This is a genomic window from Streptosporangium sp. NPDC002524 (genome assembly GCF_040295985.1).
Lineage (GTDB): Bacteria > Actinomycetota > Actinomycetes > Streptosporangiales > Streptosporangiaceae > Streptosporangium.
The window spans coordinates 287,514-463,704 of record NZ_JBEOWK010000005.1 but is presented as its reverse complement, the minus strand read 5'-3'; the positions used below and the strand labels follow the sequence as shown (position 1 = coordinate 463,704).

Genomic DNA, 176,191 nt, shown 5'->3' with positions numbered 1-176,191 from the left:
ATCGTGCCCTCCAGGTCGATCGCGCCGTGCTGGTAGAAGCGGTAGTCCTCGATCGAGATGATCGCCGTCTTCATGATCTCGGAGATCTGGTCGAGGGCGACGACCTCGCGATACTCCTCGTAAAACCGCGCGATCTCCTTGCCGCGGGCGTCCTGGACGATCGAGACCTCCGCGGGCGGGGGCTCGACGAGGTCGGCGGGTTTGAGGTTCAGCTCGTTGGTCGCCGACACGAAGCCCAGGCCCGCGCCTCCCACGGCCGGCAACGCGATCCCCGCGACCAGCAGCCCCGCCGCCGCCCCGATCGCGACCAGCCGCCCGACCTTGGACGCGACCCCTGACTGTCCCTCACCCCGTTCAGACATAAGCCATAGATTATGGGGTTTTCCAGGTGCTCATCGCACGTATGCCCGACGCCCGGTGATCCTCTGCCTGACGCCCGGTGATCCTCCGGGACGGCTCAGGCGCTCCGGCGGGCGCGAAAAACCGGGTTTCCACCGATCGGTTCGCGACGAACCGCGAGTCGGATCGCGCGGGAAGCCCGGCCCCACAGGAGAAACCCTGTTCTCCGAGGAGAGGCCCCGTTCCCCGAAGTGGGACGAGCCGCGCACAGGCCGAAGGATCTGCAGCTCCTTCGACCCTCATCCGGACTGGTTCCTCGAAGGACCGGCCCGAATCCTCGAAGGATCAGCTCAGCCGGGCGTGCGCGTACGCGGTCATGGCGTCACGCATGTACGCGGCCAGACCCTCGGCGATCCGTTCGTAGTTCGCCCGGAACACCTCGTCGTCGGCCTGCATCCGGCCCAGGTGCGCGTACTCCGCCGCGGTCGGCGTCCAGGACCGGGTCATGTGCCGGTAGTGGGTGTCGAGCTCGGCGAGAACGGCGGGGTCGTCGGCGGGGGTGCCGGCGGCCATGAGCTCGGCCATCCTGATCATTCCCGCCGTGGCCTCCCGCCCCATGCGGTCGATCTCCTGCGGGGTCGCGGTGTCCAGGAGCTCCTGCTGCCCGGACCGCTCCCAGTGCCCCGGCCACCGCTCGCGGGCCTCCGCGCCGTACCGCGCCCCGTCGAACCCCTCGAACAGGTTCTCCGGCCTGCTGATTTTGGACATGTCACCCTTCCCTTCGCTCTCCTGGAGTTCGGTGATGGTGCGGGCGACCACGCGAGCGACCGCGTCCAGCCGGTCGCGCTCCCCCAGCAGCCGCCGGTGGTGCTCGCGCAGTGCCGCCACCGGGTCGGTGTGCCGGTCGACGATCTCCTTGATCTCGGCGAGACCGAGGTCGAGCTCCCGCAGGACCAGGATCTGCTGCAGCCGCAGCAGCTGGTCCTCCTCGTAGTGGCGGTAGCCGTTCCCGCCGACCCAGGCGGGTGCCAGCAGCCCGATCTCGTCGTAGTGACGCAGGGTCCTCGACGTCACCCCCGACATCCGCGCCACCTGTGCGATCGACCACGCCATGGCCCGCCCATCCGTTCCACCATCACCGAGCCGGATCTTCCGGCTCGTCCACGACGGTAGATGTTGACGCGACGGCAGAGTCAAGCAGGGATCAGCCGGTCAGGGGACGCGCGAACGCCATGCCCAGGCCGCGTCGACGGCACCTCGGAGAGGCCTTCGACCGCGAACTTCGCCACCACGTCGAGCCCGCCGGACTCGTCTACGACCGGCCGCGCGGCGACGATGTCCGGCTCACGTGGAGGTGGAGCCGAGTTTCGTCAGGCCGTAGCCGAGCTGGTTGTACAGCTCCAGCTGGTCGAAGTACTCCCGATGCGATTTGATCTTGCCGTCCTCGATGAAGGCGGAACATGTCGAGCGGATGGTGATACGAGATCCGGTTCCTTCTATTTCCCCTCCGCCCGGCAGAAGGAAAGGGCCGGAATGCGTCCCGGTAATCGTCCATTCCGTGACGGCCGGATTGTCGTGGTCACCGATCTCGAACCACGGCGTCAGGTGAAGGTCCGGAAATCCGGTGAACAACTGCTCGTAGAACCAGGCGATCTGCTCATGGCCCTCCTCCACGCCCGACGGCGAGACGTGGACAGCGTCCGGGGCGTAGCAGTCGAGCACTCCTTGCAGGTCATGAGCGTTGATCGCCTCGCACAACCGGTGTTTGAGGTCCCAGAAAACAGACATGGGTCGCGCCTCACTGCTCTCGGGGCCGCCCAACGCCCCCGGACGGATCGAGATGACAACACCCCGGCTTCTCAATCGACGAATGAGCCTCGGCGGATGAGCCCAGCCGAACTCAACCATCAACCCTTTAGAATATCCACCGAGAAGTCAGCCACTCGCTAATCCGACGTCACCCGCACACCAAGAAAAACGCCCCGGCTCCTACCGGCAGCAACAAAAGCGAAAACGCCTGTCGCGGGGCCGACGGCGCCCATGAGATCGAACCCCGCGATGCCACCCCGGCGAAAGCCGCGGCCACCCGCCTCACCGGCCGTGACCTCCTCGGAGGAACCGTGACCCCTCGGAGAAGCCGCGACACCCGGTAGAACATCACGCAAAGGCGCTCAGTGCCCGTTACGGACGGGCTCGGGCTTATTGCCGCGGTGAGGCCCAGCATGGCTGGCGTCCGAGTGCGGCAGCCTCCCGCGCCGGTACGCGGCGATCGGCGGGGGCGACGACGAACCGCTCGTCCTGCCGTCTTCTCAACCGGCGGCGGACGGGTACCGGGCCGCCGTGAGGTCGGCGGCGAGGTCGGTCATGGTGAGGTCGGCGTTCAGCGCGGTGACCACCGCCTGCGTCAACGGGCGAAGGGCGTAGACGTGCCGTACCGCGTCAAGGTCCACGGGGACCTCGTAGTAGCCCTCGGCGAACCGCTGGAACACCTCCGCAGACGGATCGACGAGCCGCCCGAACAGGTACGCCGCACCGTCGGGATCGCCGGCACCGTCCGGATAGTCGATCTCACCCACCCGCCAGCGGTCGTCGCCGCTCTCGCGCCACAGGCAGGCGGTCACGACCGGCATGCCGTCCTCGCCGCAGAACGCGGGCTCGGTCACGCAGTGGCGGAAGACCCCGGGAACGGAGTCGAGCACCCCCGGCCACGGCCCGTCGTTGCCGTACGGGCTCATCACCGCCTCGTGGTCGAAACCGCGGACGTAGGCGCCCGCCGCCGAGAAGACGATGGAGTACTCGTCTCCCGCCCCGTTCCGCATCGAAGCCATCTCCTCCCCAGGAGCCCAGTCCGCGTCGAAGGAGTGGTAACGGCTGGACCATTCCGGGCTGATGACGGCCTCCAGCACCGCCATGGAACGGCACACGTCGCGAAGCACCGGAATGTCGGGCAGCAGCCCGGCCACGTCATGAGCGGTCATGAGCCCCATCCAACCGGACGCCGGTGACATCCTCCCAGCGCGTCCTTTCCCCACGCTCAGGGACTACCGGCACTTCAGCAGGGGCGGCGGCCGAGACCCGGGCCGACGTCGCGGGGGGCTTCCAACCCGCGGCCCGGCCTCCCATCAGTTCTCGATGCTTCCGGCCGTCTCACATGTCAGCGTGCCCTGCCCACGCAGATCCGGGTGTTCTCCGACCCTCATCCCAGTGACCTGTGAGGACAGCTCGATCATGCTGACGAGCAGCGCTCACGGGCGTCTCGCATCATTCACCCGGGGGCGGATCTCAACTCTTGACGGCCTCCGCGATCCGCAGGGCAGCCTGGGCGGGCGTGAGGTGCGTGGTGTCGATGACCTCGGCCTCGCCGTGCAGCCACGTGCGGGCCGCCTCGACGTAGGACTCAAGGTATTTGAGACGGAAGGGGGAGGGGCCAAGAAGAGTGTCCCCCTCAATGCGCTCGCGGAGGGTGTCTTGGTCGGCGTGGAGGACGAAGTGCCGTACCGGAATGGCATGTCGGGCGAGGCCCGCGCTGATCTCGCGCCAGTACTGCTCGACCAGGACAGTCATGGGCACCACCAGAGTGCCGCCGGTGTAGTCGAGTACGCGGCGGGCGGTCTCGACGACGAGTGGCCGCCAAGGCGGCCAGTGCTGGAAGTTGTCCGTCGCGGGCAACCCCGGTGTGATGTCCATGAGTGTCTCGCCGACCTTCTCGGCGTCGAACACCCGTGAATCCGGGATCAGTCGCTGCACGAGTGGACTGGTCGTCGTCTTGCCCGCGCCGTGGGTGCCGTTGAGCCATACGATCACAGGACCCGATGCTAGCGCCGTGCGAGCCGCGGGAACGGGCGCCGAGAAACAGATTCCGGTGCCGTGACGGACGGCATGGGCCACCTCCGGTGAACGTTTCCAGTCACGGCTAGTGCTCTGACCACATACGTTCACCGGATTGGGCGACCGTCAGGTGGTGGGGGCCATGCTCGTGGCTAAGGCGTCCGCTTATGCTCAGCTCGTGCAGCCGCCTTCCAACAGCAGTGATCCGTTGACCTTGGCGTTCCCAGCCGAGCTGGCAGGCGATGCCGAGGCGGTTCTGGCGGTCATGCCCGCTTCCCGCCTCCGGCCGCTTGAGCCGTTTTCGGTCGTTGTAGAGGGCCAACAGGTGGCCATTCCTGGGCGTCTCTACAACGACGAGCCGCCGACAGAAGCGGTAGCGTCGCTCTCGTCGCGTCAACGTCAACTTCTGCACTGCTTGTACTCAAGGCACTGCGACGGGATGGTTAGGCAGCGCCACCTGGCGAAGGTCGTGGGCTCCGCGGACCCGTGGGTCGTCCCGTTCGTCGTGCAGTTGGTTGGCGAGTACGTCTTGGAAATCCTGGTCGTCATCCGCGATGAGCTTCGTGATCTCGCCACGCCGGGCAGCCGAAGCCACCTCGCTTACGGGCAGTTCATCGTAGACAACCCGGCCTTCTTCGCACGCACTCAGCGACGGGTCGTGAGCTACTGGAGCTGCTACTACCGTTCCTCCTATTCGAGTTTCCGCGGCTACCCGGGATGTAGTCTTCTTGATCTTTTAAGGTCCGCAGCCTCGGACAGAGCAGGGCACCCCTGGCCCAACCTCGCTCCTGCTGGAACCAGACTGGACGGTTACTGCTAGGGCTGGTCGGGCAAGGTTCGCCAGGTAGATCAGGCTGCGGCAGCGAGAGGCCGTCCGCCCCATCGGATGCTTTTCTCGCTACGGATCCGGGCGCGCTCGTGGCGTTGAGATGCGAGGACGTCGGGGTGTCGGGCGTTCTTGTTGCGCCAGCGGAGGTAGGCGTGCAGGGCCCAGGTCTGGATGGTGTGGTTGCGGTGGTTGGAGTTGGCGATGGTGAACTGCCGCAACGGCCCGAAGTGGGCCTCGATCGGATTCGCCCAGGATGCGTAGGTCGGCGTGAAGCACAGCTCGACCCGGTGCTTCTTCGCCCAGCGACGGATCTTCTCGCCCTTGTGAGCGGAAAGGTTGTCCAGGATCACGTAGATCGGGGCACCGTCGGGGCGGGCGTCCCGGACCGACTTCAGCGCGGCCAAGGTGTTCGCAGCACCCTTCTTGCGGCGGTTGACGCCCCAGAGGGTGTCGTCGCCGACCGAATAGCAGCCGTGGAAGTACCGGACACCGTGGGTGCGATGGTACGTGGCCGGGTGCCGCTCGGGGTGGCCGGCAGCGGCCCAGCCCGCCCCTTCAATGGGGCGGATACCGAGCGGGCCGAACTCGTCGAAGGCGAAGACCCGATCCGGGAAGCGGTCCAGGACCTCCTCGATCCGGTCCAGCTTGGCGTCGCGGTCCGGATCTGGAGACTCCTTCCAAGTCTTGGTGCGCTGAAAGGTGACGCCGCGGTGGGCGAGCAGGCGGCGTAACGTCTCGCGACCGATGCGGATGCCCCGGCCATGGGCTTTGCGCAAGTAGGCGAGCAGTTTGCGGATAGACCAGCGGGTGAAGGGCTGGCCGAGCGTGGTCGGTCGGGTGGTGGCCGTCTTGATGACGAAGTCCTCGTCGTCAGAGCTGAGCAGGCGGGGACGGCCTCCCGCCCACTGAGGGTCCAGGCAGGCAAGGCCGATCTCGTTGAACCGGTGGATCACGTCGCGGACGGTGTCCTCATCGGCCTGCACCAGCTGGGCGATCACCGGGACCCGGTTCCCGCCAGCCGAGGCCAGTAGCATCATCGCGCGCCGCAACCGCACCGAGCTGGTGCTGCCTCGGCGCACGATCTGCTGCAGTTTCTGCCCCTCCTGGTCGGTCAGTCTGCGCACACGGACAGGCTCAGCCACCGCACCTCCAGCGGTCGGATTGGACGTCCTTGCACATCCAACCGCCCCGACCGCCACCTCGGCGAACCTTCCCAGTCAGAGGTCTACTTTGTCGCGCAAGGTATCGATCTCGGCGGCCAGCACGGCCATGTCGCGCACGTGCGTGTAGTACTTGACCGCGTACTCGTCGTCGATCGCCGGGAGAACCTTCTCGAACGCCGCCGTGAGCTTCAGCAAGGCCGCGCGGCGCTGCTCATCGAGTGGGCCTTTGAGGACATCGGAGGCATAGCCGTAGGCGTCCGCGTCGAGCAGCACCATCTCCTGGCCTTCGATATCCAGGCCGCGAAAGCCCGGAGGGAACGGCGCGGCCATGTGCTCGGCCATCAACTGCGAGAGCGCGTTGAGTTTCTCTTTGAACATGTGCAAGATCCTGCCAGGGGCACACGGGCGACGAGGGCCGGTTCGACTTCAACCCGATGAACCTATGCGGTCACGGCACTAGATCGCTACGCCGGAGCGACGCGCCAGGGCGTGCAGGCCGGAAAGCTTGCCGCAGTGGTCGCGGTGGAGCAGGTCGGTGATCACCTGCCGGAGGCCGGTTCGCCGTACCCCGGCAGGAGCGATCTTCTCGGCGGCCAGGAGCACACGCATGGCACGGTCGGTTTTCTCCCAGAACGTGTAAGCCTCGGCGATACCCGCGTAATTGTCGGTGCGACGTTTCGGCGAGGCCGCTGTCGCGTCGCCGTCTAATACAGCTGGACGCGGATGATGATGCAGTGCGGTTCGGCCGCGTCTGCAACGACGACGACGTACTCGGTGACGCCCAAGATCCCATCCTTGCCGAGCGGAACCCTGCGCTGCCGCGGCCACTGGACGGAAGCGGTGTGACCGGAGACATCACCTTTCGTTTCGTTGATCTCAACGGACAGTGCGACAACCGCTGAGAACAACATCGAGCTGACCTGAGGATCGGCCAGAAGCTCCGCGACCCCTTCGGAGAAATAGCAAGGCCATCCCTCCGTTTCGGGTTCAATCAGGGGATGGCCCTTGCCGCCCTTGGCGAGCAAGGACGTCATCGAGCGTGGCGACGGGCAAGGTGCCTTCCAGCGCGGCATCACGGATCTGGTCGGCCTCGGGATCTGTGTCGAGCATCGCCTCACACCCCAGCGACGCAGGATCGTCTCGGCCTGATCCAGAGGTGCTGCGCCCAGCTCCCGGTAGAACTCCATCCGCCGACCACCCTGCAGTGTCCCAGCGATCCCATCAACGGTGCGCGGCACCCGGGGCTCCCCAGGGGCGTGTGAATGGACAGGCTGAGCACTCACATCGTGAGAATAGCCGGAGGGGAGGCCTCCCATCGGGAAGGGAAAGAACGAATCCCAGAACCAAGCATGCCCCTGACCGTGAAATATCTATTCAGAGATCGTTCAGGCGTCAGATCCGATGAGGAGACCCGGCTCGCGTGGAAACGCCTCGCTCGTGATCATCCAGGCTTGTACGGGCCTCCTGGCCGACATCCCCGTTCATATGGTCGCGGCTCGACGTGGCCCCGCAGACCCAGCAGTCACCCCGCGCGTATACACCCACGTGATCCGCTCAGCGGAAACAGCCGCCGCCGATGTCTTCGCCAAAGCTCTCGAACAAGAGATGATTCGACCTCTTACAAAGTCCCTGATCCTGCCCAGTGCAGGCTCAGGGATTTTACGTTGAGGTGTGCACATACGAACTGACCGCTCGATATCGCCTCGTCTCCACACTTTCCTTTACGAAAACGCGCGCTGGTATGAACCGACGCCTGTGGACTGGATCGAACGGACTGCCCGTGCCGTTGATCATGACGGGGCCGAGGTCGGGGTTCCCGCTGAAGCCGTTGAGGCGATGATCGCTTTCGAGCAGAGGTACGGCGGGCTGTGGTGCCCGGCTTTGGGGCCCAATGGAATGGAATACGGGCTGGATGGCGATGCGAGGGTCTACTGGACGCCCCACGGATGGGCGTTTTACGGAATCGTGGACGGTGACTGGACGTGGGGTGTGGAGGTTCTCCTGGACGGCCGTGCCGGGATGACCCTCGCCGACAAGCCGCTCAGGATCCTCAACCGGACCGTCGAGCAGCGGCTTGAGGCGCACGCGCTGCTTGTGGCCGTTCACCGCTGGCCACATCTGACGCTGGAACTGACCACTACACGGGGAACGGCCCCGGTTCTGGCGGGTGCGGGCTTTCCTCCGCGAGTCGATGAGGCTTCAGGGCCAGCAGACCTGTGGTGGTTCGACGGAGCATCCGCTGTGCACCTTCACCTCGACAACTGGTGGACATACGATCATGACGTCTGGGTCGCCCGCTGCTTCAGCAAAGACGCGACAGCCCTGAGTCAGATCAAAAGATCGTTACTGAACGAAGTAACCGGCCTGCTGGAGCCGGACGAGGTGTGGTGCTCCCTGTGCGAGCGGCGCACCGTCTCAGGGAGACCATGTTCGTAGACGGCCGCAATATCGGCGCGTTAAAGGCGACCGACGCTCATCCCTGTCGCGGGGAAAGCCACCCGATCCGCGGCCCTGTTAGCAGGGGTATTGGCAAAAGGCCCCCACCGGAACCCGGTGGGGGCCTTCTGACCTGGAGCCGCCTTGGGGAATCGAACCCCAGACCCCTTCATTACGAGTGAAGTGCTCTGGCCGACTGAGCTAAGGCGGCGTGCCGTGTTTCACCACGGCCTACGGCAGTCTACAGGCTCCCGGGGCCTTCCCGCGCCCTGGAATCAGCTGATCTTGGGACAGTGGGTTCCGTCCTTGGGAACGGTCAGATCGATCAGGTAGTCGTCCACCAGGCGGTCCACGCACGTCGACCCCGTCAGGTAGGCGGTGTGCCCGTCGCCGTCGAAGCCGACGAGGACGCCGGAGGAGAGCTGGGAGGCGAGGGCCTCGGACCACTGGTAGGGGGTGGCCGGGTCGCGTTCGGTGCCGACGACCATGATGGGCGGGGCCCCGGGCGCGTCGATCTTCGCCCGGGGGCCTCCCCTGGCCGGCCAGTAGGCGCAGGGCAGCGAGCTCCACATGACGTACGCGCCGAAGAGCGGGGCGTCCTTGGCCGACTCGCGGGCCGCGGCGGCGTAGGCGGCGGAGTCGCGGGGGTAGGGGGCGTCGACGCAGTTGACGGCCAGGTTGGACTCGGTCTGGTTGGTGTACTCGCCGTTCGCCTCGCGGTCGATCAGCAGGTCGGCCAGGCGGAGCAGGACGGTACCGTCGCCCTTCAGTGCCCGGCCGAGCGCCTGGCGGAGAACCGGCCAGGCCTGCCGGTCGTAGAGCGGGGTGATCAGGCCGAGGGTGGTCCAGGCCTCGGTCACCGTACGGCCGTCGCCCGTCCCGTTGGTCAGGGGAGTCGTGTCCGCGCGGCGGAGCAGGGCGGCGATCTCCGCGCGGGCGGAGCCGACGGAGCCGCGGAAAGGGCAGTCGGTGGCGGTGAGACAGTCCCCGAGGAACGCGTCGAGGGCGACCTCGAAACCGCGGGCCTGCGCGGTGTTCAGCTCCAGCGGGTCGAGCGAGGGGTCCACGGCGCCGTCCAGCACGAGGGCGCGTACGTGGCCGGGGAAGAGGTCCGCGTAGGCGGCGCCCAGCTGGGTGCCGTACGACTTGCCGAGGTAGGTGAGGCGGGAGTCACCGACCGCGGCGCGCAGCAGGTCCATGTCCCGGGCGGCGTCGGCCGTGCCGACGTGCGGCAGGAGCCTGCCCGAGCGGGCCTGGCAGCCGGAGGCGAACCGCCGCGAGCCCTCCTCCAGCATGGTGACCTCCCCCGGCGAGTCGGGCGAGCTGTCGAGACCGACGTAGGTGTCCAGCTCGCTCGTCGACAGGCACCGGACGGGCGCGGACTCGCCGACCCCGCGCGGGTCGAAGCCCACGACGTCGAAGCGGTCCCGTACGGCCTCGCTCACCGCCGTGCGGGCACCTCGCGCGTACTTGACCCCGGAGGCGCCGGGTCCGCCGGGATTGAGGAGGATCGAGCCGATCCGGTCACCCGAGGCGGGCAGCCGGATCACGCTGAGCTCGATCTTCTCGCCGTCCGGCTTGGCGTGGTCGAGGGGCACGGAGAGCTTCGCGCACTCGAAACCGTCGCCGCACTCCTCCCAGCCGAGCGACGACCTCCCCGACCCCACCTCGCCGCCGCCCGTACCGATGCCGGAACCGGCGTTGGCGCCGGTTCCGGTGCACGCGCTCGCCAGCAGGGCCACCGCCGCCAGTACGGCGGCCACATGGGATCTCACGCCTTGTCCGCTCCGTAGTCCGTGGGTCGGGGTCGCACGCGGGTCCGGCGAGGGGAGCCGACGCGCGCGGAGAGGCTGACCGCTCGCATCCTACGCCCGCGCCGGGCCCCGCGACCGCGCATCGCCCAGGCGGACACGCCGACGGCGGGCGGCCCCGGTCACCCCTGCTCAGAACCGCCCTCGGCGACCTTCACGGCGATCCCGCCCACCCCTACGGCCCGCTGCCGGCGACCTTCACCGCGTCTCCGTCACCCCTCCGGCCCGCCGTCGGCGACCTTCACGTCTCCATCATCCTTCCGGCCCGCCGTCGGCGACCTTCACCACGCCCCCGTCACCCCTCCGGCCCGCCGTCGGCGACCTTCACCGCGTCCCCGTACGCCGCGTCGTGCTGCTTGCGCGGGGAGCACACCGACGCCGACGGGCACGCGCAGCGGCGTCCGCCGTCCTCCAGGCGGACCACGACGGAGTCGGAGGGTACGTTGCGGCCCACGACGGTTCCCGCCCCCTCGGGGGTGTCGACCTTCAGCCCGACGCGGGGCATCCTGCTGTGCGCGTCGAGATAGAGCGGGTGCTCGTACTTCAGGCAGCACATCAGCCGCCCGCACGCCCCCGCGATGCGCAGCGGGTTGACCGGCAGGTCCTGGTCCTTGGCCATGCGGACGGAGACCGGTTCGAAGTCCTTGAGGAAGGTGGCGCAGCACAGGTCACGGCCGCAGGGGCCGATGCCGCCCTGGAGGCGGGCCTCGTCGCGGGGGCCGATCTGGCGCAGCTCCACCCGGGCGCGCAGGTTGCGGGCCAGGTCGCGGACGAGGGCTCTGAAGTCGACCCGCTGGGGGGCCGAGAAATAGACGGTGTAGACGTTCTCGGCGTCCGTGTAGTCGACGCCGACCACCTTCATGGGCAGCGTGTGCCGCTTGATCAGGCGCTTGGAGACGCTGCGGGCCTCGGCGCGACGCCGTTTGTTGCCCTCGTCGCGGGTGAGGTGCTCCTCGGTCGCGATGCCCTCGCACACCGGCAGGCCGCCGACCTCCTCGCTCGTCCACTGCGGCGCCCAGACGCATTCGGCCACCTCGGGCCCGGCCTCGGTGGGAACCAGCACCTTGTCTCCGACCTTGGGACTGTGCTCACCGGGATCGAGGTAGTACAGCCTGCCGTAGCGGGTGAAACTCACCGCCATGATCATGCCCATATGGCTCCAAACCTGGGGGTACGGCTCGTGCTCACCCTACGCGTCATACCCAGGAACCCGGAGGCCGCCCGAAGACCCGGGAAGAGGCACCACCCGGCCCGCGCACGGTCCCTCCGTATCCCCTCGCGTCCCCTAGCGTCCTCTCATGTCCCTCGACGTCCTCTCATGTCTTCTCGCGTCCCCCGCCCCCTCACCCCGTTCCCCGGAACGTGCACTGCTCCGGCTCGTCCGACCAGGGAAGGAAGCCCCTGACGATCGACCACAACGACGCGCGCTCCAGCAGGCAGGACATGTTTATCGAGTTGGACACCCCCGGCAGTTCGCTCATGGCACGAGCGACCGCGCCGGGATCCGCGCCCGGCCTGGTCCAGACCCGGAACGCCTCCGGCAGGTCCGAGACCTCTATCTCCCGCATCAACGTCGGATTGTCCGCGTTCTGGCGCCGGAAGTTCTCCCACATCCGCTGACGGTCCTCGAAGAGGACCCTTTCCATCTCGGGCCGGGCCTCGATCGCCCGCCGAAGCCCCGCCCTCTCTTCCCGGGTCGCCGCGTGGTCGCAGGGGGGAAGATCCCTCGGCTTGCAGAGGAAGACCGACACGTCGGCGTACTCGGACGGCTCGTCGCCGTTCATCGCCATGGCGATGATGCCCTCCGCCGGCGGCGGGGCGGGGGTGGTGAGGTGTACGACCCCGAAGACCGTCACGGCGACGGCCAGGGCCGGGACGGCGATCCGGAAGGAGACCCTGGAGCGGTGCGCCGGAACGGTCAGCGGGCGGACGTCCACGGCGGTCACCGCGGCGGTGGACAGGGCGTCGCGAAGGCGGCTCTCGGTGGCGGACAGGGCGTCTCGGTGACGGTTCCCGGTGGCGGACAGGGCGTCTCGGTGGCGGTTCCCGGTGGCGGGCAGGGAGTCGCGGTGGTGGTTTCCGGTGGCGGTCATGATTGCTCCCCAAGCACTCGGGCGAGGGCGGCCAGCCCGCGCGCGATGGTGGAACGGGCCGTTCCAGCGGCGATCCCCATGGTCTGGGCGATCTCCAGGTCGGACAGGTCGAGGTAGTAGCGGAGCGTCAGCGCCTCCCGCTGCCGCCTGGGCAGCGCGCGCAGGGCCACGAGCACCTCGCGGCGCTCCTCGCCGAGCAGCGCCGCGTGCTCGGCCGACCAGACGGGCGGCTCGTACGGCACGGCCCGCCGGAAGGCGACCGCCCGGCGGCGCAGCACCGACCGGGACCCGTTGAGCACCGCCGAGCGGATGTACGTCAGCGCCCGATCGGGGTCGCGCAGGCGGCGTTGTCCCGCGTGGGTGCGGGCGAACGCCTCCTGCACGACGTCCTCGGCCGTGGCCTGGTCGCCCACCATGAGCAGCGCCAGCCGTACGAGACCGAGATGGTGCTCGGCGAACAACGCCGCGACGTCGACACGATCCTCGGACGCATCGGCATCGGCACAAGCCCTCGATGCCCCGGCATCGGCATCGGCACGAGCCCCCGGTGCCCCGGCGTCCCCTCTCGACACCGGCACCGGCACCGGCACGGACATCGGTACGGACATCCGCACCGGCACCGGCATCGGCCTCGACACAGGCCCAGGCCCAGGCCCAGACCCAGGCCCCGGCTCCGGCCCCGGTGCCGCGCCGCCCACCTGTTCCCTCGGCGCGGCGGGGCCGACGCGGTCCCTGGCCAGGTGCTTCCCGTAGGAGAGCATTTCGATCACTGGATCGGGAGTTCTTCCCGAAGATGACAGGGTCACATCACAGAGACGCCCCACGGGGCCGTCCGCTGCTCCGGTCAGCGACCGAGTTCGGCGAAGGACTTCTCCCAGCGGTTGACGATCATGGAGATGTCGTAGTTCCTCGCCGTCCGGAGGGCGTTCTCGGCCATCCGGCGACGCCCCTCCTCGTCGTCGATCATCTGGATCAGGCCACCGGCCAGGGCGTCCACGTCGTCGGCGGGGACGAGCAGCCCGTTCACCCCGGAGGTGATGATCTCGCGGGGGCCCCGGGGGCAGTCGAAGCTGATCACCGGCACCCCGGAGGCGAACGCCTCGATGATGGTCATGCCGAAGCCCTCGAACCGGGAGCTGACCGCGTGGATCGAGGCCTTGGCGAGCTCGCCCTCGATGTCCCCGGTGGGACCCATGAACGTGACGTTGTTGTGCAGGCGCAGCTTGACGGCCTGCTTGACCAGCTTGTCGCCGACCCGGCCCTCACCGTAGATCCGCAGCTTCCAGTCGGGACGTTCCCTCGCCACCCGGACGAACGCCTTCAGCAGCCGGTCGTACCCCTTGACCGGCACCAGCCTGCCCGCGGCCAGCACGATCCGGTTCTCCTGCCGGGAGCGCGGGCGCGGCCCGCCGGGCAGCCCGTTGCCGATGGTGAACACCCGGGTGGGCGACCCGTTGAGCATCTTCCGGTAGTCGTGCTCGTCGGCCTCGGTGAGGGTCACGACGGCGTCGAGCCTCGGGTACCACGTCCGGATCTCCTCGAAGATCCCGGGCTGGTGGGCCTCGAAGTGCAGGTGCTCCTGGGCGATCGTGACGACCCGTTTGCGGGCGTACCTCGCGGCCATGAGGTTGAGCCCCGCGCGGGTGGTGATCAGCACGTCACTGCGGAGCCTGCGCAGCTCGCGGACGAGAACCTCGTCACTCCAGGCGCTGAAGGAGGCGTACGCGCGCTCCTCGGGGTGGATCAGCGCGCTCTCCTGCGTGCTCAGCCGCTCGGCCTTCTTCGTGTACGGCCAGCGGACCCTGGCCCCCTCCCTCAGGTCCACCAGCGAGCGCAGGCGGACCTGGGAGCCCAGCGGCAGGAAGGGGTTGTCGGCGTGCTGGAAGACGCTGACGACCTCGACCTCGTGCCGCTCCGACAGGGCGGTGGCGAGGTCGAAGGTGGCGCGGATGGTGCCGCCCATGCCGTAGGCGTTGAGGATGAGGAAGGAGATCTTCACGGGCTCTCCTCCTCGATGCTGAGCGCGACGGCGAGGCTGTCGGTCTCGGTGTAGTACGGCCGGACCCTCACCTGCCCGACGCGCTGGGCAGGAAAACGAACTTTGGTCTTTTTGTCTGTTATGTCATCAAGCCGGGTCGCCAGCGGCAGCCGCATCCCGGAGATCTCCGCGTAGAGGTCCCAGAAGACCCGGCGCCGCACCTGCGTCTCGGCCATCGGCGCGATCTCCACGCCCCCGTCGAACCACCGCCCCTGGAAGCTCGCGGGCCCGCTCACGGGCTCCGGCCCCCGGCGGGCCACCGCGACGAGCCTGGCCGCCCCCCGGATCGGCTCGCCGTACGCGATGGCGCCCTCCACCTGGATCACGCCCTCCTCCGCGGTGACGCGGATCACCTCGACGTAGGGCTCGACCTCGCGGACCTGAAGGCCGAGTGTGCCGAGGGAGGTGCGGAACGCCCTGATCTCCCGGTTTCGACGGGTCTCGGCGTAGGACCACAGCCCGTCGAGCGAGAACCCCGGGTCGTCGGTGACGACGGGCTCGCCACCGCGCGACGCCATCCAGACACCCGCGGACAGCGTCGTCAGATCCCCGGCCCCGCACTCCTCGCCGGTCTCCACGTGCCGCAGGACGATCTCCGCGCCGTTTCCGCCGTTTCCGCCGTTCCCGCCGTTCCCGCCGTTCCCGCCGTTCCCATCGGCAGGATCAGGCCATTCGATCATCAGCGCGTCGTCGTTGCCGACACGGCTCGTGACAGCCCGCCCGCTCACTGGCGAAATCACCCCGTAGCGTGCCCCAATGCTCACCAAGAGTCCCCCGGTCTTCTCTGCTCATCCCCGTAGAGCAGGACACTGTCCGCTGATTTATAACGAAATAGCTTATTTTTGCCTGTTAATCTTAACGACCCACACTCGTACTTTGAGGTGACTTAGCGGTGAATGGTTCCATCTAATCGGAAACAGACGGGTAGTGACCACTCGGTGGCGGTCACCACCCGCTTCTCACCAGCCGATATTCAGCCCGTCGGTCCCGGGGAAATTCCGAAGCGTCCGGTATCGGCCAGAGTCGACCACCCCGAACTCCGTCCCCCGGCGGACCACGAGACGCCCGCCCGAACCGTCGGCGTCGACCAGCCGGAAACCTCCCCGATCGTCGCGGTAGAGCACGGCCGGCCGACCGCCGTCGGCGTCGAACCGTACGATCTCGGCCGTCCCGGGAACGACGGAAAGGCGGTCCCCGTCGGCCTTCAGGCCGATCCGGCCGAGCGCCGCGACGAACGAGCGGCCGTCGGCGTCGATCCGCGCCCCGTGCACACCGGCGGGCACACCGGAGGCGGTCCCGAGCCGCACTCTCCGCGCCCTGTCCAGATCGTCTCCGGCCTCGTCCGTGTCGAGCACCCATATCTCCGAGGGGTCGGGAGCGATCTCGAAGATCGCCGTGGGCCCGTTCCGCTCCAGCACCTCGGTGGCACCGGGCAGGGGGGTGCCCGTCACCACCGGGCCCGGCGCCGGAGTGACCGCCGGGCCCGGCGCCCCGGCCGGAGGGGCGTCCGGAGTGGGAGGCACCACGGTGGGCGTCCCCGGCCCGGGATCCGACCAGGTGGGAGGGGCCACCGGGGCAGCGGTCGGGCTCCACGCGGGGGTCTCCGGGATGACGGTCGGAACGGGCGAGTTCGAGGGGCCCGTGACCTGTACGCGGCCCGAGGGATGGCGCTGGAAGGCGACGAAGCGGCCGTCGGCGGTGACCGACACGTTCCTGACCTCGTCGCCGCCCGGCGAGCCGAAGATCCGGCTCTCACCGGTGGCCAGGTCGGTCACGCCGAGCCGCGGGACGGCGGAGACTCCGGCCCCGCAGGACGACAGGCCGTAGGCGAGCGTGCCGCCGTCCGCGCTGACCGCGAGCGACGTGGGCACGGTCCCCCGCGGCGGCTCGTTCAACAGCTGTTCCGTCAGCGGAGCCTCACCCGGCCGGGCGGCCGTAAGGCGGACGAACCGGTGCTCGCAGGGGCCCGTCGTCAGCACGGTGTAGAACACGCCTCGCGCGGAGTCCACCAGGGAGAAGCGCTCCTCCGGGGTTCTCGGGGACCGCCTGCCGGCCCGCTGACCGGTGTCCGCCCGATAGAACCTGAGGCCGTCGCCACCGGTCACCGCGAAATACTCTGGATCCGCCCCCGGCTCCGGACCCGCGGCGGAGGTCGGCGCCGGGGCGGTCGGCGCGACGACGCCGTCCCGCAGGCCGTCACCCTGGACGACCATCACCCCCGCGGCGGCCACCGCGGTCACCGCCGCCGCTGCCGCCAGCGGCACGACCCAGGACCTTCTCGTACGAAACGGCCGCGGCCTGAACGGGGGGACGTGCTGGACGGTCCTCCCGACGGCTCCGGCCGCGTCCCGCAACCGGTCGACGACCTCGTTCACCGGCTCTCCCCCGGAAACGTTCACCGGCTCTCTCCCCGGAACGTTCACCGGCTCTCCTCCAGGAACGTTCACCGGTCCTCCTCCAGGAGACGGCCGAGCGCGTTCAGCGCCCGGTGCGTGGTGGACTTGACGGTGCCCCGGCTGACCCCCATGGCCCTGGCGGTCTCCTCCTCGGGCAGGTCCGCGTAGAAGCGCAGCAGCAACACCTCGCGCTGCCGGCGCGGCAACCGGTGCAGGGCCTCCACGACCGCCCGGCGCTCGTCGCCGAGCATCGCCTCGGACTCGGCCGACCAGACGGGCGGCGCGTAGGTCCCGGCGAACCACGAGGGCAGCCGCCTGCGGCGCAGCACGGTACGCGCGTTGTTCAGCACCGCGCTGCGCAGGTAGACGAGCGCCTTCTCCGGGTCCCGCAGCCGCCCGAACCGGCGATGGAGACCGAGGAACGCCTCCTGCACCACGTCCTCGGCGGACTCCCGATCCCCGACCATGAGCAGGGCCAGCCGGGTCAGCCCGAGCGCGTGCCCGGCGTAGAGCCCGCTGATCGTCTCAGCGGGCCCGGGTCTGCCCACGTCCAGCGTTTCGGGTCGCATGACCAAGAGACGCGGAAACCGCCCCGGGGTTGCCTCCCGTCACGAACCGGATTCACGAAACCGGTACCGCTCCAGAACCGGCCCGGCTTCCACGCCTGGGCCCGTACGCCTTCAAAAGGCCGGCACGGCTTCAGAGCCGGGGCCGTACGGCTTCAAAAGGCCCGTACAACCTCAGAGCCGGGGACGGTGCAGCGAGATGGTCATCGACTCGACCGCCATCTGCGGGCTGACGTTGGACGCCAGCCGCCTCCGGCAGCGCATGATCGCGTCGATCCTGCGCAGGGTGTCCTCCGGCGTGGAGGCGCGGGCCAGCTCGTCCAGGTCGGCGCGGCGGTCCTCGCTGGCCAGCTCCACGTGCGCGCCGAACTGCACCGCCAGCACGTCACGATAGAACGCCACCAGGTCGAGCAGGGACGCGTCGATGACGTCGCGCTTGGTACGGGTCGCCCGCGACTTCTGCCGGTCCTCGAGATCCTTGAGCGCCCCCGCGCCGCCGCGGATCAGCCCCCTGTTGAGCCCCTTGCCGGTGGAGCCCTCGCCGTAGGCCTGGCGCAGCTCGGTGATCTCCGACTCGTTCAGCAGCGCGGTGACCGCGGCGGCCTCGTCCTCGGCGGTCTTCACCAGCCGTTCGGCGGCCATCACGCACTCCCCGACGCCGGTGAGCGACCGGGGGATGGACAGCACCGCCTCGCGACGCGCCCGCGCCTCCGCGTCCAGCGCGAGCCTGCGGGCGCGCTCGATGTGCCCCTGGGCCGCCCTGGCGGCGAACTCCGCCATCGCCGGAGGTACGTTCTCGCGCGTGGCCAGCACGTGGGCGACCGCCGCGGTGGGCGGGGTGACGAGCGTGACGAGCCGGCAGCGGGACCTGATGGTGATCATCATGTCGTCCGGGGAGGGGGCGCAGAGCAGCCACACCGTCTTCGGCGGCGGCTCCTCGATCGCCTTGAGCAGCGCGTTGGACGCCCCCTCGGTCGCCCGGTCGGCGTCCTCGAACAACACGACCCGCCAGCGGCCCAGCGTCGGCGCCCCGGCCGCGCGCAGGATGAGCCGCCGGGTGTCCTTGATGCCGTACGAGAGCCCCTGCGGGCGGACGATCTCCAGGTCGGGGTGGGAACCGACCTCCACCTGGTGGCACATGTCGCAGTGGCCGCACCCCTGGTCGGGGCAGAACAGCGCGGCGGTGAACGCCCGCGCGGCCTCCTCGCGCCCGGACCCGGGCGGCCCGGTGAACAGCCACGCGTGGGTCATCCCGGTGCCGCGCCCCCCGGCCAGCAGGTCGGCCCCGGCCGCCGCCGCGCGGCGGAGCGTCGCGGCGGCCCGCTCCTGCCCCACAAGATCATCAAAGACTCCCACGCCCCCCAACCTACCGCCGGGGACGCGGGCTCGGTCGCGGATGGCGTTCCCGGCCCGGCGGCGGCGCACCGGCCCGGCCACCGCCGACATTCCGGCCCGGCGCGGAGGCACCATACCGGCCACCACCGAGGCTTCTGCCCGGTGTGAGCAGGACGCACCGTACCGGCCACCGCCGATGCTCCTGCCCGGTGCGGGCACGAAAGCACCGTACCGGCCACCGCCCGTGAGGCGGGCTCAGTCGCGGATGGCGGGCATGGTCCCGGTGACGTCCTCCGACTCCCGGGGCACCGGGTCGGGCAGGATCTCGCGGACCCGGTCGTGGATGATCGAGGAGATCTGGTTCTGGGGCAGGACCCCGTCGACGACCAGGTAGCGGTCGGGCTCGGCGGCGGCCAGCGCCCGGAACTCGCGGCGGACCCGCTCGTGGAACTCCAGCGGCTCCGACTCGATGCGGTCGGCGGCCCCGCCCAGCCGGGCCAGCCCCACCGACGGCGGGGTGTCGATGAGCACCGTGAGGTCGGGGACGAGCCCGCCGGTGGCCCAGTTGTTGATCCTCGTGACGTCCTCGGCGTCCAGGGCCCGGCCCGCGCCCTGGTAGGCGAGCGACGAGTCGACGTAGCGGTCGGAGATCACCATCGACCCCCGGTACAGCGCCGGGCGGATGACCTTCTCCACGTGCTCGGCCCGGTCGGCCGCGTACAGCAGCGCCTCGGACCTCGCGGACAGCCCCTGGTGCACCGCGTCGAGCAGGATCGCGCGCAGCCGCATCCCCACCTTGGTCGAGCCGGGCTCACGGGTCTGCACGACGTCGAAGCCCTGGTCACGCAGCCAGATCGCGAGCAGCCTGGACTGGGTGGTCTTCCCCGACCCTTCGCCGCCCTCGAACGCGACGAACATCCCGCGCCCCCGCTCGGCGCTCTCGGGGGCGAACCGCTCGCCTCGCACCGCGGCGAGCAGGTCGGTGACGATCGAGACGCCCCTGCGGTCGTCCATCTGCCGCAGCGCGACGATCCCGACGATCACCGCGAGCAGCCCGCCGACCAGCAGCACCAGGTTGGAGCCGTCGAACCGGTAGACCGGATCCGGGCCGACCCTGATCTGGTGCTCGCCGAACAGGCCTGCCAGGGTCGGCGCGACCGCGACCACCAGCAGCAGGGTCACCCGGGCGAGCGACTGCAGGAAGGAGAACGTACGGCCCCGCAGGCTGTCGTCCACCTCCAGCCCGATCATGGTGTAGCCGATGATCCAGGCGATCCCGGCGCACGCGCCGAGCAGCACGGTCAGCAGGACGACGATCACCAGGTTGTGGACGAGCGCGATCGTGACGAGGACCAGCCCGGCCACCACGATCGACAGGCCGAACAGCCTCCGCCGCGACAGCTCCCTCAGCAGCTTGGGCCCGAAGAACATGCCGGACGCCATACCGACGAAGACCGCGCCGAAGACCACGCCGTACGCCGCGTCGCCGCCGCCCAGCGCGTCCACGTAGATCTTGGCCACCCCGACCACCGCGCCACCGGCGGCGAACGCGCCCAGCATGCCGATGATCAGGCCGCGGATCAGCCGGTTGCCGCCGACGAACCGCCAGCCCTCGAAGATCTGCCGCAGCACCGACGGCGTCGCGGTGGCCCGCGCGCCCGTCTTCGGGATGTCCTTGAGCGAGAAGATGATGACGGCCGAGACCAGGTACGCGAGGGCGTTGATGAACAGCGCCAGGTAGGTCTCGCGCTGGGCGAGGAAGGGCACCAGCCTGCCCAGGAAGTCGTCGGCGACCGACAGCAGCGCGAACAGCAGCGCCGCGATGGGCGCGGTGCCGTACGTGACCAGGAGGTTGAGCTGGTTGGCCTCCTCCAGCCGCTCCTTGGGCACCAGGTTGGGCACCGTGGCGTCCTTGGCCGGGACCCAGAAGAGGTTGACGCACTCGACCAGGAACGTGGCGACGATCACCCACTCGTAGCTGCCGATCAGCGGGATCGACAGCACCAGCGCGAAGCGCAGCAGGTCGCAGAAGAACATCGTCAGCCGCCGGTCGAACCGGTCGGCGAACGCGCCCGCCAGCGGGCCCAGCAGGATGGCCGGGAGCATCTTCGCCACGAAGACGCCGCCGATGGCCAGGCTCTGGACCTTGTATCCCTGCCCCGCCGTGAGGTTGCCCGCCAGTGCGGTCAGCGCCAGGAGGTTGAGCCAGTCTCCCAGGCTGCACACCGACATCGCCGTCCACAGCTTGCGGAACGGGGCATTGGCCAGCACGTGGGGGGGCTTGCGTCGCGCGGTGCTCCGGCCAGGGGTGGTCATAGTGTCAGCGTATCCAGATGCTCGCTGGGCTGGGGAAAACACGAGCCAGGCGGAAATGCCCGGCTGCCCATCGCACGAGGGTAATACGTCCACCCCTTACCCCGCAGGCCACCCCCGCGAAAAGAAGCGCCAGGTGCCGCTGTTTCCAGAGGTGCTCGTGACGAAGCTCCCGTGGGTTCGTGACAGAGCTCCCGGGGGGCTCGTGACGGAATTCCCGGGGTGCCCCACCGCTGTTCCCAGGGGGCTCGTGGCGGGATTCCCGAAGATCCCTCGCCCCCTCGTGGCGGGGTTTCCGAAGATGCCCCACCCCCTGGCGGAACCCCCGGAGACTCACCGCCGCTCCGTTTCCGTACCTCCGGAATCTCCGGAGGCGCACCACCGCCCCCTTTCCGTTTCCAGAGGACCGTGGCGAGGTTCCTACACGTTCCTACACTCGCTCGTGGCCGACTTCCAGGAGGGTGATCTCGGGGGGAGCGCCCACCCGGACCGGCGGCCCCCAGAAGCCCGCGCCCCGCGTCACGTACACCTGGGTGCCGTCCACCTCGCCGAGGCCGGAGACGACCGGCTGCTGCATCGGGACGATCAGGTTGAAGGGGACCATCTGCCCCCCGTGCGTGTGGCCGGACAGCTGGAGGTCCACGCCGTACGTGGCCGCCTGGACGGCCTGGACCGGCTGGTGGGCGAGCAGGACGGTGGACCGGGAGCGGTCGCGGCCGCCGCCCAGCGCCCGCTCGAAGTCAGGCCCGTCCCCCGAGGCGACGCCGCCGAGGTCGTTGACCCCGGCGAGGTCGAGCACGGCTCCCCCGTGGGCGATCTCGACGCGCTCGTTGCCGAGCGGGCGGACGCCGAGCCCGCGCAGCTCCTCCATCCACTCCTGCGGGCCGTTGGCGGTGTAGTACTCGTGGTTGCCGGTGACGAAGTAGGCGCCGTAGCGGGATTCGAGGTCCTTCAGCGGCCTGGCCAGCGGGCCGAGCTCGGCCACCGTGCCGTCGACCAGGTCCCCGACGACGGCGACCACGTCGGCCCGCAAGGAGTTGATCATGCGGACGATGCGCCGGGTGTGCTCCGTACCGGTGAGCGGGCCCAGGTGGATGTCGCTGACCACCGCGAACCGCAGGCCGCTCAGGCGCGGATCCAGCCTGGGCAGCACGACCCTGACCGGTTCGATCACCGGGTCGCCGAGGGCCGTCCGCACCCCGAAGCCGACCGCGCCCAGCGCCCCCGCCCCGGCGGCGACCGCGGCCGTACGGGCGATGAACAGCCTCCTGCTCATCGCGGCCGGATCGTTCGTCCCGCCGCGCCGGGCGTCCCCGGCGCCCGGAACGACGATCACGCCGCCGACCGCGGACCCCGCCTCGGGCTCGTCGGCCGGGCCGACGGCATCGGCCTGAACGGCGTTGGACTTAGCGACATCGGCCTGAGCGGCATCGGACTGAGCGACGGACACCGGCTGAACGGCGGGCACGGGCTCGGCGACGGGCACCGGCCGGGCGGCGAGGAGCGCGGCTCGCTCCGCCCTGCGGGCGGCCACTCCCCGCGGGACCCGGCGGCGCTCCGCCCGCAGCTCGACCGTGCGCAGGACCGTCAGGGCCACGGCCCGGGGAATCTCCAGGATCACCAGGAACACGAAGAGGTAGAACATCACCGCGATCCAGAAGAACCCCGGCCACGCCAGGAAGTGACCCCACTCGCTGCGGGAGGCGACCAACGTCACCGGGGCGAGCACGGCCAGGGCGACGAGGACCCACGTCAGCACCCGGCGGGTCCGGCCGGGCCGCGTGGTGGAGCGGATCAGGCGATGCCACAGGTAACAGTGGACCAGCGTGACCGCGCAGACGACCAGCGACACGAAGCCCACGATCGTCACTCGCCCCTCCCGCTCGCCCACCGGCCGTTCCCGGCGCGTTCCGAAGAACGCCCGGGACGGCGGATGCGTTCCCAAGACCCCGAAAAGGGTCCCGGAAGTTCCCGGAGCCGGGAGAACATGGCGTCAGGCCTCCCGCCCGGCGCGTCACAGAGCCCCGGAACTCCCAGAGGCTTGGAACTCCCAGAGCCCTGGAACAGGGCGTCAGACCTCTCGGCCCACGCGTCCCAGGGCCTGGAAACAGGGCGTCAAGCCTCTCGCCACACCCGTCCCAGAGCCCCGGAAACAGGCGTCAGCCCTCTCGCCCACCCGTCCCAGCCCCCTGGAAGGCCCCGGATCCCCGGGCCCCCGGAACCCTGGAAAGCCCCAGGGTCCCGGGACCCCGGGGCTCCGGGGCTCCGGGGCCCCGGATATAAGGCCAGGGCCCCGGGATAAAGCGTCAGGCCTTCGCCTTGGCCCTGGTGGTGGTGCGCTTGGGCGCCGGGCCGCGGGCGCGCCGGTCGGCGAGGAGCTCCGCGGCGCGCTCGGTGGTGATCTGCTCGACCTCGTCACCCTTGCGCAGGGAGGCGTTGGTCTCCCCGTCGGTGACGTAGGGCCCGAACCGCCCCTCCTTCACCACGATCGGCTTCTTGGAGACGGGGTCCTCACCCAGCTCGCGCAGCGGCGGCGCGGCCGCGGCCCGCCTGCCCCTCGCCTTGGGCTGGGCGAACAGCTCCTTGGCCCGGTCGAGGGTGACCGTGAACAGCTCCTCCTCCGACGCCAGGGAGCGCGAGTCGGTGCCCTTCTTGATGTACGGCCCGAACTTGCCGTTCTGGGCGGTGACCTCCTGGTCGTCGATCACCCCGAGCACCCTCGGCAGCGAGAGCAGGAGCAGGGCGTCCTCAAGGGTGATGGTGTCCAGGGACATCGTCTTGAGCAGCGACCCGGTGCGCGGCTTGGGGACGTCGGCCTTCTTGGTCCTCTTCTTGGCGCCCTCGGCCGGCGGCGCCTCCTCGGGCAGGATCTCGGTGACGTACGGGCCGTAACGGCCGTCCTTGGCCACGATCACGTGCCCGGTCACCGGGTCCTTGCCCAGCTCCCGGTCGCCCGTCGGGCGGGAGAACAGCTCCTCGGCCATCTCGGCGGTGAGCTCGTCGGGCGCCAGGTCCTCCGGCACGTTCACCCGGGCGCCGTCGCGGTCCAGGTACGGGCCGTAGCGGCCCACCCGGATCATGATGTCGGTGCCCCTGATCGAGAACGAGCTGATCTCCTTGGCGTCGATCTCGTCGAGATCGGTGACCATCTCCTTGAGGCCCTCGTCGCCGTCCACGCCGAAGTAGAACCGGCGCAGCTCCGGCACCCGCTCCGCCCTGTCGTTGGCGATGTCGTCGAGGACCTTCTCCATGTCGGCGGTGAAGTCGTAGTCGACGAGGTGGCCGAAGTGCTGCTCCAGCAGGTTGACCACCGCGAACGCCAGGAAGGACGGCACCAGGGCCGTGCCCTTCTTGAAGACGTAGCCCCGGTCGAGGATCGTCCCGATGATCGACGCGTACGTCGACGGGCGGCCGATCTCCCGGTCCTCCAGCTCCTTGATCAGCGACGCCTCGGTGTACCGCGCGGGCGGCTTGGTGGCGTGCGCCAGCACGTTGAGGGCGGACGCGGTGAGCGGGTCGTTCTCGGTCAGGTTCGGCAGGCGCTTCTCGGAGTCGTCCCGGTCGGTGGACGGGTCGTCCGCGCCCTCGACGTAGGCCTTCAGGAAGCCGTGGAAGGTGATCGTCCGCCCGGAGGCGGTGAACTCGACCCGCTCGCCGGAGCTGGACGTGCCGTCCACCTTGACGGTGACCGACTCGCCGACCGCGTCCTTCATCTGGGAGGCCACGGTCCGCTGCCAGATCAGCTCGTACAGGCGGAACATGTCGCCGCTCAGGCCGGTCTCGCCCGGCGTGCGGAACTCCTCGCCCGAGGGACGGATCGCCTCGTGCGCCTCCTGCGCGTTCTTGACCTTGCTGGCGTAGACGCGCGGCTTGTCGGGCACGTACGCCGCGCCGTACAGCTTGATCGCCTGGCTGCGGGCCGCCGCGACGGCGGTCTCCGACAGGGTGATGCTGTCGGTCCGCATGTAGGTGATGAAGCCGTTCTCGTACAGGCGCTGGGCGACCTGCATGGTCGACTTCGCGGAGAAGCCCAGCTTGCGGCTGGCCTCCTGCTGCAACGTGGTCGTCCTGAACGGCGCGTACGGCTTGCGGGTGTACGGCTTGCGCTCGACGGACCTGACCTTGTACGAGACGCCGGCCAGGCGCCCGGCCAGGGCGTGGGCGGCCTGCTCGTCGAGGTGGAGCACGTCGGCGTTCTTGAGGGTGCCGTTGCTCGCGAAGTCGCGGCCCTGGGCGACGCGCTTGCCGTCCACGCCGGTCAGCGTGGCGGTGAACTCGTGCGGGACCTCGTCGCGGCCGGTGTCGAGCAGCGCCTGCAGGTCCCAGTAACTCGCGCTGGTGAACGCGAGGCGCTCGCGCTCGCGCTCCACGACGAGCCTGGTCGCCACGGACTGCACGCGCCCGGCGGACAGCTTGGGCTTGACCTTCTTCCACAGGACCGGGCTGACCTCGTAGCCGTAGAGGCGGTCGAGGATGCGCCGGGTCTCCTGGGCGTCGACCAGCCGCAGGTTCAGGGTGCGGGGATTGGCCACCGCCTCCTGGATCGCCCTCGGCGTGATCTCGTGGAACACCATGCGGTGGACCGGCACCTTGGGATTGAGCACCTCACGAAGGTGCCAGGCGATCGCCTCGCCCTCGCGGTCCTCGTCAGTGGCGAGATAGAGCTCGTCGGCGTCCTTGAGCAGCTGCTTGAGCTTGCTCACCTGCGCCTTCTTGTCGTGGTTGACGACGTAGAGCGGCTCGAACTCGTGATCCACGTTGACGCCGAGGCGCGCCCACGACTCCCCCTTGAACTTCTCGGGGATGTCGTCGGCCTTCTCGGGGAGGTCGCGAATATGTCCGATGCTGGACTCCACGACGTAGCCGCGGCCGAGGTACCCGGCGATGGTCTTCGCCTTGGAAGGCGACTCGACGATCACCAGGCGGGTTCCGTCGGCGTTGCCGTTCTTGGCTGGCACGCTGCTTCCTACCTCGCTGTTCGCATTCGTTCCCCGTTTTCTTCCCCTCGGGTTACCCGGTCTCAGCCGGGGACACTCCCAAGAGAAGCCGCAAGGACGCAGAATAAAGCCCTATGAGTGTCGACGTCCCCCGGCTCACCCTCGGAGACTAATCGCTGTGCTCGACTACTCCTACTTGGTTCTCCACCTTCCGCGTGGCACATCCCGGGACGCAGCCCGGCGGATACTGACCGAACATGCAGAATACGGCGACTGGGAACTCGACCGCCTGCGACTGTATCCCGACGGCCGCCGGGACGTCCGACTGCGCCGGAAGATCATACGTGTGACCAGGACGATGTGATCCCGGACATGGCTTTGCCCGCTCCGGGCCGCGCCCCCGGAACGGGCAAAGCTTCCATGCCCCGCCGGCTGAGCGGACGCCGCGCCACAGGGGCGCGGTCGTCCTGTCCCACCGCCGTCGAGGCGTCTGCGCGCCTTCCTCAGTGGCTCTGGGAAAGCGTGTCTATTGGGTGACTAATGTCTTACTTTTTACGCCTTACTTCTTGCCGAAACGGATCCGGCGGGTGGTGCCGAAGACCGTCGCGGCGACCGCGGCCATCGCGCCGACCATCAGGGTGACCAGGGAACCGACGTTCATCCCGGTCACCCCCACGGGCTGGGCGGCGCTCATCAGACCCAGGTCACCGACCGGCAGGGCGCCCGCCGGGGTCGAGGAGGCCAGGTCGGTGACGGGGGCCAGCGGCGAGCCGTTCCCGGCCGCCGCGGCCCGGTCTCCGGCCGGAGCGGCGGGCGCGGCGGGCGCGACGGGCACCGCGGGAAGCTCGGGCAGCCTTGCGGGGGCCGCGAACCGGGCCTGGTCCGCCCGCTGGGCCGCGGGCGACATGTCCGAGGCGGACGCCTGTCCGGCCGCGCCACCGAGAGCCGGGACGGCCGGGAGGGCGGGCAGCAGGCCGCTGGTCTTGTGCCTGCCGGGCTTGGAGTCCCAGTGGCCGTGACCGTTGTCATAGCCGCCGGGGCCGCCGTGGCCACCGTGGCCACCGTGACCGCCGGGGCCACCGGGGCCACCGGGGCCACCGCCCGGACGCCCGGACGGGCCGCCGACGCGGGAGCCGCCGAGGCAGCCCGCGGCGGCGTCGCCCAGGACCGCGACCGCGTTGCCGCAGATGTTGACCGGCGCGGTGATCGGCGCGACCACCTGGTTGCCGCCCAGCACCGAGTTCCGCCCTGAGGTGCGGTTGCCACCGGCACCCGTACCCGCGCCCGCGCCGCCCGCGACCGAGGCGCCGCCCCTGCACGCGGCCGCGGCCCGGCCGAGCACGCCCACCGCGTTGCCGCAGACGTTGACCGGCGCGGTGATCGGCGCGACGACCTGGTTGCCGCCCAGCACCGAGTTCCGGCCGGACGTGGTGTTGCCACCCGCGCCCCCGGCGCCACCGGCGCCACCGCCCGCGACGGACGCTCCGCCCTGGCAGCCGGCGAACGCGCCGCCCAGGACGGCGACCGCGTTGCCGCAGACGTTGATCGGCGCGGTGATCGGCGCGACCACCTGGTTACCGCCCAGCACCGAGTTCCGGCCGGACGTGGTGTTGCCACCCGCGCCACCCGCGCCCCGGCCCGCCGGCACCGACACCCCTCCGGGGCAACCCGCCCGGCCGTTGCCGACGGCGCTGCCGCAGACCTCGGCGGGCGCGGTGATCGGCGCCACCACCTGGTTGCCGCTGCCGGCGCCGAAGCGCCCGTCGGTGTCGTTCCCCGGCCGGCCGTAACCGCCGGGGCCTCCGGGCCCGCCGGGACGGGGCCCGCGCTCCCAGCCGTCGCCGGGACCGCCGGAACCGGGGCCGCCCGGACGCGGGCCGTGCTCCCAGCCACCGCCGGGACGCGGGCCCTGCTCCCAGCCGCCACCCGGACGCGGCCACTGCTTCCCACGGCCGCCGTGGTCACCGTAACCGGGCTTGCCGGGCTTCCCGCCGGGCTTGCCGGGCCTGCCGTGCTCTCCAGACCCGCCGGGCCCGCCTGGCCGGCCGGGGCCGTCGTGCTCTCCGGGCTTACCGGGCCACCCCGGACCACCCGGGTGTCCCGGACCGCCGGGGTGTCCCGGACCGCCCGGGTGCCCAGGTCCGCCCGGGTGCCCGGGACCGCCGGGGTGACCGGGACCGCCCGGGTGTCCCGGACCACCCGGGTTTCCGGGGCCACCGGGGTTTCCGGGACCGCCCGGGTTCCCAGGGCCGCCGGGGGTGCCGCCGCCGACCTCGGCGCCGCCCTGGCAACCGGAGAAGGCCTCGCCGACGACGGCGACCGAGTTGCCGCAGATGTTGATCGGCGCGGTGATCGGCGCCACCACCTGGTTGCCGCCCAGCACGGAACCCCGGCCGGACGTGGTGTTGCCACCGGCGCCACGACCGCCACCGGACCCGCCCGGGTTGCTCACCGAGGCCCCGCCGCGGCAACCGGCGGCGGCCCCGCCGAAGATCGCGAAGGAGTTGCCGCAGGCGTTGATCGGCGCGGTGATCGGCGCCACCACCTGGTTGCCGCCGCCGATGCTGTGCTCACCGTTCGTGCGGTTGCCACCGGCTCCGCCGCCGCCTCCGCCCTGGTTGCGCACCGAGGAGCCGCCCCGGCAGCCCGCCTCGGAGCGGCCGAAGACCGACACCGCGTTGCCGCAGGCGTTGACGGGCGCGGTGATGGGAGCGACGACCTGGTTGCCGCCCAGGACGCTGCCCCGGCCGGACGTGGTGTTGCCACCGGCGCCCGCGTCGCCGTCGCCGGGCTCGACGGAGGCGCCGCCCTCCGAGGAGGCGGCCGACTGCCCGGCCACGCCGACGGCGTTGCCGCTGATGTCGATCGGCAGGGTGATCGGGAGTTTGACCTGGTTGCCTCCGGCGATCGAGTGGTCGCCGTCGGTGTCGGCGAAGGCCGTACCGCCGCCCATGGTCATGACGCTCAGCGCGAGCAGTGCCGCGGGGGCCGTGCCCGTAACCCACGTACGCATGATTGAAGCTCCTAGCAGTTCGGGGGGGACCTGACCCTCGTGAGGGCACGGAGGCCGTGCGAAGGCCGGACAGGCCCGCACAGCGGAGGCCCCGACGGGCCGTCACGAGGAATGGGAAATGCCTTTTCGCTGCCCGCTGGTCGCTCGCCGGACGGAGCGGTTCTCCTGGGGACGGAGGATGAAGGCAGGCTCCGCGACCGGCGGATCACCCGGAAGGGGATGGGCCGGTCCGCGAGACGAGATCAGTCGGGAGAGAAAGAGGGATCGTCCGCCGCTGTGCGGACGACAGGGGGGAGCACGAACGCCGGCGGGACCCGCCGCGTCGTCTGCCGCGGGTCGTAGGCGAACCACGCGACATCCCCCGGACCCGGGCCTGGGAGGCCGGATCCACCACTACTCTGGGGCACGAATCCATTGGCGCCAGAGCCGTGCTCGACGGTGGCGGGTGCCGGGAACCCCGGCCCGGACTGGCTGGTGAGCCCGTCCACACCTCGCCCCGCCATGGCCTCGGCGTTGTGTGTCGCCGACGGCCCGCCGCTGACCGTGGGGAAGACATCGGCTCTGGAAGCCGATCCGGAGGCGGCTGTGTGAGGGGTCTGGGAGCCCGCCTCCCCTGTCGTCGCGGTGGTGTCCGCGACGGCGGGAGCGGCGCCGAGGAGCCCGAAGACGACCGCGAGCAGCCATGCGGCGGCCAGGAGACCGCCGGCAGCGAGGGCTCGCCTGACGCCCCGCCGAGTGCCGGCCGCGAACCGCGCCATCCGGTCAGCCCGGTCGGGGATCGTGTCGTCGACGGGAAGGGCCACGAGCGCGCGTCGGGCAGCGGGCGAGGACGCCCTCCACTGCCCGTGCGGCACACGTGCCACGTGACCTCCCCAAAGCTCCTGGACGGGCCCGTTTGGACACGAGCCATCCCTCAACGGAGAGTTACGCTAGCACCACATCGAGTGAGCGCAACGGATTTCCCGGGAACGGCTCAGCAGCCGTCCAGGAAACGGTCAAGCACCCGGACCCCGAACCGGAGCGAATCCACCGGCACCCTCTCGTCGATGCCATGGAACATCCCGGAGAAGTCCAGGTCGGCGGGCAGCCGCAGCGGCGCGAACCCGAACCCCCGGATGCCCAGCCTGCTGAAAGCCTTGAGGTCCGTGCCCCCCGACAGCGTGTACGGCACGGCGAGCGCGCCCGGGTCCTCGGCGAGGAGGGCGTCGGCCATCGCGCGCACCAGCGGCCCGTCGAAGCCGGTCTCGATGGCGATGTCGTGGTAGACGAACTCCCTGGTCACGTTGGGGCCGAGCAGCCCGTCGAGCGTCTCGAAGAACTCGTCCTCGTACCCCGGCAGGAAGCGGCCGTCCACGTGCGCGGTCGCGGCCTGGGGGATCACGTTGGCCTTGTAGCCGGCCTCCAGCATCGTGGGGTTGGCGGTGTTGCGCAGCGTGGCGCCGATCATCCGGGCGAGCGGCCCCAGCTTGGCGACGGTCTTCTCGGCGTCGTCCAGGTCGAGCTCCAGCTCCAGGGCCCTGGAGGTCTCCTCCAGGAACGTCCTGACCGTCCGCGTCATCCGGACCGGCCACTCGTACCGCCCGATGCGGCCCACCGCCTCGGCCAGCTCGGTCACCGCGTTCTCGGCGTTGAGCATCGAGCCGTGCCCGGCCCTGCCGGTGGCGGTCAGGCGCATCCAGGCGATGCCCTTCTCGGCGGCCTCGATCAGATAGAGCCTGCGCGCCTCGTCGATGGAGACGCTGAACCCGCCCACCTCGCCGATCGCCTCGGAGCACCCGTCGAACAGGTCCTTGTGCTCGTCGGCCAGCCACTGCGCGCCGTACTTGCCGCCCGCCTCCTCGTCGGCGGTGAACGCCAGCACCACGTCCCTCGGCGGGCGGCGGCCCTCGCCGAGCCGCTGCCGTACGACCGCGAGGATCATCGCGTCCATGTTCTTCATGTCGACCGCGCCGCGCCCCCAGACGCAGCCGTCCGCGATCTCGCCGCTGAGCGGGTGCTGGGTCCAGTCGTCCGCGTTGAAGGGGACGACGTCCAGGTGGCCGTGCAGCAGCAGGGCGTCGCGGGAGGAGTCCTCCCCCGCGATGCGGGCGATCACGTTGGCCCGGCGGCTGTCCGACTCTAGGATCTGCGGCTCCAGCCCGACCTCGGCCAGCTTCTCGGCCACGTACTCGGCGGCGGCCCGCTCACCGGGCCCTGAGTTGTCGCCCGCGTTGGTCGAGTCGATCCGGATCAGGTCGCGGCACAGCCCGACGACCTCGTCCTCAGCGTTGATCGCCGTCATGTGGACTCCTTGGGGTTCGGTACGGCTTCACCTCCCATCCTGCCGTCGGCCTCCCCTTCCCGGCACCCCGCCCTTGCCCGCCCTCTTACCGATATGACGCCGGCTCAAGAGTTTGCTAACCTGAGTCCGCCGACGCGGGATGACGGTCCCACGTGCAGGCACCACGTCCGGGTGGCGGAATAGGCAGACGCGCTAGCTTGAGGTGCTAGTGCCCTTTGCGGGGCATGGGGGTTCAAGTCCCCCCTCGGACACGTTCGATTCGCTTCATGAGGTCCTGGTCAGACGTAGAGCTGACCAGGATTCTTCTTTTGCCGAGGTAATAGGTCAGCCGAACTTTTGCCGGGGTAATAGGTCAGCCGGACGCCGAGCCCGGCGTGCAGCCGGGCCTTCCTGACCAGCTCAGCCTTTCCCGGGAGCCGTACCGCGTCACCCGTGGTGTTCGTCGCCTTCGCGAGGTCGTCTCGGATGAGCCGCCGCCTGCGGTTCGGTTCACGGTGTAGCCGTGCTTCGGCTCGGATCTTCTTGGCCTGTTCCTCCCGGATCCAGCTGGCGGGCGTGGTCGATGTGACGGTGTCGCCGGCGGAGGCCGGGGCAGACCTGGCGGCCTGTCGGCCCAACGGAGATCCAGTTCTTCGACGGATGGTCGTGGAAGATCACCCGCTCTACTGGATCTCCGTTCTCATGTCCCCAGGTTCGGCCAAACCCCTGGACACACCCGCCGGAACCCCTGACCTCCCGGCATCGGGGCTAGGGCTGGTGGCCTCCGCTGCACCACTCGGTCCAGCCGAAGAGGTCGTGGAATTTGCGGTAGCACGCGTACGTGGTGTACGTAAAGCTGATCATCTTCGTGTAGGCGCTCTCGTTCGGATAGGCGGCCAGGGTCTTCAGCTGCTCGGACATGAACTGGCCGCCGGAGTAGCCGATGATCTTCGCCACGCCGCTGACCCCGCGGAAGTTGTTGACGCGGGCCCACACCGCGTAACAGGTGGGTGAGTAGCGCAGTTCGAGAATGACCCATCCGCCGGTGTCCTCGACGGTCTCCAGGGTCCTGGCGTCGTTGCCGCAGCCGCTTGTCTGCGGGTCGACGCCGTTGCACTGGGTGCCCCGGCAGAGCAGCCCTGTCGTCTTCGCGCTCGCGGCAGGAGCGAGGGCGGACAGCAGCGCGATCACCATCGCGAGCACGATCGCCTTTTTGAACAAGGAAACCTCCCTGCATTGATATGGCCGGTTCGTCCCGGTCCATCACGTCCCATTAGCCGACCCGGCGGGCGGTGGCACAACCTCGTTGCACCGTGGCGGAATGACGCTGGTCGCCGCCGTGCGCGCCGCCGCTGGGCGGCGGAGCCCGAAGCGCTGAACAGGACTTTTACGGCGAGGGTGAAAGAAGTGGACGGGCTCGGCGCTACGCCGTCAGGGCGCCGGCTCCCGGGACTTCGCCGTCGAGCAACGCGATGCCCAGGGGGGTGAGCAGGTGGAGCGCGGCGGTGCCGTCGCGGCGGGTGGCGATCAGCCCCGCCTCGCGCAGGACCGCCGTGTGCCGGCTGGCGGAGGCGGGAGAGATCCGCAGGGCACGGGCGAGTTCGGTGGTGGTCGTGCTCGTGGCGAGGCTGAGCAGCACGGCGGCGCGGGTGCGGCCCAGCAGTTCCTCGAGGCCGCGGCCGTGCACCCCGGTGTGCGTCCATCGGTGGCGTTGCTCGATGGGATAGATGAGCACGGGCGGAAGGTCCGGATCCGCCAGCGTCACGGGCTTTCTCCGGCAGAAGTACGACGGCACCAGCTTCAGCCCACGCCCCCGCAGGTGGAGCTCGCCGTCCAGGTCGTAGTCGACCTCCAGCACCGGTGAACGCCACCTCATGATGGGGGTCATGCCGTTGAGCAGGCCTTCTGTGCCGTTCTCCAGCAGATCGCGAGCCCGCTGGGCGCGGTCCGCGGTGACGGCCGCGTGAATGAGGCTCTGGTACGGCACGATGGCGACCTCGTGGTAGGAGCGTATCGCCGCGCCGATCCGCGTCATCTCGATCGCGTCGCCGCCCGCGAGGCCGTTGATCCAGCCCGGCAGGCGGCGGTGCCGCGAGAGCCTGTGCAACTCCTCGCGGACGCGCTCCCGGGAGGTGGACATCAGCGCGGTCAGCCCGCTTTCCAGACCGTTCCTCGATTCGTGCGGGGTGAGGAAGTCGGGCCAGTAAGGACCCATCGGCGCCAGGACTTCGAGCAGGGCCATGCCCGGCTTCATCCGCGCGATGCGCTCGGGCCTCGATCGGAGGTCGTTCGTCCACGGCCGGAAAACCGGATGCTTCGCCCGTTCGCGAAGCCGGAAGCGGCTGAGCACCACATCCCACAGGGGGTCACTGGCAGCCGCGACCGAGGTACGCGCCAGATCGTCCGCCGTAAAATGGATGCGCAAAATCCCCATAGAAAGCCCCCGAGGAGATGTCTCATAGTGCGCAGATCCACATTGTGGCAGTAAAGTGAGGAGTTAGGAACACTGAATGGATCCGGTTTGCGCGGGGGCGTGGCCGGCGGGACTTTCAGCCGGTGTTCAACGGCCGCTTTTGCCGTCAAGGCTCATTGCGGCGATCAGCCGGCCTGCGTGCGCTTGAGCTTCCGGGCGATCAGCCGGCCTGCGTGCGCTTGAGCTTCCGGGCTTCCGGGCGATCAGCCGGCCTGCGTGCGCTTGAGCTTCCGGGATCCCGAGCGTCGCGCGGCCGTCGCCGGGTCCAGCGCGGCGCCCGCCGGGGGCGAAAAGGGCAGGTGCTGATCGGTACGCAACCGGTCGGCGACCCTCGCCAGTTTCCCGCTGCCGGGAGGGACGTCGATCTGGAAGTGGGACGCCTTCACCGGTGTGAGGTCGCCTCCCCAGCGGACCGTGCCCTCGCAGTCAAGGAGGATGTCACGCACGATCACCTCCTGGTGAGGCCACAGTCCCTCCGAACCGTGGAGCGGATAGGCGGCCGGATGAACGGCGACGGCCGTCCCTGAAAGGTGGTTCGACTCGAAGCCGGCCCCCACCGTGCGGTCGGTGGTGTGGGCGGAGAGGCCGCCGCCCTGCCCGGTGTCCACCGGGGCGACCTCGTAGTGCCAGCGGCGGGCGACGTGGAGCAGCACCGTGGCGGCGTCCCCCGCACGCAGGAGCACCGAGGCGAGCGTGCCTTCGACGGCGTGGAGGGTGATCTCGCCGGGGTCGATGCGCCAGCCGTTGGCGGACTCGTCCCCTTCCCATTCCCACCGGTCGGCGCCCGCGGCGGCCGGGCGCGTGGCGGCGGCGGGTACGGCTACGGCAGGAGCGAGGACGAGAGCCCCGGCGGCGATGAACTGGCGGCGTGTGATCACGTGACGGCTCCTCATGGCGATCCGGCGGAGGAAACACCCGGGTCGCCGCCTTGACGCCACACGTTGCGGTCCAGGCCCCATCCGGGACGGAACTCGTACTCGTGTATCTGGTTGAAGGACCAGTTGGCCGGCAACGGGTAGCCGAGGTTCCCGGAGAATCCCCACGACATCCCGGAGACGAACGACCAGCGGGCGCCGGCCTCCCGCGACACGCGGATGCAGACGTTGCGGGAGCCGTACACCCCGAACTCGTAACGGTGGCCGAGCGCCTGGAGCGCGGTTCTGACCCCGTGGAAATAGGGCAGGACACTGCTGTCGATGTCGGCGTCCATCGCGTCGTAGTCGACGGCGAAATAGATGCAGCTGCCTTGCGGCAGGCCGAATCCCCGGGCCTTCTCATCGGCTTTCGTGCCCTGGTCGTATCCCTTGTCGTAGGTGAAGTTGGCCAGCTGGGTGCCGTTGTACTGGAAGATCGGAAACATTCGCAGGCCCGCCGCGAAGATGTTCTGCAGCTCGCCGGGCTTCAGCGCCTTGCCGAGATAGTACGGGTCCCCCGGGGAAAGGTGCTCGTCGAGGTAGCGGCCGACGATCTGGTAACCCTCCGTCTTGAGCTGCCGGCCGCGATCGAGGGTGATCTCGGTGATGCAGTCGCAACCGGTGGCCTCACGCCGGCTGTCACCGGCGGAGATGAGCAGTTGCGCCCACGTCGTGTAGTCGTTGGTGCCGGTCACGGGAATCTGGGAGAAGGACTGGAACGCGCGCAGCCAGTTCGTGTGGGTGGCGGTCTGCGCATCGGTGTGGATGTCCTGGGGAGAGTACGGGATCTGCTGCCCATCGCCGTAGGTGGGCGAGTTCAAGAAGCAGGCGGACCGGAACAGCAGCCGGAAGTCGCCGGTGAGAGCCCCGGAGCCGCGCGTTCTCAGTCCGGACTCGGTGCCGGGCCCGAAATAGCCGTTGATGTCGTTGACGCCGATCCCGAGCTCGTACTGAAGGGCCATCATCAGGCCCTTCTGCACTTCGCGGGAGTAGTGGCCGTCGCACGGCACGAGATTCATCGCCGGGATGTTCCGCTGCGCGACATAGCGTTTGTTGATGTGCTGCTGGATGCTCTGGGTGACGGCGTCTCCGCCCGGCACGACCCGGAACTGGTCCATGGTCAGCAGCGCCCGGCTGATGCGCGCCCACAACGCGTTCGTGATCACTACGCCGGTGAGTCCCATGTGGCCGAGGAGCTGCGTGAAGGAGTTCCGGGACGCCTCATCCCACACGTGAGAGAGCCGGCCGGCGGCGTAGCCCTTGCACCACAGTGCCCAGTTGTAGATCGAGATGATGTCGGGGTTCGTCTCGGTATCCGGGCGCAGGGGGTGGTTCTGCACGGCCTGCATCGTGCCCGGCCCGAAATTCTGTACCGTCGGGCGTATTCCCAGCTCGTACTGGAGGGCTTGGGTGAGGGAAAGAACCGTCGGCCATCCGGTGCGCCCGGTCGTCAGGCACTTGAGGTAGCCGGGGGCCAGCTCGTCGTACCGGTCGTTCACCCACTTCTGCGCGCCGAACACGTTCATGTCCATGAGCACGCCGTCTTCCCAGGCCACGGACGGGTCGACGGGAGAGCCGTTCGTCGCGTACGGCGTGAGGGTGCCCGGGCAGTCGGTCTTCCAGCCGCTGGCGTGCGGCAGGATGAGCGAGCCCGCCTGCATGGGGGCATCGTCGCGGAGATGGGCGATGAGGTCTCTGATGCTCCGGAGCATGGGTTCGGACGGCTCGTCCCACGATCGATGCAGCGCGCAGATCGAATAGAAGCCCGTGTTGTTGCCCACCTCGACGCCGTCGACCCTGATGTGGTCGCCGCCGTTGGCCTCGCCGCGCTCATGGCCGCGGCCTTCGTAGACGTTGCCGTGCGGGCAGACGAAGTAGTTGTAACTGATGTCGTCGTAGACGTCGTTGATGTCCTCGGCGAAGACCTGCGCCACGTCTTTCTCGCAGTCCTCCTCCGAATCGGGGGAGAAGGAGCCAACCCCTCGGTGGTGCAGGAGGACGCCTCCGAGCCAGGGTTCCCACCTGCCGGAGGACTTCACCGGACGGCCGGCCGCCTGGGGCCGGTCCGCGGCTGCCACGTGAACGGCCCAGGTGCTGCGTGGATGGATGGTCACCGGCATTCAGTGAGTCCCCTGTTCCGGTCGGCGCGGGTCGTCAATCAGCCTGCGACACGTGAACGGATGCGTCCAACTCCTTACGCCTCAGCGTAAAAGCCCCGGTCAGCGGCGGTCCCGATCCGCCGGTCCACGACCGGGCGGCTGCCGCGTCCTCGTCGTCGTTCAGGCCGGTCCCCGCGTACGGCGAGGCGGCGGACCCAGACGGCAGCCGGTGCCGCGCGGAGCGCTGTTCCAGCCCGTGCGTGAGAGCGGCGGTGACGGCCGTGCCGGGGAGCGCCATGATCGAGGCGATCGGCACGGCGGTCCGCGCCCACGCCCGGCTGCCGCTTCCGGCCCTGCCGCCATCGTCACGGCCGCGCACCCGCACGGCCCGAACTGTCGATCGACGCCGCAGGGCGGGCAAGACCTTTGCGCGGCGATGCGAGAGGTGCTCAGACCTGGGCCTCGGAACGGTCGAGGAGCTTCCAGCCGAGCGGGGTGAGGTCGTGCAGGACGGCGGGTCCGCGACGGGTGCTGGTGATCAGCCCGGCATGCCGCAGGGTCTTGGTGTGGCGGCTCATCGAGGCCGGCGACGTGTGCAGGGTCGCCGCCAGCTGCGAGGTGGAGGCGCCGTGCCGCAGGGCGGCGAGTACGGCCGCACGGGTCGCGCCCATGAGGTCGGCCAGCGGACCCGCCGGGTCGGCCGAGCAGACCGCCTCCCAGCGGGGCTCCGGCGCGATCGGGTAGATCAGGACCGGTGGCAGGTCGTTGTCGGCCAGCGACACGGCCGACCCGTGGCAGAAGAACGACGGCACGAGCCGCAGGCCCCGGCCCCGCAGGTACAGGTCCTGCTCGACGTCGTAGCGCACCTCCAGCACCGGCGGACGCCACCGCATCAGCGGCTCGAAGCTGCGGAACAGCGCCTCGACGCCACCGGCGAGCAGCGCGTTCACCCGAGGTTCGACGTCGGCCGCGACGCATCTGCGGATCAGGTCGTCGTGGGAACCCACCGCGGCGCGGTGGTATTCGCGCAGCGCCTTCGTCAGGGAGGTCAGCGGGTCGCTCTTCGCGCCGACGAAGCCGGCGAGCCAGCCGGGGGTGGCGCGGCCGCGGCGCCGGTTGGACTGGTGCAGCAGGTCGAGCTCGTCCCGCAGCCGGCGCCGGTCCGTGGCGCCCACGGCTTCCAGGCCGGCTTCGAGGCCGGCCGCCGACTCGGCGGGAGTGAGGAAGTCGGGGAAGTAGGGCCCGAGCGGGGCGAGCCCGGACAGGAGCGTGGCCGCGGGCCGCATCATCGTCAGCAGGTCGGGGCGGCTCCGCAGCCGGGAGATCCACGGCTGGATGAACATCGGCCGGTCACGTTCGATCAGCCGGAAATGGCTGAGCAGGATTTCCCACAAAGGGTCGGCGACGGTGGTCAGTCCGGTGCGCGCGAGGTCTGCCGAGGTGAAATGCACACGCAGCATGGCCCGTCTCCCCCGTAGACATCACTGTCATTATGACTAGGTTTGCGTTGTGCCGTAAACCTGTTCACAGGCCTGTGGTAATCGTGCAGATTGCGGGCATGGGAGCTCGAGTTTTAATGCGAGGCATGATGACGGCCTGCCTGCTGGCCGGCGTGCTCGCCGTCCCCCAGGTGGCCCGCGCCGCGCCACCGGGACCGGAGGACGACGTGCGCGCACGACCCGTGGCGGCGACGGCACCCGCCGCGGTTCCGGCGGCCGAGCGCGGCCGGGTCCTGGGCGAGCGATGGCAGTCCTCCACCGACCGGGCGTTGCTCGCGACGGGGGACGCGACCGGATTCCACGTGCTGGCCGCCGACGCGGCGGCGGGCTACGCCTGGCGGACCGTGGCCACGCTCGGCGAAGCGGGCGTGGAGACCGATCGGTGGATCGGCAACATGTGCGTGACGGCCTCGGGCCGGCACGCGGTCGTGGTGTACGCGCCACGGACGTTCACCAACGACGAGCAGCTGTTCGACCGGGGCGGCTTCACCGCGGTGGTCGACCTGAAGAGCGGCGCCGTGACCCGGCTGCCGGTGCGGTCGAGCCTGGCCTACTTCACACCGGCGTGCGGCGCGGGCGAGCAGGCGGTGCTGACCCAGGGCGGGGACGCCGACCTGGGCCGCACGCGGCTGATCCGGGTGGACGCCGAGAAGGCCCGGATCGGCGCCCGCATCGAGGTGCCCGGCCAGCTGACGTCGGCGGTTCCGGTGGACGGGGGGATCGTCGCGGCCGACAGCGGCGCCCTGGTCCGCGTCGCCGACGACGGATCGCGGCGGGTGCTGGCCGCGACCGAGGGAGTGCCGTTCGACGTGGCCGCCGACGCCGACGGCGGAGTGGTCTACCTGCAGCGCTCCGGCGCCGACCGGGCGGAGGTCCGCCGGGTGTCCGTAGCGGACAAGGGGCGCGCCGTCCCGGCCACGCTGGCCTCGGGTTCGCTGACCGGGCTCGATGTGGCCTCCGGTCGTGGTGGCCGGGTGTTCGTGCTGGGGTCGAAGGCGTTCGTGGCGGGCTCGGGCAGCGTCACGGGGCTGGACGCGCCGTCCGGAGCGCGGCCCTCCCTGGACGGTGAGCTGGTGGTCACCTCCGTGCTGCCGGTGACGAGCCCGGGGGCCACCGGTGGGTCCGGGCCGAGGCCGCTGGCGGTCAAGGCGACCGCGACGAAGACCGGGATCGGCGCCGCCTTCACCGCCTCGCCCGAGGTCGCCGCCGGCGCCGGCGACGCCGGAAAGGGTGAGCGGGAGGCCGGGCGGGCCGCTGTCGCGGCGAGTCCGACCGACCCGGCCGACTTCGCCGAGCGGTACTGCTCGGTGCCCCGCGGTGACCCGCGCAACCAGGCGATGCAGCCCAAGCCGCGCCAGGTCGAATGGGCGGTCGACCAGGCCGTACGCGGGGTGCTGAACGTGTCCCGGCCGGCGAACTGGAAGAACCTCGGCATGCCGGCCTACACCCCGCAGGGCCTGTTCCCGCCGCGGGCGCTGACCGGCGGGGGAGCGGTGCCGGCGCAGATCATGCTCGGGATCGCCGCCCAGGAGTCCAACCTGTGGCAGGCGGCTCGCTTCGCGGTGCCCGGCGTGACCGCGAACCCGTTGATCGGCAACTACTACGGGCTCGACGTCTACGACCCCGACACCTCTGACGACTGGACGATCCGCTGGCCGGAGGCCGACTGCGGGTACGGCGTCACACAGGTCACCGACGGCATGCGGCTGGCGGGCCGGGAGAAGCCGGGGGAGACCGCGATGCCGTACCAGACCCAGCGTGCCGTCGCGCTGGACTTCGCGGCGAACGTGGCGGCCGGACTGCGGATCCTGCAGGACAAGTGGAACCAGACCCGCTCGGCCGGCCTGATGATCAACAACGGCGATCCGGCGAAGATCGAGAACTGGTTCTACGCGGTGTGGGCGTACAACTCGGGCTTCTACCCGCAGTCCCAGGCCGGGCAGAACAACGGCGCGTGGGGCGTCGGATGGGCCAACAACCCGGTCAACCCCAAGTACCCGGCCAACCGCACCGCGTTCCTCGACGTCACCTACGAGGACGCCGCGCACCCGCAGCACTGGCCCTACCCGGAGAAGGTGCTGGGCTGGGCCGGTCACCCGGTCGAGGTGCTCGAGGCGCCCGGCGTGCTGGTCTCCGGCTACCGCGCCGCGTGGTGGAACGGCGACGCCGTCACCGCCCCGCTGAACCGGGCCAGGGTCAAGCCGCCCGTGGCCCAGTTCTGCGACGTGAGCAACAACTGTGTCCCGGGCGCCACCTACCCGCCCACGGATCCCGACGTGATCGGCGAGCCCGCCGGTCCGTGCGCGCACGTCAACGCGGCCGGTCTGCGCGACCTCAAGTGCTGGTACCACCAGTCGTCCACCTGGAAGCCCGATTGTTCCTACAGTTGCGGCAACGAGCTGCTGCGCTTCGACCCCGGCTACGCCTACCAGGACGACGGCACGGCCTACCCGCCGAACTGCTCCCTCACCGGGCTGCCCGCCAACGCCAGGATCATCGACAACCTGCCGGACGGGACACCGTCCATCCGGCCGAACTGCGGCCGGCCCTGGACCAACCAAGGCACCTTCCAGTTCCGGTTCTACCCCGACGCCAACGGCAACTACCCGGGCAAGATCGACACCCACCAGATCGGCGGCGGGTTCGGGGGGCACTTCTGGTTCACCCACACCCGCACGGCACAGGCCGAAGGCGGCAGATTGCGCGTCGACGCCACCTGGCGGCTCAACCAGTCGATCACCGGTTTGTGGAAGGTGCTCGTCGCTCTGCCCGACCACGGCGCCCACACCGGCAAGGCCCGGTACATGGTCCGCACCGCGAACGGCGAACGCGTCAGCACACTGGTCCAGCCCGGCACCGGCAACCGCTGGGCGTCGCTGGGCACGTTCAGGTTCAACAACCAGCCCGACGTGCAACTGCACTCGGTCACCCCGGACGGCGACGGCACCCAGGACATCGCCTTCGACGCCGTCGCCTTCGTCCCCGTCACCGGCACGACGCTCGACGTCCTGCACTGGAACCTCGCCGGCGCCGCCAAGAACCTCGGCGACTACGACGTCGTGGAGCGCCTGGTGCAGGAGGTGCAGGCCCGCAACCCGGACGTCATCTCGCTGAACGAGGTCTGCCTGCGCCAGTTCGAACACCTCGGCGTCCGGCTGGAAGCCATCGGGTACGCGATGAGCGGCTATTACCACGCCAGCCAGCTCACCGTGCCGGACTGTTTCCTCGGCTTCCCACCCGACACCCGCATGTCAGCGGGCAACGCCGTGCTGGTGCGGGGGTCGGTGCTCAGTCACCAGGGCTTCGTCTTCAACGCCGACAACGAACTGGAGGAACGCATCGCCCTCCCCGGCGAGAACCTCTCCGGCGTGGACCGGAGTGTGGCCTGCGTCGTCGCGCGGCTGCCCGGCACCAGCCGCGACCTCAAGGCCTGCTCGACACACCTGGACCAGGAGAAGGGCGGCCAGTCCAACCCGTACGCGGACGCCGAGCAGCAGGCTCGCGAACTGGCGCGCGTCTTCGGCCCGCAGGCGAAGAACATGCCGTTCGTCCTGGCCGGCGACTTCAACATCCGGGTGCCACCGTCCAACAGTGGCCTCAACACGCTGTACGCCGATCCGGCGGGCGGCGGTGACTTCAACGAGGTCGACCAGGAACGCGACTGCGGCGAACTCGGCTCGTGCGTCCCGCGCCAGAGCGGCGGCCCCACGCACTGGGGCAACGAGGCGAGCGGCAACCAGCCACAGAAGATCGACTACGTGTTCGCCAGCCGCTGGCACCTCTTCGTGCCGCCCGGCCGGGTCGAGCACCTGACGAACGTCGGGCAGTGCGGCGGCGACGACCACCCCTGTTCCGACCACTACCTGTTCCGCAGCCAGGTACAGCTCCCAAGCGGCTGACCAGGCAGCCGTCCCGGGGACTGCCGCTCGGGCGGCAGTCCCCGGGACGGCGCGGATCGCGCCCCGGTTTCCGCAGGAACGGTCATCCGGGTCGATCCTGTGCCCGGATTGCCAGGCGCTGAGGCCGGGATCGTTCAAGGTGTGGCCGTCGCGCATCTCCAGAGGCCGGGATCGTTCAAGGTGTAGCCGTCGCGCATCTCCAGACGCCGGGATCGTTCAAGGTGTAGCCGTCGCGCATCTCCAGACGCCGGGATCGTTCAAGGTGTAGCCGTCGCGCGTCTCCAGACGCCAGGCAGAGCGCTGACGGGCGTTCAGGAGTTCAGGAGTTGGACGACGGGCCGGTTCAGGGTTCGAAGGGCCGTCGGGCGCCGGTCGTCACCCGGGCGGGCCGGCGTCCGCCCACGCGGTCGCGTGGTCCTGGACGAACTCGGCGAAGGGGCGGGGCGGGCGGCCGGTCAGGTCCAGCACCGCGGTGCTGACCAGATCCTCCCGTCCCGCCCTGATGCCGTCCTCCACGGCGGCGAGGGCGTCGGCGAACTCGCCCGGCATGCCGGCGGCCCGGTAGGTGCCCGCCAGCTCGTCGGACCCGATGTGCCGCACCCGGATCGGCCGGCCGGTGCGAGCGGTGATGATCGCCGCCGCGTCCCCGTAGCTCAACGCCTTCGGCCCGGTGAGCAGGTGGTCACGCCGGTCGCCGGGATCGACATCCGGGTCGATCAGCAGGGCGGCGGCGGCCGCCGCGATGTCCCGCGCGTCGATCCAGCCCAACCGGCCGTCACCGGCGGCGACGCGGATCTCGCCCTGCCGCCGGATCCGCTCGCCGAGCGGGTGGGGGCCCAGGAAGTTCTGCATGAACCCGGACGCGCGCAGCACGACCCAGCCGGGCGTGGCCCGCACCCGCGCGGCCATCTCCAGCGCGCCGGGAGCGTTCGGCAGCACGATGGCGGAGCCGAGCAGCACCACGCGGCGCACGCCGAGGCGTCGCGCCAGGTCCAGGAACGGGCCGACCGACGGCATCGGATCCACGGTGTTCACCGGAGGCACCAGGAAGACCCGGTCCGTCCCCCGCAGCGCGGCCGGATGGGTGGCCGGGTCGTCCCAGTCGAACCGGACCGCGTCGGGATCGTCGGCGGACGGGTTGCGGCTGGCCACCCGGACCCGCACCTCACCGCCTCGCAGCAGGTCCACCAGCGCGCTCCCGGTCTTCCCCGTGCCGCCGGTCACCAGTACGCCGGTCATCGGACGGCCTCCGGGCTGAGCGAGCCGAGCGGCTCGGGCTGGGCCCACAGGTCGGCGACGGCGTTCATGTCCTTGGTCAGCAGCAGGTCCAGCAGCCGGCGGAACGTCTCTTCGGTGGTGCATGGCACGGTGGTCCTCCGGAATCCAGCGGGGTGTGACCATGCCAGCCTGGGCTCGGGCCCGCCGCCGGGGAACGGACGGCTGAGCCCCGGACCACCGGTCCGTGGCTAGGCCGGGCGCCGCTGTGCGAACCTGACAGGGTGAGCAGAGCCTTCGGTACCACCGGGACCCCCAGAGGCGAGCTGGCCGACTTCCTGCGCCGCCGCCGAGAGGCACTGCGCCCGGACCAGGTGCCGGCCGCCGCCGTCCACCCGCCGGGCCGCCGCGCCCGGCGCACTCCCGGGCTGCGCCGCGAGGAGGTGGCCGCGCTGGCGGGGGTGTCGACCAGCTACTACGAACGGCTGGAGCAGGCCCGCGCGCCGCGTCCGTCCCCGCAGGTGCTGGCCGCGCTGGGCACGGCGCTGCGGCTCACCGCCACGGAGCGCGAGCACCTGGCACGGCTGGCCGGGCAGGCCCCGCCCGGCACGGACGCCGACCGGGCGCCGGTGCCCGCCGCCGACCGCCGGCTGCTGGACCGGCTCGGGCCGGTACCCGCCTACCTGGTCGACGAGCGAGAGGAGATCGTGGCCTGGAACGACGCGGCCGCCGCCTTGATCGTCGACTTCGGGTCGCTGCCCGCCGAGGAGCGCAACACCGTGCGGCTGTCCATCCGGCTGGGCGGCGTCGTCTGCACGGCACCGGCCGGCGCGGAGGCGGAGTTCGCCCGGCAGTCCGCCACCCAGCTGCGCGCGGCCCGCGCCCGCTACCCGGCGGACCGCGTGCTCGGCGAGCTGGTCAACGAGTTCGCCGCGCACAGCCCGGAGTTCGCCGCCGGCTGGCGCAGCCATGACGTACGACCCATATCGACGCTGCGCAAGCACCTCCGCCACCCGGAGCTGGGCGAGCTCGACCTGGAGTGCCAGACCCTGCTGCTGCCCGGCACCGGCGTGCGGCTGGTGCTCTACACCGCGGAACCCGGCAGCCCGAGCGCCGCCGCGCTCGACCGGCTCGGCGCCCGCGGCGCGTGACCCGGCTCACCGGCGGTGGCGGGAGTCGTCCAGCGGGAAAGGGGGTCGCCGAGCCCGGCGGGTGGTCGGCCCGAAGGGATCGCCGAGACCGGTGGGTGGTCGGCCCGAAGGGATCGCCGAGACCGGTGGGTGACCGGCCCGTTCGCCCACCGGCGGCGCGGCGGCTCCTTCGGCCGCTGGGAGTGCCGGGACGTGGGGGGCGACTACATCGGCCCGCCCACCGGAGCGTCGGCGTGGCCGTCCCCGGCCGAGACGGACACCAGGCCCGCGATGTAGTCGGAGACCGCGGCGACGGTCGGTTGCCGCCACAGCAGGGTCGTCGGCAGCGAGCACCGGAACCGCCGCTCCAGCCGCCGCCGGACGATCACCGTCAGCACCGAGTCCAGCCCCTGCTCGACCAGCGGCCGGTACGGCGACAGGTCGGCGGGCGCCAGCCGCATCTCCTGGGCGATCTGCACGCCGACCTCCGCGAGCAGGAACGCGCGCAGTTCCTCCGGCCCCAGATCGGCGATGGACTCGGCGGGCCGGACGCCTTCGGGGCCGTTCTCCGCGGCGGCCGGCACGTCGATCACCGGGTACCGCAGTCCCGACAGCCAGCCGACGACGGCGCCCGCGCGGTCGGTCACCCGTACCAGCACCGTGTCGGCGCGCTCGGGGTCGAGCCAGACCTCGATGTCGGCCGTGTCGGGCGGCTCTCCGACAGTGACCAGCCGATCGACGTTCGTCACCATGCGCAGCAGCGGGTCGCCGGGGAACGCGCTCGGCGCCACGGACATCGCCGCGTCCAGCACGGGCGCCCACGTGGCGGCCGGCCCGCACCGGACCCGGGCGCGCAGCGCGCCGTGGCCGCGCAGCAGCTCCTCGACCGTCCAGTCGAACCCGGTGCCGGGCACGCCGACGGCGGCGAGCCGCTGCTTGATCAGGCCCGGCTCCGCCGGGACGAGCGGGTGCGCCGGGGGAACCGGTGCCTCTCCCGGGTCGGCGGGCACCTCGGCGGTGGCGATCATCTGCCAGGAGGCGTCCGGATCACCCGCGGCACGGGCCGCCAGCCGCAGCCCGGTTCCCTGCCGTACGACCTGGACCTCGCGGCGGTCGGCGGTCAGCAGCGGCGCCGACATCGTCACCTCGCCGAGCGCCTGGCCTCCGGCGGCGGCGAAGAAGGTGGCCGCGAGCACCGCGGCCGGCACGATCTCCACGTCCTCGATGGCGTGGCTGCCGGGGTAGGGCCGGCTCTGGTCGTCCAGGACGGTCCGCCAGAGCCGCACGTCGGTGCCCGCGAGGTCGACGACGTCGCCGAGCAGCGTGTGCGTGCCCGGTTCGTGGCCGCGGCCGGTGACGTCGGGGGCGGACGGCGTACGCCAGTGCCTGCGGTGCTGCCAGGGGTACGAGGGGAGCGTGACCGGCCCGCCGGCCGGCTGCAGCCGGTGCCAGTCCACGTCGAGACCGGCGCAGTGCGCCGCGGCCACGCTGTTCAGCAGGGCGGCCCCCGCGGGACGGTTCCGCCGCAACGACGCGCCGACGAAGATCTCCTCGTACCCGCCCGCGCCCAGCGTCTCCAGCACCGAATGGGTGACCACCGGGTGCGCGGACAGCTCCACGAACGCGCGGTACCCGTCGGCCGCGGCGGCCGCGACCGCGTCCGCCAGGCGCACCGGCCGGCGCAGGTTGGCCGCCCAGTACGCGCCGTCGAAGCCGTGGCCCGCCCGTGGGTCGTCCAGTGCCGTCGAGTAGACGCGGATGCCGGGGACACCGGTCGCGAGGTCCGCCGCGGCGGCGGTCAGGCCGGCCAGGAGCGGATCCATCTGCGGCCCGTGGAACGCCACGTCGGAGGCGACCCGGCGGGCCGGGACACCCTCCTCGATCCAGCCGGTCACCGCCTCGGCCACGGCGTCCGGGTCGCCGGAGACGACCGTCGAACCGGGCGACGACGCGATCGCGGCGACCACGTCGGCGCGGTCCCCCAGTTGCCGTGCCACCTCGGCGAACGGCAGGTGCACCATCGCCATCGCCCCGCGGCCCGCGACCTTCCGCAGCAGCAGGGACCTGCGGCAGATCAGCCGGGCGCCGTCCAGGCGGCTCAGCGCCCCGGCCGTCACGGCGGCGGCGATCTCGCCGACCGAGTGGCCGATGACCGCGTGCGGACGGACCCCGTGCGCCCGCCACAGCTCGACGAGGCCGAGCTGCATCGCGAAGATCATGGTCTGGATCCGGTCCACCTCGGTCAGGTCGTCCTCGGTGAGCGCCTTCCGTGGCGAGAAGCCGATCTCGGCGGCGAACACCGGCTCCAGCTCGTCGATCACCGCGGCGAACACCGGCTCGGTCTCCAGCAGTTCCCGGCCCATGCCGGCCCACTGCGAGCCGTGCCCGGAGAACACGAACACCGGTCCTGGACCGGGATCGACGAGCACCCGCCCGGTGGTCACCGCGTCGTGCGAGGCGCCGGTGGACAGGGCGCGCAACCGGTCGGCCAGCGCGGCCGGGCTCCTCGCGGCGACCACGGCCCGGTGCGGCAGGTGGGCGCGGCGCAGCGCGAGCGTGTGCCCGACGTCGGCCGGGGGCAGGTGTCCTGCGACGCCGGCGAGGTTGCCCGCGGCCTGCCGCAGGGCCGCCGGTGACGCGGCGGACACCGGGTACAGCCGGGCCGCGCTTCCCGTGCTTCCGGTGCTCCCCGTGCTTCCCGTGCTTCCCGTGCTTCCCGTGCTTCCCGTGCTCCCGGTGCTCCCCGTGCTCTCGGTGCTCCCCGCGCTTCCCGCGCCTTCCGCGCTCCCGGTGCTTCCCGTGCTCCCCGTCGCGAGCGGGCCGGCCGGTGGCGCCTGTTCGAGGACGACGTGGGCGACGGTGCCGCCGTAGCCGAAGGCGGAGACCGCGGCCCGGCGCGGATGCGCGGAGGCGGGCCAGGGCGTGAGCGCGCCGACCACCCGCAGCCCCGCGCCCGCCCAGTCGACGGCCGGGGTGGGCGTTTCGAGTCGGCTCGGCGGGAGCTCGCCGCGGTCGAGCGCCAGGACGGCCTTGACCAGGCCCGCGACACCGGCGGCGCCTTCGAGGTGACCGATGTTGGACTTGGCCGAACCGATCAGGCACGGCTGCCCCGCCGGCCTGTCCGCCCCGTACACGGCGGCCATCGCGCCCGCCTCCATGGGGTCGCCGACCTCCGTGCCGGTGCCGTGCGCCTCGACGTACCCGACCGTGCCCGGCTCGACGCCCGCCTGCCGCAGCGCGCGGCGCATCACGTGCTCCTGCGCCTGGCCGCACGGCGCCATGATGCCCGCGGTACGGCCGTCCTGGTTGACCGCGCTGCCGCGGACGGTCGCCAGGACCCGGTCCCCGTCCCGTACGGCGTCCGCGAGCCGCTTGAGCACCACGACGGCCGCGCCCTCGCCCCGCCCGTAGCCGTCGGCGGCGGCGTCGAACGACTTGCTCCGCCCGTCGGGCGCCAGCGTGCCCGCGGCGTCCAGTGTCAGCGTCTCGCCGGGCGACAGGATGAGGTTCACCCCACCGGCCAGCGCCACGTCGGTCTCGCCCGCGCGCAGGGCCTGCACGGCCAGGTGGACGGCGACCAGCGACGCCGAGCACGCCGTGTCCACCGCCATGCTCGGGCCGCGCAGGTCGAGCGCGTACGACACCCGGTTGGCGACCGCGCAGGTGGCCGCGCCGATCCCGGTCCACGCCTCGATGTCGGGCAGATCCTCCAGCAGGCGATGCCCGTAGTCGCCGGTGCAGACGCCCACGTACACGCCCGCGTCCGTACCGGCCAGCGCGTCAGGCGACACCCCGGCGTGCTCCAGCGCCTCCCACGCGGTCTCCATCACCAGGCGCTGCTGCGGGTCCATCAGCTCCGCCTCGCGCGGCGAGAGCCCGAAGAACTCCGCGTCGAAGTCGGCCGCCCCGTCCAGGAAGTTGCCGTACGAGAGGGTGCGGCGCAACGCCGCCGCGTACGAGGGGCCGCGGTCGGCGTAGTCGCGCCAGCGGTCGGCGGGCGCCGGTCCGCCGGCGTCCCGGCCCTCGCACAGCAGGTTCCAGTAGTCGTCCACCGAGCCGACGCCGCCGGGCAGCCGGCAGCCGATCCCGATCAGCGCGATCATCTCGGCCGGTTGGTCCATCACACATCGCCTCCCATATTCGCGCCCGCACGGGCGACTCGAGAATCTCCACGACGGCGGCGGGACAGGAATGGTCGCGCCTGGCCGGACCCAGGCGTCTCCGCCGCCTCTCAGACCGGCCGGACTCGACCGTCGACGCACACGGCCACCCAGCCGGGCAACGTCCGCCGCCTCCCGGACCGGTCGGGCCCGAACGGCGGCACATACGGCCGCTCGACCGGCAACGTCCGCCGCCCCCGGGCCGATCGGGCCCGAACGCCGATACGTATGGCCGCTCGACCGGGAATGTCCGCCGCCCCCGGGCCGGTCGGGCCCGAGCGGTGACGCGTACGGCCTCTTGGCCGGGAATGTCCGCCGCCTCCCGGGCCGGTCGGGCCCGGTCGTCGACGCGTACGGCCGCTCAGCCGAGGTCGTCGGAGGCGTACTGCTCGGGGATGTCGAGGATCCGCACGACGGCGCAGGCCAGGGTCTTGCCGGCCCCCACACCGATGAGCAGCACGTAGTCGCCGGGGGCCAGTGCCCCGCCGGCCATCAGGTGGTCGAGGGCGACGAACTGGTCACTCACCCCGAAGTGGCCGACGCCGGAGCCGTACTCCCAGGTGGTGTCGTCCAGGGTCAGCCCGAACCAGCTCGCCCGCTCCTCCACGTTGTCCCAGCGCCCGTGGGGGAACGCCACGCGCGCCACCTCGTCGAGGGTGATGCCCGCCTCCTTGAGCGTGCGGTCGACCAGCTCCATCAGCGTCGACTGGATCGCCAGCATGACGCCGGCGCCGCCGTCGCGGGCGAGCAGCCGCCCCCGGAACGCGCGGTGCCGGGTGGCGAAGTCGAGCTGGGTGCCCACGGTCGCCTCCGGCGGGAACAGCGGCACGCCGCCGTCGTTGACCGACTCGGCCTCCGGCAGCACGACCACGTTGACCGACAGCAACCGCGCGAAGCCCGGGTCCGTGGTGAGCAGCAGCGCACACCCGGCGTCGCCCACCACGTAGCCCTCGATCATGCGCCACCGGTCGACCCGCGGGCTGCCGTGGTTGTCGGCGCCGACCAGCAGCGCGGTGCCGCCCGGCCGCAGGTACCCGGCGGCGAACTGCAGCGCGTTGAACATCCCGCAGCATCCCTGCCGCAGCTCGGCCGCCAGGACGTCGCCGCCGACCAGGTGCTGCTGCAGGTAGTACTGCGGCAGCCAGCCCTCGGGCCCCTGGTGCCAGACGTCGACGTACAGCATGAGGTCCAGATCGCGCGGCGACATCCCGCCGGAGCGCTCGAACGCGTGCCGGGCCGCGCGGAGCGCGAGCTCGGGAGCCGGCACGTCGCCGGCCACCGCCGCGCCGCCGAGGCGGAAATACTCCTTTTCCTCCGCCGGATAGCGGCCCTCGGCGACCGCCGTCTCGATGCTGACCACCGGCGGCAGATGGACGCCGATACTGCGCAGGTAGATGTCGGGTGTACGCATCCGTCCTCCTTCAACGCGGGCATGCCGCGGCGCGGGATGGGGTGGAACGAATAACCCTCCACTGGGGAGAACAGCCTGCTGGAAAAGCTGTCGGGTTGCCTATCACGGGCCGGCGACATGTATCGCGGGCCTCACAACCCTGAATGTCAACAGTTGTGTCCGGAAGCGGTCAGCGCCGATGCTAATCGAATGGATCTTCCATGACTAGTGGTGTCATTCTTCCGGCGGACCATGCATAATCTTCACCGTCGATGATCACCGGCATATCGGCGGCTCCCGCACATGTCCCAAGCCGGAAAGCGGCTCACCCATGCCCCAGAACCAGGCTCCGGCGTCCCAGAACCAGGCTCCGGCCACCGGCCGGAAGCGCACCGGCCGGCTCCTCCTCGTGCTCGCGGGCCTCACCGCGGTCGCTCCGCTGTCCATCGACATGTACGTGCCCGGCTTCCCCGGCCTGGCCGGATCCTTCGGCACCGAGGCCCCCTCGGTCCAGCTGTCCCTGACGGCCTTCCTCGTCGGGCTCGCGGCGGGACAGCTCCTCCTGGGCCCGGTCAGCGACGCGGTGGGCCGCCGCCGCGTCCTGCTGACCGGCGCCGCGCTGTTCACGGTGCTGTCGCTGGCCTGCGCCGCCTCCCCGAGCATCCAGGTCTTCAACGCGGCGCGGCTGCTGCAGGGGGTCGCCGGGGCGGCGGGCATGGTGGTCGCCCGGGCCGTGCTCACCGACCGTTTCCACGGCACCCCGGAGGCGGGCCGCCACTTCGCGACCCTGTCCGCGATCGTGTTCACGGCCCCGGTGGCCGCGCCGGTGCTCGGCGGGGCCATCCTCGGCGCCGGCTCCTGGCGCCTCGTCTTCGTCGCGCTGGCGGGCTTCGGCGTCCTGCTGATCGCGGGGGTCCTCGCCTGGGTGCCGGAGAGCCTGCCCGCCGGCCGCAGGCGATCGAGCGGGGTGACCGGCGTGCTCAGGGCCGTCGCGATGCTCGCCGGGCGGCCCGCCCTCGTGGGGTACGTGCTCGCCTCGTCCTTCACCGGGGCCGCGCTCTTCAGCTACATCGCGGGCTCGACGTTCGTCTTCCAGGACGTTTACGGCCTCTCGGCCACGCGGTACAGCCTCGTCTTCGCCACCAACGCCCTCGGCATGCTGGCCTCCAGCCTCCTCTTCGGCCGCCTGTCCGCCCGCGTCCGGGTGAGCACCCTGCTGGTCACGGGGCTGTCCGTGGCCGGAACCGGTACGGCGGCCCTGGTCGCGTCGCTGGTCACGACCGGCGGTTCCCTCGCCGTCACCTGGGCCTGCCTGTTCGTCACCGTCGCCGGTCTCGGCACGGCGCTGCCCGCCACCACGACCGTCGTCCAGTCGCTCGGCCACGACGCTCCCGGAGCGGCCTCCGGCCTGCTCGGCGGCAGCCAGTTCGTCCTCGGCGCGGCCGCCTCGCCCCTGTCGGGTCTCCTCGGCGGCGGCACGATCTCCATGGCCGTCATCATGCTGGCCGCCTTCGGCCTCGCCGCGCTGTCCCTCACCGTGGTGCGCGGGGCCCGGAAGCGCGACTCCCTTCGCGTGCCCGTCTGAGGTCACGGCGATTCTTTCGACGGTCTCACAATGGACCGGCCGGTCGTTTCCCGGCTCCCGGGAAAAGCCCGATCCACAACCGTCCTCGTGACCTTTCCGCCCGTGCCGGCGGAGGCGGGAGAATGGTTTCTCACCTGAATACTTCCCCTTATGTGAGCCATGCGTTTCTCAACGCGTCCGATGGATGGCGAAAAGCGCTCTGGAGCAGCTCACCGCGTGTTTTCGGGCATACGGACAACCTCGATATCCCGCCGGGAGCAAACCTCATCCGCATGCGATGATTCGGATAGATCCGGTTATCTGTTTCGCGTTTCCAAGGCCTGCCCGCCAGGCGCCGGGCCGATGCGAAGGTGAATGCCGACGGTGCCGGTCCGCGTCGTTCGGAGGGTGCGACCGTCGCCCGGCCGCGCCGCCGGATCGCTTTCCCGGGAACCGGAAGCGCCGGCGGGCATCCTCCACGCGATCCGCACCGGCCCCGGACGGTCCGGCGGTGCGTCGCCGTCCCCGGCCCGGCGTGAAGGGCGGCATCATGATCACCGAAAACGGTGACGTGCCGTTACTGTAAGGCGCTATGGATGCGATCGAGGCCGACCTCCTCACCCGCCCGCCGTCGCGGGCCACGGGCCGGATCCGCCGCGCCACCGGCCCCCGGGCGGGGCGATGATCGTCGCCGAGGTGGTGGGCCGCACGCTGGCCGCGCTCGGCGTCGACACGGTGTTCGGCGTGGTGGGCAGCGGCAACTTCCACGTGACCAACGCGCTGGTGGACGGTGGCGCCCGGTTCGTCGCCGCCCGTCACGAGGCCGGGGCCGCCACGATGGCCGACGCGTACGCCCGGGTGAGCGGCAAGGTCGGCGTGGTGAGCGTGCACCAGGGGCCGGGGCTGACCAACGCGCTGACCGGGCTCGCCGAGGCCGCCAAGAGCGGCACCCCGCTGGTGGTGCTGGCCGGTGAGGCCACCGAGACGCGTTCCAACTTCCACATCGACCAGGACGCCCTGGCCACGGCGGTCGGCGCGGTGCCGATGCGGGTGGACGACGCCGGTTCCGCGACCGAGACCGCCGTCCGGGCGTACGCGACGGCGACCCGCGAACGCCGGGCCGTGCTCCTCAACCTGCCGCTCGACGTGCAGCGGGCCGACGGCGGGCCCGGCCCCGGCTCGGCCCCGGCCCTCCCGGCTCTCCCGGAGCGGAAGACCGGCACCCTCGCCCGCGTGTGGCCGGACGGCGGCGCCGAGGCCCTGGCCTGGATGCTGACGCGGTCGGAGAGGCCGGTGTTCGTCGCCGGACGCGGCGCCCGGCGCGCCCGGCACCAGCTAGAGGAGCTGGCCGACCTCGTCGGGGCGCTGCTGGCCACCTCGGCGGTGGCCAAGGGGCTCTTCCGCGGCAACCCGTGGGACCTCGACGTCAGCGGGGGGTTCTCCTCCCCGCTGGCCGCCCGGCTCATCCGCGACGCCGACGTCCTGGTGGCCTGGGGCTGCTCGCTCAACGGGTGGACCACCCGGCACGGCGCGCTCGTCGGGCCCGGCACCGAGGTCGTCCAGATCGACCTGGACGAGGAGTCCATCGCCGTCCACCAGAGGGTCTCCCTGGGCCTGGTCGGCGACATCCCCGAGGTGGCCGCCGCCGTCGCCGACGTGCTGCGGCCCGCGGGGTCGCGCCCGTCCGGCCCGTCGAGCCCGGCGCCGCGCGGCTACCGCACGCCCGCGCTGGCCGGCCGGATCGCGGCCGAGCGCGCGTGGCGGAACGTGCCGTACGAGGACGAGAGCGGCGACGGCCGGATCGACCCCCGGACGCTCACCATCGCCCTGGACGACCTGCTGCCGGACGAGCGCATCGTCGCCACCGACTCCGGGAATTTCATGGGATATCCGGCCATGTTCTTGGATGTCCCCGACGAGGACGGCTTCTGCTTCACCCAGGGCTTCCAGGCCGTCGGCCTCGGCCTGGCCACCGCCGTGGGCGCCGCGCTGGCCCGTCCCGACCGCCTGCCGGTCGCCGCCCTCGGCGACGGCGGCGCGCTGATGGGCATCGCGGAGCTGGAGACGGTGGTCCGGCTCGGGCTGCCGATGGTGATCGTGGTCTACGACGACGAGGCGTACGGCGCGGAGGTGCACCACTTCGCCGGTCACCGCCTGGACACCGTCACCTTCCCGCCCGCCGACCTCGCCTCCATCGCGCGCGGTCACGGCTGCGCCGCCGTCACCGTCTCCGGCGTGCCGGACCTCGACGGCGTGGCCGCCTGGCTGCGGGGGCCGCGCGACCGGCCGCTGCTCGTCCACGCCAAGATCACCCGCGAGCGCGGCTCCTGGTGGCTGGAGGAGGCGTTCAGGGGCCACTGAACGGCGCCCGCCGCCCTGTGGCCACGGACGTCAGGAAGAAGAGCCAGGTGAGCGGGGGCCATTGAACGGGGCCTCGCCTTATCGGCGGGCTTCTTGGACCTTCTTGCCCTCCTGAGTGTGGGACGGCGGTCGATCTCGCGACACCTCAGGACGGCCTGCCCGCTTCTCCGTGTTCCCTCGCGTGTTCCCTGTCCCGTTCTCCGCGCCGAACAGGGAGAGTTTCGACCGACGGTGCTGGACTTTCGCCCAAACTCGACAAAAGTTCCACGGATCCGGCCGTAACATCTAGACAGTCCGTACGTAACATTTTAAGATCGCACCAGAATTACAGAATGAGCCGCAAAGGTGGCGAAAGTTCAGGAGGTGCAGCAATTTGCGATTGCGGCACCGCACTTTCCGCCTCCCGTGCGACGAGGCTCGCTGTCCGAGGCCGAGATCGGCGATCGGCCGGAAGCGAACCGCCTCGTCCACAGGGCGTGGCACCGTACGTCGGCGGCCGGGGCAGGCACGCCGCCGTACCGAGCACCGGGTTCTCGCGACCCCGGCTCACTCCGTGTTCGCAGCACAGCACCTGATCACGCGGTTCCACCGGCCGCGACGCACCGTGGCCGGCGACACCCCCCACCCCCCTCGAACGGCCTGGAGGTCGTCATGCGACTGCTGATCCGCTCCACCGCGACTTGCTGACGGCCGGCGCGGCGCCAGGTGGTGCCGCGCCGCCGGCACAAGAGGGATAGCCGGGTCGGCGGGACGGACGCCGACCGCTCCGCCGACCCGGTCCCGCTCGCCACCCCCCACGGAAACCGGTGGGCGCCGCCGGCACCGGCGCCCATCGGTTACCGGCCTCCCGGCCCGGTCACCGGCCTCCCCCGGCCGATGAGCGGGACGCCCCCCGCGTCCCGCTCGCCATCGCCACTCGCGACGACCCGGCGACGGCCACCTTCGTGGCGCGTCTCCGGAGCGTCCGCCCGTGGCCGCTCGACGACATCTCCCGGCTCCGCACCCCCCGCAGTACTCGAAGGCGAGGTGACTCACAACTCCTGACTGACACCTGTTGACTGTTTTACCCATAGCGGTCACAGTTTGTCCGAGCGACGTCGCTGACGGATTTCCCCCCACCCCTACGCGTCGTTGGCGTGATCGGCGCACGCCTGTATGGACTCGTACTACAGGAAGCGAGCACCACCGATCATGTTAAGAAAACTAGTCGCATGCGTCGCCGTACTGGCGACCGCACTCAGCCTGGGCCCTCCAGCGGCACAGGCCGCGCCGAGCACCGCTTCGAAGAGCGCGTCCGAGAGAGTGGCGCTCGCGGCACCCGGCTACACCCAGGTGACGCTCGCCAAGGGCGTGGCGGAGACCGGTGAGCCGATGGGCCTCACCGTCCTGCCCAACCGGGGCGTGCTGCACACGTCGCGCGATGGCGTGATCCGCTACACCGACGTGCTGGGCAACACCAAGGTGGCGCTCACCATCCCGGTGTACACGCACGACGAAGAGGGCCTGCAGAGCATCAAGGCCGACCCGAACTTCGCGACGAACCGGTGGGTGTACGTCTACTACGCGCCGCCGCTGTCCACGCCGGGCGGTGACGCGCCGGCCTTCGGGACGGCGGCCCAGTTCGCCCCGTTCAACGGGGTGAACCGGCTGGCCAGGTACACGGTCAACGCGGACCACACCCTCAACGCGGCCTCCGCGGTCACCGTCCTCGACGTCCCCACCAGCCGTGGCATGTGCTGCCACGTCGGCGGCGACATCGACTTCGACGCGGCGGGCAACCTCTACCTCTCCACCGGTGACGACACGAACCCGTTCGACTCCAGCGGCTACACGCCGATCGACGAGCGGACCGACCGCAACCCGGCCTACGACGCGCAGCGCACCTCGGGCAACAGCAACGACCTGCGGGGCAAGGTGCTGCGGATCAAGCCGAGCGCGGGCGGCGGCTACACCGTCCCGTCGGGCAACCTGTTCCCGGCCGGCACCGCGAACACCCGGCCCGAGATCTACGCGATGGGTTTCCGCAACCCGTTCCGGATGAACGTGGACAAGGCCACCGGCACGGTCTACCTGGGTGACTACGGGCCCGACTCGGGCACCGCCAGCGCCACCCGGGGCCCGGCGGCGTCGGTCTCGTTCGAGCGCATCACCCAGCCCGGCAATTACGGCTGGCCGTACTGCTCGCAGTTCAACGTGCCGTACGTCGACTTCACCTTCCCGTCCGGTCCCTCGGGCGCCGCGTTCAACTGCGCCGGCGGGCCGACGAACAACTCGCGCAACAACACCGGCATCACCCAGCTCCCGGCCTCGCGCGCGGCCTGGCTGCCGTACGGGGTCGGCCAGGACCGGTCGGAGCTGTGCTGCGGAAGCTGGTCGCCGATGGGCGCCCCGGTCTACAACTACAACGCCGCGCTCGTCTCCGACGTGAAGTTCCCGGCGTCGATGAACGGCAAGGTGTTCATCAGCGAGTTCGGCCGCCGTTGGATCAAGACGGTCACCCTGAACGGCAGCGGCGGGGTGGGCACGATCGAGCCCTTCCCGACCTGGACCGGCACCCAGGTGATGGACTCGGAGTTCGGGCCGGACGGCGCGTTGTACGTGCTCGACTACGGCACCGGCTGGTTCGGCGGCGACGCCAACTCGGCCGTGTACAGGATCGAGTACAACTCGGGCACCGGCCAGGCCCCGATCGCGGCGATCAACGCCAACCCGAAGTCCGGCAACGCGCCGCTCGCCGTGCAGTTCAGCTCGGCCGGGAGCAGCGACCCCGACGGCGACCCGATCACGTACGCGTGGGACTTCACCACGAACGGCAGCACCGACTCGACCGCGGCCAACCCGACGTTCACCTACACGGCCAACGGCACGTACACGGCGACGTTGACGGTGAGCGACAACACCGGCCGCAGCGCCACGGCGAGCACCACGATCAGCGTCGGGCAAGCGGCGGTCACCCTCACCCTGCCGGTCAACGGGCGGGTGTTCAACTTCGGCGACGCGATCCCGTTCCAGATCAGCGTCACCGACCCGAACTCCCCGACCATCGACTGCAGCCGGGTGAAGATGAACTACATCCTCGGCCACGACAGCCACGGTCACCTGATGACCACCGCGACCGGCTGCTCGGGCACCATCCAGACCCCGGTGGACGGTGAGCACGACGCCAACGCGAACATCTTCGGCGTCTTCGACGCGGAGTACACCCCGCCCGGCTCGACCACGGCCATCCACGCGCCGCAGGCCGTCCTGCAGCCGCGGACCCGCCAGGCCGAGCACTTCAGCGCCCAGCAGGGCGTGCAGGTCGTGCCCAAGCCGTCGGCCAACGGCGGCAACGCGATCGGATACGTCGAGAACGGGGACTGGATCTCGTTCACGCCGTACAACCTGAGCGGGGTCACGTCGTTCACGGCGCGGGTCGCGTCGGCCGGCGCGGGTGGCACGCTCACCCTGCGGGCCGGTTCGGCGACCGGGACGGTGGTCGGCACGGCCACGGTCGCGCCGACCGGCGGCTGGGAGACCTGGGCCAACGTCACCGGCACCGTGACACCGCCGTCGGGGACGACGAACCTGTTCCTGGTCTTCACCGGTGGCGCGGGCTCGCTGTTCGACATCGACTCCTTCACCTTCACCAGCGGGACGACGACGCCGCCGGCGACGAACCTCGCGCTGAACAAGCCGGCGACGGCCTCCAGCGTGGAGTCGGCCGCCTACCCGGCCTCGGCCGCGGTGGACGCGTCGGCGACGACCCGGTGGGCCAGCGCGTTCTCCGACCCGCAGTGGATCCAGGTCGACCTGGGCGCCACGTACACGATCAACCGGGTGCGTCTGGTGTGGGAGGCGGCCTACGGGTCGGCGTACCAGATCCAGACCTCGACCAACGGCACGACCTGGACGAACGCCAGATCGGTGACCGGCGGCAACGGCGGTGAGGACAACAACACCGGCCTGAGCAACGCCGCCCGGTACGTCCGCATCTACGGCACCACCCGGGCCACGGCGTGGGGTTACTCCCTGTTCGGTTTCGAGGTCTACGGAAGCTGACCTCCCCGGCGGGCCCGTCCCGCCCTTCCAGATAACGCCGCCGCGGGGCGTCCGGACGACGGACGCCCCGCGGTGTCGTTCGTCTTCGGCTCCGCGGGATCCCTTCTCGGACACCGAGGTCTACGGAGTCCTGGTCACTCATCGAAGTGGCCGGGATCTTTCTTTCGCTCCGGCGATGGACCGGCCGCCGTTCGGTGAGCCGTTTCCTCGCGGGCAGGCCAGTCCAGGCGGCACCACGCCCTGCGTCCCTTCCCGTCGATGACCACGTCGTAGGCGGCGGCCAGGGCGACGACGATGTCCAGGTCTCCCATGGAGGCACCCGCTATGGGTATCGAACCGCCGCGTTCCAACTACAGGCAGCTCGCTGACCTGCTGCGGAGTGCCATCCATGAGGGCACGTACGAGCCTGGCGCGACACTTCCCAGCGAGCCCGAGCTGGCGGCGCAGTACCGGCTGTCCCGGCCGACCGTCAACCGGGCGATCCTGATCCTCCGCAACGAAGGTCTCGTCCGGGTGGAGCGGGGCCGGGGGACCTTCGTCCGCGAGATACCGCCTATCAACCGTCACGCGACCACCCGCTACCCCCGGGCCAGCAGGGAACGAGACGGTCTCGGCCGGGGCGCGTTCGACACCGAGATCAGGGACATGGGGCTGAAGCCGCGATCCGAGGTGGTCCAGCTCGAACCGGTCGTACCACCGGAGCGGGTGGCCCACGCCCTTCGGTTGACGGACGACCAGCTCGCCCTTGTACGGAAGCGGCACATGTTCGCCTCCGACGCGCCGATACAGGTCGCCACCTCCTGGGTGCCGTGGTCGATCGCCGAGGGCACACCGCTGGAAAGAAGGGACACGGGCCCCGGCGGCACCTACTCACGGCTCGCGGAGCTGGGGCACGAGGTGGCCCGATTCACCGAGGCCGTCGCTGTCCGCACCCCGACACGCGAGGAGGAGACGTTTCTCCGCCTGACGGAGGAACAGCCACTTTTCGATATCTTCCACATAGCGTGGGACGCGAACGATCGTCCCGTCGAGGTCACCGTCCATGTGATGCCGACCTTCCAGTGGGTTCTCAATTACGAATGGCCGGCTGAACCGCAGTGACTCCACCACCTCGTTCCTCGACCCCCCGGGTGCTCACCGCGGAGCGGCCAGGAGGTCCCGGAGCGTCGGAGGACCGGATCTTCCTGACCCCGAACGCGGCCGTCGTCCTCGACGGCGCGACCTCGGTGGAGCTCGGCCCGGGAAGCGGCGGCTGGTACGCGGACTCCTTGGGGCGCCTTCTCGAAGAACTGATCGCCGCCGAACCTCACCAGGACCTGCGCAAATTGCTCGCCCACGCCATCGAGGGAGTCGCCACCGCGTACGACCTGGAGGCGGGCAAAGCACCGTCGAGCACGGTGGCCGTCCTGCGCTGGGACGAGAACGAACTGGAGGCGCTGGTTCTCGGTGACAGTGCCGTCGTCGTCTTCGACAGGGCGGGCGGCGTCGAAGTGCTGCAGGACTCCCGGATCCTGGAGATCCGCAACGAGCCGCGGGAGGCGTACCTGACACGGCTCCGCAGCGGCGAGGGCTACCGCGACGACTCCAGAGAGCTGATGCGGTCCTTCCAGAGCATCACCCGCTCCCACCGCAACCGCGAGGGCGGCTACTGGATCGCCGAGGCCACACCCGACGCCGGTTTCCACGCCCGCGTCCGTCGCTGGCCCCGCTCCACGACCTCCGCCGTCCTGATCGCGACCGACGGCGTCGTCAGCGGGGTCGAGGAGTACGGCGTACCCACGGACTGGCCCGCCGCCCTCGACGTCATCATGACCCAGGGACCCGACGCCCTGACCGACATGATCCACGAAGCCGAGGAGAGCGACCCCGACGCATCTCGCTGGCCACGCTTCAAACCGCACGACGACAAGGCTCTGGCTCTCCTCCTGTTCGACTGACTCCGCCGAGGCTCAGATGACCGTGAACGACAAGCCTGACCGGGCGCGGGCGCACCAGGACGACCGGCCCCTGCACTCGGTGAGTGTCGGCGCCGCCGTCATCGACGCGGAAGGCCGCTTCCTCGCGATCAAGCGACGCGACAACGGTCGGTGGCAGCTGCCCGGAGGCGTCGTCGAGCTGGACGAAGGCCCGTTGGACGCGGTCCGGCGCGAGGTCCTGGAAGAGACGGGTATCCACGTCGAGCCGATCCGTTTGACCGGCGTCTACAAGAACATGACGCTCGGCGTCGTCTCCCTGGTCTTTCTCTGCCAAGCGGTGGCGGGACAGGCCAGGGCGACCGAGGAGGCGGCGGAGACCGCGTGGCTCGCGCTGGACGAGGTCTCAACCCGTATGTCGGAGGCCTTTTCGATCCGCCTGCTGGACGCGCTCCGAATCGCCGATCCCGCTGTCCGTACGCATGATGGCGAACACCTGCTCGGGCTTGATTCGGTGTGAGCCACTGAGGAGAACGGATTCACAGCCCTGTTACGGATCGGCTCCAGGTATCGATCCATAAGACAGGTGGTCGTCCATCACGGTGACGGGAGAACAGTGAGCTGTCGAGACTGCAAGACCTGCACCAAGGCGGCCGTTTTCCACGTGGGGCAGAAGTGGATGGTCGGGCTCCTGTACCTGTGCACCGCCGGTATCGCTTTCGTGGTGAAGCGCGGGTTCATGCGGCACTGCCCTGACTGCAGGCATCTGTTGAGCAATCATCTTCGCCGGGCGGATGGATCATTTCGCGACTAGGGATGTGGGGCCCGACTTCCGAAACCGGCGGTGGCCCCGCCCCACTCCCCAGGGGAGCGGGGCCACCGTTTCCGGCCGGATCCCCGCCGGTTGGCGGGCGAGCGCTTCATCCGGCCGGAAGACGAGGGCGCCGGGACGGGCCGGGGCCTGTCCTGCCGGGGGTGTCCCGGCGCCCGGACGCGCTGGGCGTCCGGGGTGGGCGGTGTCGTTCCCGGCGGCGCGGTGGTGGTGTTCCGGGGGTGCCGAGGTCAGCTCGCGCTGCAGGAGACCGTCGGCCAGGTCGAGTTGCCGTTGCGCTGGATCGTCACGCCCCAGTTGTTGCCGCTGCCGTTGGGCCTGCCGGTCAGCACCTGGGCGCTGGGGTAGCTCGCGCTGACGTTCCAGGTGGAGAGGACCTTGGCGGGGGACGGGACGTTCATCGTCACGGTCCAGTTGCTCGAACCGCTCACCGCGACGTTGAGGTTGTACCGGTCACTCCACTGCTGACCCGCGGAGAGCGACGCGGTGCAGCCGCCGCCCCCGCCGCCGCCACCACCACCGCCACCGCCTCCGCCGGAGGAGCCGCCGACCGTGATGTTGGAGTTTCCGCTGCTCTGGTAGCCCTCCGTCGCGAGGATCATGTAGTCGTGGTTGCCCAGGCTCATCCCGTTGCGGGCCCAGGCGTCGAAGTGGTTGCCGGAGGTTATGGTCCCGCCGGTCTTCTTCGACTGGCGGACGCTCCAGTACTGGTTGAACGTCCTGATGCCGTCGATGGAGGGGGCGTTGACGCGCGTCGTCTGGTAGATGTCGTACGTGCCGCCGTCGCTGGTGACCGTGCCCTTGTACGTCCCGGTGGGCCGGTAGGTGCCCCAGTTGTCGACGATGTAGTACTCCACCAGCGGGTTTCTCGTCCACCCGTAGAGGGTGAGATACGCGTTGCCGGACGGGTTGAAGCTGCCCGAGTAGCTCACGCTCCTGCGCCCGCCGGTGCTCCAGCCCTTGCCGGCGACGAAGTTCCCGGTGTTGCTCCACGAGGTGCTGTAGTTGCCGCCGGACCCCAGCTCCATGGAGACCGTGCCCTGGCTGTCGGTCCAGAACGAGAAGAAGTAGCCGTTGTTGGTACCGGTCTGGTTGGTGGTGATGGCGGCGTAGGCGGGGCCGGGCAGCACCGCCACGGCCATGGCCAGCGCCACGGCGCACACACGGCCGGCGAGCGACCTGGCGCGGTCGCGCCCGCGGCGCCCGTGGCGCTTCGGGGGGACGGGGGCATCGTTCATGTGCGTGCTTCCTCCTGGTGAAGGCCGGTGGGGCAGGCAGCGTGATACGACCCGGCGGGGCCGGCGGTGGCCGAGGTGACGTCCACCGCGTGTCGGAGTCGTACGACACGGCGGGGCGGGCCGGACGTCGGGAGGTCGACGCCCGGAGGACCAGGCCGCGCGGCGGGTGACCCGGATCGACAGCGGTCGAGGCCTGTCGATGGTGAGAGTGTGGGTTTGTCGCGCCGGACTGTCAACAACTTTCAGAAATATATCGGAAATATGATCTTGATTGCGTTTCCCCGGGGAGACATTCTGCCTGGTCGACGGTATTGGCTGGCCGACCGGGATTCGGGACGCTCGATGAAAGCTTCTTCCGGGCGATCAGGTTCCGGCCGATGTTACCGAAAGATTTCGATGCTTTCTTGACAGGTTTCGTGACAATACACAGAATGACTCACCAGGCGGGCCTGCTCGCCCCACCCGGGTGACCTCTTGACAGAACCGCAGCTCAACGCGGTTCCGCGTGTTCCGTACGCGTTACGCCGCAGCCGTACGTGCGTCCGTCCCTACCGATCGGTGTTCCAGTGGAGGAACAGAGTGATCGACAACGCAACCATCACCGGCCGAAGCCGGGTACGCCGCTCACGCATCCGGAGTTCACTCGTGATGGGTCTTCTCACCGTCCTCGGCGCGGCGCTCGCCGTGACCTCGTCACCCGCGGCACAGGCCGCCGACTGCAGCGCCGGGTACGTCGGGCTCACCTACGACGACGGTCCCAACCCCGGCAACACCGCCAACCTGCTGAACGCGCTACGGCAGAACGGCCTGCGGGCCACCATGTTCAACACCGGCCAGAACGCCCAGAACAACCAGGCCCTGGTCCGCGCCCAGCGGGACGCCGGAATGTGGATCGGCAACCACAGCTACACCCACCCCCACCTGGTGAACATGAGCAGCTCCCAGATCCAGTCGGAGCTCCAGCGGACCCAGCAGGCCATCCAGCAGGCCACCGGGACCGCGCCCCGGCTCTTCCGGCCCCCGTACGGGGAGACCAACGCCACCCTGAGGTCGGTCGCGCAGCAGCTCGGTCTCACCGAGATCATCTGGGACGTCGACTCCCAGGACTGGAACGGCGCGAGCACCGCCCAGATCGTGCAGGCCGCCGGACGGCTGCAGAACGGCCAGACCATCCTGATGCACGACCAGTACGCGACGACGCTCAACGCGATCCCGCAGATCGCCGCGAACCTGAGGAGCCGCAACCTGTGCGCCGGCATGATCTCGCCCTCTACCGGCAGGGCCGTGGCGCCTGACGGCGGCGGCACCCCGACCGACCCGCCGACGAACCCGCCGGGCGGCAGCTGCACGGCCACCGTCACCGCCGGACAGCAGTGGACCGACCGGTTCAACCTGTCGGTCAACGTCTCGGGGAGCAACAGCTGGATCGTCACGGTGACCCTGCGCAACGCCCACCGGGTCAGTGCCACCTGGAACGGCAGCCCGACCTGGGACGGCAGCGGCAAGGTCATGACGATGCGCCCCAACGGCAGCGGCAACACCTTCGGCTTCACCGTCATGCACGGCGGCGACCGGACCTGGCCGACGGTCTCCTGCCGGGTGGGCTGACGTCCCGCGGACGCCGGGTGGGCTGACATCCCACGTCCCGCGGACGCCGGGTGGGCTGACATCCCACGTCCCGCGGACGCCAGGTGAGGCCTGACATCTCACGTTCGTCCCGCGGACACCGGGTGGGCTCACGTCCCACGGAGCCCCCGAACGAACGGGCGGGTCCCCGCAGGTCTGCGGGGACCCGCGTCACATTTCCCAGCACGTCAGAAGTTTTCGGGGGCCGATCCCTAGGGAGTCCGATGAAGCGTTTCCTGACCGCCGGTGCCGGTGTGCTCATGCTGGCCGGCACGTTGAACGCCGTACCCGTTCAGGCGGAGGAGCGGCCCCCCACGGTCGCCGAGCAGAGCCTGCGCGCGCTCGCCGCCCGCCACGATCTCGCCATCGGCACCGCGGTCGACACGGACGCGCTGCGCGACGCGGCCGATCCGCAGTACCGCGCGCTCGCCGCGTCACAGTTCTCCTCCGTCACCGCCGAGAACGTCATGAAGTGGGAGTCGCTCGAACCCACCCGGGGCACGTACAACTGGGGCCCGGCCGACGAGCTGATCGAGTTCGCCCGCAAGAACAGGCAGCAGGTCCGCGGGCACGTCCTGGTCTGGCAGAACCAGCTGCCGGCCTGGCTCACCCAGGGTGTCAGTGACGGGACGATCGGCAAGGAGCAGCTCCGCGACATCCTGCGCAACCACATCACCACCGTCGTCAAGCGCTTCAAGGGCAAGATCTCGCAGTGGGACGTCGTCAACGAGGCGGCCAGCGACCCGTGGGACACCCCGTCGTCGATCCACCTGAAGGGCTTCTGGGCGCAGCACCTCGGCCCCGGCTACATCGCCGACGCCTTCCGCTGGGCCCGCGCCGCCGACCCGGACGCCCTGCTGTTCTACAACGACTACAACATCGAGGCGTTCGGCGACCGCGGGCCCTCCGACAAGACCTGGTACGTCTACACCATGGCCAGGAGGCTGCGCGCGAGCGGCGTCCCCATCGACGGCGTGGGCAGCCAGGGACACCTCGGCACCCAGTACGGCAACTACGACGCCCTCCAGGTGCTCGAGGTGCTCGACGCCTTCTCCGACCTCGGGCTCGCCACGGCGTTCACCGAGGTGGACGTGCGCAGCCAGATGACCGACGGCGTGCGCGCGGGCGACTCCAACGAGATCAACCCCCGCCTCCAGGCGTCGGCGTCGAACTACAGCGTGCTCCTGCAGGCGTGCCTGGCCAACCGGCGCTGCCTGTCCTACACCGTCTGGGGATTCACCGACAGGCACTCCTGGGTGCCCGGCTGGTTCTCCGACCCGCCCGAGGGCATGGCCACCCTGTACGACGAGTCCTACCGGCCCAAGCGCGCCTACAACGTCGTCAAGGCGGACCTGGCCTTCTCCGGGCCGCCGTACGTCCTGCCCAGGGTCTCGCAGAAGCCCCGGCGATGAGCGGCGGCGGGGCGTCCGCCGACTCGGACGCCCCGCCGCTCCCGGGAAGACCCCCTGAAAGATGTACGTGACGAAGGGCCGGGCCGCGGGAAGCGCGGCCCGGCCCTCGTGCGAACGGATCGGATCAGGGACTGGTGCAGGTGGCCGTGGGAGTGGCCGCGGTGCCGTTGGCGGTGAAGCCGAAGGTGGTCGAGGAGCCCGCCGCGACGGAACCGTTGTAGGAGGCGTTGCGGACGGTCACACTGGAGCCGGAGACGGTCTGCTGGCCGTTCCACAGGCTGCTGATGGTCTGCCCGCCGGGCCAGGTCCACCGCACCGTCCACCCGTTGACCGGCGCGCTGCCCGCGCGGACGGTCACCGTCGTCTGGAACCCTCCCTGCCAGCTGTTGGTCGTCGCGATCGTCGCCGAGCACGCCCCCGGGACCGGGGTCGGGGTGGGAGTGGGCGTGGGGGTCGGGGTCGGGGTGGGGGTCGGGTCCGGGCCGGGGTCCGGGTCGGCGGCGTTGAGCGCGTCCAGCACGGCGGTGTAGGCGGGTTTCTTGGTGCTGCCGCTGAACAGCAGCGGGGTGTCGCCCGAGCGCCAGGAGTCCTGGTCGCGCACGCCCCACACCGTGATGCCGTTGCAGCGGGGGACGGCCAGGCAGTCGTTGGTCACCGCGGCGTAGGTCTGGGCCGAGGCGCCCTGGATGTCGAGCTCGGTGATCTGCACGTCGACGCCGAGGGCGGCGAAGCTGGAGATGGTGGTGCGGAAGTTGCTGTTGTAGGGGCTGCCGCTGTTGAAGTGGGCCTGCAGGCCGACGCAGTCGATCGGCACGCCGCGTGACTTGAAGTCGCGGACCATGTTGTAGACGCCCTGGGTCTTGGCCCAGGTCCAGTTGTCGATGTTGTAGTCGTTGTAGCAGAGCTTGGCGGCCGGGTCGGCGGCGCGCGCGGTGCGGAAGGCGACCTCGATCCAGTCGTTGCCGGTGCGCTGCAGGTTGGAGTCGCGACGGCCGCCGTTGCCGTCGTCGAAGGCCTCGTTGACCACGTCCCAGGCGTAGATCTTGCCCTTGTAGTGGGCCATCACGCCGTTGATGTGGTCGATCATCGCCTGGCGCAGGCTGCTGCCGGACAGGGACTGCATCCAGCCCGGCTGCTGGGAGTGCCAGGCCAGGGTGTGCCCGCGCACCCGCTTGCCGTTCTGCACGGCCCAGTTGTAGACGCGGTCGGCGTTGGTGAAGTTGAACTGCCCCCGGTTGGGCTCGGTGGCGTCGATCTTCATCTCGTTCTCGGCCGTCACCATGTCGAACTCGCGGTTGGCGATCGTGGTGTACGCCGAGTCGCCGAGCTTGCCGGCGCTGATCGCGGTGCCGAAGTATCGCCCGCTCTGCTGGGCCGCCGCGCCGAGCGTGCTCGCGGCGGCGTTGGCGGAAGCGGCACCGGCGGACGTGGCGCCCGCGGAGACCTGGCCGGTCACCGCCGTGAGCGTGCCGAGCACGAGGGTGCCGAGGGCACCGGCGATCAGGGTCCGGCGAAGGCCGCCGAGAGGTCGCCGGGTGCCGGGCGGGGGTATGGCGTTTGTGCCCATGCCTGAGCCTCCATAACTGCGTCACGGGATAGCGGGAACGCGGGGGACGGCCCCGCGAGCTCGACGCCGCGCCCATTGCCGGGGAGGCACACCAGGGGGCGTCGCAGACGACGGCCCTGCTGCGCACCACCGACCCGGCCGTGGGAGGACGCCTTGGGGACTCAGTCTGGAAACCTCCCCGAAATACGTCAAGGCGGCTCAGAAACTTTCGGTTACCCCGCTCGGGCGTGTCCGCCCGGCACATGCCCCAACCTCAGCCCCTGCCTCCTGAAACCTTGCGGGCTCGTCATGCCGGGACAGGACATGGCCGATGTAAGTTTCAGCACGACGCCTGATCGGCGGGGGGCGATCCCTCCGTACCCGGCCGGACGCCCGCCGCGCGGACGTGCCCCGGTCTCGCTCGGCCGGACGCCCCCGACGCACCACGCGCCGAGGCCCCGACGACGCCTCCCCGTTCCTGAGCCTCATCGCGGGTCCTCGTCGCGGGGCCTGCGGGGCAGGGGTCCTCGTTGCGGGCCCTGGCGGCGCCTTTCCGGCCCCGGGGCGGCGGGTCAGGAGTGGCGAGTGCCGGAGAGCAGCCGCTCGCAGGAGTCGAGCAGGCGCTGCCGCAGCGGCCTCGCCCGCTCGGCGAACCCCCTCTGCTCGGCGGCGTACTCGGCCCGTCCCTCGGGCGTCTCGATCCGGATCGCCCGGTGACCGAGCGAGCTCAGGTCGTACGGGCTGGCTCGCATGTCCACGGCGCGGATGTCACGGGCCAGCGTGAAGCAGTCGGCGACGAGCTCGCCGCTCACCAGCGGTGACAGCTTGTACGCCCATTTGTACAGGTCCATGTTGGCGTGCAGGCAGCCCGGCTGCTCCAGCTCCGGCTGCCGCTCCCGCGTCGGCTGCAGCACGTTGAGCGGGCGCGCCTCGGGGGTGAAGAAGCGGAACGCGTCGAAATGGCCGCACCGCACGCCCCGCTGCTCCACGACCTCCGCGATCTCCTCCCCGCCGAGCCGCAGCGGCCAGGCCTCGTGCCGCACCTCCGCGGCCCTGTAGACCATCGCCCACTCGTGCAGACCGAAACAGCCGAAATAGCCGGGCCGGGCCGCGGTGGCGGCCAGCAGTCGCATGATCCACTCGATGGAGGACCCGCGCCTGTCCATCAGCGCCGCGGTGTCGAGCGTGGCCCCCTCGGGGGTGTCGAGGTAGTCGCGGCCGAAGTCGCGCGCCCCCTTCAGGATCACCCCGGCGCCCGGATGCCACTTGCGCAGCCGCGCCGGCCGGTGCCCGTAGTAGGTGAACAGGAAGTCCTCGATGGGGTGGGACTCGCCCCGCGCCCTGCGCGCCAGGTGCGGCTCCGACCACACCCCGATCCTCCGGGCGTGGGCCTCCGCCCGCGTCCGCCACTCCTCCGGCTCCAGAACCTCCACCGCTGAATGGTACGCGGGGGCCGGTGGTGCCCGGCGGGTGGCCCGTACGGCCACGACCGGGGGAGTCGCGGCCCCTCGGGGAAGGTCGTTTCCGGGCGGGAGGAGACTGCCGCCGGCGGGAAGAGCGAAATGGGCGTGACCGGATGTAGAGGAACCGGGGACGGCTCCGATTCCCGGGTGACAGCGCGCTCCGAGGGCGCGGGAGATCCACATAGACAGGACGTCGTCATGGGCGAGCTCATCCACTTCGTACACCAGTCCCTGGACGGTTTCATCGAGGGGCCGAACGGCGAGTTCGACTGGCCTCGGATGAATCCGGAGCTGTCCGCCTACTCGCAGGAACTGGTGGGCGGCGACACGGTGTTCCTCTACGGGCGCGTGGTGTGGGAGATGATGTCGGGCTACTGGCCGGAGGCCGAGCGGCACTCGACGCACGAGCATGATTTGGCCTTCGCCCCGGTCTGGCGGGCGGCGTCCAAGGTCGTGGTCTCCCGCACGCTGGAGAAGGCCGGCTGGAACGCCCGGTTGATCTCCGAGAACGTCGTCGAGGAGCTGACCGCGCTCAAGAGGTCCGGCGCCAGGCTGCTGCTGTTCGGCGGGTCCTCGCTGGCCTCCTTCCTCACCGAGCACGGCGTGATCGACGAGTACCGGGTCTTCGTCCACCCGGTGATCCTGGGCGGCGGCAAGCCGCTCATCCGGGAGCAGGACCACCGGGTCGGCCTGGAACTCGTCGAGTCGCGGACGTTCGACTCCCAGGTCGTGCTGCTCCGGCACCGGCGCGCGGACCTGCGAGGGTGAGCGTCACCCGGCACTGAGCTCACCTCCAGTTCCTCCCCCCATCTGGCGGGATAGCGACCGCCGTTCGTACCGCTGTCCGGAGCACTGGCCGGGCCGGGTGTCTCCCGGGCGGCGGGTGGCGGCCGTCCGGCCGGAAGTACCGGGAAACCCGGAAGTACCGGAAAACCCTCGCGTGTTCGCGGGAGGACTTTCGCGCCGCGTCCGGACCGTCCTCGACGGGGTCCACCTGGGAGAACGGCGCCCCGGCCGCCCGGAGGACCGGAGCCTCACACCCCCCGGGCGAACTGGGTGCTTGACTGCACCTTTCTCCGGGCGTAAAAGTGCGAAAAGAGTTGGATAGCGCTTTCCCACCCTTCGTCCAAGAGCGACGTGACGGGTCTGCTCGGCGTACTCCGCCGCAGGTCAGCCATGCCCAAAGCCCTCACCCAGGGGGTCGTGGGCGGGCTCGCACGTCGCCCGACGGACATCGCTCGCCGGGACCCCGGCGACGCCGGCGCGTGACCGCGGAACGCGGCACGCCCGCGTCGCCGGTCCGGTCCCGGCGCGAGGCCATGGCCGACCGGACCGGGAGCACGGCCGGTCGGTACTGACGGAACTTGGAGGTTCCACGGTGCGAAGAAGGAAAGGGCTCGGCGGCTCGCCGCTCATCGCGCTCGCGACGAGTCTCGCTCTCGCGGTGATCGGGGCGCTGGTGCTCGTGGCGATGCCCAGCGCGTTCGCCGCCTCGTTGTTCGCCGACAACTTCGAGGACGGCAACTCCAACGGCTGGTCGAAGTCCGGGGGAAGCTGGTCGGTGGTGGCCGACGGCTCCCAGGTGTACCGGCAGTCCGGGACCGGCGCGGACGCCAGGACGGTGGTCGGCGCAGGCTGGTCGGGCCAGGCGGTGCAGGCGCGGGTGAAGCCGATCGCGTTCAACGGCGGCGGGCGGTACGTCGCGGTGCTGGCCAGGGCGCAGAGCACCAGCAACTACTACTTCCTCGGGTTGAGCAACTCGGGCTCGGTCGTCCTGGGCAAGCGGACCGGCGGCGCCCCGACGACCCTCGGCTCGGCCGCGGCGACGGTGACCCCGGGCACCTGGTACACCCTCAGGCTGGAGGCGTTCGGCACGACGCTGCGCGGCTTCGTGAACAACGTGCAGGTCGTGTCGGCGACGGACTCCACCTTCTCCTCCGGCAAGGTGGGCCTCGCCGGTTACTACGCGAGCGCCTCGTTCGACGACGTGCTGGTGACGGACGCCGGCGGGCCGAGCGAGCCGCCGGTCACGCCCACGATCACCCCGCCGCCCCCGGGCTCCTGCCCCACCTCGGGGACGCCCGTCGGGTTCGCCGCGGTGAACGCCTGGGGCCGTAACGGGACCACGGGCGGCGCGGGCGGACCGACCGTCGAGGTCGACACCGCGAGCGAACTGATCTCCGCCATCGGCCAGACCGGGCCCCTGAACATCTGCGTACGCGGGATGATCACGGTTCCGGCCGGGATGTACAACGTCACCTCGGACAAGTCGATCGTGGGCATCGGCTCCACCGGCGGCATCAGCGGCGGCGGCCTGAACATCGGCCTCCCCCTCGACGACTCGGTCACCTCGCCGCCCGCGAACGCCGTGAACAACGTCATCATCCGCAACCTGTCGTTCCGGAACGCCAACGACGACTCGATCAACGTCCAGATGTTCTCCCACCACGTCTGGATCGACCACAACGACCTGGCCGACGGGTACGACGGGCTCATCGACATCAAGCGCGGCTCGTCGTACGTCACCGTGTCGTGGAACCACACGCACGACCACACCAAGAACATGCTGCTCGGCCACGACGACAGCAACAGCGCGCAGGACGTCGGCCGGTTGAAGGTGAGCTACCACCACAACTGGTTCAACCAGACCCCGCAGCGCAACCCGCGGGTACGGTTCGGCGAGCCGGTGCACGTGTTCAACAACTACTACGTCTACAACACCGACGTCGGGGTGGCCTGCCAGCTCAACGCCGGATGCCTGATCGAGGGCAACTACTTCGAGCGGGTCGAGGTCCCGGCGACGAACACCTACGCCGGTACCGCCGGCAGGTGCGTCGCGCGGAACAACGTGCTCGACGACTCCGGCCCGCCCGAGTGCAGCGGCACCGTGCAGGAGGCGAGCTCGTACTACAGCTACACCCTGGACGACCCGAACTCCGTGAAGGCGATCGTCAGCGCGGGAGCCGGGGTCGGCAAGATCGGCGGCTGATCCCCCGGAATCCCCGTAACCCTTCCGGCCCTTGGAATCCCCGGGGTTCCCGGTGATCTCGGTGACACCGGGAACCCTCCGGATCGGGCCCGGCGGGCGGCGCACCACGCCGCCCGCCGGGCCACGGAACCGGTGACCCGCGCGCCCGGCGGCGGCCGGTCGGTCCTCGGCTTCCGTCGGTTCTCGGCTTCCGTGGCGACCCGACCGATCACCGTCGTTCTCCGGTTCCCGTGAGTCGCGTTGATGACGTCCTGCCAGTCCGATCCCAGGAGCGGCGGCGAATGAATCGTTCTCGCGAAATGTGACTCCGGGGAGCGTTGACGAACTCGTCGCCGGAGTCCACCGTCAGGAAAACCGGGCAGGTGGCGGCCCGCCGGGAGGCGAGGGACGGCCGCCGCGCCGGACGCGGGTTCGCCAACCACACGGAGAACCATGTCATGACGGTGTACATGCCGATCCTGAAGGGACGGGCCAGCGAGTTCCTGGCCCTGGGGAAGATCGCCGCGGAACGCCGGCCCTCCGTACGGCCGCTGATCGAGGTGATGCCGCTGGAGTCGGACACCGGCGACGGCGACCGGGCGGCGATCGAGAGCGTGGCCGCCTTCGAGAAACGCGTGGAGGAGCACCTGCCCGCCGAACGCGTTCTCGCGGTCGACTGCCACCGCCTGCGCGACAGGTACAGAAGGACGGACGACCGCGACGTCATGCCGATGGTGTCGAACGCCGTGCACAAGCTCGGCTATCGCATGATCCCGGTGGTACGGCCGGAGGACGGCGAGCGCGCGTTCCTGAGCGCGGGGTACGCCGCGGCGCAGCACCGGAAGGGCGCCTGCCTGCGCGTGCCCTGGTCCGCGCCGCGCACCTCGGCGGACGACGCCCGGCTGTCGCGCCGGATACGCGACGAGCTGGGCCTGGGGTTCAAGGACATCGATCTCGTGCTCGACCTGTGGGCGGTCGACTCCGACGCCCTGCTTAAGGAGCGCACCGCCGACGCCTGGCAGGCGCTCACCTGGGCGAAAGGGTTGCCGGTACGTTCGGTCACCTTGGCCGCCGGAGCGTTCCCCAAGTCCCTCGGCGACGTCCCCTTCGACACGCGGGTGGCCATCCCCCGGCGGGACGCCGAGCTGTGGACGACCGTCGCGGCCTCGTACACCGGCGCGACCGAACTGTTCTACGCGGACTACGGCGTGTCCAGCCCGCGGGTGTCACAGGGGCGGAACCCGCACCCGAACCTGCGGTACGCGGTCGGCGGGCAGTGGTACGCCTACCGGTGCGAGCGGCGCGAGGGCACCGGCGCCCTCGGGGGTTTCGACGGCCTGTGCAAGGCGGTGGTCGCGGACCTCTGGCCGTCCCGGGGAACGGCGTCCTCGTGGGGCGACGAGCAGATCGAGCGCTTCGCGAACGGGCAGCCGCTGCTGCCGAGGAGACCGGAGTCGTGGCACGCCTGCAGCCTGTCGCGCCACTTCGCCACGGTGCTCGACCGGCTGGCCCACCTCAGGCGGCCGTGACTTCCGGAGGGGGTCACGAAGGCGAGACGGGAACGGCCTGGTCGGTGGGGAACCCTCTGACCGGCGGGGGACACCCTGGCTGACGGGGAACGGCCCGGTCAGCGAGGAACGACCTGGTCGGCGCGGGCGTCGCCGAGGGCCCCGTCTCCGGCTCCGTCTCCGAGCTCGTCTCCAGCCTTGTCTCCAGCCTTGCCCCCGAGCTCGTCTACGGCTTCGTCTCCGGTCTCGTCAGCGTCGGCGTCGGTGCGGGCGAGGATGCTCTCCATCCACGCCACCGCGGTGGCCGCCACCTGCGTCAGCTGGGAGTACAGGCGCTTGTCGAGATCCTCGCGGCCGGTGTGGAACCTGTCGCGGCCGAACTCCCGGCCGATCCCGCCGACCTGTTCGACCAGACCGGCCAGCTTCGCCACCTCGACCAGGTGGGGACTCGACGGGTCCAGCGCGTCGTCCTCGGCCCGCTGCCTCCGGCGTTCCCGCTCGACCTCGGCCAGGGCGCCCTCCAGGCGGAGCCGGTGCGCGTGGCCGGTGACGGCGTCGACGATGAACTCCGCGACCTCCCTGGGCCGTTCGGCGTCGAGGACCTCCACGTAGAGGGAGTAGTCGTCGCCGTCACCTCCGGCTATCGCCCAGACGCCGGTCTCCTCCTTCTCGTGGTTGGCCTCGCCGGGGACGACCCGCCACGTGGTGAGATCGACGGACCCTAGCTGCTCGCACCTGGGAACCACGATGTCCTCCTGCTCGTGTTCGCGAATGGGGCGGTTGTGCCTGGGGGTGGTCTCCCATCGTGCCGGGCTTGATGATCGGGCAGGCCGGAACCGTCAGATTCGTCCGTGTCGCCCTGATGGTGGGGTCACGCGGACGTATTCGGCCTTCCGTCAACCGAGGCGTACGGTGACCGTGTTCGAGCCGCCGCCCCGGCTCGCCAGGCGGCCGAAGGTGAGCGTGAGCCGTGCGCCGGTCGTGGCTTCCGTCAGGAGGGGGTGCCCGCGGAGCAGCTCGGTCACCGGCCGGTCCCAGGTCACGGTCAGCTCGCTCAGGTCGCGCCGGGGGTCCGACACGGTGAGCGTGGCCGTACCGTCGCCGCCCTCCCTGACGAGGACCGCGCACGGGGCGGAGGCGGCGAGGTCCCCGGCGGCTCCGTCGTTCCAGAAGTTGACGGCGGTGAGCCCGAGTGACGGTACCCGGACACCCTGCTGCCGGGCGGTGTTGGCGAGGACGCGCGCCCAGCCGGGGTCGGCGGCGCGGGCCCGGGTCTGCGCGAGGCTCGCGCCCGGTAGCAGCAGGTAGACGTAGCCCGCCGAGACGGGGTCGACCCCGTGGTCGAGCCAGAGGGTCACGTAACTCCGGGTCACCGGGTCCCGGCCGCCGGAGCGTTTCTCACCAGGAGCCGAGTCCTGGACACCGGCGCGTTTTTCACCAGGGGCCGGGTCCCGGCCAACGGTGCGTTCCTCTCCCGGAGCCGGGTCCCGGCCGCCGACGCGTTCCTCCCCCGGAGCCGGATCCCGATCGGCGGTGCGTTCCTCGCGCAGGGTGCGCAGGCGGGTGCCGCAGGGCAGGACGTAGCCGCCGTGCCCCTCCAGGTGCGCCCAGCCCTTCGCCTCGTCCACGGTGAGAGGCGCGCCGGTCCTGCGGTTGTCCACGATGGTCTCGACGGGTACGCCGTCCTCGGCGGTGATCCCGGCGCCGAGGCAGACCACCGCGTCGTCGAGGAAGAACCACGACTTGAACGCGTCCAGGGTGCTCTCGAAGCCGTTCAGGTGCTGGCCGACCGTCGCGTACACGCCGTCGGTGGCGCCACCGGCCCAGCGGCCCGGAGGGCAGGTGTCGCCCCACGCCTCACCGGCGCCGTCCGCCAGCCGCCGGGTGGAGACGGTCGTGCCCGGCAGGCGGTAGGGGTCGACGGTGGCCCAGAAGGAGTCGGAGTACTGGTCGCCGTGGCCGTCGGCCCACCAGTAGAGCATCCCCGAGCCGGTGTGCCAGCCGCGGAGGTTCTCGCCGTTGCCGTGCTCGTAGTGGCCGATGCGGTGGGAGGCCATGCTGAGGCCCGCGCACCAGCCGGGCCCGCCCCGCGCGCCGCGAGCCGGGCCGGTGCGAGGGCCGGTGCTTGGAGCGATGCTTGGAGCGGTGCTCGGGCCGGTGCGCGAGGCAGTGCTTGGAGCGATGCGAGGGGCGGTGCTCGGGCCGGTGCTCGGGGCGGTGCGCGGGGCGGGGCGCGGGGCGCGGTGCACGGCGCGGGCGCTCATCGCGAGCAGCCGGTGCCCGGTGGGTTCCTCGGCCGCGGGGACGGCGTCGTCGTCCAGGATCGCGGCGAGACGGGCGTGGAACCCGAGGTCGTCCTCCTCGGCCGCGTCGAGCATGGGCCGGTGGGTGTCCCGCAGCGCCCACCCCTTCACCATGCCCTGCCAGCGGGACCGCTCGGCGGCGGAGGCCGTCTCCCCCAGCAGCAGGATCGCGGAGGCGATCGCGCGCCCCCTGTCGTGGTCGCCGTACGGCCGCCTGCCGACCGCCCGCCCGCTGACCAGGTCCATGCAGAAGCCGTCGTGGACGAACGGGGCGAACGTCCTCTCGACGCTGTCGAGGACGACCTGCCGGTTCGGGTCGGTGACCTCCCACGGCGAGCCGCGCAGCACCGCGAACAACGTCGCGAGACCGGACAGCAGCGACGCCCCGTACGTCCCCTGGTAGGGGACGGTCGTGTGCTGGACGAAGGAACCGTCCCGGTAGAACCCGTCGCCCTCGGAGACGTGGGGGAAGACCGGGGAGAGCGCGGAGACGGCCAGCGCGGCCTTCGCCGGGTCGGAGCCGAGGACGGCCCGCAGCAGCGTCACCACGCACAGGTCCACCCGGTTGGCCCCGGTGCTGGTCCCGTCGTAGTCGTCCAGGCGGCACTCGGGGACGAAGTGATCCACCGCCTCCCGCAGCGCCCCGCTGCGCGGTTCCGTCAGGTGCGGGCCGATCAGCAGGGCCGCGTCGAGGAGGTTCCTGGGGGTACCGATCTGCCAGTACCACCAGTTGCCGGCCTGGTCGGCGCCCGCGGCGTACACCCGCCGCCGGTAGTGGTCGATGCCGCCCGCGACGGCCGCGGCCAGGCCCGCGTCGCCGGTCAGGCCGGTCCCCGGCAGGGCGTACGCGCGGGCCATGGCCCGCAGCCGGGCCGGGGTGGCGCCGAGCGAGGGGAACGCCAGGTCGGGCCAGAGCGACGCGCCGGTCGGCGCCATCGCGTCCCGGTACCCGGCCGCCCTCCTCCCCAGCCTCGCCAGCCGGGTCCGGTACGGCTCGGCCGTCGCGTCGAACCCCGACCCCGCCGTCACGTCCCGCCACCGATGACGCAGCCGGGCGAGAGGGTCGTCCGGCGTGCGCGGCGCGGCTTCCGCGTGCGCGGCTTCGGGGGGCGCGTTCTCCGTGCGCGCGGCATACGCCGGGATCAGCGCTCCGGTGGCCGCGAGACCACCGAGCCGAAGAAACGATCTCCGGGAATGTCGGTTCACGCCTAGATTGTCGGGTGGAAATCGCCCTCACCGCGGGTACCACGCCGCATCGCTCCCATATGGGCGGCGCTCTGTCGCCGTCAGGGACGACCGCCTCCTCCGCCGGGCGCGTGTCCCGGCGCTCGCGTGCCCCGATCCGCGTTCGCCGAGGACGGGAGGATCCGTCCTCGGGGTTCAGAGATCCACGTCGCGGGAGGCGACCACGCGGACCCCCTCGGGTTCGTGGCCCGCCGGGGTGACCACGACCCGCCTCCCCTCGTCCTCGTAGCCGTGCTCGGTCAGCCACAGCAGGGTGTACGGGTCGAGTTGGCTGAAGTCGACCGGGGAGGAGGGCGAGAAGATGTCGTCGCCGGACGAGGCACCGCCGGTCTCGCCTTCGACGATCGACAGGGTGTACGCGGTCATGGCAGCCTCCGGGCGGTGGTCGTCGTCGACGGTGTCATACCCCCGAGGGCGACAGTGCTCCCCTGACCTGGTGATACCTGGTGACCCCGGTCGGCGCCGGGCCCGGCTCCCGCGACGATCGTCCGTTCTCACGGGGACGGGAGCGCGGCCCGGCCTTCCCTCTCCGTCGCCCCTCCGACGGCGTCAACCGGACGAGAAGGACACCTCCGCCATCTCAGGAGAACGAGACCGGGCGAGGATCACCTCGGACGCCCCGCGGCCCCCGGATCGCCGCGCCCCCGTTCGTCCTCATTCCAGGCGATGTTCCAGGCGATGTTCCGGGCGATGTGCTGCGCGATGTCCCGGGCGATCGCGGGCCCGCGCGCCCCGTGGAGCGGGCGTCCGAGGGCGGAGGGCCGCCGTCCGCTCAGCCCCAGGAAAAGCCGGGGTTCCAATTAGCCGAACGCGGGCCGGGGGCCGAACCGCCAAACAGAGGAAACGTATACATATCAAGTTGCTATGACGGCTTGCAACAATCTGGAGAAGGAAACGCCCGACGCGATCTCCCGTACGCGGCGAGAGCACGGACGGCCGTCGGAAAGCCCAACGGGAGACGAACGACCGGCCCGCGTCAGGGAAATGGCAGTTCAACAAGAAACGTGAAGGATCATCCGAAACCTCGGGATGACCGGAGTTCTCTAGAGAACTTGTGGCACGGTCCACCCACAGGAGGGCAGCAGGTGGGGGCATTGCTCGTTTCGGACGGCCCATATATCTACTTAGGTGTTATTTATAACCCAATAACCATAAGTGACAATTACTGAGCCCTTTACCTTCCAAATAGATCACGGTCAGTCTAATATTTGGACCTATGTCATGGCGTGCATCAGATTTCCCAGATGGAGAGGCTGGGTCCTCTGGCCGTGGCAGTGCTTCCTCTAGGCATGATTCCGAACACGCATCCGACTGGCATCCCGAACGCCTCCTGTCATTCGATTGGCGGAAGGTTATTCTGTTCACGGCGGTTTTGGCGATCATCGCCGTGGCGGTGTTCTGGCTCGCGACCAGAGCGCCCTCCGGTTCGTCCCTGGCGGCGAACCCCACCCCCGACCCCTCGGACACCGGCTGGGAGAAGGCCCCTTCCTCGCCTTCGCCGACGCCGGCCTCCTCCCGCTCCACTCCCAAATCCACCCCGAAACCCACCCGGACCGGAAGCGGAGGCGGCACGGACAAGTCCCCCCGCCCCGAGTCCACCCCCGCGAAGAAGCCGCGCGAGACCAGGACCACCCCACCGCCCGCCGACCCGCCGGCCGGATCCAGCTCGCCTCAGCTCACCGCGAAGGAGGCGTACGGCATCCACGGCCGCTACCAGCGGGGGCTGTCGGTGGCCCAGGCCAGGAAGGACCAGGCGGCCATGGCGAAGCTGGAGCACGGACTCGCGCTGGAGATGACGAGGGCGGGTTTCAAGACCGCCGAGATGCAGGGGACCTCACTCGCGACGGGGATATGGCCCAATCCCCAGGTGTGGATCCCGCGTCACGTGGACGGCACCGCCGACTGGTTCGTGGCGGTCTCGCACGAGCCCGGCGTCGCACGGATCGTCGACGTGATGAGCTCGGCCCCCGGCGGCTGGCGGCTCGTCGCCTCGGCCGCCGACACGCGCGCCACCCCGGCGCGGTTCCCCAAGATCGCGACCGACGGCGAGGGGTACGCGACGAGTCTCCCGGAGAACGCCACCGGGCTGAGCGCGACCCCTCGGCAGATCGCCCGCGCGCACATGGCGAGCCTGCAGAACGCCGAGATCGACGCGCGTTTCGACGACGGGCCCTGGACCAGCGAGGCCACGCTGTTCTGGCAGCAGGAACGCGTCCGGCTGGAGCAGGCCGACTGGAAGCTCACGCTGTCGTACCGGCTTGAGGGACCGGTACGCGCGCTCAGGACCAGTGACGGGGGCGCTCTGGTCTGGTACGGAGCCCGATCCACCGAGCTCCGCGAGGCGGTGCGGGAAGGGGCGAAGGTCAAGCTGAAGGGCTCGGCCGCCGTCCGTACCCGCGACAAGGCTTTCGCCCGCTCGGTGAGCGCCACATACGGCCGCATGTATGTGACACATGTCCCCCCCGCCGGCTCGAACGAGCCCGCTCGCGTGCTGGGCGAGTGGAGCGACGTCCTGGAGAGCCACGGCGACTGACGTTTTCACCGGAAGAAAAGGAACATTCTAATGACACCCTCACGTAAGCCATCGCGCGCGACGGTGATCACTGCGAGTGTCGCGATCGGTGTCTTCGGCGCCGGCGCCGGACTGGGAACCGTCATCGCCATGCGCCCCGACCCCGGCGAGGGGCAGGTGATGCGACTGGCCGCGGGCACGTACCTCCTCGACGACCAGGCGGGAGCCTGGACGTCGAGCGCGGCACCCGGCGGCGACCAGCCGCTCCCGCTCTCCGGCGCCGACGCGGGCAGCACGATCGCGGACGGTGCCAGACCGGCGGCCGCCGCCGGGGACCAGCGGGTCTGCCTCACCGCCACCACCGACGGGCACGCGCTCGGAGGCTCCGCGGAGGGCTGCGTCGCCCTTCCCGTCCTGGGCGTGGCCGCCGCCGCGGTCGCCCCCCTCCAGCGGCCGGGAAACCCCAAGAGCACGCCGACCCCGCCCTCGGCCCCCAAGACGACCGCGCCGACGAAGCCCGCGACGCCCAAGAAGCCCGACCCGCCCGCCAGGGCCGACCCGGCTCCGGTGCGGCCCGCTCCCAACCCCGGACCGGCCCAGCCCCCCGCCCAGCCACCGCCGGTGAACAACCAGCCCGTCCAACCTCCCGCCCCGCCGCCCCCCACCCCGACGAAGAAGATCAGCGGCAACATCTCGCAGAGCGACAACGAGAGCGGCAGCGTCATCCAGCGCCCCGTGGAGAAGAAGATCGAGGTCGTCGCGCCGCCCAAGCCGGCTCCCGAGTCCGGCGGGACGAGGTCCTCGGGCCCCTCGCGGCCGTCGCAGCCCAACGGCGGGAACGGGCGCTCACAGCCCCCGGCGAACACCGGTGACAGGCAGCGGCAACCCGACGAGGCGAACAGGCGGATACAGCCCCCGGCGAACAACGGCGACGGGCAGCGGCAACCCGACAACGGGAACGGACGCTCGCAGCCTCCCGCGAACAACGGCGACAGGCAGCAGCCCCAGCCTCAGCCGACCGGGGGGAACAGGCAGACTCAGCCCCAGCCCACCGGCCTCAGGCCCCCGCAGCCCCAGCCCACCGGAGGCAACAGGCAGCAGCCCACCGCCACCGTGAGGCCCCCGCAGCCCGGGGACAACGCCAGGAACCCCCGGCCGACGGGCACCCTGAGGCCGGCGATCCGGTCGGGCACCGGCCGGCCGATCGTGCCCTCGGGCGAGGTCACCCTCCCCACGGCGCCCCCCGAGACCCGGCCGACCGGCGACGTGGTCCCGGTCCAGCCGCCCGGTGACCGGAAGCGCTCGCAGGCGCCGAGCCCGTCGCGGAGCCTCCCCGCGGGCGGGCCGTCCCGGCCCGCACAGCCGCAGCCCTCCGTCGGCCCCGGTGAGAACGCGTCGCAGGGTCCCGACGGGACCGTGCTCATGCCGGCCGACCCGCGGCTTCCCGGCGGCGGCCCCGACGGTGGTGTCTCGCTGCCGGTCTTCGAGAACCCCGAGCTGCTGCGTCGCGCCTACGAGGCCCTCGGGCTGGACAAGGGGATGCGCTACACGGACGAGAACGGCGTGTGGGACCTCAACATCGCCCCGCCCGGCACCCCGCCGTGCCGCAACTACACCGTCGACGAGATCCAGGCGCTCACCGCGTCCCAGGGCCCGAGCCCGTCGCCCGGCGCCCAGGCGATGATCCCCCGCGACTCGTGCCTGTGGCCCGCCTTCATCCGCTGGCTCTACGCGGAGCCCGCACCCGGTCAGATCAGCAACTGGACCAAGTTCACCGGACTGCCCCAGCGGAACCTGGAGCTCGTGGTGACCGACGTTCCCCCCGTCCCGCTTCCCAGCCCGATCGCCACCGAGGACGTCGCCCCGCAGCCCGACCAGGTGCAGCCCGACCAGGGACAGACCGGCCAGCGGCAGGGCATCCCCGGCGAGGAGGAGCCCTGGGAGCCGGACACGGGCGGGCTGAACCCCGCCCAGCCGGGACCCGGGGACCCCGGGGACCCCGAGGACGCGGTGGCCCCCAGGGACCCCGGAGGCAGCGGGGACGACGTCCCCCAGCAGTGGCCGGGTGAGAACACCGCTCCCCTCCAGTCCGGCCAGGGCCGGTCCGATCAAGGCCGGGTCGAGCCGGACCCGGTCGAGTACGACGGCCGATGAGCACACCCACCGGAACCGGGCGTCTCACGCCCGGCCCCGGCCAGGGGGCGGCCTGGGTGCGTGAGCATGGCGCGCACCTGATGGACTACGCCGCCTCCCACCTCGAATCCGGCCGGGCGCACGCGGCGGTCGTCGCCGCGCTGGCGGCCGGCCGGGTCGAGGCCGCTCCCGGGAACGTCACGGCCCGGGGGCGGCTGCTGGCCGCGCTGCGACGTGACTGCCGCACCTCTCCGGGGTACCGGGAGCGGTACGTGCCGGGTTCGGGGCCCGGCATGCCCGACGCCTCGCTGATCGAGCGGGTGTGGACGATCGTCGACCCCCTGGGCACGGAGACGCTCAGGCTGACGTACCGCCACGCGCTCGGCATGGAGGATCTCGCCCACGTGCTGGCGATGCCCGTCGACGAGGTCGGCAGGCTCGCCACCCGCACCCAGGACCTGATCGAGACCCTGGTGAGCGGGCTGGACGCGCTCGCCCACGGGCGGCGCACCTGCCCGGAGCTCGCCCCGCTGGTGGAGACCGTCTTTCCCGGGGTCTTCCCCGCGAGCCCGGCCGCCGGGCACGCGGCCTCCCCCTCCGACCCGGAGGGGGCCCAGGCGCGCCTGCTCTCCCACATGATCAGGTGTTCCGTGTGCACGCGGCCGATCAACATCCGCTACACCGTGCCGCAGATGATCTCCCATCCCCCGGTCGCGCCGCTCTCCGAGGAGGAACGGCGAAGGCTCACGGACGCGCTGCCCCCCGAGGCCGCCGGCGAGGCGGGATCGGGGGAGCCCGCGCGTCCGGCCCGTGGCGGGTCTCCCGTCCTGTCCGCCCCTCCGGGGGAGGGACCGTCCACGGTCCTTCCATCGCCCCCGCCGGGGAACCGGACCGCCTCACCGGGGCACCGGGCACCCGGGCGCCGGTCCATCGCCCCACCCGGACACCGGTCCCCCGCCTCGCCCGCCTCCCCGGGTGGGAGCGGCGTACCGACCACCCCGGCCACCCCGGCGCCCTCGCCCAGGGTCGGCACGCCTCCCTACCCGCCGGTGGCGTCGAAGCCTCCCGCGAGGCCACCGGCCGCGGCGGCGTCAGGGGCCGCGTCACCGGCCACCGCGCCGGGAGACGGGCCCGCGGCGGGTTCCCCCGATCCCGCCAACCCGTCGGGGCTGCCCCCGCTGCCCGCCCTGCCGCCCCGCAAGACCCGGCCGTCCCGGCCGCCGTCCCCGCCACCCGTACCCGGGCACGACACCCCGCTCTACGACGCCCTGCTCACCCAGGCGTGGGCGCGCGAGGTCCTCGCCCAGAGCGAGGAGCTCACCGGCACCATTCCCCAGCAGTCGCCGCCCGTCCCCAAACCCGTCGCCAAGGCCGAGCCCATCGTCATCGCCGGGCAGGCCTCCGTCGAGATGCGCGACACCGGGACACGCGACACAGGAATACGCGAGGCCAAGACTCGTGAGACCAGGACGCGTGACACCGGAGTGCGCGACACCGGGACGCGCGAGACCGGGATACACGACGACTCCCAGGTTCCCGCGCTGCGCTTCCACACCGAACCCGACGACCGCCCCGACGAGGAGCGGATCGAGATGGGGATCCGCGTGCTGGAGGCGCTCAGCTGGGCGGGCGCCCGGATCAGGAACACGACCATCAAGCTCGTCATCATCGTCGTGGCGGGCGCGGCGGGCACCCTGACCGGGATGAACCTCCTCGGCCCCGCGATCGAGTCCGAGGAGCCCGCGAGCTCGCTGCAGGCGTCCACCAGCCAGGCCACCCGGTCCCCGCCCCCCGCCGCCGACGCGCCGGCCCGGCAGGACGGGCTCGCCTCGCGCCTGCGGGTCCCGCCCGTGGTGACGCTGGACGAGTTCGGCCTGGGAAGCATGGTCCTCACCATCTCGGGAGAGCCGTTGAAGTGGCGGATATCGGCTCCCGGCCTGGCCGTGAGCCCTTCCAGCGGCACGCTGCGGGAAGGGGTGACGCAGGTGATCAACCTGCGCGCCCACCGGGTCCGCAACTGGTGCGGCGCCCCCGCCTCGGTCACCGCCCCGATGACCGTCCACGGCCTCGACGACTCGGTCGGCACGACGGTGCGCTGGCGGACCTGCTGACCCGCTGACCCGCTGACCTCCCATCCCCCCACGATCGCCATTCGAGAAAGGACAACGGCAGTGACGGATACCTCTCCCCACGTCCATACATCACCGCCCACCCCTCCCGAGCAGTTCCACGAAACGGTCCCGCTCACCGCGGAACACCTGCTCACCAACCGCCGCCCCGAGCCCGCCGGGGGGTGGCGCCGGCTGGTCTGGCAGCTCTCCGGCAAGCGCTTCATCCCCGCGGAGTCGGCGGCGGAGCTGGAGCGGCGCACGCTGATGGCGCAGGCGCAGACCCCCGTGGCGAGCGGGCACCACCGGATCGCGGTCATGAGCCTCAAGGGCGGGGTCGGCAAGACCACGACGACCGTCGCCCTCGGCAACACGCTCGCCTCCCTGCGCGGCGACCGGGTGATCGCGATCGACGCCAACCCCGACCGCGGCACCCTCGGCATCAAGGTCAAGTCCGAGACGGCCGCGACCATCCGCACCATGCTGGCCGAGGCGCCCCACATCCTGCGCTACGCCGACGCCCGCGCCTTCACCTCCCAGTCGCCCGCCCGGCTGGAGGTCCTCGCCTCCGACACCGACCCGGCCGTGAGCGAGGCGTTCAACGCCGATGACTACCGCACGGTCGCCGGGCTCATCGAGCGCTACTACTCCATCTGCATCACCGACTGCGGGACCGGCCTGCTCCACGGCGCGATGGGCGCGACGCTCGAGATGGCCGACCAGATCGTGCTGGTCAGCCTGGTCGCGGTGGACGGGGCGAGTTCGGCCGCCGCGACACTGGACTGGCTGACCGCCCACGGCCACGCCGACCTCGTCAGGAACGCCATCGTCGTGCTGAACGCCGTGGAGCCCAAGTCCGACGTGGACCTGGACCTGCTGGAGCGCCACTTCACCTCCCGGTGCCGCGCGGTGATCCGCATCCCGTACGACCCGCACCTCAAGGAGGGCGCCGAGGTGGACCTGGTCCGCCTGCGGCCCACGACGCGGGGCGCGTACCTCCGCCTGGCCGCGGCGGCCGGGCAGACCTTCGGGCAGCGCCCCGACCGGGGTCACTAGTGCGGCCGGTCGCCGACGATCCCACGCTGAACTGGGATCTGGGCCCGCCGCCGAGCGCCCGGCGGCGGATGCTCATCGTGGTCGTCTCGATCGTGGGGACGATCCTGCTGGCGGCCGGGGCATGGCAGCTCCTTCGAACCGATTCCACCCCCGTGAACGCCTCCGCGCCGAAGGCCGTCGGGGACACCGTTCTCCTCGCCCCGCCCTCCGGCTACGAGGGCGCGGCCGGTTACCCCGTCGGGTTCCCCCGCACCGAGCTGGGCGCGGCCTCGGCCGCCGCCGCGGCGCTGGAGGCGGCGTGGACCCTGGACGCCGAGCAGGCCGAACAGGCCGCGGTGCTGTACGCGCGGCCCGAGCAGCACGACGCGGCACGGGCCGGCGCGCGCGAGGCCGTCGCGGGCTGGCGGGAGATCCTCGGCCTTCCCAAGGACGGGGCGCTCCCCGACGGCGCCGCCATGCGGACGCGGACGATCGGCGTCCAGTGGAAGGCCCGCGGCCAGGACCAGGTGCTGGTCTCGGTCCTGGTCCAGGTGACCGCGACCAAGGGCGTCGGCGACACCGATCCCACCTATTCGAGCCCATACGCCATGAGCCTGCTCATGGTCTGGCAACCCGGCATGCGCGGTGCGAACCAGGGGGACTGGGTCAACGTCCCCGACCCCCTCGCCACCTCCGTGCCGCCGGTCGCCCTCCCGGGCACCCCCGAATTCACCGCCGCGGGCTGGAAACCCATCTCCGGCCCAGAGCCCACCCAATAGATCCAGGAAGAGCGATCAATGCCCCCACGCAGCTCGTCCCGGCGTGTCACCTTACTCTCCGGCCTTCTGCTGGCCGCGGTCTCCGCGACGACAAGCGCGGTCATCGCCCAGCCGTGGGCCGCCGTGGCGGATCCCGGCGTGAGTTACGGCTCACCGTCGCAGGATTCCGCCGTCCCCCCCGCCGGGCCCTCCGCGCGGGAGGAACTCCCTCCCGAGGTGACCGTCCCCGAGACCGCGAACGACTCCGGGCCCGACGGGAGTCCCCCCTCGAACGGCGGCTCCGGCTCGGCACCGGACGACTCCCCCTCCGCCCCGGACCGGAACCCGCCCGCCGAGAACGCGTCACCCCCCGAGACCCGCGACTCCCCTCCCACGTCCCGTAGCCGTCCCGGCCAGCGGAACACCGCCCCCCGCGCGGAGGAGAACGTTCCCGCCGAGCAGTTCTCCGCGCCCGCGCGGGAGAACGTACGGTCCAGGAACGCGGCACCGGCGAACCCGCCGTCGAGGAGGCCGCGTCCCGCCGAGGCACCGCCCCCGAACACCCGGCCCACCGAGGCACCGCCGACGACCACGAGGAACGCCAGGCCCACCGAGGCACCGCCTTCGACCTCAAGGAACAGCCGCCCCACCGAAGCACCGCCCGCCGCTCCGAAGAGCGCCGCGCCCACCACCGAGGCACCGCCTTCGACCTCGAGGAACACCCGGCCCACCGAGGCACCGCTCGCGGCGCCGAAGAACGCCACCCCCACCACCGAAGCTCCGCCGCGGGCCGGGAGGGCCACCCAGGCACCCCCCAAGAACGCGGCACCCACCACCGCGCCCCCGGAGACCAGGAAGGCCACCCAGGCACCGCCCGGCGGCACGAGGCCGTCGGCGACGTCCACGGGAACCTCCGCCCCGGCCAGCCCGGCACCGTCGGCCAGCGCCACGGCCACGGCGACCGGGAGACCGCAGCCGCCGAGGGCGACGCCCAAACCCCCCGCCCCCGACCCCGACCCCTCGGACAGGCCCACCAGGCCCGCGCCCGACCCCTCCGACACGGCCACCGGGCCCGCGCCGGACCCGGACCCCACGCCCCCGGGTCCCAAGCCCTCGGGGCCCAGCGCGACGGCGACGGCGACCAAGCCGGCACCGACCGCCACGGCCACCACCGCACCCAAGCCCACCCGATCGACGCCCCAGCGGCCCACCACCCCGCCGAAGGGCACGAAGCCCTCGAAGCCCTCGGCGAACCCGACCTCGACCCTCACCGCCCCCCCGCCCGCCCCTCCGCGCACCGGTCCACCGAGCTGGGCGACCAACGCGCCCAAGCCCGCGCCCAAGCGGACCGGCGTCTACGAGCCCTCCCTCCTGACCGAACCGGTCCAGAACACCCGATCCCCGCTGGCGGCCCCGTCCCCGGCGCCCTCGCTCTCCACCGTCCTGCCCCTGCCGCCGCTCAAGCGCTCCACCTCCGACTTCTGTAAGCCGGAGGACATCGCCTCGTGCTGGAGCCTCGCGCCCTGGCGGGGCCGTACCGCGGAGTCCCCCGTCCTGCTGATCGCGAACCAGGAGCCGGCGGGCGCACCGCGATGGGTGTTCGGGCCGCCCGCCTCACCCGCCCAGCCGCTGCCCGACCCGACCGCGTCGTCGATCCCCAGCCCGACGAGCACCGGCTGCTGGAGCTTCAGTCCCTCCACACTCTGCGCAAGATCCTGGGAGGAGTAATCATGATCACCAGATCCCACGTGCGGGTGGCCGTACTCAGCATGGTGGCCGCGCTGACGGTGAGCACCCTCAGCGCGGCCCAGGGAGAGGTGGTCTCGGCGGCGCCCTGCGCCCCCGCCGCCACCGGCGAGGCCAGCGCCGCACAAGCCCTCAACTGGGGCGCACCGTCCTGGTGCGCGGAGTTCGACGACTACCTCGACGAGTCCGACTGGGTGTTCTACGACTCGGCCGGGCACGCCGGGAACGGCCGCCGTTCCCCGCAACAGCTCTACCTCGGCAACGGGGCGCTCTACCTGTACGGCCGCGAGGACGGGACCACGGCCGGTCTGGCCGCCCGCCACGACCAGGCCTACGGGCGCTGGGAGACCCGCATCCGCCTGTACCCGGGCGCCGGGTCGTACCATCCCGTCGCCCTGCTGTGGCCCAAGGAGGGCGGCGGCAACGTGCGCAGCTCCACCGGTGAGGAGATCGACTTCCTGGAGGTCATCGACGACCCGGAGCGGCAGCGGCCGAACTTCTTCCTGCACACCCCTCAGGGGCAGGAGCAGGCCCACGCCAACATCGACATGACCACCTGGCACACCTACGCCGTGGAGGTCACCCCCGACAGCGTCGTCGGCTACATCGACGGGCAGGAGTGGTTCCGCTCCGGCAACTCCACCAGCAGCTCGATGTCGGTCTGCCTGCAGCTGGACTGGTTCCCCGGCCAGGGCAGCTCGGGCGAGGCGTGGATGGAGGTCGACTGGCTCCGCATCTACCCGGCCTCGACGGGCACCGCGGGCTGAGTCAACCCGGCCACCCGGCCACCCCGCCCCCGCCACCCGGCGGGAGCGGGAGCAGGACAGGAGGGTGCGGGATCCGTGCGAACGGGTCCCGCACCCTCCTCGCATCTCGGGCCTTCTCGCGTCTCGGGCCTACTGGGTCTCGGGCCTCCTGGGTCTCGGGCCCTCTCGCGTCTTGGGCCTTCTCCGCTTCTGGACCACCTCGCGTCGCTGCCGTCCTCGCGTCGCCGTCCTCGCGTCACCGGCTCCCTCGCGTCCCCGGTGTCCTCGTGTCCGGACGTCGGGATGTCGGGACGTCCCTCAGGCGAGCTGGGCGCCCTGGAGCCCGGCGTAGGCGCCGCGCAGTCGCATCAGCTCCTCGTGGGTGCCCACCTCCTCGATCCCGCCGTCGCGCATGACCACGATGCGGTCGGCGCCCCGGATGGTCGACAGCCGGTGCGCGACGACGAGGACCGTACGCCCGGCGACCAGGCGGTTCAGCGCCTCCTGGATGAGCGCCTCGGAACGGGTGTCCAGGGCGGAGGTGGCCTCGTCCAGGATCAGCACGCGCGGGTCGCGGATCAGGGCGCGGGCGATGGCCAGGCGCTGGCGCTGCCCGCCCGACAGCCGGGCGCCCCGCTCCCCGACGACCGTGTCGAGGCCGTCGGGGAGGCGGTCGATGAACTCCAGCGCGTTGGCGTCCCTGAGCGCCCGCCGCACCCGCTCCTCGGAGACGTCGGCCATGCCGTAGGTGACGTTCTCCCTGACGCTGCCCTCGAACAGGATCGACTCCTGCGGCACGACGGACAGGAACCTGCGGTAGGTCCGCAGGTCCAGCGTCTCCATGTCGCGCCCGTCCAGCAGGATCCGGCCGGAGGTGGGCCGCAGGAAGCCGATGACGAGGTTGAGCACGGTCGACTTCCCGGCTCCCGAGGGGCCGACCAGCGCGATCGTCTCGCCGGGGGTCACCGTGAGGTCGAACCCGGTGATCGCGGTCTCCTCCCCGTAGGAGAACCCGACGTCGCGGAACTCGATCTCGCCGCGCACGGAGGCGACCTCCTCCTTGCCCGCGTTGTGCTCCAGGTCGGGCGCCTGGAGGACCTCGCCGATGGAGCGTACGGACGCCAGCCCCTTGCTGATCATCGGGGTGAGGGTGAGCAGGGAGGTGACGGCCGCGGTGAGGGTGGCGAAGAAGCTGGTGAGCATGACCACGTCGCCCGCGGTGATGGGGATGACCTGGTAGTAGGCGACGAGCGCGGAACCGGTGAGGAAGGCGACGCCGATCGCGTTGAGCAGGATCCAGGCGAGCGAGCCGAAGCTGCCGTTGAGCAGGTCGAGCCGGAGGCCCTTGCGCAGCACCTTGGTGAGCGTGCCGTCGACGCGGTGCAGGGCGTCCTGCTCCAGGCCGTGCGCGCGGGTGATCGGGATGAGCGTGGTCATCTCGCTGACCCGGGTGGACAGCCGCTCGACCTCGCGGCGGAAGCTCTCGTTGTCGTCGCGCAGCCGGGTGCGCATGTGCATCACGAGCAGGGCCGCGGCGGGTACGACCACCAGGAAGACGGGAATCGCGGCGGGCACCTGCACGGCGATCACCACCAGCCCCCCGGCCAGCATGGTGAGCGCGGACAGCCCCATGTCGGCCGCCTGCTGGCTCGTCTGCTCCACGCTCTCGACGTCCCGGATGACCTTGGTCTGGAGTACGGCGGCGCTGACCCGCGCGTGGTAGCCGATGGAGAGCTGCTGCATGCGGCGGCAGAGCGCGGAACGCAGGTCCGTCCCCATCCGGCGGATGGCGCCGTGCGTGCAGCGGACGTAGAGCAGGTGGAGAGGGTAGTTGAGGAGCAGCAGTGCGAGCAGCACGCCCGCGTTGACCCACAGGTGCGCGATCGGGGCGCGGGTGACCACGATGTCGACGACGTTCGCGGTGATCAGCGGCAGCAGCCAGGTCGGGCTGTGCTTGACCAGGAAGGCGAGGACCCCGACGAACAACCTGAGGCGGTCCTCCCGGAAAAGGTAGGCGAGCGTGCGGATTGGATGCTCACCGCGATAGCGGTGATCGAGAGCGCCAACCACAAATCCCCCAAACAGTGGTAAATCTCCGGCAATACTCTCGTACGAAGATTTCGCGCGCGTGACGGCCCCGGGTGAAACCGGCATCGAGGTCTCAACGCGTGACCACTCCCGGCACGAGCGCGTGGCCGCTCCCGGCACGACCCGCCCGACACGCACTGCCCGACACGGGCCGTTCAGCCAGTAGCGGGGCCGTTCAGCCCGTGGCGGGGCCGTTCAGCCCGTGGCGGCGGGAAGCCCCGCCTCAGCCCGTGGCGGCGGGAAGCCTCGACTCCAGGATCTGGCCCGGCCAGTCGCCGACCTTGAAACTCTCGGTCCTGGTGAAGCCCCGGCTCTCGTAGTACGCCACCAGCCGGCCGTCGTCACCGGCGTAGCAGTCGACCCGCACCAGCGAGACCCCCAGCCAGGCGGCCTCCGCGCGGGCGCGCTCCAGCAGGACGGCCCCGACCCCCCGGCCGTGGTGTCTCCGGTCGACGACCAGCCCCTGGACGTACAGCTCCGGCTCGGAGGCGGGAGGGACGTAGGGCATCGCGGCCCCCACCACCAGGCAGCCCGCGGGCCGGCCGTCGAGTTCGGCGATGCGCATCCCGCCGGACATCGCCCACGAGGTGATGTCCTCGACCCGGGCCGCGTTGAGGGAGAACGGCTCGCTGCCCCACTGGCCGGTGCGGCCCAGGGAGGACAGCCACGCCACCGCGCCGTCGAACATCGCCAGAACGGCCGGTACGTCGCCGAGATACCCGTGACGGATAATCACCGGCGGATCGTAACAGGGAGACGTACCCCCACACAGGACAGGTGTATGTATCCTCACGCAGGTCAGACCGGCACCGGATCGGCCGTACCAGGAGGTTAGTAAACTCTGCGACGGCCGGAGTACGGCTCCTCGGTCACGGGTGCACACCGTGATCGTTTCCCCCCTCGGGAGTCACGTGAGCAGCGGGTTGATCGACGCATTCCCCGAACCGCCCACCGAGCCGCCGGCGCCGGCGCCGCCCGGCCAGCGCTCGTGGCGGCCGCGCCGCAAATGGTTGTGGTGGCTGGTGGCCGCCGTCACCGCCGTGGTGCTCGTGGCGGCGGGGACGGTGGCGGGCGCGTACGTCAAGCTGACCGGCAACGTCAAGCATGTCGAGGTCTCGGCGGAGGACCTCGGGCGACGCCCGGTCAAGGCCGCGGGCAGGGCGATGAACGTCCTGGTCGTCGGCTCGGACCAGCGGGGCGGCAAGAACGCGAGATATGGCCGGGTGGCGGGCGAGCGGACCGACACGATCATGCTCGCGCATATCTCGCCGAAACGGGACAACGCGATGGTCGTCAGTTTCCCCCGCGACTCGATGGTCCAGCTTCCCGCCTGCCGGGCCAAGCAGGGGCTGCCCGGACAGCGACCGCACGTGGGCATGATCAACGAGTCGTTCAACTCCGGCGGCATCACCTGCACCTGGAAGACCGTCGAGTCGCTCACCGGCATCCACATCGACCACTTCGTGAAGGTCGACTTCACCGGCTTCAAGGGCATGGTCGACGCGGTCGGCGGCGTGGAGGTCTGCGTACCCGAGGCGATCAACGACAAGAAGGCCCTGCTCCACCTGGCCGCCGGGCGGCAGAACCTCGGGGGCGAGCAGGCGCTGGGCTACGTCCGGGCCCGCTACAGCCTCGGTGACGGATCGGACATCGGACGCATCCAGCGCCAGCAGATGTTCATCGCCTCCATGGTCAAGAAGGTCATGAGCGGCGAGACGCTGACCGACCCCGCCAGGCTCTTCGGCTTCCTCGACGCGGCGACGAAGTCGGTCACCACCGACCCCGGCCTCACCCCGGGCGTCATGAGGGAGCTGGCGACCAGCGCGCAGGGGCTCGCGGCGGGGCAGATCCACTTCATCACCACCCCGTGGCGCTACTCGCTGGTCCACCCCGGCCGGGTGGAGTGGGTCCAGCCGCAGAGCGGCAGGCTGTTCAAGATCGTCGCGACGGACCGGGCGATCAGCGGCTCCGGGGTCAAGGGCGGCCAGACCAGGGTGCCCCGATCGAAGATCCAGGTCGAGGTGCGCAACGGGACCGCGCGGTCCGGTCTCGCCACCCTGGTGGCCGTCCAGCTGGAGGAGCGCGGCTACCACGTCGCCAGGATCGGTGACGCGTCCCGCAAGCCGTACCCGACGACCATGATCGCCTACTCGCCGAACGGCGCCGCCAAGGCGCCCACCCTCAGCCGCGACCTGCTCGTCTCCAGCCCGCTGCCCGTCCGCCGGGCGACCACCGGCAGGCTCGTCCTCACGATCGGCGACGACTGGAAGGGGCTGAAGCCGCTTCCCCGCGGCGACACCGAGAGCCTGAAGGGTTTCGACGCGACCCACGACTCCTGCGCCGGGGCCTGACCGGCCGTCCCCGCCGCGCCACGGAGGCATCACCCTCGCCGTGGAGGGCATCGTCTCCGCCCCGAAGGCTCGGCGGCGATCCGTACGGGAACGACCGGCCCGCCACCCGGGGCCGGAGGGGTGCGCGTCCCTCCGGCCCCGGGCGGGTGGGAACCATTGCCCTTCGCCCCCGAACCGCGTAAGAGCTTGGACTGGCTTTGCCTGTGGATTAATGCCAATCACCTATAAATGGTTAAAAAGATGTCTTTAAGGGAGGAAAGCCGCTTTTCGGGGAGGTAGCTGTATTGCGACATCCGCGTTCGATCCGGGGCCGGGTCACCCTCATAGCGATCATCGTGTTCGCCATGGTGCTGGGAATCGGGGCGTTCGCCACGTGGCAGGTCGTGGAGACCAAGCTGTCGACCGATCTCGTCAACGCGGCGGCCGAGGCGGCCATGAACGTGGTCCGGGGCATCGAGAAGGGACCCGCGGACACCGTCGTCCTTCCCTTCAACCGCATCAACCGCATCCAGGTCGTCGCGAACGACGGCAGGGTGGTCGCCGCCAGCCCCGCCATGAAGGGGAGGCCCCCGATCACCCGGGCGCGCCCGGCCCTCGGCGAGATGCGCGTGGACGGAACGTCGTGCGTGGGTTTCCCCACGAAGGAACGGGCCTGCTACGTCACCGTGGGCATCCGGACCGACCACTCCGTGTACGGCGACGTCATGGTCTACGCGGCGGTGCCGGAACCCCCGTCGCTCCGCACCAACTTCATCGAGATCACGCTGGCGCTCTTCTCCGCCGGACTTCTATCGTTGCTCGGCTGGGGCACCTGGCATCTCGCCGGTCGTACGCTCGCGCCGGTGGAACGGATCCGCGCCGAGATGGCCGAGATCACCGCCTCCGACCTCAGCCGCCGGATGCCCGTGCCCGACTCCGAGGACGAGATGGCGCAGCTCACCGAGACCATCAACGCGACCCTCGAAAGGCTGGAGCGGGCCGTGGAGAACCAGCGCCGCTTCGCCTCCGACGCCTCCCACGAGCTTCGCACCCCCCTGACCGGGCTGCGCACCAAGCTCGAACTCGCGATCTCCGACCCGGACTCGGAGGACCCGATGGCGACGATGTGCTCCGCCCTGGCGGACGCGGAACGGCTCCAGATCCTCATCGAGGACCTGCTGCTGCTCGCCCGCCTCGACGCCGGCGTACGAGGCCCGCCGGAACTGGTCGACCTCGCCGACCTGGTCACCTCCGAGGTGGAACATCGGCAGGCTAAGCACGAGGTGCTGCTGAAGCTCGACCCCGGCGTCATGGTGCGGGGCAGCAGGATCCAGCTGGGCCGGCTGCTGAGCAACCTGCTGGCCAACGCCGACCGGCACGCGGTGAGTGAGGTACGGGTCAGTGTCGGGAGCAGGCGGGGCGAGGCCGTGGTGGAGGTCACCGACGACGGGCTCGGCATCCCGCCGGAGGAGCGGGAACGAGTCTTCCAGCGTTTCACCCGGCTGGACTCGGCGCGCAGCCGCGACGCCGGGGGGACCGGCCTCGGCCTGCCCATCGCCAGGGACATCGCGATGGCGCACCGCGGCCGGCTCTACGCCGCCGACAGCACCACCGGCCGCGGCGCCCGGCTCGTCCTCCGCCTGCCGCTGCCGACCGCGTCCCACTCCTGAGCCCGTCTCACGGCAGGAGCCGGACACCGCGAGGAACGATCCGCCACGTCCCGCTCCCGAACCCACCCACAGCAAGCACCGCCACCGCCAGAAGCGTTCCCGGCGAATGCCGACCCCCTCCCGTTCCCCGGCCCACCCCCGGCAGGGACCGACACCACGGGAACTCACGGGAAGCGGTCCCGGCGAGAATGGCCTGTATCTTCCATGTGTGAGAATCGGGTCATGCACAGGATCGTCATGCTCGCCATGGACGGTGTGATCCCCTTCGAGCTGGGCATCCCGCCACGGATCTTCGGCGGCGCCAGGGGCCCGGACGGCGAACCGCTCTACGAGGTGCTCACCTGCACCCTCGACGGCGCCCCCGTACGCACCGACGCCGACTTCTCGATCTCGGTGGAGCATGGGGCCGAGGCCCTGGAGGGCGCGGACACCGTGGTGATCCCGGCCACCCACGCCCTCGGCACGATCTCCCGCGAGGGGCGGCTCCCCGAGCCGCTGGCCGCCGCGATCGCGCGCATCCGGCCGGGCACCCGCCTGGTCTCGATCTGCACCGCCGCCTACGTGCTCGCGGCGGCCGGGCTGCTCGACGGTCGTCCCGCGACCACCCACTGGAGCAGCACCGACCACTTCCAGAAGCTGTTCCCGCGGGTCAAGGTGAACCCGAGCGTGCTGTTCGTGGACGACGGGGACGTGCTCACCTCGGCCGGGGTGGCCGCGGGGGTCGATCTCTGCCTGCACATCGTCCGGCGCGACCACGGCACCGAGGTGGCCAACCGCGTGGCCAGGCGATGCGTCGTCCCCCCGTGGCGCGACGGCGGCCAGGCCCAGTTCATCGAGCACCCGCTTCCCGCTCCGACCGCCGCGACGACCGCGGCGACCAGGACCTGGGCGCTGGAGCGGCTGCACGAGCCGCTCCCCCTCAGCGAGCTGGCCGCCCACGCCCGGATGAGCCGCCGTACCTTCACCCGCCGCTTCCGCGACGAGATGGGCCTCAGCCCGGGGCAGTGGCTCATCCTGCAGCGGATCGAGCTGGCCCGGCGGCTCCTGGAGACCAGCGACCTGCCGGTGGACGGCGTCGCCCTGCGCTCGGGATTCGGCACCGCCGCCTCGCTCCGCCAGCACATGCAGGTGGCCATCGGCGTCTCGCCGATGGCCTACCGCCGCACCTTCCGCCTCGTGGACGCCTGACCCCGGCCGCGACCGCCCGACCGGTCCGGCCGGTCCGGCCGGGCGCCACGGGGGCGACCGGAGCGGTGCCGTCACCGGCCGTACGAGAAGCCGTCAGCGGTATGAGAAGCCGTCAACCGTACGAGAAGCCATCAACGGTACGAGAAGCCGTCAGGGCGGCCATGCGGGAAGACCGTCACTGGCCGCGGGCCCACTCCTTCTGCAGGCGGTCGGCCGCCTTCTTCGCGGTGGTCCGGCCGTGGGCGACGTCGAGGATGGCGTCCCCCTCGGCGCGCTCCAGGAAGACCTCGTCGGGGACGTTCAGGGAGGCGCCGTCCCTGACGAGGTCCTGGATCGCGGCGTAGCCGTCCTTGCCCTCCGGGTTGGCGAAGACGGACGAGTCCATCCGGAAGTCCCCGCGTGAGGGGACCATCGTCAGGTCTCCGGCCCAGCTGGAGACGCCACCGCCCGCGGTCAGGAACTCGATCAGCGTGGCCGCCTCGGCCACGTGCTTGGAACTCTTGGGCACGGCCAGACCCACCTCGACCGCGCTGCGGACGGCGGGCTTGGCACCCGGCAGGATGGTCGGGAAGGGACCCGCGCCGATCTTCTTGACGGTGACCTTCGTGTTCTCGCGGTAGGACGTGGACAGCATCGGGCTCCGGTCCGAGCCGTCCACCAGGAACAGGGCCTTCCCATCACGGAACAGCTCGGCCGGGCGGTCGCCCTTGAGGGTGAGCGCCGACTTCGCCAGCACACCCCGGTCGAACAGCGACCCGTAGGCGGTCAGGGCCACGACCGCCTCGGGGCCGTTCCACGGCTTGTCACCGGCCAGCAGGTCGTCGGAGAGGGTCGGGTGGGTCTGGCTCGCGACGGTGAACAGCAGCTCCTCCTGCCGGTGCGGCTCCCCGGAGAAGACGACCGGCCTGAGGCCGGGGATCTCCTTCTTGACCCGCATGACGATGGACTCCAGATCGGCGGCCGTCTCGGGGAAGGACTCCCCGAGCTCGGCCAGGAGAGCGGCGTTGTAGTACAGGACCGCGCCGCCGCTGGACCCCATCGGGACCGAGTACAGCTCGCCGTTCTTGGCGGCCTTCTTCGTCTGCTCCACCGCGCTCTCGTCGAGCTCCTCGACCCAGCCGCCGGAGACCTTGTCCTTCCAGTCGTCGACCGGGCGGAGCCGGTTCGCGACCGCGCGGGTCATCGTCGGGACCGGGAGGCCGACGACGTCGAGCGCCTCGTCGCCGTCGAGCGCCACGGGCAGCCGCTCGCGGTAGTCGGCCTCGGCGAAGGTGCGCAGCTCGACCTCGATACCGGGGTTCGCCTGCTCGAACGCGGTGATCGCCCTCTTCAGCGCGGCCGCGGGCGGGGCGAAGGTCCAGTACTTCAGGGTGACGGGTCCGGCCGGCTTCTCCGGCTTCTCGGGCTTCTTGGTCTTCTCACCGGCGTCGGGGACGGACTGCGCGACCGGCCGGCCGTCGACCGGCCCGCCCGCGCTGCAGGCGGTCAGCCCGAGGGCGAGGGCCGCGGTGGTCAGGGCGAACGCACGAGCTGTACCAGGCATGCATACCTCCAGCGGAATCACGGTGCGGGTGACGGTGTTCAGCCCGGCGAGGTCGATCACGGTCAGTCCGGTCGATCACGAAAAATGATCTTATGAGGTCCTCTGCCGCGACAGAGGACCGTCAAACTCCCACCGGAGCCGCCCCCTGTCGGAGTGCGGCACTCACCCGGCGCCGCCCCCTCACCCGGAGGCGGCACTTCACCCGAACGCGATCCTTGGTCGGAGGCGGCGCTCAGTGGCGGCACTCAGTGGCGGCACTCAGTGGCGGCACTCAGTGGCGGCACTCAGTGGCGGCACTCAGTGGCGGCGCCGGGGCAGTGCCGCCCCCTCTGCCGGAGGCGGCACTGCCCCGGCGCCGCCCCCTCACCCAGAGCGTCAGCACTCAGAACGCCCTCAATCAGAGCGTCCGCGTTCAGAGCGCGCTTAATCAGAATGTCAGCGCTCTCAAAGCGTCAGCACTCTCAGAGCGTCCTCAGCTGGAGGCGGTGCTCAGCGGCTCGGCGATGTCCTCCAGTCCCCTGCCCTCGGCCTTGACCCCGAAGAACAGCTCCACCAACCCGGCGGCGACCATGAGGGTCGCGCCGATACAGAAGGCCAGCGCGGTGTCACCGGGCCTGCCGCTCTCGACGAGGTTGGCGAAGATCAGCGGCCCGGACACGCCGCCGACGAAGGTGCCGATCGCGTAGAAGAACGCGATGGCCATGGCCCGGGTCTCCATCGGGAAGATCTCGCTGACGGTCAGGTAGGCCGAACTCGCACCGGCGGAGGCGAAGAAGAGCACGACGCACCAGCAGGCGGTGAGCGTGGTCGCGGTCAGCACCTCCTGGTTGAACAGCCAGGCCGTGCCGAAGAGGAGCACCCCGGACAGGATGTAGGTACCGGAGATCATCGGGATGCGGCCGACGGTGTCGAAGAACCGCCCGAGCAGGAGCGGGCCGAGGAAGTTGCCGACCGCGATGACGGCGAAGTAGTAGCCGGTCTCGGTCTCGATGCCGAAGAAGGTCGACAGGATCTGCGCGTACCCGAAGGTGATGGCGTTGTAGAGGAACGCCTGGCCGATGAAGAGCGACAGGCCGAGGACCGTCCGCTTGGGATAGCGGGCGACCATGGTGTGCGCGATCTTGCCGAACCCGATGGACTTGCGCTGGTGGATGGTCATCGACTGCGAGGGCTCGTCGAGCTTCACGCCCTTCTCGCGCTCGATCTGCCTCTCCACCCCGTCGACCAGCCCCTCGGCCTCCTCGTCGCGGCCGTGGATGAACAGCCAGCGCGGACTCTCCGGCACGTGCCTGCGTACCAGCAGGATGGCCAGGCCGAGCACCACGCCCATGCCGAACGCGACGCGCCAGCCGATGTTGAGCGGCAGGTTGTTGAGCAGCGGCACCGTCAGCAGCGCGCCGCCCGCGGCGCCGAGCCAGTAGCTGCCGTTGATGATGATGTCGATCCTGCCCCGGTGGCGGCTCGGGATGAGCTCGTCGATGGCCGAGTTGATGGCGGCGTACTCACCGCCGATGCCGAACCCGGTCAGGAACCGGAACAGGAAGAACCACCAGGCGGAGAACGAGAACGCCGTCGCGGCGGTGGCGACCAGGTAGACGACCATCGTGATGATGAACATCTTCTTGCGGCCGAACCTGTCGGTGAGCCAGCCGAAGAACAGCGCCCCCAGACACGCCCCGGCCACGTAGAGGGCGGCGGCGGTGCCCGCGATCTGGGCCTGGGTGATCGCCAGGCCGCTGCCCTCCTTGGCCAGCTGGGCGGAGAGGTTTCCGACGATCGTCACTTCGAGACCGTCGAGGATCCAGACGGTGCCGAGTCCGATGATGACCATCCAGTGCCATCGTGACCATGGCAGCCGGTCCAACCGCGCGGGGACCTTGGTGGTCACCGGTCCCGTCCGAACGTCGCTCATGGCGGCACCCGCTACCCCTTCACGACCGGCTTATACCGAACTGTTTCCCTCCCCTCATCTGCCCCCCGTCGCGCCCGCGTGGCCAGGACAAAACACCGTGTTTTAGATACATTGCGCGAGCATGGGGAGACTTGACGCTGTTTAGGGAGATCAATGAAAGCCCGGATCACGGGCGTCGCGACGTATCTGCCGGAGCGAACCGTCTCCAGCGCGGACGTCGAAAGGCGGATCGAGGGTTACAGGCCCCACAGAGGCGTCGTCGAGCGGATGACGGGAATCCGGCGCCGTCACGTGGCCCGCGACGACCAGCAGGCGTCGGACCTGGCCGTGGAGGCGGCCCGCGAGCTCGACCACTCCGACGTCGACCTGCTCGTCTTCGCGTCGGCCTCCCAGGACATGGTCGAGCCCGCCACCGCGCACATCGTCGCGGCCAAGCTGGGACTCTCGTGCCCGGTGTTCGACGTCAAGAACGCCTGCAACAGCATGCTCAACGGGATCCAGATCGCCGAGGCGCTGATCCTGACCGGCGCGCACCGCAAGGTGCTGGTCTGCTCGGGTGAGATCCCGTCGCGGGCGATCCGGTGGCGGGTCAGGGACCGCGCGCAGTTCGTCGACTCGTTCGCGGGCTACACGCTGTCGGACACCGGGGCCGCGGTCACGGTCGCCGCCGATGTGGAACGTGGCATTTTCTACCGCGACTTCGCGGCCGACTCCATGGCCTGGGCGGTCGGCACCCTGCCCGGGGGCGGTTCGGCGCACCCCCGCGACCCCGAGTACTCCTACTTCCGCGGCGACGGGCGCAGGCTCAAGGAGGCCTTCGAGGCGGTCGGCCCGGACATCTTCCTCAACGCGCTCAAGCGCACCGGCCTGACCTGGGACGACTTCGCCATCGTGGCGGTGCACCAGGTGGCGCTGCCCTACCTGCGCTTCCTGGCCCAGGTGCTCGACATCCCCGAGGACAGGCTCGTGGTCAGCCTGCCCGAGCACGGCAACTGCGCCTCGACGACGCTGCCGCTCCAGCTCGCGCTGGGCGGCTGGCGGCCGGGCGACCGGGTGGCGCTGCTCGGGCTCGGCGGCGGGATCAGCACCGGCGTGATGCTGGCGGAGATGTGATGGATCGGCACCGGCGTGACACCGGCGAAAACGCGATGGACCTCTGGGTGATCGTCCCCGCCTACAACGAGGCCCCCGGCATCGAGGCGACGCTGCGGGCGCTGGCCGAGCAGGAGGACCGGGACTTCACGCTGCTCGTGGTGGACAACGCGAGCACCGACGGCACCGCCGAGGTCGTACGGCGGCACGGCGTCCGGGTGGTCGTCGAGACGAGGAAGGGCACGGGCGCCGCGTCCGACACCGGCATGCGCCACGCCGTCGCGCACGGGGCGACCCACCTGGCCAGGACCGACGCCGACTGCCTGCCCCGCCCCGACTGGGTGCGCAACATCCGGCGGGCCTTCGGCGACGGGCTGGAGATGGTCGGCGGGCAGCTGCGGCCCCGGACCGACGAGTTCCGGCTGAAGTTCTGGGAGCGCCACCTCATCCCGTTCGTGGTGGAGGTGGCGGCGACCTTCGGCCGCTTCCGGCCGGGCAACAGGGACCCGCGCTACCTGGGCCCGTACGTGATGATGCCCGGCGCCACGCTGGCCATCACCGCGGATCTCTACGAGCGCGCGGGCGGCTTCCCCAGGACCGCGATCGAGGAGGTCCACGAGGACCGCGCCCTGGTCAACCGGGTGCGTACCCTCACCCCCGCGTACGCCTCGCGCCGCGACGTGGTGGTCTTCGGCTCGGTGCGCAGGCTGCGGGCGTACGGCCTCGCGGGCACCCTCGCCTGGTACGCCGACCACCACTACCGGCCCGAAGTGATCGACGTCCGGTGAACCACGAGACCCGCCTCTACCTGGCCGCCCACCCCTTCGCCTACCCGCTCATGCGGCTGCTGGCCCGGCTCGGGCCCGTGGTGCGCGTCCCCGGCCTGGGAGTCGTGGTCAACGACGCCGCCGTCGCGCGGGCCGTGCTGATGGACGGGCGGTTCCGCAAGGACGGCCCCGGCTCGCCCGGCGACCTGTGGACACCCGTGCTCGGCCCCTCCGTGCTGCTCAACATGGAGGGACCCGGCCATCTCGCGCTCCGCAGGAAGCTGATGCCGCTGTTCACCACCGGGTACGTGTCCGCGCTCGTGGACGACGTGCTCCGCGAGCCGCTCGGCGACCTCTCCGCGCGCCTGGGGCGGGGCGAGACGGTCGACCTGGTGGACGCCATGCGGCTGATGGCCGGGGCGGTGATCTGCCGGGTGATCGGGCTGGGCGAGGTCTCCGAGGCGCGGGCCAGGGAGCTGTTCGCGGACGGGGAACGGGTCGTCTCGATGGTCTCGCTGCGCTCGCGGCGGCTGTCGGACCGGCAGGTAGCCGTCGCCAGGCGGGTGCTCGACCGGATCGGGGACATCGCGCAGGCCGCCTACGAGGCCGGGGACGAGTCCACGGTCATGGGCCGGATGCGGGCGCAGGGACTGTCCGTGGCCGAGGCCAGGGGCGCGGCCGGGGCGTTCTTCCTCACCGGTACCGAGACCGTCGCCACGTTCGTCCCCCGGCTCGTCGCCCTCCTGCACGACCATCGGACCCCGGTCGGCGACCTGGACACGGTCATCGAGGAGGCCATGCGGGTCACCACGCCGACCCCGCTGATGCTGCGCTCGGTGGCCGCCCCCGCGCGCGTCGGGGACACGGCGGTACGCCCCGGCGACCGGGTGCTGATCGTCACCCACAACTGCGCGAGGGCGTACGGCCCGTTCGACCCCTCCCGCGCCCACCCGCCCGAGCTGCGCAGGCTCTGGTTCGGCGCGGGCCCGCACTTCTGCATCGGCTACCCGCTGGCCCTGGCCGAGATCCGCGCGGTGGCCTCGGTCCTGCTCTCCCACCGGGTACGCGTCGTACGGCGGCGCGCGGCCAGGCGGGTCCTCATCCCCACCTACGAGCACCTGTGGGTCGACCGGGCCGGTGCCACGTGAACGACATCGTCAGCGGGATCATGGCGGTCGCCGCGCGGGAGCCGGGCCGCACCGCCATCGTCGACGGCCGGGGCCGCGAGATCACCTACGGCGAGCTGGCCCGCCGCGTGGCGGCGGTCCGCGCCGCGATGAGCGAACCACCACCGAGACACCGGGCACATCCGGAAAGCGGTAGGCGTCCGGAAAACGGAGCTCGTTCGGAAAACGGAGCTCGGTCGGAAAGCGGGGCTCGGTCGGAAAGCGGGGCTCGTCCGGAAAGTGGAGCTTGGGAGGAAGACCGGACGCCGGTGAAGGACGACCGGACTCGGATGGAGGACCGCGCGCGATCCGGTGGCGGGACGCGGTCCGGGGACGGGATGCGGTCCGGGGACGGGGTGCTGTTCGCGGTGCGTCCCGGGGTGGACGCGGTGGCGTTGGCGCTGGGAGCGGTGGCGGCGGGCGGGACGCTCGTCCTCGCCGACCCCGGCCTGGCGCCCGACGTGCTCGCGGCCCGGATGGCGGCGACCCGGCCCACCTGGGTGGTCAGCGAGTCCATGCTCTACACCCTGAGCGGTCCGCTCAGGGGCCTGGCCCGCCGCCGGGGCCTGCTTCTGCCGGACCTCGCGAACCCGCTTCCCGGTCATCCCGTCCGCCACCTGTACACGGGCCCGTGGCTGCCCGGAGTTCCCCGGGGTGCGCTGCGGCTCTCCCGTGTCCTCCGATCGCCCGGCGACTCCACCGTCCCCGCCGATCGAGAGGCCGGCCGAGAAGCCGATCGGGAAACCGGTAGGGAAGCCGGTCGGGAGGACGGTCGAGAGGTCCGCCGGGACGGCGCGGCCGTCGGCCGGGAGGCCGGTCAGGAGGATCCGGGAGGTCCGGAGCGTCTGGAGGATCCGAAAGGCTCGAAAGGCCCGGAAGGTCCGGAAGCGGGCCGGGAGGCGTACGGGACGAACCCCGACCAGCCGGCGGCGGTGATCTTCACCTCCGGGACCACGGCACGCCCCCGGGGCGTGGTGCACACCCGAAGGTCCCTCGCGGCCGGGCTGGAGATGTTCAGGAGCGCGTTCCCGCTGGGCCCGGGTGACGTCGTGCACACCGACCAGCTGATGCTCGGGCTCCCCGCCCTGCTGGCCGGGGCGACCTGGTCCCTGCCCGGGGGCGGCGACCTCGCCGCGGAACTGGCCGCGCGGCGGGCCACCCACACCTTCGCCGTGCCGGTCCACCTGGACAGGCTGCTGCGCAGGACCCCCAGGCTCCCGGAAACCCTCCGCTACCTCCTGCTCGGCGCCGCCCCCGCCCCGCCGGGCGTGCTCCGCCGGGCGATCGAAGCCGGGCCCGAGGTCCTCTCGGTCTACGCGATGACCGAGGCGCTCCCCATCGCGATCGCGTCCGCCGAGGAGAAGCTGGCCCAGGCCGGAGGGGATCTGCTCGGGGTCCCGCTGCCGGGCGTCGGCGTCCGGATCGCCGAGGACGGCGAGCTGTTCGTCTCCGGCCCCCACCTCGCCCAGCGCTATCTCGGCGAGGAGCCGCTGCGGGAGGTCGCCACCGGCGACCTGGTCCGGCTCGAAGGAGACCGGCTGGTGCTGCTCGGCCGGAAGAAGGACATGATCCTCCGCGACGGGGTCAACATCTATCCGGGCCTGTACGAGTCCGGTGTCGCGGCGCTGCCCGGGGTGGCCGAGGCCGCGATCGTCGGGCTCCCCGATCCCGGGACCGGGGACGAGGAGGTCGTGCTGGCCGTCGTCCCCGCGGACGGCTACGACGTGAACCTGCTGCGCAGAGCGCTTCCCGGGATCGTGGACGCCGCGGCCCTGCCCGACCGGATCGAGCCGCTCGGCGCCTTCCCCCGCTCGGGCCGGGCCGACAAACTCGACCGGGCCGCCCTGCGAGACCTGGTCACCCGCCGTGCCTGAGCACCCCGCCGTACCTGAGCACCCCGCCGTACCTGAGCACCCCGCCGTACCTGAACGCCCCGGCGAACCCGGACGCCCCGGCGGACCCGGGCGCCCCGGCGGACCCGAGCGCGCCGGCAGACCCGGGCGACCTGCGCCCGAACGACCCACCGGACCTGGCGAGCCCAGCGGACCTGAACGACCCGCCGGACCTGAGCGACCCACCGGACCTGACGAGCCCGGCGGGCCCGGCGGGCGGGGACCGAGGATCGCGGTGACGGGCGCCTCCGGATTCGTGGGGGGCGCGGTCTGCCGCGCGGCCGTGGCGCGGGGCTGGACGGTGTCCGCCTTCGGCAGGCGGCCCCGGGTGGACGGCGAGCACGTCGGCGGCGCCCCGTACACCCCGTGGGACCTCCTCGGCCCCCGGCCCGTGACGTTCCCGGGCGAGGGAGAGGTGGACGTGGTGATCCACTGCGCCGGGAGCGTCACGGACTGGGGACCGCCGCGTGACATCTGGGCCGCCAACGTGGACGGCACCCGCAACGCCGCCGCGGCCTTCCCCGGCGCCAGGTTCGTGCACGTCAGCACGGCGAGCGTCTACGACCCGTTCCGGCCGACCGTGATGGCCACCGAGGACGCCGCCCCGGTCGGGCGGTACGCCAACGCGTACGGCGCCTCGAAGGCCGCCGCGGAGAGGTGCCTGGAGCGGGCGGTCGTCCTGCGGCCGCACGCGGTCTACGGCAGGGGGGACACCACGCTGCTCCCCCGGGTGCTCGGCGCGGTCAGGGGCGGCAGGCTGCTCGCGGTGGGCGACGGACGCCAGCGGATCAGCCTGACCTCGGTGGACAACCTCGTCCAGGCCTGCCTACTCGCCGCCGACGGCCCGGTCGACCACGGCGTCTTCAACGTGACCGACGCCGAGCCCGTCGTGCTCGACGACGCCCTGCGCGCGATCCTCGGGGAACGCGGCATCGACGCCGAACCGTACTATCTGCCGCTCGCGCTGGTGGACCCCCTCGCCGCCGTCGCCGAGACCGCGTCGCGGCTGCTCCGGCGCCCGCGCCCGCCCCGGCTGACCCGCTACGCCGCGGGACACCTGGCCGTCGAGCGGACCCTCGACATCACCGCCGCGCGCGCCCGGCTCGGCTACCGCCCCTCGGGAACGTCCTTCGGGGGTTCCGCGGACTGGTGAGCGCGGGCTTCGAACGCCGCCCCCGCGAGCCTGGAGCGAAGGAGCCTGCCCCTGGCGAAGAAGGCCGCCGCCGCCACGAGCAGGCCCAGCGCGAAGATCACCCGGAGGCCGTTCCTCAGGAAGGCGGTCAGCGCGTCGAATATCGCGACCACGGCGGCGTACGACAGGCCACCGGCGACGACACCGGGCAAATAGGCGTTGCGGACCGCGGACATGGCGATCGCCAGCGCGAGCATGCTCGCGGCCAGGCCGAGCCCGGCGCCGATCAGCGCGACGCACCGGTCGCGCATCAGGAGCACCCCCGCGGCGATCAGGACCGGCGACATGCCCACCAGGACCCACCTCAGTGAGATGAGCCCGTCGTAGACCCCGTCGATCATGGTCATCGCGGTGGTGGGCAGCAGCAGGGTGACCGGGTGCGACTCGGGCAGGCGCGCGGCGTCCCTCATCCCGGCGATCTGCAGTTTCCGCTTGACCAGCTCGTACACCGGGGCGAAGTCGTAGCCGACGCCGTCGTCCTCGTCCTCCTCCTGCGCGCTGGGATTCGGGTCGTGGCCCAGGATCGCGAGGAACCGGCGGTGCGTCACCTTGTTGATCTCCACCCAGGCGATGGCGAAGTCGTCGTCGACACCGGCCTTCACCGTCTCGCGGATGAGCTCCCCGCCGACCGAGAGCCCCAGCCCGCGCAGCCGCAGGACGACCTCGTCGGTGACGCGGTTCGTGATGGCGCTCTTGATGGCCGGATGGGCGGCCAGCGGGCTCACGTTGCGGATGTAGCGGCCGGGGTCCGCGATGTCGGTCGCCGCCCAGTGGGCGGTGAGGGCGAAGGGAGCGAGCAGGCATCCGAGCGCGATCAAAATCGAACCGATCACTCTACGCACGGGGCCCCCTAACCGCTTTACCTGGAAATCCCCGCGTTTGCCTGGCAAAACCGGTTGCAGGCTCTTTTTGACGCGAAATTGGAGGTCAGCGTCATCCTGACGGCGAAATCTGGTTTACAAACCTTGACCCACCGCCCTCAGCGCGTCGAACAACCACATAGCCGATTCACCCGAAAACCGTTACTAACCTGCGACGTATTGGGCTGACGGACAGGAGATGTCACGGCGATGGCAGGCAATACGGGGCGAACAGGCGTCGGATCGAGCCTGGCACTGACACTGGGGTCGGCCGTTCTGTGGGGCCTGGCACACATCTGGGTGGGCCGCCGCCTGACCGGCGCCTTCCTGATGGGCGTCGAGCTCACCCTCGCCGGAGCCGCCGCGACCGCCGTACTGACCGCCGGGCCCTCCCTGCTCTCCCTCGCCGTGCAGCCCGCCTGGCTCTGGGTCTTCGCGTTCACCGCGATGCTGGTCGCCGTCGTGGCCGTCGCCGTGATCATCCACTCCTACCTGCTGGTACGGCCGGAGTCGGCGCCTCCCCTGGCCGGATACCTCTCGGCCGCCGCCGTCGGCGTGCTGTGCGTGCTGGTGATCGCCCCCATGGTCTACGCGGCCCGCCTTGCCTACATCTCCCACAACGTCGTGACCTCGGTGTTCGCCGAGAGCGTCACGCCGATCCCGGTGGACCCGTGGAAGGGCCTGGACCGGCTCAACATCCTGCTCGTCGGCGCGGACGCCGCGGCCAACCGGATCGGCGTACGCACCGACAGCATGACCGTGGCCAGCGTCGACACCCGCACCGGCGACACCGTGCTGTTCGGCCTGCCCAGGAACCTGGAGGATGCCCCCATGCCTCCCGGCCCGGCCCGCGACCGCTTCCCCTACGGCTTCCAGGGCGAGCCGCCGTACACCCCGGGCCTGCTCAACGAGGTCTACCAGTACGCCGAGGACTACCCCGAGATGGTCCCCCGGCAGAACAAGCGGCACCGCGGCCCGACACTCCTGAAAAGAACGATCGGCGGCATCCTCGGGCTCGACATCCCCTACTACGCGATGGTCGACATGAGGGGCTTCGTGGAAATCGTCGACGCCATAGGCGGCGTACGGGTCCGCATCAAGGACCCCATCGTGTACGGCAGGCAGAACGAGGGCCTGATCGAGGCGGGCAGGCGGAGACTCTCGGGCGAGGAGGCGCTCTGGTACGGCAGGTCCCGCACCGACAGCGACGACTACGTGCGGATGGGCCGCCAGAAGTGCCTGTTGAACGCCGTCGCCAAACAGGCCGACCCGGTGGCGGTCTTCCAGAGCTTCGAGAAGCTGGCCACCGCCGCCGTGGACGCGATCTCCACCGACATACCCCGGCAGCTGCTGCCCGACCTGGTCGAGCTGGCGGAGAAGGTGAAGGACTCCAGGATCAGGAGCCTCCAGTTCGTCCCACCGCTGATCTACTCGGGTGCGCCCGACTACCACCTGATCAGGCGCGAGGTCATCACCACCCTGGCGGCACCGCCCGCCCCGCCCCGCTCCGTGCCCGCCCTGCAGGCCGGGAACCGGAGGAACGCGAGCGAGCGCGCCGAGACGAACGCCGTCATCCTCGACTCCGCCTGCCACTGACGAATCGGCGCCCCGCCACGCCAGCCGACCAGCCGACCAGCCGACCGACCAGCCGACCGAACGGCGAGCGGATCGGCGCACGACATGCTCGGCGCGTCCGGCGCGTTGAGAGCGCTCACGAGGGTCGGAATGCTGTTATGGAGTGATTACTTAGCGTCACCATGGAGGTTAGAGGATGAAACGTCGCCTGGCGAGCGTGGGCCTGCTCGCCGCAATCGCCGCAATCGCCGCACCCGCTGTTGGAGGGCCCCTCGCCTGGGCCGATCCGGTCCCCTCCGTCTCCATCTCCCTCGACGACGGGGCGAGGGAGATCACCCCGGGCGCGGAGAACACGTACACACTCCGTATCAGCAACCAGGGGACCGCCCAGCTGAAGCGCGTCCTCCTGGTGCAGTCCCTGCCGCCGTCGATGACCTTCGTGAAGGCCGACGCCGGAGGGCAGGTGAAGCAGGGCAAAGTGGCGTGGACGGTGAACGTCCCACCCCAGAAGGACGCCATCGTCCACGTGAGCGCCCGGGTCGGCGCGATCGCGGGGGCCGCGGTGCAGAACCTGGCGACGACGGCCTGCGCCCGCAAGAGCGCCACCGGACCCGTGCTGGTCTGCGCCACGGACATCAACACCGTGGCCGTGCCGGAGAAGACGGCCGACTGGGTCCTGCCGGTCTCGCTGGCCTCCGCGGCCGTCGCGGGCCTGGTCACCGGCGCGTTCCTGCTCCGCCGTCGCCGCCGGGTCCAGCCGGTCTGATCCTCCGGCCGGACTTGAACCGGTCCGGCCGAGCCTGACCCGGTTCGATCCGGCCTCGCTTCGATCCGGCCCCGCTGAGCGCCCGGCTAGAACCTCCCTCGCCGGGCGCTCAGCCTCAGGGCCAGACCGAGGCCGGAGAGCACGAGCCCCACCAGGACCGGCCAGAACGGCAGGCCCGTGAACGGCAGCGTGGGACCGGCCGGTTCCACGCGAGACCAACCGGCGGGACAGGGGATCGAGAAGGACCGCCCCCGGCCCGGCACGCACGACGGGTCGACGGGCCGTTCCGGCACCCGCGCGGGCACCGGAGTCCGCTCCGAGCCGGGAACAGGCGCTGTCCCCGAGGTCCCCGAAGGGCTGGAAGGGGAGCCGGACACCGACGCGGGACCGGAACCGGGAACCGGCCCGGGTGAGGGCGAGGGAACCGAGCCGGGAGCGGGAATCGGCGCGGAACCCGGATCAGGCGTAGACGCGGAACCATCGGCGGACGCCGGAGCGGGCGCCGGCGCGGAAGCCGGTGCGGACGCTGGCACGGAAGCCGGTGCGGAAGCCGGTGCGGAGCCATCGGCGGACGCCGGAGCGGAGGCGTCAGGGGCCGCCGGTGCCGAGGCGGTCTCCACCGGCCGCCTCCCGCAACCGGGACCGCCCGCCCCCGCCGGGCAGCCGTCCCCGGCCTTCACGTCCGCCGCGCCGTCACCCGGCCCGGACACCTCGGGTCCCCTGGGCCCTTCGGGTCCTTCGGATGCCTCGGATCCCTTGGATGTCCCAGATGTGGGCGTCCCCGTGTCCGTCGTCCTCTCGACGGCGACCCGCTGCGCGCAGCCGAGCCCCGCACCGGGCACGGGGGCGGCGAACCTGGCGGACCACGGCACCGGGTCGGGGCAGTTCGTACCGCCCCCCGGAGCCTGGACGGCGCTGTCCAGTGCCCCGTCCCCGGCGCCCGGGGTGCCGACGGTCACGCTGTAGGTGATGGTGACGATCTCGGCCACCGGGATGTCACCGGTCCAGGCCAGCTTCGGCGCGCCGTACGAGAGGGTGCCGCTCGTGACCCGCGCGTCACCGTTGTAGGTCGCGTCGTCGATGACCCGGGAGAGTTCCCCGGTGAGCGTGGCCCCCCGGTAGGCGGCGTTGCCGACGTTGCTGACGGTGATCGTGTAGGTGACCACCTGGCCGGGAACCGCGCTCTCCCTGTCGGCGGTCATGAGGACGTACAGCAGCGGCAGGCCGGGCGCGCCGAGGTTCCCGCAGGCGGGGTCGATGGACCCGGCCGCGCAGTTGGAGCCCTCGGGACCGACCAGCTCGCCGGAGAGCCGCAGATCTCCCGCCGGAGGGTCGTCCACCGTGACGCCGTAGGTGACCGTCACCGTCTGACCGGCGGCCACGTCACCGGTCCAGGTCACCTCGGGCGCGGCGAAGGAGACCGTGCCCGACGTGGCCGACTGGTCGTGGTCGAAGCGCGCGTCGTCGAGCAGGCCCGACAGGTCGTCGGTGAAGGTGAAGTCCGAGCGGCGGGTGTCACCGGTGTTGCGCAGCCTGACGGTGTAGGTGATCCTCTGGCCGGGCTTGGCGAGGACGGGCCAGGCCGTCTTGGTGATCCGGACCCTCGGCTCCCTGACCTCCGGCTCCCCGCCCCTCGCCGTCGCACGGCTCTCACCACCGAAGCCACCCCGCGCGCCCCGCCTCCCCACCACGGACGTGCCCCGCTTCTCCCTCACGGACGCGACCCGCCTCCCTGTCACGGACGCGTCCCGCTTCCCTGTCACGGACGCACTCCGCTTCCCCGCGACGGACGCGACCCGCTTTCCCGTCACGGATGGTGAGGGCGCTTCCGCCACACCCGCTCCGGGTGCGGCGAGAGCGGGCGACGGCGTCACGAACACCGCGAGCGCCACCCCGCACGCGGCGAACCCACCGGCCCGCCGCCCACCGGCCCGCCACTCGGAGGCCCGCCGCTCTGAAGCCCGCAACCCGGAAGCCCGCCACCCGGGAACCCCCCGGCCGGAGACCCACCACCCGGAAAACCGCCGTTCAGGAACCCGCCACGCGGAGAACCGCCGCCCGGAGACCCCTTGCCCGGAGAACCGTCGCCCAGGAACCCGCCGCATGGAAACGCGACGCGACCAGGTACCGATACGTACCACCAAAGCCCCTTGCTGACCCTTGTCCACGACCTCGCCGGGGGGCTCAAGATCAACCGACTCGGGGTGGGATACCCGGACCGGCCGGATCCGATCGGCGCCGGTGGTAAACATCCGGCCCGCCGATCCCCAAGGGGGTTGCCGAGTCCGTACAGGAGACCTCGAAGCGGTAACGGCGGATCTTTGTCACCGGTCATGACATGGCAGCTGTTTTCCCTCACCCCTTTCGTCAGCACCCGTCATGAGAGATCACCCTCATCCGCGTTCGCGACACGAGCGCGTCCCCCTCACTCCTCGCGATACGCGCCCCACGCCCCCGCCCGCCGTGGCATGATGAGCCCCCAGAGGGATTGAAATGATTTTCATAATCAGATTGGATCGTCGTTATGAGGGTGGCGTTCGTTGGTAAGGGCGGCAGCGGCAAGACGACCCTGTCGGCGCTTTTCGCGAGATACACCGCGAGCCGGGGCGGCCCCGTCGTGGCCGTCGACGCCGACATCAACCAGCACCTGGGCATGGCGCTGGGGCTGGCCGAGGGTGCGCTGCCGAGGCCGATGGGCTCGCACCTGACCGAGATCAAGGAATACCTGCGGGGCGACAACCCCCGCATCTCGTCGGCCTCCGCGATGGTCAAGACCACCCCGCCGGGGTCCGGCTCGCGGCTGCTCCGCCTCGACGAGCGGGACGACCCGATCCACACCGGATTCTCCGTCCCCACGCCCGAGGGGCCCCGGCTCATGGTCACCGGGCCGTTCGACGAGGACGACCTGGGGGTGGCGTGCTACCACTCCAAGGTCGGCGCGGTGGAGCTCTACCTGAACCATCTGCTCGACGGCGCGGGCGAGTACGTCGTGGTCGACATGACGGCCGGGGCCGACTCCTTCGCCTCGGGACTGTTCACCCGCTTCGACATGACCTTCCTGGTGGCCGAGCCGACCCGCCAGGGCGTGAGCGTCTACCGCCAGTACCGCGACTACGCCGCCGACTACGGCGTGCCGGTCGCGGTCGTGGGCAACAAGGTCCACGGTCCGGGAGACGTGGCGTTCCTGCGCGACCAGGTCGGCGACGACCTGCTGGTCTGCCTGGAGCACTCCGCGGCGATCCGCGCGATGGAGCAGGGCCGCCCCTTCACCCTCCGGGACCTCGAACCGGCCAACTCCCGGGCCCTGGGCACGATTCTCGACCATCTCGACACCCAGGAGAAGGACTGGTTCCGCTTCGGGCGCCAGGCCGTGCAGTTCCACCTCCGCAACGCGGAGGCCTGGGCGAACAGGGCCACCGGCCAGGATCTGGCGGCCCAGATCGATCCCGGCTTCGTCTTCGGGCCCACGCGAGTGTCGCTCTCCCGCTAGATGGAGCGTTCCGCGAGCCCGACCTAGTGTCTGATGAATCCCCTTCTGTGAGGAGAACGCAGCATGTCGCTGACCGTTTCGAACGATCTTCTCGACCAGGCCAAGGCCGGTGAGGTGGACGACGCGGCATTCGTCACCTGTGTCAGAGACTCCCTTCCGTACGCCTGGGCGCTCATCACCGGCCTGGTCAAGGAACGCGAGCAGACCGGTGCCGAGTTCGCCGACAACACGGTGCCCCCGCCGGACGAGGCCGCTCGCGGGCAGCTCCTGCGCGCCCTCGCCAGCGACGCCATGCGCGGCGCCCTGGAGCGCCACTTCGGGGTACGGCTGGCCTTCCAGAACTGCCACCGGGTCGCCGTCTTCGACCCGTCCGCCACCGGCGCCCACGCGGAGTTCGTCACCGCAAGGTCGCAGATCCTCAACCAGACGCCCGAGCTGGTCGACTGCTGACGACCTCGCCGGACGTCCTCGAAGATCCTGAAAGATCCCCAGGGATCCTCAGAGATTCCCAGAGATCCCTAGAGATCCCGGAAACCAGAAGAAAGGTGTCTATCCGAAGAGCCCGAGCTGGCCCTCTCCGGCCAGCGGGTTGCGATGTCTCTTGAGGTGGCGCCACCGGGGAAGGTCGTCCAGATAGGACCAGGACAGGCGGTGATGCTCCGTCGGGCCGAGAGCGGCCAGCGCCGCCTGGTGGACCGGTGAGGGGTAGCCCGCGTTATCGGCGAACCCGTACTCCTCGAAACCCAGCGAGGCCATGTAGGTGTCCCGCCGGACCTTGGCGATCACCGAGGCGGCGGCCACCGAGACGCAGGAGAGATCGCCCTTGATCTCGCACCTGACCGGCCAGGGCGCGCCCAGATAGTCGTGCTTCCCGTCCAGGACGACCACGTCGGGCCGGACGGGAAGCCCGGCCAGCGCCCTCCTGGCCGCCCTGCGCAGGGCCTCGGTCATCCCGAGCGCGTCGATCTCCTCGTGGGACGCCTCGCCGTACCCGATCCCGGTCGCCCAGGCGGTGATCTCGGTGACCATGGCGGTACGGCGGGCGGGGGTGAGCAGTTTCGAGTCGGTGAGCCCGGCGGGCGGTTCCGACAGGTCGGTGACCACGGCGCAGACCGCCACCGGACCGGCCCAGGCACCGCGCCCGACCTCGTCCACCCCGGCGACCAGTTTGGAACCGCCGTCGTTCAGCAACCGTTCGAGCGCGTAGGTGGGAGGCACGTGCCGACGTTACCGGGCCGCGCCCCCCAGGGCGTCCCGGATCGGACATCCCCCGATCAGGCGGGGTCCTCGAACTCCGGCCGAGGCTCCGAACGTTCCCGGGAGGCCGGTTCGACCCCCTCCAGGTCGGCGGCGAGGAGCCGGGCGGCGACGTGGACGGCCCGGAGGGTGACGGAGACGGCGGGGCGGTGGACGCTGGACGATCGGGCGACGGCGTGCACGACCCGGCCCACCGCCGGCCCGGGAAACCGGCGGACGGCGATGCCGCGCACCCCGGCGGCGAGCGCCAGGGCGGGGACGGCCGCGATGCCGATGCCCTTGGCGACCAGGCCGATGATCGTGCCCAGCCCCTCGAACTCCCAGGGCACCGGCCGGTGACCGCCGACGTCGGCCATCAGCCGGTCCACCGCCAGCCGGGAGGGCTCGCCGTCCGGGGTGGCCATCCAGGGCTCGTCCCGCAACTCCCACAGGTCGACCGGGACGTCGGGGGAGGCGAGCCGGTGCCTGCGCGGCACCACGAGCACCAGCGGGTCGCGCAGCAGCGGGAAGACCCGCACGGTGTCGGGCTCGCGCATCCGGCCGTGCCAGTCGTCGATCAGGGCGATGTCCACCTCGCCCGACCGCACCTCGCGCATCCCGCGCCCCGAGCGGCCCTGTCCCATCCGCAGGGTGAGCTCGCCGTGCTGGCGCAGCGTCCTGGCCAGCGCGGGCGCGAAGGCCACCGCGGCGGTCGGGAAGGCGGTCACGGTGACCCGCCCCGAGGGGGTCGCGGCCTGGGCCGACAGGTCGGACTCGGCGCTCTCCACCATGGCCAGGATGCGCTCGGCGTGCTCGACCAGGCGGCGGCCCGCGTCGGTCAGCTCCGCGCTCCTCGCGGTCCTGTCGATCAGCACGGCGCCCGCCTCGCGCTCCAGCGCGGCCAGCTGCTGCGAGACCGCCGAGGGGCTGTAGCCGAGGGAGGCCGCGGTGGCCGCGATGCTGCCCCGGCGAGCGAACTCGCAGATCAGGGCGAGTCTCCGCAAATCAAGCATCAGTTTTCCTTACGCCCACCCACGACAACCGAAGCTTGTCCTGATGCACCCCATCCCACCAGGCTTGGAGACACGGCACAACGGCCCGCGCCACTCCGCGAACGGCCCGCGCCACACCGCAGAACAGGCAGAACAGGCAGAACAGGCAGAACAGTCCGCACCGTTCCGCGGACGGCACAGACCGCACGGACATTTCGCATCGCTCCACGACAAGGCAGGAACCCCGCGATGAGCGTCACACTTTCCGCCACCCTGGCGGCCAACGAGGACATCGAGCGAAGACGGCGCGCCGGTGAGCGCGTGCTGAACCTGGCCTTCGGTGAGGCGGGCCTGCCCGTGCATCCGGCTCTGAGCGAGCGGCTGGCCGCGGCGTCCGGCCTCAACGGCTACGGACCCGTCGCCGGCGCGCCCGCGCTGCGCGAGGCGGCCTCCGGCTACTGGTCGCGGCGCGGCCTGCCCACCGACCCCGGCCTGGTGGTCTGCGGCCCCGGGAGCAAGCCCCTGCTGTACGGCCTGCTGCCGGCGATCGGCGGCGACATCGTGCTGCCGATGCCGAGCTGGGTCAGCTACGCGGCCCAGACAGAGCTGGCCGGGGCGCGTTCCCTGCTCGTCCCGACGCCCCCCGGCGAGGGCGGGGTGCCGGATCCCGAGCGCGTGACGGCGGCGGTCGGACGTGCCCGCGCCCAGGGACGCGACGTGCGCTCGCTGCTGGTCACGCTTCCCGACAACCCCAGCGGGACGCTGGCCGGGGCGGCGACGATCCGGCGGATCGCCGAGGTCGCCCGCGAACTCGACCTGACGATCATCTCCGACGAGATCTACCGCGACCTGGTCCACTCCCCGGACAGCGGCTTCCTCAGTCCCGCCGACGTGGCTCCCGAGCGGACCGTGATCACCAGCGGGCTCAGCAAGAGCCTCGCCCTGGGCGGCTGGCGGATCGGCGTGGCCCGGCTCCCCTCACCCGCCCTGCGCGACCGGCTCCTGGCGGTGGCGAGCGAGATCTGGTCCAGCCCCGCCGCGCCGGTCCAGCAGGCCGCGGCGTACGCCTACACCGAGCCGCCGGAGCTCGTCGAGCGGGTGAGCCGGAGCCGCGAGCTGCACGGCGCGGTGGCGCGGGCGGTGTACGAGCGGTTCGTCCGCGCGGGCGTACGGGTGGACGCGCCGCGGGGCGGTTTCTACCTCTACCCCGACTTCACCGGGCTCGACGTCGCGTCCTCCGCCGACCTGGCCGCGTACCTGCTCGACCGGCACGGCGTCGGGGTGCTCCCCGGCCACGTATTCGGCGACGACCCGGCGGCCCTGCGGGTGCGGGTGGCGACCAGCCTCCTGTACGGCGAGACGGCGCGGCGGCGGCTGGCCGCGCTCGACGCGCCCGACCCCCTGGCGCTGCCCTGGATCTCGGCCTCGCTGGACCGGCTGGACGAGGCGCTGACCGGCCTGTTCGCGAGGCGGGGAACACCCCCGGCTCCCGTGGGCGTCCCGCTCGGCGCGGCCCCCGCGACGGGGTGATCGCGGCCCGCCGGAAACGCCCTGCGAACGGACGTTCCCGGAGTGGCGTCAGCGGTTCTGACCTGGTATCTCTTACCCTGAAGGCTCACGGGCCACGTGCGTTCCTCGATGCTCACCAAGATGTCTCGTGTCGTTTGGTATCAGGCAGGGGAAAGAGCCCTCATTATGTGCTCATGCCCGCTTTCGTCACCCTGTCCGGGCGCCTCGTGCGCCTGGAACCGCTCAGCCTCGCGGTCGTCGACGACCTCGTCGCCGCGGCGAGTGAAGACCGTTCTACCTACGCCTTCACTCGTGTCCCCCATGGCCGGGACGAGATGGTCTCCTACGTGGAGGCCGCTCTGGCTGAGCAGGCGGAGGGCCGCACGATGCCCTTCGCCATCCGGTGGCTGCACACCGATCGCGTGGTCGGTGCCACCCGTCTCATGCACCTGGAATATTGGCAGGGCCCCATGCCCTGGCCGCCGGGCGCCCGTGGGGCGGTGGGCGATGTCCCGTCCGTGGCGGACATCGGTTACACCTGGCTCTCCGCCTCCGCGCAGGGAACCGGCGTCAACCGCGAGAGCAAGTATCTGATGCTCTCCCTCGCCTTCGAGACCTGGCAGGTCCACCGCATAACCCTCAAGGCCGATATACGGAACGTACGCTCCCGGGCCGCCATCGAAGCCCTCGGCGCGCACCTCGACGGTGTGCGGCGGGCGGAGAGCCGAGGCGCCGACGACACGGTCCGAGATACCGCGTACTACTCCATCCTGAGTGACGAATGGCCGGTCGTCCGAGAACGGATGCACGCGCGGATGGGCCTGGTCGAAGCCGCGTGAGACGGACACCCGACCTGCGGTATTACGAGAGACAGCGGACGATTGAAAAGGATAGAAAGCTAGAAATTACACAGAAAGCACATACTGGAGAAAACAGTATTTCAATTGCCTAATGGAACAAAAGGCCCGCCCGGGGGTTCCGGGCGGGCCTGTTGTTCCTCCGGCGCCGCACGCGAGTCGCGGCTCGCGTGGTCAGCGGGTCGGCTCGCGTGGTCAGCGGGTCGGCTCGCGTGGTCAGCGGGTCGGCTCGCGTGGTCAGCGGGTCGAACGGAGATCGCGGGCGAGGGGAGGAGATTCGTCTACCGGTACCGCCGGGCGGTTTCACCGGCCCCCACCGGATTCACCGCCCCCACCGGATTCACCGGCCCCCGCCGGAAGCCCCGGGGTCACTCATCGTCGTCGGACTCGACCTCGTAGATGTAGCGCCACTTGCCGCACAGCGTCTTCTTGGCGTCGTGCTTGTCCCAGTAGCAGACCCTGACCTGCAGGTTGTCGATGTCGTCCGCGACGTAGTGGAAGTTCTGGTAGCCGCTGGTGCCGCACTTGCGGGCCCAGGAGTAGTTCTCGTCGCCGTCGTGGGTCTCGAACTTGAACTGGGCGTAGCCGCAGAGCCAGTTCGGCGAGTACTTGTCGTAGAGCCGTCCCCGGACGTGGAGGCGGTCGTCATCGTCGAGCGAGACGCTGCCCCGGGCGCGGGCACGGGAGTCGTCGTAGTACTTGGAGTAGTAGTAGCCCCAGGGCTCCTCGTCATAGCTGCTCGCGGAGGCGGGAGCGGCGGTGGAGGCGGAGGCGGGGGTGGCGAGGGCGGGAACACCGATCGCGATGACGGCGGTGGCGGCGGCGAGACCGAGGAGCTTGGTGATCGAGCGGCGCATGGTGGTTCTCTCCTTGAGGGGTGCGGCTCCCGGCTTGCTGAGGAGCCATGGCTCATTGATAGGCCCCGGTGCCTGCATCGCACTTACAGCCCCTTTATCCATGCCTGCAATCCACTGACTTGTCGGGCATGGCCGCCCCCGTATGGGGCCATGCCCGACGACATCAGCATCGGGGGCACGGCTCAACAGCCGATTGACGAGTAATCAACGTCTCGGCGAACAAGCAAGCCTCTACCTACGGGGTAAGCAAGGGAGGATCTATCATTTGGCCATAAAACTTCCCATTGGGCGGAGATTCAAGAAATGGCTGTTCAGGGCAGCGGAGACGGATTGCGGTTCGCCGTGCTCGGTCCTGTCCAGGCATGGCGCGACGGTTCCGAGCTCGATCTGGGCACCCCACTGCAACGTTCCATCCTGGCGATGCTCCTGCTGAGGGAGGGCCGGGCGGTCACGCCCGCCGAGATGATCGACGCGATCTGGGGGGAGGAGGCCCCGCCCCGCGCGCTCGGCGCGCTGCGCACCTACGTCTCCCGGCTGCGCGCGGTGCTGGAGCCCGGCCGGTCGCCGCGCACCCGCCCCGAGCTGCTCACCTCCGTCGGCAGGGGGTACGCGCTGCGGCTGAACGGCGGCTCCCTCGACCTGCTCTCCTTCGAGCACGGCGTCCAGGAGGCGGAGACCGCGCGCCGCGAGGGCGATCCGGCGCGGGCCGCGGAGAGCCTGCGCGCGAGCCTGGCGCTCCACACCGGCGAGCCGCTCGCCGGGGCCGTCGGCCCGTACGCCGAACACCAGCGCGGGCGGCTCGCCGAGCGCCGGATGAGCGTGCTCGAAGCCCTGATGGACCTGGACCTGGAGCTGGGCAGGCACGCCGACGTCCTGTCCGAGCTGATCGCGCTGACCGGCGACCACCCGCTGCGCGAGCGGCTCCGCGCCCAGCTGATGCTGGCCTACTACCGGTGCGGGCGCAGGGCGGAGGCGCTGGCGGCCTTCGCCGACACCCGCGCCACGCTGATCGAGGAGCTGGGCATCGAGCCGGGCTCCGACCTGAAGAGCATGCACCAGCGCATCCTCACCGGCGACCCGGGCCTCGCACCGGTCCCGGCCGACCCGCCGGCACGGCCCGCCGAAACCGTCAGGGCCGCCGAGACCGCGGAACCCGCGGCGCGGGAAGGTTCCACGCCGAAGCCGGCCCAGGAACCCGACCCCGAGGCCGCGAGGACGCCGGAGGCGCGGGCGACGGCGACGAGCCCGGAGCTGCCACGACCGGAGCTGCCACGACCGGCGCAGCTTCCCGCCGGCGCGAACGACTTCACCGGCCGCCGCCAGATCATCGCGCGGCTGCGCACGCTGCTGTCGGTCCAGGACGGCTCCGAGGGCGTGCCGGTGGCGGCCATCTCCGGCATCGGCGGCGTGGGCAAGACGGCCCTGGCCGTGCACGTCGCCCACGCCATGCACGACCTGTTCCCCGACGGCCAGCTCTACGCCGACCTGCGCGGGTACGGCGAGGAGCCGACCGCGCCCGAGTCGGCGCTCGCGGCCTTCCTGCGCGGGCTCGGCCTGCCCGCCGACGCCATCCCCGACGGCCTGGCCGAGCGGTCGGCGCTGTTCCGCTCGCTCCTCGCCGACCGGCGGATGCTCGTGCTGCTGGACAACGCGCGCGACGCCGCCCAGGTGAGCCAGCTGCTCCCCGGCTCGGCCGGATGCGCGGCGATCGTGACCAGCCGGGGCAAGCTCGCCGACCTGGCCTCGGCCAGGCTGGTCGACCTGGACGTCATGGAGCCGGAGGAGGCTCTCGCGCTGTTCGGCATCGTCGCCGGCGTGGAGAGGGTGGAGGCCGAGCGCGCCGCCGCCATGGACGTGGTCGCCGCCTGCGGTTTCCTGCCGCTCGCGGTGCGGATCGTGGCGGCGCGCCTGGCCGCGAGGCCGTCCTGGACGGTCGCCTCCCTGGTGCCCCGGCTCGCCGACGAGCGCCGCCGCCTGGACGAGATGCGCGTGGGCAACCTCGCGGTGGAGGCGACCTTCGCCCTCGGGTACGGCCAGCTCACCCCCGCCCAGGCCCGCGCGTTCCGGCTGCTCTCGCTGCCCGGGGGCCCGGACATCTCGGTCGGGGCCGCCGCGGCGCTGCTCGCGCTGGACCCGATGGACACCGAGGACGTCCTGGAGTCCCTGGTGGACACCAGCCTGCTCGAAGCCCCCGCTCCCGGCCGCTACCGCTTCCACGACCTGCTCAAGCTCTTCGCCCGCCGCGTCGCGGAACGCACCGAGAACGCGACGGAGGAGAGCTGCGCCGCGGGCGAGACGAAGCGGGGGGAGCGGCGCGGGTCCGGGGTGAGCGTGACCATCGGCGGGGAGGGCGAGGCGGCGCTGCGCCGGTTGCTCGACTTCTACCTGGCGTCCGCGCGCTCGGCGCACCGCCTCGCCTACGAGGGCAGCACGATGGCCGACCGGCTGGGAGTCACCGGGACCGGTCACGCTTTCGCCTCCGCCGACGAGGCGGTGGCCTGGCTCTCGGTGGAGGCGGAGTCGCTGTTCGCGTCGATCGCCCAGGTGACCTGCGCGGACAAGGCCGACGAGCTGCTGCCGGGGGCCGACCTGCTGCTCGCCATGGAGCCGCTGCTGGAGTCGGGGAGCCACGTCCGCGAGTTCGAGAGCCGCACGCGGGAGATGCTGGCCGTCGCGCGGCGGATCGGCGCCGTCTCCAGCGAGCTGCGCTGCCGCTACGTGCTCGGGCGGGTGCTGTTCGGCGCCAACCGGCTGGCCGAGGCGGAGGAGGAGTTCCGTACGTCGCTGGAGATGTCGGCCGGAGGCGACAGCATCGTCACCGGCGAGGCGCTCAACGCGCTGGCCGTCGTGGCCGGGCGCCGGCGCCGCCACCGGGAGGCCCTCGCCTGGTTCGGCTCGGCGCGCGAGGCGTTCAGGGAGGCCGGGGCGCGGGGCGGGGAGGCCCTCACCCTCAGCTACTCCGCCCGCGACCACCTGTTCCTGGAGCAGCCGAAGGAGGCGATCGCCGCCGCCGAGCAGGGGCTCGCCCTGTTCATCGAGATGGGCTCCAGCGCGGGCACCGCCAGGGCCCGCTACCACCTGGGGATGATCCTGTCGCGGGTCGGCCGGCTGAACGAGGCGGTCCACCACCACGCCGAGTGCCTCGCCTTCTTCAGGGCGAGCAGGCAGCGGGTCTGGGAGCAGCGGGTCTGCTCCCGGCTGGCGGAGACGTTCATCAGCGCGGGCCGCTTCACGGACGCGGCCCGTCACGCGGAACAGGCGCTCACCGTGAGCCGGGAGATCAGCCACCCGTACGGCGAGGCGCAGGCGCTGTGGGTGCTAGGCAAGGCGCTCAACGGTCTCGGCCGGGCCGAGCGTGGCCGGGGATGCCTCGAACGCGCCCACGACCTGTTCGGCAGGCTCGGGGCGCCCGAGGCCGAGGATCTGCGTCTTCTGCTGGAGCGCGACCAGGTCGACAGCTGATGCCAGGCCGTCGTACAGGTCGTCGTCGAGACGCGTCATCCAGACGTGGTTGATCACCGGCGTTCCCCTCGAAGTCAGGCCCCGCGGTTCGGGATGGGCGTGGAGGTCCGGCCGGCCGTCTGACCCGGGCGACGCGTAGGGGGCCCGGTCATCCGGTGCGTCGCTCGCGGGTCGGCCGCCTCACTGTGACGGTCGGCCGGACGTGGCACGGACCCTTCACCCCCCGGGTCCGTGCCCCACGACCAGAGCCTCTCCCACGGCGTTTGCCATCCGATTGACAAGTGATAGCGGCGATATCCACAGCCTGTGGACGATCACCCTGTGGATATGTGGAAAAACCCTTCGGCGATCAGTGGACGGAGGGCGGCGGGAGCCTTTCTCCGCAGGTCGTCGTGGTCCTCACCGGTCAGTTCCGCGATCGCGGCGAGCAGCGGGTCCAGTGGATAATCGCCGTCGCAGACCCCCGCGAGGGCGGCTTCCACGGTCCCGACCGTCGCGGCGCGGCGCAGCCCCGAGGTCTGCCGCAGCACGATGCGCGCCGGGTCCTCGGCGCCCGGCGGGCCGACCCGCTCCTCCAGCACCCCCTCGGCCAGCACGAGCCTGGAGCCGAGCAGCTCGGCGTCGGCCATCCGGTGGGCCGTGGTGACCGCGCCGAGCACCTCGTCCACGTATCCGCCGACGGGCAGCTCCACCGGGTGCCCGTACTCCTCGACCCGCACGACGGGGTCGAGGCTCCCGGAGTCGTGCAGCGTGATCCAGCCGAAGCCGATCCCGGTGACGTCCGCGGCCTCGAACCAGCCGAGCCAGTCGTCGTAGAGCTCGCGGTGGCGCGGGGTGCCCTGCTCGGCGGCGTCCCGCAGCCACAGCTCGACGTACTCGGCGGGATCCTGGACGTCGCGCTGCACCACCCAGCCGTCGCAGCCGGTCCCGGCGAGCCAGCCGCCCACCCGGTCGCGCCAGTCCTCGCCGCCGACGTGCAGCCAGTTGGCCAGCAGGTGGCAGGTGCCGCCGGGCGCGAGATGGCGGGGCGCCAGGCGTACGAGGTCGCGGCAGAAGTCGTCGGCGTGGAAGCCCGACTCGCGGTAGGTGAACCGGCCCGCCGGGGAGATGACGAACGGCGGGTTGGAGACGATCAGGTCGAAGCGGTCGTCCTCGACGGGGTCGAACAGGGAGCCCCGCCGGGCGTCGACGCCGGTGACCCCGGACAGCGCCCAGCTGAGCCCGGCCAGCTCCAGCGCGCGCGGGTTGACGTCGGTGGCCGTGATCTCCTCGGCCCTGCCGTCCAGGTGGAGGACCTGCACCCCGCACCCGGTACCGATGTCCAGGGCGCGCCCGACGGGGCGGCGGGAGGCCAGCTGGGCCAGGTTCGCCGAGGCGCCGCCCGCGCCGACGACGTGGTCCGGGCGCAGGGCCGGGTCGCCCGGCCTGACCTTCCGGTCGGAGACGACATAACCACCGGAGCCACTGGAGCCACCGGCGCTGTCGGAGCCACTGGTGCCGTCGGTCTCCCAGGGCTGCAGGTGGACCGCGGAGGTGACCCGGCCGTCCTCGACGGTCACCAGGCCCGCGGCGGCCAGCTCCTCCGCGGCGAGGCCCGCGGGCATCCTCCGCGCCTCCACGGGAACGCCGAGCCACCACAGCCGGATCAGGGTGGCGAGCGGGTCGCCGTCCGCGGTGGCGCGCAGGGCGGGGATCGTCTCCTCACGGGAGAGGGCGGTGGCGGCGACGTCGCCGAGACGCTCGCGGACGCCGTCGATGGTGTAGCCGGTGTCGAGCAGGAGCCCCCTGAGCCGGCCGAGCAGATCGTTCACCGGGCAATCCTCGCACCGGGGACGTCCGGATGCTCCCGGTGATGAGACTGTTACCCATCGGGGTAAGCGATCTGCAAGCGGACTTCAAGTGGAAAGCGGTACTTCTTGGGAGCCGCACCACACGCTTCAAAGGATCCATGATGCTGATCCCCTGCTTCGCCTGCGAGTCCCGTTTTCATCCCGACGAGTATTTCCGCGCCTGCCACGACTACCACCGTGGCAAGGACCTGGTCGCGTGGACATGCCCGCGGTGTGGCAACCAGGATGAGTTACGGGTCTTCCCGGGAGAGCTGGGGTTCGGCTACGCACGGCGTGGCAGGTTCGACGTCTCCGACCGGGTGCGGGTGCCCGGCCTGCGGCGCCGGCGCCAGGACCTGCGGTTGGACATCTCGCTGGACGAGGACGTCTGGCGGGTGTCGACGCGGACGCGTCAGCTTGTGGGAGCGCACTGAGACCGCTCCGGCCCGGAAAAGCCCCCGTGATCCGGGCCGGAGTATCAGTGACACCCGCAGAGCGGGCAACGCTCGGAGCGGCCGTACGGGGACGGGCCGCTCGAAGAGTCGAGAACTTTCAGAGGGTCAAGCCGCTCAGGGGCATGCGGTGACGGCCGCTCATGCCGCAACGGTGACGGCCGCTCAGGGGTCTGTCGGTCAGGGGTCTGTCGGTCAGGGGTCTGTCAGGGGGTTTGCTGCCGCAGGCTCTGCCAGGCCGCCTCGCGGAGGCCGCCGATCTCCTCGGGGGTGGGCTGGTGCGCGCCGGCGAACCACAGGCGGCACATCTCGGTGGCCGGTCCCAGCCAGAGCACGTAGCACATCGTCGGGTGGACGGGCTGGAGCAGGCCGTCCTTCATGTGCGGGCGCCACCAGTCGGAGACCTTCCTGAAGAACGCCCTGCGCGACTCCGACACCTCGGTGCCGCCCGGCTCGTCACGCCTGGGCGGCCGCTCGCTGATCAGCAGGTGGGCGCGCTCGCGGTGCTCGCCGCACCAGGACATGTGCAGCGCGACGATGGCCTCGATGCCTCCCCGCGCGCTCTCGTGACGCTGGAGCTCGGCGAGGAACGCGTCCTGGTACATGCGCAGGGTCTCGGCGTACAGGACGCCGAAGACGTGTTCCTTGCTGGCGAAGTGGTGGTAGAAGCTGCCGACGCTGACGCCGCTCTCCTCACGGAGGCTGGCCAGCGTGGTGGCCGAGACCCCGTCCTGGCTGAATCGGCGCAGGGCACCCTCGACGATCCTGGTGCGGCCGTCGCGTCCGCTCTTGGCAGTCTTCACGGATCCCATGGTGGAGCAACAGAACCTTGTTCCGCAAACTGCCCGGGGAACGGCTTGGACCACGTCGATCGTACCGTCTTGATCCGGGAGCCCGGATCGTCACCCCGGATGTCCGGTCCCCGGGTTCGGTGACGGCGCCGTCCGGGCTTGCGGGCCGGAACCTCCGACCCGGTACGCCCCTGGTGGGACCCCTCAACGAGCCCCGCCGACGAGCCCGAACGACGAGCCGATGAGCCCGGGTGGGGCCGTGTGGAAACCGGCCCGGGGCGTAAACCGGTGGGGCTGTGCGGGAACCGGCCCGGGTGGTGAACCGGTGAGGTTGTGCGGGAACCGGTCCGGGTGGTGAGCGGATGAACCCGCCCCGGTGAGCCCGGGTGGGGCCGCATGGAAACCGGCCCGGGTGGTGAGCCGGTGAGCCCGCGCGGGACCCGGTGAGTCCGGGGCCGCGCGGGAATCGCCCCGGAGTGGTCTCAGCGGAGAACCGTCGCGGTCACCTCGACCGTCCCCGAGGAGACGCGCATGGTCGCCTCCGGCCATGCCCTGCGGACCATCGCCAGGACCGTGCGGTTGTCCCCGAGCACGTCCATCCCCACCGTCCTGGCCCCCCTGACCTCCGCGCGGCGCATCAGCGCGCGGACGAGCCGGGAGCCCAGTCCCATTCCCTGCCACTCGTCGCCCACCACCACGGCGATCTCGACGTCGGTCTCCTCGCCCCGGTAGCTCATCGCGTGCCCGACGAGAAGGTTCCCGTGCACGGCGAGCAGGGCGTCGCGCCGCTCGTCCACCGCGAGCAGCGTCCTGACGAAGCTCGCGCTCGGACGGCCCATCCCGGCGAAGAACCTCAGCGCCTGCGTACGGGGCGACAGTCCACCGAGGAAGCGGCGGATCGCCTCCTCGTCGTCGTCCGGCCGCGCGGGCCGGATCTCGACGGCACCTCCGGGCACGGTCACGACGTCCCCCGACCCGGCCGTGACGACCTCGGGAATCGGTCCGTGATCCCCGCGATCCCCGTGATCCCGGCGCGCGACCGGGACGCCCCCGGACACTCGTTCAAGATCCCCACGTACGACCGCGACGTCCTCACACGTGACCGCGACGTCCCCGCGTACGACCGCGACGTCCCCGCGCGCGGGCGGGGCGTCCCCGGGCGCCGGGACACCGTCCGGCGACACCAGCTGAGTTCGCATCATGGACTCAGAGTCTCGCGGGGCAGCTGAGTATGTCAACTAGACTTAGATGAACGTTGGAGGTGGTGCGATGGCGACTTACGATTCGCACATGAATGAGGCGGCTCCCGGCAACCTGCCCCTGCACATAGAAAACTGCTCCATCGAACGTGCCCTGGGCGTCGTCGGCGAGAAGTGGACGTTCCTGGTGCTGCGCGAGGCGTTCAGCGGCGTGCGGCGCTTCGCCGACATGCAGGCCGCCACCGGAGCGCCCCGGCAGGTGCTCAGCGCCCGGCTGACCCGGCTGGTGGAGGAGGGACTGCTGCGCAAGGTCCCCTACCGCGAGCCCGGCCAGCGGCAGCGCGACGAGTACCGGCTGACCCAGATGGGCCTCGACCTCTATCCGGCCCTGATGGCCCTGATGCGGTGGGGCGACCGCTATCTCAGCGACCACGATGGGCCGCCGGTGCTCATCACCCACCGAGACTGCGGCGCCCCGGTCGAGCAGCACTTCCGCTGCGCCGAAGGGCACGAGGTAGCGGGTCCGAGAGAGGTCACCCCGCTGCCCGGCCCCGGACTGCGCCGCGGGGCTACGGCCTCGGCGCCCGCGGGTCCGGTGTCCCCGGCTCCGGGATCTCCGTCCCTCGCGTCTCCAGCCTCCGCAGGCAGTGCCTGAGGCTGAGCACCGAGACCAGCGCCGCGCCGCCGAGCAGCACCGCGACCGCGGAGGTACGGACGAGGAGGTAGGTCTCCAGGGTCTGGCTGAGCAGCAGCCAGAGGCTCAGCACCCCGTTCAGCAGCTGCGCGCAGCCCCACACCACCGACTGGGACACGAAGAAGCGGCGCATCCTCGGGTGCTCCATCACCTGGTCGGGCAGCGGCACGAGATCGGCCACCACCCGCCGGATCAGCGGCCTCCGCAGCGGCGCGGTGAGCAGGAAGCCCATGCTCACGCAGAACACCCCGAGGCAGGGCTGCAGGAAGAACACGATGGGGTTGCCCGTCGCCACCGTCAGCACCACCCTGACGGTGATCGTGCCCGCCGCCAGCAATAGTGTCCCGGGCGCTTCGCCACCCTTGACCAGCCGCCAGGCGACGCCGCCGTAGACCCAGGCCGCCGCCACCGCGAGCGCGACGTTGGCGTTGGTGAAGACCAGCGCGACGTAGAAGACGAGAACGGGAAGGATCATGCTCTCGAACACCCTGGGGGCGGCGTGCCGCAGCAGGACCCCGATGCGGGGGAGTACGAGCGGAGCCGGGGGGGCGGGCATGAGCACAGTCATCAGGGGCGGGCTCCGGAGGTGGTGGAACATCCCGGGGGAAATCTCACACGACCGTACGTGATGTCCGGAGTGTCCGGCGAGCTTTTCCATGACATCCGAGGATCGTGCGGTCCCGGGCACCTTACTACGCCCAAAGGCGCACCCGGCCGTTTCCAAAGGCGTGGTCGGAGGACGGGGCGGTGCCCCCGGTGCCTACCCTTGATGACGTGTACCGGTTCCTGCTGACTCCCCGATGGCTCGCCCTCCACGTGGTGGTGCTGCTGGTCATCCCCGCTTTCGTGCTGCTCGGACAGTGGCAGTTCGGGCGTTTCGAGGAGAGGTCCACCAGTAGCCACCGGATCACCGGCAACCTGGGCGCCGCTCCCGTCGCCGTGGAGGAGCTCACAACACCCGGCGGCACCGTCTCTACGCAGGACAAATACCGCACTGTCCTCGCCAAGGGGACATACGACGCGAACGCTCAGCTCCTGGTCCGGCGCCGCGTCCAGGACAAGGCGGTCGGCTTCTACGTGCTGACCCCGCTGGTCACGGCGAACGGCACCGGCGTGCTGGTGAACCGGGGCTGGGTCAGGGCGGGCGTCAGCGCCGACGCCCTCCCCGAGGTCCCGGCGCCGTCCTCGGGTGAGGTGACTGTCACCGGCAGGTTACGTCCCACCGAGACCGAGGAGACCTCGGGCATCCGCGACCGGGCGGGCCTGCCCGCGGGACAGGTCCTGCTGATCAACACCGAGGCGATCGGGCGCCGCCTGCCGTACAAGCTCCTCGGCGGGTTCGTCGAGTTGATCGAGCAGTCACCGGCGGCCGCCGCCGGCGCGCCCGCGCCCGTCCCCACGCCGGACGTCGGCGAGGGGGGCGGCCTCAACCTGGCCTACGGCGTGCAGTGGTGGCTGTTCATCGGGGTCGCGATCGGCGGCTGGGCACTGCTGATCCGCAGGGAGGCCGCCGACCTCAGGGCGGCGGCCTCGGCACCGGCCGCGACCGGCGGCCCGGGTCCCGGTGATCCGGATCCCGGTGACCCGGAATCCGAGCCCGGCGGCCCGGGTCTTGAGCCCGGTGACCCGGGTCCTGGGTCGGGTGAGCCGGGTCCTGGGTCCGGCGGCCCGGGTCCTGGGTCCGGTGATCCGGGCTCCGGGTCCGGCGAACCGGCTTCCGAGCCCGGCGGCCCGGGTTCCGGGCCCGGCGGCCCGGGTTCCGGGCCCGGTGAACCCGCCACGCCGGAGAGGCACTCCGCGTCCGGCGAGTCGCCCGCGCCCGGCGACCCCGCCCGCCTCCGCGCCTAGTTCCTGAGGAGGCTCAGGAGATAGCCGACGGCCGCCAGCAGGCCGGAGGAGAGCAGGCCCAGCCCGATCGCCGTCAGAAAACCCCACCCGCCGCTCAGCCGCTCGCGCGGCTTGGGACGCCGCCCGGCCGCGAACCAGAGCGGACGGGGTTCGAGCAGCAGGAAGAGGATCGCGCCGACCTGCCCGACGGTGAAGAGCCAGAGCCAGGCCCACCGGTTGCCCAGCCGGGGCGTCGAGCCGAGCATGATCAGGAACGTGAGTATCCAGCCGATCACCAGCCACGGTCCGCCGACGAGTCGCTGCGTGTCGGCGGCCCAGCCGGGGATCCACCCGTTCCCCTCCGATCTGCTCTGCTCGATCGACCAGACGCGGCTCGGCCCCAGGTCCTCCCTCAACTCTTTCCACACCTGGGCGGGCACGCCCTCCTCGGGCGTCCGCGGCCTGAACTCGCGCCAGAGCAGCGGGCCCTGGGCCCATCGGACGTAGGAGACCGCGCCGGTCCGCCCCTCGTACTCGACGAAGGAGATGCGGCCGGCCTCGGCGGCGGCGCGGAACTCGGCCCCCGTCCCCGGCAGGGGCGTGACGCTCAGCGTGAAGACGAGGGTCCCGAAGGCCAGGCAGAGCAGGAGCGCCGACCGGATGGTGAGCCCGACGATCCGCCAGCCGCGACGGACCTCCGGCGCTTCGGGAACTTCAGGGTCCATGCCTTATTTACTACTCGACGATCACGCGTTGACCATCGCCATGCCGAAAAGAAGTGCCACCGCGATCGCGAACCCGCGTGTCCCGTCGAGCTTGGCCGGTGCGGGCAGCGCCTCGTACGGATCCCGCCACAGGGGTCTCGGCTCCAGCAGGACGTAGAGCAGCGAGCCGCCGGTGAGGAACATCCAGAACCACGCCCAGCGGCTGGCGTAGCGGGGGTTCGGCCTGGTCAGCATGAGCAGCCAGGCCAGGATCTCCGCCGCCACCGCCACCGGGCCGAACGGCTCCCACCACCGCCCGTAGGCGGGCGAGCCCGCCAGGGCCCCGAGGCCGTCGGAGCGCACGATCTCCACGGAGGGGTCGGCGGCGGCGCGCACCTGGGCGAGGAAGGCCTCCTGGCGGCGCTCCAGCGCCTCGGGGACCAGACGGGTGGTCCGGGGATCCCAGACGTCGTCGGGCTGGTCGAACCGGGCCTGGCTCCAGGAGAGCGGCCCGTGGGACCAGGTCAGCGTGCCGTAGGCGGGCCAGTTGCGGTCGTAGACGACCTTGGTCACCTCGCCCGCCCGCAGGTCCGCCACGAGCTCCACCGCGGGCCGCAGGGGAGGTGCCTGGTTGATGTGGACGATCACCGTGGAGAGCGCGAGCACGAACAGCAGCGCCACCCGCACGGCGTACGGAATGTCATCCCGTGCCGGAACCATCACTCGCATCCCCTGCCCCCATCGCGCGAGACCCACCGCTGGATAGGTTAGAGGGCGTGATCCGGCATATCGAGTTCGCGCGGCTGTACAACTTCCGCGACGTGGGCGGCTACCGGACGGACGGCGGGATGGAGGTGCGCTGGCAGCGGCTCTACCGCTCGGCCTCGCTGCACATGCTCGCCGACGACGACCTCGACCGTTTCCACGCGCTCGGCGTACGCACCGTGATCGACCTGCGCCATCCCAACGAGGTGACACGTCGCGGCCGTGCCCCCCAGGGGCCGAGTTACCACAACCTCCCGGTCGAGCACCGCAGGTGGGACACCGTCGGCGACTACCACCCCGACGCCGGGGTCGCGAGGTTCTTCGCCGACCGCTACCTGGAGGTGGCCCACGACGGGCACGCCGAGCTCAGGAGTGCGCTGGAGGTGATCGCCGAGGCGGACAACGCGCCCGTGGTGGTCCACTGCGCGGCGGGCAAGGACCGCACCGGGCTGCTGGTCGCCCTGGTCCTGCGGCTGCTGGGGGTGCCCGAGGAGGACGTGATCGCCGACTACGCGCTGACCGGGCTGTCCAGGGCCCAGATGGTCGCGTACTGGGAGAAGGAACATCCGGGCGAGCCCCAGTGGGCGGGGTTCGGACAGGCGCCCGCCGAGGCGATGCGTCTCTTCCTGGCCGAGCTGGGCCCGGTACGGGACCACTGCCTGCGGACTCTGGGTGTAGACGAGAGTGTGATGTCCGCTCTCAAGAATCATCTTTTGAAAAATCCCGATATCGACGCGATCTCTGGGTAGGCGCCCTCACAGGACCCGCCATGGGCAGCACCCTCCGGCGGGTCCGCCCCCCGGGGCCGCCCTTACCCCCCTCCGGTGGCCCCGGGGCCCGCGCCCGCCCACCCTGCGAGGGACGCCGCGGGAGGCGTACCGGAGGGCCTCGCGAGGAGCGTCGCGGGCGACCCCACGAACGTCGCGGGTGCCCTCACGAAAGACGTCACGGCGAGCATCGCGGGAGCCCTTACGAGAGCCGTCGCGAAAGACGTCCGGGAGACGTCGTGAGAGACGTCGTGAGAGACGTCGTGAGAGACGTCGTGAGAGACGTCGTGAGAGACGTCGTGAGAGACGTCGTGAGAGACGTCGTGAGAGACAGAGATACCAAGCGGAGACCTTGCGGCTTGATGAGTGTTATTCCAGCGGAATACGGTTGACCGTGTGACTACGCCGCTGCTCCCCGACCCCGAGCCCAGGCGGCGGGACTATGTGATCATCTCAGCCGACGACCACCTGATCGAGCCGCCCGACATGTTCGACGACCGGCTGCCGGAGAAATACGCCGACAAGGCGCCCAAGGTGGTCGAGACCGACTCCGGTCACCAGGTCTGGCGTTACGGCGGGGCCACCTATCCCTGTGCCGGGCTCGACGTGGGCGCCGGCCTGCCCCGCGAGCAGTGGACGCTCGACCCGGTGCGGTTCGAGCACATGCGTCCCGGATGCCACGACGTCGAGGCCCGGATCGAGGACATGGACCGCGCCGGCGTCTGGGCCGCGCTCTGCTTCCCCGGCATGCTGGCCGGGCAGTCGGGCATGGTCTTCGCCAAGACCCGCGACCAGGAGCTGGGCCTGTCGGTCCTGCGCGCGTGGAACGACTGGCACGTGGAGGTCTGGGCGGGCACCTACCCGGAGCGGATCATCGCCCTGCAGCTGCCCTGGCTGACCGATCCCGAGGTGGCCGCCAAGGAGATCCGCGACAACGCGGCGCGCGGTTTCAAGGCGGTGCTCTTCCCCGAGTTCCCCACCCGGCTGCGCCTGCCGTCCATCCACAGCGACCACTGGGACCCGTTCTTCCAGGCGTGCGAGGAGACCGGGACCGTCGTCTGCCTGCACGCCGGCGCCGGTTCCTGGGCTCCGGTCCCGTCCCCGGACACCCCGATCGAGGCGATCACCACGCTGATGCCGGCGAGCGCCATGTTCGCCTGCGCCGACTGGCTCTGGTCGGGCGTCCCGCTGCGCTTCCCCGCGCTGCGGATCCTGATCGTGGAGGGTGGCGTGGGCTGGCTGCCGATGCTGGCCGAGCGGGCCGACTACGCGCTCGACCACCCGGTGGCGGGGGAGGCCTCGTGGGAGGGCGGCCTGAAGCCCAGCGAGGTGCTGCGGAGAAACTTCTTCTTCGGCACGCTCAACGACCACGCCCTTTCCGGGGTGCGGCTCGCCGTCGGGCTGGAGCACGTGCTGCTGGAGAGCGGCTATCCGCACTCCGACTCCACCTGGCCCGACACCCAGCAGGCCGTCGCGACGAACCTGGGCAGCCTGCCGCCCGCCGACATCGCCCGGGTGGCCTACGGCAACGCCGCCCGCCTCTTCGGCCACCCGCTGCCCTCACGCGCCTGGCTCAGGATGGAACAGATCTGACCGCTCCCGCCCCTGGGCCGGGAGGGTTCACACGAACTCGCCGGTTCAGGAGGGGTCTCCATACGGATCTCTGACCGGGGCGGAGCGTCCCCCTGCTTGAGAAGGGGGACGCGGGGGGTCGCTCGTGCTCCCCGCTCGGGCCGGGGCGGAGCCGACCCACTCCTCACCCTCGGCTCAGGGCCGGACGGACCTGACCCTCTCGCGCTGTCCCCTCAAGACGGAGCTGATCCGTTCGCCCCCTCGATCCAGGGCTGGACGGACCTACCCCTCTTGCGCCGTCCCCTCAAGACGGAGCTGACCCGTTCGCACCCTCGATCCAGGGCTGGACGGACCTGCCCCTCTTGCGCCGTCCCCTGAGAACGGAGCCGATCCTTTCGCGCCCTCGGCTCAGGGCTGGACGGACCTGACCTTCTCGCGCTCCCAGTCGACGTAGCGCCCGCCCTCGCCGAGCAGGGAGCCCATCAGCCACAGGAACACGCCGAAGTCGTCGGCCACCCCGATGAGAACCAGGAAGTCGGGAACGACGTCGACCGGCGAGATGATGTAGAGCACGCCGAGCCCCATCATGGCCAGCTTGCCCTTGCCCATGCCGGAATACTCCCCGCGCATGACCGCGCCGACCATCCTGGGGAGGGCGCGCAGCCGAGCGCCGAGACCGGGCGAACCCGGCTTCGTCACGTCCTTGTACGTCCGCCACGCCTGCGCCGCGCGAGCCGCCTTCGCCATGGAATCCTCCTCGGAACCACGTTCGCCTGGCGGCCTACTACCCCACCGCCTCACGATATAACGCGTGACTTCCCGACAGGGTTCCCCAACCCGGCGTACGGCCTGAGGGACCGCGACCTTCCACCGCCTCCGCTCCTCCCCGGCGCGAGATCGCGCCCCCCACCGCCTTGCTCCCCACCGCCCCGGCGCGAGACCGCGCCCCACCCCGGGCCAGACCCCTCAGCCGGGCCCCTCGGCCGGACCGCCCGGCCGAGGCCGGCGTCCACGCTCCCGCCGCACCACGGACGCTAGCGCGCCGCCGCGTGCCGGAAGGGCCGCGCCTCCTCGATCTGGGCGGCCACCCGGACGAGCAGGTCCTCCCGCCCCGCCGCGGCGACCAGCTGCACCCCCACCGGCAGGCCGTCGGCGGTGTGGTGCAGCGGCAGGGAGATCGCGGGCTGCCCGGTGGCGTTCACGGGCGAGGTGAACGCCACCGCCTGGTTCGTACGGCCCCGCGCGGTGCTGACGTCGTCGGGAGGCAGCCAGCCGAGCCGGAAGGGCGCCACCCCCAGGGACGGCATGAGCAGCAGGTCGTACGACTCCCACCAGGCGGCCATCCGCCGCCTGAACCCGTCGATCCAGTCGCGCGAGAGCACGTAGCCGACCGCGTCGAGCCTGCGGCCCGCCGCTCCCAGGATGCGGTTGCGCGTCTCCAGCTCGTCGAGCTCGACCGGCCTGCCGCGCCAGCGCCCGATGTCCTCCAGATCGGCGGCCACGTGGGCGGCGACGATCGTGCCGAAGTGCGTGGCGAAGCCGTCGTCGGCGAGCGCGGAGGGCCCTCCTGGCTCGACGTGGTGGCCCAGCACCTCCAGCAGCCCGGCGGCCCCGGTGACCGCGGCCACCAGGTCCGGGTCGGACGGGAGACCTCCGGCGGGGGGTTCGGTGAGGAAGCCGATCCGCAGCCGCCCGGGATCCGCTCCGGCCTCCTCGGCGAGCGGGCGCCGCCAGGCGGGCGCGCCGTACGGGTCGCCCGGCATCGTCCCGGCGATCACGTCGAGGGTCGCCGCGCTGTCCCTGACCGTACGGCAGAGCAGGCCTGCGGCCGAGAAGCCCGCCCAGGGCTCGCCCGCCGAGGGGCCGGAGCTGACCCTGCCCCTGCTGGGCTTCAGCCCGACCAGCCCGCACATGCTCGCCGGGATCCGGATCGACCCGCCGCCGTCGCTGGCCGAGGCGACCGCGACCATGCCCGCCGCCACCGCCGCCGCGGACCCGCCGCTCGACCCTCCGCTGCTGTAGCGCGGGTCGTACGGGTTGCGGGTGGGACCGAACGCCACCGGCTCGGTGGTGATCGCGGTGCCGAACTCCGAGGTGTTGGTCCGGCCCAGGATCGTGAACCCCGCCCGGCGCAACTTGGTCACCGCGTAGCCGTCGCGCTCGGCGGAGATCCCGTCGAGGGTGCGCGACCCCGCGCGGTACGGCTCCCCGGCCATGCTCCAGCCCAGGTCCTTCAGCAGCGTCGGCACGCCCGCGAAGGGGGCGCCGGGGTCGGCCGCGCCCGCCTCCTCCAGTGCCCGCTCGAACCTGCGGTGGACGACCGCGTTGATCGTGCCGTCGCACTCCTCGATCCGCGCGATCGCCGCCTCGGCCAGCTCCCTCGGGGAGACCTCCCCTTTCCGTACGGCCCGCGCCTGCCCGAGCGCGTCCAGTCTCAACAGGTCGTGCAAGGGTCTACTCCTCGGCGGGGGCCAGATCTCGTACGGCTTGGGCGATCGGGACCTCGCCTCCGGGGATGGGGGCGAGGACCGGGGTGTTCAGGCCGTTGCCCACATACTCCCTGATCCTGGCCCGGCACGTGGCGGCGTCGCCGTGCACGATGAGGTCGTCCACGACCTCGTCGGGGATGGCCTTGAGCGCCGCCTGCCGGTCTCCGGCCGCCCACGCCTCGTGCATCGGCCGCAGCACCTCACCGCGCCCCAGCCAGTCGTGGAAGGCGGCGTAGACCGGGACGGTCAGGTAGCTCGCGAGCATCCAGCGCCCGAGCTCGCGCACCTTCTCCGCGTCCTCGCTGACGCACACGAACAGCCGGGCGATCAGCTCGGTCTCCTCGCCGACCTCGGCCCTGACCTTCCGCACGTCCCCGGGCGAGAGCCAGTTGGTGATCGCGCCGTCGGCCTCCTCCGCGGCCAAGCGCAGCATGCGGGGACGCAGCGCGGCGAGCACGATCTTCGGCGGGATCTTGGGGGCGCGCTCCAGCTTGAAGCCCTTGACCTCGAACGTCTCGTACCGCTCGCTGACCTTCTCGCCCGCGAGGGCCCTGCGCAGGAAGCGCAGGGTGTCCCTGGTCCTGGCGAACGGCTTGACGAACTCCCCGGCGTTCCAGCGCTCGACGATGGCCGGGGAGGAGGCCCCGATGCCCAGGACGAAGCGCTCGGGGGCGAGGTCGGCGAGCGTGGCGGCGGACATGGCGAGCAGGCCGGGCCCCCGGGTGGAGACCGGGACGATCGCGCTGCCGAGCCGCACCTCCGGGGCCCACTCCGAGGCCATCGCCAGGGGGACGAAGCCGTCGACGCCGTTGACCTCGGCGGACCAGACGTCGGTGTAGCCGAGTCCGGGAAGCTCGGCGATCAGATCCCTGGAGGCGGCGAGCGAACGGTCGTAGAAGGGAATCGTCATACCCCAGCGTGGGCCCGTGGTCATCGTGCCGCCTCCGTGTCGGTGGTCGCCGCCTGGGACCTTTCCCCAGAACGATGTTCTGATGTAGCTTGCCGCACCCGCTCGGGGTGCCGTCAATACCCTGACCGTACCAACCGGACGGTATGTCGCCGCAAGAATGATCTACACCGGCCGGTCGTTTAACGGCCGATCACTTTCCGTATGATGCTAGAAACTTTACGTGACGAAGCATCGGCGGAGGAACCAACGGCGGGGCGCGCTCGGCGCGGTGACCCTCGCGACCTGCATGGCGGCTCCCGTTCTGGCCTGGACACACCCCCTCGCGGCGGAAAGCGGCTCGGGACCGCCCGCCTCCCACCCCGGGGTGTCCCTGGTCTCCGGCCGATCGGCGCTCCCGGAGCCGGCACCGGAGCCGTCAATGAAGCCGGAATCCGGCCCCCCGGCCGCGCCGCAGTCCGCACCGAAGCCGAAACCGGCGTCGAACGAGCCGAAACCGGAGTCGAAGCCCGCCCCGAAGCCCGAACCGGACTACCCGACCGTGCCCCCGCCGGGAATCGACGACCGGAAGGTCCCCTGGTGGCACTGGTGGCACTGGTGGGGGTCCGCGCCGGGCCATCCGGCGGACGTCCCGGCCAAACCGAAACCAGAGCCGAAGCCCGAGCCGAAGCCAAAGCCAAAGCCGGAACCGGAACCGGAACCGGAACTGGAACCAAAGCCCGAGCAGAAGCCGAAACCGGAGCCGAAGCCGGTGCCCGAACCCTCGCCCGAGCGGCCGACACCCACCGCGTCCGCCCCACCCGCTCCCCCCACCCCGTCCGCCCCGGAGCCCTCCGCGCCCCCCAGGCCCCCCGGGCCCCGCGTCCCGGCGCCGCCACCCGTCCGCCTCCCCGCCCCCGTCCCCGCCGTCCTCGACGTCGCCGTCACGCCGACCCCGGCCCGGAGCCGCACCCCCCGGCCCAGGGCGGCGCCCTCCAGCGTGCCCCCTCTCCTGCGGCAGCGGCTGGTGCTCGATCGCTACGCCAAGCGGCGCGAGGGCACCGACAGGAAGCTGGTCCTCGTGGTGATGTTCACCGGCGTGATCTCGGCCACCGCGGTCACCGCCCTCAACCGCAGGGGCCGCGGATGATCCGGGCGGCACGCGCGGCGAAGCCCGCCGGTGGGGGTCCACCGGCGGGCTTCCTGACCACCGTGCGCGCCGGTCCGCGGCCGGGGCGCCGAGGAGGGCTACGGCTGGGCGGGGAACTGGCCGTCGATCTGGTCGTACTGCCGCTGCGCGGCCTTGAACGCGTCGGGTTCGACGGCGCCGAGCCCGCTGAACGGGTGGCTGATCAGCATGATGAAGCACACGCCGATGAGGACCACGCCCACCCGGACCAGGTCGGCGACGATCGACGTGGTGGTGGGCCGCACTCCCGGCGCCCAGGGCAGCGCGATCACCAGCAGCCCGGAGAGGGTCAGCAGGATCACGAAGGTGTTCTCCAGGCCGGTGCTCGCGTCGTCGCTCCGGACGATGCGGGCGTGGGAGACCTCGGAGATCCGGTCGAGCGTGTCCTGCTGGAGGTTCCTGCTCTCCTCGCCGACCGGGCGGAGCCTGAGCACCGTGGCCCGCATGTCCATGAGGGTCTGCCCGGGGAGCGGGGACATCTCGTTCCTGGCCATGAGCGGCCAGTCGAGGTCGACGCTCTGCGCGGTGTACTGCCGGATCTGGGCCCGGACGGGCGCCGCCTCGGGGATGGGCGCCACCGACCAGTACATCTCGGTGAGGCTCTCGGCCTCGGCCTGGACGTCGGCCTCCGACACCGAGAGCGCGTCCCGGCACAGGACCGCGGCGTAGGCCAGCACCAGCAGATAGACGGCGAGGGCGAGGTTGGCGGAGAAGTCGACGGACGACGAGCCGTGCTCGTCGTCCTCCCGCCCCCTCTTCCCGAGAACGCGGAACGCGATCAGCACGATCGCGACGGACACCACCACCAGTACGGCTATCCAGCCCATGGGACTCCCTTGAAACCGTCATCGAATCGGCTACCCAGGGTAATCAGATCGATACGGTGCTTCATGGGGTTCCGGTGGGATTCACTCGCGAAGTTCGTGGATCCCCGCGATGAAGTCACGGGCGACCCCGCGCAGGCCGGGCAGGTGCGAGAGCCCCACCAGGCGGTCCACCAGCGGCACGGTGAGCTCGATGAACCGGTGTGTCCTGCGGCATCCCTCCGACTCGTCGTGCACCCAGAACAGGACGACGCCCATCGACATCAGCCAGAGCAGCTCGGGCAGCTCGGCCCGCAGCTCGCTGTCCATGCGGTCGGAGGACCCCTCCACGACCCGCCGGTAGATCGCGATCGACGCCTCCCTGGAGGGCGAGGACTCGGCGCTGAACGGGTTGAGCGGGTTGCTCGGCTCGGCCGCGTGCTTGAAGAACTTCACCGCGAACTCGTGGTACGGCTCGGAGACCCGCACCCACTCCCGCAGCACCCCCGCCAGCCGCGCGGCGAACCGGCGCTCGGTGGCCAGCAGCCTCTCGCACGCCGCCTCGTGCTCGGCCTGGGCGCGGTCGTAGTACGCCTGGACCAGGATCTCCTTCGAGGCGAAGTAGTAGTAGGCGTTGCCCACCGAGATCCCGGCCTCGGCGGCGATCGCCCGCATGGTGGTCGCCTCGTATCCCCGCTCGCGGAAAAGCCGCAGGGCCGTCTCCACGATGACCTCACGGGTCTTGTCCGATCCACGGGTTCTCGGGGGCGGCTCGGTCATGGGGTGCTCGTCACCTGTCGATTGGAGCTGGGAGAACGGGCTCATCTGGTCTTTCTCCACCGGACGAAGCCTAGATCATCCGTCCCGCACCACCGGGGATGAGCCTCCGTGAACGACCCTAAGCGCGCCACATCGCACCCGCCACTCATATCCGCGATTGCTCCACCGCTCTCGACGCCGCTCCCGATATCGCCCTTGACGCCGCCCTCGATATCGCTCCCGACGTCGCCCTCGATATCGTCCTCGATTCGGCGCCGCTTCGTGCCGTGCCCGGCGCGCCCGCGCGCCGTCCGCGGGGACGTGACTATGGCGCCGTACGCGACAAATACCGATATGTCGCCTATCTCCGGAACTGCCGTCTCAGCAGGTCATCGAGCTGCCCGATCATTCCCACTACCGGGCAAAAATCACTCTTCGTGAGGGATCATCCGGGTTCGGGAGTGGGATTGATCCTTTTGGCGGAAGGGCTCCCGCGACAAGGGATACATAAATGGGGACATGTCCCTGTAGAAAGCGAGCTGCCCGGTTTTCCGCCGGAGCACTGCTCGCTCTGCAGCTATCTTTCATCGCATCGGCACCGCACCACAGCGCGACCGCGGAGAGCGGGACCGCGTCGGCCGGCGCCGCGATCGTGAGCCGGCCCGTCGCGGCCGGCCCGGTGCGGGCCCACCGGTCCACGATCATCGGAGTGTACGACATCGCCACCCTGGAGACCGCCCGGCGCTACACGTGGGAGCTGTGTCACCCGGCGGACGTCCAGCGGGGCCGGGAGACCGCGTTCTCCCTCTGGCCGGAGGACGCCACATCCACGGACACGCCACCACACCCCTCCACGACCACCGTACGAACGCGAACCGCCCCCCAGGCGAGCGAACACCGTGAACAGGCGGCCCCCCAGCCCCCCGAGACCACCGCGCGAACGCGAAACGCCGCCCTGACAGGCACCCCCCGCGAACCGGCGGCCCCCCGGACCCCGGAAACCACCTCCCGGCCCCCCGGAAAAGCACGGGCGTTACAGGCCCGGGGAAACGCGCAGGCCCCGCCCCCGGCCGCCGTCACCGCGGAGAAAGTCACCATCGCGGAGAAAACCGTCGCCACGGAGAAACAGGCTCCAGCCGCCACGGAGAAAGAGGCCCCCGCCGCCTCGGGGAAGCAGGCTCCCGTCGCCCTCGAGAAGCCGGCCGAGGCCCACCCTCCCCAGACGCAGCAGGCCCAGCAGGCACAGCAGGCCCAACATCCCACGCGGCTCCAGCAGACGGACGCCAAGCGGCTCCTGAAGGCGGCGGGCCTGCGCTGGACCTCCTCGGGCAAGTGCGCGAACCGCCAGGGACGCAACTGCACCTCGCTGGATGCCGTACGCTCCACGACCGTCTCCAGCGCCATCGACCTGAAGCGCCGCAGCGGCTGCCCCCTCGTCGTCACCGGCGGCACCGAGGTGGGCCACGCCCCCGGGCCCTACAGCCACTACGAGGGCTACAAGCTCGACATAAAGCCCAACGCCTGCGTCAACCGCTACATCACGAAGAACTACCCGCCGCAGGGGGTGCGGGGGGACGGAGCCCGCCTGTACGGCCAGTCGCCGACCTCGGGCCCCCTCTTCGCCCGCGAGGCGGACCACTGGGACATCCTCTTCCGCTGACCCGGCGATCCAGCGACCCGGCACTCCGACGCCTCGACGCTTCGGCGACCCACACGACCGCACCGGCCCCCCACACGAGATCACCGGCCTTCGGCCCCGCGGGATCACCGATCCGTCCCCGAAAGACTCACCCGCCCCGGCCGTCGCGAGGATCCACGTCACCCCGGGGACCGGGTCCCCCGCGAACGCGAAGGCCGTACGGCGAAGCGTGGCGTCATCGGACACCGCGCCCCGCCGTACGGCCTGGGAAGAACGGGAAGAACGGGAAGAACGGGGAACTACGAAGAACTACGCGAACTCGGCCGCGACCAGCTCGGCGATCTCCGCCGCGTTCAGGGCCGCGCCCTTGCGGAGGTTGTCGCCGCAGACGAACAGGTCGAGGGTGTTGGGGAAGTCGAGCGCCTGGCGGACCCGGCCCACGTAGGTGGGGTCGGTCCCGACGACGTCCGCCGGGGTCGGGAAGACGCCGTTGGCCGGGTCGTCCATGACGACCACGGTCGGGGCGGCCTCGAGGATCCGGTGGGCGTCGGCGACGGTGATCTCGCGCTCGAAGGTCGCGTGCACGGCCAGCGAGTGGGTGGTGATCACCGGGACGCGGACGCAGGTCGCGGAGACCTTCAGGTCGTGGATCCCGAGGATCTTCCGCGACTCGTTGCGGAGCTTGAGCTCCTCGGAGGCCCAGCCGCCGTCCTTGAGCGAACCCGCCCACGGCACGACGTTGAACGCCACCGGCGCCGGGAACGGCGACTCCTCGTCCCCCAGCTTGTTCTGCAGGACCTTGCGCACGTCACCGGCGGTCTGCCCGACCGTGCGGTCGCCCGCCAGGGCCTCGACCTCGTCGTAGAGGCGCGCCGAGCCCGCCACGCCCGCGCCGGAGACCGCCTGGTACGAGGCGACGACCAGCTCGCGCAGGCCGTACTCCTCGTGCAGGGCACCCATCGCGGCCATCATCGACAGGGTCGTGCAGTTGGGGGTGGAGATGATCCCCAGCGGCCTGGTGCGCGCGTCCTGCGGGTTGACCTCCGGGACGACCAGCGGGACCTCGGGGTTCATCCGGAAGGTGCCCGACTTGTCGATGACGACGGCGCCGCGCTCTGCGGCGATCGGCACCCAGGTCGCGGAGACCTCGTCCGGCACGTCGAAGATCGCGATGTCGACGCCGTCGAAGACCTCGGGGGTGAGCTCCTGGACGACGAGGTCCTCGCCGCGGACCCGCAGGATCTTGCCGGCCGAGCGGGCGGACGCGACGAGCTTGATGTCGCCGTAGACGTCCTCGCGGTTGGAGATGATGTCGCGCATCACGGTGCCGACGGCACCGGTCGCGCCGATCAGGGCAAGGGTGGGCTTGCGGCTCATCGCCCGCTACCTCCGTAGATCACTGCTTCAACCTGGTCCGCGTCGAGGTCGAACGCGCGGTGCGCGGCGCTGACCGCCGTGTCCACCTCGTCCTGCCCGACGATCACCGAGATGCGGATCTCCGAGGTGGAGATCATCTCGATGTTCACCCCCGCGTCGGCGAGGGCGGCGAAGAACGTCGCGGTGACGCCGGGGTGCGAGCGCATGCCCGCCCCGATCAGCGAGACCTTGCCGATCTGGTCGTCGAAGAGCAGCGACTCGAAGCCGATGCGCTCCTGGATCTTCTTCAGCGCGGTGAGCGCGGCCGAGCCGTCGCTCGTGGGCAGCGTGAAGGAGATGTCCGTCCGGCCGGTCGTCGCAGCCGACACGTTCTGCACGATCATGTCGATGTTGATCTCGGCGTCGGCGAGCGTTTTGAAGATCGTCGCAGCCTCACCGACCTTGTCGGGCACCCCGACAACGGTGATCTTGGCCTCGCTCCGGTCGTGCGCGACGCCGGAGATGATCGGCTGCTCCATCTCTGTTCCTTCGCTGTCGGGGTCGGAGACGACCCACGTGCCTTCCTTGGTGCTGAACGAGCTTCTGACGTGAATCGGCAGGCTGAAACGGCGAGCGTACTCGACACAGCGCAGGTGCAGGATTTTCGCACCGCACGCCGCCATCTCCATCATCTCGTCGTACGAGATCTTGGGGATCTTGCGGGCGGCCGGGACGATGCGGGGGTCGGCGGTGAAGACGCCGTCCACGTCGGTGTAGATCTCGCACACGTCGGCGCTCAGGGCGGCGGCGAGCGCGACCGCCGTGGTGTCGGAGCCGCCCCTGCCGAGCGTGGTGATGTCCTTGGTGTCCTGGGAGACGCCCTGGAACCCGGCCACGATCGCGATCTGGCCGCTGTCGAGCGCCCCGCGGATCCGGCCGGGCGTCACGTCGATGATGCGCGCGCGGCCGTGCGAGGAGTCGGTGATCACGCCGGCCTGGGAGCCGGTGAACGAGCGCGCCTCCTGGCCCAGGTTGGCGATCGCCATCGCCAGCAGCGCCATCGAGATGCGCTCACCCGAGGTGAGCAGCATGTCGAGCTCGCGGCCCGGTGGGAGCGGCGAGACCTGCTGGGCGAGGTCGAGCAGCTCGTCCGTCGTGTCGCCCATGGCCGAAACGATCACCACGACGTCGTTGCCGGCTTTTTTCGTCGCGACGATACGCTGCGCGACCCGCTTGATGCAGGACGCGTCGGCGACGGACGAACCACCATACTTCTGAACAACGAGCGCCACGAGATGTCTCCGAAGCAATCTAGGGCTGTGGAGCTCACAGTCTACTGGCGCCCTCGCCGAGGCCCTCTGATCAAACCAGTATGTGGACGATCACACCGTCGTGCGCTCCTCCGCGACGTCGAGCCGCGTGTGGGCGACGAGCGCCTGGAGGGCCCGCATCGCCGCTCCGGCGTGGTTGCCCCAGGTGTTGAAGTAGGAGTACTGCCACCACCAGAGCGCCTCCAGGGGGCGCCCCGCCCGGTGGTGCCGCAGGCCGTGCAGGAGGTCGGCGGCCACCGCCGTCAGGTCGTCCGACAGGCGGTACGGGGTGACGACGGTGTCCTTGTAGGGGTCGAAGACCTCGGCGTAGTCGTCGACCGGCCCCAGCCGCTCGGCGAGGGCCGTGCGGACGGCGTCGACGTCCGGGTCCTCGCCCAGGTGTGGCTCCCAGTTGCCCGACAGGATCACGTCCTGGCTCGCGCCGAGCTGCGCGCCGGCCGAGCTGACCTGCGCGACCTCCACCAGCAGCAGCGGCAGGATGGCGTCGCCGCCCTCACCGCCCGCCAGGCGGGTAAGGCCGTCGATGTAGTTCTTCGCGTGCTCCGCGATCCGTTCCGCGAGAGCGCTCCACGCATCGTCAGACATCAAGGAGCCTTCTTCCTTCGAACGCGCGGCCCAAGGTGACCTCGTCGGCGTACTCGAGGTCACCGCCTACGGGCAGACCGCTGGCCAGTCGTGTCACTTTCAGTCCCATCGGCTTGACCAGACGGGCGAGATAGGTCGCCGTCGCCTCCCCCTCGAGGTTGGGGTCGGTGGCGAGGATCAGCTCGGTGACCTGACCGTCCGCCAGGCGGGTCATGAGCTCTCGGATGTTCAGGTCGTCGGGGCCGACGCCGTCGATCGGGCTGATCGCCCCGCCGAGCACGTGGTAGCGGCCCCGGAACTCGCGGGTCCTCTCGATGGCCACGACGTCCTTCGACTCCTCGACGACGCAGATCACGTGAAGATCGCGCCTGGTGTCGCGGCAGATCCGGCACTCCTCCTCCGCGGCGACGTTGCCGCAGACCCGGCAGAAGCGGACCTTCTCCTTGACCTCCAGCAGAGCGTGCGCGAGCCGTTTCACGTCGGCCGGCTCCGCGGCCAGCAGGTGGAACGCGATGCGCTGCGCGCTCTTGGGACCGACGCCGGGAAGCATCCCGAGCTCGTCGATCAGGTTCTGGACGACCCCCTCGTACATGACCTAGAACCCGGGAAGCTGGCCGAGCCCGCCCCCGCCGCCCAGCCCCTGCGCGAGGGGGCCGAGCTTCTCCTGCTGCAGGTCGGCGGCGGCGCGCACGGCGTCGCGAATGGCGGCGATGACCAGGTCGGCGATGGTGTCGGCCGTCTCCTGGGGATCGCCGGGGTCCACGGCCTCGGCACTGATCTTGAGCTCGAGCAGCTCGCCCCCGCCGTTGACCGTGGCCACGACGAGGCCGCCGCCCGCGGAGCCCTCGACTTCCGCGTCGTTCAGCTCCTGCTGGGCGCTCACAAGCTGCTGCTGCATGAGCTGTGCCTGCTCCAGCAGCTGCTGCAGGTTGACATCCCCTGGGTTCACCGTCGTTGTGCTCCTCGTCCGTGACATCGGTCGTCACGAGCCTACGGGGTTCGGGCCGGGTGTTGTACTGCAGCGAGCACGCGTTCCCCCAGTATGGGGATTAAACCCCCGTCGGGCCTCGGGCCCCCCTCCAGACGTCCGAGACCCGACGCGACACGCGCCGGAGCGGCCGCACACGACAGCGTGTGATCGAAAGCTAACCCTCCGGAGGTTGCACACACGTTGCGATCGTTCACTCACCCTTCGCACACCCTCTTTGGCCGAACGGGTTGCGGGCGGGGGTCCCGACCACCGATGCTTCGGCCATCGGCTCTATTCCGGGGGGATATGTGCGCGACGGCCACCGGGGAGCTGTCCAGGCGGCCGACCTCGGCTCCTACTCGACCCGACTGCGACGCCTGCACGAGGCGCTGATCAGGGGCGAGCGGCCGGCGGGCGAGGGACCCAGGAGCGTGATCTCCGCGTCGTGGCGGCGCTCGCTGGACGCCGGGGTCGACCCCGACGCCGGCTCGGCCCCCCTCGCCTTCGAGGGCGAGGACATCCGCGAGGTCCGCTCGGCGCACCCGATGAGCAGGCTCCTGCCGATCATCACCGGGACCCTCCTGGAGGCCGTCGACGCGGACGACCAGATCCTGCTCGTCACCGACGCCCGCGGCCGGGTGCTCTGGCGCGACGGCAACCACCGGACGATGGAGAGCGCCGACGAGGTGGGGCTGGCCGACGGCTTCGACTGGAGCGAGGACGCGATCGGGACCAACGGCCCGGGCACCGCGCTCGCCACCCGGCGGCCCCTGCACGTCTTCTCCGCCGAACACCTGGTCAGGTCGCTCCACCGCTGGTCGTGCTCCGCCGCGCCGATCGTCGACCCCGACAGCGGCGACGTGCTGGGCTGCGTCGACATCAGCGGCACGACGCGCTCCATGCACCCGGCGAGCGTCGCCCTCGTCGAGGCCGCGGCGCGGCTCGCGGAGAGCCACCTCACGCTGCGCATGCTCGAACGCGACGAGCGGCTCAGACGCCGCCACGAGCGCCACCTGAGCGCGCTGCGCGGCGAGCCCGGCGCCCTGGTCACCGCGACCGGGCGGATCATCGCCGGTGACGACGCGCGGCACTGGGCCCCGCGCGTCCGCCTGCCGGAGATGGGAGACCGGGTGGTCCTGCGCGACGGGCGGAGCGCCTTCCTGGAGGCCCTCGGCGACGACGGCTTCCTGCTCCGCCTCGCGGGCCCGGCCAGGGGCCCCGTGCTCGCCCTGTCCTTCCTCGGCGCCGAGCACCCCTCGGCGCACCTCGACGGGACCCGCCTCGCGCTCTCCCTGCGCCACGCCGAGATCCTCGCGATGCTCGCCCTCAACCCCCGGGGGATGACCGCCGCCCAGCTCTCCTTCCACCTGTACGGCGACGCGGGCAACCCCGTCACCATCCGGGCCGAGATCCACCGCCTCCGCGCCCAGCTCGGCAGTACGATCGCCGCCAAGCCGTACCGCCTGGCCTGCGTGGTGGAGGCCGACTTCCTGGAGCTCAAGCGGCTGCTCGCGGGCGACGAGGCCGCCCCGGTCGCCCGCGCCTACCGCGGCCCCCTGCTCCCCCGCTCCGAGGCCCCCGCCCTGCGCCTCGAACGCGAGGAGCTGGAGGGACAGGTGCGTGCCCGGCTGCTGCGGCGGGGAGGCCCCGAGGACCTGTGGGCGTACGCGGAGACCGAGCACGGCAGGAACGACATCCAGATCCTCGAACGCCTCGTCACGGCCCTGCCCCGCCACGACCACCGCGCGGTGGCCGCCCGGATCCGCCTCAGCGGCGTCGATCTGCCCTGAGGCCGCGCCCTGCCGGCGGACCTGGAACCCACCGGGCACGTCCTCGCGCGGATGCCGCCCTGCGCGGGTGGTACCCCGCCGGGTGGGACCTCCCCGGCGGCACCTCGCCAGGTGTGGTCTCTCAGGTGGTGCCTGTCGTCAGGTGTGGTCGATCTCGCCGATGACCTGGCCGCCCAGCTCCCGCTGGAGGAGGGCCATACCGGTGAGCGCGTCGACGTCGGCGTCCGCGTCGTTGAGCGGGTCGACCTCGTCGGTGTCGGGGGCGGCGGCGCGGGCGCCGCGGGCCGGGATCGCGTCGGGCCAGGCCGCCGCCTTGGCACCGGTCTTGACCGCGGCCTTGGGCCCGGCCTGGGCCGCCGCCCTCGCCGCCGAGCGGGCCGCGGCCAGACCGGGGCTCGGCACGGAACTCGGCGGGGGAGGCGAGCCGGGGTCCTCGGGCAGGGGGGCGTCCGGCCAGGACTCGTCCGTCGCGGGCGGGGCCTGCCTGTCCGTCGCGGGCGGTGCCTGCCTGGGCGGAGTCTCCCGCGAGTCCGCGGGAGACTCTCCGGGGGCGGGCGCCGGACGGGCGGGTGCCTGGGACGGGGACTGCGGGGCCGGTGCCTGCGGGGCCTGCGGCGCCTGGTTCTGGGGGGCGGGGTGCTGGGGGGCCGGGGGCTGCCTCGGAGCCGGTGGGCGGCCACCGCCCGAAGGAGCGGGCCCGCCGCCGACGACGGCCTCGACCTTCCAGGTGCCGCCCAGGACCTCCTGCAGCACCGCCGCGACGACCGCGTCCTTGCCGCCGCCGGTGAAGTTCTTCATCGCGCCGACCTGGGCGAACCCGAGGGTGACGATCTTGCCCTCGACCCCGACGACCTGGGCGTTGGTGTTGACGTTGGCCCACACGACGATGCTGCGCCGCTTGAGCGCCGCGAGCACCTGGGGCCAGGCCTGCTGCACGGCCCCGGCACCCGAACCGGACGCCGCCGCCGTGTCGGCCGGGGCGGGAGCCTGCTGACCGGAGTCCGGAGCCCGCTCCTCCCGGCCCCGCTGCCCCTGCTGGCTCTGCTGGTCCTGCTGTCCTTGCCGGCCCTGCTGTCCTTGCTGTTCCTGAGCTGGCGCGCCGGGCCTGACCGCCACGGGCCAGTCGTCGCCGGAGCCGCTCCCGTCGCCCCTGCCCCCGGACCGCTCGGCGGGCGCCTCCGCCTGCGGCGGGGACGGGGACGGGGACGGAGGCGGGGGTGCCGCGTGGACCACGGGCGCGGGGGCCTGAGGTGCGAGGGGCGCGGGAGCCGCGACGACTCCCCCCTTCTCCAGCCGCTCCAGGCGGGCGAGCAGCGCCGCCTCCCCCTGGGCCGCGCCGGGGAGGAGGATCCTGGCGCACATCAGCTCGAGCAGCAGCCGGGGCGAGGCCGCCCCGCGCATCTCGATCAGGCCCGCGTTGAGGATCTCCGCCGCGCGGGTCAGCTCGGCCGGGCCCATCGAGGCCGCCTGGACCTGGAGCCGCTCCAGCTCGTCGCCGGGCCGGTCGAGCAGACCGCTGGTGGCCGCCTCCGGCACGTTGGCCAGGATCACCAGGTCGCGGAAGCGCTCCAGCAGGTCCATCGCGAACCGCCGGGGGTCGTGACCGCCCTCGATCACCCGGTTCACGACCTGGAAGACCAGCGCGCCGTCACGACCGGCGAAGGCCGCGACCACGTCGTCGAGCAGGTCGCCGTCGGTGTAGCCGAGAAGGGAGACCGCGCGGGCGTACGTGATGCCCGCCTCGTCGGAACCGGCGAACAGCTGGTCGAGGATCGACAGCGAGTCGCGGGCCGAGCCCGCGCCCGCCCGGACCACCAGCGGGAGCGCGGCCGGCTCGAACGGGACCTTCTCCGAGGTGAGGATCTCCTCCATGAGCGCGCGCAGCGCGGCCGGAGGGATCAGCCGGAACGGGTAGTGGTGGGTCCGGGACTTGATCGTCCCGATGACCTTCTCCGGCTCGGTGGTCGCGAAGACGAACTTCAGGTGCGGGGGAGGCTCCTCGACGAGCTTGAGCAGCGCGTTGAAACCCTCGCGGGTCACCATGTGCGCCTCGTCGATGATGTAGATCTTGAAGCGCGACGACACCGGCGCGAAGAAGGCCCGCTCGCGCAGGTCGCGGGCGTCGTCCACGCCACCGTGCGAGGCGGCGTCGATCTCGATGACGTCGAGGTGGCCGGGGCCGGTGGGCGCCAGCGCCACGCAGGACTCGCACTCCCCGCACGGGTCGGGTGTCGGGCCCTTCTCGCAGTTGAGGGAGCGGGCCAGGATGCGCGCGCTGGACGTCTTGCCGCATCCCCTGGGCCCGCTGAAAAGATAGGCGTGGTTGATGCGCCCGCTGCGCAGCGCCTGGCGCAGCGGGTCGGTGACGTGTTCCTGACCCTTGACCTCGGCGAAGGTCCCGGGCCGGTACTTGCGGTACAGCGCAAGACTCATGCGGCGATCCCACCTGCGAGGGGTCTCAACGAAGAGACCCCTCGCACACCCGCCAGAGCCCGCTTATCCTTGCTGCCTTCCGGCCCTGGGGAGGTTCACAGGATGACGCCGCGCGAGGGGTCGGCCCCCAGTCTAGCCTCAGATCCGAGTGGTCGGTGTCGGAAAAGATCAGAGTGGTCGGTGTCGGAAATTAGTGGTCCGTGCCGCTCCGAAAGTTGGGTAAGCTTCTCCACGGAGGATTCGCCTAGTTGGCCTAGGGCGCACGCTTGGAAAGCGTGTTGGGGGCAACCCCTCAGGAGTTCGAATCTCCTATCCTCCGCCACCTGAGAGGGGCCGGACCGCACACGCGGTCCGGCCCCTCTGGCGTTGTCCCCAATGTGGCGACCCCGCGTTCCGGCCGCCGCGCACGCCCTGACCAGCCGTTTGTCCGGGTAGATGCGCATTTACGGGGAATGCCCAAGAAAGCGAGTAAGAAGTCCGCTCCGCCCGATCACCCGATCGTGGCCCGGTGGACGAGAGGGATCCGCGGGCGCCCCGCCCCGGTCACCCGATCACGAGAGCCACGGTGCCTTCCCCGAGGGGTGTCCGGTCCCGTCGGCATGGCGGGCCCTCCCCTGGGCAGTCGGAGGGTCCTAAGCGGATCGAAGGGACGTCGGCGATGGACTTCAAGGATGACGCCCAGCTGGACAGCTCGCAGGTCGAGAGTCGCGGCGGTGGGGGGAGGATCCCCGGTGGCGGTCTCGCGATCGGCGGCGGCGCGGCGGGAATCGTCGCGCTCATCCTGGCCCTGGTGTTCGGGATCGACATCGGGGGCGGCAGCGGGGGCTCCTCCCAACCGGCCCCGGTGGGTCCGAGCTCCGACCTCACCGCCCAGTGCAAGACCGGGCAGGACGCCGACCAGAACGAGGAGTGCCGGGTGGTCGGGGTGGTCAACAGCATCCAGGACTACTGGCCGAAGGCGGTCCAGGGGTACGAACCGGCCAAGACCGTCATGTTCTCCGGCCAGGTCGACACGGCGTGCGGCGCCGCCGACGCCTCCGTCGGCCCGTTCTACTGCCCGGCCGACCGCCAGGTCTACCTGGACCTCAGCTTCTTCAAGGAGCTGGAGAGCAAGTTCGGCGCCAAGGGCGGCCCCTTCGCCCAGGCCTACGTGATCGGCCACGAGTACGGCCACCACGTCCAGAACCTTCTCGGCACCAACGCCAAGGCCCAGCAGGGTCCGGAGAGCGGCCCGGAGAGCGGCTCGGTCCGGCTGGAGCTGCAGGCCGACTGCTTCTCGGGGGCGTGGGCCAAGAACGCGTACGAGACCGGCCTGTTCGAGAAGCCGTTCACGAAGACGGACATCGAGGAGGCGCTCAGCGCGGCCTCGGCCGTGGGTGACGACAGCATCCAGGAGCGGACCCAGGGCCGGGTCAACCCCGACGGCTTCACCCACGGGACGTCGGCGCAGCGTGTCAAGTGGTTCACCACCGGTTACGAGGGCGGCGACCCCGGCAAGTGCGACACCTTCGCCGGAAGCATCTGAAAAAGGCCTGTGAGCTGCGACGAGGGAAACCCGCCGGGCAAGCGGCGGGATTCTCTCCTAAACTACGTACCGTGATCTTCAAGTTGGTCGGCGACGAACGGCCCTATCCCGAACACGGTCTCTCGCATCGCGAGTGGGCCCAGATACCGCCGCGACAGGTCCGGCTCGACACCCTGATCACCACGAAAGCGGTGCTCGACCTGCACTCCCTGCTCGCCAAGGACTCCACCTTCTACGGCGACCTGTTCCCGCACGTGGTCCAGTGGCGCGGCGACCTCTATCTGGAGGACGGCCTGCACCGGGCGCTGCGCTCGGCCCTGCACCAGCGCTCGGTGCTGCACGCGCGAGTCCTGGACCTGCCCTCGGAAAGCTGAGCCTCCCGGGAAGCCGGGGGCCCGTCCCGGCGGCGTGGACCGCGTTCGGCCCTCGGGACCGAGACCGAAAATCAGGTGACCGGTGCCGCCCCGGTGTGACGGTGACACGGAAAGAGCCCCCGACCCGGATGTCCGGGTCGGGGGCTCTCTCGGTGGCGGTGGAGGTGGGATTTGAACCCACGGATAGGTTGCCCCATCACACGCTTTCGAGGCGTGCGCCCTCGGCCACTAGGCGACTCCACCGCGGAGCAGCTTACCGGATAACCGCTATTGCTCGCGCATCCGGCGAGCGGTGAAGAACTCGGTGAGAACCGCCGCGCATTCGTCGGCCAGGACCCCTCCGAGAACCTCGGGCCGATGGTTGAGGCGGCGGTCCCTGAGCACGTCCCAGAGCGACCCCGCGGCGCCGCCCTTGGGGTCCGCCGCACCGTAGACGACGCGATCGATCCGGGCGAGCACGGCGGCCCCCGCGCACATGGTGCAGGGCTCCAGGGTGACCACCAGCGTGCAGCCGCTCAGCCGCCACTGGCCGCGCTCCCTCGCGGCCCGCCGCAGGGCGAGCACCTCGGCGTGCGCGGTGGGGTCGGCCGAGACCTCCCGATCGTTTCCCGCCTGGGCCAGCACGGAGCCGTCGGGACCGAGGACGACCGCGCCGACGGGCACCTCTCCGCGGGCTCCGGCCTCGACGGCCTGCGCCAGGGCGAGCCTCATCTCCCGGACGTGGCCCCCCGGCGCCGAGCCGGTCACCGTACGCCCGCCAAGGCCGGCGCGTCCGCCGAGACAGCCGGCGCGTCCGCCGGTGCCGGGCCGGTCACCGTACGCCCGCCGGTGCCGGGGCGGTCAGCGCGCATCCGCCGGCGTCGGGCTGGTCACGGCGCGTCCGTCAGCGCAGCCGGTCGAGCTCGTCGGCGAACGCCAGCCGCTCGGCGATCACCGAGAGGGTGTCCGCGGGGAGCGCGCCCTCCTCCATGCTGAGCTCGACGAGCTCCTCGGAGCTCAGCCCGAGGTCTTCCAGCAGCTCGAAGTCGCCCGCCGGCCGCACGCCCAGGTCGGGGGTGTCCTTGTCGACCGCCACCCCGGCGAGCTCGGTGAAGAGCTCACCCAGGTCGTCGGACAGGCCCGCGTGGGCGTCGGACAGGAACGTGCGCGGCTCCAGGTCGCCCTGGTAGCGGACGATCGCGAACCACTCGTCCTCAACCTCCACGCATAACAGGGCCAGCTCGTCACCGGTGAGCCCCAGATGCTCCTGGACGGCGTCGCCGAGATCGTCGGCGATCTCCGCCTCGCTGAGGTCGACCTCCGCACCGTTCCAACCGTCCGTCGTACGGACGAAGGCGGCGGAGAACACACTGTTGGATGGTCTGGAGGGCATGGCCGATCTCCCGAGGTCAGCCGAACACAGAGTCGATGGCGCGTTCGAACGGCTCGGAGAACCCCAGCCGCGCGGCGATGCTTGACAGGACGTCCTCGGGGAGGAGGTCGATATCCCCTGACAGGATGCCGAGCTCCATCTCGTCGAGGCCCAGGTCGGCGAAGATGGACAGGTCGCCCGCGGGGAGCGCCGTCTCCTCGTCCTGGAGGATCGCGTCGAGTTCGTCCTCGTCGGGAACGGGCACGTCCAGGTATTCCAGCGCCTGCTGCGCGAGCGGGAAATCCCAGGACGCGGCGATGTCGGAGAGGAACACCTCGACCCTCTCGCCGAACACCCGTAGCGCCACGAAGAACTCATCCCCAACGGCGACCAGGCCAATCGTGCCGTTCATGCTCGGCTGCTGGCGCAGGGCGTGGACGAGACCCTCGAGGTCGGAGGTGAGCGACACCGGGAGCATCTCCGCCTCCCAGCGGTCGTCCTCCCGGTAGATCACGATGGCAAAGTCCAGCGAGTCTTCGTCTGACATGGCCATCCCCACCGAATGCTTTCTCTACGGAGGTCAATGCTTTCAGAAGCGAGGCACTGACGTGGGCCTCTCCGACCAAATTGTGATCAAATCCGAGTGAGCGGGCGATGTCGAACAGGTGCGGCCCGTCTTCCCCCCGGCTCATCGCCGCCCGTCGGCCCAGGATACCTTTGACCACCATGGAAACCCTGGTCGTCGACCATCCCCTGGTGGCCCACAAGCTGACCGCGCTGCGGGATGTGAACACCGACTCCCCCACGTTCCGGCGTCTCGCCGACGAGCTGGTGACCCTGCTGGCCTACGAGGCGACCCGGCAGGTCCGCGTCACCGAGTGGTCGGTGGAGACCCCGGTCGCCCCCGCGAAGGGCGTGCGGCTGGCGCAGCCGTACCCGCTGGTGGTCCCGATCCTGCGCGCGGGGCTGGGGATGCTGGACGGGATGACCCGGCTGCTGCCGACGGCCGAGGTGGGTTTCCTCGGGATGATCCGCAACGAGTCCACGCTGGAGGCGGAGACCTACGCCACCCGCCTGCCCGAGGACCTCTCGGGCCGCCAGGTCTACGTGGTCGACCCGATGCTGGCCACCGGCGGCACCCTCGCGGCCGCGATCAAGTTCCTCTTCGACCGGGGCGCCGACGACGTGACCGCGCTGTGCCTGCTGGCCGCGCCCGAGGGGATCGCCCACCTCGACGAGGCCTTCGCCGGCACCGGCAGGCCGATCCGCCTGGTGACCGCGGCCCTGGACGAGCGGCTGAACGAGAACGGCTACATCGTCCCCGGGCTGGGCGACGCGGGGGACCGCCTCTACGGCGTCGTCTGAGGCACCCCGGCATCCCCCGGCACCCCTCGTAGGGACACCGCCGGTCCTCCCGAGATCTCGCACCATCCTTTTCCCTTAAAGGATGGTTCTTCTACCCGCCGACCGTTACATAATGTGGTTCCCCGGGTACTAAGCGTGGCGAAGACATCTCTTCTGTGTCCCCGGTCCGCCGAGGCCGCGGGCGCACACCAGGGAGAACCATGAGCGAGCGAATCATCCCGGACACCGAGCCGGACCCGTACGCGGACTTCAGCGCCGCGCTCAGGGACGAGTTCTCGGAGATCCATCCGGCGACCACGGTGACCCGTTGCATAGAGGCGGCCCACTACGGAGCGCTGGAAGTGGTCGGCCACGCCCATCCGGCGCTGGTCGAGCGGATCGCCCGCAAGCACCTCGAGGTCCTCGCGCTGGTCGCGAGCGAGCGCGGGTGACGCGGGCGGCGGACGATGGCGGGCGCGCCGGCGGAAAGTGCCCCGCGAGGACCTGAGCCAGGTTTCTCGCGACGCGCACGAGACCGAATCGGCCGATGCGCTTTACCTCGGCATGGCCCTGGGTAATGTATATGGCGGGTGCAGTGGGTGAGCGGTAGTAGGAGGCCAAGGTGCAGGTCAAAAAGGTGCTGACGTACGGCGCTGTCGGATTTGTGGCGTTTTTCCTGTTCACACGACCAGGTGACGCGGCCAACGCGGTGAAGGGTGCCATGGACACGGTTTACTCGGCGGCTGATTCTCTGGCCCAATTCGTCTCACATCTGTCATGAGGCTCGTGACCCACGGGGACTCCGCCCCCTCGTCGGTCAACCGCTACCTGCTCCCCCACGAACACCAGGTCATCATGGTACGGCGCCACCCGGCCGTGCTGCTTCGCGCGGTCGCCGAGGTCTTCGGCGGCCTGATCCTCGCCGGACTGCTGAGCAAGTGGTTCGGCGACCAGGGCGGTGGCGGCGCGCTCGTCGTCGTCTGGTGGGCCTGGCTGCTGTTGCTGATCCGCTTCGTCTGGAAGGTCGCCGAGTGGTCCGTCGACTACTTCGTCGTCACCTCCAAGCGGATGCTGCTCACCACCGGGCTCATCACCCGCAAGGTCGACATGATGCCGCTCGGCAAGGTCACCGACATGAGCTTCCAGCGCTCGATCCTCGGCCGCATGCTGGGCTACGGCGAGTTCGTCCTGGAGTCGGCCGGTCAGGACCAGGCGCTGTCGAGGGTCAATTACATCCCCTACCCGGAGACCCTCTATCTGGAGGTCTGCCAGATGCTCTTCCCCGGGGGCAACGATTCCGATGATTAGCGCCCTGTGTCCGTAATGGCATAGGAATCACGTGTCCGCAGGACATGAGGAGCGTTGACACTTTCCGGTGAGGATTTTTCACTCGGGGTTACCTGATTCGACCGCTTCATGCAATCATGGCGAGAACATTGACCATCCCCCGCCCTGAGAGATCAGATGCCGAGTCAGGGAACCATCGGTGACCGCGTCCGTGGACTGCGCCTGAGCAGGCGTATGTCCCAGGCCCAGCTCGCAGGGCCGGACCTTTCCGACAGCTACGTCTCCCTCATCGAGTCCGGCAAGCGGACCCCGACCCCCGTGGTCGCCCGCCTGCTGGCCGAGCGCCTGGGGTGCACCACCGAGTTCCTGTTGCACGGGATCGAGCCGCGCCAGCGCATCGACACCGAGCTCGGGCTGCGCCACGCGGAGCTTGAGCTCCTCCACGGGGATCCGTCCGTCGCGGCGGATCGCTTCGGCGAGATCGTCAAGGTCGCCGGCGAGGAGAACGCCATGCTGGCCGCGCACGCGCGGTTCGGCCGTGCCCGCGCCCTGGAGGTCCAGGGCAAGGTCGGCCCGGCGGTGAAGGCGTTCGAGCGCCTCCGCCGCGAGGCGGCCGCCCACCCCGAGCGCCTGGCCGACCTGCCGCTGGCGGTGGCGCTGAGCCGCTGCTACCAGCGCGCCGGAGACATCCTTCGCGCCCGCGACCTGGCCGTCCACGCGCTCGACGAGGTCAACCGGCTGCCCCTGGCGCAGGGAGAGATCGCCGTCGAGCTGGCCGCCTCCCTGATGGGGATCAGCGGCACCCGCGGGTCCGGCACGCCGAGCCTGTCCTACGTCCGAAATGTCCTGTCGGTCAACGGCGTCCCCACCGCGGTCAACCGCGCCGCGGAGATCCACGCCCTCTGGCAGGCGAGCATCACCGCCGCCGACGGCGAGGACTCGGCGCTGGCCGTCCGCCTCGCCGACGACGCGATCGCGACCGGGCGCCCGGCGCGGATGGCCGCGCAGCTCGCCCTCATCGCGATGGACTGGGCCCATCTCGCCGCCTCCGGCGGTGACGAGCCGCTCGACGAGGCCCGCGAGCTCGCGACCGCCGCGAGCGAGGTCTTCGCCGTGTTCCCCGAGCACGTCCACGAGTACGTCAGGAGTCTCGTCGTGCGCGCCCACGTCCAGCTGGGGGCCGGAGACGAGCGGAGCGCGACCGCCCTGGCCGCGACCGCCCTCGACACGCTGGGCGACCAGGCGACCGCCGTCGGGGCCGCCGCGCGGCTGGTCCTCGCCCGCGCCGCGATCATCCGCGACCAGGTGGGCGAGGCCACGACGGCCCTGGACACCGCCAGGCGGCTGCTGGGCGACGTCCGGCACGAGCTTTCCGGCCCCGACCGGGAGACCGCGCGGATCTGGCGTGACCTGGGAGACCTGTACGGCCAGGTCGGTGTGATCGACGAGCAGACCAGTGCGTATCGTAGGGCTCTTGAGACTGCCGGGGTGCGCGACGCGATGGTGGGCATGACGGTCGATTCGGCTCTGGTCCGTTAGACGGCCCACTTCTGGAGCTCCAGATTTGTTTTTGCACCTCCGGAATAACTAGGGTCTACCAGTCATTGATTCGTAGGATGATTGGTTTCTCCGGAGGAGGCGGACGGTGAGTCTGCGTACGGCGCAGCGAGCATCCCTCGTCGACCAAGTGATCGATCAACTCAAGGAGCAGATCACTTCTAACTCCTGGCAGATGCACGCGAAGATTCCTACCGAGACCGTGCTCGCCGAGCAGCTCGGGGTGGGGCGCAACACCGTGCGCGAGGCGGTGCGCGCGCTCACCCACGCCGGGTTGCTGGAGTGCCGCCAGGGCGACGGGACGTACGTCCGTGCCACGAGCGAGCTCTCCGGGGCCATGCTGCGGCGGCTGCGCACCGCCGAGCAGCTCGAGATCCTGGAGGTGCGGCGCGCGCTGGAGGTGGAGGCCGCGAGGCTCGCCGCCACCCGGCGCACCGAGGCCGACATCGCCGGGATCGAGGCGGCGCTGGCCGAGCGGGAGCGGGCCTGGGAGAGAGGAGAGCCCGACACGTTCGTCGAGGCCGACCTCGCCTTCCACATGGCGGTCGTTCGCGCCACCCACAACCTCGTGCTGATCGATCTCTACGAGGACTTCTCGGCGGCGCTGCGCGCCAGCATCACCGCCGCGGGCACCTCGTTGAACAGCACCCTGAACAGCACGTACATCCCGCACGAGGCGATCGCCCGCGCCATCGCCGTCGGTGACGCCGCCGCCGCCGAGCGCGCGGGTCACGCGTGCATGGAGCACATCCTGATCGCCCTGACGGAGGAGCAGGAGCTCTCTCTCTGAGCCCTGTCCTCCTCGCCCTCTCGTGACGCGGGCCCCCTCACCGGCTGGTGAGGGGGCCCGCGTCATGAGATCACCGATCCTGTGCCTGGCATGGTTCCGGGTCTCAGGGCGGGGCGCCGGGTGATCGGGCGGACGTCACGTGGCTTGCCGTACCCGGGTCGCCGGGCGGTCGGGCGGACGTCACATGGCCTTGCCCGGGGCACCGGGCGATCAAGCGGACGCGTCCTTGTGCCCGGGGCGCCGGGTGATCAGGGCAGGCGCAGGGACATCACGAGGTAGCGGAAGGAGGGGGCGGCGTCGCCGGGAACCTCCGTGATGAGGGCCGGGCGGCTCGGCGACTCCATGTTGAGCCGGACGAGCTCGGTCTCGACCCCGCTCAGGCCGTCGAGCAGGAACTGGGACTGGAAGGCGATCTGGATGTCGCCGCCGGACAGCTCGGCGTCGACGACCTCGGTGCCCCTGCCGATGTCGCCGCCGCCCGCCTGGATGAGGACCTGCCCCTGGCCGAAGGAGAGCCGGACCGCGGTGTTGCGCTCGGCGACCAGCGCCACCCGCTTGATCGCGTCGATGAACGGCGCCACCGGCAGGTCGGCCCGGATCGACCAGTCGTCGGTCAGCCGCGAGCGGTAGTCGATGAACTGCTCGTCGAGCAGGCGGACCGTGGTGGCCCGGCCGACGCTCTCGAAACCGGCCACGCCGTCGCCCAGCGCCACCGAGACCTCGCCGCCGCGCAGCGACCTGGCCACGTCGACGAGCACCCGCGCGGGCACCATCGCGGCGGCCGTGGCACCGGCCGTCTCGGGGCGCCAGCCGAACTCCCTGGCCGCGATGCGGTAGCGGTCGGTGGCGGCCATGGTCACGTCGTCGCCGGAGATGTCGACCCGGATGCCGGTCAGCATGGGGAGGCTCTCGTCGCGGCTGGCCGCCGGGGCCACCTGACCGACCGCGCTCGCGAAGACCACGCCGCCGACCGCGCCGATCTTCGGTGGCATCTCGGGGAGGGACGGGAAGTCCTCGACCGGCATGGTCAGCAGGCCGAACTCCGCGCTTCCGCAGGTCAGGACCGCCTCGGAGCCGCTGGTGAGCACCTCCACCACCTCGCCGGGCAGGCTACGGGTGATCTCCGCGAGGATCCGGCCCGGGATGAGCACCCGGCCGGGCTCCGCCACGACCGCGTCGATCGAGACGCGGGCGGAGACGTCGTAGTCGAAGGCCGAGAGCACGAGGTCTCCGTCGTCGGCCTCCAGGAGCAGGCCGGAGAGGACGGGAACGGCCGGCCGGTTCGGCAGCACCCGGGCCACCCAGGCCACCGCGTCGGCCAGGACATCACGGTTAACCCGGAACTTCACCTGATCATCCCTTCGTCCCGAACGGCACCCCACACGCGGAAGCCGTACTCCACAGCACGTTATCCGCTGAGACCGACAGAACCGTTACCCGGCCGGGGAAAAGGGGGGCGGGAAGGGGGCCGCGGGGGCGTCGGCGCGGGTGGCGTCGAGACGGGCCGGGACGGGTCGGGACGGCGAGGAGCGGGAGCGTCAGCCGCGGGCGGCGTTGAGGAAGGTCAGGACGGCGAGGAGCGGGAGCGTCAGCCGCGGGCGGCGTTGAGGTAGGTCGGGACGGCGAGGAGCGGGAGGGTCAGCCGCGGGCGGCGTTGAGGTAGGTCAGGACGGCGAGCACGCGGCGGTTGTCGTCGTCGGAGGGGGCGAGGTCGAGCTTGGAGAAGATGCTGGCCGTGTGCTTGCCGACCGCGCTCTCGCTGAGGAACAGCCGCTGGGAGATGGCCGCGTTGGAGCGGCCCTCGGCCATCAGCTCCAGCACCTCGCGCTCGCGCGGGGTGAGCGCGCCGAGCGGCTGGTGCCTGGCGGTGCTGGCCAGCAGTTTGGCGATCACCTCGGGGTCCATCGCGGTGCCGCCCGCGGCGACCCGGCGGACCGCGTCGACGAACTGCTCGGCGTTGAAGACCCGGTCCTTGAGGAGATAGCCGATCGCCCCCGAGCCGTCGGCCAGGAGCTCTCGCGCGTACAGCTGCTCGACGTGCTGGGACAGCACGAGCACCGGCAGGCCGGGGACGGCCCGGCGCGCCGCGAGCGCGGCCTGGAGCCCCTCGTCGGTGAACGTGGGCGGGAGGCGCACGTCGACCACCGCCACGTCGGGCCGCAGACCGGTGAGCGCCCTCAGCAGCTCGGGCCCCGACTCGACGGCGGCCACCACCTCGAAGTCGTGCGCCTGGAGCAGGTGGACCAGGCCGTCTCGCAGGAGGTACAGGTCTTCGGCGATGACGACTCTCGGGCTCACCGGCCCAACCATAGGCGGGTCGGCAGGACCTCCGCCAGCCGCTGCTGGCGGGCGTGCATGACGGGGATGAGCATGCCCGCGGCGTACATGGACAGGCCCAGGAGGACGTTGAAGACGATCAGCGGCCACTGCAGCAGCTCGGGCAGGTAGAGCGCGAGGAACCAGCTGCGGTTCTCGACGTCGAAGAGCTTCATGAACATCGCCACCAGTCCCTGCGGGAAGAGCGGGAGCCAGCCGATCCCCCAGCAGATCCCGACGATGGTGGCCTTGCCGCGGGGCAGGGACGGCGTGCAGTCCGGGCCCTTCTCCCTCATGGCATAGGGCAGGTCGAACGTGGCGGTGGTCGGGCCGCCCCGCGGGCTGTTGACCGCGAGCACCCCGTCGAAGGCCGCCAGCCTGCGCTCGATGCCGCGCAGGCCGCTGCCCAGGGCCGGGTCGGCGCCCCCCGAGCCGTCGTCGGTGACCACCACGCGCAGCGCGTGGTCGTTGCTGCTGATGTCGATCCACACCCGCTCGGCGCCGCCGTGCCGGGCCGCGTTGGTGAGGAGCTCGCTGATCGAGAAGTAGGCGGCCGACTCCACGGGCGAGTCGGGGCGGGTGTCCAGGTCCACGGTGACCGTGACCTTCAGCGGGCTGTCCATCGCGAGGGCGCGCACGGCGTCGCCGAGGCCGCGCTCGGCCAGGACCGGCGGGTGGATGCCCTTGACGAGGTCGCGCAGCTCGACGAGCGCCGTGGAGGAGGCCTCCCTGACCTTGCCGAGCAGCGCCTTGGCCGCCGCGGGGTCCTTGTCCATCAGCTCCTCGACCGCGCCGAGCGTCATGCCCATCGCGACGAGCCTCGCCTGCGCCCCGTCGTGCAGGTCGCGTTCGATCCGCCGCAGCTCGGAGGCCTGGGAGTCGACCGTCGCCAGGCGCGCCTGGTCGAGCCGCTGGATCCGCGCCGCGAGCACGGACTTCTCCGTGGGGGACAGCAGCAGGTGGTTCCACCACGCGTACGCCCGCAGCAGGCGCGGCGTCGCGGCGAGCGCGGCGGCCGAGGCGCCTCCCAGGGCGAGGGGCAGCACCGGCGGGGCCGCGGACCACGCCGCCAGGACGGCGCACCCGGCCAGGGTGAGGGACAGCAGCGGGAGGGCGCAGACGACCACCGGGTTGAGGAAGAGCCAGAGCCCGTCCCGCCAGGTGGCCGGGTCGCCGACGATCCACTTCCAGCGGTTGTTCCAGTCGGGCCACTTCGGCGTCTTGTAGAGCTGGCGCTCGTGGCGGTACCAGCCGTCGGGCTGGGGCCGTGCCGGCAGCGGCGGGGGCAGGTAGGGCGCCGGCACGGCGGTCCCGAACCACGTGCCGTTCAGCCTTCTGGCGAGTGCGGTGCGGTGCCGGACCAGATGGGCCGTGGGGGGGAACATGAAGACCATCCCCAGGCCGAACGCCAACACGAACCCGACCAGGGACAGCACCACCAGGACGACGTCCACCAGCGCCGTCGCCCCCAGGGCGAGCGCCTTCCCCACCGCCACCGCGTATGTCCTCATGGGTCCAAGTGTCGGCGATCCCGCCGCGCGTGCCCAGTGGTGGCGGGCGCCGCCGGGGGGTGGAGGTAGCCACACCCCCCTCGGGTGCCTGGCCCGTCCCCGCCGGGGGTGTAGACGGATTCTCCGGGCGCGGCGCGGCTCGTAGCGTCGTCGAGCATGAAGGTCATCGAGGTCAGCAACCTCCGCAAGCAGTACCGCGACCAGCTGGCGGTGGACGACGTCTCGTTCACCGTGGAAGAGGGCGAGATCTTCGGCGTTCTCGGCCCCAACGGCGCCGGCAAGACGACCACCGTGGAGTGCGTCGCCGGCCTGCGCGTCCCCGACTCCGGCACCGTCAGCGTGCTCGGAGGTCTGCACCGCACCGAGCTCAGGGAACAGCTGGGGGTCCAGCTGCAGAGCTCCACGCTGCCGGAGAAGCTCAAGGTGTGGGAGGCGCTCGACCTGTACGCGTCCTTCTACCGGGCCCCGGCGGACTGGGGGAGTCTGCTGGAGCGCGTCGGGCTCGCCGACAAGCGCGACACCCCCTACGGCAAGCTCTCCGGCGGCCAGCAGCAGCGGCTCTCGATCGCGCTGGCGCTGGTCGGCAACCCCCGCGTGGCGATCCTGGACGAGCTCACCACCGGCCTGGACCCCCAGGCCCGGCGCGACACCTGGGAGCTCATCGAGCGCATCCGCGAGGACGGCGTGACGATCCTGCTGGTCACCCACTTCATGGAGGAGGCCGAGCGGCTCTGCGACCGGCTCGCGCTGATCGACTCCGGCCGGGTGGTCGCGATGGACACCCCGTCCGGCCTGATCGGCATGGTCGGCGCTCGGCAGACCGTCAGGTTCCGGCTGTCCGGGCCGCTCGACGACTCGCGGCTCGAAGCCCTGCCCGAGGTCACCGGGGTGAGCCGCAGCGGCGGGCAGGTCGCGGTCACCGGCACCGGCAACCTGCTCCTGGCGGTCACGTCCGTCCTCTCCGCCGCCGGTGTCGTGCCCACCGACCTGCGCATGGAGCAGGCCACCCTCGACGACGCCTTCCTCAGCCTCACCGGAAAGAAGATCTCCTCATGAACAAGATGCTCCTGACCGAGGCCAAGCTCTTCCTGCGGGACCCGGCCGGCCCGATCTTCTCGGTGATGCTGCCTCTCGTCCTCCTGCTCGCGCTCGGGCAGATCCCCGGCTACCAGGACAAGGTCCCCGAGCTGGGCGGGGAGCGGGTCATCGACACCCAGCTGCCCGCCATGATGGTGATCCTGGCCGTGGTGACGATGGCGCTGACCGTCCTGCCGGCGACGCTGGTGACCTACCGGGAGAGCGGCGTGCTGCGCCGGATGTCCACCACCCCGGTCAACCCGGTCCGGCTGCTGGTCGCCCAGGTCGTCAACAACCTCGCGGTGGCGATCGTCGCCACCGTCCTCCTGGTCGGCCTGGGCTATCTCGTCCTCGGCTCCGTCCCGCCCAGGAGCCCGTTCGCCTTCGCGGGGGTGTTCGTGCTCGGCACGGCCTCGCTGCTGGGCCTGGGCCTGCTGATCGCCGCGGTGGCGCCCAACGCGAAGGTGGCGCCGGGCATCGGCTCGCTGCTGATGTTCCCGCTGATGTTCATGGCCGGGATGTGGATCCCCCGCGACCTCATGCCCGACCTGGTGCGGCGGATCGGGGACTTCCTGCCGATGGCGCCGTTCGCCGACGCGCTCCGTGACACGTGGGCGGGACACGCGCCGCAGCCGCTGCACCTGGTGGTGATGGCGGTGACCGTGCTGGTGACGGTCGGACTGGCCGCTCGGATGTTCCGCTGGGAGTAGCGTGCGGCCGCCAAGACGCCGGGGTCCGTCCCTTACGAGGGGCAGGGGCGGACCCCGGCTTATTTGACTGTCCGTTCCAGATTGTTCTACGTTTCTGCGCATGGTGAGGACGAAGGAGTTCGACCCGGACGCCGCCCTTCGGGCGGCGCTCGACCTGTTCTGGGAGCGCGGCTACGAGGCGACGTCGGTGAGCGACCTGGTGGAGCACCTGGGGATCGGCCGGGCCAGCCTGTACGCCACGTTCGGCGGCAAGCACGAGCTCTACCTCCGGGCGCTGCGGCGCTACCGGGAGATCCGCCGCCCGCTCTACATGGAGACGCTCTCGCGCCCGGGACCCGCGCTTCCCGCCGTACGGGAGCTGGTGGAGGGCTACGTCCGCGACTCCGTCGGGGACGCGGGGCGGCGGGGCTGCATGATCGGGAACGCGGCGGCGGAGATGCTCCCCGGCGACGAGCGGGTGGCCCGGTGCGTGGACGGCGAGTGGACCGCGCTGGAGACCGCGCTGGCGTCGGCGCTCACCAGGGCGCGGGCGCAGGGGGAGCTGCCCGCCGGCCGCGACCCGCGGGCGCTGGCGGGCTTCCTGCTGGTCTTCCTGCAGGGGTTGCGGCTCACGGGCAAGGGGACCTCCGACCCGGCACGGCTGCGTGACGCCGCCGCCCAGGCTCTCACCATTCTGGACTGATCAATCTGTTATGAGGACATCATGAAATTTCAGGACAAGGTGGTTCTGGTGACCGGGGGCGGGACGGGCATCGGCAGGGCCGTCGCCCGCGGGTTCGCCCGCGAGGGCGCCCGCGTCGTGGTGGCCGCCCGGGGCCCGGAGGCGCTGGAGCAGACCGTGAAGCTGATCGAGTCGGACGGCGGCCGGGCCTCCGCCCTCGTCGCGGACGTCTCCGACTCCGCCTCGGTCGCCGGGCTGGTCGAGCGGGTCGTGGCGCGGCACGGCGGGCTGGACGTCGCGATCAACAACGCGGGGGTCTTCGCGATGGGCGAGGTCGCCGACCTGCCCGAGGAGGACTTCGCCCGGGTCGTCGGCGTCAACCTGACCGGCGTCTTCCTCGCGATGAAGCACGAGATCCCGGCGATGCTGGCCGGTGGCGGCGGGGTCATCGTCAACGTCGCCTCCCAGGTGGGGACGCACAAGCGCATACCGGGCCTCGGCGCCTACGCGGCCTCCAAGGCCGGGGTGACGGCGCTGACGCGCACCGCCGCCCTGGAGTACATCGGCCGGGGGGTCAGGATCAACGCGATCAGCCCGGGGCCGCACGACACCTCGATGTCCATGCGGCCGGGCGAGACGGAGGCCGACCGGGCCGAGCGGATCAGCAGGCAGCTCCCGATCGGCAGGGTCGGCTCCCTCGACGAGATCACCGGCAGCGTCCTGTGGCTCGCCTCCGAGGACGCGGCCTTCGTGGTCGGCGCCGACATCGTGGTGGACGGCGGCTCCACCGCCTGACCCGGCGTCGTGTCTCGTCCTGTTCGGCTTCGCCCTCGTCCCGCGTCGTGACTTGTCCTGTCCGGCTTCGCTCTCGTCCCGCGTCGCGCCTCGTCCTGTCCGGCTTCGCCGTCGTTCCGTGTCGTATCTCGCCCTGTCCCTGTCCTCGTCCTGCGTCGCGCTCGGACGCCCGGCCTCGCCGTTCGGCCCGATGTCGCGGCCCGTCCTGTCCGGCTTCCTCTCACACCGGCTTTCCGCGCCCGGTGCGTTCCTGCCGTCCGTCCCGGATGTCCGGCGACGGGAAGCCGGATATGTCACTCTTGATTGATGCTGATCCTGGCGCACGTAAGTGACGTCCACATCGACGGTTCCCCCCGCAGCATCGACAGGACCCGATCCGTCATGCGGCACCTGGAGAACCTGCCCGGTCCCCTGGACGCGGTCATGGTGACCGGCGACATCGCCGACAACGGCCTGATCGAGGAGTACGAGATCGCGCGTGAGCTGCTGACCACGCGCTATCCGACGATCATCTGCCCGGGTAACCACGACGTCCGCCCGGCGTTCCGCAAGGCGCTGCTCGACGGCGACGAGGACGGCGACGGCCCGGTCAACCAGGTCCTCAGGCTCGACGGGCTCACCGTCGCGCTGTGCGACTCCAGCGTCCCCGGGCGGCCGGAGGGCTTCCTGGAGGACGAGACGGTCACCTGGCTGAACGGCGTGCTCGCCGAGAACCCGGACACCCCGGCCGTCGTCGGCATGCACCACCCGCCGGTGTCGCTGGGCATCCCGTACGTGGACGCGATCCGGCTGCGGAACCCGGAGCGGCTGGAGGCGGTCGTGCGGCGGCACCCGCAGGTGGTGGCCGTCGTCGCCGGTCACGCGCACACCGCGGCGAGCACCACCTTCGCGGACCTGCCGCTGTCGGTCGCCCCGGGGGTCTTCTCCACGTTCCGGCTCAACCGGGAGCTCGACGTCCCGGTCCCCGTCGACTACGACCTGCCGCCGCAGATCGCCCTGCACGTCTTCGACGGCGGCCGCCTCATCACCCACGTCCGCCCGGTCCTGTGACATCGCCGCGGCCCGCCCTCACGGCGTGCCGCGGCCCGGGCGACACGCCTCACGGGACCGGTCGCCGGGCATCCGTACGCCACGCGACGCCCCGCACCCGCACAGGGCGCCACGGCGAGGACCCGCCCCGCGTCCGCACGGCGACGGGCGCCGTGCCCCTCTCACCTCCGCACCGGCGGGACGCACGCGCACCCGCACGAGGAACGGTCGCAGCCGTGCGCGAGGACCGGCGGACCGTACGCGGACCGGTCGGCGCACCCGTGTGAGGACCGGCGTCGCATCCCGTGCTCGTCGCTTCCGGTGGGGCGACACCATGGTGGCCCACCGGTTCGGAGAGGTGTCTTCGCCCGGAATTAGCCTTTATTTCCCCTTATGGGAAGCTAGTTCGGCTGATAATCGAAAATCCAGATGATCTGTTGAACCCTCTGGGATCCGGCGCCGTACTGCCTGCCGACACCGGAAAATCGTCCGGCGGCCGACCCTCGGAGGGCACAGCGTGATCGTGAACGCCCCGCGGCGGCCCGCTCCAGCGGGCACCGCCGTGATCGCGGCACCGCCGCCCGGCCTCCGCGCCCACGGCGGGCCGGGCGGCGCGGCCCCGCGCGCCGGTCGCGACCGACCGGCGCGGACCGCGGGACGCGCGTGATGACGCGGCAGGGCGCCTGCCCCTCCCCGCCGGCCGATTTCCCCGGAGAGAACCCCAACGTGAAAGCCTCATCCTGGCCCGGTGACCGGCCGAACCGGTCCCGCCGCCTGCGACCGGTCGACGTCCCCGACGACGAGCTGGTCGTCGCGGAGCTGTACAGGGCGTATCACCGGCCGCTGCTCTCCTTCGTCGTACGGCTCACCCGCGGCGACGTGCAGTGGGCCGAGGACGTGGTGCAGGAGACCATGGTCCGGGCCTGGCGCAGCGCGGACCGGTTCGACGCCGACGCGTCGTCCCTGATGCCTTGGCTGGCGACGGTCGCGAGACATATCGTGATCGACGACCAACGCCGTAAGGACGCGCGTCCCCACGAGGCGGGTGAGGGACCACTGGAGAGTGTGCCCATGCCCGATCAGATGGAAGACCTTCTGCGACAGGTCGTCGTGTCGGACGCGCTCGACTCGCTGTCTCCCGCCCACCGCGAGATCCTCAACGAGACGGTCCTGCGCGACCGGTCGGTGAACGACGCCGCCGAGGCGCTCGGCATCCCGGTGGGCACGGTGAAATCGAGGGCGTACTACGCCCTCCGCGCGCTGCGCGTCGCCCTTGAGGAGAGAGGGGTGACGGCATGACCTCGCGGGTGGAGCACACCGACGTGGGCGCGTACGCCCTGGGCATCCTCGAAGAGCCCGACCGGACGGCTTTCTCTGACCACCTGGCCACGTGCCGGTCCTGCACCGCCGAGCTGCAGGAGCTGTCCGGGGTGGCGGGCGCGCTCGCCGGCATCGGCCCCCTGAGGGACGAGCGCGACGACGCCGGTACGCGTACCGGCGACCAGGGTCCCGCCGAGGTGGTCAACCTGCTGCGCCGCCGCAAGGCGGCCGACCGGCGCGCCCGCAGGGGCACGTTCGTGATCGGCGCCGCCGCGGCCGTCACCCTGGTCGCCGGCGGGATCGCGGTGGGCACCTCGATCTCCGGCGAGAACGGGAGCGGGAGCGTTCCCGTCGGCCACTCCGCGCACGGTCCCGCCGAGGAGGCCTACCGGGCCGGCACGCCGCTCGCGGGCGCGGGCGCCACCGGTGTCACCGGCGGCCTGGTGCTGGAGACGAAGGGCTGGGGCACCCACGCCGCCCTGGAGCTCAGGGGCGTCAAGGGGCCGCTGGAGTGCGAGCTGGTCGCCGTCTCCCGGACCGGCGAGCGGCGCGTGGTCACCGGATGGGCGGTGCCCGAGCGGGGTTACGGGGTTCCCGGCTCTCCCGAGCCGCTCTACGTGCACGGCGGGGTCGCCTGGGAGCGGGCCGGGATAGACCGCTTCGAGGTGCGTACGAACGGCGGCGACACGCTGCTCACCGTCGCGGTCTGAGCGGGTCATCCTAGCCCTCCCCCGGACCGGGAGGGCCGGTCGAGGGCCGTTTCCCTGTGTGCATTTTTACGTATTTGAAAGTTGAACCTTTAGCGGTCGTGGCGCCGTACAACCGGCTGAAGAACGCAGCAGCCCCTTACAGCTACGAGAGGTTCACGATGTCCAAGCGCACCCTCACCGTCTCCGGCGTGGCCATCGCCGCGGCCCTGCTCTCCTCGGGCCTCGCCCCGGCCGCGCAGGCCGGCACAGCCACGGTTACGCGGTCCGATACCGCGAGCACAGCCACCGCGAGCACGGCGGACGCCTACTTCGCGGGCACCCTGCTCGGGAAGAACGAGGTACCGGTCAGCGGCGGCCCCGCCGTCGGCGACAAGAACGGCAAGGCCGTCGCCGTCGTCCGCATCCGCGGCAACGAGGTCTCCTACGCCGTACGGTGGGAGGGAACGGCCACCCCCACCGCGTTCCACATCCACCAGGGCAAGGCCGGCAAGAACGGCGACGTGAAGGTCGGCTTCTTCATGGAGGCCCTGCCCGGCGGCAGCAAGGCCATCCTCGGCAGCGTCAGGATCAACGACGGCGGCCTGCTGTCCGGGATCAAGAGGAACCCGAAGAACTGGTACCTCAACCTGCACACCGCCGAGTTCCCGGGTGGCGCGGTGCGCGCCCAGATGCACCGGATCAGCCCGACCAACCTGGCCAACGTGCTGGCCAGCGGCGTGCACCCCATCTACCACTCCAACGCCGACGGCCGCCAGGAGGTCCCGGCCCCCGGCAAGAAGGTCGGCGACCCGAACGGCCGCGCCGAGTGGCTCGTCGGCATCAAGGGCTCGAAGGTCTACTACGCCACCATCTGGGAGAGGCTCGCCGCCCCCACGAACGGGCACATCCACCGCGGCAAGAAGGGCAAGAACGGCGATGTCGTGATCGACTTCTTCGCCGACACGAACGGCCTGCCCAAGGGCGTCACCGGCATCGCCGGCACCGCGTCGGTGAAGTCCGACATCGCCCGGGGCATCAAGAAGAACCCGAAGAACTGGTACACCAACCTGCACACCACCGAGTTCGGCGGCGGAGCGGTGCGCGGCCAGCTCTACCGGTCCGGCAGCGGCTGGTAGGCGGTCGGCGGAAGGACGTCCGGGGATCACGCGGCGGCTGTGAGCGTCCGGACGCGGAGGGGATCCACGGCGGCCACGAGCCACCGGTGACCCCGGAGACGACGGCGCCCGCCACCCGGAACACGAACTCCGGGTGGCGGGCGCCGTCGCGCGTGACGGCCGGTGACGCGCCCGGGTCCGTGCGCTCAGGCATGCATGCTTCTGGCCCACGTGCGGCTGGCCCGCGTGTGCTGGCCCGCTCTGGCCCGCGTGCTCTTCGACCCGCTCTGGCCCGCGTGCTTTTCGGCCCGTTCAGGCCCGCGTGCTCTTCGGCCCGCTCAGGCCCGCGTGCTCTTCGACCCGTTCAGGCCCGTGTGCTCAGGCCCCCGTGTCCGGGTCCGCTCAGCTCACCTGGACGGGCCTGGGTTCCTCGGCCGCGCGGAGGTCGTAGAGCTCGCGGGCGGCCATGATCTCGGGCACGTGCCTCTCCGACCAGCTCTTGATGCCCTCCATCAGCGTGACCACGCTGTGTCCCAGCGCGCTGAGCTCGTACTCCACCCGGGGCGGGATCGTCGGGTAGACGGTGCGGATCACCATCCCGTCGCGTTCCATGCTCCGCAACGTCTGGGTGAGGCTCTTCTGGGTGATCCCGTCGATCCTGCGGCGGAGCACGCCGAACCGGACCGGGCCGTCCCGCAGGGCGTCGACCAGCAGGCAGGTCCACTTGTTGGCGATCGCCTCCAGGACCTTCCGCGAGCCGCACTCCCGGAGGTACGCGTTGGCGGCGCCGTGCTCTCGCAGATGGGAAGTGGTTTCCATAAGGTACCTATATCTCCAGAAGGTGCCTTCTTTCAATGAGATACCGATATCGCCGACGATTGGTCCCGAAGAGCTTCCCCTCAGAGGAGATCACGATGCGTGTCATCACCCAGTCCGCCGTCGGCGACCCTTCCGTGCTCGGTGTCGCCGAGGCCGACCGGCCGGAGCCGGATCACGGACAGGTTCTGATCAAGGTCGGGGCCGCCGGGGTCAACCCGGTCGACGGAGCGGTCCGCTCCGGCCTCTTCCCGCTGCTCGGCCCGCCGCCCTTCACCCTCGGCTGGGACGTCGCGGGCACGGTCGAGTCCACCGGGCCCGGCGTGTCCGCGTTCGCCCCCGGTGACGAGGTGCTGGGCCTGCTCGCCTTCCCCGGCGCCGGCAACGCCTACGCCGAGTACGTACTCGCCTCGCCCAACGAGATCGTCCACCGGCCCGCCACGCTGCCCCTGGAGCAGGCGGGAGGACTCCCGCTGGCCGGGCTGACCGCCTGGCAGGCGCTGGTCGGCATCGCCCGCGTCACCGAGGGGCAGCGGGTTCTCGTCCACGCCGCCGGAGGAGGGGTCGGCCACCTCGCCGTCCAGATCGCCGCCTCTCTCGGCGCGCACGTCACCGGTACCGCGCGGACCGCCAAGCACGACCTCCTGCGCGAGCTCGGCGCGCACACCCTGATCGACCACACCACCGCCGACTTCGTCGCGGAGACCGAGCCGGTGGACGTGGTGTTCGACCTGGTGGGGGGCGAGTACGGGGAACGTTCCGCCGCCGCGCTCAAGCCCGGCGGCCTGCTCGTCGGAGCGGTGGGGAGGAACCTCGGCATCACCCCGGAACGCGCGGCCGAGCTGGGCGTACGGCTCGCGGTGGTGAGCGTGCGCCCCTCGGCGGCCGACCTGTCGCGGCTGACGGCCCTGACGGAGGCGGGACGGCTCAGGGTCCTCGTGGACCAGGCGCTGCCGCTGGCCGAGGTGGCCAAGGCGCACGAGCTCCTGTCGACCCGCCGCACCACCGGGAAGATCGTCCTGATTCCCTGAGGCGCCCGGCCGGGTCAGGTGGTGTAGGGGCGGGCGGTCCTGCCCTCGCGCAGGGTCCGTGCCCACCAGGTCAGCTGGTCGAGCAGGATCCCGGCCGCGCCGTCGCAGCTCCGCGGGCTGGTCGGCGCTCCCTTGTCGTCGAAGTGCTTCCAGGCGCCGTGGAAGCTGACGGTGTCGCGGACGGTGACCGCGTGCAGCTCGGCGAAGACCAGGCGGAGCTGCTCGACCGCCCGCAGGCCTCCGGAGATGCCGCCGTAGGAGACGAAACCGACCGGCTTGGCGTGCCACTGCCGGTCGTGCCAGTCGATGGCGTTCTTCAACGAGGCGGGGAAGCTGTGGTTGTACTCGGGCGTCACGACGGCGAACGCGTCGGCCCTGGCCAGACGTGGTGTCAGGGCTCCCAGGGCCCGCGCCGCCTCCTCGCCGGGCCCGGCCCCGAAGCGGGGCAGCGCCATCGGCAGGGGGATCTCGGCCAGGTCGATGACGTCGACGTCGAGGCCCTCGTGCCGGCGGGCCCGGCCCGCGAACCACTCCGCGACGGTCGGGCCGAGCCGCCCCTCCCGGACACTGCCGATGATCACCGCTAGCCGGATCGGCTCCTCGGGCATGACGGTCCTCCGCTGGTCACAGTGGGCTTGTCCGCGCCCTCGCGGCGCCGTGTGAACAGGTTCGTACCTCAACCAAGGTTCACGTCAAGTCGGACCCGCGCATCCGCCGGAATCACCGGGTCACGAGCGTTTTTCGCTACCGCAGATGCGATGTGAAAGCGGCTGATCATGCTTTGCTTACCAGGCATACCGGCTCTTGATGCCGGAATGTGCGAGGGTATCGTGATTGTTCGTGACGACGTTTCGGATCGGCGAGGCCGCCACGCTGTTGAGCGTCAGCCCCGGCGCACCCGCCGATGAGCGGACACCGGGCGGCCCGTCGTGACCGCCGCGCCGCCGCGCAACGCCATCTGCCTGGGCGGCCCCTGCCACGGCATGCTCACCCACATCGACCAGGACATCGGCACCCTCACCGTGCCCGTCCCGCGCCGCTCGACCGAGGAGCCCGAGGTCGTCGCCCGCTACCGCGTCACGCGCGAGCGGGTGCACCACCCCTGCCGTACCGAGCCGTTCATCGCCCTGCACTGGGCCGACACCGCCGAACCGTCCGGCTCGTCCTGCCCGTGCGGGTGCGCCCGCTAGCTCACCGGGGAACGCGTGTCGGATGTGCCCGCCAGCTCACCGGGGGACGCGCGTCGGGAGCCCATCGGGGGACGCGTGTCGGGTGCGCCCGCTGGCTACCGGGGGACGCGGCCGGATGTGCCCGCCTCGCGCGAAGCCGCTCGACCCGTCCTCGCCGATCCGAGAGCCCCGGCCCTCGGGGTCACTCCTCGCCGGAGAAGCGCTCCCAGGCGGACTGGCGGGTGATCCCGAGAGCCTCGCCGATCTTGGCCCAGGTGACGCCGCGCCGGCGCAGCTCCTGCACCCACGAGCGCAGGTCGGCCTCGGCCTGCTCGATGTGCGCGGCGACGCGCGGGATGTGACCCAGCATCTCCTCGTCCGTCAACGACTCCCAGACGGACACGCGCGGTTTCGCGGGACTGCCGAGGCTCTCATCGATGATCGACGCGGCCAGGGTCACGCACTCGTCGCAGATGTGCACTCCGGCGCCCGCGACCAGCTTCTCGACCTCGGTGTCCGGCTTGCCGCAGAAGGAGCATCGGGCGAGTTCGGTCAGGGCGTCAGGCGATGCCATGGCGTTCTCCTTACTGTCAGGATCTCCCTGACAGCTTAAGACGTCAGGGAATCCCTGACAAGTGGGCTCGTGCGGCGTACCGGCAAGGCGGAAGTACGTCCCGCCGGACCGTCCGCGCCTCGGAGAACTCCGGGAATCCGCGCTTCGGACACGTCCCCTCAGCGGGCCGCGGTCACTCCCCGGCCGCTTGGAGGAAGATCTGCGCCAGCTCGCGCGGCTGGGAGAACATCGGCCAGTGGCCGGTGCTCATCTCGACCAGCCGCCAGTGCTTGCCGGTCAGCAGCCTGGCCACGTCGTCGTCGAGCTCGGCTCCGTCGAACAGGCATCGGACGTACGTCGCCGGGAGTTCGTCGAGTGGCCGTGACAGCACGGCGGGCTCGGTCAGCGTGGCGCCCGGGTGCGGCGTCGAGCCGTCCAGGATCCGTGCGATCTGCTCATCGGTGAGATCCTGGCCGTCGTAGTGGGCCGCGGTCACGAGCGGCCAGAATCCTCCGTTCTCGGCGATCGACGCCTTCACCGTCGCCCCGCCGTCCGGCCAGGCGGAGACGAACGCCTCGCCATCGGCCGGAACGCTGGAATCGACGAAGACCACATGAGCCAGCCGGTCACCGATCCGCTCCGCGGCCTGACCGACCGGAATGCCCGAGTAACTGTGCCCCACCAGGACGACGTCGCGCAGGTCCCGGCCCTCGACCTCGTCGACTATGTCCTGGACGTGGGTCTGCTGCCCGGCCGGCACACCCGCTTTGTCGGCAAGACCGGACAGCGTCAACGGGTGGACGCCCTGACCTGCCGCGCGCAGATACGGAACCACCTCGTCCCACGCCCACGCCCCGAGCCGCGCGCCCGCGACCAGTACGAAATTCGCCATGACCGCACCGTAACGGAGCGGCCCGACAACTGGGCGCCCGGAAGACACTTCCTCCGATACGGGTGGGATCCGCACGCACGCGAGCACATGTCGCTACGGAAACACCGGAATCCGCGGGACATGCCGGGCGGCCCGGTGGGGATCCCGCCGTCCCAGAGCGCACCCGCGACCAGAGGTCCGGTGCCACCGGCAAGGCGCGCGATTCTCGCAGAGCGTCATCAAAGGTCATGATCACGCGGATTCGCCGTCAGATACGGTTCCAGCCGGACGAACCCTTGTCACCGGTGTGTCCGGCTGGTGAGAAGATCGGGGGTGCTCCGAATAGTAGAAGCAGTACTCACGAGATTGCCGGCACCGCTGCACGCACTCGCGCTGAAGCACCGTGAGCCGCTGAAGTTCGCGGTGGTGGGCGGGACCGCGTTCCTGGTGGACAACGCGGTGTTCTACGGGCTGAAGCTGACCGTCCTGGAACCGAAGCCGGTGACCGCGAAGGTCATCGCGGTGCTCGTGGCGACGATCGTGTCCTACGTGCTGAATCGCGAATGGTCGTTCCGGACCAGGGGCGGCCGCGAGCGCCGTCACGAGGCGGCACTGTTCTTCCTGGTCAGCGGCATCGGCCTGGTGCTCAGCTCCGCACCGCTGTGGATCTCCCGGTACGCGTTCAGCCTGGAGGTCCCGGCCGTGAGCCTGGTGACCCAGGAGATCGCCGACTTCGTGAGCGCGCAGGTCATCGGCACGCTGATCGCCATGGTCTTCCGCTTCTGGGCGCTCCGGAAGTGGGTCTTCCCCGACGAGAAGGCCCAGCCCGGCCACGTACGGCTGGCTCCCACTCCCGATCCCACGGACGAGGCGGCATGAGCTTGACGGACGAGCAGCTTGACGGGCGGGGCGGCTTGAGCTTGACGGGCGAGGCCGCTTGACGGCGGCGGATCCGGAAGCCGCTTCGGCGATCGGACCGGTTCATGCCGCTGCCGCGCCCCACGGGCCCGGCCCCGCGGACGACCGCAGGACAACACGTCCGGAGCGGGCGGACCCACGGCACGTCCCACTCCACGGATCGCAGAAGCCCCGTGAGCCCGGCATCGCGGATCGCCCGTACAGTGCTCATGATCGGCCGCACCTACCCGCGGAATCGCGGATCCCGCGATGTGAGACCTAGTGAGGGGCCATGTCGACGAAACGGCTGTAGTGGCCCTGGAACGCGACGGTGACCGTGGCGGTAGGGCCGTTACGGTGCTTGGCCACGATCAGGTCGGCCTCGCCCGCCCTGGGCGACTCGCGCTCGTAGGCGTCCTCCCGATGGAGAAGGATGACCATGTCGGCGTCCTGCTCGATGCTTCCGGACTCGCGAAGGTCGCTGACCATGGGCCGCTTGTCCGTCCGCTGCTCGGGGCCACGGTTGAGCTGGGAGATCGCGATCACCGGGACCTCCAGCTCCTTGGCGAGGAGCTTGATGGCCCGGGAGATCTCGGAGACCTCGTTCTGGCGGCTCTCGGTCTTCTTCGGGGAGGACATCAGCTGCAGGTAGTCGATGATGACGAACCGCAGGTCGTTGCGCTGCTTGAGACGGCGGCACTTGGCCCTGATCTCCATCATCGACATGTTGGGCGAGTCGTCGATGAAGAGCGGGGCCTCGGCCACCTCGCCCATCCGCCGGGCCAGCTTGGCCCAGTCGTCGTCGGTCATCGTGCCCGACCGCATGGCGTGCAGCGCCACCCGCGCCTCGGCCGACAGCAGACGCATCGTGATCTCGTTACGCGACATCTCCAGCGAGAACACCACAGTCGTCATACCGTGCTTAATAGCGGCAGATCTCGCGAAATCCAGGCCAAGCGTGCTGTTGTGCGTCGGAATGCCGGTTCTTCCGGCAAGGTACATGTGGTCTGCGTTGTCGACTTCCACGCACCTCACCGGCGTCGAGGGCACCGGGCGCACGTCGACGATGTATCGGACGAGCGTCGACGGATGGACCGCGGTCACCTGCCGGACGGCCTTGCGGGACAGCCGGAACACCTTGTCCGCCGCCGTGAAGTTGATCATGTAGCAGGTGGAGGAGTCGGCGCTTCTGCCCTTGACCGTCCGTGTCCTCATCGTCGCCCGGTAACCGAGACTCAGAATCAGCTCGTAGGCGTCTTCGGCAAGTCTTCTGTTGGTGACCCCGAACTGGATCTGGCCGTCACGGCTGACATATCCATCGGTGTCGAGGAGACCGGCGAGCAGGGCGCGCCGCTGCTCCTCGGAGGCCCGCAGGTAGATCTGGGGAATGTGCTTGTCACCGAGGACACCGAGAGTGCGCAGGATGGCCTGCACCGTGCCATGACGGTTTCGGCATGCCTGGCATCGTCTCAGACCGCTGGACGGGCCACCGCAGTCAGGACACGTGGGTGCCGGAACCGGACTCGACACCAGACGGGCCTTTCCTCCGCACGAGCGGCCGCACGTCCGCACCTGGGAGGTCCGGGGCACGAACAGGGCGCCGCAGACCGTGCAGGACCTCTCCGCCACGGGCGACGGATGTGGCAGACCGAGTGAGTAGAGGAGGTCGGAGCTCGTGCGGGTGACCCGCAGCCCCTCGGCTTCCAGATTGAGAACGATCTCCGAGTCGATGGTGGTGAACCGGGCACCGTCGGTGTGGCCGTCACCAAGCCATACTCCGAGCGCATAGGCGGGCAACGGCAGATCCCGCTCGGGCAGGTCGAACGCCGCCGCGACGGCCACCGCGTGGTTCGGCCGCCTGTCCGCCGAGGCGCAGCGCAATGTGCGGGCGATCTCCTCGGTCGTCACGACGTCCTTGTGGGCAGCGGTCGTGGAAGCGTTCAACGGCTGGGACATCCGCGCGTACAACGCTCCGAAAAGCTCCTCGCGCGAGTATGCCGGGGCGTTCCACGTGTAGCGGCGAACCGGGCCGGTGACGGGTATGGGCACCTTGCCCGACGCACCGACCTCCTTCTGCACGGTGTGGAGGACGTTGCGGAACTCGTCACCCAGAACCGACAGGGCTTCCCGATGCGTGATGAGCCGGTCCGGCTCCGCCATCGACGTCTCGTACGCGCTCCTGACGTGCTCGATGGATTCGGCGGGCCAGTAAAAGGTCCGCCTGCTCTCCGAGTCCTGGCGACGACGCGCACGCGTGGTCGTCCGCCACTGATGCTGGGCGTCCGCGACGATCACGGTGCCATCGCTGAACTCCACCTCGTAACAAGGCCGCCCTTGCATCACCTCGGTCGCCGCGACCACCCGTGTCGGCTTGCCGTCCGCACCGATCAGGTGGTCACCCGGCTCGACCTCCCCCATGGTCGTCCAGCCGCCGGGAGTGGGCAGCGGCGTGTCGAGAGCGAGCGCCTTGCCGATGGCGGGACGAGCGGCCACGACGATCATCTGGCCGGGGTGCAGGCCGTTGGTGAGGGAGTCGAGGTCCTGGAAGCCGGTGGGGACTCCGACCATCTGGCCGCTCCGGCCGCCGATGGCCTCCAGCTCGTCGAGGGCGCCCGGCATGATGTCGGCCAGCGGGATGTAGTCCTCGGAGGTGCGGCGCTCGGTGACCTTGTAGATCTCCGCCTGGGCGCGGTCGACGAGGTCGTCGACCTCCTCGTCCTGACCGCCGTAGCCGTAGGAGACGATGCGGGTGCCGGCCTCGATCAGGCGGCGGAGGATGGCCTGCTCGCGGACGATCCTCGCGTAGTAACCGGCGTTGGCCGCGGTCGGGACGACGGCGGTCAGCGTGTGGAGGTAGGCGCCGCCGCCGATCCTGGCGACCTCGCCCCGCTTCTGCAGCTCGTCGAGGATGGTGACGGCGTCGGCGGGGTCGCCGCGGCCGTAGAGGTCGGTGATGATGTCGTAGATGATCTGGTGGGCCGGACGGTAGAAGTCGTCGGACCGCAGGATCTCGACCACGTCGGCGATGGCGTCCTTGGACAGCAGCATGCCGCCCAGGACCGACTGCTCGGCCTCGATGTTGTTCGGTGGGGTGCGCTCGAATCTCGGCTCGAAGACCGGCGGCTCCGCGATGCTCACCACACACCCCCTCTTTCGAACACAGTTACGTTATCTCTATTTGTAGCCGATCGGTGTGACAGTTTCGCCGCTTCGCGCCCGGCTGGCAACGCGGCCTGTCGACAGAGGTGTGGATAAGCTGTGCACTTCTTCCCCAGAGGTGTGGGCACCCTGGGGACAGTACTGTGGATAACTCTTGTCCACAGCTGTGGATAACGCTCTGACCAGCGAAAACATCATCCACTGCCTGTGGAGAAAAGAAAGTTGGGGCGACACGCCGAAAGTCGCCCCTGATGGCACACCCTGAGGGGTTCATCCCACCGAAGATCCACCCGAGGGTAAGAGGCACAATAGATAAGTGCCTCTTACTCCTCGACCCGGCCGATTCGGTCGGTCCGATCGGTCCGGCCGACCCGATCGGTCCAGCCGATCCGACCGGTCCGGTCGATCTGGCCGCTCCGGTGGGTCCGGCCGGTCCGACGGATCCGACCCGCTCGGCGGATCGGGTCGGCGCGGTGGATCCGGCCGGTCCGGTGGGTCGGGTCGCGACCACGACAGGCAGATCCTGCGGCTCGCGCTGCCCGCGTTCGGCGCCCTGGTGGCCGAACCGCTGTTCCTGCTGACCGACACCGTCGTCGTCGGCCGCCTGCCCGCCCCCGCGCTCGGCGCCCTGGGGGTGGCGAGCACGGTGCTGAGCTTCCTCGTGGGACTGTGCGTGTTCCTGGCGTACGGCACGACCGCGGCGGTGGCCCGGCAGATCGGGGCGGGCGAGACCGGGCGGGCGCTCCGGCAGGGGGTGGACGGCCTCTGGCTCGCCGCCGGGGTGGGACTGGCGATCATCGTGGTCGTCTGGCCGCTCGCCCCCTCGCTGGTCCACCTGCTCGGCGCCGAGGGCGAGCTCGCCCGGCAGGCGGTGACCTACCTGCGGATCAGCCTGCTGGGCGTCCCCGCCATGCTGCTGGTGCTCGCGGGCACGGGCGTGCTGCGCGGCATGCAGGACACCGCCACCCCGCTGCTGGTGTCGGTGGGGGCCTTCGCGCTGAACGCCGTGCTCAACATCGTGTTCGTCCTGGTACTGGGCTGGGGGATCGCGGGCTCGGCCTGGGGCACGGTGCTGGCCCAGTCGCTCGCCGCCGTCGTCTATCTCCTCCTCATCCTCGTTCGATACCGTGCGCCGTTCCGCCCCGACCTGGCGGGCGTGCGGGCGGCGGGCTCTGCCGGGATCGCTCTGATCATCCGTACGGCATGCCTCCAGCTGGTGCTGGCCGTCGCGACCGCCGCGGCCACCCGCATGGGAGAGCAGCAGATCGAGGCGCACACCGTCGCCATCAGGATCTGGACCCTGATGGCGTTCGCCCTGGACGCGATCGCCATCGCCGGGCAGGCGATCACCGGTCGCGCGCTGGGCGCCGGCGACGTGGCGGGAGCCCGCGGCGCGACCGGGCGGATGGTGGTCTGGGGAGTCGGCTCGGGCGTGCTGCTCGGCCTTCTCATCGTGCTGGCGAGGCCGTTCGTGCCCGCGCTGTTCGACGCGGGTCCCGTCGTCGCCGCGGAGCTGCTCGACCTGCTCTGGGTGGTGGCCGTCCTGCAACCCGTCGCCGGGGTGGTGTTCGTGCTGGACGGCGTGCTGATCGGGGCCGGAGACCGGCGCTACCTCGCCTGGGCGGGGGTGTGGACGACGCTCGCCTACCTGCCCGCCGCGCTCCTGGTGGACCTGCGGGGCGGTGGCCTGGTGGCGCTCTGGCTGGCGCTCGGGCTGTGGATGGCGGCCCGGCTGGTCACCCTTTCGACGCGTGCGTACGGCAGGGCGTGGCTGGT

144 protein-coding genes, 4 tRNA genes and 1 other RNA gene (1 of these 149 running past the window's edge) are annotated in these 176,191 nt (G+C 71.1%); 67 read left to right on the top strand and 82 right to left on the bottom strand.

Annotated elements, in window-relative coordinates; genetic code table 11:
- From ABT053_RS11420 to ABT053_RS11400, 5 genes are all read right to left on the bottom strand, one after another.
- On the bottom strand, window positions 1-362 hold a 362-nt coding region (locus ABT053_RS11420), incomplete at its 3' end, for a transglycosylase domain-containing protein (protein ID WP_350968826.1).
- 322 nt (window positions 363-684) lie between these two features.
- Window positions 685-1,452: a MerR family transcriptional regulator gene (locus tag ABT053_RS11415; protein ID WP_350968825.1), complete on the bottom strand. Its 768-nt coding sequence runs from the start codon at window positions 1,450-1,452 to the stop codon at window positions 685-687.
- Between the two features lie 231 nt (window positions 1,453-1,683).
- Window positions 1,684-2,247, bottom strand: coding sequence for an ester cyclase (locus tag ABT053_RS11410; protein ID WP_350968824.1), 564 nt, complete (start codon window positions 2,245-2,247; stop codon window positions 1,684-1,686).
- A gap of 401 nt (window positions 2,248-2,648) precedes the next feature.
- Window positions 2,649-3,317, bottom strand: coding sequence for a hypothetical protein (locus tag ABT053_RS11405; RefSeq protein WP_350968823.1), 669 nt, complete (start codon window positions 3,315-3,317; stop codon window positions 2,649-2,651).
- Between the two features lie 304 nt (window positions 3,318-3,621).
- The gene (locus tag ABT053_RS11400; protein ID WP_350968821.1) at window positions 3,622-4,143 is read right to left on the bottom strand and encodes an AAA family ATPase; all 522 of its coding nucleotides are present in this window, start codon (window positions 4,141-4,143) and stop codon (window positions 3,622-3,624) included.
- A 139-nt stretch (window positions 4,144-4,282) separates the two neighbouring features.
- On the opposite strand from ABT053_RS11400, the gene ABT053_RS11395 reads away from it, so the two are divergent.
- Window positions 4,283-4,987, top strand: coding sequence for a hypothetical protein (locus ABT053_RS11395; protein ID WP_350968820.1), 705 nt, complete (start codon window positions 4,283-4,285; stop codon window positions 4,985-4,987).
- A 29-nt stretch (window positions 4,988-5,016) separates the two neighbouring features.
- Here ABT053_RS11395 and ABT053_RS11390 read toward each other — a convergent pair whose 3' ends face one another.
- The 4 genes from ABT053_RS11390 to ABT053_RS11375 all read right to left on the bottom strand — a co-directional run bounded on the left by ABT053_RS11390 (window position 5,017) and on the right by ABT053_RS11375 (window position 7,346).
- A complete protein-coding gene (locus ABT053_RS11390) occupies window positions 5,017-6,138 on the bottom strand; it encodes an IS630 family transposase (protein ID WP_350968819.1) in 1,122 nt (373 codons plus the stop codon).
- A 75-nt stretch (window positions 6,139-6,213) separates the two neighbouring features.
- The gene (locus ABT053_RS11385; RefSeq protein ID WP_350968818.1) at window positions 6,214-6,537 is read right to left on the bottom strand and encodes a hypothetical protein; all 324 of its coding nucleotides are present in this window, start codon (window positions 6,535-6,537) and stop codon (window positions 6,214-6,216) included.
- Between the two features lie 78 nt (window positions 6,538-6,615).
- Window positions 6,616-6,768 carry a hypothetical protein gene (locus ABT053_RS11380; RefSeq protein WP_350968817.1) on the bottom strand — a complete coding sequence of 51 codons (153 nt, stop codon included), beginning with the start codon at window positions 6,766-6,768 and terminating at the stop codon, window positions 6,616-6,618.
- Window positions 6,769-6,863: 95 nt separating this feature from the next.
- The gene (locus ABT053_RS11375; protein WP_350968816.1) at window positions 6,864-7,346 is read right to left on the bottom strand and encodes a hypothetical protein; all 483 of its coding nucleotides are present in this window, start codon (window positions 7,344-7,346) and stop codon (window positions 6,864-6,866) included.
- Window positions 7,347-7,914: 568 nt separating this feature from the next.
- Between ABT053_RS11375 and ABT053_RS11370 the strand changes: the two genes are divergently transcribed.
- A complete protein-coding gene (locus ABT053_RS11370; RefSeq protein WP_350968815.1) occupies window positions 7,915-8,595 on the top strand; it encodes a hypothetical protein in 681 nt (226 codons plus the stop codon).
- A gap of 134 nt (window positions 8,596-8,729) precedes the next feature.
- On the opposite strand, the gene ABT053_RS11365 is transcribed toward ABT053_RS11370, so the two are convergent.
- The 13 genes from ABT053_RS11365 to topA all read right to left on the bottom strand — a co-directional run bounded on the left by ABT053_RS11365 (window position 8,730) and on the right by topA (window position 26,105).
- Window positions 8,730-8,806, bottom strand: a tRNA-Thr gene (locus tag ABT053_RS11365).
- Window positions 8,807-8,870: 64 nt separating this feature from the next.
- Window positions 8,871-10,370, bottom strand: coding sequence for an alpha/beta hydrolase (locus tag ABT053_RS11360; protein WP_350968814.1), 1,500 nt, complete (start codon window positions 10,368-10,370; stop codon window positions 8,871-8,873).
- A gap of 331 nt (window positions 10,371-10,701) precedes the next feature.
- Complete coding sequence (locus tag ABT053_RS11355) at window positions 10,702-11,559, bottom strand: PSP1 domain-containing protein (protein WP_502991728.1); 858 nt, start codon at window positions 11,557-11,559, stop codon at window positions 10,702-10,704.
- Window positions 11,560-11,749: 190 nt separating this feature from the next.
- Window positions 11,750-12,499, bottom strand: a complete 750-nt coding sequence (locus ABT053_RS11350) for a permease-like cell division protein FtsX (RefSeq protein WP_350968813.1) — start codon at window positions 12,497-12,499, stop codon at window positions 11,750-11,752.
- Window positions 12,496-12,960 (bottom strand): SigE family RNA polymerase sigma factor, encoded by a 465-nt coding sequence (locus ABT053_RS11345; protein ID WP_350968812.1) that lies wholly within the window; start codon window positions 12,958-12,960, stop codon window positions 12,496-12,498. The genes ABT053_RS11350 and ABT053_RS11345 overlap by 4 nt, the downstream gene beginning before the upstream one ends.
- Before the next feature lie 383 nt (window positions 12,961-13,343).
- A complete protein-coding gene (locus ABT053_RS11340; protein WP_350968811.1) occupies window positions 13,344-14,498 on the bottom strand; it encodes a glycosyltransferase family 4 protein in 1,155 nt (384 codons plus the stop codon).
- Window positions 14,495-15,265: a hypothetical protein gene (locus ABT053_RS11335; RefSeq protein ID WP_350968809.1), complete on the bottom strand. Its 771-nt coding sequence runs from the start codon at window positions 15,263-15,265 to the stop codon at window positions 14,495-14,497. Before ABT053_RS11335 ends, ABT053_RS11340 begins: the two co-directional genes overlap by 4 nt.
- Window positions 15,266-15,496: 231 nt before the next feature.
- On the bottom strand, window positions 15,497-16,912 hold the full coding sequence (locus tag ABT053_RS11330) for a hypothetical protein (RefSeq protein ID WP_350968808.1): 1,416 nt from the start codon (window positions 16,910-16,912) through the stop codon (window positions 15,497-15,499).
- Between the two features lie 68 nt (window positions 16,913-16,980).
- A complete protein-coding gene (locus ABT053_RS11325) occupies window positions 16,981-17,502 on the bottom strand; it encodes a SigE family RNA polymerase sigma factor (protein WP_350968807.1) in 522 nt (173 codons plus the stop codon).
- Window positions 17,503-17,673: 171 nt separating this feature from the next.
- Window positions 17,674-18,855 carry a DNA polymerase III subunit delta' gene (locus ABT053_RS11320; RefSeq protein ID WP_350968806.1) on the bottom strand — a complete coding sequence of 394 codons (1,182 nt, stop codon included), beginning with the start codon at window positions 18,853-18,855 and terminating at the stop codon, window positions 17,674-17,676.
- 234 nt (window positions 18,856-19,089) lie between these two features.
- On the bottom strand, window positions 19,090-21,150 hold the full coding sequence (gene tmk, locus ABT053_RS11315) for a dTMP kinase (protein WP_350968805.1): 2,061 nt from the start codon (window positions 21,148-21,150) through the stop codon (window positions 19,090-19,092).
- Between the two features lie 427 nt (window positions 21,151-21,577).
- On the bottom strand, window positions 21,578-23,017 hold the full coding sequence (locus ABT053_RS11310; RefSeq protein WP_350968804.1) for a metallophosphoesterase: 1,440 nt from the start codon (window positions 23,015-23,017) through the stop codon (window positions 21,578-21,580).
- Window positions 23,018-23,453: 436 nt separating this feature from the next.
- Window positions 23,454-26,105 (bottom strand): type I DNA topoisomerase, encoded by a 2,652-nt coding sequence (gene topA / locus ABT053_RS11305; protein WP_350968803.1) that lies wholly within the window; start codon window positions 26,103-26,105, stop codon window positions 23,454-23,456.
- On the opposite strand from topA, the gene ABT053_RS43450 reads away from it, so the two are divergent.
- Window positions 26,032-26,448 carry a DUF5703 family protein gene (locus ABT053_RS43450; protein ID WP_425581893.1) on the top strand — a complete coding sequence of 139 codons (417 nt, stop codon included), beginning with the start codon at window positions 26,032-26,034 and terminating at the stop codon, window positions 26,446-26,448. The genes topA and ABT053_RS43450 overlap by 74 nt on opposite strands.
- 195 nt (window positions 26,449-26,643) lie before the next feature.
- Here ABT053_RS43450 and ABT053_RS11295 read toward each other — a convergent pair whose 3' ends face one another.
- Window positions 26,644-29,097, bottom strand: coding sequence for a chaplin family protein (locus ABT053_RS11295; protein ID WP_350968802.1), 2,454 nt, complete (start codon window positions 29,095-29,097; stop codon window positions 26,644-26,646).
- Window positions 29,098-30,070: 973 nt separating this feature from the next.
- Window positions 30,071-31,378, bottom strand: coding sequence for a M20/M25/M40 family metallo-hydrolase (locus ABT053_RS11290; protein ID WP_350968801.1), 1,308 nt, complete (start codon window positions 31,376-31,378; stop codon window positions 30,071-30,073).
- Window positions 31,379-31,543: 165 nt separating this feature from the next.
- On the opposite strand from ABT053_RS11290, the gene ABT053_RS11285 reads away from it, so the two are divergent.
- Window positions 31,544-31,629: transfer RNA gene (locus tag ABT053_RS11285), tRNA-Leu, on the top strand.
- A gap of 496 nt (window positions 31,630-32,125) precedes the next feature.
- Here ABT053_RS11285 and ABT053_RS11280 read toward each other — a convergent pair.
- The 6 genes from ABT053_RS11280 to ABT053_RS11255 all read right to left on the bottom strand — a co-directional run bounded on the left by ABT053_RS11280 (window position 32,126) and on the right by ABT053_RS11255 (window position 38,303).
- On the bottom strand, window positions 32,126-32,578 hold the full coding sequence (locus ABT053_RS11280; RefSeq protein WP_350968800.1) for a DUF2690 domain-containing protein: 453 nt from the start codon (window positions 32,576-32,578) through the stop codon (window positions 32,126-32,128).
- Between the two features lie 202 nt (window positions 32,579-32,780).
- Window positions 32,781-33,599 (bottom strand): ArsR/SmtB family transcription factor, encoded by an 819-nt coding sequence (locus tag ABT053_RS11275; RefSeq protein WP_350968798.1) that lies wholly within the window; start codon window positions 33,597-33,599, stop codon window positions 32,781-32,783.
- A 434-nt stretch (window positions 33,600-34,033) separates the two neighbouring features.
- Window positions 34,034-34,708 (bottom strand): hypothetical protein, encoded by a 675-nt coding sequence (locus ABT053_RS11270; protein WP_350968797.1) that lies wholly within the window; start codon window positions 34,706-34,708, stop codon window positions 34,034-34,036.
- An 11-nt stretch (window positions 34,709-34,719) separates the two neighbouring features.
- Window positions 34,720-36,858: a glycoside hydrolase domain-containing protein gene (locus tag ABT053_RS11265; protein WP_350968796.1), complete on the bottom strand. Its 2,139-nt coding sequence runs from the start codon at window positions 36,856-36,858 to the stop codon at window positions 34,720-34,722.
- Window positions 36,859-36,898: 40 nt separating this feature from the next.
- Window positions 36,899-37,228, bottom strand: coding sequence for a hypothetical protein (locus ABT053_RS11260; RefSeq protein ID WP_350968795.1), 330 nt, complete (start codon window positions 37,226-37,228; stop codon window positions 36,899-36,901).
- A gap of 64 nt (window positions 37,229-37,292) precedes the next feature.
- A complete protein-coding gene (locus ABT053_RS11255) occupies window positions 37,293-38,303 on the bottom strand; it encodes an ArsR/SmtB family transcription factor (RefSeq protein WP_350968794.1) in 1,011 nt (336 codons plus the stop codon).
- A gap of 116 nt (window positions 38,304-38,419) precedes the next feature.
- Between ABT053_RS11255 and ABT053_RS11250 the strand changes: the two genes are divergently transcribed.
- Window positions 38,420-42,241, top strand: a complete 3,822-nt coding sequence (locus ABT053_RS11250; RefSeq protein WP_350968793.1) for an endonuclease/exonuclease/phosphatase family protein — start codon at window positions 38,420-38,422, stop codon at window positions 42,239-42,241.
- A 375-nt stretch (window positions 42,242-42,616) separates the two neighbouring features.
- Here ABT053_RS11250 and ABT053_RS11245 read toward each other — a convergent pair whose 3' ends face one another.
- Both ABT053_RS11245 and ABT053_RS11240 read right to left on the bottom strand, forming a co-directional pair.
- Window positions 42,617-43,480: an NAD(P)H-binding protein gene (locus ABT053_RS11245; RefSeq protein WP_350968792.1), complete on the bottom strand. Its 864-nt coding sequence runs from the start codon at window positions 43,478-43,480 to the stop codon at window positions 42,617-42,619.
- On the bottom strand, window positions 43,477-43,608 hold the full coding sequence (locus tag ABT053_RS11240) for a hypothetical protein (RefSeq protein WP_350968791.1): 132 nt from the start codon (window positions 43,606-43,608) through the stop codon (window positions 43,477-43,479). The genes ABT053_RS11245 and ABT053_RS11240 overlap by 4 nt, the downstream gene beginning before the upstream one ends.
- A 132-nt stretch (window positions 43,609-43,740) precedes the next feature.
- Between ABT053_RS11240 and ABT053_RS11235 the strand changes: the two genes are divergently transcribed.
- Window positions 43,741-44,607 carry a helix-turn-helix transcriptional regulator gene (locus ABT053_RS11235; protein WP_350968790.1) on the top strand — a complete coding sequence of 289 codons (867 nt, stop codon included), beginning with the start codon at window positions 43,741-43,743 and terminating at the stop codon, window positions 44,605-44,607.
- A 203-nt stretch (window positions 44,608-44,810) separates the two neighbouring features.
- On the opposite strand, the gene ABT053_RS11230 is transcribed toward ABT053_RS11235, so the two are convergent.
- Both ABT053_RS11230 and ABT053_RS11225 read right to left on the bottom strand, forming a co-directional pair.
- A complete protein-coding gene (locus ABT053_RS11230) occupies window positions 44,811-48,707 on the bottom strand; it encodes a type I polyketide synthase (RefSeq protein ID WP_350968788.1) in 3,897 nt (1,298 codons plus the stop codon).
- A 400-nt stretch (window positions 48,708-49,107) separates the two neighbouring features.
- Complete coding sequence (locus ABT053_RS11225; RefSeq protein WP_350968787.1) at window positions 49,108-50,157, bottom strand: ketoacyl-ACP synthase III family protein; 1,050 nt, start codon at window positions 50,155-50,157, stop codon at window positions 49,108-49,110.
- A gap of 310 nt (window positions 50,158-50,467) precedes the next feature.
- On the opposite strand from ABT053_RS11225, the gene ABT053_RS11220 reads away from it, so the two are divergent.
- From ABT053_RS11220 to ABT053_RS11210, 3 genes are all read left to right on the top strand, one after another.
- On the top strand, window positions 50,468-51,721 hold the full coding sequence (locus ABT053_RS11220; protein ID WP_350968786.1) for a multidrug effflux MFS transporter: 1,254 nt from the start codon (window positions 50,468-50,470) through the stop codon (window positions 51,719-51,721).
- Between the two features lie 660 nt (window positions 51,722-52,381).
- Window positions 52,382-54,061, top strand: coding sequence for a thiamine pyrophosphate-binding protein (locus tag ABT053_RS11215; protein ID WP_350968785.1), 1,680 nt, complete (start codon window positions 52,382-52,384; stop codon window positions 54,059-54,061).
- 1,302 nt (window positions 54,062-55,363) lie between these two features.
- Complete coding sequence (locus ABT053_RS11210; protein ID WP_350968784.1) at window positions 55,364-58,102, top strand: carbohydrate-binding protein; 2,739 nt, start codon at window positions 55,364-55,366, stop codon at window positions 58,100-58,102.
- Between the two features lie 134 nt (window positions 58,103-58,236).
- Here the strand turns inward: ABT053_RS11210 and ABT053_RS11205 are convergent, their stop codons facing one another.
- The gene (locus ABT053_RS11205; protein ID WP_350968782.1) at window positions 58,237-58,413 is read right to left on the bottom strand and encodes a hypothetical protein; all 177 of its coding nucleotides are present in this window, start codon (window positions 58,411-58,413) and stop codon (window positions 58,237-58,239) included.
- A 13-nt stretch (window positions 58,414-58,426) separates the two neighbouring features.
- Between ABT053_RS11205 and ABT053_RS11200 the strand changes: the two genes are divergently transcribed.
- From ABT053_RS11200 to ABT053_RS11190, 3 genes are read left to right on the top strand one after another with little or no spacing between them, the layout of a single operon-like run.
- Window positions 58,427-59,203 carry a GntR family transcriptional regulator gene (locus ABT053_RS11200; protein ID WP_350968781.1) on the top strand — a complete coding sequence of 259 codons (777 nt, stop codon included), beginning with the start codon at window positions 58,427-58,429 and terminating at the stop codon, window positions 59,201-59,203.
- On the top strand, window positions 59,200-60,039 hold the full coding sequence (locus tag ABT053_RS11195; RefSeq protein WP_350968780.1) for a protein phosphatase 2C domain-containing protein: 840 nt from the start codon (window positions 59,200-59,202) through the stop codon (window positions 60,037-60,039). Before ABT053_RS11200 ends, ABT053_RS11195 begins: the two co-directional genes overlap by 4 nt.
- A gap of 16 nt (window positions 60,040-60,055) precedes the next feature.
- Window positions 60,056-60,535: an NUDIX hydrolase gene (locus ABT053_RS11190; protein WP_350968778.1), complete on the top strand. Its 480-nt coding sequence runs from the start codon at window positions 60,056-60,058 to the stop codon at window positions 60,533-60,535.
- Window positions 60,536-61,077: 542 nt separating this feature from the next.
- On the opposite strand, the gene xynA is transcribed toward ABT053_RS11190, so the two are convergent.
- A complete protein-coding gene (gene xynA, locus ABT053_RS11185; protein WP_350968777.1) occupies window positions 61,078-62,085 on the bottom strand; it encodes an endo-1,4-beta-xylanase XynA in 1,008 nt (335 codons plus the stop codon).
- Window positions 62,086-62,733: 648 nt separating this feature from the next.
- Here xynA and ABT053_RS11180 point away from each other — a divergent pair.
- Window positions 62,734-63,693: a polysaccharide deacetylase family protein gene (locus ABT053_RS11180; protein WP_350968776.1), complete on the top strand. Its 960-nt coding sequence runs from the start codon at window positions 62,734-62,736 to the stop codon at window positions 63,691-63,693.
- Window positions 63,694-63,935: 242 nt separating this feature from the next.
- Window positions 63,936-65,123 (top strand): endo-1,4-beta-xylanase, encoded by a 1,188-nt coding sequence (locus ABT053_RS11175; RefSeq protein WP_350968775.1) that lies wholly within the window; start codon window positions 63,936-63,938, stop codon window positions 65,121-65,123.
- A 124-nt stretch (window positions 65,124-65,247) separates the two neighbouring features.
- On the opposite strand, the gene ABT053_RS11170 is transcribed toward ABT053_RS11175, so the two are convergent.
- Together ABT053_RS11170 and ABT053_RS11165 are read right to left on the bottom strand one after the other, a co-directional pair.
- Window positions 65,248-66,690, bottom strand: coding sequence for a glycoside hydrolase family 10 protein (locus ABT053_RS11170; protein WP_350968774.1), 1,443 nt, complete (start codon window positions 66,688-66,690; stop codon window positions 65,248-65,250).
- Window positions 66,691-67,241: 551 nt separating this feature from the next.
- A complete protein-coding gene (locus ABT053_RS11165; protein ID WP_350968772.1) occupies window positions 67,242-68,102 on the bottom strand; it encodes a 3-methyladenine DNA glycosylase in 861 nt (286 codons plus the stop codon).
- A 228-nt stretch (window positions 68,103-68,330) separates the two neighbouring features.
- Between ABT053_RS11165 and ABT053_RS11160 the strand changes: the two genes are divergently transcribed.
- From ABT053_RS11160 to ABT053_RS11150, 3 genes are all read left to right on the top strand, one after another.
- Window positions 68,331-68,900: a dihydrofolate reductase family protein gene (locus ABT053_RS11160; RefSeq protein ID WP_350968770.1), complete on the top strand. Its 570-nt coding sequence runs from the start codon at window positions 68,331-68,333 to the stop codon at window positions 68,898-68,900.
- Window positions 68,901-69,510: 610 nt separating this feature from the next.
- Window positions 69,511-71,121, top strand: a complete 1,611-nt coding sequence (locus tag ABT053_RS11155; protein WP_350968769.1) for a pectate lyase family protein — start codon at window positions 69,511-69,513, stop codon at window positions 71,119-71,121.
- A gap of 317 nt (window positions 71,122-71,438) precedes the next feature.
- On the top strand, window positions 71,439-72,629 hold the full coding sequence (locus ABT053_RS11150; RefSeq protein WP_350968768.1) for a beta family protein: 1,191 nt from the start codon (window positions 71,439-71,441) through the stop codon (window positions 72,627-72,629).
- A 98-nt stretch (window positions 72,630-72,727) separates the two neighbouring features.
- On the opposite strand, the gene ABT053_RS11145 is transcribed toward ABT053_RS11150, so the two are convergent.
- The 3 genes from ABT053_RS11145 to ABT053_RS11135 all read right to left on the bottom strand — a co-directional run bounded on the left by ABT053_RS11145 (window position 72,728) and on the right by ABT053_RS11135 (window position 76,522).
- A complete protein-coding gene (locus tag ABT053_RS11145) occupies window positions 72,728-73,354 on the bottom strand; it encodes a hypothetical protein (RefSeq protein ID WP_350968767.1) in 627 nt (208 codons plus the stop codon).
- A gap of 150 nt (window positions 73,355-73,504) precedes the next feature.
- On the bottom strand, window positions 73,505-76,117 hold the full coding sequence (locus ABT053_RS11140; RefSeq protein ID WP_350968766.1) for a polysaccharide lyase 8 family protein: 2,613 nt from the start codon (window positions 76,115-76,117) through the stop codon (window positions 73,505-73,507).
- A gap of 174 nt (window positions 76,118-76,291) precedes the next feature.
- Window positions 76,292-76,522 (bottom strand): hypothetical protein, encoded by a 231-nt coding sequence (locus tag ABT053_RS11135; protein WP_350968765.1) that lies wholly within the window; start codon window positions 76,520-76,522, stop codon window positions 76,292-76,294.
- A gap of 1,006 nt (window positions 76,523-77,528) precedes the next feature.
- On the opposite strand from ABT053_RS11135, the gene ABT053_RS11130 reads away from it, so the two are divergent.
- From ABT053_RS11130 to ABT053_RS11110, 5 genes are read left to right on the top strand one after another with little or no spacing between them, the layout of a single operon-like run.
- Window positions 77,529-78,689, top strand: coding sequence for a DUF8094 domain-containing protein (locus ABT053_RS11130; protein WP_350968764.1), 1,161 nt, complete (start codon window positions 77,529-77,531; stop codon window positions 78,687-78,689).
- A 30-nt stretch (window positions 78,690-78,719) separates the two neighbouring features.
- Window positions 78,720-80,822 (top strand): hypothetical protein, encoded by a 2,103-nt coding sequence (locus ABT053_RS11125; protein WP_350968763.1) that lies wholly within the window; start codon window positions 78,720-78,722, stop codon window positions 80,820-80,822.
- Entirely contained in the window at window positions 80,819-82,912 is a 2,094-nt protein-coding gene (locus ABT053_RS11120; RefSeq protein ID WP_350968762.1) for a hypothetical protein, read from the top strand. The genes ABT053_RS11125 and ABT053_RS11120 overlap by 4 nt, the downstream gene beginning before the upstream one ends.
- 60 nt (window positions 82,913-82,972) lie before the next feature.
- Window positions 82,973-83,965: a MinD/ParA family ATP-binding protein gene (locus ABT053_RS11115; RefSeq protein ID WP_350968761.1), complete on the top strand. Its 993-nt coding sequence runs from the start codon at window positions 82,973-82,975 to the stop codon at window positions 83,963-83,965.
- Entirely contained in the window at window positions 83,965-84,723 is a 759-nt protein-coding gene (locus ABT053_RS11110; protein WP_350968760.1) for a hypothetical protein, read from the top strand. The genes ABT053_RS11115 and ABT053_RS11110 overlap by 1 nt, the downstream gene beginning before the upstream one ends.
- Window positions 84,724-84,866: 143 nt before the next feature.
- On the opposite strand, the gene ABT053_RS11105 is transcribed toward ABT053_RS11110, so the two are convergent.
- Both ABT053_RS11105 and ABT053_RS11100 read right to left on the bottom strand, forming a co-directional pair.
- Window positions 84,867-86,033 carry a hypothetical protein gene (locus ABT053_RS11105; protein WP_350968759.1) on the bottom strand — a complete coding sequence of 389 codons (1,167 nt, stop codon included), beginning with the start codon at window positions 86,031-86,033 and terminating at the stop codon, window positions 84,867-84,869.
- Between the two features lie 24 nt (window positions 86,034-86,057).
- Entirely contained in the window at window positions 86,058-86,402 is a 345-nt protein-coding gene (locus tag ABT053_RS11100) for a hypothetical protein (protein ID WP_350968758.1), read from the bottom strand.
- A gap of 30 nt (window positions 86,403-86,432) precedes the next feature.
- Between ABT053_RS11100 and ABT053_RS11095 the strand changes: the two genes are divergently transcribed.
- Complete coding sequence (locus ABT053_RS11095; RefSeq protein WP_350968757.1) at window positions 86,433-87,215, top strand: glycoside hydrolase family 16 protein; 783 nt, start codon at window positions 86,433-86,435, stop codon at window positions 87,213-87,215.
- A gap of 297 nt (window positions 87,216-87,512) precedes the next feature.
- Here ABT053_RS11095 and ABT053_RS11090 read toward each other — a convergent pair whose 3' ends face one another.
- Complete coding sequence (locus ABT053_RS11090; RefSeq protein ID WP_350968756.1) at window positions 87,513-89,180, bottom strand: ABC transporter ATP-binding protein; 1,668 nt, start codon at window positions 89,178-89,180, stop codon at window positions 87,513-87,515.
- A gap of 325 nt (window positions 89,181-89,505) precedes the next feature.
- Window positions 89,506-90,018 carry a GNAT family N-acetyltransferase gene (locus ABT053_RS11085; protein ID WP_350968755.1) on the bottom strand — a complete coding sequence of 171 codons (513 nt, stop codon included), beginning with the start codon at window positions 90,016-90,018 and terminating at the stop codon, window positions 89,506-89,508.
- A 175-nt stretch (window positions 90,019-90,193) separates the two neighbouring features.
- Between ABT053_RS11085 and ABT053_RS11080 the strand changes: the two genes are divergently transcribed.
- The 3 genes from ABT053_RS11080 (at window position 90,194) to ABT053_RS11070 (ending at window position 94,470) form a co-directional block, all read left to right on the top strand.
- Window positions 90,194-91,633, top strand: a complete 1,440-nt coding sequence (locus ABT053_RS11080; RefSeq protein WP_350968754.1) for an LCP family protein — start codon at window positions 90,194-90,196, stop codon at window positions 91,631-91,633.
- 284 nt (window positions 91,634-91,917) lie between these two features.
- Window positions 91,918-93,282: a sensor histidine kinase gene (locus ABT053_RS11075; RefSeq protein ID WP_350968753.1), complete on the top strand. Its 1,365-nt coding sequence runs from the start codon at window positions 91,918-91,920 to the stop codon at window positions 93,280-93,282.
- A 222-nt stretch (window positions 93,283-93,504) separates the two neighbouring features.
- On the top strand, window positions 93,505-94,470 hold the full coding sequence (locus ABT053_RS11070) for a GlxA family transcriptional regulator (protein WP_350968752.1): 966 nt from the start codon (window positions 93,505-93,507) through the stop codon (window positions 94,468-94,470).
- A gap of 175 nt (window positions 94,471-94,645) precedes the next feature.
- Here ABT053_RS11070 and ABT053_RS11065 read toward each other — a convergent pair whose 3' ends face one another.
- Window positions 94,646-96,013, bottom strand: a complete 1,368-nt coding sequence (locus ABT053_RS11065) for an ABC transporter substrate-binding protein (RefSeq protein WP_350968751.1) — start codon at window positions 96,011-96,013, stop codon at window positions 94,646-94,648.
- 472 nt (window positions 96,014-96,485) lie between these two features.
- Entirely contained in the window at window positions 96,486-97,844 is a 1,359-nt protein-coding gene (locus tag ABT053_RS11060; protein ID WP_350968750.1) for an MFS transporter, read from the bottom strand.
- A gap of 234 nt (window positions 97,845-98,078) precedes the next feature.
- Here ABT053_RS11060 and ABT053_RS11055 point away from each other — a divergent pair, with 234 nt between their 5' ends.
- The 5 genes from ABT053_RS11055 (at window position 98,079) to ABT053_RS11035 (ending at window position 103,995) form a co-directional block, all read left to right on the top strand.
- Entirely contained in the window at window positions 98,079-99,038 is a 960-nt protein-coding gene (locus tag ABT053_RS11055; RefSeq protein WP_350968749.1) for a 3-oxoacyl-ACP synthase III family protein, read from the top strand.
- Window positions 99,038-99,805 (top strand): glycosyltransferase family 2 protein, encoded by a 768-nt coding sequence (locus tag ABT053_RS11050; protein ID WP_350968748.1) that lies wholly within the window; start codon window positions 99,038-99,040, stop codon window positions 99,803-99,805. The genes ABT053_RS11055 and ABT053_RS11050 overlap by 1 nt, the downstream gene beginning before the upstream one ends.
- Window positions 99,802-100,932, top strand: coding sequence for a cytochrome P450 (locus ABT053_RS11045; RefSeq protein WP_350968747.1), 1,131 nt, complete (start codon window positions 99,802-99,804; stop codon window positions 100,930-100,932). Before ABT053_RS11050 ends, ABT053_RS11045 begins: the two co-directional genes overlap by 4 nt.
- Before the next feature lie 356 nt (window positions 100,933-101,288).
- Window positions 101,289-102,824: a class I adenylate-forming enzyme family protein gene (locus ABT053_RS11040; protein ID WP_350968746.1), complete on the top strand. Its 1,536-nt coding sequence runs from the start codon at window positions 101,289-101,291 to the stop codon at window positions 102,822-102,824.
- Window positions 102,825-103,077: 253 nt separating this feature from the next.
- The gene (locus tag ABT053_RS11035) at window positions 103,078-103,995 is read left to right on the top strand and encodes an NAD-dependent epimerase/dehydratase family protein (RefSeq protein ID WP_350968745.1); all 918 of its coding nucleotides are present in this window, start codon (window positions 103,078-103,080) and stop codon (window positions 103,993-103,995) included.
- Here the strand turns inward: ABT053_RS11035 and ABT053_RS11030 are convergent.
- A complete protein-coding gene (locus tag ABT053_RS11030; RefSeq protein WP_350968744.1) occupies window positions 103,950-104,876 on the bottom strand; it encodes a hypothetical protein in 927 nt (308 codons plus the stop codon). The two genes, ABT053_RS11035 and ABT053_RS11030, sit on opposite strands and share 46 nt — an antisense overlap.
- Before the next feature lie 228 nt (window positions 104,877-105,104).
- Here ABT053_RS11030 and ABT053_RS11025 point away from each other — a divergent pair, with 228 nt between their 5' ends.
- Both ABT053_RS11025 and ABT053_RS11020 read left to right on the top strand, forming a co-directional pair.
- A complete protein-coding gene (locus ABT053_RS11025; protein ID WP_350968743.1) occupies window positions 105,105-106,490 on the top strand; it encodes an LCP family protein in 1,386 nt (461 codons plus the stop codon).
- 175 nt (window positions 106,491-106,665) lie between these two features.
- Complete coding sequence (locus ABT053_RS11020) at window positions 106,666-107,235, top strand: hypothetical protein (RefSeq protein ID WP_350968742.1); 570 nt, start codon at window positions 106,666-106,668, stop codon at window positions 107,233-107,235.
- 86 nt (window positions 107,236-107,321) lie between these two features.
- Here the strand turns inward: ABT053_RS11020 and ABT053_RS11015 are convergent, their stop codons facing one another.
- Window positions 107,322-108,950 carry a DUF7927 domain-containing protein gene (locus tag ABT053_RS11015; RefSeq protein ID WP_350968741.1) on the bottom strand — a complete coding sequence of 543 codons (1,629 nt, stop codon included), beginning with the start codon at window positions 108,948-108,950 and terminating at the stop codon, window positions 107,322-107,324.
- A gap of 809 nt (window positions 108,951-109,759) precedes the next feature.
- On the opposite strand from ABT053_RS11015, the gene ABT053_RS11010 reads away from it, so the two are divergent.
- The gene (locus ABT053_RS11010; protein WP_350968740.1) at window positions 109,760-110,725 is read left to right on the top strand and encodes an ATP-binding protein; all 966 of its coding nucleotides are present in this window, start codon (window positions 109,760-109,762) and stop codon (window positions 110,723-110,725) included.
- Between the two features lie 63 nt (window positions 110,726-110,788).
- A complete protein-coding gene (locus ABT053_RS11005; protein WP_350968739.1) occupies window positions 110,789-111,175 on the top strand; it encodes an SCO5389 family protein in 387 nt (128 codons plus the stop codon).
- A 99-nt stretch (window positions 111,176-111,274) separates the two neighbouring features.
- On the opposite strand, the gene rnhB is transcribed toward ABT053_RS11005, so the two are convergent.
- A complete protein-coding gene (gene rnhB, locus ABT053_RS11000) occupies window positions 111,275-111,943 on the bottom strand; it encodes a ribonuclease HII (protein WP_350968738.1) in 669 nt (222 codons plus the stop codon).
- Between the two features lie 56 nt (window positions 111,944-111,999).
- Window positions 112,000-112,974 carry a LysR family transcriptional regulator gene (locus ABT053_RS10995; RefSeq protein WP_350968736.1) on the bottom strand — a complete coding sequence of 325 codons (975 nt, stop codon included), beginning with the start codon at window positions 112,972-112,974 and terminating at the stop codon, window positions 112,000-112,002.
- A gap of 228 nt (window positions 112,975-113,202) precedes the next feature.
- Here ABT053_RS10995 and ABT053_RS10990 point away from each other — a divergent pair, with 228 nt between their 5' ends.
- Window positions 113,203-114,483 carry a pyridoxal phosphate-dependent aminotransferase gene (locus tag ABT053_RS10990; protein ID WP_350968735.1) on the top strand — a complete coding sequence of 427 codons (1,281 nt, stop codon included), beginning with the start codon at window positions 113,203-113,205 and terminating at the stop codon, window positions 114,481-114,483.
- 173 nt (window positions 114,484-114,656) lie between these two features.
- Window positions 114,657-115,301 (top strand): GNAT family N-acetyltransferase, encoded by a 645-nt coding sequence (locus ABT053_RS10985; RefSeq protein ID WP_350968734.1) that lies wholly within the window; start codon window positions 114,657-114,659, stop codon window positions 115,299-115,301.
- Window positions 115,302-115,687: 386 nt separating this feature from the next.
- Here ABT053_RS10985 and ABT053_RS10980 read toward each other — a convergent pair whose 3' ends face one another.
- Window positions 115,688-116,176, bottom strand: coding sequence for a hypothetical protein (locus ABT053_RS10980; protein WP_350968733.1), 489 nt, complete (start codon window positions 116,174-116,176; stop codon window positions 115,688-115,690).
- A gap of 303 nt (window positions 116,177-116,479) precedes the next feature.
- On the opposite strand from ABT053_RS10980, the gene ABT053_RS10975 reads away from it, so the two are divergent.
- Window positions 116,480-119,638 (top strand): AfsR/SARP family transcriptional regulator, encoded by a 3,159-nt coding sequence (locus ABT053_RS10975; protein WP_350968732.1) that lies wholly within the window; start codon window positions 116,480-116,482, stop codon window positions 119,636-119,638.
- Between the two features lie 314 nt (window positions 119,639-119,952).
- Here ABT053_RS10975 and ABT053_RS10970 read toward each other — a convergent pair whose 3' ends face one another.
- Window positions 119,953-121,449 carry a DUF7059 domain-containing protein gene (locus ABT053_RS10970; protein WP_350968731.1) on the bottom strand — a complete coding sequence of 499 codons (1,497 nt, stop codon included), beginning with the start codon at window positions 121,447-121,449 and terminating at the stop codon, window positions 119,953-119,955.
- Between the two features lie 140 nt (window positions 121,450-121,589).
- On the opposite strand from ABT053_RS10970, the gene ABT053_RS10965 reads away from it, so the two are divergent.
- Window positions 121,590-121,901 (top strand): hypothetical protein, encoded by a 312-nt coding sequence (locus ABT053_RS10965; protein WP_344743918.1) that lies wholly within the window; start codon window positions 121,590-121,592, stop codon window positions 121,899-121,901.
- Between the two features lie 224 nt (window positions 121,902-122,125).
- On the opposite strand, the gene ABT053_RS10960 is transcribed toward ABT053_RS10965, so the two are convergent.
- Both ABT053_RS10960 and ABT053_RS10955 read right to left on the bottom strand, forming a co-directional pair.
- A complete protein-coding gene (locus ABT053_RS10960; protein ID WP_350968730.1) occupies window positions 122,126-122,722 on the bottom strand; it encodes a TetR/AcrR family transcriptional regulator in 597 nt (198 codons plus the stop codon).
- Between the two features lie 470 nt (window positions 122,723-123,192).
- Entirely contained in the window at window positions 123,193-123,912 is a 720-nt protein-coding gene (locus tag ABT053_RS10955) for a GNAT family N-acetyltransferase (protein ID WP_350968729.1), read from the bottom strand.
- Window positions 123,913-124,000: 88 nt separating this feature from the next.
- Between ABT053_RS10955 and ABT053_RS10950 the strand changes: the two genes are divergently transcribed.
- Window positions 124,001-124,564, top strand: a complete 564-nt coding sequence (locus ABT053_RS10950) for a winged helix-turn-helix transcriptional regulator (RefSeq protein WP_350968728.1) — start codon at window positions 124,001-124,003, stop codon at window positions 124,562-124,564.
- On the opposite strand, the gene ABT053_RS10945 is transcribed toward ABT053_RS10950, so the two are convergent.
- Entirely contained in the window at window positions 124,479-125,171 is a 693-nt protein-coding gene (locus ABT053_RS10945; protein ID WP_350968727.1) for a VC0807 family protein, read from the bottom strand. The genes ABT053_RS10950 and ABT053_RS10945 overlap by 86 nt on opposite strands.
- A 188-nt stretch (window positions 125,172-125,359) precedes the next feature.
- On the opposite strand from ABT053_RS10945, the gene ABT053_RS10940 reads away from it, so the two are divergent.
- Window positions 125,360-126,451, top strand: coding sequence for an SURF1 family cytochrome oxidase biogenesis protein (locus ABT053_RS10940; RefSeq protein ID WP_350968726.1), 1,092 nt, complete (start codon window positions 125,360-125,362; stop codon window positions 126,449-126,451).
- Here ABT053_RS10940 and ABT053_RS10935 read toward each other — a convergent pair.
- Together ABT053_RS10935 and ABT053_RS10930 are read right to left on the bottom strand one after the other, a co-directional pair.
- Entirely contained in the window at window positions 126,448-127,155 is a 708-nt protein-coding gene (locus ABT053_RS10935; RefSeq protein WP_350968725.1) for a hypothetical protein, read from the bottom strand. The two genes, ABT053_RS10940 and ABT053_RS10935, sit on opposite strands and share 4 nt — an antisense overlap.
- Window positions 127,156-127,176: 21 nt before the next feature.
- On the bottom strand, window positions 127,177-127,854 hold the full coding sequence (locus tag ABT053_RS10930; RefSeq protein WP_350968724.1) for a hypothetical protein: 678 nt from the start codon (window positions 127,852-127,854) through the stop codon (window positions 127,177-127,179).
- Between the two features lie 56 nt (window positions 127,855-127,910).
- Here ABT053_RS10930 and ABT053_RS10925 point away from each other — a divergent pair, with 56 nt between their 5' ends.
- Together ABT053_RS10925 and ABT053_RS10920 are read left to right on the top strand one after the other, a co-directional pair.
- On the top strand, window positions 127,911-128,648 hold the full coding sequence (locus tag ABT053_RS10925) for a tyrosine-protein phosphatase (RefSeq protein WP_350968722.1): 738 nt from the start codon (window positions 127,911-127,913) through the stop codon (window positions 128,646-128,648).
- A 414-nt stretch (window positions 128,649-129,062) separates the two neighbouring features.
- Window positions 129,063-130,259: an amidohydrolase family protein gene (locus ABT053_RS10920; protein ID WP_350968721.1), complete on the top strand. Its 1,197-nt coding sequence runs from the start codon at window positions 129,063-129,065 to the stop codon at window positions 130,257-130,259.
- 387 nt (window positions 130,260-130,646) lie between these two features.
- Here ABT053_RS10920 and ABT053_RS10915 read toward each other — a convergent pair whose 3' ends face one another.
- The 3 genes from ABT053_RS10915 to ABT053_RS10905 form a co-directional block, all read right to left on the bottom strand.
- Window positions 130,647-130,985 carry a YkvA family protein gene (locus ABT053_RS10915; protein ID WP_350968720.1) on the bottom strand — a complete coding sequence of 113 codons (339 nt, stop codon included), beginning with the start codon at window positions 130,983-130,985 and terminating at the stop codon, window positions 130,647-130,649.
- Between the two features lie 287 nt (window positions 130,986-131,272).
- Window positions 131,273-132,688, bottom strand: coding sequence for an amidase (locus ABT053_RS10910; RefSeq protein ID WP_350968719.1), 1,416 nt, complete (start codon window positions 132,686-132,688; stop codon window positions 131,273-131,275).
- Between the two features lie 4 nt (window positions 132,689-132,692).
- Window positions 132,693-133,661 (bottom strand): LLM class F420-dependent oxidoreductase, encoded by a 969-nt coding sequence (locus tag ABT053_RS10905; protein WP_350968718.1) that lies wholly within the window; start codon window positions 133,659-133,661, stop codon window positions 132,693-132,695.
- Window positions 133,662-134,385: 724 nt separating this feature from the next.
- Between ABT053_RS10905 and ABT053_RS10900 the strand changes: the two genes are divergently transcribed.
- A complete protein-coding gene (locus ABT053_RS10900; protein WP_350968717.1) occupies window positions 134,386-134,763 on the top strand; it encodes a hypothetical protein in 378 nt (125 codons plus the stop codon).
- A gap of 98 nt (window positions 134,764-134,861) precedes the next feature.
- Here ABT053_RS10900 and ABT053_RS10895 read toward each other — a convergent pair whose 3' ends face one another.
- A complete protein-coding gene (locus tag ABT053_RS10895; protein WP_350968716.1) occupies window positions 134,862-135,629 on the bottom strand; it encodes a bestrophin-like domain in 768 nt (255 codons plus the stop codon).
- Between the two features lie 81 nt (window positions 135,630-135,710).
- Window positions 135,711-136,445 carry a TetR/AcrR family transcriptional regulator gene (locus tag ABT053_RS10890; protein WP_350968715.1) on the bottom strand — a complete coding sequence of 245 codons (735 nt, stop codon included), beginning with the start codon at window positions 136,443-136,445 and terminating at the stop codon, window positions 135,711-135,713.
- A gap of 628 nt (window positions 136,446-137,073) precedes the next feature.
- Here ABT053_RS10890 and ABT053_RS10885 point away from each other — a divergent pair.
- On the top strand, window positions 137,074-138,024 hold the full coding sequence (locus ABT053_RS10885) for a hypothetical protein (protein WP_350968712.1): 951 nt from the start codon (window positions 137,074-137,076) through the stop codon (window positions 138,022-138,024).
- Window positions 138,025-138,312: 288 nt separating this feature from the next.
- On the opposite strand, the gene ABT053_RS10880 is transcribed toward ABT053_RS10885, so the two are convergent.
- From ABT053_RS10880 to ABT053_RS10860, 5 genes are all read right to left on the bottom strand, one after another.
- On the bottom strand, window positions 138,313-139,380 hold the full coding sequence (locus tag ABT053_RS10880; protein WP_350968711.1) for an aspartate-semialdehyde dehydrogenase: 1,068 nt from the start codon (window positions 139,378-139,380) through the stop codon (window positions 138,313-138,315).
- Entirely contained in the window at window positions 139,377-140,651 is a 1,275-nt protein-coding gene (locus ABT053_RS10875) for an aspartate kinase (RefSeq protein ID WP_344743937.1), read from the bottom strand. The genes ABT053_RS10880 and ABT053_RS10875 overlap by 4 nt, the downstream gene beginning before the upstream one ends.
- 90 nt (window positions 140,652-140,741) lie before the next feature.
- Window positions 140,742-141,275 (bottom strand): DUF5063 domain-containing protein, encoded by a 534-nt coding sequence (locus ABT053_RS10870; RefSeq protein WP_344743938.1) that lies wholly within the window; start codon window positions 141,273-141,275, stop codon window positions 140,742-140,744.
- The gene (recR, locus tag ABT053_RS10865; protein ID WP_350968710.1) at window positions 141,268-141,867 is read right to left on the bottom strand and encodes a recombination mediator RecR; all 600 of its coding nucleotides are present in this window, start codon (window positions 141,865-141,867) and stop codon (window positions 141,268-141,270) included. The genes ABT053_RS10870 and recR overlap by 8 nt, the downstream gene beginning before the upstream one ends.
- A gap of 3 nt (window positions 141,868-141,870) precedes the next feature.
- On the bottom strand, window positions 141,871-142,224 hold the full coding sequence (locus ABT053_RS10860; RefSeq protein WP_350968708.1) for a YbaB/EbfC family nucleoid-associated protein: 354 nt from the start codon (window positions 142,222-142,224) through the stop codon (window positions 141,871-141,873).
- A gap of 329 nt (window positions 142,225-142,553) precedes the next feature.
- On the opposite strand from ABT053_RS10860, the gene ABT053_RS10855 reads away from it, so the two are divergent.
- On the top strand, window positions 142,554-144,035 hold the full coding sequence (locus ABT053_RS10855; RefSeq protein WP_350968707.1) for a helix-turn-helix domain-containing protein: 1,482 nt from the start codon (window positions 142,554-142,556) through the stop codon (window positions 144,033-144,035).
- A gap of 138 nt (window positions 144,036-144,173) precedes the next feature.
- Here ABT053_RS10855 and ABT053_RS10850 read toward each other — a convergent pair whose 3' ends face one another.
- Window positions 144,174-146,468: a DNA polymerase III subunit gamma and tau gene (locus tag ABT053_RS10850; protein WP_350968706.1), complete on the bottom strand. Its 2,295-nt coding sequence runs from the start codon at window positions 146,466-146,468 to the stop codon at window positions 144,174-144,176.
- 29 nt (window positions 146,469-146,497) lie between these two features.
- Window positions 146,498-146,593, bottom strand: an RNA gene (gene ffs / locus ABT053_RS10845) — signal recognition particle sRNA small type.
- A gap of 108 nt (window positions 146,594-146,701) precedes the next feature.
- On the opposite strand from ffs, the gene ABT053_RS10840 reads away from it, so the two are divergent.
- From ABT053_RS10840 to ABT053_RS10830, 3 genes are all read left to right on the top strand, one after another.
- A tRNA-Ser gene (locus tag ABT053_RS10840) sits at window positions 146,702-146,790 on the top strand.
- Between the two features lie 336 nt (window positions 146,791-147,126).
- On the top strand, window positions 147,127-147,993 hold the full coding sequence (gene ypfJ, locus ABT053_RS10835; RefSeq protein WP_350968705.1) for a KPN_02809 family neutral zinc metallopeptidase: 867 nt from the start codon (window positions 147,127-147,129) through the stop codon (window positions 147,991-147,993).
- 71 nt (window positions 147,994-148,064) lie between these two features.
- Window positions 148,065-148,367 carry a type II toxin-antitoxin system VapB family antitoxin gene (locus ABT053_RS10830; RefSeq protein ID WP_350968704.1) on the top strand — a complete coding sequence of 101 codons (303 nt, stop codon included), beginning with the start codon at window positions 148,065-148,067 and terminating at the stop codon, window positions 148,365-148,367.
- Between the two features lie 153 nt (window positions 148,368-148,520).
- On the opposite strand, the gene ABT053_RS10825 is transcribed toward ABT053_RS10830, so the two are convergent.
- From ABT053_RS10825 to ABT053_RS10810, 4 genes are all read right to left on the bottom strand, one after another.
- Window positions 148,521-148,610 (bottom strand) — tRNA-Ser (locus ABT053_RS10825).
- A gap of 24 nt (window positions 148,611-148,634) precedes the next feature.
- Window positions 148,635-149,078 carry a tRNA adenosine(34) deaminase TadA gene (gene tadA / locus ABT053_RS10820; RefSeq protein ID WP_350968703.1) on the bottom strand — a complete coding sequence of 148 codons (444 nt, stop codon included), beginning with the start codon at window positions 149,076-149,078 and terminating at the stop codon, window positions 148,635-148,637.
- A 172-nt stretch (window positions 149,079-149,250) separates the two neighbouring features.
- A complete protein-coding gene (locus ABT053_RS10815) occupies window positions 149,251-149,739 on the bottom strand; it encodes a tRNA adenosine deaminase-associated protein (protein WP_350968702.1) in 489 nt (162 codons plus the stop codon).
- A 16-nt stretch (window positions 149,740-149,755) separates the two neighbouring features.
- Window positions 149,756-150,265, bottom strand: a complete 510-nt coding sequence (locus tag ABT053_RS10810) for a tRNA adenosine deaminase-associated protein (RefSeq protein WP_350968701.1) — start codon at window positions 150,263-150,265, stop codon at window positions 149,756-149,758.
- Between the two features lie 179 nt (window positions 150,266-150,444).
- Between ABT053_RS10810 and upp the strand changes: the two genes are divergently transcribed.
- The 6 genes from upp (at window position 150,445) to ABT053_RS10780 (ending at window position 154,696) form a co-directional block, all read left to right on the top strand.
- A complete protein-coding gene (upp, locus tag ABT053_RS10805; protein ID WP_350968836.1) occupies window positions 150,445-151,083 on the top strand; it encodes a uracil phosphoribosyltransferase in 639 nt (212 codons plus the stop codon).
- A gap of 200 nt (window positions 151,084-151,283) precedes the next feature.
- Window positions 151,284-151,514 (top strand): hypothetical protein, encoded by a 231-nt coding sequence (locus ABT053_RS10800; RefSeq protein ID WP_329087977.1) that lies wholly within the window; start codon window positions 151,284-151,286, stop codon window positions 151,512-151,514.
- 170 nt (window positions 151,515-151,684) lie between these two features.
- Window positions 151,685-151,843, top strand: a complete 159-nt coding sequence (locus tag ABT053_RS10795; RefSeq protein WP_350968700.1) for a hypothetical protein — start codon at window positions 151,685-151,687, stop codon at window positions 151,841-151,843.
- Window positions 151,840-152,370: a PH domain-containing protein gene (locus tag ABT053_RS10790; protein WP_329087979.1), complete on the top strand. Its 531-nt coding sequence runs from the start codon at window positions 151,840-151,842 to the stop codon at window positions 152,368-152,370. Before ABT053_RS10795 ends, ABT053_RS10790 begins: the two co-directional genes overlap by 4 nt.
- 156 nt (window positions 152,371-152,526) lie before the next feature.
- Complete coding sequence (locus tag ABT053_RS10785) at window positions 152,527-153,888, top strand: helix-turn-helix domain-containing protein (protein ID WP_350968699.1); 1,362 nt, start codon at window positions 152,527-152,529, stop codon at window positions 153,886-153,888.
- Window positions 153,889-153,994: 106 nt separating this feature from the next.
- Window positions 153,995-154,696: a FadR/GntR family transcriptional regulator gene (locus tag ABT053_RS10780; protein ID WP_350968698.1), complete on the top strand. Its 702-nt coding sequence runs from the start codon at window positions 153,995-153,997 to the stop codon at window positions 154,694-154,696.
- A 248-nt stretch (window positions 154,697-154,944) separates the two neighbouring features.
- Here the strand turns inward: ABT053_RS10780 and dnaN are convergent, their stop codons facing one another.
- From dnaN to ABT053_RS10765, 3 genes are all read right to left on the bottom strand, one after another.
- Window positions 154,945-156,045: a DNA polymerase III subunit beta gene (gene dnaN / locus ABT053_RS10775; protein ID WP_350968697.1), complete on the bottom strand. Its 1,101-nt coding sequence runs from the start codon at window positions 156,043-156,045 to the stop codon at window positions 154,945-154,947.
- A gap of 289 nt (window positions 156,046-156,334) precedes the next feature.
- Window positions 156,335-156,994, bottom strand: coding sequence for a LuxR C-terminal-related transcriptional regulator (locus ABT053_RS10770; protein WP_350968696.1), 660 nt, complete (start codon window positions 156,992-156,994; stop codon window positions 156,335-156,337).
- The gene (locus ABT053_RS10765) at window positions 156,991-158,523 is read right to left on the bottom strand and encodes a sensor histidine kinase (protein ID WP_350968695.1); all 1,533 of its coding nucleotides are present in this window, start codon (window positions 158,521-158,523) and stop codon (window positions 156,991-156,993) included. Before ABT053_RS10765 ends, ABT053_RS10770 begins: the two co-directional genes overlap by 4 nt.
- A gap of 156 nt (window positions 158,524-158,679) precedes the next feature.
- Here ABT053_RS10765 and ABT053_RS10760 point away from each other — a divergent pair, with 156 nt between their 5' ends.
- From ABT053_RS10760 to ABT053_RS10725, 8 genes are all read left to right on the top strand, one after another.
- Window positions 158,680-159,579 (top strand): ABC transporter ATP-binding protein, encoded by a 900-nt coding sequence (locus ABT053_RS10760; protein WP_350968694.1) that lies wholly within the window; start codon window positions 158,680-158,682, stop codon window positions 159,577-159,579.
- Window positions 159,576-160,310 carry an ABC transporter permease gene (locus ABT053_RS10755; protein ID WP_350968693.1) on the top strand — a complete coding sequence of 245 codons (735 nt, stop codon included), beginning with the start codon at window positions 159,576-159,578 and terminating at the stop codon, window positions 160,308-160,310. Before ABT053_RS10760 ends, ABT053_RS10755 begins: the two co-directional genes overlap by 4 nt.
- A 100-nt stretch (window positions 160,311-160,410) precedes the next feature.
- Window positions 160,411-160,992, top strand: a complete 582-nt coding sequence (locus ABT053_RS10750; protein ID WP_350968692.1) for a TetR/AcrR family transcriptional regulator — start codon at window positions 160,411-160,413, stop codon at window positions 160,990-160,992.
- 21 nt (window positions 160,993-161,013) lie between these two features.
- On the top strand, window positions 161,014-161,766 hold the full coding sequence (locus ABT053_RS10745; protein WP_350968691.1) for an SDR family NAD(P)-dependent oxidoreductase: 753 nt from the start codon (window positions 161,014-161,016) through the stop codon (window positions 161,764-161,766).
- A gap of 306 nt (window positions 161,767-162,072) precedes the next feature.
- Window positions 162,073-162,816, top strand: a complete 744-nt coding sequence (locus tag ABT053_RS10740) for a phosphodiesterase (protein ID WP_350968690.1) — start codon at window positions 162,073-162,075, stop codon at window positions 162,814-162,816.
- Window positions 162,817-163,521: 705 nt separating this feature from the next.
- On the top strand, window positions 163,522-164,094 hold the full coding sequence (locus tag ABT053_RS10735; RefSeq protein WP_502991723.1) for a sigma-70 family RNA polymerase sigma factor: 573 nt from the start codon (window positions 163,522-163,524) through the stop codon (window positions 164,092-164,094).
- Window positions 164,091-164,825 carry an anti-sigma factor family protein gene (locus ABT053_RS10730; RefSeq protein WP_350968689.1) on the top strand — a complete coding sequence of 245 codons (735 nt, stop codon included), beginning with the start codon at window positions 164,091-164,093 and terminating at the stop codon, window positions 164,823-164,825. Before ABT053_RS10735 ends, ABT053_RS10730 begins: the two co-directional genes overlap by 4 nt.
- Window positions 164,826-164,899: 74 nt before the next feature.
- Window positions 164,900-165,940 (top strand): CHRD domain-containing protein, encoded by a 1,041-nt coding sequence (locus tag ABT053_RS10725; protein ID WP_350968688.1) that lies wholly within the window; start codon window positions 164,900-164,902, stop codon window positions 165,938-165,940.
- A gap of 381 nt (window positions 165,941-166,321) precedes the next feature.
- Here ABT053_RS10725 and ABT053_RS10720 read toward each other — a convergent pair whose 3' ends face one another.
- The gene (locus ABT053_RS10720; protein ID WP_350968687.1) at window positions 166,322-166,738 is read right to left on the bottom strand and encodes a winged helix-turn-helix transcriptional regulator; all 417 of its coding nucleotides are present in this window, start codon (window positions 166,736-166,738) and stop codon (window positions 166,322-166,324) included.
- Between the two features lie 95 nt (window positions 166,739-166,833).
- Here ABT053_RS10720 and ABT053_RS10715 point away from each other — a divergent pair, with 95 nt between their 5' ends.
- Complete coding sequence (locus ABT053_RS10715; RefSeq protein WP_350968686.1) at window positions 166,834-167,766, top strand: NADP-dependent oxidoreductase; 933 nt, start codon at window positions 166,834-166,836, stop codon at window positions 167,764-167,766.
- A 14-nt stretch (window positions 167,767-167,780) separates the two neighbouring features.
- Here ABT053_RS10715 and ABT053_RS10710 read toward each other — a convergent pair whose 3' ends face one another.
- Window positions 167,781-168,374: an NADPH-dependent FMN reductase gene (locus ABT053_RS10710; RefSeq protein WP_350968685.1), complete on the bottom strand. Its 594-nt coding sequence runs from the start codon at window positions 168,372-168,374 to the stop codon at window positions 167,781-167,783.
- Between the two features lie 321 nt (window positions 168,375-168,695).
- On the opposite strand from ABT053_RS10710, the gene ABT053_RS10705 reads away from it, so the two are divergent.
- Window positions 168,696-168,956 (top strand): hypothetical protein, encoded by a 261-nt coding sequence (locus tag ABT053_RS10705; RefSeq protein ID WP_350968684.1) that lies wholly within the window; start codon window positions 168,696-168,698, stop codon window positions 168,954-168,956.
- A gap of 181 nt (window positions 168,957-169,137) precedes the next feature.
- On the opposite strand, the gene ABT053_RS10700 is transcribed toward ABT053_RS10705, so the two are convergent.
- The gene (locus tag ABT053_RS10700) at window positions 169,138-169,509 is read right to left on the bottom strand and encodes a ClpX C4-type zinc finger protein (protein WP_350968682.1); all 372 of its coding nucleotides are present in this window, start codon (window positions 169,507-169,509) and stop codon (window positions 169,138-169,140) included.
- A gap of 172 nt (window positions 169,510-169,681) precedes the next feature.
- A complete protein-coding gene (locus ABT053_RS10695; RefSeq protein ID WP_350968681.1) occupies window positions 169,682-170,380 on the bottom strand; it encodes an alpha/beta fold hydrolase in 699 nt (232 codons plus the stop codon).
- A 345-nt stretch (window positions 170,381-170,725) separates the two neighbouring features.
- Here ABT053_RS10695 and ABT053_RS10690 point away from each other — a divergent pair, with 345 nt between their 5' ends.
- The gene (locus ABT053_RS10690) at window positions 170,726-171,238 is read left to right on the top strand and encodes a GtrA family protein (RefSeq protein ID WP_350968680.1); all 513 of its coding nucleotides are present in this window, start codon (window positions 170,726-170,728) and stop codon (window positions 171,236-171,238) included.
- Between the two features lie 297 nt (window positions 171,239-171,535).
- Here ABT053_RS10690 and dnaB read toward each other — a convergent pair whose 3' ends face one another.
- A complete protein-coding gene (dnaB, locus tag ABT053_RS10685) occupies window positions 171,536-174,394 on the bottom strand; it encodes a replicative DNA helicase (RefSeq protein ID WP_350968679.1) in 2,859 nt (952 codons plus the stop codon).
- A gap of 541 nt (window positions 174,395-174,935) precedes the next feature.
- Here dnaB and ABT053_RS10680 point away from each other — a divergent pair.
- Window positions 174,936-176,191 carry the 5' portion of an MATE family efflux transporter gene (locus ABT053_RS10680; RefSeq protein ID WP_350968833.1) on the top strand. The gene runs 13 nt beyond the window's last position, so only the first 1,256 of its 1,269 coding nucleotides appear in the window; it begins with the start codon at window positions 174,936-174,938; its stop codon lies off the right edge, out of view.

Bases quoted from the DNA above. Each gene is read 5' to 3' on its own strand.
- ABT053_RS11410 (WP_350968824.1), bottom strand. From the start codon at position 2,247: ATGGTTGAGTTCGGCTGGGCTCATCCGCCGAGGCTCATTCGTCGATTG.
- ABT053_RS11025 (WP_350968743.1), top strand. From the start codon at position 105,105: ATGGCAGGCAATACGGGGCGAACAGGCGTCGGATCGAGCCTGGCACTG.
- ABT053_RS11245 (WP_350968792.1), bottom strand. From the start codon at position 43,480: ATGACCGGCGTACTGGTGACCGGCGGCACGGGGAAGACCGGGAGCGCG.
- ABT053_RS10740 (WP_350968690.1), top strand. From the start codon at position 162,073: ATGCTGATCCTGGCGCACGTAAGTGACGTCCACATCGACGGTTCCCCC.
- ABT053_RS10695 (WP_350968681.1), bottom strand. From the start codon at position 170,380: ATGGCGAATTTCGTACTGGTCGCGGGCGCGCGGCTCGGGGCGTGGGCG.
- ABT053_RS11295 (WP_350968802.1), bottom strand. From the start codon at position 29,097: ATGCGTACGTGGGTTACGGGCACGGCCCCCGCGGCACTGCTCGCGCTG.
- ABT053_RS11385 (WP_350968818.1), bottom strand. From the start codon at position 6,537: ATGTTCAAAGAGAAACTCAACGCGCTCTCGCAGTTGATGGCCGAGCAC.
- ABT053_RS11290 (WP_350968801.1), bottom strand. From the start codon at position 31,378: ATGACGGCGATCAACGCTGAGGACGAGGTCGTCGGGCTGTGCCGCGAC.
- ABT053_RS11175 (WP_350968775.1), top strand. From the start codon at position 63,936: ATGAAGCGTTTCCTGACCGCCGGTGCCGGTGTGCTCATGCTGGCCGGC.
- ABT053_RS10950 (WP_350968728.1), top strand. From the start codon at position 124,001: ATGAATGAGGCGGCTCCCGGCAACCTGCCCCTGCACATAGAAAACTGC.
- ABT053_RS11010 (WP_350968740.1), top strand. From the start codon at position 109,760: ATGAGGGTGGCGTTCGTTGGTAAGGGCGGCAGCGGCAAGACGACCCTG.
- ABT053_RS11230 (WP_350968788.1), bottom strand. From the start codon at position 48,707: ATGGACCAACCGGCCGAGATGATCGCGCTGATCGGGATCGGCTGCCGG.
- ABT053_RS10785 (WP_350968699.1), top strand. From the start codon at position 152,527: ATGCCGAGTCAGGGAACCATCGGTGACCGCGTCCGTGGACTGCGCCTG.
- ABT053_RS11250 (WP_350968793.1), top strand. From the start codon at position 38,420: ATGCGAGGCATGATGACGGCCTGCCTGCTGGCCGGCGTGCTCGCCGTC.
- ABT053_RS11160 (WP_350968770.1), top strand. From the start codon at position 68,331: ATGGGCGAGCTCATCCACTTCGTACACCAGTCCCTGGACGGTTTCATC.
- ABT053_RS11040 (WP_350968746.1), top strand. From the start codon at position 101,289: ATGCGGTCCGGGGACGGGGTGCTGTTCGCGGTGCGTCCCGGGGTGGAC.
- ABT053_RS11275 (WP_350968798.1), bottom strand. From the start codon at position 33,599: ATGGCCCTGCTCGAAGTCCTGGCGCCGATGGGTCCTTACTGGCCCGAC.
- ABT053_RS10720 (WP_350968687.1), bottom strand. From the start codon at position 166,738: ATGGAAACCACTTCCCATCTGCGAGAGCACGGCGCCGCCAACGCGTAC.
- ABT053_RS11350 (WP_350968813.1), bottom strand. From the start codon at position 12,499: ATGACCGCCACCGGAAACCACCACCGCGACTCCCTGCCCGCCACCGGG.
- ABT053_RS10905 (WP_350968718.1), bottom strand. From the start codon at position 133,661: ATGACCACGGGCCCACGCTGGGGTATGACGATTCCCTTCTACGACCGT.
- upp (WP_350968836.1), top strand. From the start codon at position 150,445: ATGGAAACCCTGGTCGTCGACCATCCCCTGGTGGCCCACAAGCTGACC.
- ABT053_RS10750 (WP_350968692.1), top strand. From the start codon at position 160,411: ATGGTGAGGACGAAGGAGTTCGACCCGGACGCCGCCCTTCGGGCGGCG.
- ypfJ (WP_350968705.1), top strand. From the start codon at position 147,127: ATGGACTTCAAGGATGACGCCCAGCTGGACAGCTCGCAGGTCGAGAGT.
- ABT053_RS11205 (WP_350968782.1), bottom strand. From the start codon at position 58,413: ATGGGAGACCTGGACATCGTCGTCGCCCTGGCCGCCGCCTACGACGTG.
- tmk (WP_350968805.1), bottom strand. From the start codon at position 21,150: ATGACCACCCCTGGCCGGAGCACCGCGCGACGCAAGCCCCCCCACGTG.
- ABT053_RS10760 (WP_350968694.1), top strand. From the start codon at position 158,680: ATGAAGGTCATCGAGGTCAGCAACCTCCGCAAGCAGTACCGCGACCAG.
- ABT053_RS11220 (WP_350968786.1), top strand. From the start codon at position 50,468: ATGCCCCAGAACCAGGCTCCGGCGTCCCAGAACCAGGCTCCGGCCACC.
- ABT053_RS11070 (WP_350968752.1), top strand. From the start codon at position 93,505: ATGCACAGGATCGTCATGCTCGCCATGGACGGTGTGATCCCCTTCGAG.
- ABT053_RS10870 (WP_344743938.1), bottom strand. From the start codon at position 141,275: ATGTCTGACGATGCGTGGAGCGCTCTCGCGGAACGGATCGCGGAGCAC.
- ABT053_RS10975 (WP_350968732.1), top strand. From the start codon at position 116,480: ATGGCTGTTCAGGGCAGCGGAGACGGATTGCGGTTCGCCGTGCTCGGT.
- ABT053_RS10880 (WP_350968711.1), bottom strand. From the start codon at position 139,380: ATGAGCCGCAAGCCCACCCTTGCCCTGATCGGCGCGACCGGTGCCGTC.
- ABT053_RS10915 (WP_350968720.1), bottom strand. From the start codon at position 130,985: ATGGCGAAGGCGGCTCGCGCGGCGCAGGCGTGGCGGACGTACAAGGAC.
- ABT053_RS11375 (WP_350968816.1), bottom strand. From the start codon at position 7,346: ATGGAGTTCTACCGGGAGCTGGGCGCAGCACCTCTGGATCAGGCCGAG.
- ABT053_RS10995 (WP_350968736.1), bottom strand. From the start codon at position 112,974: ATGCTTGATTTGCGGAGACTCGCCCTGATCTGCGAGTTCGCTCGCCGG.
- ABT053_RS11120 (WP_350968762.1), top strand. From the start codon at position 80,819: ATGAGCACACCCACCGGAACCGGGCGTCTCACGCCCGGCCCCGGCCAG.
- ABT053_RS11325 (WP_350968807.1), bottom strand. From the start codon at position 17,502: ATGCGACCCGAAACGCTGGACGTGGGCAGACCCGGGCCCGCTGAGACG.
- ABT053_RS10945 (WP_350968727.1), bottom strand. From the start codon at position 125,171: ATGACTGTGCTCATGCCCGCCCCCCCGGCTCCGCTCGTACTCCCCCGC.
- ABT053_RS11050 (WP_350968748.1), top strand. From the start codon at position 99,038: ATGGATCGGCACCGGCGTGACACCGGCGAAAACGCGATGGACCTCTGG.
- ABT053_RS11225 (WP_350968787.1), bottom strand. From the start codon at position 50,157: ATGCGTACACCCGACATCTACCTGCGCAGTATCGGCGTCCATCTGCCG.
- ABT053_RS11055 (WP_350968749.1), top strand. From the start codon at position 98,079: ATGAAAGCCCGGATCACGGGCGTCGCGACGTATCTGCCGGAGCGAACC.
- ABT053_RS11170 (WP_350968774.1), bottom strand. From the start codon at position 66,690: ATGGGCACAAACGCCATACCCCCGCCCGGCACCCGGCGACCTCTCGGC.
- xynA (WP_350968777.1), bottom strand. From the start codon at position 62,085: ATGAACGATGCCCCCGTCCCCCCGAAGCGCCACGGGCGCCGCGGGCGC.
- ABT053_RS10755 (WP_350968693.1), top strand. From the start codon at position 159,576: ATGAACAAGATGCTCCTGACCGAGGCCAAGCTCTTCCTGCGGGACCCG.
- ABT053_RS11095 (WP_350968757.1), top strand. From the start codon at position 86,433: ATGATCACCAGATCCCACGTGCGGGTGGCCGTACTCAGCATGGTGGCC.
- ABT053_RS10765 (WP_350968695.1), bottom strand. From the start codon at position 158,523: ATGAGGACATACGCGGTGGCGGTGGGGAAGGCGCTCGCCCTGGGGGCG.
- ABT053_RS11255 (WP_350968794.1), bottom strand. From the start codon at position 38,303: ATGCTGCGTGTGCATTTCACCTCGGCAGACCTCGCGCGCACCGGACTG.
- ABT053_RS10745 (WP_350968691.1), top strand. From the start codon at position 161,014: ATGAAATTTCAGGACAAGGTGGTTCTGGTGACCGGGGGCGGGACGGGC.
- ABT053_RS10730 (WP_350968689.1), top strand. From the start codon at position 164,091: ATGACCTCGCGGGTGGAGCACACCGACGTGGGCGCGTACGCCCTGGGC.
- ABT053_RS11200 (WP_350968781.1), top strand. From the start codon at position 58,427: ATGGGTATCGAACCGCCGCGTTCCAACTACAGGCAGCTCGCTGACCTG.
- ABT053_RS10710 (WP_350968685.1), bottom strand. From the start codon at position 168,374: ATGCCCGAGGAGCCGATCCGGCTAGCGGTGATCATCGGCAGTGTCCGG.
- ABT053_RS10990 (WP_350968735.1), top strand. From the start codon at position 113,203: ATGAGCGTCACACTTTCCGCCACCCTGGCGGCCAACGAGGACATCGAG.
- ABT053_RS11215 (WP_350968785.1), top strand. From the start codon at position 52,382: ATGATCGTCGCCGAGGTGGTGGGCCGCACGCTGGCCGCGCTCGGCGTC.
- ABT053_RS11380 (WP_350968817.1), bottom strand. From the start codon at position 6,768: ATGCGTGTGCTCCTGGCCGCCGAGAAGATCGCTCCTGCCGGGGTACGG.
- ABT053_RS11020 (WP_350968742.1), top strand. From the start codon at position 106,666: ATGAAACGTCGCCTGGCGAGCGTGGGCCTGCTCGCCGCAATCGCCGCA.
- ABT053_RS11180 (WP_350968776.1), top strand. From the start codon at position 62,734: ATGGGTCTTCTCACCGTCCTCGGCGCGGCGCTCGCCGTGACCTCGTCA.
- ABT053_RS10985 (WP_350968734.1), top strand. From the start codon at position 114,657: ATGCCCGCTTTCGTCACCCTGTCCGGGCGCCTCGTGCGCCTGGAACCG.
- ABT053_RS10935 (WP_350968725.1), bottom strand. From the start codon at position 127,155: ATGGACCCTGAAGTTCCCGAAGCGCCGGAGGTCCGTCGCGGCTGGCGG.
- ABT053_RS11405 (WP_350968823.1), bottom strand. From the start codon at position 3,317: ATGACCGCTCATGACGTGGCCGGGCTGCTGCCCGACATTCCGGTGCTT.
- ABT053_RS11125 (WP_350968763.1), top strand. From the start codon at position 78,720: ATGACACCCTCACGTAAGCCATCGCGCGCGACGGTGATCACTGCGAGT.
- ABT053_RS10965 (WP_344743918.1), top strand. From the start codon at position 121,590: ATGCTGATCCCCTGCTTCGCCTGCGAGTCCCGTTTTCATCCCGACGAG.
- ABT053_RS10715 (WP_350968686.1), top strand. From the start codon at position 166,834: ATGCGTGTCATCACCCAGTCCGCCGTCGGCGACCCTTCCGTGCTCGGT.
- ABT053_RS43450 (WP_425581893.1), top strand. From the start codon at position 26,032: ATGGTCTTCGCCTTGGAAGGCGACTCGACGATCACCAGGCGGGTTCCG.
- ABT053_RS11190 (WP_350968778.1), top strand. From the start codon at position 60,056: ATGACCGTGAACGACAAGCCTGACCGGGCGCGGGCGCACCAGGACGAC.
- ABT053_RS10930 (WP_350968724.1), bottom strand. From the start codon at position 127,854: ATGGTTCCGGCACGGGATGACATTCCGTACGCCGTGCGGGTGGCGCTG.
- ABT053_RS11355 (WP_502991728.1), bottom strand. From the start codon at position 11,559: ATGGGCATGATCATGGCGGTGAGTTTCACCCGCTACGGCAGGCTGTAC.
- ABT053_RS10815 (WP_350968702.1), bottom strand. From the start codon at position 149,739: ATGCCCTCCAGACCATCCAACAGTGTGTTCTCCGCCGCCTTCGTCCGT.
- ABT053_RS10810 (WP_350968701.1), bottom strand. From the start codon at position 150,265: ATGTCAGACGAAGACTCGCTGGACTTTGCCATCGTGATCTACCGGGAG.
- ABT053_RS11065 (WP_350968751.1), bottom strand. From the start codon at position 96,013: ATGCCTGGTACAGCTCGTGCGTTCGCCCTGACCACCGCGGCCCTCGCC.
- ABT053_RS11135 (WP_350968765.1), bottom strand. From the start codon at position 76,522: ATGACCGCGTACACCCTGTCGATCGTCGAAGGCGAGACCGGCGGTGCC.
- ABT053_RS10895 (WP_350968716.1), bottom strand. From the start codon at position 135,629: ATGGGCTGGATAGCCGTACTGGTGGTGGTGTCCGTCGCGATCGTGCTG.
- tadA (WP_350968703.1), bottom strand. From the start codon at position 149,078: ATGAGGCTCGCCCTGGCGCAGGCCGTCGAGGCCGGAGCCCGCGGAGAG.
- ABT053_RS11060 (WP_350968750.1), bottom strand. From the start codon at position 97,844: ATGGTCATCATCGGACTCGGCACCGTCTGGATCCTCGACGGTCTCGAA.
- ABT053_RS10850 (WP_350968706.1), bottom strand. From the start codon at position 146,468: ATGAGTCTTGCGCTGTACCGCAAGTACCGGCCCGGGACCTTCGCCGAG.
- ABT053_RS10980 (WP_350968733.1), bottom strand. From the start codon at position 116,176: ATGCGCCGCTCGATCACCAAGCTCCTCGGTCTCGCCGCCGCCACCGCC.
- ABT053_RS10700 (WP_350968682.1), bottom strand. From the start codon at position 169,509: ATGGCATCGCCTGACGCCCTGACCGAACTCGCCCGATGCTCCTTCTGC.
- ABT053_RS11415 (WP_350968825.1), bottom strand. From the start codon at position 1,452: ATGGCGTGGTCGATCGCACAGGTGGCGCGGATGTCGGGGGTGACGTCG.
- ABT053_RS10800 (WP_329087977.1), top strand. From the start codon at position 151,284: ATGAGCGAGCGAATCATCCCGGACACCGAGCCGGACCCGTACGCGGAC.
- ABT053_RS10955 (WP_350968729.1), bottom strand. From the start codon at position 123,912: ATGATGCGAACTCAGCTGGTGTCGCCGGACGGTGTCCCGGCGCCCGGG.
- ABT053_RS10790 (WP_329087979.1), top strand. From the start codon at position 151,840: ATGAGGCTCGTGACCCACGGGGACTCCGCCCCCTCGTCGGTCAACCGC.
- recR (WP_350968710.1), bottom strand. From the start codon at position 141,867: ATGTACGAGGGGGTCGTCCAGAACCTGATCGACGAGCTCGGGATGCTT.
- ABT053_RS11005 (WP_350968739.1), top strand. From the start codon at position 110,789: ATGTCGCTGACCGTTTCGAACGATCTTCTCGACCAGGCCAAGGCCGGT.